196 protein-coding genes, 4 tRNA genes, 1 pseudogene and 1 riboswitch (2 of these 202 only partly in view) are annotated in these 229,429 nt (G+C 70.8%); of the genes and pseudogenes, 85 read left to right on the top strand and 116 right to left on the bottom strand.

From position 1 onward, the window contains the following. The 5 genes in view from E5671_RS17770 to E5671_RS17750 are tightly spaced (at most 48 nt apart) and all read right to left on the bottom strand, a layout consistent with a single transcriptional unit that may run on beyond the window. Nucleotides 1-602: the 5' portion of a dihydrodipicolinate synthase family protein gene (locus tag E5671_RS17770; protein ID WP_160504950.1), read on the bottom strand. It extends 334 nt beyond the left edge of the window; the window shows 602 of its 936 coding nt (coding positions 1-602); its start codon is at nt 600-602; its stop codon lies off the left edge, out of view. Then, nucleotides 599-1,666 carry an oligopeptide/dipeptide ABC transporter ATP-binding protein gene (locus E5671_RS17765; protein WP_160504949.1) on the bottom strand — a complete coding sequence of 356 codons (1,068 nt, stop codon included), beginning with the start codon at nt 1,664-1,666 and terminating at the stop codon, nt 599-601. The genes E5671_RS17770 and E5671_RS17765 overlap by 4 nt, the downstream gene beginning before the upstream one ends. Next, nucleotides 1,663-3,654, bottom strand: a complete 1,992-nt coding sequence (locus tag E5671_RS17760; RefSeq protein WP_160504948.1) for a dipeptide/oligopeptide/nickel ABC transporter permease/ATP-binding protein — start codon at nt 3,652-3,654, stop codon at nt 1,663-1,665. Before E5671_RS17760 ends, E5671_RS17765 begins: the two co-directional genes overlap by 4 nt. Then, the gene (locus tag E5671_RS17755) at nt 3,654-4,613 is read right to left on the bottom strand and encodes an ABC transporter permease subunit (protein WP_160504947.1); all 960 of its coding nucleotides are present in this window, start codon (nt 4,611-4,613) and stop codon (nt 3,654-3,656) included. Before E5671_RS17755 ends, E5671_RS17760 begins: the two co-directional genes overlap by 1 nt. 48 nt (nt 4,614-4,661) lie before the next feature. Further along, complete coding sequence (locus E5671_RS17750; RefSeq protein WP_336605776.1) at nt 4,662-6,320, bottom strand: ABC transporter substrate-binding protein; 1,659 nt, start codon at nt 6,318-6,320, stop codon at nt 4,662-4,664. 160 nt (nt 6,321-6,480) lie between these two features. Here E5671_RS17750 and E5671_RS17745 point away from each other — a divergent pair, with 160 nt between their 5' ends. The 5 genes from E5671_RS17745 (at nt 6,481) to E5671_RS17725 (ending at nt 12,020) form a co-directional block, all read left to right on the top strand. Then, a complete protein-coding gene (locus tag E5671_RS17745) occupies nt 6,481-7,209 on the top strand; it encodes a FadR/GntR family transcriptional regulator (protein ID WP_202122033.1) in 729 nt (242 codons plus the stop codon). Beyond that, nucleotides 7,206-9,101 carry a beta-galactosidase gene (locus tag E5671_RS17740; RefSeq protein WP_160504946.1) on the top strand — a complete coding sequence of 632 codons (1,896 nt, stop codon included), beginning with the start codon at nt 7,206-7,208 and terminating at the stop codon, nt 9,099-9,101. The genes E5671_RS17745 and E5671_RS17740 overlap by 4 nt, the downstream gene beginning before the upstream one ends. Before the next feature lie 238 nt (nt 9,102-9,339). Beyond that, complete coding sequence (locus E5671_RS17735) at nt 9,340-9,936, top strand: hypothetical protein (protein WP_160504945.1); 597 nt, start codon at nt 9,340-9,342, stop codon at nt 9,934-9,936. Nucleotides 9,937-10,016: 80 nt separating this feature from the next. Next, the gene (locus E5671_RS17730; protein WP_160504944.1) at nt 10,017-10,502 is read left to right on the top strand and encodes a GNAT family N-acetyltransferase; all 486 of its coding nucleotides are present in this window, start codon (nt 10,017-10,019) and stop codon (nt 10,500-10,502) included. 42 nt (nt 10,503-10,544) lie between these two features. Further along, complete coding sequence (locus tag E5671_RS17725; RefSeq protein ID WP_160504943.1) at nt 10,545-12,020, top strand: membrane-associated oxidoreductase; 1,476 nt, start codon at nt 10,545-10,547, stop codon at nt 12,018-12,020. Here the strand turns inward: E5671_RS17725 and E5671_RS17720 are convergent. Together E5671_RS17720 and E5671_RS17715 are read right to left on the bottom strand one after the other, a co-directional pair. Beyond that, nucleotides 12,007-12,291, bottom strand: a complete 285-nt coding sequence (locus E5671_RS17720) for a DUF397 domain-containing protein (protein WP_160504942.1) — start codon at nt 12,289-12,291, stop codon at nt 12,007-12,009. The genes E5671_RS17725 and E5671_RS17720 overlap by 14 nt on opposite strands. Then, nucleotides 12,273-13,106, bottom strand: a complete 834-nt coding sequence (locus E5671_RS17715; RefSeq protein WP_160504941.1) for a helix-turn-helix domain-containing protein — start codon at nt 13,104-13,106, stop codon at nt 12,273-12,275. Before E5671_RS17715 ends, E5671_RS17720 begins: the two co-directional genes overlap by 19 nt. Before the next feature lie 118 nt (nt 13,107-13,224). Between E5671_RS17715 and E5671_RS17710 the strand changes: the two genes are divergently transcribed. The 3 genes from E5671_RS17710 to E5671_RS17700 are packed head-to-tail and all read left to right on the top strand — an operon-like array spanning nt 13,225 to nt 14,338. Then, entirely contained in the window at nt 13,225-13,461 is a 237-nt protein-coding gene (locus E5671_RS17710) for a hypothetical protein (RefSeq protein ID WP_160504940.1), read from the top strand. Further along, nucleotides 13,458-13,679: a hypothetical protein gene (locus tag E5671_RS17705; protein WP_365817154.1), complete on the top strand. Its 222-nt coding sequence runs from the start codon at nt 13,458-13,460 to the stop codon at nt 13,677-13,679. The genes E5671_RS17710 and E5671_RS17705 overlap by 4 nt, the downstream gene beginning before the upstream one ends. Before the next feature lie 35 nt (nt 13,680-13,714). Next, nucleotides 13,715-14,338: a DUF1266 domain-containing protein gene (locus tag E5671_RS17700; protein ID WP_160504939.1), complete on the top strand. Its 624-nt coding sequence runs from the start codon at nt 13,715-13,717 to the stop codon at nt 14,336-14,338. A 69-nt stretch (nt 14,339-14,407) separates the two neighbouring features. On the opposite strand, the gene E5671_RS17695 is transcribed toward E5671_RS17700, so the two are convergent. Then, a complete protein-coding gene (locus E5671_RS17695) occupies nt 14,408-15,085 on the bottom strand; it encodes an AIM24 family protein (RefSeq protein WP_160504938.1) in 678 nt (225 codons plus the stop codon). Between the two features lie 109 nt (nt 15,086-15,194). Here E5671_RS17695 and recO point away from each other — a divergent pair, with 109 nt between their 5' ends. Beyond that, the gene (gene recO, locus E5671_RS17690; RefSeq protein WP_160504937.1) at nt 15,195-15,947 is read left to right on the top strand and encodes a DNA repair protein RecO; all 753 of its coding nucleotides are present in this window, start codon (nt 15,195-15,197) and stop codon (nt 15,945-15,947) included. 32 nt (nt 15,948-15,979) lie between these two features. Beyond that, nucleotides 15,980-16,801, top strand: coding sequence for an isoprenyl transferase (locus E5671_RS17685; RefSeq protein WP_160504936.1), 822 nt, complete (start codon nt 15,980-15,982; stop codon nt 16,799-16,801). 89 nt (nt 16,802-16,890) lie between these two features. Here the strand turns inward: E5671_RS17685 and E5671_RS17680 are convergent, their stop codons facing one another. From E5671_RS17680 to E5671_RS17665, 4 genes are read right to left on the bottom strand one after another with little or no spacing between them, the layout of a single operon-like run. Then, nucleotides 16,891-17,346: a Fur family transcriptional regulator gene (locus E5671_RS17680; protein WP_160504935.1), complete on the bottom strand. Its 456-nt coding sequence runs from the start codon at nt 17,344-17,346 to the stop codon at nt 16,891-16,893. Between the two features lie 37 nt (nt 17,347-17,383). Further along, nucleotides 17,384-18,277: a metal ABC transporter permease gene (locus tag E5671_RS17675; RefSeq protein WP_160510252.1), complete on the bottom strand. Its 894-nt coding sequence runs from the start codon at nt 18,275-18,277 to the stop codon at nt 17,384-17,386. 5 nt (nt 18,278-18,282) lie between these two features. Next, nucleotides 18,283-19,092, bottom strand: a complete 810-nt coding sequence (locus E5671_RS17670; RefSeq protein ID WP_160504934.1) for a metal ABC transporter ATP-binding protein — start codon at nt 19,090-19,092, stop codon at nt 18,283-18,285. A 35-nt stretch (nt 19,093-19,127) separates the two neighbouring features. Next, nucleotides 19,128-20,144, bottom strand: a complete 1,017-nt coding sequence (locus E5671_RS17665) for a metal ABC transporter substrate-binding protein (RefSeq protein WP_160504933.1) — start codon at nt 20,142-20,144, stop codon at nt 19,128-19,130. 144 nt (nt 20,145-20,288) lie between these two features. Between E5671_RS17665 and E5671_RS17660 the strand changes: the two genes are divergently transcribed. After that, nucleotides 20,289-21,668 (top strand): glycine--tRNA ligase, encoded by a 1,380-nt coding sequence (locus tag E5671_RS17660; RefSeq protein ID WP_160504932.1) that lies wholly within the window; start codon nt 20,289-20,291, stop codon nt 21,666-21,668. Nucleotides 21,669-21,769: 101 nt separating this feature from the next. Then, a complete protein-coding gene (locus E5671_RS17655; protein ID WP_160504931.1) occupies nt 21,770-21,976 on the top strand; it encodes a hypothetical protein in 207 nt (68 codons plus the stop codon). On the opposite strand, the gene E5671_RS17650 is transcribed toward E5671_RS17655, so the two are convergent. The 6 genes from E5671_RS17650 to E5671_RS17625 all read right to left on the bottom strand — a co-directional run bounded on the left by E5671_RS17650 (nt 21,973) and on the right by E5671_RS17625 (nt 27,967). Then, nucleotides 21,973-22,707 carry an alpha/beta fold hydrolase gene (locus E5671_RS17650; protein WP_160504930.1) on the bottom strand — a complete coding sequence of 245 codons (735 nt, stop codon included), beginning with the start codon at nt 22,705-22,707 and terminating at the stop codon, nt 21,973-21,975. The genes E5671_RS17655 and E5671_RS17650 overlap by 4 nt on opposite strands. Before the next feature lie 26 nt (nt 22,708-22,733). Continuing rightward, on the bottom strand, nt 22,734-23,315 hold the full coding sequence (locus E5671_RS17645) for a TetR family transcriptional regulator (protein ID WP_160504929.1): 582 nt from the start codon (nt 23,313-23,315) through the stop codon (nt 22,734-22,736). 24 nt (nt 23,316-23,339) lie between these two features. Further along, nucleotides 23,340-24,356 carry an aldo/keto reductase gene (locus E5671_RS17640; RefSeq protein ID WP_160504928.1) on the bottom strand — a complete coding sequence of 339 codons (1,017 nt, stop codon included), beginning with the start codon at nt 24,354-24,356 and terminating at the stop codon, nt 23,340-23,342. A gap of 85 nt (nt 24,357-24,441) precedes the next feature. After that, on the bottom strand, nt 24,442-24,870 hold the full coding sequence (locus tag E5671_RS17635) for a phosphatase domain-containing protein (protein ID WP_160504927.1): 429 nt from the start codon (nt 24,868-24,870) through the stop codon (nt 24,442-24,444). A 44-nt stretch (nt 24,871-24,914) separates the two neighbouring features. Continuing rightward, the gene (locus E5671_RS17630) at nt 24,915-26,378 is read right to left on the bottom strand and encodes an MFS transporter (RefSeq protein WP_160504926.1); all 1,464 of its coding nucleotides are present in this window, start codon (nt 26,376-26,378) and stop codon (nt 24,915-24,917) included. Nucleotides 26,379-26,509: 131 nt separating this feature from the next. Beyond that, complete coding sequence (locus E5671_RS17625; protein ID WP_336605775.1) at nt 26,510-27,967, bottom strand: MFS transporter; 1,458 nt, start codon at nt 27,965-27,967, stop codon at nt 26,510-26,512. Between the two features lie 112 nt (nt 27,968-28,079). Between E5671_RS17625 and E5671_RS17620 the strand changes: the two genes are divergently transcribed. Both E5671_RS17620 and dusB read left to right on the top strand, forming a co-directional pair. Continuing rightward, complete coding sequence (locus E5671_RS17620) at nt 28,080-29,039, top strand: helix-turn-helix transcriptional regulator (RefSeq protein ID WP_160504924.1); 960 nt, start codon at nt 28,080-28,082, stop codon at nt 29,037-29,039. A 47-nt stretch (nt 29,040-29,086) separates the two neighbouring features. Then, nucleotides 29,087-30,217: a tRNA dihydrouridine synthase DusB gene (gene dusB, locus E5671_RS17615; protein ID WP_160504923.1), complete on the top strand. Its 1,131-nt coding sequence runs from the start codon at nt 29,087-29,089 to the stop codon at nt 30,215-30,217. 17 nt (nt 30,218-30,234) lie between these two features. On the opposite strand, the gene E5671_RS17610 is transcribed toward dusB, so the two are convergent. Continuing rightward, on the bottom strand, nt 30,235-32,211 hold the full coding sequence (locus E5671_RS17610; RefSeq protein WP_160504922.1) for an amylo-alpha-1,6-glucosidase: 1,977 nt from the start codon (nt 32,209-32,211) through the stop codon (nt 30,235-30,237). After that, nucleotides 32,204-33,631, bottom strand: coding sequence for an MGH1-like glycoside hydrolase domain-containing protein (locus tag E5671_RS17605; RefSeq protein WP_443032645.1), 1,428 nt, complete (start codon nt 33,629-33,631; stop codon nt 32,204-32,206). The genes E5671_RS17610 and E5671_RS17605 overlap by 8 nt, the downstream gene beginning before the upstream one ends. Before the next feature lie 146 nt (nt 33,632-33,777). On the opposite strand from E5671_RS17605, the gene E5671_RS17600 reads away from it, so the two are divergent. Both E5671_RS17600 and ppdK read left to right on the top strand, forming a co-directional pair. Continuing rightward, entirely contained in the window at nt 33,778-35,058 is a 1,281-nt protein-coding gene (locus E5671_RS17600; RefSeq protein ID WP_160510251.1) for an ROK family protein, read from the top strand. Nucleotides 35,059-35,484: 426 nt separating this feature from the next. After that, a complete protein-coding gene (gene ppdK, locus E5671_RS17595; RefSeq protein WP_160504921.1) occupies nt 35,485-38,226 on the top strand; it encodes a pyruvate, phosphate dikinase in 2,742 nt (913 codons plus the stop codon). 138 nt (nt 38,227-38,364) lie between these two features. On the opposite strand, the gene E5671_RS17590 is transcribed toward ppdK, so the two are convergent. The 10 genes from E5671_RS17590 to E5671_RS17545 form a co-directional block, all read right to left on the bottom strand. Continuing rightward, nucleotides 38,365-38,919 carry a hypothetical protein gene (locus E5671_RS17590; RefSeq protein ID WP_160504920.1) on the bottom strand — a complete coding sequence of 185 codons (555 nt, stop codon included), beginning with the start codon at nt 38,917-38,919 and terminating at the stop codon, nt 38,365-38,367. 10 nt (nt 38,920-38,929) lie between these two features. Beyond that, nucleotides 38,930-43,450, bottom strand: a complete 4,521-nt coding sequence (locus E5671_RS17585; protein ID WP_160504919.1) for an RHS repeat-associated core domain-containing protein — start codon at nt 43,448-43,450, stop codon at nt 38,930-38,932. A gap of 157 nt (nt 43,451-43,607) precedes the next feature. Next, a complete protein-coding gene (locus tag E5671_RS17580; protein WP_160504918.1) occupies nt 43,608-44,192 on the bottom strand; it encodes a hypothetical protein in 585 nt (194 codons plus the stop codon). Between the two features lie 10 nt (nt 44,193-44,202). Next, nucleotides 44,203-46,056, bottom strand: coding sequence for an APC family permease (locus E5671_RS17575; protein WP_160504917.1), 1,854 nt, complete (start codon nt 46,054-46,056; stop codon nt 44,203-44,205). Nucleotides 46,057-46,201: 145 nt separating this feature from the next. Next, nucleotides 46,202-47,143 carry an oxidoreductase gene (locus E5671_RS17570; protein WP_160504916.1) on the bottom strand — a complete coding sequence of 314 codons (942 nt, stop codon included), beginning with the start codon at nt 47,141-47,143 and terminating at the stop codon, nt 46,202-46,204. Between the two features lie 72 nt (nt 47,144-47,215). Further along, a complete protein-coding gene (locus tag E5671_RS17565) occupies nt 47,216-47,995 on the bottom strand; it encodes an SDR family NAD(P)-dependent oxidoreductase (RefSeq protein WP_160504915.1) in 780 nt (259 codons plus the stop codon). 85 nt (nt 47,996-48,080) lie between these two features. Beyond that, complete coding sequence (locus E5671_RS17560; RefSeq protein WP_160504914.1) at nt 48,081-48,665, bottom strand: TetR family transcriptional regulator; 585 nt, start codon at nt 48,663-48,665, stop codon at nt 48,081-48,083. A 45-nt stretch (nt 48,666-48,710) separates the two neighbouring features. Continuing rightward, nucleotides 48,711-49,034: a nitrite reductase small subunit NirD gene (gene nirD / locus E5671_RS17555; protein WP_160504913.1), complete on the bottom strand. Its 324-nt coding sequence runs from the start codon at nt 49,032-49,034 to the stop codon at nt 48,711-48,713. Further along, a complete protein-coding gene (nirB, locus tag E5671_RS17550; RefSeq protein WP_160504912.1) occupies nt 49,034-51,643 on the bottom strand; it encodes a nitrite reductase large subunit NirB in 2,610 nt (869 codons plus the stop codon). The genes nirD and nirB overlap by 1 nt, the downstream gene beginning before the upstream one ends. A gap of 1 nt (nt 51,644) precedes the next feature. Next, nucleotides 51,645-52,898 (bottom strand): NAD(P)/FAD-dependent oxidoreductase, encoded by a 1,254-nt coding sequence (locus E5671_RS17545; protein WP_160504911.1) that lies wholly within the window; start codon nt 52,896-52,898, stop codon nt 51,645-51,647. Between the two features lie 287 nt (nt 52,899-53,185). Between E5671_RS17545 and E5671_RS17540 the strand changes: the two genes are divergently transcribed. From E5671_RS17540 to E5671_RS17530, 3 genes are all read left to right on the top strand, one after another. Continuing rightward, nucleotides 53,186-54,589: a ferredoxin reductase family protein gene (locus E5671_RS17540; RefSeq protein ID WP_336605774.1), complete on the top strand. Its 1,404-nt coding sequence runs from the start codon at nt 53,186-53,188 to the stop codon at nt 54,587-54,589. A 34-nt stretch (nt 54,590-54,623) separates the two neighbouring features. Next, entirely contained in the window at nt 54,624-54,815 is a 192-nt protein-coding gene (locus E5671_RS17535; protein WP_160504910.1) for a hypothetical protein, read from the top strand. 95 nt (nt 54,816-54,910) lie between these two features. Beyond that, nucleotides 54,911-55,693, top strand: a complete 783-nt coding sequence (locus E5671_RS17530; protein WP_160504909.1) for a sulfite exporter TauE/SafE family protein — start codon at nt 54,911-54,913, stop codon at nt 55,691-55,693. Nucleotides 55,694-55,702: 9 nt separating this feature from the next. Here E5671_RS17530 and E5671_RS17525 read toward each other — a convergent pair whose 3' ends face one another. The 3 genes from E5671_RS17525 to E5671_RS17515 form a co-directional block, all read right to left on the bottom strand. Beyond that, the gene (locus E5671_RS17525) at nt 55,703-56,320 is read right to left on the bottom strand and encodes a class F sortase (RefSeq protein ID WP_160510249.1); all 618 of its coding nucleotides are present in this window, start codon (nt 56,318-56,320) and stop codon (nt 55,703-55,705) included. Between the two features lie 192 nt (nt 56,321-56,512). Continuing rightward, the gene (locus tag E5671_RS17520) at nt 56,513-57,070 is read right to left on the bottom strand and encodes a hypothetical protein (RefSeq protein WP_160504908.1); all 558 of its coding nucleotides are present in this window, start codon (nt 57,068-57,070) and stop codon (nt 56,513-56,515) included. Nucleotides 57,071-57,402: 332 nt separating this feature from the next. After that, nucleotides 57,403-58,188, bottom strand: coding sequence for an aminotransferase class IV family protein (locus E5671_RS17515; RefSeq protein WP_160504907.1), 786 nt, complete (start codon nt 58,186-58,188; stop codon nt 57,403-57,405). Between the two features lie 121 nt (nt 58,189-58,309). Here E5671_RS17515 and E5671_RS17510 point away from each other — a divergent pair, with 121 nt between their 5' ends. Further along, on the top strand, nt 58,310-58,972 hold the full coding sequence (locus E5671_RS17510) for an NADPH-dependent FMN reductase (RefSeq protein WP_160504906.1): 663 nt from the start codon (nt 58,310-58,312) through the stop codon (nt 58,970-58,972). A gap of 17 nt (nt 58,973-58,989) precedes the next feature. On the opposite strand, the gene E5671_RS17505 is transcribed toward E5671_RS17510, so the two are convergent. Both E5671_RS17505 and E5671_RS17500 read right to left on the bottom strand, forming a co-directional pair. Continuing rightward, nucleotides 58,990-60,294 carry a sensor histidine kinase gene (locus E5671_RS17505; RefSeq protein WP_160504905.1) on the bottom strand — a complete coding sequence of 435 codons (1,305 nt, stop codon included), beginning with the start codon at nt 60,292-60,294 and terminating at the stop codon, nt 58,990-58,992. 5 nt (nt 60,295-60,299) lie between these two features. Next, nucleotides 60,300-61,052, bottom strand: coding sequence for a hypothetical protein (locus E5671_RS17500; protein WP_202121154.1), 753 nt, complete (start codon nt 61,050-61,052; stop codon nt 60,300-60,302). Between the two features lie 242 nt (nt 61,053-61,294). Here E5671_RS17500 and cutA point away from each other — a divergent pair, with 242 nt between their 5' ends. From cutA to E5671_RS17485, 3 genes are all read left to right on the top strand, one after another. Beyond that, complete coding sequence (cutA, locus tag E5671_RS17495; RefSeq protein ID WP_237330184.1) at nt 61,295-61,660, top strand: divalent-cation tolerance protein CutA; 366 nt, start codon at nt 61,295-61,297, stop codon at nt 61,658-61,660. Beyond that, nucleotides 61,657-62,094, top strand: a complete 438-nt coding sequence (locus E5671_RS17490; protein ID WP_160504904.1) for a gamma-glutamylcyclotransferase family protein — start codon at nt 61,657-61,659, stop codon at nt 62,092-62,094. Before cutA ends, E5671_RS17490 begins: the two co-directional genes overlap by 4 nt. Nucleotides 62,095-62,304: 210 nt before the next feature. Beyond that, nucleotides 62,305-62,601, top strand: a complete 297-nt coding sequence (locus E5671_RS17485) for a DUF6355 family natural product biosynthesis protein (protein ID WP_160504903.1) — start codon at nt 62,305-62,307, stop codon at nt 62,599-62,601. A gap of 77 nt (nt 62,602-62,678) precedes the next feature. Here E5671_RS17485 and E5671_RS17480 read toward each other — a convergent pair whose 3' ends face one another. After that, nucleotides 62,679-64,811, bottom strand: coding sequence for a molybdopterin oxidoreductase family protein (locus E5671_RS17480; protein WP_160504902.1), 2,133 nt, complete (start codon nt 64,809-64,811; stop codon nt 62,679-62,681). Between the two features lie 436 nt (nt 64,812-65,247). Continuing rightward, on the bottom strand, nt 65,248-65,859 hold the full coding sequence (locus E5671_RS17475; RefSeq protein WP_443032790.1) for a SanA/YdcF family protein: 612 nt from the start codon (nt 65,857-65,859) through the stop codon (nt 65,248-65,250). Between the two features lie 292 nt (nt 65,860-66,151). On the opposite strand from E5671_RS17475, the gene E5671_RS17470 reads away from it, so the two are divergent. The 5 genes from E5671_RS17470 (at nt 66,152) to E5671_RS17450 (ending at nt 73,658) form a co-directional block, all read left to right on the top strand. Further along, complete coding sequence (locus E5671_RS17470; RefSeq protein ID WP_160504901.1) at nt 66,152-67,069, top strand: sirohydrochlorin chelatase; 918 nt, start codon at nt 66,152-66,154, stop codon at nt 67,067-67,069. 68 nt (nt 67,070-67,137) lie between these two features. Then, nucleotides 67,138-68,460 carry a deoxyguanosinetriphosphate triphosphohydrolase gene (locus tag E5671_RS17465; RefSeq protein ID WP_160504900.1) on the top strand — a complete coding sequence of 441 codons (1,323 nt, stop codon included), beginning with the start codon at nt 67,138-67,140 and terminating at the stop codon, nt 68,458-68,460. Nucleotides 68,461-68,604: 144 nt separating this feature from the next. Next, on the top strand, nt 68,605-69,867 hold the full coding sequence (locus tag E5671_RS17460; protein WP_160504899.1) for an FAD-dependent oxidoreductase: 1,263 nt from the start codon (nt 68,605-68,607) through the stop codon (nt 69,865-69,867). A gap of 44 nt (nt 69,868-69,911) precedes the next feature. Beyond that, nucleotides 69,912-71,822, top strand: a complete 1,911-nt coding sequence (dnaG, locus tag E5671_RS17455) for a DNA primase (protein WP_160504898.1) — start codon at nt 69,912-69,914, stop codon at nt 71,820-71,822. Nucleotides 71,823-72,326: 504 nt separating this feature from the next. Beyond that, nucleotides 72,327-73,658, top strand: coding sequence for a sigma-70 family RNA polymerase sigma factor (locus tag E5671_RS17450; RefSeq protein ID WP_160504897.1), 1,332 nt, complete (start codon nt 72,327-72,329; stop codon nt 73,656-73,658). Between the two features lie 7 nt (nt 73,659-73,665). Here E5671_RS17450 and E5671_RS17445 read toward each other — a convergent pair whose 3' ends face one another. From E5671_RS17445 to E5671_RS17430, 4 genes are all read right to left on the bottom strand, one after another. Next, nucleotides 73,666-75,585 (bottom strand): ABC transporter ATP-binding protein, encoded by a 1,920-nt coding sequence (locus tag E5671_RS17445; protein WP_160510246.1) that lies wholly within the window; start codon nt 75,583-75,585, stop codon nt 73,666-73,668. Then, nucleotides 75,585-77,318 (bottom strand): ABC transporter transmembrane domain-containing protein, encoded by a 1,734-nt coding sequence (locus tag E5671_RS17440; protein ID WP_160504896.1) that lies wholly within the window; start codon nt 77,316-77,318, stop codon nt 75,585-75,587. The genes E5671_RS17445 and E5671_RS17440 overlap by 1 nt, the downstream gene beginning before the upstream one ends. Before the next feature lie 202 nt (nt 77,319-77,520). Further along, on the bottom strand, nt 77,521-78,957 hold the full coding sequence (locus tag E5671_RS17435) for a xylulokinase (RefSeq protein WP_160504895.1): 1,437 nt from the start codon (nt 78,955-78,957) through the stop codon (nt 77,521-77,523). Nucleotides 78,958-79,019: 62 nt separating this feature from the next. Continuing rightward, complete coding sequence (locus E5671_RS17430) at nt 79,020-79,331, bottom strand: YtxH domain-containing protein (protein ID WP_160504894.1); 312 nt, start codon at nt 79,329-79,331, stop codon at nt 79,020-79,022. Nucleotides 79,332-79,500: 169 nt separating this feature from the next. Between E5671_RS17430 and E5671_RS17425 the strand changes: the two genes are divergently transcribed. The 3 genes from E5671_RS17425 to E5671_RS17415 all read left to right on the top strand — a co-directional run bounded on the left by E5671_RS17425 (nt 79,501) and on the right by E5671_RS17415 (nt 79,901). Continuing rightward, nucleotides 79,501-79,573 (top strand) — tRNA-Asn (locus E5671_RS17425). Between the two features lie 5 nt (nt 79,574-79,578). Continuing rightward, a tRNA-Asn gene (locus E5671_RS17420) sits at nt 79,579-79,651 on the top strand. A 176-nt stretch (nt 79,652-79,827) separates the two neighbouring features. Beyond that, nucleotides 79,828-79,901: transfer RNA gene (locus E5671_RS17415), tRNA-Ile, on the top strand. 120 nt (nt 79,902-80,021) lie between these two features. Here the strand turns inward: E5671_RS17415 and E5671_RS17410 are convergent. Together E5671_RS17410 and E5671_RS17405 are read right to left on the bottom strand one after the other, a co-directional pair. Beyond that, complete coding sequence (locus E5671_RS17410; RefSeq protein WP_160504893.1) at nt 80,022-81,620, bottom strand: GAF domain-containing protein; 1,599 nt, start codon at nt 81,618-81,620, stop codon at nt 80,022-80,024. Nucleotides 81,621-81,785: 165 nt separating this feature from the next. Beyond that, nucleotides 81,786-82,823, bottom strand: a complete 1,038-nt coding sequence (locus E5671_RS17405) for a rod shape-determining protein (RefSeq protein ID WP_160504892.1) — start codon at nt 82,821-82,823, stop codon at nt 81,786-81,788. A 250-nt stretch (nt 82,824-83,073) separates the two neighbouring features. On the opposite strand from E5671_RS17405, the gene E5671_RS17400 reads away from it, so the two are divergent. Next, nucleotides 83,074-84,336, top strand: coding sequence for an MFS transporter (locus E5671_RS17400; RefSeq protein WP_336606054.1), 1,263 nt, complete (start codon nt 83,074-83,076; stop codon nt 84,334-84,336). 12 nt (nt 84,337-84,348) lie between these two features. On the opposite strand, the gene E5671_RS17395 is transcribed toward E5671_RS17400, so the two are convergent. Genes E5671_RS17395 through E5671_RS17380 form a run of 4 tightly spaced genes read right to left on the bottom strand, consistent with a single transcriptional unit; the run spans nt 84,349 to nt 91,873 of the window. After that, on the bottom strand, nt 84,349-88,494 hold the full coding sequence (locus E5671_RS17395; RefSeq protein ID WP_160504891.1) for an SAV_2336 N-terminal domain-related protein: 4,146 nt from the start codon (nt 88,492-88,494) through the stop codon (nt 84,349-84,351). Then, nucleotides 88,484-89,500, bottom strand: coding sequence for an AAA family ATPase (locus E5671_RS17390; RefSeq protein ID WP_160504890.1), 1,017 nt, complete (start codon nt 89,498-89,500; stop codon nt 88,484-88,486). Before E5671_RS17390 ends, E5671_RS17395 begins: the two co-directional genes overlap by 11 nt. A gap of 46 nt (nt 89,501-89,546) precedes the next feature. Further along, a complete protein-coding gene (locus E5671_RS17385; protein WP_160504889.1) occupies nt 89,547-91,535 on the bottom strand; it encodes a VMAP-C domain-containing protein in 1,989 nt (662 codons plus the stop codon). Continuing rightward, a complete protein-coding gene (locus E5671_RS17380; RefSeq protein WP_160504888.1) occupies nt 91,532-91,873 on the bottom strand; it encodes a CU044_2847 family protein in 342 nt (113 codons plus the stop codon). The genes E5671_RS17385 and E5671_RS17380 overlap by 4 nt, the downstream gene beginning before the upstream one ends. A 230-nt stretch (nt 91,874-92,103) precedes the next feature. Between E5671_RS17380 and E5671_RS17375 the strand changes: the two genes are divergently transcribed. The 3 genes from E5671_RS17375 to E5671_RS17365 all read left to right on the top strand — a co-directional run bounded on the left by E5671_RS17375 (nt 92,104) and on the right by E5671_RS17365 (nt 99,641). Further along, nucleotides 92,104-95,832 carry a S8 family serine peptidase gene (locus E5671_RS17375; protein WP_160504887.1) on the top strand — a complete coding sequence of 1,243 codons (3,729 nt, stop codon included), beginning with the start codon at nt 92,104-92,106 and terminating at the stop codon, nt 95,830-95,832. A gap of 216 nt (nt 95,833-96,048) precedes the next feature. Beyond that, nucleotides 96,049-98,412 (top strand): glycosyltransferase, encoded by a 2,364-nt coding sequence (locus tag E5671_RS17370; protein WP_160504886.1) that lies wholly within the window; start codon nt 96,049-96,051, stop codon nt 98,410-98,412. Next, on the top strand, nt 98,409-99,641 hold the full coding sequence (locus tag E5671_RS17365) for an acyltransferase family protein (RefSeq protein ID WP_160504885.1): 1,233 nt from the start codon (nt 98,409-98,411) through the stop codon (nt 99,639-99,641). Before E5671_RS17370 ends, E5671_RS17365 begins: the two co-directional genes overlap by 4 nt. Before the next feature lie 447 nt (nt 99,642-100,088). Here the strand turns inward: E5671_RS17365 and E5671_RS17355 are convergent, their stop codons facing one another. After that, nucleotides 100,089-101,795, bottom strand: a complete 1,707-nt coding sequence (locus E5671_RS17355; RefSeq protein WP_160504884.1) for a serine/threonine-protein kinase — start codon at nt 101,793-101,795, stop codon at nt 100,089-100,091. A gap of 219 nt (nt 101,796-102,014) precedes the next feature. On the opposite strand from E5671_RS17355, the gene E5671_RS17350 reads away from it, so the two are divergent. Beyond that, the gene (locus E5671_RS17350) at nt 102,015-102,311 is read left to right on the top strand and encodes a hypothetical protein (protein ID WP_160504883.1); all 297 of its coding nucleotides are present in this window, start codon (nt 102,015-102,017) and stop codon (nt 102,309-102,311) included. Between the two features lie 109 nt (nt 102,312-102,420). Next, nucleotides 102,421-103,032, top strand: a complete 612-nt coding sequence (locus E5671_RS17345; protein ID WP_202121151.1) for a hypothetical protein — start codon at nt 102,421-102,423, stop codon at nt 103,030-103,032. On the opposite strand, the gene E5671_RS17340 is transcribed toward E5671_RS17345, so the two are convergent. After that, nucleotides 102,933-104,888: a zinc ribbon domain-containing protein gene (locus E5671_RS17340; protein ID WP_160504882.1), complete on the bottom strand. Its 1,956-nt coding sequence runs from the start codon at nt 104,886-104,888 to the stop codon at nt 102,933-102,935. The genes E5671_RS17345 and E5671_RS17340 overlap by 100 nt on opposite strands. A 184-nt stretch (nt 104,889-105,072) precedes the next feature. Between E5671_RS17340 and E5671_RS17335 the strand changes: the two genes are divergently transcribed. Both E5671_RS17335 and E5671_RS17330 read left to right on the top strand, forming a co-directional pair. After that, on the top strand, nt 105,073-105,957 hold the full coding sequence (locus E5671_RS17335) for an ATP-grasp domain-containing protein (protein WP_443032643.1): 885 nt from the start codon (nt 105,073-105,075) through the stop codon (nt 105,955-105,957). A 227-nt stretch (nt 105,958-106,184) separates the two neighbouring features. Continuing rightward, nucleotides 106,185-107,402 carry a Cmx/CmrA family chloramphenicol efflux MFS transporter gene (locus E5671_RS17330; protein ID WP_160504880.1) on the top strand — a complete coding sequence of 406 codons (1,218 nt, stop codon included), beginning with the start codon at nt 106,185-106,187 and terminating at the stop codon, nt 107,400-107,402. Here E5671_RS17330 and E5671_RS17325 read toward each other — a convergent pair. The 10 genes from E5671_RS17325 to E5671_RS17280 form a co-directional block, all read right to left on the bottom strand. Continuing rightward, nucleotides 107,330-107,947 (bottom strand): hypothetical protein, encoded by a 618-nt coding sequence (locus E5671_RS17325; RefSeq protein ID WP_160504879.1) that lies wholly within the window; start codon nt 107,945-107,947, stop codon nt 107,330-107,332. The genes E5671_RS17330 and E5671_RS17325 overlap by 73 nt on opposite strands. Beyond that, nucleotides 107,928-108,767, bottom strand: a complete 840-nt coding sequence (locus E5671_RS17320) for an FkbM family methyltransferase (RefSeq protein ID WP_160504878.1) — start codon at nt 108,765-108,767, stop codon at nt 107,928-107,930. The genes E5671_RS17325 and E5671_RS17320 overlap by 20 nt, the downstream gene beginning before the upstream one ends. After that, the gene (locus E5671_RS17315; protein WP_160504877.1) at nt 108,764-108,991 is read right to left on the bottom strand and encodes a Trm112 family protein; all 228 of its coding nucleotides are present in this window, start codon (nt 108,989-108,991) and stop codon (nt 108,764-108,766) included. Before E5671_RS17315 ends, E5671_RS17320 begins: the two co-directional genes overlap by 4 nt. Continuing rightward, nucleotides 108,991-109,896 (bottom strand): hypothetical protein, encoded by a 906-nt coding sequence (locus E5671_RS17310; RefSeq protein WP_160510244.1) that lies wholly within the window; start codon nt 109,894-109,896, stop codon nt 108,991-108,993. Before E5671_RS17310 ends, E5671_RS17315 begins: the two co-directional genes overlap by 1 nt. Nucleotides 109,897-109,912: 16 nt before the next feature. Next, nucleotides 109,913-110,659: a methyltransferase domain-containing protein gene (locus tag E5671_RS17305; RefSeq protein ID WP_160504876.1), complete on the bottom strand. Its 747-nt coding sequence runs from the start codon at nt 110,657-110,659 to the stop codon at nt 109,913-109,915. Continuing rightward, a complete protein-coding gene (locus tag E5671_RS17300) occupies nt 110,656-112,122 on the bottom strand; it encodes a condensation protein (protein WP_160504875.1) in 1,467 nt (488 codons plus the stop codon). Before E5671_RS17300 ends, E5671_RS17305 begins: the two co-directional genes overlap by 4 nt. Continuing rightward, the gene (locus E5671_RS17295; protein WP_160510243.1) at nt 112,119-116,657 is read right to left on the bottom strand and encodes a DUF3367 domain-containing protein; all 4,539 of its coding nucleotides are present in this window, start codon (nt 116,655-116,657) and stop codon (nt 112,119-112,121) included. Before E5671_RS17295 ends, E5671_RS17300 begins: the two co-directional genes overlap by 4 nt. Then, the gene (locus E5671_RS17290) at nt 116,654-117,373 is read right to left on the bottom strand and encodes a class I SAM-dependent methyltransferase (RefSeq protein WP_336605773.1); all 720 of its coding nucleotides are present in this window, start codon (nt 117,371-117,373) and stop codon (nt 116,654-116,656) included. Before E5671_RS17290 ends, E5671_RS17295 begins: the two co-directional genes overlap by 4 nt. Next, on the bottom strand, nt 117,370-118,536 hold the full coding sequence (locus E5671_RS17285; protein WP_160504873.1) for a glycosyltransferase family 4 protein: 1,167 nt from the start codon (nt 118,534-118,536) through the stop codon (nt 117,370-117,372). The genes E5671_RS17290 and E5671_RS17285 overlap by 4 nt, the downstream gene beginning before the upstream one ends. 219 nt (nt 118,537-118,755) lie before the next feature. Next, a complete protein-coding gene (locus E5671_RS17280; protein ID WP_160504872.1) occupies nt 118,756-119,790 on the bottom strand; it encodes a DUF3068 domain-containing protein in 1,035 nt (344 codons plus the stop codon). Nucleotides 119,791-119,979: 189 nt separating this feature from the next. On the opposite strand from E5671_RS17280, the gene E5671_RS45420 reads away from it, so the two are divergent. The 4 genes from E5671_RS45420 to E5671_RS17265 all read left to right on the top strand — a co-directional run bounded on the left by E5671_RS45420 (nt 119,980) and on the right by E5671_RS17265 (nt 123,161). Continuing rightward, nucleotides 119,980-120,132 (top strand): hypothetical protein, encoded by a 153-nt coding sequence (locus E5671_RS45420; protein WP_202121149.1) that lies wholly within the window; start codon nt 119,980-119,982, stop codon nt 120,130-120,132. 6 nt (nt 120,133-120,138) lie between these two features. After that, a complete protein-coding gene (locus E5671_RS17275) occupies nt 120,139-121,446 on the top strand; it encodes a helix-turn-helix domain-containing protein (protein WP_443032640.1) in 1,308 nt (435 codons plus the stop codon). Between the two features lie 39 nt (nt 121,447-121,485). Next, nucleotides 121,486-122,334: an SMP-30/gluconolactonase/LRE family protein gene (locus E5671_RS17270; protein WP_160504870.1), complete on the top strand. Its 849-nt coding sequence runs from the start codon at nt 121,486-121,488 to the stop codon at nt 122,332-122,334. Between the two features lie 137 nt (nt 122,335-122,471). Continuing rightward, on the top strand, nt 122,472-123,161 hold the full coding sequence (locus E5671_RS17265) for an SCO2400 family protein (RefSeq protein ID WP_202121148.1): 690 nt from the start codon (nt 122,472-122,474) through the stop codon (nt 123,159-123,161). A 19-nt stretch (nt 123,162-123,180) separates the two neighbouring features. Here E5671_RS17265 and E5671_RS17260 read toward each other — a convergent pair whose 3' ends face one another. Then, nucleotides 123,181-123,630 (bottom strand): MarR family winged helix-turn-helix transcriptional regulator, encoded by a 450-nt coding sequence (locus tag E5671_RS17260; RefSeq protein WP_160504868.1) that lies wholly within the window; start codon nt 123,628-123,630, stop codon nt 123,181-123,183. A gap of 127 nt (nt 123,631-123,757) precedes the next feature. Between E5671_RS17260 and E5671_RS17255 the strand changes: the two genes are divergently transcribed. Both E5671_RS17255 and E5671_RS17250 read left to right on the top strand, forming a co-directional pair. Beyond that, nucleotides 123,758-124,804, top strand: coding sequence for an NADP-dependent oxidoreductase (locus E5671_RS17255; protein WP_160504867.1), 1,047 nt, complete (start codon nt 123,758-123,760; stop codon nt 124,802-124,804). Nucleotides 124,805-124,919: 115 nt separating this feature from the next. After that, a complete protein-coding gene (locus tag E5671_RS17250) occupies nt 124,920-125,348 on the top strand; it encodes an organic hydroperoxide resistance protein (protein ID WP_160504866.1) in 429 nt (142 codons plus the stop codon). Nucleotides 125,349-125,415: 67 nt separating this feature from the next. On the opposite strand, the gene E5671_RS17245 is transcribed toward E5671_RS17250, so the two are convergent. Both E5671_RS17245 and E5671_RS17240 read right to left on the bottom strand, forming a co-directional pair. Then, a complete protein-coding gene (locus E5671_RS17245; protein WP_160504865.1) occupies nt 125,416-126,573 on the bottom strand; it encodes a serine hydrolase domain-containing protein in 1,158 nt (385 codons plus the stop codon). Between the two features lie 234 nt (nt 126,574-126,807). After that, a complete protein-coding gene (locus E5671_RS17240; protein ID WP_160504864.1) occupies nt 126,808-129,450 on the bottom strand; it encodes a M14 family zinc carboxypeptidase in 2,643 nt (880 codons plus the stop codon). A gap of 125 nt (nt 129,451-129,575) precedes the next feature. Between E5671_RS17240 and E5671_RS17235 the strand changes: the two genes are divergently transcribed. Beyond that, nucleotides 129,576-130,367, top strand: coding sequence for an EI24 domain-containing protein (locus E5671_RS17235; RefSeq protein ID WP_160504863.1), 792 nt, complete (start codon nt 129,576-129,578; stop codon nt 130,365-130,367). On the opposite strand, the gene E5671_RS17230 is transcribed toward E5671_RS17235, so the two are convergent. The 3 genes from E5671_RS17230 to E5671_RS17220 form a co-directional block, all read right to left on the bottom strand. After that, on the bottom strand, nt 130,348-131,634 hold the full coding sequence (locus E5671_RS17230) for a pyroglutamyl-peptidase I family protein (protein ID WP_443032639.1): 1,287 nt from the start codon (nt 131,632-131,634) through the stop codon (nt 130,348-130,350). The genes E5671_RS17235 and E5671_RS17230 overlap by 20 nt on opposite strands. A 186-nt stretch (nt 131,635-131,820) precedes the next feature. Then, entirely contained in the window at nt 131,821-132,723 is a 903-nt protein-coding gene (locus E5671_RS17225) for an aminoglycoside phosphotransferase family protein (protein ID WP_160504862.1), read from the bottom strand. 64 nt (nt 132,724-132,787) lie between these two features. Beyond that, nucleotides 132,788-133,741, bottom strand: a complete 954-nt coding sequence (locus E5671_RS17220; protein WP_160510241.1) for a LysR family transcriptional regulator — start codon at nt 133,739-133,741, stop codon at nt 132,788-132,790. 82 nt (nt 133,742-133,823) lie between these two features. Between E5671_RS17220 and E5671_RS17215 the strand changes: the two genes are divergently transcribed. Then, a complete protein-coding gene (locus tag E5671_RS17215; protein ID WP_160504861.1) occupies nt 133,824-134,642 on the top strand; it encodes an NAD(P)-dependent oxidoreductase in 819 nt (272 codons plus the stop codon). A gap of 34 nt (nt 134,643-134,676) precedes the next feature. Next, on the top strand, nt 134,677-135,060 hold the full coding sequence (locus tag E5671_RS17210) for a RidA family protein (RefSeq protein WP_160504860.1): 384 nt from the start codon (nt 134,677-134,679) through the stop codon (nt 135,058-135,060). On the opposite strand, the gene E5671_RS17205 is transcribed toward E5671_RS17210, so the two are convergent. Next, nucleotides 135,061-135,633 (bottom strand): TetR/AcrR family transcriptional regulator, encoded by a 573-nt coding sequence (locus E5671_RS17205; RefSeq protein ID WP_160504859.1) that lies wholly within the window; start codon nt 135,631-135,633, stop codon nt 135,061-135,063. Nucleotides 135,634-135,813: 180 nt separating this feature from the next. Here E5671_RS17205 and E5671_RS17200 point away from each other — a divergent pair, with 180 nt between their 5' ends. Further along, the gene (locus E5671_RS17200; RefSeq protein ID WP_160504858.1) at nt 135,814-138,267 is read left to right on the top strand and encodes a beta-glucosidase family protein; all 2,454 of its coding nucleotides are present in this window, start codon (nt 135,814-135,816) and stop codon (nt 138,265-138,267) included. 3 nt (nt 138,268-138,270) lie between these two features. On the opposite strand, the gene E5671_RS17195 is transcribed toward E5671_RS17200, so the two are convergent. Next, nucleotides 138,271-139,257 (bottom strand): aldose epimerase family protein, encoded by a 987-nt coding sequence (locus tag E5671_RS17195; RefSeq protein WP_160504857.1) that lies wholly within the window; start codon nt 139,255-139,257, stop codon nt 138,271-138,273. Between the two features lie 31 nt (nt 139,258-139,288). Beyond that, nucleotides 139,289-140,209 carry an SGNH/GDSL hydrolase family protein gene (locus tag E5671_RS17190; protein ID WP_160504856.1) on the bottom strand — a complete coding sequence of 307 codons (921 nt, stop codon included), beginning with the start codon at nt 140,207-140,209 and terminating at the stop codon, nt 139,289-139,291. Nucleotides 140,210-140,528: 319 nt separating this feature from the next. On the opposite strand from E5671_RS17190, the gene E5671_RS17185 reads away from it, so the two are divergent. After that, nucleotides 140,529-141,023, top strand: coding sequence for a DUF3145 family protein (locus tag E5671_RS17185; RefSeq protein WP_160504855.1), 495 nt, complete (start codon nt 140,529-140,531; stop codon nt 141,021-141,023). A gap of 73 nt (nt 141,024-141,096) precedes the next feature. Here the strand turns inward: E5671_RS17185 and fabF are convergent, their stop codons facing one another. The 5 genes from fabF to fasR form a co-directional block, all read right to left on the bottom strand. Next, the gene (gene fabF, locus E5671_RS17180) at nt 141,097-142,359 is read right to left on the bottom strand and encodes a beta-ketoacyl-ACP synthase II (RefSeq protein WP_160504854.1); all 1,263 of its coding nucleotides are present in this window, start codon (nt 142,357-142,359) and stop codon (nt 141,097-141,099) included. Between the two features lie 70 nt (nt 142,360-142,429). Continuing rightward, the gene (locus tag E5671_RS17175) at nt 142,430-142,678 is read right to left on the bottom strand and encodes an acyl carrier protein (protein WP_160504853.1); all 249 of its coding nucleotides are present in this window, start codon (nt 142,676-142,678) and stop codon (nt 142,430-142,432) included. 98 nt (nt 142,679-142,776) lie between these two features. Beyond that, nucleotides 142,777-143,808 carry a ketoacyl-ACP synthase III gene (locus E5671_RS17170; RefSeq protein WP_160504852.1) on the bottom strand — a complete coding sequence of 344 codons (1,032 nt, stop codon included), beginning with the start codon at nt 143,806-143,808 and terminating at the stop codon, nt 142,777-142,779. 17 nt (nt 143,809-143,825) lie between these two features. Continuing rightward, on the bottom strand, nt 143,826-144,773 hold the full coding sequence (locus tag E5671_RS17165) for an acyltransferase domain-containing protein (RefSeq protein ID WP_160504851.1): 948 nt from the start codon (nt 144,771-144,773) through the stop codon (nt 143,826-143,828). 89 nt (nt 144,774-144,862) lie between these two features. Continuing rightward, entirely contained in the window at nt 144,863-146,002 is a 1,140-nt protein-coding gene (gene fasR / locus E5671_RS17160; RefSeq protein WP_160510240.1) for a fatty acid biosynthesis transcriptional regulator FasR, read from the bottom strand. 185 nt (nt 146,003-146,187) lie between these two features. On the opposite strand from fasR, the gene E5671_RS17155 reads away from it, so the two are divergent. Continuing rightward, complete coding sequence (locus tag E5671_RS17155; RefSeq protein WP_160504850.1) at nt 146,188-146,853, top strand: pirin family protein; 666 nt, start codon at nt 146,188-146,190, stop codon at nt 146,851-146,853. 479 nt (nt 146,854-147,332) lie between these two features. On the opposite strand, the gene E5671_RS17150 is transcribed toward E5671_RS17155, so the two are convergent. Continuing rightward, a complete protein-coding gene (locus E5671_RS17150) occupies nt 147,333-148,148 on the bottom strand; it encodes a serine hydrolase domain-containing protein (protein ID WP_160504849.1) in 816 nt (271 codons plus the stop codon). A 598-nt stretch (nt 148,149-148,746) separates the two neighbouring features. Here E5671_RS17150 and E5671_RS17145 point away from each other — a divergent pair. Then, nucleotides 148,747-149,976: an IS110 family transposase gene (locus tag E5671_RS17145; RefSeq protein WP_160502332.1), complete on the top strand. Its 1,230-nt coding sequence runs from the start codon at nt 148,747-148,749 to the stop codon at nt 149,974-149,976. A 29-nt stretch (nt 149,977-150,005) separates the two neighbouring features. Here the strand turns inward: E5671_RS17145 and E5671_RS17140 are convergent, their stop codons facing one another. Next, entirely contained in the window at nt 150,006-150,494 is a 489-nt protein-coding gene (locus tag E5671_RS17140) for a GNAT family N-acetyltransferase (RefSeq protein ID WP_160504848.1), read from the bottom strand. Nucleotides 150,495-150,617: 123 nt separating this feature from the next. Between E5671_RS17140 and E5671_RS17135 the strand changes: the two genes are divergently transcribed. Both E5671_RS17135 and E5671_RS17130 read left to right on the top strand, forming a co-directional pair. Next, nucleotides 150,618-151,190: a MerR family transcriptional regulator gene (locus E5671_RS17135; RefSeq protein ID WP_237330182.1), complete on the top strand. Its 573-nt coding sequence runs from the start codon at nt 150,618-150,620 to the stop codon at nt 151,188-151,190. A gap of 191 nt (nt 151,191-151,381) precedes the next feature. Further along, nucleotides 151,382-152,323, top strand: a complete 942-nt coding sequence (locus tag E5671_RS17130; RefSeq protein WP_237330610.1) for an aldo/keto reductase — start codon at nt 151,382-151,384, stop codon at nt 152,321-152,323. Nucleotides 152,324-152,472: 149 nt separating this feature from the next. Here the strand turns inward: E5671_RS17130 and E5671_RS17125 are convergent, their stop codons facing one another. From E5671_RS17125 to E5671_RS17095, 7 genes are all read right to left on the bottom strand, one after another. Beyond that, nucleotides 152,473-153,702 carry an acyltransferase family protein gene (locus tag E5671_RS17125; protein WP_160504846.1) on the bottom strand — a complete coding sequence of 410 codons (1,230 nt, stop codon included), beginning with the start codon at nt 153,700-153,702 and terminating at the stop codon, nt 152,473-152,475. Further along, a complete protein-coding gene (locus E5671_RS17120) occupies nt 153,699-154,916 on the bottom strand; it encodes an alpha/beta hydrolase (RefSeq protein WP_160504845.1) in 1,218 nt (405 codons plus the stop codon). The genes E5671_RS17125 and E5671_RS17120 overlap by 4 nt, the downstream gene beginning before the upstream one ends. A 152-nt stretch (nt 154,917-155,068) precedes the next feature. Then, complete coding sequence (locus E5671_RS17115; RefSeq protein ID WP_160504844.1) at nt 155,069-155,740, bottom strand: response regulator; 672 nt, start codon at nt 155,738-155,740, stop codon at nt 155,069-155,071. Beyond that, nucleotides 155,737-157,101, bottom strand: a complete 1,365-nt coding sequence (locus E5671_RS17110; protein WP_160504843.1) for a sensor histidine kinase — start codon at nt 157,099-157,101, stop codon at nt 155,737-155,739. Before E5671_RS17110 ends, E5671_RS17115 begins: the two co-directional genes overlap by 4 nt. A 158-nt stretch (nt 157,102-157,259) precedes the next feature. After that, on the bottom strand, nt 157,260-158,132 hold the full coding sequence (locus E5671_RS17105; RefSeq protein WP_202121147.1) for a DUF4429 domain-containing protein: 873 nt from the start codon (nt 158,130-158,132) through the stop codon (nt 157,260-157,262). 75 nt (nt 158,133-158,207) lie between these two features. Beyond that, on the bottom strand, nt 158,208-159,419 hold the full coding sequence (locus E5671_RS17100; protein WP_160504842.1) for an alpha/beta hydrolase: 1,212 nt from the start codon (nt 159,417-159,419) through the stop codon (nt 158,208-158,210). A gap of 244 nt (nt 159,420-159,663) precedes the next feature. Beyond that, the gene (locus E5671_RS17095; RefSeq protein WP_443032638.1) at nt 159,664-160,368 is read right to left on the bottom strand and encodes a TetR/AcrR family transcriptional regulator; all 705 of its coding nucleotides are present in this window, start codon (nt 160,366-160,368) and stop codon (nt 159,664-159,666) included. A 116-nt stretch (nt 160,369-160,484) separates the two neighbouring features. Here E5671_RS17095 and E5671_RS17090 point away from each other — a divergent pair, with 116 nt between their 5' ends. Then, nucleotides 160,485-162,095: an MFS transporter gene (locus E5671_RS17090; RefSeq protein WP_160504840.1), complete on the top strand. Its 1,611-nt coding sequence runs from the start codon at nt 160,485-160,487 to the stop codon at nt 162,093-162,095. Nucleotides 162,096-162,279: 184 nt separating this feature from the next. Then, nucleotides 162,280-162,708, top strand: a complete 429-nt coding sequence (locus tag E5671_RS17085) for a peptidase inhibitor family I36 protein (protein WP_202122012.1) — start codon at nt 162,280-162,282, stop codon at nt 162,706-162,708. Here E5671_RS17085 and E5671_RS17080 read toward each other — a convergent pair. Continuing rightward, a complete protein-coding gene (locus E5671_RS17080; RefSeq protein ID WP_237330181.1) occupies nt 162,689-163,645 on the bottom strand; it encodes a potassium channel family protein in 957 nt (318 codons plus the stop codon). The two genes, E5671_RS17085 and E5671_RS17080, sit on opposite strands and share 20 nt — an antisense overlap. A 146-nt stretch (nt 163,646-163,791) precedes the next feature. Continuing rightward, complete coding sequence (gene aceE / locus E5671_RS17075; protein ID WP_160504839.1) at nt 163,792-166,524, bottom strand: pyruvate dehydrogenase (acetyl-transferring), homodimeric type; 2,733 nt, start codon at nt 166,522-166,524, stop codon at nt 163,792-163,794. Between the two features lie 423 nt (nt 166,525-166,947). Here aceE and E5671_RS17070 point away from each other — a divergent pair, with 423 nt between their 5' ends. The 6 genes from E5671_RS17070 (at nt 166,948) to E5671_RS17045 (ending at nt 171,596) form a co-directional block, all read left to right on the top strand. Continuing rightward, on the top strand, nt 166,948-167,385 hold the full coding sequence (locus E5671_RS17070) for a DUF3052 family protein (protein ID WP_160504838.1): 438 nt from the start codon (nt 166,948-166,950) through the stop codon (nt 167,383-167,385). Nucleotides 167,386-167,589: 204 nt separating this feature from the next. Beyond that, a complete protein-coding gene (locus tag E5671_RS17065) occupies nt 167,590-168,057 on the top strand; it encodes a peroxiredoxin (protein WP_160504837.1) in 468 nt (155 codons plus the stop codon). A gap of 138 nt (nt 168,058-168,195) precedes the next feature. Next, nucleotides 168,196-168,771, top strand: a complete 576-nt coding sequence (locus E5671_RS17060; protein WP_160504836.1) for a TerD family protein — start codon at nt 168,196-168,198, stop codon at nt 168,769-168,771. 147 nt (nt 168,772-168,918) lie between these two features. Next, on the top strand, nt 168,919-169,494 hold the full coding sequence (locus E5671_RS17055) for a TerD family protein (RefSeq protein WP_160504835.1): 576 nt from the start codon (nt 168,919-168,921) through the stop codon (nt 169,492-169,494). Between the two features lie 64 nt (nt 169,495-169,558). Continuing rightward, entirely contained in the window at nt 169,559-170,704 is a 1,146-nt protein-coding gene (locus tag E5671_RS17050; protein WP_160504834.1) for a DUF475 domain-containing protein, read from the top strand. A 148-nt stretch (nt 170,705-170,852) separates the two neighbouring features. Continuing rightward, nucleotides 170,853-171,596: a TerD family protein gene (locus tag E5671_RS17045; protein ID WP_160504833.1), complete on the top strand. Its 744-nt coding sequence runs from the start codon at nt 170,853-170,855 to the stop codon at nt 171,594-171,596. Nucleotides 171,597-171,699: 103 nt separating this feature from the next. On the opposite strand, the gene E5671_RS17040 is transcribed toward E5671_RS17045, so the two are convergent. Beyond that, nucleotides 171,700-172,587: a TerD family protein gene (locus tag E5671_RS17040; protein ID WP_160504832.1), complete on the bottom strand. Its 888-nt coding sequence runs from the start codon at nt 172,585-172,587 to the stop codon at nt 171,700-171,702. Between the two features lie 181 nt (nt 172,588-172,768). Here E5671_RS17040 and E5671_RS17035 point away from each other — a divergent pair, with 181 nt between their 5' ends. The 4 genes from E5671_RS17035 to E5671_RS17020 all read left to right on the top strand — a co-directional run bounded on the left by E5671_RS17035 (nt 172,769) and on the right by E5671_RS17020 (nt 177,719). Further along, the gene (locus tag E5671_RS17035; RefSeq protein WP_160504831.1) at nt 172,769-173,935 is read left to right on the top strand and encodes an HpcH/HpaI aldolase/citrate lyase family protein; all 1,167 of its coding nucleotides are present in this window, start codon (nt 172,769-172,771) and stop codon (nt 173,933-173,935) included. 72 nt (nt 173,936-174,007) lie between these two features. Further along, nucleotides 174,008-176,509 carry a phosphoribosyltransferase domain-containing protein gene (locus E5671_RS17030; RefSeq protein ID WP_160504830.1) on the top strand — a complete coding sequence of 834 codons (2,502 nt, stop codon included), beginning with the start codon at nt 174,008-174,010 and terminating at the stop codon, nt 176,507-176,509. After that, nucleotides 176,506-177,324 carry an HAD family hydrolase gene (locus E5671_RS17025; RefSeq protein WP_443032637.1) on the top strand — a complete coding sequence of 273 codons (819 nt, stop codon included), beginning with the start codon at nt 176,506-176,508 and terminating at the stop codon, nt 177,322-177,324. The genes E5671_RS17030 and E5671_RS17025 overlap by 4 nt, the downstream gene beginning before the upstream one ends. A 176-nt stretch (nt 177,325-177,500) precedes the next feature. Then, a complete protein-coding gene (locus E5671_RS17020) occupies nt 177,501-177,719 on the top strand; it encodes an FmdB family zinc ribbon protein (RefSeq protein ID WP_160504829.1) in 219 nt (72 codons plus the stop codon). A 193-nt stretch (nt 177,720-177,912) separates the two neighbouring features. On the opposite strand, the gene E5671_RS17015 is transcribed toward E5671_RS17020, so the two are convergent. The 4 genes from E5671_RS17015 to E5671_RS17000 form a co-directional block, all read right to left on the bottom strand. Next, nucleotides 177,913-178,899 (bottom strand): sugar kinase, encoded by a 987-nt coding sequence (locus E5671_RS17015; protein WP_160504828.1) that lies wholly within the window; start codon nt 178,897-178,899, stop codon nt 177,913-177,915. Then, nucleotides 178,896-179,555: a bifunctional 4-hydroxy-2-oxoglutarate aldolase/2-dehydro-3-deoxy-phosphogluconate aldolase gene (locus E5671_RS17010; RefSeq protein ID WP_160504827.1), complete on the bottom strand. Its 660-nt coding sequence runs from the start codon at nt 179,553-179,555 to the stop codon at nt 178,896-178,898. Before E5671_RS17010 ends, E5671_RS17015 begins: the two co-directional genes overlap by 4 nt. Before the next feature lie 55 nt (nt 179,556-179,610). Beyond that, nucleotides 179,611-180,195 (bottom strand): DUF4383 domain-containing protein, encoded by a 585-nt coding sequence (locus E5671_RS17005; RefSeq protein WP_160504826.1) that lies wholly within the window; start codon nt 180,193-180,195, stop codon nt 179,611-179,613. Between the two features lie 85 nt (nt 180,196-180,280). Further along, complete coding sequence (locus E5671_RS17000) at nt 180,281-181,606, bottom strand: hypothetical protein (RefSeq protein ID WP_202122006.1); 1,326 nt, start codon at nt 181,604-181,606, stop codon at nt 180,281-180,283. A 439-nt stretch (nt 181,607-182,045) separates the two neighbouring features. Between E5671_RS17000 and E5671_RS16995 the strand changes: the two genes are divergently transcribed. After that, a tRNA-Val gene (locus tag E5671_RS16995) sits at nt 182,046-182,117 on the top strand. 135 nt (nt 182,118-182,252) lie between these two features. On the opposite strand, the gene E5671_RS16990 is transcribed toward E5671_RS16995, so the two are convergent. Further along, on the bottom strand, nt 182,253-182,738 hold the full coding sequence (locus E5671_RS16990) for a response regulator (protein ID WP_160504825.1): 486 nt from the start codon (nt 182,736-182,738) through the stop codon (nt 182,253-182,255). A gap of 213 nt (nt 182,739-182,951) precedes the next feature. After that, nucleotides 182,952-183,317: a cupin domain-containing protein gene (locus E5671_RS16985; protein WP_160504824.1), complete on the bottom strand. Its 366-nt coding sequence runs from the start codon at nt 183,315-183,317 to the stop codon at nt 182,952-182,954. Between the two features lie 298 nt (nt 183,318-183,615). Between E5671_RS16985 and E5671_RS16980 the strand changes: the two genes are divergently transcribed. After that, complete coding sequence (locus E5671_RS16980; RefSeq protein ID WP_160504823.1) at nt 183,616-183,909, top strand: DUF4179 domain-containing protein; 294 nt, start codon at nt 183,616-183,618, stop codon at nt 183,907-183,909. Nucleotides 183,910-184,002: 93 nt separating this feature from the next. Here E5671_RS16980 and E5671_RS16975 read toward each other — a convergent pair whose 3' ends face one another. Both E5671_RS16975 and E5671_RS16970 read right to left on the bottom strand, forming a co-directional pair. Beyond that, nucleotides 184,003-184,308, bottom strand: coding sequence for a hypothetical protein (locus E5671_RS16975; RefSeq protein ID WP_160504822.1), 306 nt, complete (start codon nt 184,306-184,308; stop codon nt 184,003-184,005). A gap of 40 nt (nt 184,309-184,348) precedes the next feature. After that, nucleotides 184,349-184,696: a hypothetical protein gene (locus E5671_RS16970; protein WP_160504821.1), complete on the bottom strand. Its 348-nt coding sequence runs from the start codon at nt 184,694-184,696 to the stop codon at nt 184,349-184,351. Nucleotides 184,697-184,839: 143 nt separating this feature from the next. Between E5671_RS16970 and E5671_RS16965 the strand changes: the two genes are divergently transcribed. Next, nucleotides 184,840-185,097: a DUF2277 domain-containing protein gene (locus tag E5671_RS16965; protein ID WP_160504820.1), complete on the top strand. Its 258-nt coding sequence runs from the start codon at nt 184,840-184,842 to the stop codon at nt 185,095-185,097. Between the two features lie 5 nt (nt 185,098-185,102). Here the strand turns inward: E5671_RS16965 and E5671_RS16960 are convergent, their stop codons facing one another. Beyond that, entirely contained in the window at nt 185,103-185,771 is a 669-nt protein-coding gene (locus E5671_RS16960) for a VTT domain-containing protein (RefSeq protein ID WP_160504819.1), read from the bottom strand. A gap of 240 nt (nt 185,772-186,011) precedes the next feature. Between E5671_RS16960 and E5671_RS16955 the strand changes: the two genes are divergently transcribed. Continuing rightward, nucleotides 186,012-186,581 (top strand): superoxide dismutase family protein, encoded by a 570-nt coding sequence (locus E5671_RS16955; protein ID WP_160504818.1) that lies wholly within the window; start codon nt 186,012-186,014, stop codon nt 186,579-186,581. A 137-nt stretch (nt 186,582-186,718) separates the two neighbouring features. Here the strand turns inward: E5671_RS16955 and E5671_RS16950 are convergent, their stop codons facing one another. The 4 genes from E5671_RS16950 to E5671_RS16935 all read right to left on the bottom strand — a co-directional run bounded on the left by E5671_RS16950 (nt 186,719) and on the right by E5671_RS16935 (nt 191,906). Next, nucleotides 186,719-187,168, bottom strand: coding sequence for a DoxX family protein (locus E5671_RS16950; RefSeq protein WP_160504817.1), 450 nt, complete (start codon nt 187,166-187,168; stop codon nt 186,719-186,721). Between the two features lie 61 nt (nt 187,169-187,229). Continuing rightward, on the bottom strand, nt 187,230-189,203 hold the full coding sequence (locus E5671_RS16945; RefSeq protein WP_160504816.1) for an FAD/NAD(P)-binding protein: 1,974 nt from the start codon (nt 189,201-189,203) through the stop codon (nt 187,230-187,232). A gap of 263 nt (nt 189,204-189,466) precedes the next feature. Next, nucleotides 189,467-191,137 (bottom strand): DUF7800 domain-containing protein, encoded by a 1,671-nt coding sequence (locus E5671_RS16940; RefSeq protein WP_160504815.1) that lies wholly within the window; start codon nt 191,135-191,137, stop codon nt 189,467-189,469. A gap of 121 nt (nt 191,138-191,258) precedes the next feature. Further along, nucleotides 191,259-191,906, bottom strand: a complete 648-nt coding sequence (locus tag E5671_RS16935; protein ID WP_160504814.1) for an HNH endonuclease family protein — start codon at nt 191,904-191,906, stop codon at nt 191,259-191,261. Between the two features lie 522 nt (nt 191,907-192,428). On the opposite strand from E5671_RS16935, the gene E5671_RS16930 reads away from it, so the two are divergent. Together E5671_RS16930 and E5671_RS16925 are read left to right on the top strand one after the other, a co-directional pair. Then, nucleotides 192,429-193,007: a TMEM165/GDT1 family protein gene (locus tag E5671_RS16930; protein WP_160504813.1), complete on the top strand. Its 579-nt coding sequence runs from the start codon at nt 192,429-192,431 to the stop codon at nt 193,005-193,007. A 235-nt stretch (nt 193,008-193,242) separates the two neighbouring features. Further along, entirely contained in the window at nt 193,243-193,908 is a 666-nt protein-coding gene (locus tag E5671_RS16925) for an HAD-IA family hydrolase (RefSeq protein WP_160504812.1), read from the top strand. A gap of 153 nt (nt 193,909-194,061) precedes the next feature. Here E5671_RS16925 and E5671_RS46285 read toward each other — a convergent pair whose 3' ends face one another. Continuing rightward, on the bottom strand, nt 194,062-194,310 hold the full coding sequence (locus tag E5671_RS46285; RefSeq protein WP_336605772.1) for a peptidoglycan-binding protein: 249 nt from the start codon (nt 194,308-194,310) through the stop codon (nt 194,062-194,064). On the opposite strand from E5671_RS46285, the gene E5671_RS46280 reads away from it, so the two are divergent. Beyond that, nucleotides 194,261-195,016, top strand: coding sequence for a hypothetical protein (locus tag E5671_RS46280; RefSeq protein WP_237330179.1), 756 nt, complete (start codon nt 194,261-194,263; stop codon nt 195,014-195,016). The genes E5671_RS46285 and E5671_RS46280 overlap by 50 nt on opposite strands. A 195-nt stretch (nt 195,017-195,211) precedes the next feature. Beyond that, nucleotides 195,212-197,311 carry an MDR family MFS transporter gene (locus E5671_RS16915; protein WP_160504810.1) on the top strand — a complete coding sequence of 700 codons (2,100 nt, stop codon included), beginning with the start codon at nt 195,212-195,214 and terminating at the stop codon, nt 197,309-197,311. A 97-nt stretch (nt 197,312-197,408) separates the two neighbouring features. Here the strand turns inward: E5671_RS16915 and E5671_RS16910 are convergent, their stop codons facing one another. The 4 genes from E5671_RS16910 to E5671_RS16895 all read right to left on the bottom strand — a co-directional run bounded on the left by E5671_RS16910 (nt 197,409) and on the right by E5671_RS16895 (nt 199,508). Beyond that, the gene (locus E5671_RS16910; protein WP_160504809.1) at nt 197,409-197,960 is read right to left on the bottom strand and encodes a GNAT family N-acetyltransferase; all 552 of its coding nucleotides are present in this window, start codon (nt 197,958-197,960) and stop codon (nt 197,409-197,411) included. 68 nt (nt 197,961-198,028) lie between these two features. Then, a complete protein-coding gene (locus E5671_RS16905; protein WP_160504808.1) occupies nt 198,029-198,667 on the bottom strand; it encodes a LysE family translocator in 639 nt (212 codons plus the stop codon). Between the two features lie 75 nt (nt 198,668-198,742). Next, the gene (locus E5671_RS16900; protein ID WP_160504807.1) at nt 198,743-199,069 is read right to left on the bottom strand and encodes an antibiotic biosynthesis monooxygenase family protein; all 327 of its coding nucleotides are present in this window, start codon (nt 199,067-199,069) and stop codon (nt 198,743-198,745) included. 31 nt (nt 199,070-199,100) lie between these two features. Next, nucleotides 199,101-199,508, bottom strand: a complete 408-nt coding sequence (locus tag E5671_RS16895; RefSeq protein WP_160504806.1) for a J-domain-containing protein — start codon at nt 199,506-199,508, stop codon at nt 199,101-199,103. A gap of 113 nt (nt 199,509-199,621) precedes the next feature. On the opposite strand from E5671_RS16895, the gene E5671_RS16890 reads away from it, so the two are divergent. After that, nucleotides 199,622-200,014: an FHA domain-containing protein gene (locus E5671_RS16890; RefSeq protein ID WP_160504805.1), complete on the top strand. Its 393-nt coding sequence runs from the start codon at nt 199,622-199,624 to the stop codon at nt 200,012-200,014. Nucleotides 200,015-200,078: 64 nt separating this feature from the next. Here the strand turns inward: E5671_RS16890 and E5671_RS16885 are convergent, their stop codons facing one another. Then, on the bottom strand, nt 200,079-200,747 hold the full coding sequence (locus tag E5671_RS16885; RefSeq protein WP_160504804.1) for an O-methyltransferase: 669 nt from the start codon (nt 200,745-200,747) through the stop codon (nt 200,079-200,081). Between the two features lie 203 nt (nt 200,748-200,950). On the opposite strand from E5671_RS16885, the gene E5671_RS16880 reads away from it, so the two are divergent. After that, on the top strand, nt 200,951-202,069 hold the full coding sequence (locus E5671_RS16880) for a serpin family protein (RefSeq protein WP_202121145.1): 1,119 nt from the start codon (nt 200,951-200,953) through the stop codon (nt 202,067-202,069). A gap of 45 nt (nt 202,070-202,114) precedes the next feature. On the opposite strand, the gene proP is transcribed toward E5671_RS16880, so the two are convergent. Then, nucleotides 202,115-203,422, bottom strand: coding sequence for a glycine betaine/L-proline transporter ProP (gene proP, locus E5671_RS16875; RefSeq protein ID WP_443032789.1), 1,308 nt, complete (start codon nt 203,420-203,422; stop codon nt 202,115-202,117). A 605-nt stretch (nt 203,423-204,027) separates the two neighbouring features. On the opposite strand from proP, the gene E5671_RS16870 reads away from it, so the two are divergent. After that, nucleotides 204,028-206,091 carry a phosphatase PAP2 family protein gene (locus E5671_RS16870; protein WP_160504803.1) on the top strand — a complete coding sequence of 688 codons (2,064 nt, stop codon included), beginning with the start codon at nt 204,028-204,030 and terminating at the stop codon, nt 206,089-206,091. On the opposite strand, the gene E5671_RS16865 is transcribed toward E5671_RS16870, so the two are convergent. Both E5671_RS16865 and E5671_RS16860 read right to left on the bottom strand, forming a co-directional pair. Further along, a complete protein-coding gene (locus E5671_RS16865) occupies nt 206,045-207,667 on the bottom strand; it encodes a hypothetical protein (protein ID WP_160504802.1) in 1,623 nt (540 codons plus the stop codon). The genes E5671_RS16870 and E5671_RS16865 overlap by 47 nt on opposite strands. Nucleotides 207,668-207,815: 148 nt before the next feature. After that, on the bottom strand, nt 207,816-209,060 hold the full coding sequence (locus E5671_RS16860) for a cytochrome P450 (RefSeq protein ID WP_160504801.1): 1,245 nt from the start codon (nt 209,058-209,060) through the stop codon (nt 207,816-207,818). Nucleotides 209,061-209,323: 263 nt separating this feature from the next. Between E5671_RS16860 and E5671_RS16855 the strand changes: the two genes are divergently transcribed. Then, nucleotides 209,324-210,493: a steroid 3-ketoacyl-CoA thiolase gene (locus E5671_RS16855; RefSeq protein ID WP_160504800.1), complete on the top strand. Its 1,170-nt coding sequence runs from the start codon at nt 209,324-209,326 to the stop codon at nt 210,491-210,493. Nucleotides 210,494-210,606: 113 nt separating this feature from the next. On the opposite strand, the gene E5671_RS16850 is transcribed toward E5671_RS16855, so the two are convergent. The 7 genes from E5671_RS16850 to E5671_RS16820 all read right to left on the bottom strand — a co-directional run bounded on the left by E5671_RS16850 (nt 210,607) and on the right by E5671_RS16820 (nt 218,355). Then, nucleotides 210,607-211,086 carry a lytic transglycosylase domain-containing protein gene (locus tag E5671_RS16850; protein ID WP_202121144.1) on the bottom strand — a complete coding sequence of 160 codons (480 nt, stop codon included), beginning with the start codon at nt 211,084-211,086 and terminating at the stop codon, nt 210,607-210,609. Between the two features lie 322 nt (nt 211,087-211,408). Continuing rightward, nucleotides 211,409-212,242, bottom strand: a complete 834-nt coding sequence (locus E5671_RS16845) for an ECF transporter S component (protein WP_160504799.1) — start codon at nt 212,240-212,242, stop codon at nt 211,409-211,411. After that, entirely contained in the window at nt 212,239-213,921 is a 1,683-nt protein-coding gene (locus E5671_RS16840; RefSeq protein WP_160504798.1) for an ABC transporter ATP-binding protein, read from the bottom strand. The genes E5671_RS16845 and E5671_RS16840 overlap by 4 nt, the downstream gene beginning before the upstream one ends. Further along, nucleotides 213,918-215,087 carry an energy-coupling factor transporter transmembrane component T gene (locus E5671_RS16835; protein WP_160504797.1) on the bottom strand — a complete coding sequence of 390 codons (1,170 nt, stop codon included), beginning with the start codon at nt 215,085-215,087 and terminating at the stop codon, nt 213,918-213,920. Before E5671_RS16835 ends, E5671_RS16840 begins: the two co-directional genes overlap by 4 nt. A gap of 7 nt (nt 215,088-215,094) precedes the next feature. After that, nucleotides 215,095-215,793 carry an SCO2322 family protein gene (locus E5671_RS16830; protein ID WP_160504796.1) on the bottom strand — a complete coding sequence of 233 codons (699 nt, stop codon included), beginning with the start codon at nt 215,791-215,793 and terminating at the stop codon, nt 215,095-215,097. Next, a complete protein-coding gene (locus E5671_RS16825; RefSeq protein ID WP_160504795.1) occupies nt 215,790-217,010 on the bottom strand; it encodes a prenyltransferase/squalene oxidase repeat-containing protein in 1,221 nt (406 codons plus the stop codon). The genes E5671_RS16830 and E5671_RS16825 overlap by 4 nt, the downstream gene beginning before the upstream one ends. Nucleotides 217,011-217,154: 144 nt before the next feature. Beyond that, a riboswitch (cobalamin riboswitch) is annotated at nt 217,155-217,224 on the bottom strand. Between the two features lie 81 nt (nt 217,225-217,305). After that, nucleotides 217,306-218,355 (bottom strand): MBL fold metallo-hydrolase, encoded by a 1,050-nt coding sequence (locus tag E5671_RS16820; RefSeq protein WP_160504794.1) that lies wholly within the window; start codon nt 218,353-218,355, stop codon nt 217,306-217,308. A gap of 233 nt (nt 218,356-218,588) precedes the next feature. Here E5671_RS16820 and E5671_RS16815 point away from each other — a divergent pair, with 233 nt between their 5' ends. The 6 genes and pseudogenes from E5671_RS16815 to E5671_RS47420 all read left to right on the top strand — a co-directional run. Continuing rightward, nucleotides 218,589-220,055 carry an aldehyde dehydrogenase gene (locus tag E5671_RS16815; protein WP_160504793.1) on the top strand — a complete coding sequence of 489 codons (1,467 nt, stop codon included), beginning with the start codon at nt 218,589-218,591 and terminating at the stop codon, nt 220,053-220,055. Beyond that, entirely contained in the window at nt 220,055-220,288 is a 234-nt protein-coding gene (locus E5671_RS16810; RefSeq protein WP_160504792.1) for a ferredoxin, read from the top strand. The genes E5671_RS16815 and E5671_RS16810 overlap by 1 nt, the downstream gene beginning before the upstream one ends. Nucleotides 220,289-220,493: 205 nt before the next feature. Further along, nucleotides 220,494-223,178, top strand: a complete 2,685-nt coding sequence (lanKC, locus tag E5671_RS16805) for a class III lanthionine synthetase LanKC (protein ID WP_160504791.1) — start codon at nt 220,494-220,496, stop codon at nt 223,176-223,178. Nucleotides 223,179-223,250: 72 nt separating this feature from the next. Continuing rightward, complete coding sequence (locus tag E5671_RS16800) at nt 223,251-223,376, top strand: SapB/AmfS family lanthipeptide (RefSeq protein ID WP_160504790.1); 126 nt, start codon at nt 223,251-223,253, stop codon at nt 223,374-223,376. Nucleotides 223,377-223,493: 117 nt separating this feature from the next. Further along, on the top strand, nt 223,494-225,254 hold the full coding sequence (locus tag E5671_RS16795) for an ABC transporter transmembrane domain-containing protein (RefSeq protein ID WP_160504789.1): 1,761 nt from the start codon (nt 223,494-223,496) through the stop codon (nt 225,252-225,254). Beyond that, a pseudogene (locus E5671_RS47420) lies at nt 225,251-226,753 on the top strand (ATP-binding cassette domain-containing protein); the annotation flags it as partial. The gene E5671_RS16795 and the pseudogene E5671_RS47420, both read left to right, overlap by 4 nt. A gap of 237 nt (nt 226,754-226,990) precedes the next feature. Here the strand turns inward: E5671_RS47420 and E5671_RS47775 are convergent. Together E5671_RS47775 and E5671_RS16785 are read right to left on the bottom strand one after the other, a co-directional pair. Beyond that, the gene (locus E5671_RS47775; protein WP_443032634.1) at nt 226,991-227,599 is read right to left on the bottom strand and encodes a LuxR C-terminal-related transcriptional regulator; all 609 of its coding nucleotides are present in this window, start codon (nt 227,597-227,599) and stop codon (nt 226,991-226,993) included. A gap of 227 nt (nt 227,600-227,826) precedes the next feature. Continuing rightward, entirely contained in the window at nt 227,827-228,462 is a 636-nt protein-coding gene (locus E5671_RS16785; RefSeq protein ID WP_160504787.1) for a TetR family transcriptional regulator, read from the bottom strand. A gap of 232 nt (nt 228,463-228,694) precedes the next feature. Between E5671_RS16785 and E5671_RS16780 the strand changes: the two genes are divergently transcribed. Continuing rightward, nucleotides 228,695-229,429 carry the 5' portion of a glycosyltransferase family 4 protein gene (locus E5671_RS16780; protein WP_336605771.1) on the top strand. The gene runs 639 nt beyond the window's last position, so 735 of the gene's 1,374 nt are visible here — the first part of the coding sequence; it begins with the start codon at nt 228,695-228,697; its stop codon lies beyond the right edge, outside the window.

Below are 229,429 nucleotides of genomic sequence, written 5' to 3'. Positions count from 1 at the left end.
ACCGTCGTCTCCGACCCCGTCAGCACACTGAACCCCGAGACGTCCGCCCGCCCCCGCGCGCCAAGGACCACCTCCCGGAAGTTCCCCTCATCCCCGCTGGAGTCCTTCAACCCAGCAAGGACCCCCTCCGCCGCCAGCTCCAGAACCAGCTCCGCGCCCAGTTTGGAGTGGACCGAGGCAGGGAGGTCGTACGCGAACACCGGCACCGCCGAGCGGGCAGCGATCACGCGGAAGTGGCGGGCCACCTCCGCCGGGTGCGTGCGCGTGTAGAAGGGTGCCGTCACCACCACACCGTCCGCCCCGGCCGCCGTCACCGCGCGGACGTGGTCGAGGACCCGTGGCGTCGCCATGTCGATCGCCCCTGCCAGGACCGGGAGTTGGCCCCCGACGTGCCCCGCCACCGTGTCGATCACGACCCGCCGCTGAGCATCCGTCAGGTACGCCGCCTCCGACGACGAGCCGAGGACGAACAAGCCGTCCACCCCGCCCGACACCAAGTGGTCGACCAGCCTGACGAGTGACGCCGTGTCCACCTCGTGGTCCGGTGTCAGAGGAGTGCAGACGGGGGGAACGACACCGGTCAGCGGGGTGGGCATGGTCATGGAGTCTCCCTGGGGCTCGCGTCCGTGGCGGCGGACTGGATCACTAGCTCGTGCGTGGACTGGCCGTCCCGCACAGGGTGGTGGCAGCGGTAGCGGTGCCCGGATCCTTCCCCGGGCCCCTCCCCGGACCCCTCCGTCGACGCGGAGAGCGCGAAGTCCGGCATGGTGGCGGCGCAGGCCTCGTCCGCCTTCCAGCACCTCGTACGGAACGGGCATCCGCTGGGCGGTCGCGTGGCCGAAGGCACCGGGCCGACGAGCGGGATCGGGTCGATGGGGTCGAGGAGGCCGGGCGTCGCGGAGAACAGCGCGCGCGTATAAGGGTGGCGTGCTCTGTCCAGGATCTCCTGCGCCGGTGACTCCTCCACGATTCTGCCCAGATACATGGTGATGACGCGGTCGCTCATCCGCCGCACCGTCTGGATGTCGTGCGACACGAAGACCAGGGCCAGGCCGAGCCGCTCCTTGAGGTCCAGGAGGAGGTTGAGGATCTGGGCGCGCACGGAGACGTCGAGCGCGCTCGTCGGCTCGTCCGCCACCACCAGCTCCGGTTCGAGGGCGAGGGCGCGTGCGATCGCCACGCGTTGGCGTTGTCCGCCCGAGAGCTGACCGGGTAGACCGTCCGCCAAGACCTTGGGGAGGCCCACCAGTGACATCAACTCCCGGACCCGTGCGTCACGGTGGGCGGACGTCCCCATCCTGTGGACGTCCAGCGGGTCCCGGAGAATCTGCCGTACCGTCAGCCTGCGATTCAGTGCCGTCGACGGGTCCTGGAAGATCATGGCGGTGTTCCGGCCGACCGCGGTCCGCCGCTCGGCGGGCTTCATCGTCCACAGGTCGCGTCCCCGGAAGGACACCGTGCCCGCCGTGGGCCGCTGCACCCCCACCAGGACCTTCGCGAGCGTCGACTTGCCGCACCCCGACTCGCCCACGACGCCCACCGTCTCGCCGGACGCGATGGTCAGATCGGCGCCGGTCAGGGCGTACACACGGTCACGCGAGAACAGCCCGCCCGAGCGGGCCCTGTGCACGACGTGCGCGTCGGACAGCGAGATGAGAGCGGTCACTTGAGGGCCTCGCTTCCCCTGGGGTGCGGCACCGGTGGCGGTTGTTGCGCCGGATGGTGGCAGGCGATGGAGTGCCGTGCCCCGCCGACGAGTTCGGGCGCCGTCGTGCGGCACACCTCGCTCGCCAGGGGGCAGCGGTCCGCGAACCGGCAGCCCGCAGGGAAGTCGGCGGGCGACGGGACGACGCCCTTGATCTGCGTCAGGCGCTGCGCCGCCGATTCGAGCGAGAGTACCGAGCCGAGCAGGCCGCGCGTGTAGTGGTGCGACGGTGCCTCGACGAGGTCCGCCGTCACGCCCGTCTCGACGATCTGGCCCCCGTACATCACCACCACCCGGTCGGTGACGTCCGCGACCAGGGCCAGGTCGTGCGATACGAGGATCAGCGCGAAGCCCAGTTCTTCGCGCAGGCGCAGGAGGAGTTGGATGACCTGGGCCTGGACGGTGACGTCCAGGGCCGTCGTCGGTTCGTCCGCGACGATCAGTTTCGGGTCGCGGGAGAGCGCCATCGCGATCAGGACGCGCTGGCGCTGGCCGCCGGACAGTTCGTGCGGGTAGCTGCGCAGGGTGCGGTCCGGGTCGAGGCCGACCAGTTCGAGGAGCTCGACCGCCGTGCGGCGCCCTCCCCTGCGTACGACCTGTTTGAGCTGGGAGCGGACCGTCATCGCGGGGTTGAGGGACGACAGCGCGTCCTGGTAGATCATCGCCATGTCGTGGCCGAGCAGTCGCCTGCGGGCGCGCATCGGCATGCCGATCAACTGCTCGCCGTTGAAGGTGACTTGGCCGCCGATGCGGGCGCCCTTCGGCTCCAGGCCCATCACGGTCAGCGCGGTGAGCGACTTGCCGCAGCCCGACTCCCCGACCAGGCCGAGGACTTCGCCCGGCCTGACGTGGAAGCTGATGCCGTCGACGATGTCGACGCCGCCGTGGCGGGCGTCGAAGCCGATCGTGAGGTCGGAGACGGTCAGGACCGGAGTCCCCTCGGGCAGCGGCCGTGCGCGTGAGCGCAGGCGCTCGGCCGCCTCCGTCAGGCCCGGCAGCTCAAGGACCTTGCCGCTGCCCGGCTCGGGCGCTTCGAGGCGGTCCTCCTTGCGGGCCGCGCCCGGCACGTCGCGGGTCGCGGGCGCCGCCCACGCGTCCGACACGCCCTCGGAGAGGATGTTCAGGGCAAGGACCGTGATCAGCATCAGGAGGCCGGGGAAGACCGTCGCCCACCAGCCGCCGAGCAGCACCATGTTCTTGCCGTCGGCGATGACGCTGCCCCAGGACGGGTCCGGGGGCCGCACTCCCGCGCCGATGAACGACAGCGAGGCCTCGAAGACGATGGCCTCGGCGACCTGCACCGTGCAGAACACCAGGATCGGCGCCGCGCAATTGATGGCCACGTGCCTGATGAGGATGTGCGGGGTGCGGGCACCGATGATGCGTTCGGCGACGACATAGTCCTCGCCGTACTGATCCATCACGTTCGCCCGTACGACCCGTGCGATCGGTGGGGTGAACAGGAACGCGATGGCGCAGATCAGGACGAGGATGCCGCCGCCGAAGACCGCCACGAGGACGGCCGCGAGCGCGATCCCCGGGAACGCCATGACGACGTCCAGGCACCGCATCAGCGTCTCGTCGACCGCCTTGCGCGAGGTCGCCGCGATCGCCCCGAGCAACGCGCCCACGATGAGGGCGAGCAGCGTCGCCCCGAGCCCGATCGCCAGGGACCAGCGCGCCCCGTACATCAGCCGGCTGAGGATGTCCCGGCCCAGGCTGTCCTGACCCATCCAGTGGTCGCCCGACGGATGTCCCGTGCCGTCGACCTGCGGCTGCTGGTCGAGCGGGTCGTGCGGGGCGATCAGCGGTGCGAAGAGCGCGACGAGGACGACGACGCCGACGACGGCCACCGCGATCCGGGAGAGGACCGGCAGCCTGCGCAGGGAGCGGATGCGGATGCCGGGCTGCGAGAGCCGCTCGGCCAGAGCCTTGCGCGACATGATCATCAGGCGGTCCCCCTCAGGCGCGGATTGACCAGCAGATGGAGGATGTCGAGGACCAGGTTCACGACCACGAATCCGACGGCCGTCGTGATGACGACCCCCTGCACGACGGCCGGGTCGCCGTTCTTCACGGCGTCGATCATCAGCTTCCCCATGCCGGGCAGCGAGAAGATCGTCTCGATGACGACCGCGCCACCGAGCAGATAGCCGACGCGCAGGCCGAGCACGGTCAGCGGGTTGATGAGGGCGTTGCGCAGGACGTTGCGGCTGACCACGACGACCGGTGGCAGGCCGCTGCCGATCGCCGTCCGTACGTAGTCCTTGTCGAGCTCCTCGACCACGGCCGTACGGATGATGCGGGTGAGCCCGGCAGCCACGGGGAGCGACAGCGCGAAGGCGGGGAGCGTCATGGTCTTGAGCCAACCGCTCAGTGAGTCACCGGGGTTGACGTATCCGCCGGTCGGGAACCAGCCCGCCTCCACCGCCAGGTACTGGATCATCAGCAGCGCGAGCCAGAAGCCGGGCGCCGCAACGCCGGTCAGCGAGATGACGCGGATCAGCTGGTCGGGCAGCCGGTCGCGGTAGATCGCCGCGGTCACGCCGAGCAGCAGCGAGATGACCACCGCGATGCCGAGACCCATGAAGGTCAGCTGCACGGTGAGCGGAAGGGCGGTGGTGACCTGGTCCACCACCGGTGAGCGGGTGAGCACGCTGATGCCCATGTCGCCCTGGACCAGATCACCGACGAACGCGACGTAGCGCACCGGCAGCGGATCGAGCAGCCCGTTCTCCTCGCGGAAGTCGTGCAGTTGCTGCTCGGTCGGATTGGCGCCCTGGAAGAACGCCGACGCCGGATCGACGTCCGAGAACCGCATCACGAGGAACACGAAAAGGACGATGCCGAGCAGCAGCGGGACGAGGAGGGCGAGGCGGCGGGCCAGGATTCTTAACATCGCGGTCACGGCGTACGACTCCCAACGGTCTTACGGGCCGACAGCGGGGGCCGGTGGCTAGCCGGCCCACTTGGCCTGGAGGAGATTGATGCCCGGATAGGGCTGGGCCTTGATGCCGGTGAGCTTCTTCGGGTCCCAGGCGGTCATCAGCTCGTTGTGGACGACCGGATAGATCACCGCCTGCTCGGCGACGATGTCGATGTAGTCCTGGACCATGGCCTTCTTCTTGGTCGCGTCGGGTTCCCGCGTCGCCTGGTCCATGTCCTTGAAGAGCTTCTTGGCGGTGGAGTTGCCCGCCCAGCGGGCGTATCCCATCCACAGGTTCTCGGGCCCGTAGTTGTAGTGCATGATCAGGTCGGGGTCGATGCCGAACTGGTTGGGGTTCGATGCGGCCGCGACGATCTGGTAGTCCTTCTTCTGGTCCATCTTGGTGAAGACGGCCGTGGTCTCCTGCGGGTCCAGGGTCGTCTTGACGCCGATCGCGTCCCACGAGGCCTTGATGGTCGGCAGGCAGTCGACGATCCAACTCACGTTCACCGCCATGAGGTTGACGGAGAGTTCCTTGACCCCCGCCTCCTTCAGGAGCTTCTTCGCCTTCTCGGGGTCGTACGCGTAGACCGTCTTCGCCGGGCGATAGGCGGGGTTGGCCTCGTTGAGGAACGAAGTCGACGCCTTGCCATGGCCCTTGAGCGCGACCTGGATCATCTTCTCGGTGTCGATGGCGTAGTGCAGGGCCTGGCGCACGCGTACGTCGTCGAAGGGCTTGTGCGCGGTGTTGAACATCAGGAACAGGTTGTTCATCCCCGCCCCGCCCTCGACGGTGAGCCCGCCCTTCTTGAGCTGCTCGATGTTGGCGTACGGGATGTTGTCCGCGATCTCCGAGTCCGCGCTGCCGCCGGAGATCTTCGCGACGCGGGGTGCCGCGTCCACGATGGTCAGCCAGTTCATCTTCTTGAAGGCTGCCTTGCGCGGGCCGTTGTAGTCGTCGAAGGCCTCAAAGGTGGTGTTGGACTTCGGGGCGTGCGACGCCTGCTTGTACGGGCCCGAGCCCACCGCCTTGCCCTTGGTCGCGTCGTCCCAGGCGCCCGGCTTGGAGAAGACGTGCTTCGGCATGATCTTGGCGAGGGAGAGGCGGGCGAGGCCGTCCGGGAACGGGAACTTCAGGACGAGCTCGACGGAGGTCGCGTCGACCTTCTTGACCTCCTTCAGCCAGCTCTCGAAGAAGCCCTTGGCCAGGGTCTGCGTCTTCGGATCCAGGATGCGGTCGAAGACGAACACCACGTCGTCGGCGGTCACGGGCTTCCCGTCGTGCCACTTGGCGCCGGGCCGCAACGTGAACTTCCAGGTCGTCGCCTTGTCGTCGGTGGGGACCTCCGTGGCGAGCGCGGCGTACGGCTCGCGGGTGATGGGGTCCGTGCCCAGGAGCCCCTCGTAGATGTGCTCGTTGCCGGCCATCGCGAAGGCGGACGCCGTCTGCGTGGGATCCCAACTGCCGTCGTTGCCATAGCCGATGACGGCGGTGAGGGTGGAATCACCGCCCTTGCCGCCGCCTCCCCCGGCGTCGTTCGTGGACTCGGGCCCCGACGAGCAGGCGGAGAGCGTGGTGGTGATGGCGGCGGCCGCGCCCAGCGCACCGGTGTACTTGAGGAAGGACCGACGGTCCGGTGCGGGTCCGGTGTCTCCGGTGGAGCCGATGCGGGTCTTGTGGTCGCTCACTGTGTCTCCCTTGAGAGATCCCACGTCCTACGTCATGGTGGCGTGGCGACCATAAGAGCGCCACGAGGGCCGGTCAAGAGATCGCGCACGGATCCGAATCCGGGCCGTGCGGAACGATGTCGGTCCGGAGGTGGGACGTGGGATGTCGTCCGTGCCTACGATGTGCCGCATGCCTCAGGAGCCAGTCCGCGAACGGCGCGTGGGCAGCCAAGTCCGGCGCGCGGTCATGCAGTTGATCCTCGACAGAGGGCTACGGCCGGGCGCGCTGCTGCCCACCGAGGCCGAGTTGATGGAAGAGCTGGGGGTCAGCAGGAACTCGGTGCGCGAGGCGCTCAAGGCGCTCCAGGCCCTGGACATCGTGGAGATAAGACACGGCTACGGGACGTATGTGGGGCAGGCGTCGCTGATGCCGCTGGCCGACGGCCTCACGTTCCGTACGTTGGTGCAGCTGGCGGACGACACCCATGCGCTGGCCGAGATCCTCCAGGTGCGGGAAGTGCTGGAGGAGGGCCTGGTGCGGCGGGTCGCGGTGCTGCTCACGGACGAGGAACTGTGCCAACTGGAGTCGTTGGTACGCAAGATGGAGGAATCAGCGGACGGCGGCGCGGCCTTCCCGGACCTTGACCGCGAGTTCCACGAGACGCTCTACCGCTCGCTGGGCAACGAGCTGGTGCCGCAGCTGCTCGGCGCGTTCTGGAACGTCTTCAACCGGGTGGCGGGGGCGCGGGGGTGGGCCCGCGATCCGGCGCCGGACGTGACGGTGCGCAGGCACCGGGACATCGTGACGGCGCTGCGGGCACGGGACGTGGAGCGGGCGCAGATGGCGATGGCGGAACACTTCCGGGGAATCGCGGCGCGGTCGGGGCAGGAGTCGAGGGGCGTGGGATGAGACTGAGTCACTTCTACGACCGGATTACGTCGCTGGGGTACGGGGGTGACTACAACCCCGAGCAGTGGGGCCCGGAAGTCCACGCCGAGGACTCCGAGTTGATGCGCGAGGCGCGGGTGAACCTCGTGACGCTCGGGATCTTCTCGTGGGCGAAGACGGAGCCCGCCCCGGGAACGTACGACTTCACCTGGCTGGACGGTCACATGGACCGCCTCGCGGAGACAGGCGTCGCGGTGAGTCTGGCCACGATGACGGCATCCCCACCTCCCTGGCTGACGCGCCTGCACCCGGAGACCCTCCCGGTCCTTGAGGACGGCACCCGCCTGCACCCCGGCTCCCGCCAGCACTGGTGCCCGTCGAGCCCGGTCCACCGCCGCTATTCGGTACGCCTCGCGGAACGCCTGGCCACGCGCTACGGCACGCACCCCGCCCTCGCCCTGTGGCACATCGGCAACGAATACGGCTGCCACATCTCACGCCACTGCCACTGCGAGGTGTCGACGGCAGCGTTCCGTACATGGCTGCGGGAGCGCTACGGCACGGTCGCGGCCCTGAACGACGCATGGTCGACGGACTTCTGGTCGCAGCGCTACGGCACCTTCGAGGAGATCCACACCCCGCGCAAAGCCCCATCGTTCCGCAACCCGGCCCAGCAGCTCGACTACTGGCGCTTCTCGTCGGACGAGCTCCTCGCGTGCTACCTGGCGGAGAAGGAGGTCCTGACCCGCATCACCCCGCACATCCCCGTGACGACGAACTTCGTCCCGGTGGCGAAGACGCTGGACCTGTTCGCGTGGGCCCCGCACCTGGACGTGGTGGCGTACGACTCGTACCCGGACCCGCACGATCCGGAGTCGCTCCACCGAACGGCCTTCTCCTACGACGTCATGCGCGGCCTGAAGGGGGGACAGCCGTGGCTGCTCCTCGAACAGGCGCCGGGAGCGGTGAACTGGCGCGAGCGCAACGGAAGAAAACCCCCGGGCCGGATGCGCCTGGACAGCTGGCAGGCGGTGGCGCACGGAGCGGACTCGGTGCTGTTCTTTCAGTGGCGGCAGTCGCGCGGGGGAGCGGAGAAGTTCCACTCGGCGATGGTGCCGCACGGGGGCCGCGAGACGCGGATCTTCCGGGAGGTGCGGGACCTGGGCGCGGAACTGGCGCACCACCCCGACCTGCTGGGCTCCCTTCCCGAGCGGGCGGACGCGGCGCTGCTCCTGGACTGGCCCAGCTGGTGGGCGCTGGAACTGGACGCGCACCCGAGCGCGGACGTAACGCTCCTGGAGGCGGCCCTGGCCCACCACAAGCCGCTGTACGACGCGTCGGTGGCGTGTGACGTGGTCCCGGCGGACGCGGACGTGACGGAGTTGGCCAAGTACCGCCTGCTCCTGATCCCCAACCTCTACTCGGTGACGAAGGAAACCGCGGAACGAATCCGCGCGTACGTCCACGGGGGCGGCACCCTCGTCATGTCCTACTTCTCCGGAATCGTGGACGAACACGACCGCGTCCACCTCGGCGGCTACCCGGCCCCCTTCCGTGAACTGCTCGGCCTCCGCGTGGAGGAGTTCGACCCCCGCCCCGACGGCACGTGGTCGGAGGAGATCCACCTGGAGGGCGCGGAGGCGGTGATCTCACACCCCGAAGGCGGCGGCCCGGCGGTGACCCGCCACGCGTACGGCGAGGGAGTCGCCTGGTACCTGGGCACGCGCCCCGCCCCCAAGGAGATGCGGGAACTCCTCGACCGGGTGCGGACGGAATGCAGCGTGAACCCGGTCCTCCCGGACCTCCCGGAGGGGGTACAGGCGCGGACGCGGGTGACGGCGGCGGGGGAGCGGGTGCACGTGGTGCTGGATGAACGGAACCTGAGCGTGGAGGTACGACGGGGGCGTCGCTGAGCGCCGCGGCGGTCCCGGGCCGGGGGCGACTGCGGAAATTTCCCGGGGCTGGCAGAGGAAATCCCTGCTCACCCCGCCTCCGCGTGGGATTTTCCTGCAACCCGCCGTCCCGCGACCCGCCGCCCCGACGGCCGCAGCGGGACGTTAGCGGGACGTTAGCCGGACGGCGCTGGATCATCAGCGGCGGCGGAGAGTCTTGTTCTGTCGAACCCGCACCACCGGACAGAACGGGAAGAACATGTCGCACGCCACCCTCCTCCACGCCCGCAAGGCCGCAGCCGCCATGGTGATCACCATCGCCGCGTTCGGCCTCACCGCCTGCCAGGGCGGCGGAAACGACACCTCGTCATCCTCCGCCCCCGCTTCCGCTTCCGCGGACAAGTCCGAAAACCCCAGCAAGACCGGTGGGGACTCCGCCGACGGCAAGACGTCGGGCACGGCGGACGAGTCCGGGGAGCGCTGTACCGACCAGATGAACTATGCGGGCGACCCGAGGTCGGACGCCGAGATCAACTCCATCGGTACGGACACCGGCACCTGCCCCACGCCGATCAAGGACGACAAGCCCTCGGGCACGCCCACCAAGCCCGGCACGAGCTGCACGGACCAGCTCGACTACGCGGGCGACTCGCGGTCGAACGCCGAGATCAACAGCATCGGTGCGGACACCGGCACCTGCCCCACGCCGGACAAGGGCAACAAGCCCTCGGGCACGCCCAGCAAGCCCGGCGTCAGCTGCACCGACCAGATCAACTACGCGGGCGACTCCAGGCCGAACGCGGAGATCAACTCCATCGGCGCGGACACCGGCTACTGCCCGCCGGTCAAGAAGTAGCGGGACCGGCTACGCGTCGCGTCGTGGAATCGGACGCTACCGCCCACCACTGACAGCGAGGGCCCCGCTAGGTTTCAGCCATGCCCGAACTCCAGCGCCTGCGCGCCGATCACGCTCCCGCCCTGCTCGCCTTCGAGCGCGAGAACCGGGCGTACTTCGCGAAGTACGTGCCAGACCGTGGCGACGCCTACTTCGCCGACTTCGATGCGCGACATGCCTCCCTGCTCGCCGAACAGGCCGCCGGGGCCTGCCACTTCCACGTACTGGTGGACGCTGAGGGCGCGGTGGTCGGGCGCGTCAATCTCGTCGACGTGGCGGACGGCGAAGCCGAACTCGGCTATCGCATCGCCGAGCGGGCGGCGGGGCGCGGGCTCGCCACCGGTGCCGTACGGCAGGTCTGCGGGGTCGCCGGCGCGGAGTACGGGCTTGCTGCCCTGCGCGCGGCTACGGATGCGGGGAACGAGGGGTCGCGGGCGGTGCTCGTCCGTGCGGGGTTCGTGGTCGTGGGCGAGGTGGAGAGTGAGGGGCGGACCGAGGTGCGTTACCGCCGTGACATAGCTGGATGAGCCCCGTTGACACATGATCCGTCGCGCGCAAGAGTCGCGCCGGTGGAGATCAGTGATCTGAGTGACGCCGAGCGGCAGGTGTGGGAGGCCTTCCCGCTGGGGCGGTCCGTCGACTTCCGGGAGCGGCACAGGGAACCCGCCGATTCCGGCGCGGACTGGGGCCCCGAGCGGACCGTGCGGGCCGAGGTGCTCCGCGCCTTGCTCATCGACGGGCCCCGCCAGGAAGGCGAGACCCCTGTCCTGCGGCTGCACGGCGCCCGCATCACCGGCAAGCTCGACCTCGAGTACGCGGAAGTCGCCGGCGCCATCCACCTCTGGTCCTGCTACTTCGACGGGGAACTGGATCTGTACGGGGCGCAGTTGCGCCAGCTGAATCTGGGCTGGTCCGTCTTCCCCGACCTGTACGGCACCGGGTTGCGGATCGACGGCTCGCTGCGGATGACCGGTGTCCGCGTCCGGAGGGCCGTCCGGCTCGGGGGCGCGCGGATCGCCGGGGCGGTTTTCCTCGACGGGGCGCAGCTGGGCGAGCAAGGGTTGGCCGCCGCCTTCGACGAGCCCGTCCTCGCGCTCAATCGCGCCACCATCGACGGTGATCTCCACGCCGACGACGGCTTCACCGCCCACGGGTTGGTCCGCCTCGCGGGTGCCGTGGTCGCCGGGACCATCACCTTCAACGATGCGGTGCTCAGCAACCCGGGCAGCACAGCCTTGCAGGCAGGGAACCTCAGCGCCGGAGACGATCTGCATGCGATGCGGCTCACGGCGTACGGACGGCTCAACCTGCCGGGCGCCCGTATCCCCGGCCAGTTCAACCTGGAGGGCGCCCGGCTCTCCAACCCGGGCGGCATGGCCCTGCGCGCCAGCATCACCGGGGGCACGTTGTGGTTGGACCAGGCCGCACCCGTCGAGGGCACCGTCACACTGCGGGGCTGCCAGTTCGATCTCCTGTACATAGCCCCGGAGACCTGGCCGGACCAGGTCCGCCTCGATGGCCTCACGTACACCAGGCTCGGCCCTCACGAGCCCGCCGAGCGCAGGCTCCAGGTCCTGGAGCGGGATACCGAGGGCTACGTCCCCTTCGCCTACGAGCAGCTCGCCGCCGCGTACCGTCGTGTCGGAGACGACGCGGCCGCCCGCACCGTCCAGCTCGCCAAGCAACGCCGCCACCGCACCACCCTGCCCTGGTACGCCAAGGCCTGGGGCTACCTCCAGGACGCCACCGTCGGCTACGGCTTCCGGCCCACGCGGGCCGCGGTCTGGCTGTTCTCGCTGCTGCTGGCCGGCTCCGTCACGTACGCCGTGCGGGAGCCGGCGGCGCTGAAGCCGAAGGAGGCCGCGGAGTTCAACCCCGTGTTCTACACGCTGGACCTGCTGCTCCCGATCATCGACTTCGGCCAGGAGCACGCGTATGCCTCGCGGGGCGCGTACCAGTGGTTCGGGTACGCCTTGGTCATCATGGGGTGGACCCTCGCCACGACGATCGCGGCGGGCGTCACGCGGTCGATCAGCCGCCAGTAGGACGCAGTCCGGTCACGAAGGCCTGCCAGGCGGGGGCGTTGATGAGGAGGGCGGGGCCCTGGGGGTTCTTGCTGTCCCGTACCGGGACGATCCCGGGGACTCCGTCGGCCACCTCGACGCAGTTGTCACTTTCGTCGCCGCTGCTGTAGCTGCTCTTGCGCCAGCGGGCGGCGCCGATGAAGTCGTACGCGATCTCGACGCAGCTGCCGCCCTCACCGTTGCTGTAGCTGCTCTTGCGCCAGCGTGCGTTGCTCAGGTCGTACTCGCGCATCGTCTGTAGTCCTCAGCCGCCGACTCGACCAGGGCGAGGGACGCCTCCGGCGACAGTGCGGCACCCCTGAGCAGATCGTATGCGCGCTGTGCTCTCACCACCACTGCCGGTTCGTCGACGAGAGTTCCCGAAAACGACGTCTCTGTATAGGCCGTTGGCGGTGCGTCCTCGAAGTCCATGAGCGTCAGCATCCCGCCCATCGTCGCGTGCGCACCCGCCTCGTACGGAAGCACCATCACCAACACCTGCCGCTCCCGCATCAGCGACGCCAAGTGGTCCAACTGCTGCGCCATGGCGTCCGGACCGCCCACCGGGATGTACAGCGCGTTCTCGTGCAGCACCACCCAATACTCCGGCCTTGTAGCGTCCTTGAGGATGCCCGCCCGCTCCAGCCGGGCGCCGACGATCTCGTCCACGTACTCGTCCGTGACGAACGGGTTGGCCGCGAGAGTCACCGCCCGCGCGTATGCGGCGGTCTGCAGAAGGCCCGGGACCAAGGTGGGCGCGAACTCGCAGATCCGCGTGGCCAGCGCCTCAAGCTCAACGACCGTCGCGAAGTAATCCGCATACCGCTTGTCGTCGATCAGCTTTCGGCACATCCGCTCGAAAATACCGTCGGATTGCAGTACCTCATCGATCCGCTGCGCAACATCCAACTGCGGCTTGCGAATAGCCTGTTCGAATTGGCCGATGTATGCGCCGGAAACAAAAACCTGAAGCCCCAGCGCCGACTGCGTGAGCCCCGCGTCTTCCCGGCGCCTCTTCAACTCGGCCCCGAAGAACTCCCAAGCCGCCTGCCGCGAACCATTGGCCATGGCCAACCACCCTCCGCTGCGCCGCAGTTGTAGAGCACAGACTCCTGACGAGTGTAGGACCGGACCGTCACCATCGAGACACGAAGCGTGAAATCCGATGGGAAAGGGGAGCCACGTCATGGCTGAAAGCAAGGCGCACTCGACGCTATGCGTCGAAGAAGCGGAGGAGACCGTGAAAGAATTGCGCGCCGCACTCGCGCGGGCCGGAATTATTTTGCCCTCATTGCGGATCGACCCCACATCCTGGGCCCGCGAAGCCCCCTGCCCGCTCATCGAATTGGGCGGATGTTCCGTCGGCACGGCAGCCCGCCTGGCGGTGGTACTGCCACGAGGCGAAGTCGGAGAGGCGAGGTGAACCTGTATCTGCCGGTCGGCGCCTACGCCGTGGACACCCGCACCGGACAAGTCGGCAGGGTCATGGGCCACGAAGGGCCCTACGTCCAGCTCCGCCCCTTCGGCGGCGGGCGGGAGTGGGACTGTGCGCCGGACGCGCTGCGGACCGCCACCACATCGGAGCGGCTACGGGCCGCGACCGCCTATGCGAACGCACGGAGCCGGGGTGAAGTCCCGTGACGTAGGTGAAGCCCCGTGGCATAGGGTGCGGCGCCATGGCCATATGGAAGTGGAGCAAGCCCAAGGTCGAGTCCAAGTACCCGACACCGCTCACCATGCACCAGCTCTGGATGGTGTCGCTGAGCGCGCCGGTCAGCCGGGACGGGGACGCCTCCCGGACGACCCTGTATCCGTTCACCCGCATCGACGACGGCAAGGCCGAGAAGTGGCTGGCCGATCAGTGGGAGATCACCGCGCCCGAGCAGCTGCTCGGGCGTCTGAGCGGGCTCGCGAGCACCGGCTATCGCGCCATGGCCCGGCAGCGCATCGGCGTCGCGCCGCTGGCCTGGGACATCGCGCTCTACGTGGACATCTCACGGCGCGGCTTCGCCTGCGGGATGCTGAACGAGGCCGACACCTGGGCCCGGCTCAAGAACGTCGTGCCGACCGTGGTGGGGACGTACTCCTCCTGGAAGGAGTACGCCGACCACTACCTCCTGGGCAGGCAGGTCTGGCGGGAGAGTCTCCAGGGCACGCAGGACGCGGACTTTCCCGCACCCCAGGCCGCCTCCGACGCCCACCTGAAGGCCCTCCTGGACCCCGCGAACCGGACAAGTCCGTGGAACCTCGCCCCCTGGGAGGCAATCAGCCGCCCCGACCAGGCGCGGCCCGCCCCGTAAGGGGCGCGGGGAACTGCGCGACCAGCCCCCACCGGCCCGCGGATCGATCACCGCCCCCCAGCGGAGCGCCTAGTGCTGCGTCGGCTTCGACGGCGTCAGCTCGCTCGGCCGCACGATGACGTACCCCTCACCGCGCAGCATCAGCTGGACCGCCTCACCGGAACCGCCCCTGATCATGGAGCCGATGGACTGCGAGCGGTGCAGCGTGGTGTCCAGGTTCGCCGTCCAGCCCACCACCGCGTCCGTGTCCACGTACACCGGCTGCTGCGGCGACACCGGGATCACCAGCGGGTTGCCGTCACAGACCAGGCCCAGCTGCCCGGACCCGGTGAAGACGCTGTTGAAGAGGCCGCCGCCCGTGACGCCCGCGCCCTTCACCGTCTTGATCTCGTACGAGAGCGTCGAGTCGAAGCACAGGACGTTGCGGCCGTTGACGGTGAGGACGTCGCCCGGCTCGATGTCGACGATGAAGCAGTTCTGCGCCTCGTGCGCGAACCACGCCTCGCCCTGGCCGCGCACCGCCATGAGCGGAAGACCCTCACCGGTCACCGCCCGCTTGAGCATGCCGCCCACGCCCTGACCCTTGCGCTCGAACTGAAGGTCGCCGCGGTAGGCGATCATCGCGCCCTGCCGTGCGTGCATCTCGCCGTTGACCGCGTACTTGATGGACTTGGCATTCTGCAGGGCCATCCCGGGGACGACGGACTGCTGCGCCATGTGCTCCGTGGAGAACAGCTCACTCTTCATGCGGGCATTTTGTCAGGTGTGAGTCAAATGGCCAGAGGTTGAGGCGAAGTGGAACGGGGTTGGAGCGACCCAGGCCACGGCTGTCGGCCCCGTACGCGAGAATGGGCCCATGAGTCTGTTCCGTGATGACGGCATCGTGCTGCGCACCCAGAAGCTGGGTGAGGCGGACCGCATCATCACGCTGCTCACCCGCAGCCACGGACGGGTCCGCGCCGTCGCCCGCGGCGTGCGGCGGACCAAGTCCAAGTTCGGCGCCCGGCTCGAACCCTTCTCCCATGTCGACGTGCAGTTCTTCGCGCGCGGCAGCGAACTCATCGGGCGCGGCCTGCCGTTGTGCACGCAGAGTGAGACCATCGCTCCTTACGGTGGCGGAATCGTCACCGACTACGCGCGCTACACCGCAGGCACGGCCATGCTGGAGACCGCGGAACGCTTCACCGACCATGAGGGTGAGCCCGCAGTGCAGCAGTACCTGCTCCTCGTGGGCGGCCTGCGGACCCTCGCCAACGGCGAGCACGAGCCACACCTCATCCTCGACGCGTTCCTGCTCCGCTCCCTCGCCGTGAACGGGTACGCACCCAGCTTCAGCTCCTGCGCCAAGTGCGGAATGCCCGGCCCGAACCGGTTCTTCTCCGTCGCCGCCGGCGGCTCCGTCTGCGTCGACTGCCGGGTGCCCGGCAGCGTCGTACCCTCGATGGAAGCCCTCGGCCTGCTCGGCGCGCTGCTCACCGGAGACTGGGAGACGGCGGACGCGTGCGAGGCACGGCATGTCAGGGAGGGCAGCGGACTTGTTTCCGCCTATCTGCACTGGCACTTGGAGCGCGGGCTCCGCTCGCTGCGGTACGTAGAGAAGACCAAGTAACAGAGATACAGCTAGGTAGGAGAGAGCCCCCCATGGCACGACGCGGAATCCTCGGACGGTCCCGCCGTGAGTACAAGGTCCCCGAGCCGCACCCCTCGGGCGCCACACCGCCGAAGATCCCCGGCGAGCTGGTGCCCAAGCACGTGGCGATCGTCATGGACGGCAACGGACGTTGGGCGAAGGATCGCGGCCTGCCGCGCACCGAGGGGCACAAGGTCGGTGCCGAGCGCGTCCTCGACGTACTGCAGGGCGGCATCGAGATGGGCGTCGGGGCGATCTCGCTCTACGCCTTCTCCACCGAGAACTGGAAGCGTTCCCCGGACGAGGTGAAGTTCCTGATGAACTTCAACCGCGACTTCATCCGCAAGACCCGCGACCAGCTCGACGAACTCGGCATCCGGGTGCGCTGGGTGGGCCGGATGCCCAAGCTGTGGAAGTCGGTCGCCAGGGAGCTGGAGATCTCCCAGGAACAGACCAAGGGCAACGACAAGCTCACCCTGTACTTCTGCATGAACTACGGCGGGCGGGCCGAGATCGCGGATGCCGCGCAGGCCCTCGCCGAAGACGTGAAGGCCGGGCGGCTCGACCCCTCCAAGGTCAGCGAGAAGACCTTCGCGAAGTACCTGTACTACCCGGACATGCCGGACGTCGACCTCTTCCTGCGCCCGAGCGGCGAGCAGCGCACCTCCAACTACCTTCTCTGGCAGAGCGCTTACGCCGAGATGGTCTTCCAGGACGTCCTGTGGCCGGACTTCGACCGCCGTGACCTGTGGCGCGCCTGCCTCGAATACGCTTCGCGCGACCGCCGCTTCGGCGGGGCGATCCCGAACGAGCAGCAGATCGCCAACAGTTAGCCGTACGCGTACGTGAGGGCCCCCACCGTCAGCTCGACGGTGGGGGCCCTCACGTACGCGTACGGCTCCCGTACGGCACCCGTACGGCTCTACTTGCTCGCGCACTCCGCGCACGTGCCGAAGATCTCGACCGTGTGCGCCACGTTCACGTACCCGTGCTCCGAGGCGATCGCCTCGGCCCACTTCTCGACCGCCGGGCCCTCGACCTCGACCGCCTTGCCGCACACCCGGCAGACCAGGTGATGGTGATGGTCGCCGGTGGAGCAGCGGCGGTAGACCGACTCGCCCTCGTCGGTGCGGAGCACGTCGACCTCGCCGGCATCGGCGAGGGACTGGAGCGTTCTGTAGACCGTCGTCAGGCCTACCGAATCGCCCTTGTGCTTCAGCATGTCGTGCAGGTCCTGCGCACTGCGGAACTCGTCCACCTCGCCCAGGGCCGCCGCCACCGCGGCGCGCTGCCGGGTGGATCGGCCTCGTACCGGGGGTCCCGCAGCCGTTGTCACAGGTGCCTCCTCAACTGATAACTCGCACGATTGCCCGCACATCTGTCATATCCCGTCGGGCCATTGTGCCAGCTCGATCTCAGGCGTTGACCTCGTCCGCCGGGCGCCGGGTCCCGGGGACGTCCGCCGTGCAGGTCGCCTCCGCGGCGGCCACCGCCCGCGCCCGCCGCCGGGCCAGGGGAGTCGCGGCCGCCGTCAGGACGACGAAGACGCCGATCGCCATCAGGACGATGGTCGCTCCGGGCGGCACGTCCTCGTAGTACGACGTGACCGTGCCGGAGAGCGTCACGGCGGTGCCGATGACCACCGACAGGACGAACGTCACCTTGAACGAGCGGGTGATCTGCTGGGCCGCCGCGACCGGCACCACCATGAGCGCGCTCACCAGGAGCAGACCCACGACGCGCATCGCGACAGTGACCGTGACGGCGGCGGTGACCGCGATCAGCAGATTCAGCGCCCGCACCGGAAGCCCCGTGACCCGCGCGAACTCCTCGTCCTGGCTCACCGCGAACAGCTGCTTGCGCAGGCCGACCGTGACGAGCACCACAAACGCCGCGAGCAGGCAGATCGCCGTGACGTCGGAGTCCGAGACCGTCGAGAGCGAGCCGAAGAGGTACGAGGAGAGATTCGCGTTCGAGCCGGTGTCCGAGAGGTTGATCAGCAGGACACCGCCCGCCATGCCTCCGTAGAAGAGCATCGCAAGGGCGATGTCACCGCGCGTCTTGCCGTACGCCCTGATCAACTCCATCGTCACCGCACCGACGACGGCGATCAGCGTCGCCATCCACACGGGGCTCGAATTGAGCAGGAAGCCGAGACCGACGCCCGTCATGGCGATGTGCCCGATGCCGTCACCCATCAGGGCCTGGCGGCGCTGGACGAGGTAGATGCCGATGGCGGGGGCCGTGATGCCGACGAGGACGGCGGCGATCAACGCCCGCTGCATGAATTCGGTCTGGAAGATTTCCATCATCATCAGGTCAGCAGTCCCGTCCGGATCGGCTCGTGCTCGTCGGCCGAGTGCGGATGTACGTGGTCGTGGCCGGGCAGGGCGTGCTGGCCGACCGCCTTCGGGGGCGGACCGTCATGGGTCACGCAGCCGTCGCGCAGCACGATCGCGCGGTCGATCAGCGGCTCAAGGGCGCCGAGCTCGTGCAGGACGAGCAGGACCGTCGTACCGGCCGCGACCTGCTCGCGCAGGGTCTGCGCGAGGATCTCCTGGCTGGCCAGGTCGACGCCCGCCATGGGCTCGTCCATGATCAGAAGTTCGGGCTCGGAGGCGAGCGCGCGGGCGATGAGCACGCGCTGGTGCTGGCCGCCGGAGAGGGCGCTCACGGAGTCCTTGGCGCGGTCGGCGAGGCCGACGAGCCCAATCGCCCGGTCGACCGCCGCACGGTCCGCCTTCGTCGCCCAGCCCAGCTTCGTGAGCTTCGTACGCGAGAGACGTCCTGCCGACACGACCTCGCGGATCGTCGCGGGCACACCGCTCGCCGCCGTCGTGCGCTGCGGTACGTAGCCGATGCGGGACCACTGCCTGAAGCGCTTCAGGGGGGTGCCGAAGAGGCTTATGTCGCCGCCGGTGAGGGGGACTTGGCCGATCACGGAGCGGACGGCGGTGGACTTGCCCGAGCCGTTCGCGCCGAGCAGGGCGACGACCTCACCGCGCCCGACGGTGAGGTCGATGCCGCGCAGCACCGGGCGCGCGCCGAGGGTGGCCGTGGCCGCCCGCACGGATATGACGGGCGGGGTCGACTCCGCTCCGGCCGTGGTTTCCGTGGCTCCCATGGCGTGCGCCTCCGATACTGCCGCTGCCTGCTGTGTCACTTCGCGCCGAGGGCCTTCTGCAGCGCGGCGAGGTTCGACTCCATGACCCCGATGTAGTCATCGCCCTTGGACTTGTCCGTAATTCCCTCAAGGGGGTCCAGGACGTCCGTCTTGAGGTTCGCGTCGGAGGCGAGCGTCTTGGCGGTCTTGTCGCTGGCGAGGGTCTCGAAGAACACCGTGGACACGTCGTCCTTCTTCGCGATGTCCTGGAGCTCCTTGATGCGGGCGGGGCTCGGGTCCGACTCGGGGTCGATGCCGGCGATGCCCTCCTGGTCCAGGCCGTAGCGCTCGGCGAGGTAGCCGAAGGCGGAGTGCGTGGTGATGAAGGTCTTGGTCTTGGTGTTCTTCAGGCCGCCCTCGAACTTCGTGTTCAGCGCGTCCAACTTCTTGACCAGGGCCTTCGTGTTCTTCTCGTACGCCGCCGCGTGGTCGGGATCGGCCTTCTCCATCGCCTTGCCGACGCCCTCGGCGACCTCGGCGTACTTCACCGGGTCGAGCCAGATGTGCGGGTCGGCACCGGCCTCGCCTTCGTGGCCGTGCTCTTCTTCCTCGGAGTGCTCGTCGGAATGCTCTTCGGAGTGCTTCTCGGAGTGCTCTTCGTCCTCGTGGCCGTGGTCGTGGCCGACGCCGGTGCCGTGCTCTTCGAGCTTGGTGAGCTTCGCGGCATCCACGGTGTTCTTCACGCCGGACTGGCCGATGGCGTCGTCGACGGCGGGCTGGATGCCCTTGAGGTACAGGATGAAGTCCGATTCGCCGAGCTCGGCGGTCTGCCGCGGGCTGAGCTCCAGGTCGTGCGGCTCGACACCCGGCTTGGTCAGGGTGTCCACGGAGACGTGCTCGCCGCCGATCTCCTGGGCGAGGTACTGCATGGGGTAGAACGACGCGGTCACGTTCAGCTTGCCGTCGCCGTCCTTGTCCGCGGCGCTGGAGGACGAGCAGGCGGACAGAGCCGTGAGCCCGAGAACCGTGGCGGAGGCGACGGCGACGGTGGGTATGAGGCGACGTACGTTCATGACACTCATTTTCAACAAATCTGGAAACGATTGTCAACTACGGGTCTCCGCGGGCGCCGACCCGGAACCGATTTGATTAGGGGGGTAAGGCCGCCGGTAACCTGAAGCATTCGCTTCGCCCACCGTCGTAATGAAGAGAGCACCGTGGCCGCCGACAAGATCGACAGCATCGTCAGCCTGAGCAAGCGCCGTGGCTTTGTTTACCCGTGCAGTGAGATCTACGGCGGCCAGCGTGCCGCCTGGGATTACGGGCCGCTCGGCGTCGAGCTCAAGGAGAACCTCAAGCGCCAATGGTGGCGTTACATGGTCACCTCGCGCGAGGACGTCGTCGGCATCGACTCGTCGGTGATCCTGGCCACGGAGGTCTGGCAGGCCTCGGGTCACGTCGCGACGTTCTCCGACCCGTTGACCGAGTGCCTCTCCTGCCACAAGCGCCACCGCGCCGACCACCTGGAAGAGGCGTACGAGGCCAAGCACGGCCGCCCGCCCGAGAGCCTCGCCGACGTCAACTGCCCGAACTGCGGCACCAAGGGCCAGTTCACCGAGCCCAAGCAGTTCTCCGGCATGCTCTCCACGCACCTCGGCCCCACGCAGGACAGCGGCTCCGTCGCCTACCTGCGCCCCGAGACCGCACAGGGCATCTTCACCAACTTCGCCCAGGTCCAGCAGACCTCGCGCAAGAAGCCGCCGTTCGGCATCGCGCAGATGGGCAAGTCCTTCCGCAACGAGATCACGCCCGGCAACTTCATCTTCCGGACCCGCGAGTTCGAGCAGATGGAGATGGAGTTCTTCGTCAAGCCGGGCGAGGACGAGAAGTGGCAGGAGTACTGGATGGAGCAGCGCTGGAACTGGTACACCGGCCTGGGCCTGCGCGAGGAGAACATGCGGTGGTTCGAGCACCCGAAGGAGAAGCTCTCCCACTACTCGAAGCGCACCGCTGACATCGAGTACCGCTTCCGCTTCGGCGGCAGCGAGTGGGGCGAGCTCGAGGGCGTCGCCAACCGCACGGACTACGACCTCTCCGCGCACTCCAAGGCCTCCGGCCAGGACCTCTCCTACTTCGACCAGGAGGCCGGCGAGCGCTGGACCCCGTACGTCATCGAGCCCGCGGCGGGCGTCGGCCGCACGATGCTGGCGTTCCTCCTCGACTCGTACATCGAGGACGAGGCCCCGAACGCGAAGGGCAAGCTGGAGAAGCGGACGGTCATGCGCTTCGACCACCGCATCGCGCCGGTGAAGGTAGCGGTGCTCCCCCTCTCGCGTAACCCGGAGCTGTCGCCGAAGGCGAAGGGCCTCGCCACGGCCCTCCGCCAGAACTGGAACATCGACTTCGACGACGCGGGCGCCATCGGCCGCCGCTACCGCCGCCAGGACGAGATCGGCACGCCGTACTGCGTGACGGTCGACTTCGACACCCTGGACGACAACGCGGTCACGGTGCGCGAGCGTGACTCGATGAAGCAGGAGCGGGTCTCCCTCGACCAGATCGAGGGCTACCTGGCTTCGCGCCTGGTGGGCTGCTGACGCTCCAGCTCCATCCCCTTCGGCCGTCGGCTGAGTGAAGCTTGAAAGAAGGCCCCGGTTCCGCACACGGAACCGGGGCCTTCTGCTGCACACTGTTCGCCATGCCTTCGATGACCACGAGCAAGGTCAGCAGATGGGACCAGCACGGGCGCGAGCATGTGGTGCACGTGCAAAAGTCGGGCGTCCAACGCCAGTTGAGCTGCGACACGTGCGGCTGGGGGAAACGGGTGCAGTTCCTGCCGTGGCTGAAGGCGGAGGAACACCTCGCGGAGGAGCACCAGGCGACGGTGGATCCTTCGGGGCCTTAGCTACGGCTGGGTGCCGACTGCCGGGCAAAGCGACGCACGGCATCGGTGAAGGCGCCTGGGTCGTCGAAGTTCGCGAGGTGCCCCGCCCGCGGGATCAACTCGACGCGGGCGTGCGGATGCGCGCGGGCGAAATCCCTCTCGCCGGACCGGAAGACGGTGTCCTTCTCGCCGTTCAGGATGAGCACGGGGGATGCCACGTGACGCATCGAGCCCGCGTCGAAACGGCCCAGAACCTCGCCCCAGGCGGCCGGAAGCGTGTGGAACGCGTATCCGGCGCGGATGGTCGCCGCCACTACCTCGGGGGGATAGAGCCGGCGAAGCAACCGGTCGTTCCACCGGGCCAGCCGGTCCGCCGGCAGGCGAGGGACGAGACCGGCGACCCACCGATACGGCGTTGCCCACCGGCCAATGGTCGAGGCGCTGGCCCCGGCGAGGACCAGACCCCGCACCTGTTCGGGGAAGCGCCGCGCGAACTCCAGCGAGGCGTAACCGCCGAGTGAGTGCCCGACGACCAGAGCAGGCCCGTGACCGAGCGAGTCCACCGCAGAAGAGATGATCTCCGTCGCCGCGGTCAGGCTCCAGGGCTGAGCGGAGCGGGCGCCGTGCCCCGGCAGATCAACAGCGGCTATCCGGAAGTCCCCCTGGAGCGCGGCGAGCTGAGGGCTCCACTGCCCCGCGCTGAACCGCGTCCCGTGCACGAAGACGATGGGTGGTGTATCCGGCGCCGTCATAAGTCCCCCCCCGAGCGGAATGCGGGCTAGCGGCGCAGGCCGCGTACGACCAGGTCGACTACCGCCGTGAAGGCGGGTTCGATGCCCGGCTTTGACCATTCGCCCGCGTACGCCGGGTCGTGGAAGCGGTTGGTGGCGTCGAAGACCGCGCGGGACGTGGAGGCGGGGTCCGTCGTCGTGAACGCGCCCTGGGCGGCGCCCTCTTGGATGATCGTGGCCAGCTGGTCCGTGAGGTCGGCGATGTGGCGGTCCACCACTCCGCTGTTCTCGCCCGTCAACACCGTGTACGTGGCGAACAGTTCGGGGTCGTCGCCGGCCTTGTGCTGCTTGGCCTCGAAGAGGCCCGTGAGCCAGTCGCGGAGCTTCGCCTCGGGGGGCTCGCTGCCGGTGACGATTCCGGACAGGGCCTCCGACGTACGGTCCAGCCACCGCTTCGTGACCGCCTCGCGCAACTCCGCCTTCGTACGGAAGTGGCGGTAGACCGTGCCATGGCTGACCCCGAGGGCGCGGGCCACATCCACGACGGTGGCCTTCGCCGCGCCATGGCGGCGCAACATGTCCTCCGTGGCTTCGAGGATGCGCTCAGGGGTCAGGGTGCCGGTTGCCATGACAGTGACCGTACCCGGGAGAGATCAGTGCTCGCTGTCGAGGTGCGCCATCTGTGCCTCCGGATAACGCGCGCCGGACGCGGCACCCGCGGGAACCGCCCGCTCGATCGCGGCGAGGTCGGCCTCGTCCAGCGTCACGTCGAGCGCGCCGAGCGCCTCGGTGAGACGGTCGCGGCGACGGGCGCCGACGAGCGGGACGATCGCGGCGTCGTGCCGCGGGCCCTGCGCGAGGACCCAGGCGATGGCTGTCTGCGCGACGCTCACGCCCTTCTGCTCGGCGACCTTGCGGAGGGCGTCGACGAGGTCGAGGTTCCGGTCGAGGTTCTCGCCCTGGAAGCGGGGGCTCATCGCCCGGAAGTCGTTCGCCGCCAGCTTGCGGTCGCGGGTGAAGTGGCCGGAGATCAGGCCGCGGGAGAGCACTCCGTACGCCGTGATGCCGATGCCGAGCTCGCTGACCGTGGGCAGGATCTGCTGCTCGATGCCGCGTGAGATGAGCGAGTACTCGATCTGTACGTCGGAGATGGGGGCGGTGGCGGCGGCGCGACGGATGGTGTCGGCGCCGACCTCCGAGAGCCCGATGTGCCGGACGTGCCCCTTCTCGACCAGCTCGGCGATCGCGCCGACGGTCTCCTCGACGGGGACGTCGGGGTCGACGCGGGCGATCCGATAGACGTCGATGTGGTCGACGCCGAGCCGCTGGAGGGAGTACGCGGCGAAGTTCTTGACGGCCGCGGGCCGCCCGTCGTACCCGGACCAGCCACCGTCCGGGTCACGGAGGGCGCCGAACTTGACGCTGGTGAGCGCCTGTTCGCGGCGGACGGCGGGGGCGGCGCGGAGGGCTTCGCCGATGAGCATCTCGTTGTGCCCCATGGCGTAGAAATCGCCGGTGTCGATGAGGGTGACGCCGGCTTCGAGGGCGGCGTGGATGGTCGCGATGGACTCGGCCCGGTCGGCGTCGCCGTATAGGGCGGACATGCCCATGGCGCCGAGGCCGATGGCGGAGGTGTGGGGGCCTGTGGTTCCGAGGTTGAGAGTACGCATGCATTCACCATGCCATGACAGATGACAGATTTCAATATCTGTCATCTGTCATTTGTCACGCGGGGGCGGCGTAAGCCCAGGGTGATCAGCCGAACCGCCTCACGAACCTCCGCTGCCACGGCGTCTCCACCGCCCGCGCCGCGTAGTGCTCCCGCACATACGCCACGGCCTCCGTGCTCGGCACCCCGTCCAATACCGCGATGCACGCCAGCGCCGTCCCCGTACGCCCCTGTCCACCACCGCACGCGACCTCGACCCGCTCCGTACCGGCCCGCTCCAACGCTTCCCGCAGAGCGGCGGCCGTCGCCGCGCGGTCGGCGGGCAGCCGGAAGTCGGGCCAGCGAAGCCAGCGGGACTCCCATTCGACGGCGGGCGGCTCCTTGCCCAAGAGGTACAGCGCGAAGTCGGGCGCAGGCCCGTCCGGCAGGGGGCGACGCAGCCCCCGGCCGCGGATCAGTCGGCCAGAGGGGAGTCGCAGGACGCCTGGTGCAGTCGATTCCCAAGTCGCAGTCACGGCGCGAGCGTAGCCCCGGCGTGTGTGTGGGCCGGGCGCTGGCTTCAGATGGGCTGGGCCGGGTCCGTAAGCCGTTCCTGCGGTGCGGCCTCCAGGCGTTCCGCCGTGCGTTGTGCCGTTTCCCTCGCCCAGTGGCCGCTGGTCAGTGCGCCCAGGAGCAGGACCGCCAGGCCGCAGGCCGCGATGATCCACCAGGCGGGGCGGCTTGCCTCGGTGAAGGTGGCCGCGTACGACGAGGACGCCACCCCCGAGGCCAGTACCGCGCCGATGACCGCGACGCCGAGCGTCTGGCCGATCTGGCGGCTCGTGGAGGCGACTGCGGCCGCGACGCCCGCCTGGGAGCGGGGCATCCCGGAGACGGCGGTGTTCGTGATGGGGGCGTTCACGAAGCCGAAGCCGAGGCCGAAGAGGACGTAGCCGAGGAAGAGCGTCGCGTTCGTGGTCTCCGCGTCGAAGGCGGCGAAGAGGACTCCGGACGTCGTCATCGCGACCCCCGCGACGAGGAGGGGCAGGCGCGCGCCCCGGCTGCCGACGAGGCGGCCCGACAGCGGGGCGCAGACCAGCGTCATCGCGGCCATCGGCAGCATCCATACGCCCGCGTGCAGGGCGTTCAGACCGCGTACGTTCTGGAGGTAGAGCGTGGAGAGGAAGAGGAAACCGCCCAGCGCGGCGAAGGCGCAGACCGCGATCACCGTCGCCCCGCTGAACGGTGCCGAGCCGAAGAAGCGCAGGTCGATGAGGGGGTCGGCGCGGCGCGGCTCGTAGGCGAGCAGCCCGAGGAGGGCCAGGAGCGACGCGGCCGCGAACGTGAGGATCAGCCGTGAGGTCCAGCCCGCCGTCGGCGCCTCGATGATCGCGTACGTCAGTGCGCCGAGCAGCACCATGACCAGGAGCTGGCCCACGGGGTCGGGGCGGCGCGGCTTGGGGGCGCGGGACTCGGGGACGTACCGGATGGTGAGGAGCAGTGCCGCGAGGCCGACCGGCAGGTTGATCCAGAAGATGGAGCGCCAGCCGACGGAGTCCACGAGCAGGCCGCCCACGAGCGGGCCCGCCGCCATGGAGATGCCGACCACCCCGCCCCATACGCCGATGGCGCGGGCCCGCTCGGCGGGTTCGGTGAAGGTGTTGGTGATGATCGACATCGCCACCGGGTTGAGCATGGAGCCGCCGACCGCCTGGGCCATGCGGAAGGCCACGAGGGATTCCAGGTTGGGCGCGAGGGAGCAGGCCACCGAGGCGAGCGTGAAGATCACCAGGCCCACTTTGAAGATCTTCCGGCGCCCCAGGCGGTCCGCCGTCGACCCCGCGAGCATGAGGAGCGCGGCGAGTACGAGGGTGTAGGCGTCGATCGTCCACTGCATGCCCGAGATGCTGGTGCCGAACTCCCGCGCCATCGTGGGCAGGGCGACGTTCAGGACGGTGTTGTCGAGGCTGACGATGAGCAGGCTCATGCAGCAGATCGCGAGCACGAGCACGCGTCGGCGGTGCGTGAGCTCTTGCTGGGGCATGAGTTCGACGGTAACCCGGTCGGCTGTGCGTCGCTTCTGTGGGCGGAGGCGTACGTCCCCCCCCGGGCCCCGTCCCCCCCCCGGGCCCCCCCCGGGCCCCCGCCCCCGCCACCATCGGGCCCCCAGGCGCCTCAGCCCAGCCGCCGCGGCAGCCGCAGGCTCAGCACCGCGAGGCCGATGAGGCCGGCCAGCTGCGCTCCGAGGACGATCGCGAACGCGTCCCGCATTCCCAGGCCCGGCACCAGGGCCAGGAAGAGCGAGCCGAGGGTGGCGACGCCGACGGCCAGGCAGGACTGCTGGACCGTCGCCGCGAGGCCGCTGCCCGCGCCCGCCTTCGCGGTTGGCACCGCGGCGAGCACGATGCGGTAGTAGAGGGCCAGCTGTACGCCCTGGCCGAGGCCGCACAGGGCGAGACCGGGGGCGAGGACGAGCGGGCTCAGCGAGGCGTACGGAGTCCACAGCACCGTCAGGGCGAGGATGGCGAGCCCCGTGCCGTGCACCAGCGCGCACAGCGTCATCGCGCGGCTGCCGAGCCGCGTCACCAGGCGCGGGGCGAGCATCGACGCCGCGAACTGCGCGACGCCCATGGGGATCAGGGTCAGCCCGGACTTCAAGGGGCTGAAGCCGAGCCACTGCTGGAGCGTCACCGCACTGACGAACATCCAGCCGGCGAAGCCGGTGAAGATGGGCAGGCCGATGGTGAGCCCCATCCGTACGCCGGGTTCGCGCAGCAGCGACGGGGGCAGCAGCGGGCTCCCGCCGGTGCGTTCGCCGCGCAGCTCGACGCGGGCGAACGCCCAGGCCAGGAACGGTGAGGCGACCAGGGAAAGCACCGACCACAGGGGCCAGCCCGCGGCCCTCCCCTCGGTCAGGGGCAGCAGCAGCGCGATCAGGGACGCGGCGAGCAGGAGCGTGCCGCCGATGTCGCTACGAGTGGGCTGCTCGGCCCGGCTGTCCGGCACCGAGCGCACGGCGCAGAGCAGGGCGGCGACGGCGACGGGCGCGTTCACCAGGAACACCGCGCGCCAGCCGGTGCCCGCGAGGTCGGCGGAGACCAGGACGCCGCCGAGTACCTGGCCGAGGACGATGGAGATGCCGCCGACCGAGCCGTAGAGGGCGACCGCCTTCGAGCGCCGCTCGCCCCGCGTCGTCGCGTGGATGGTGGCGAGGACCTGCGGCAGCATCAGCGCGGATGCCGCGCCCTGGGCGACGCGCGCCCCCACCAGCCACCAGGCGCCGGGCGCGAGCCCGCAGGCCAGCGAGGTCACGCCGAAGGCGGCGACACCCCAGAGGAAGAGCCTGCGGCGCCCGTAGGTGTCGCCGAGCCGCCCGCCGAGCACGAGCAGCACTGCGTACGCGACGGCGTAGCCCGCGACGACCATCTCCAGGGTGGCGGGGGAGGCGTGCAGGTCGTGTTCGATGCTGGGCAGGGCGACGTTGACGATGAAGAAGTCGATCATCGGGAGGGCCGCGCCGAGCAGGATGGTGACGAGGCCGAGCGGGGTCAGGGCGGGGGCGGAGTCCGCCGTGTGCCGGGCGCCCTGGGTGGTGGGCTTGAGGACGTGGGCCGTGGAATTCGTGAGGTTCACGAGTACGACGGTCGTCGCATCTCCAGCCTGGTACCAGAGTCTCTTTATCCTGGTACCTGTACTACCTGGAAACAGGGTCGCCGGGCAGGCGCCGGAAAGGCAAGCTGATCCCATGGACACCGCACCAGCCGACCCCGTGGGCACCGCACCAGCCGCCGCCGTGGGCACCGCGACGCCCACGCAGCCCGACCGTATCCGCCGCAGCGAACTCGCCGACTTCCTGCGCAGCCGCCGCGAGCGCATCACGCCCGAGCAGGCGGGCCTGCCCCGCGGCCCGCGCCGCCGTACACCGGGCCTGCGCCGCGAGGAGGTCGCGCATCTCTCCACGGTGGGTGTCACCTGGTACACGTGGCTGGAGCAGGGCCGCGCCATCCACGTCTCGGCGCAGGTCCTCGACGCGCTGTGCCGCGCCCTGATGCTGGACGCCGGGGAGCGGGCCCATCTCTTCCAGCTGGCGGGCACCGCCGACCCCTCCCCGGCCGCCGAGACCGCGTCGGTCCCGCAGGGCCTGCTGCGGATCGTCACGCAGCTGGAGCCGTTCCCGGCGTGCGTGCAGAACGCCCGCTACGACGTCCTCGCCTACAACGCGACGTACGCGAACCTCCTCACCGACCTCGACGTGCTGCCGCCCGAGGACCGCAACTGCATGTGGCTGACCTTCACGCATCCCGCCTGGCAGGCCGCCATGGAGGACCGGGAGGAGACGATGCGCCGGATGGTGGCGAGGTTCCGGGCGCGGATGGCCGGGCATCTCGCGGACCCGGCGTGGAAGACGCTGCTCAGGAGGATGCGCAAGGCCTCGCCGGAGTTCTGCGAGCTGTGGGAGCGGCACGAGGTGATGCAGGCGGTGGACCAGTCCAAACGGTTCAACAACTCGCTCGTGGGCCCGCTGCACTTCACGTACCACGGGCTGTGGCTCGGCCCGGCCGAGGGCCCGCGCCTGGGGACGTACGTCCCGGCGGACGCGCGCTCGCAGGCGGCCACGGAGGAGCTGTACCGCCTTGTGAAGGCCGGGCGCGTGGGCAGTCGCGCGGACACTCGCGTAGGCAGTCGCGCGGATGGGGGACAATAAGAGGTCTGCCCCCTCTCAGCCCGCTCGTCCCGGAGGAATCCCGCGCCATGGAGCCCCAGCTTCAGATCGGCCCGCACGCCGTGCGGCCGCCCGTCGTGCTCGCCCCCATGGCGGGCATCACGAACGCGCCGTTCCGGACGCTGTGCCGGGAGTTCAGCGGGGGCAAGGGCCTCTTCGTCAGCGAGATGATCACGACGCGGGCGCTGGTCGAGCGCAACGAGAAGACCATGCAGCTGATCCACTTCGACGAGACCGAGAAGCCCCGGTCCATCCAGCTGTACGGCGTCGACCCGGCCACGGTCGGCAAGGCGGTCCGCATGATCGCCGAGGAGAACCTCGCCGACCACATCGACCTGAACTTCGGCTGCCCCGTCCCCAAGGTCACCCGCAAGGGCGGCGGCTCCGCGCTCCCGTACAAGAGGCCCCTGCTGCGCGCGATCCTCCGCGAGGCCGTCAGCGGCGCCGGGGACCTGCCCGTCACCATGAAGATGCGCAAGGGCATCAACGACGAGCACATCACCTTCCTCGACGCGGGCCGCATCGCCGTCGAGGAGGGCGTCACGGCGATCGCCCTGCACGGCCGCACCGCCGCCCAGCACTACGGCGGCACCGCCGACTGGGACGCCATCGCCCGCCTCAAGGAGCACGTCCCCGAGATCCCCGTACTCGGCAACGGCGACATCTGGTCCGCCGCCGACGCGGTGCGGATGATGAAGGAGACCGGCTGCGACGGGGTCGTCGTGGGCCGCGGCTGCCTCGGCCGCCCCTGGCTCTTCGGCGACCTGGTCGCCGCTTTCGAGGGCACGGGCGCGCCCAAGGCTCCGGACCTGCGCGAGGTCGCCGCCGTCATGCTGCGGCACGCGACCCTCCTCGGCGAGTGGATCGGCGACGAGGCGCGCGGTGTCATCGACTTCCGCAAGCACGTGGCCTGGTACCTGAAGGGTTTCGCGGTCGGCTCGGAGATGCGCAAGCGCCTCGCGATCACCTCGTCCCTCGCCGAACTGGAGGACGGGCTCGGCGAGTTGGACCTCGACCAGGGGTGGCCGGCGGGCGCGGACGGTCCGCGTGGCCGTACGTCGGGCAACAACCGCGTGGTCCTGCCGGACGGCTGGCTGAAGGACCCCTACGACTGCGCGGGCATCAGCGAGGACGCGGAGCTGGACACGTCCGGGGGCTGAGGGGGGGGCAGGCTCAGCTACCCAGCCACCGCACTCAGCAGCGCCAGCGGAGCCGCCGCCGACCGTGACTCCCGTACGCACGCGTGCGGGTACGGAACCGGCCCCGGATACGACTCCCGCCCGTACCCCGCAAGCACCTCCGGCAGCCGGTCACCGCCCCGTGTCGCCGCCGCCACCAAACCCCGTGCCACCGCCCGCGCCTCGTCGTGCAGCCCGTACCGCGCGAGCCCCAGCGCGATGAGCGCGTTGTCGTGCGGCCATACCGAACCGCGGTGGTAGGAGAGCGGGTGGTACGCGGGCTGGTTCGCGGCCAGGGTGCGGACTCCCCAGCCTGAGAAGAAGTCCGGTTCCAGGAGGCGGCGGCCCACCGCCTCTCCGTACTCCTTGTCGAGGAGGCCGGACCACAGGAGGTGACCGGCGTCCGATGCGAGCGCGTCGACCTGGTGTCCTTCGCCGTCCAGGGCGAGCGCGGGGAAGCCCTGCTTCGGCATCCAGAAGTCCCGCTGGAAGCGGTCCCGCAGGTCGGCCGCCGCTTGTGTGAGGAGGTCCGCGTAGACCTTGTCGCCCCAGACCGTGCGCGCAAGCCACGCCGTACGGCCCAGCGCGTCGTACGCGTAGCCCTGCGCGCCCGCCGCCATCACCGGGCCCGTGGCGCGGCTGCCGTCGGCGGAGCAGATCGCGCCGGGGGAGTCCTTCCAGTTCTGGTTGGCGAGGCCGCCCTCGTCCGCGCGGTAGACGAGATAGCCGCGCGAGGTGAGGCCGCCGTGGTCGAGGATCCAGCCGACGGCGGCCCGCGCGTGCGGCTCCAGGCCGCGGGCCAGGGCCGTGTCGCCCGTCCGCTCCGTGTACGCGCCGAGCAGCACCAGGAACAGGGGAGTTGCGTCCACCGAGCCGTAGTAGCGCCCGTACGGCACCTGACCGAAGTGGGCCAGCTCCCCGTGCCGTACCTCGTGCACGATCTTCCCGGTCTGGGCGACCGCCCCCTCCGTGGCCTCCGTCGCCTGGGTCGCGGCCAGCGCGGGGAGCGTCGCCGCGGCCAGACGCGGCAGGTAGGGCAGGGCGAAGAGCGAGGTCAGGAGGGCGTCGCGGCCCAGGAGCGTCAGGAACCAGGGGACGCCCGCCGCCGGGACGCTCAGCGCCTCGCCGTCAGGGCCTGACGCGGACACCTGGAGTACGGCGAGGTCTGCGAGGCCCCGCCGGCACGCCGCCGCCAGCTCCGGCCAGCCGCCGGGGATCTCGACGCCCGACGCGAACTCGCTCTCCAGGGAAGTGAGTTGGTCTGCCGCCTGCGCCGGGCTCACCGGTGGCTGTGGCTGCGGCTGCGACTGCGGTGCTCCGTGCGGGTGCGCCGCGACACGCAGTGCCACCTCCGCCGTGCCGTGCGCGTCGAGGTCGATGGCCCAGACGAGCCGCCGCGCGCCGGTCCCCGTCTCCTCGACGGCGTCCGGGGCGGGGTCCGCGGTCACGGTCGTACGGGAGCACCACTCACGGCGGCGGTAGGCGAACTCGATGCCCTGGATCCCCTCGCCCTCACCGCCGCCGATGACCTTGCGCGACCTGACGGCGCCCGTCTTCGCGTACGTACGGTGGTCGGAGCGCAGCTCGAACTGGTCGGTGAAGTCGACGTCCACGGTCAGCGCGAGACGCACGGTCGTCGGCACCGCCCGATTGCACGTGACGCGCAGCGATTCCACGAACGCGCCGTCCGTCACCGCCTGTTCGCGGAAGAGCGTGCAGGACGCGGGCTCCTGCCTGCCGCCGCGCGGGACGAGGACGCAGCGCGCCACACCCGCGTCCGCGTCGGCGTCCGACACCGGCGCGAGAATCTCGGGGACGGCGCCGTCCACCGTCAGCTGCCAGCGGCTCAGGTGCCGGGCGTCGCGCACGAACAGACCGTCCGGGGCCGTGCCGCCCCGCACCCCGCTGATGTCGCCCCCCGCGCCGAGCGCCGCGAACGTACCGCCCCGCACCAGTGGTTGACGCCGATCAGTCATCCCTGAACCCCTCCCTCGTCACCGCGGCGGCAGGCACGTCAGCGGGCCTCCCGTGCGGCTCCTCGTCACGCCCGGCGGGATCGTCGAGCAGCAGATCCAGGGCGAGCGCGGCGCTCCAGCCGAAGCCGCGCGCACCGCAGCCCCGCCCTGTGTACGGGTCCACGTACTCCGCGAACCCGGACTCCCCGGCCACATCGAGCAGCGCGCGGCGCAGGCCGTCCGCCCGCGCGTGTTCACCGTGCAGCCGAAGTCCCCGCTCCAGCAGCCAGTTGGTGTTGAGCCACGCGGGCCCGCGCCAGTACCGCCGGGGGTCGAAGGCGCTTCCCGTGAGGTCGTAGCTCGGCACGAGCCGCGCGGTGCCGCCGAGGCCGAAGTGCGGTCCGCACGCGGTCCGTACGAGCGCGGCGGCGACGGGGTGCGGCAGCGCGGGCAGGATCAGCGGGACCAGACCGCCGACACCGCGCTCCGGCACCAGCTCACCGGCGCGCAGGTCATGGCAGAAGAACAGGCCCTCCGCCGGGTCCCACAGGCGTGCCACGAGGGTGCTCGTCAGGGCTGCAGCGCGGGCTTCCCGCTCCTCGGAGGCGCCCTGCAGGCCCAACTCGGCCTCGATACGGGCCAGTGCGTACTCGGAGGCGATCAGAAGCGCGTTGAACGAGGGGTCCTCGACGGCGAACTCGCCCTCCCCGTCGGCGTATCGGCGATCGCGGTAGTCCGCGGCGAGGCGCACATATCTGCCGTAGTCGAGGTCGGTCGGCCGGTCCTCCGCGGCGCCGTGGTCCAGGTCCGCGCGCCGGTACGCGGCCGGGTCGGCCGGGGTCACACGGCTCAACGGGGCATCCCAGCAAGGGCTGTTGTCCATGCCCTGCTCCCAGGGGTGGATCACGGATGCGAGGCCCGCGCCGCCCGCGTCCCTGCGGTGCAGCAGATAGCGGTGCCAGGCGGCGAGCCGGGGGTGGGCGCGGGCCAGGAAGGAACGGGCGCGGGAGAGGCCCGGGTCCGAGCGGTGGACCAGCCAGGCGGCGAGCGCGTGTACCGGCGGCTGCACGATGCCGGAGGTCTGCACGGCACTGGGTGCCCCGGCGGCGCGGCCTGCCGTGGTGGAGCGCCAGAAGTCGGGGCTGGGAAAGTAGGCGTCCAGGGGGACGGAAGGGTTGAACACGATGTGCGGGACGCGGCCGTCGCCCCACTGGGCGGAGAGCAGCGTCTCCAGCTCCAACTGCGCCCGTAAGGGGGAGAGATGACGCAGGCCGATCGCGATGAACGCGGAGTCCCAGGACCACTGGTGGGGATAGAGCTGCCGGGAAGGGACCGTCGACGTGCCCGTCCAGTTGGCCCACAGGACCTCGGCGGCGCGTTCACGCAGTGTCCGTGTGGGACCAGGGGTTCGGTGGGCGGTCAGCTGGTTCGTGCGGTCCACGCGGTTCTCCCCGAAGGGCTCGGTGCCCTGTCAGTTTGGTGTTGTCCACCCTAGAGTTACGTCTACTTAACACGCAAAACCCAATATGTAACGTGGAGTTGATGAGCGCAAGGGGAGAGCGGATGCCGGACAGCGAAGTGCGGGCAATGGCGGGTCGCGCGGGCGGGCAGTACGCCGGCGCCGGGGACCTGCTCCACCTGGTGCGCAGCGGACGCGCCACCACGCGCGGCGCACTGCAGGAGGCCACCGGGCTCTCCCGCGCCACGGTCGGCCAGCGCCTGGACCGGCTCTTCCGCGCGGGCTGGCTGCGGGAGGGCGTGGGTGGTCCCTCCGGCAGGGGCGACAAGGCGGGCTCGCCGCTCGGCGGGCGCCCGGCCGTCCGCCTGGAGTTCGACGACGCCCACGCGGTCGTCCTCGCCGCCGCCCTGGAGACCCGGCACGCCCGCACCGCCCTGCTCGGCCTCACCGGCGAGATCGTCGCCGAGCACGCGGGGCCCCTGGCGATCGAGGACGGCCCCGAGACGGTCCTCGGCGAGCTGGGCGTCCGCTTCGCCGAGCTGCTGCGCAAGGCCGACCGCGACCCGGCCTCGGTCTGCGGCATCGGACTCGCCGTCCCGGGGCCCGTGGACAGCGAGACGGGCCGCGTCGTCCAGCCGCCGATCATGCCGGGCTGGGACGGCTACGACATAAGAGGCCGTCTGCGCCGCGCCTTCGCCGAACAGACGAGCGGCCCCGCAGGCCTCCCCGTACCTGGCCGCGCAGGCCTCCCCGCACTCGGCCCCGCCAACATCCCGGTCCTCGTCGACAACGACGCGAACCTCATGGCGTACGGCGAACAGCGCGCCTCCTACCCCGAGTGCTCGGCCTTCGCCCTGGTCAAGGTCTCCACCGGCATCGGCGCGGGCGTCGTCGTCGACGGCGCGGTCTACCGGGGCATCGACGGGGGCGCCGGGGACATCGGCCACATCCGGGTGCCGGAGGGCGCCGGCGCCCTGTGCAAGTGCGGTTCCTACGGCTGCCTGGCCGCCGTGGCCAGCGGTCGCGCGGTGGCCCGCCGCCTGACGGAGGCGGGCGTTCCGGCGGCTTCGGGGGCGGATGTGCGGGCGCTTCTGGAGGCGGGGAACCCGGAGGCGGTCGGTTTCGCGCGCGAGGCGGGGCGGCACGTCGGCGAGGTTCTCGCCACCGTCGTCACGCTCCTGAACCCCGGAGTTCTCATGATCGCCGGAGATCTGGCCGGAACACCGTTCCTGACGGGCGTGCGGGAGCTGCTGTACCAGCGGGCTCTGCCCCGCTCCACCGCTCATCTGGAGGTCGTCACCTCGTGCCTCGGTGAGCGCGCGGCCCTCATCGGTGCGGGAACGCTGGTGGTGGAGCACCTGTACGCCCCGAGGCGGGCGGAGGAGCGGCTGGCCGCGCTCGGCGTGTGAAGCGTATGACGGTCGTGTGACCGTCTCGTCTTCCGTCTCGGTTCGCGTCCGGATGCTGACATCCGGACGCTTCAAACGGCGTGATTCTCGCCACCCCTGATAGGGCTTGCGCTCAGATGAGCGGATTGAGGGCGACTGCACTTCTCCAAGGGGTGGCACTCAGTGCCAATGCTCGATCATTCATGAGGTGAACTCACATCTGAGTATAGGCCGCTCATTCGAGCGAATCACCGGGTCTACGGGTGTTGCGCGTTCAAGAGTTGAACGAATGCGCGCGCATCGAGCTACCGCTGAGTCACTTTCGATCTACTGGCGGACGGGTGGTTACAGCCGTATGACGCACAAGTGGACGTACCCATGCGCCTTCGATCTGGGTATGTTCCTCGCCGTCAGGGCAGCCACCGAGTCCTCGAGGAGTCGAGACCCGTGTCGGAAAACAAAGATCCCCACGTAGCGACGCAGAGCGATGCGGCCGTGAAGTTCGTTTACGACTTCACCGAGGGCAACAGGGACCTCAAGGACCTTCTCGGCGGGAAGGGCGCGAACCTCGCCGAGATGACCAACCTCGGGCTGCCCGTCCCTCCGGGCTTCACGATCACCACAGAGGCCTGCAAGACCTACCTCGCCAGCGGCGAGGAGCCGGTCGAGCTGCGCGACGAGGTGAGCGCGCACCTCGACGCCCTCGAGAAGAAGATGGGCAAGAAGCTCGGTCAGGCCAATGACCCGCTGCTCGTCTCCGTCCGCTCGGGCGCCAAGTTCTCGATGCCCGGAATGATGGACACCGTCCTGAACATCGGGCTCTCCGACAAGTCGGTGACGGGCCTCGCCAAGCAGTCCGGCGACGACCGCTTCGCGTGGGACTCCTACCGCCGCCTCATCCAGATGTTCGGCAAGACCGTCATGGACGTCGACGGCGAGCTCTTCGAGGACGCCCTTGAGGCCGCCAAGGCCGCCAAGAAGGTCTCGGTCGACACCGACCTGGAGGCCGCGGACCTGAAGAAGCTGGTCACGAAGTTCAAGAAGATCGTCAAGACCGAGGCCGGGCGCGACTTCCCGCAGGACCCGCGCGAGCAGATGGACCTCGCGATCCGCTCGGTCTTCGAGTCCTGGAACACCGACCGCGCCAAGCTCTACCGCCGCCAGGAGCGCATCCCCGGCGACCTGGGCACCGCGGTCAACATCTGCTCCATGGTCTTCGGCAACCTCGGCCCGGACTCCGGCACGGGCGTCGCGTTCACCCGCGACCCGGCCAGCGGCCACCAGGGCGTGTACGGCGACTACCTGCAGAACGCGCAGGGCGAGGACGTGGTGGCGGGCATCCGCAACACCGTCCCGCTCGCCGAGCTCGAGCAGATCGACAAGAAGTCGTACGACCAGCTCATGCAGATCATGGAGACCCTTGAGACGCACTACAAGGACCTCTGCGACATCGAGTTCACCATCGAGCGCGGCCAGCTGTGGATGCTGCAGACCCGCGTCGGCAAGCGCACCGCCGGTGCCGCCTTCCGCATCGCGACGCAGCTCGTCGACCAGGGCCTGATCGACGAGGCCGAGGCGCTGCAGCGCGTCAACGGCGCGCAGCTCGCCCAGCTGATGTTCCCGCGCTTCGACGACACCGCGAAGGTCGAGCAGCTCGGCCGGGGCATCGCCGCGTCACCCGGTGCCGCGGTCGGCAAGGCGGTCTTCGACTCGTACACGGCCATCAAGTGGTCGCGTTCGGGCGAGAAGGTCATCCTCATCCGCCGTGAGACCAACCCCGACGACCTCGACGGCATGATCGCGGCCGAGGGCATCCTCACCTCCCGCGGCGGCAAGACCTCGCACGCCGCCGTCGTCGCCCGCGGCATGGGCAAGACCTGCGTCTGCGGCGCCGAGGAGATCGAGGTCGACACCAAGCGCCGGCGCCTCACCGCGCCCGGCGGTGTGGTGATCGAGGAGGGCGACGTCGTCTCCATCGACGGCTCGACCGGCAAGGTCTACGCCGGCGAGGTGCCCGTGGTCCCCTCTCCGGTCGTCGAGTACTTCGAGGGCCGGATGCACGCGGGCGCCGACGACGCCGACGAGCTGGTCGGCGCCGTGCACCGGATCATGGCGTACGCGGACCGGGTGCGCCGCCTGCGTGTCCGTGCCAACGCGGACAACGCGGAGGACGCGCTCCGTGCCCGCCGCTTCGGCGCCCAGGGCATCGGCCTGTGCCGCACCGAGCACATGTTCCTCGGTGAGCGCCGCGAGATGGTCGAGCGGCTGATCCTCGCCGACGCGGACGGCGAGCGCGAGGACGCCCTCAAGGAGCTCCTGCCGCTCCAGAAGCGCGACTTCGTGGAGCTCTTCGAGGCGATGGACGGCCTTCCGGTCACGGTCCGCCTCCTGGACCCGCCCCTGCACGAGTTCCTGCCGGACATCACCGAGCTCTCCGTCCGGGTGGCCCTCGCCGAGTCCCGCAAGGACTCGAACGAGAACGACCTGCGCCTGCTCCAGGCGGTGCACCGCCTGCACGAGCAGAACCCGATGCTGGGCCTGCGAGGCGTACGCCTCGGCCTCGTGATCCCCGGCCTGTTCACCATGCAGGTACGGGCCATCGCCGAGGCCGCGGCCGAGCGCAAGAACGCCAAGGGCGACCCGCGTGCGGAGATCATGATTCCGCTCGTCGGTACGGTCCAGGAGCTGGAGATCGTCCGCGAGGAGGCCGAGCAGGTCATCGCGGAGGTCGAGGCGACGACCGGCGTGGCGCTGAAGCTGGCGCTCGGCACCATGATCGAGCTGCCGCGTGCCGCGCTCACGGCGGACCAGATCGCGGAGGCCGCCGAGTTCTTCTCCTTCGGCACGAACGACCTCACGCAGACGGTCTGGGGCTTCTCCCGCGACGACGTGGAGGCGAGCTTCTTCACGGCGTACCTGGAGAAGGGCATCTTCGGTGTCTCCCCGTTCGAGACCATCGACAAGGACGGCGTGGGCAAGCTGGTGAAGGACGCGGTCAAGGCCGGCCGCGCCACCCGCCCCGACCTGAAGCTGGGCGTCTGCGGCGAGCACGGCGGTGACCCGGAGTCCGTGCACTTCTTCCACGAGGTGGGCCTGGACTACGTCTCCTGCTCCCCGTTCCGGATCCCCGTGGCCCGCCTGGAGGCGGGACGCGCCGCCTCGGAGTCGGCGGGCAGCGACCACCGGTAGTCCTGACGGACCACCGGTAGAACTCCGGGGCCGACGCCGTGTCCCCGACCCTCACCGATGCGGCGTCGGTCCCGGTTCACGACGAAGGGGCAGCACCCTGTGCGGGGGGTGCTGCCCCTTCGGGTTGCCGCTATCGGCTCATTCCGTTCTCAGCTCGCGGCTTGTGGCTCGGTTCTTCGCGATGTTCCGGGTCTTCTTGGTGTTGGCCGACTCGGCGACCACGGCGAGTACCGCCGGCGACCTCGACCCCTCGGCCAGGCAGCGCTGCATCCAGTCCGTGACCTCCGCCAACTCGGCCGGTGTCGGTACGTGGCCGTCCTTGACGGACAGGTAGAACAGCCAGTCGTCGATGCGGCGGCGGATGAAATCGCGGTACCCCTCCGCCGGGAGCTGGTCGATCTCCGGCAGCAGTTCCGCCGACCACTGCCGGAACTCGGCAGGACCGCTCACCTTCCTCGCGATCTCGTCCACGAGGGCGACCACCGCTGTCTTGGCCCCGCTGACGTCGGGGTCGCGCAGGATCGTGGCCACGATCGCGCGGTCCCGGTCGCGGCTCCGCGAGGAAGCGATCACCGAGACGATGCGTAGGTACGCGGACGTTCGGGCGTGGTCGTCCGCGACGGCTTCGTCGACGTCCACGTCGATGATGCCGGCCTCCGCCAGCAACTCGGCCACATCGGAATGCAATGTCATCGCTTCATCCCTACTTGCAGGGTTTCTTGGCGGCCTCGGCGGCCTCGCGCTGCTCCTTCGCGGCCCGCTCCTCCGCCTGACTCCGCCTGCCGAGCTTCCTGACGGCGGTCCTGATCTGCGGCTTGAAATGCTCCACCGCTTGGCGCTGCTTGCTCGAAAGCTCCGGTTGGTTGTGGAGGGGTTTGCCGTTCGGCCCGATTCTGACCTCGCGTCCCCCGCCACCGGTGACATGAGCGTGCGCGGGCTTGTCGACGTCGTACTCGTGCACGACGATTTTCACGCCGTTCTTGCTGACGTCGAGGAGGGAAAGGCCGAGAGGATCGATCCACATGAACGGGTTGGGAACGTAACTGTGCGGCCCGAAGCCACCGGCGAGACCGATCGGGTCCGGGGTGAGGTAGCGGGCGGTTTCGGGGTCGTAGTGCCGGAAGTAGTTGTAGTGCAGCCCCGTCTCGGGGTCGTAGTACTGGCCGGGGAAGCGCAGTGGGGTGTAGGCGGTGGCGCTGCGGTTCCAGGCTGTGGTGCCCCAGAGGGTGGTCCTGGTGCGCCAGGCGATGTCGCCCTGTTCGTCGAGGAGTTCGGTCGGGGTACCGACGAGGTCGGTGACGATGGCGTAGAAGCGGGCGTCCACTTCTTCGTCGGTGAGGTGTCTGCGCTCAGTTTGGGCCAGCGGGCACAGGCCGTCATGGTCCCAGGTGAGGGTTACTGATTCCGATGCGCCCGGGGCGTGGCTCGTCTGCTCGCAGAGGGTCATGTCGTCCCAGGTGAAGTCGACCTGTTCCGCCACCCCCTGTTCCGCCATGCGCTGTTTGGATATCCGGCGGCCCAGGGGGTCGTAGAGGTAGCGCCACCTTGTGCCGTCGGGGGTCACTACGCACGTGAGGCGGTCTTCCGCGTCCCACTCGTAGTGCCAGGTGTCGGGCTTGCGGGACAGGCGGGTCTTCTGGCGCAGGGTGGTGCGGCCTGCTGTGTCGTATTCGTAGCGGACGTTGCCTGCTGCGGTGATTCGGGTGCCGGTGTAGGTGCGGGGGCCTGTTGCCTCTTGGCCCGGCATGGGGGCCGGCCAGGAGGCGTCGGTCTGGTTGCCCGCCTCGTCGTAGGCGTAGGTTTCCGTCCAGCCTGCCGCGTGGACCGCTGTCACCCGGCCCGCCGCGTCCAGGTCGAAGCGCCGCGTGCCGCCCAGCCGGTCCTCCATGCCGGTCAGATGGTCGTCCGCACGGTACGTGTACACACGGTGCTGGATACGCGTGCTGGCCGGGCCCATCAGTTCCTGTTTCGTCAGGCGGCCCACGACGTCGTACACGTTCGTCAGTGTCAGGGCATCGCCGACCGTGCGGGTGAGTTCCCGGCCCGCCTCGTCGTGCGTGAACGCCAGCCTCCTCCCGGACGTGGTCAGTTCGGTGGCCTTGCCTGCCGCGTCGTACGTCCAGGTGCTCGTCGCGCCGGACGGTGTGGTGCGGCGGGTGCGGCGGCCCAGTGCGTCGTAGGTGTGGGTCAGGGTGCGGCCGTTGACCGTTTCCGAGAGCAGGCGGCCTGACCCGTCCCTGGCCAGGGTCAGTGTCACGTCCGGGCTCACCGCCGCGGTGAGGCTGCCTGTCGCGTCGTAGGTGAAGCGCGTGATCGCGGCACCCGCCACGTTCTGCGTGACCGTCCGGCCCAGCGCGTCCCGTTCGAAAGTGATCACGTCGCCCGTGGCCGTCGTACGGGCCGCCAACTGGCCCGCCGCGTCGTGGGCGTACGTCAGTGTGCGGTCGTCGAAGTCCGTTTCCGCCACCAGGCGGCCCGCCGGGTCGTACTCGTAACTCCAGGTCAGGCCCTGCGGGTTGGTGACCTTGCGGAGCTGGAGCTGGGTGTCGTGGTCGAACTCGTAGCGGACGCCGTCGGGGCCTGTGCGGGCCGCGATCAGGTCGAAGTGCGTGTATTCGTGCGTCGTGGTCGCGCCCATCGCGTCCGTGTGCGAGACGCAGTTGCCCTCGCCGTCGTACGTCCACGACTCCGACGAGCCGTCCGCCTCCGTACGCCGCGCCAGCCTGCCCTCGACCGTCCACTCAAGCCGCGTGGCCGCGCCCGCCGGGTCCGTGATCGTGGCCGCGCGGCCGAAAGCGTCGAGGTCGTAGCGGGTCACCGCGCCCAGCGGGTCCGTGACTTCCAGCGGCAGGCCCGCCGCGTTGCAGCGCAGCTCGGTGGTGTGGCCGAGGGGGTCGGTGATGGTGGACACGGCTCCGGTGGCTTCGTGGGTGAAGCGGTGAGTCATGCCGTCGCGGTCGGTCACGCTGGTGCGGTTGCCGTGCTCGTCCCATGCCTGGCGCTGGACGGCGTCGTCCGGGCCGGCGATCTCGACCGGCAGGTTGAGGTCGTTGTAGACCGCGGTGACGCACGTGCCGTCCGCAGGACGTACCGCGGTGAGATTGCCGTGCTCGTCCCAGGTGTTCTCGGTGCGGCGCCCCAGCGCGTCGGTGCGGACGAGCAGGTTGTTCCAGCTGTCCCACTCGGTGCGGACGGTGCCGCCCAGCGGGTCCGTCTCGGACAGGAGCTGGCTTAGGTCGTTGTAGCGGTAGACGGTGGTCTGGCTGAGGGCGTCGGTGTAGCGGGTTTCCTGCTCATCGGGGCGGTACTCGATGGTGCAGGCCAGGTGGCCGGCGGTGCTCTCGCCGCGGACGCAGCGGTCTTCGTCGTCGTAGGTGAAGCGGTACCAGGTGTGGTTGCTGTCGGTCCAGGACGTGATGCGGGCGTCGTCGTCGTAGTCCAGACGCAGCCGCACTCCGGCAGAGTTGTGGACCTCGGTCAGATTGCCGACCTCGTCGTAGCCGTACGCGGCCACCAGCGTGTCGCCGGGGGCGTCCTCGGTGCCGGTGGACGTGCCGGTGGACGTGCCGCTGGACGTGCCGCTGGCGAGCAGGCGCAGCGCGGTGATGCGGTTGTCGTCGGTGTCCACCTTCAGGTGGTAGCCGCCGGTGTGGCGTATCGCCGTGGGGGCGCCGGTGGGGTCGTGGTCGATGTCGATGCGGTTGCCGTTGCGGTCGGTGATGGCTCGCAGGGGCAGGGGCAGGGGCAGGGGCAGGGGCAGGGGCAGGGATTCGTGTCCGTCCGTCGTGCCGGGTGTGGCCGGGAGGAAGTGGCGGACGCGGCCGGAGTGCGGGTCGGTGACCGTGACCGTGCCTGCGTCGTCGATGCTCAGCGGCCAGCGGGGGCCGTGGGCGGGCAGCACTGGTTCACGGCCGGGCTCGGGGTGGGGGTAGGACAGCAGCTGGCCGTCCTCGGTGACGTAGACCAGACCGTTGTCGTCGGTCTCGACCCGCTCGTCCAGCGTCGAGGCCCATGAGTCGCCGTACCAGTGGCCCCACCGGTACGTGGACAGGTGCGTGCGCTCGAGGACGAGTGGGAGCAGACCCGGCAGCGCGATGTCGGTCTGCTCCATGAGCATTTCGCCGGAGATCATGTCGATGGGGTCGCCGTTCTTGCAGCGGCCCTTGGCCGGCTTGCCCTTGCCCGCCACCTTCTTCATGCCGCCCGAGAGGGCCTTGCGGAGTCCCCCGGCCCCGGAGCGCAGTCCGCGGGCGGCGGCCTTGAGGCCCTTGGCCGCTCCGGCGAGGCCGCGGAGGGAAGTGAGGGCCTTCATGCCGGGGATGCAGTCGAGGGCGGCGAAGGCGACGTCGAGTAGGCCTGCTTCTCCGTTGGCGTATTTGTTGAGGGTGTCGGCGAGGACGACGAGGGCGGCGATGAGGACGATCGCGCCGAGGATCGGACCGCCGACGATCAACGCGATGACACCGAGGACGGCGACGACGACTTTGCAGACGGCGACGATGGTGTCCCAGTTGTCGGTGACCCAGTCGCCGACCTCCTCCCACCACTTGCGGTTCTGAATACCGGCGTCGGAGGCCTCTTCGAGTTTCTTCTTCGCCGTCCCGGCCGCGTCCTCGCGCATCTTGCGGGCGTCTTCCGCCATCTTCTTCGCGGCGTCGAGGTTGCTCTTCGCGGCGGAGACGTCCGACTTGGCGGTCGTCTGGGCCTTTTCGGCGGCGGTGGCGTTGCGGGTGGCGGCCTTGACCTTGTCCGGGTCGGGCTTGGGGACGTCCTTGCCGGAGTCCTTGTCGTCCTTGTACTTGTCGGCTTCCTTGCCCGCCTTGTCCATCCAGGAGTCGGCCGATGTCAGCCGGGTCTGGGCGGAGCTCAAATCGCCCTGCGCTTCACGGCCCTTGACCAGCGCCTTGTCCGCTAGGGCCTGGGCTCGCTCCAGCTCCGGCCAGTACGTCGACAGCGCGTCGCCGGCCATCTCGTAGCTCTTCTTGAGCTTCTTCAGCTTGCCCGGCGCATCCTCGAACTCCGACGTGAACGACTCCGCCGTCTTGCCCGCCCAGGTCAGGAGCGCGTCCTCGCCCGCCATCCCCTTGATGTCGCGCAACACTTTCGAGACGTCATCGGCGAAGTCGTGCAAGTTCTTCGCGAGGTTGCGAACCCGGCCCGGATCTCCGGGCGTTGGATCCTTGTCCAGGTCGAGTACGTGCCAGTCGGCCGGACGGTGCGACACCGATACATTCCCCCGTTAAATCGCTCACTTACGTCCCGATACTTACGTCACGAGACGCAACAGAAGCTCATCTCACCACAAGAGAACATGTCTCAGTGCCCCTGAGAGGGCCCTGGCTGCGGCTCGACTGGGGGCGTGAGCACGGGCGTTCGTACGCTCAGTCCTCCAAGAGGGATTTCAGCGCCGCGAGGCGCTCGCGCCAGAACACCTTGTACGCCGCCACTTCCGCCGCGTCCCGCAGCTTCTCGTGGCCGACGCCCACCACCGTCTTCTCCGGCGCCTTGACCGTGAGGGTCACGGAGATGCGGGTGGTGGTGCCCTCGGCGTCCTTGAAGTCGGCGGTCACCGACTTGGCGGGGCGGTGCGTGCGGAGGGAGACCTCCGCGTCGGGGAGCCAGCGGCGGCGTACGGCGTCGTCCGCGAAGGCTTCGATGACCCGCGCGGCCGAGGCTTCGATCGTCTTGCTGCCGCTCGTCCGCCACTCGCCCGTGCTGCTCTGGCCGACCTGCCGCAGGCCGCGCTCCTGTTCGTAGCCGACCGCCACGGACTGGGCGTACCAGCCGTCGGCAGCGTGTTCCTCGCGGACGTGACGGGCGATCTCCGTGTGGGTGCGGGACGTGGCGCCCCAGGCATCGAGCACCTCGAACCACTGCGGCCAGTCCTTGCCCGTCGCCTCGCGCAGGGCGTCGTCCGACAGCTTCTCAGTGATCCTCTTGCCCGTGTGGCCCGTACGTCCGCTCATGGCGCCGACGCTAGGACCGGCCACGCCCCGCCGCAAGGCGGAACCGCAGGCGGCAGATGACCGCGTCCGTGTCGCGCCGGACGGCGTGTGCGAGGACCGAGCCGCGCTGGTTCTGGAGCAGGCGCTGCCAGACATGGGCCGGCTCCACCTCGGGGATCAGGACGGTGACGCGGGTGGTGGGGTGGTACGTGTAGATCCGCTGTACGTACGCCGACACCGGACGCCCGACGGAACGCGTCAGGGAGTTCAGCTCCACCAGGTCGACGCCGGGGTTCCACAGCTCCCAGTCGCGGCGCAGCGCCTCCGTGGCGCGCCGGTCCTCCGGGTCGGGGTGGGTGACCGTGACCGCGCGCACCTCGTCGCCGAGGGACACCGCGGCGTTCAGGGCCTCGCAGGTGAGGCGGGACAGGTTCGACACGGGCACGATGACCAGGGAGTGGTCGCGGTGCGGGGGCTCCGGGAAGCGGCCGAGGCCCAGGTCGTCGCCGATCCTGCGGTAGGCGCGGTGCACCGCCTCGAAGCAGAGCACGATCGCCGGGAGGGCGAGCACGATCAGCCAGGCGCCCTCGGTGAACTTGGTGGCCGTGACGACCACCGCCGAGATGCCGGTGAGCACCGCGCCGAAGCCGTTGAGCAGGGCCTTCGACGGTTTGCCCGCCGCGCGCCAGTGGAGCACCATCCCGGTCTGGCAGAGCGTGAACCCGACGAAGACGCCGATCGCGAAGAGCGGCACGAGCGTGTTGGTGTCGCCGCCGGAGAAGACGAGCAGCCCGGCCGATACGGCGGCAAGCGCGAGGACACCGTGCCGGTGGACCTGGCGGTCGGCCTTCAGCGCGAAGACGTGCGGGAGGTAGTTGTCCCGGGCGAGCAGGCTCATCAGGACGGGCAGACCGCCGAAGGACGTGTTGGCGGAGAGGGCGAGCAGGACCATCGTCGCGAACTGCACCACGTAGAAAGCCCAGTTGTGGCCGAGTGACGCGTCCGCGAGCTGCGCGAGGGCCGTGACGCCCTCGACGGGCTGGAGCCCGAAGCGGGAGATCAGCACGGACAGGCCGATCAGCATCACGCCGAGCAGCGCGCCGAGCGTGACCTCCGCGTGCTGGGCGCGCCTGACGCGCGGGGCGCGGAAGGACGGTACGGCGTTGGCGATGGCCTCGACTCCCGTCAGGGCGGAGCAGCCCGAGGCGAACGCCTTCAGGAGGAGCAGCGCGCCGACGGTGGTGGCGTTGTCGGCGAGGGCCGACGCGTGGCCATCGGCGGCGGCCGTGCTGACCGGCCCCTCGCGGAACAGGCCGACCGCGATCATGGTCAGGACGGCGCCGACGAATAGCGCGGTCGGGGCGATGAAGACGCGCGCCGAGTCGACGATGCCGCGCAGATTGACGGCCGTGACGACGGCGAGGACGGCCAGGCATATCCACACCCGGTGGCCGTACAGCTCCGGGAAGGCGGAGGTGAGCGCGGCGACGCCCGCGGTGACGGCGACGGCGACGTTCAGGACGTAGTCGAGGACCAGCGAGGCCGCCGCGACCAGGCCCGCGCGGCGGCCCAGGTGGGTCTTGGCGGCGGCGTAACTGCCGCCGCCGTCGGGGAAGGCCGCGATCACCTGACGGTAGGAGGCGACGAGCACGGCGAGCAGCGCGGCGATCCCCAGGGTCACGGGCAGCGTGAAGCCGAGCCCGTGGCCGCCGGCCGCCGCGAGGACCAGGACGATGGCCTCGGGTCCGTAGGCGACCGACGCCATCGCGTCCAGGGAGAGCGCGGCGAGGCCCTGGACGGCGGTCAGCCGGTGCCGCTCGCCGGGACTCGCGGTGTCCCCGGGATCAGGGGACTTGACGGCCGGGGACTCGGAGACGGTGGTCATGGGCGGGCCCCTCCAGGCTGGTTCGATCGCTTGAGCGATGACCAGCGTGGGCGGGCCGCCGAAGGCCCGCTCGCCCCCTTGGCGGCTCCTTGGCGCGTACGGGGCTGATCTTCACGCCTCGTTGACGTGGGGCGTCAGCGGTGCCTCACCCCTTCAACGCCGGGTACCGCACCCCCGTCAGCCCCTCCGAAGCCGCCCACAGCCGTTCCCCCGCGGCGTCGCTGAGAGTCCACTTCGCCCGCCAGGACTTCCCCGGCGCCCCCTGCCACCCCAGGATCCGGGGTCCGGTGAACGAGTCGGGGCGGACTCCCGGCGCCGTGGCCGCGTACAGCGAGGGCAGGGCGCCCGCCGTCGCGGGCTGGGCCAGGGCGCGGTTGCCGAGCCACATCACGCGCTCGGCGATCTTGCGGCCCTCCATCCTGGGCCCGGCGGCCTGGAGGTTCGTCTCCGCGTAGCCGGGGTGCGCCGCGGCGGCCACGACGTCGGAGCCGGCGGCCGCGAGGCGTCGCGCCAGCTCGTGGACGAAGAGGAGGTTCGCCGTCTTGGAGCGGCCGTAGGCGATCCAACGCCGGTAGTTCCGCTCGCTGTTGAGGTCACCGATGTCGATGTTCGACAGAGCGTGGAACGCGCTGGACACCGTGACGATCCTGGCCCCCGGCGTCCGAAGGAGCCGGGGCAGCAGCAGCCCGGTGAGCGCGAAGTGGCCCAGGTGGTTGACGCCGAACTGCGTCTCGAAGCCGTCCACCGTCTGCCGGTAGGGCAGTGCCATCACGCCCGCGTTGTTGACGAGGAGGTCGAGGCCGCCACCCTCCTCGCCGTCACGGTCGTACGACTCCGCGAACTCCCGCACCGAACCGAGGTCGCCGAGGTCGAGCCGCCTGAACTCCACATCGGCAGAGGGAATTTCGGACAGCAGCTGCTCCAGTGCCCGCGTCCCCCGCTCCTCGCTGCGGCAGGCGAGCACCACGCGCGCGCCACGACGGGCGAGTTCGCGTGCGGTGACATATCCGATGCCGCTGTTGGCGCCGGTGACCACGACGGTCCTGCCGCTCTGGTCGGGGATGTCGCTCGCGTTCCAGCCCGTCATGACACAGCTCCCTCTGCTTGGGCGCACGCCTGTTCCTACCCGAGGGTAGGCAGTGCGAGCCTAGGGGAGGATTCAGGCTGCGGCACCCCCGTCGATCACCAGATCCGCGCCGACCACCGACGCCGATTCGTCCGAGGCGAGGTAGAGCACGGCGGCCGCGACCTCCGCGGTCGTCGAGACGCGGCCGAGCGGCGTCGAGCTCTTCATCCGCTCCGCGCGCTCGGCCTCGCTCTCGCCCTGGAGCAGCGACATGCTGGTGTCGGACGAACCGGGGCTCACGGCGTTGATCCGTATCCCCTCCCCGATGTACTCGGCGGCGGCGCCCTTGGTCAGCGCGGAGACCGCCGCCTTGGTGGTCCCGTAGCCGATGGTGCCCGGAATGCTGATGTGGGGGCCCAGCGTGGAGGAGATGTTGACGATCGCCCCGCCGCCCGGCTGCGTACGCATCTGCCTCACCTCGGCCTGGAGCGCGAGCAGTACGCCGGTGACGTTGATGTCGAGCATCGTCCGCCAGTCCTCCTCGGGCAGCTCCGCGAGCGGCTGCCCGGCGCGCAGGACGCCCGCGTTGTTGACGGCCACGTCCAGGGTGCCGAACCGCTCGACGGTGGCCTCGACGAGCGCCGCGAGGTCGGCGGAGCGCGACACGTCGGCGGTGACGGCGAACGCGGTGCCGCCCGCGTCCTCGATGAGACCCACGGTCTCCTTGAGCGGGCCTTCGGTGCGCCCGGCGACGACGACGTTCGCGCCCTCGGCGGCGAACGCGAGCGCCATGGCACGGCCGAGGCCGGAGCCGCCGCCGGTGACGAGGGCGGTGCGGCCTGCGAAGCGGGTGCGCGGTGCTGCTGAAGTCATGACAGAGCTCTTTTCTTGAACGATCGGTCCAGTATGAGGGCATGAAAAAGAAGCCAGGGAGAGGCCATGGAAAGGAAAGAGGGGCTCAGTCGAGCAGGCTCAGCGCCTGCTCCGTCGCGTCCCGCACCCGCGCCGGGTCCTTCGACGCCTTGCCGACCACGCGCAGCCCCTGCATCAGGGTCAGCAGCATGCGCGCGATGGCGAGCGGGTCGCGGTCCTCCGGGAGCTCGCCCTGCGCCTGCGCGCGGACGAGCGCGGAGTGCAGCAGTGTCTCGATATGCTCCCAGCTGCGCTCGACGCAGCGGGCCGCCACCTCGTCGTGCGGGCCGAGCTCGGCCGCCGTGTTGGTGATGAAACAGCCGTTCAGGCGCCCCTCGTCGGAGGAGGCCTCGCCCCCGAAGCGGCGTACCACCGCGCGGACGGCGGGCAGTGCGGGGCCCGGCTGGGAGAGCTCGGCGAGCAGGCGCGGGTTCTGGAACGCGGCGTACCGCTCCAGCGCCTTCAGGTACAGCTCGTGCTTGTTGCCGAACGTCGCGTAGATGCTGGCGCGTCCGATGCCGAGCTCCTCGACGAGGTCGGCCATCGACGTCGCCTCGTAGCCGCGCCGCCAGAACAGCTCTAGGGCCGACTGGAGCGCGGCGTCCGGATCGAATTCCTTGGTCCTGGCCACGAGGAGAGAGTACGAGTTTCTGGAACGACCAGTCAAGTAATTCCGCTACGCCAGCCGGACCCGGTGCGTCTCCACCGCCACCGAATCGTCGTCGAGGCACTTGCCCGTCTCCAGGTCGAACCGCTGCTTCAGGAGCGGCGACGCGACGAACGGCCGGCCCGCCGCCGCGCCGAGCAGGCCGCGCGAGAGCACCGAGGCGCCCGTGAACGGGTCGCGGTTGTCGATCGCGTACGCGCGGCCCTCGCGGTCGATGAAGAGCGCGGCCTGGCGGCCGTCGGGGAGCAGGGCGGCGATGCCGCGGCCCGGCTGGAGGTGTGCGCGGTCGCAGACCTCGAACCAGTCGTCTTCCAGGCGGAGTTGAATGCTCATCAGGATGCGGCACCTTCCAGGTCGCGGGGGCGGGAGCCGATGGACAACAGCGGCAGGTCGGGCTTGATCTGGTCCCGTTCCGGGACAAAGCTCACGGTCGGGTCCGGGACGTCCGGCGCGTTCACGAAGGACACGAACCGCGCGAGACGCTCGGGGTCGTTGATGGTCTCGGACCACTCGTCGCGGTAGTGCGCGACATGGTCGGCCATCAGGGCCTCAAGTTCGTCGCAGAGGCCGAGCGAGTCGTGGACGACCACGTCCCGTACGTGGTCGAGGCCGCCCTCGATCCGCTCCAGCCACGTCGAAGTGCGCTCCAGGCGGTCCGCCGTGCGGATGTAGAACATCAGGAACCGGTCGATGAGACGCACCAGTTCGGCATCCGACAGGTCCTGCGCGAGCAGGTCCGCGTGGCGCGGTGTCGCGCCGCCGTTGCCGCCCACGTACAGGTTCCAGCCGCTGGAGGTGGCGATCACGCCGAAGTCCTTGGACTGGGCCTCCGCGCACTCGCGGGCGCAGCCGGAGACGGCCGACTTCAGCTTGTGCGGCGAGCGCAGGCCCCGGTAGCGCAGCTCCAGGTCGATCGCCATCCGGACCGAGTCCTGCACGCCGTAGCGGCACCAGGTCTGCCCGACGCACGACTTCACCGTCCGCAGCGACTTGCCGTACGCGTGGCCCGACTCGAAGCCCGCGTCCACCAACCGCGACCAGATCAGGGGCAGTTGCTCGACGCGCGCGCCGAACATGTCGATGCGCTGACCGCCGGTGATCTTCGTGTAGAGCCCGAAGTCCCGTGCCACCTCGCCGATCACGATCAGCTTGTCCGGGGTGATCTCGCCGCCGGGGATGCGCGGCACGACCGAATAGGAGCCGTTCTTCTGGAGGTTGGCGAGGAAGTGGTCGTTCGTGTCCTGGAGGGAGGCCTGCTCGCCTTCGAGTACGTAGCCGTCGGCGCCGATCGTCGGGGCCAGCGAGGCGATGATCGAGCCGACCGTCGGCTTGCAGGTCTCGCAGCCCTCCGTGCCACGGGCCGACTCGCGGCCGTGGGAGTCCAGGAGCCGCCGGTAGGAGGTGATGCCCAGGGTGTGGACGATCTCGTACAGCTCCTGGCGCGTCTGGGCGAAGCAGCCGCACAGGCCCTTGTCGACCTCGACGCCCGACGCCTCAAGCTCGTCGTTGACCAGCTGGCCGAGCACCTTCACACAACTGCCGCAGCCCGTACCGGCCTTGGTGCACTTCTTGACCTCGGGCACGGTGGTGCAGCTGTGCTCGGTGACGGCGCCGCGGATCGAGCCCTTGGTGACGTTGTGGCAGGAGCAGATGACCGCGGAGTCCGGCAGGGAGGACGGGCCGATCGACACCGGGCCGCCCGCGCCCGCGGGGAGCACCAGCTGCTCCGGCGAGACCGGCGGCACGCTCCCGGTCATCGGCCGCAGCACGCCGTACGACTCCGCGTCGCCGACCAGGACACCGCCGAGCAGCTCGCCGCCCGTGCCGATGACCAGCTTCTTGTACGTGCCCGAGCGCGAGTCGGAGTAGACGACGTCCAGGCAGTTGGGGGTCGCGCCGTGCGCGTCACCGAAGGAGGCGACGTCCACGCCGAGGAGCTTCAGCTTGGTCGACAGGTCGGCGCCGGTGAAGCTCGACTCCTCGGTGGCGATCGCGGCGGCGACGGTCTCGGCCATCTCGTAACCGGGTGCGACGAGTCCGTAGACCCGGCCGTCCGAGGCCAGGGCGCACTCGCCGATCGCGTACACGGCCGGGTCGCTGGTGCGGCACTGCTCGTCGACGGTGATGCCGCCGCGCTCACCCACCGGAAGGCCGCAGTCGCGGGCGAGTTGGTCACGGGGCCGGACACCTGCGGAGAACACGACGAGATCGGTGGCGAGTTCACTCCCGTCCGACAGCTTCATCCCGCTGACGGCGCCCTCCGAGCTGACGATCTCCTGGGTGCCGACGCCCGTGTGCACGGTCAGGCCCATGCCGGTGATGGTGCGCAGGAGCGCGGCGCCGCCGCCCTCGTCGACCTGTACGGGCATCAGCCGCGGCGCGAACTCGACGACATGCGTGTCGAGTCCGAGGCCGCGCAGCGCGCCCGCCGCCTCAAGGCCGAGCAGCCCGCCGCCGACGACGGCGCCGGTCTTGGCGTACGTCTTCGCGTACTCCTCGATGGCGAGCAGGTCCTCGATGGTGCGGTAGACGAAACAGCCGGTGGTGTCCTTGCCCGGCACCGGCGGCACGAAGGGGAAGGAGCCGGTCGCGAGGACGAGGGTGTCGTAGGCGAAGGTCTGCCCGGAGCGCGCCGTGACGGTCTTCGCGTCACGGTCGACGCTCTCGGCGGGATCGCCGACGTACAGCTCGATGCCGTGCTTCTCGATGAACTCCGGGTCGGTGAGGGAGAGTTCGTCGGGCGTGCGGCCCGCAAAATACGAGGTGAGCTGTACGCGGTCGTAAGCGGGCCGCGGCTCCTCGCACAGGACGACCACGCGGTGCGTGTCGGTGAGGCCGCGGGCGGCGATGGCCTCCAGGAAGCGCTGGCCGACCATGCCGTGCCCGACCAGCACGATGGTGTTCTCGCGCGCGCCGGGGCGGGGGGTGGTGTCCGTGGGCATCTCAGAGGCCTCCGTCGTGTGTGAGCAGGTGGAGCAGGGGGCTGCCGTCGTCGGGCAGCGGGTCGTCGGCCTCCCAGGCGCGGGCGAGCGCGCCGACGGCGGTCAGCTCACCGAGCAGCACGCCGCCGACGAGCCGGTCACCGCGCACGACGACCTTGCGGTACGTGCCACGGGTGGCGTCCGCGAGCTGGACGACGTCGTCGTCGGGCCGGTGCTCGGGGTCGCCGAAGGCCGCCAGGTCCAGGGGAGCGGAGCCGGGGCGTCCGTTGTGCAGGGTGAGGCGGGTGAGGGCGCGGGTGCCTGAGTAGGGGCGCGCGTTTCGCGGGGAGATCAAGGCATCCGCGAGGGCGTCGGCCTGTTCGAGCGCGGGCGCCGCGAGGCAGCGGGCCTCGCCGGAGTGCTCGGCGCAGTCGCCGATGGCGCGGATGTGCGGGTCGGAGGTGCGCAGCTGGTCGTCGACGACGATGCCGCGGCGTACGTCGAGGCCGGCGGCCTGCGCGAGGCCCGTGCGGGGGCGGACGCCGCAGGCGAGGACGGTGAGGTCGGTGCCGAGTACGTAGCCGTCGGCGAGCTCTACGGATTGGACGGCGCCGTCGGCCTGCCGCACGCCGCGCACCCGGCACTCGGTGTGTACCTCCACCCCGAGCTCGGTGAGGTGCCGGTGCACGAGTGCGCTCGCGGCGGGGTCCAGCTGCCGCTCCATGAGCCGGTCGCCCTGCTGGGTGAGGACGACCTGGGCGCCGCGGACGGCGAGCGCGCGGGCGGCCGAGACGCCGAGCAGTCCGCCGCCGATGACGACGACGCGGGTGCCGGGCCGTACGGCCTCGGACAGGGCGAGGCAGTCGTCCATGGTCCTGAAGGCGTGCACGCCGCGCGGCAGCTCGGCCGCGCCGGGCTCGAAGAGGCCGCGGAGGGGAGGAAGGACGGGGTTCGAACCGGTCGCGAGGACGAGGGTGCCGTACGGGACGACGCTGCCGTCCGCGCAGTGCACGAGCCGGTCCGCGCGGTCGACGCGGACAGCGCGGGTGCGGAGGAACTCGCCGGGGACGGGCGGAAGACCGATGACCTCGGGGTCGAGTCGTCCCGAGAGGACGTCGGCGAGGAGTACGCGGTTGTACGGGGCGTGCGGTTCCTCTCCGATGAGGACGGCGCCGGCAGCGCCGCTTCCCCCGAGGCGCTGGGCGAGCCGGACGCCGGCGAGGCCGCTGCCGATCACCACCACGGGGGGCGCGGGGCTCGGGGTCGATGAGGTCATGTACGGCAGAGTGCGGGGGCGGTGTTACCCGGCGGCATCCTGACTGTTTCCCGGGGGGAACGCTGCCCTCAGCGGGCGCCGGGGCGGTGTGTGAGGGGTGGGCCCGCGGCCGTCCCTTGCCGAACAAGCTTTCCCGCCCACCCACCCGATTGCCCGGCAGCCGACGAACGGACCCACACCGTACCCGGCTTAACCCCCGTTGAGCCGATCCTCAAGTCCGCCTTAAGGATCAGTCGTAAGCCCCTGACCAGCTACTTCCAGCCGCGCCCCGCGCCTAGTCTGCGGCGGTGACCACCGACGTAGCCGATTCCCGCGGGCCGCAGGTTCCGCCGATGCCACAGGCGCCCCCGCGGCCCCGGGCCGCCACCGCCACCCCCGTCCCCCCGATCCGCGTCACCCCCGCCGCCCTGCGCAACGGAATCCTCGCCGTGGCCCTCGCCGTCACCGTGCTCTGGGCCGTGCAGGTCGAGCCATCGGCCCGGCTCGACGTGCTGTTCGCGACCGGCGCCCACCTCACCGGACTGCTCGCCGGGTACGGCGTCCTCGTCATGCTCTTCCTGATGGCCCGCGTGCCCGCCGTCGAACACGGCGTCGGCGCCGACCGGCTCGCCCGGCTGCACTCCCTCGGCGGTCGCTACGTACTCACCCTCTGCCTGGGTCACGCCCTGCTCGCCCTGTGCGGATACGCCGCCCACGCCGACACCGACCTCCTCAGCGCCACCCTCGACCTGCTCGGTTATCCAGGGCTCGCCCTCGCCGTCGTCGGTACGTCCCTGCTCATGGCCGTCGGCGTCACATCGGCGCGCGCGATGCGGCGCCGCGTCCCGCACGAGACCTGGCGTGCCGTGCATCTGCTGACCTACCTCGGCGCGGCGCTCGGCTTCGTGCACCAGCTCGCGGGGCCCGACGTGGCGGGCGGCATCCTGACGGTGTGGGCGTGGTCGATGCTGCACGCCACGGTGGCGGTGCTGCTCGTCTGGTACCGCGTCGTCGTGCCCGTGCGGCAGGCGCTGAAGCACAGCCTGCGCGTCATCGACGTACGCGACGAAGGGCCCGGTGTCGTATCGGTCGTGATGCAGGGCATCGGGCTCGACGGACTCAGGGCCGAACCGGGACAGTTCTTCCGCTGGCGCTTCCTGCGGCGCAGGCTCTGGCGCACCGCGCTGCCGTTCTCGCTGTCCGCGCCCGTGCGCGACGACACCCTCCGGATCACCGTGAAGGCCATCGGCGACCACACGCGGCGGATGCGGCGCCTGAAGCCGGGGACGCGGGTGCTCGCCACGGGGCCCTTCGGGGCGCTGACCGCGCATCGGCGTACGAAGCGGAAGGTGCTGCTGCTCGCGGGCGGCACGGGGATCACCCCGATGCGGGCGCTGTTCGAGACGTTGCCGGGCGGGCCCGGGGACATCACGCTCCTCTACCGGGCCGGCAGCGCGGAGCAGCTCGTACTGCGGGAGGAGCTGGAGGGGATCGCCCGGAGCAGGGGAGCGGGGCTGCACTATCTGCTCGGGCGGTCCGACGCCTCCTTCGATCCGCTCGCCCCGCAGGTCTTGCGCAACCTCATCCCCGACCTCGCCGAGCACGACGTGTATCTGTGCGGGCCGCCCGGGATGGCTTCGTCCGCCACCGCCGCGCTCGTACGGGCCGGGGTGCCCGAGGAGCGCATCCACGCCGAGTGCTTCACCTTCTGACCTTTCGAACCTTCTGAGAGGGGCTGACGCTGACATGGGACGTCACCGCAAACCCGTGGGCCCGGCCCAGGGCCCCACCCTTCAGGCGCGCCGCAAGCTGGCGGCGGGCCTCGCCGGGGCGAGCGCGCTGGTCGCCACGGTCCTCGCCCTCACGGTCGAACCGGCGGCGCCACCGGCTCCTGATCGCGTCCCGGCGGGGGTTCCGGCACCTCAGGCGGCTCCCTGAGAAGGAACCCGAGCAGGGAACCGAAACCTCTGAAGACCCTCAACTCTCCCTGAATTCATGGACGGCGTGATCACTCCCTCCATAAGGTCGCGATCATGCCTGACATATCGCTGACCACCGTCGTCGTCCTCTGCGTCGCCGCTCTCGCGGCCGGCTGGATCGACGCCGTGGTCGGCGGAGGCGGTCTCCTGCTGCTTCCCGCGCTGCTGCTCGGGCTGCCGGGATCGACCCCGGCCGCTCACGCCCTCGGGACGAACAAGGCCGTCGCCATCGTCGGGACGACCGGCGCCGCGGTGACGTACGTCAGGAAGACACCCGTCGACGTGCCGACCGCCGTACGGATCGGTCTCGCCGCGCTCGCCGGGTCCATGGGCGGCGCCTTCTTCGCCGCCGGTATGAGCACCGAGGTGCTCAAGCCTGTGATCATGGTGGTGCTCGTCGGTGTCGGCGCCTTCGTCATCTTCAGGCCCGCCTTCGGCACCGCGCCGTCCGCCCACCCCGCGTCGCCCAAGCGCATCCTCGCCGCCATCGGCCTCGCGGGCCTCGGCATCGGGTTCTACGACGGGCTCATCGGGCCCGGCACCGGCACCTTCCTGGTGCTCGCGCTGACCGCCGTGCTCCACCTCGACCTGGTGGCCGCGTCCGCCACCGCCAAGATCGTCAACTGCTGCACCAACGCGGGCGCCCTCGCGATGTTCGCCTGGCAGGGCGCGGTCCTGTGGCAACTTGCCGGACTGATGGCCGTCTTCAACCTCGCGGGCGGCATGCTCGGCGCGCACACCGCGCTCAAGAAGGGCAGCGGCTTCGTGCGGATCGTGCTGCTCACCACCGTGTTCGGGCTCGTGGCGAAGATGGCGTACGAGCAGTGGCTCGCCTAGGGAGCCGCGTCAGCGCACGCTCGTCAGGTGCGCGAACACCACCACGTTGCCCTGATAGCCCGTCTTCCTCGAATAGTCGCCGCCGCACGTGATCACCCGCAGCTCCGGCCGGTCCGCCGCCCCGTACACCTTCTCGTCCGGGAAGTCCTTCGCGTCGTAGACCTCGTTCGCGTCTACCGTGAACACCGCGACACTGCCGTCCCTGCGCTCGACCTCGATGGTGCGGCCCCTGGTCAGACCTCCCAGGTCGTAGAAGACGGACGGCCCATCGGCGTTGTCGACGTGTCCCGCCACGATGGCCGTGCCCTTCTCGCCGGGCGTCGTCCCCGACTCGTACCAGCCCGCGAGGTTCGTCTTCTTCGGCGGCGGTACGTCGAGGCTGCCCTGCCGCGTGAGGCCGAGCCCCATGAGGGGCGCGTCGACCCGGATCGCGGGGATGCGGATCCGGTCGGGCGGGGACGGGGGGAGCGCCGTGGCGGCCGGAGCGCGGCCGGAGCGCGGATGTGCCGAGGCGGCCTGCGCGGCGGACGGCTGGGGCGGTGGATGGGACGCGGTGCCGTTGTGCAGCAGCCACGCGCCGGAGCACAGGGCCAGGACGGTGACCGTGCCTATGGCGGAGTTGAGGATCTTCCTGCCGGGGGGCTTCTTGCCGGGCTTCCTGCCGGGCTTCCCGCCGGGGTTCTTGCTGCGCGTCACTCGACTCGTCCCCCTCAGGGTTCGGGGAGGCCGGTCCCCGCATCCCCCTCCGGATCCACGAGGGACAGGCGGACCCGGAGAGGGAGGGGGCTGGCGGTACCGGTGGACAGCGGAGGGTGTCCGTCAGATCCTGTCGCCTCTCGCCCGGCGATGCAGGAGCCAGGTACCGCCCGCGGCGGCGACGGCAAGCGCCGCCACACCCGCCGCGGTCTGTACGGGGTCGGGGCCAAGAGCGCCGCCGACCCCCGTCTTCACATGCCCCTTCGGGGTCACCTGCTGCTCACGGGCGGCGGCGGTGGAGGTGATCGTCACGACGAGGTCGCCCGCCACCTGCTTGCCGTCGGCGCCGGAACCGGAGCACTGCGCGACGATCTCGTAGGTGCCGGGCTGGGCCGACGGCGGGACCTTGAACTGACCGGCCGCGCTCCCCTCGTACTCCTTGTCCGTGCCCGGCGCGAGCGTGAAGGTGCCCGCGCCGACCGCGCTGGCGTCGCCCGAAGCGGACCCTTCGCTGCCGCAGACGGCGGTGCTCACGGTGACCGTGGAGCCGGGCATGACCGTGGACGGGTGGATGTCCAGGCCGCCACCGGCGGCGGGGGCCGCGGCAGCGGCGGGGGGTGCCAGCAGCGCCGCCGATGCGACGGCGAGCGCGGCAGTGGTCAGCAGGCGGGCTTTGCGCATCGTGCTTGCTCCTCCGAGAGACCAGCAGAGGGCACGGCCCGCGGCACCCCCAAGTGCCGCTGCGTCGGTCGAACCCCGCTCTACCGAGGTAAGTGGCACTCGGCGGCGCACGCCTCCTGAAGGTCTGTCAGAAACTCTGTGGGGGAGCGGCTTCTGACACTTCGACGGGAACATTCCAGCAGGTCACTCGGCGTGTCGCGGAGAAGTGTCCGAAGGGGGTGCGGGGCGCCTGTGAATGGGTGACCCGAGGCCGGCCGGACGTGCCCGCGAGGTCGGCCGGACGTGCCCGCGAGGTCGGCCGGACGTGCCCGCGAGGCGGGCCCGAGTCTGCCTCAGAGGGTGTCCCAGGGAACGTCGGCGTAGAGCCCGGCCAGCGTCCCCATCAGCTTCTCGTCGACCGCGAACTCCGTGCCGTCGATCCGCCGCACCGGCGCGATGCCCCGCGCGTTGGTGACGAATGCGGCCGCGTACGAGGAGAGGTCCGCGAGCGTGACCGGGGCCCGGCGCGTGGGAAGCCCGGCGGCCGGGAGCAGCGGTTCGAGCAGCCGCATGGTGATGCCGGCCAGGCAGGGGGCGTCGGGCCAGACGATCTCCGAGCCGTCGTAGAAGGCGATGTTCGTGACGGCGCCCTCGCTGATCGTTCCGTCGGGTCCGGTGAGCAGCGCGTCGTCGAAGCCCGCCTGCCGGGCGAGCTCTCCGTGGCGGGCCTGCCCGAAGCCGCCCAGGTGCTTGATGTGCGGGAAGGGCCGCTGGTAGGGGACTGACCGCAGGGCTTGCGCGCCCTCGGGCATCCCGCCCGGCGCCCGGACGGTGACGGTCACGGACGGCTCGCCGTCGGGTGCGTGGACGTGGACGCGTACGGACGCGTCGGCGATGTCGTCCCGGAGCACGTGCCGGACGAGCTCGCGGACGTACTCGCCGTCGAGCTCCCGGCCGAAGAGCTCGCGGGTGGCCGCGTCGAGCCGCCCCAGATGCAGCCCGAGCCCACGCGTCGCGCCGCCCCTGACCTGCATCGCGGTGAAGTGCCCCACGCCACCGAGAGCCGCCCACAGCAGCCGGTCGGCGGTAACGGCCCGCCCGTCGATCTCAAGCCGCTGGAGAGGCGAGGGAGTTGTCATGGGCTTCACGGTACGACGTGGGGGAGGAGGAAGGGGGCGAGGGCGGCCTCCGCGGCCTCGCTCCGAACTCTCCACGGGAGGCGCTTGACCTCAACCTTGGTTGAGCAACGAGGCTCTGCCCATGACCCAGAACACGACCCAGAACACGACCCAGAACGTGACCCAGAACACGATTGCCGCTGATTCCACGTCCACCGCTACCCCGGCCGCGCCCCTTCGCGTCGCCGTCATCATCGGGAGCAATCGCGAGGGCCGCTTCGGGCCGGTCGTCGCCGACTGGCTGCTGGACCGGATCCGTGGGCGCGCGGAATTCGAGGTGGATGTCATCGACCTGGCCGAATCCCACCTGCCGACCGCGCTCTCGTACAACCCGTCGCCCGAGACACTCGCCGAGCTCGGCAAGGTCACCCCGAAGCTGGCCGACGCCGATGCCTTCGTCGTCCTCACCCCCGAGTACAACCACTCCTACCCCGCGTCCCTCAAGAACCTCATCGACTGGCACGGCGTCGAATGGCAGGCCAAGCCCCTTGCCTTCGTCTCCTACGGAGGGCTCTCCGGCGGCCTGCGCGCGGTCGAGCATCTGCGTCCGGTCTTCGCCGAGCTGCACACCATGACAATTCGCGAGACCGTCTCCTTCCACAACGCGGGCGCCCTCTTCGCCGACGACGGCACCCACAAGGACCCGACGGCCGCGAACGCCGCCGCCAAGTCGATGCTCGACCAGCTCCACTGGTGGGCATGGGCGCTGCGCAGCGCGAAGGAGGCCCGCCCGTACGGCAGTTGAGGCGAACCCGGCGACGGCTACGCCTCCGGCAGGTGCACCGCCGCCACCGCGCCGCCGCCCTCCGCGTTGCGCAGCTCCACCCGCGCGCCGATCGCCTGCGCCTGGCCGAACGCGATCGTCAGGCCGAGGCCCGTGCCCTGGCCGCGCTCACGGGCGCCGGTCTGGAAGCGCCGCGGGCCGTCCTTCAGAAGGTGCTCGGGGAAACCGGGCCCGTGGTCGCTGACCGTGACCACGGGCCCGGCCACCCGCACATCGACCGGACCGGCCCCGTGCCTGCGGGCGTTGGCGACGAGGTTGGCGATGATCCGCTCCAGGCGGCGCGCGTCGGTGCGTACGAGCGTGTCGACCGTGTCGCCCGTCTCATCGGAGTTGTTCGAGTTGCTCGCCTTCGCGAAACGCACCGGGCAACCCGACCGCTGCACGATCCCCTCGGTCAGCGTCCTCAGCGGATGCGTCGCCAGGTCGGGGCGCTCCATCTCCGCGTCGAGCCGCGCCACTTCGAGCAGATCCTCGGTGAGGGTGCGCAGGGCGAGGACACGGTCCCGCACGAGTTCCGTGGGGCGGCTCTGCGGCAGGAGCTCGGCCGCGGTGTGCAGACCGGTCAGCGGGGTGCGCAGCTCGTGGGCGACGTCCGCGGTGAAACGCTGCTCGGCTTCGAGCCGCTGCTGCAGGGACGCCGCCATCGTGTCGACCGCGGTGGCCAGTTCGGCCACCTCGTCCTTGCCGGGCCGGCTGCCCGGCGGCCGCGGATGGTCGATACGGGCGTCCAGATCGCCCTCGCTGATGCGGCGCGCGGTGGCCGCCGCGGTCCGCAGCTCGCGGCTGAGACGGCTCGCGAGCGCGGCGCCGCCGAGCGCCGCGAGAATGACGACGACGGCGCCCGACGCCAGCAGCTGCTGGTCGAAATCGGCCATCTCAGCGGCCTGTTCGGTCAGCGGCTCGCGGACGGACAGCACATGGTCGCCGACCGGCCGCGCCGCCCACACGACCGGGTCGTCGGCGCTCATGTCGAGGTACGTGGTCCGCCGTCCGTCCAGGGCGGCGGCCCGCAGCGACGCGGGCAGATCGGGCGCGTCGATGGCGGCGTCCGTAGCGGCGTCGCCGTCGGTGTCGACCTGCCCCGTCAGCTCGTACAGCTGGCGCACCCGCACCAACTGCGCGGTGGCACCCGACCTGGCGGTCTTGGAGACCTGTTCGAGGCGCGCCTGGTGGATGAGGACCCCGATGGCCACGGCGACGACCGCGCAGCCGAGTGCGAGCAGCGCGGCGATCTTCCAGCGCAGACCAAGGGCGTTGAGGGCGGCACGGGCGCGCTGGGCCATGCCTTTCATCTCTGCCCGTCCGAACTGCGCGAGGGTTCCTCGCTGCCCGTACGTGTAGGTGTAGGCGTAGGCGTGGCTTTCGGCGACGGTGTGGAGCCGTCGGCGCCGCCCTGCGTCTTCTTGTAGTTCTTGGTGTCGCTCACCGTGGACATCCGCACCCCGTCCCAGTGGAACCGCACCGCCTGCTCGCCGCCGTCCGCGCACGGGCTGCGCACCAGCAGGTCCGAGCCGAGCGTCTCGACGCTCACGCGCTTGCCGGCGGTGAGCAGGATCGGGTACACGCGGCCGTCGTGCTCCGTGTAGACGGCCAGGACGCTGCGTCCGCTCTCCGTGTCGGCGGCCACGAGCAGTTCGGGCCGCCCGTCGCCGGTGAGGTCCGTCAGGAGCGGCGGCCGCAGCCCGGCCCTCCCGGGGCGGTCGATCTCGCCGCGGTCGGCGAGCGGCTTCATCCGCGGATCGGCCCGCAGGACCTTGCGGAAGTCCTCCGTGCCGAGCCCGCCGCCGCCCAGCTTCGGCAGCCCTTCCAGGGGTTCCGGCGGCGGCTGGTGGGAGGCGGCGTCGGCGCCGGGCGTCTCGGACGACGTACTGGTCCAGGCGGGCCAGAGCGGCTCGGGGCGCGGCTGCACGGACACGGACGGCGCGGACTCACCGGCGCCGAGCCCGTCCACGCTGCCGCATCCGGCCATCGCGACGGCCGCCGTGACGGCGAGCAGGGCGGCGCGGCGCAGGAGGCGGCGGTGAGGGCAGGAAAGGTTCATGGCCCTACCGACGGTAGGAAGCGTCCATCACGGAAAACGGGACGTTGTGTAACAGACAGGGATAAGCGGGGTGGAAGAACGGAGATGGGGACCTTCGGCCTGGCCGGTGGCCCCTGCCGCGCCTCCCTGCCGCGTCTCCTTGCCGTGCCTCCCCGCCTCGCCTCCCTGCCTCGCCTCCCCGCCGCGTCTCCTTGCCGTGCCTCCCTGCCCGGTGCAGCGGCCGGTCCGGCGAGAATCGGCGCATGATGTCGACGTACGCAACCGGATCAGGCCCCGGACAGCCGGCGGTGCCCACCGTGCTCACCGTGCTCACCACGACCGACACCGCTCAGAAGGCGGAAGAGCTCGCGAGCGGCGCGGTGGCGGCGCGTGCCGCCGCCTGCGCGCAGATCACCGGGCCCGTCACCTCCGTCTACCGATGGGAAGGCGCCGTCGAGACCGCACAGGAGTGGCAGGTGCTGTTCAAGACAGCCGCCGCGCGGTACGAGGAGCTGGAGGCCTGGCTGACCGAGGCGCACGACTATGACACCCCCGAGATCATCGCGACGCCGGTCGTGCGGGGGAGCGCGGCGTACCTGGAATGGGTGGAGCGGGAGACGACCCGATGACGCGGGAGAAGGACCGGCTGCCGTTCTTCGTGTACGGAACGCTGCGACCGGGGGAGCCGAACCACGACGTCCACCTGCGCGGCAGCGTCGGTGCGGAGTCACCCGCCCGGCTCCCGGGGGCGGTCCTCTACGAAGGGCCCGGCTATCCATACCTGGTGGAAGAACCCGAAGGCGGCCCGGTGCGCGGCGAGTTGATCACCGCGCTCCCGTCCGCGTACGACCGGCTCCTCGCCGATCTCGACGTACTGGAGGACTACGCGCCGGGCGACCCCCGCAACCTGTACGAGCGCGTCGTGCGCGAGGTGACCCTCCTGGACGGTACGACGGCGCGCGCGTGGGTGTACGTGGCCGCGCCGCGAGTGGCGGCGAGGCTGCGCGCTTCGGGGGTGTTGATCGGGGGAGGGGACTGGGCGTCGTTCCGGGCGCCGCGGTGAGGGGTTCCGGCGCGGGCGCCGATGACCGGGCCGTGACGCGGATTTCGCAGCTCAAACGCCTGCGCACTCGATCCGGTGGACTCCGTCACCCGTGCGAGCGACGCGCACGACCGCATGATCGCGGAGGGTGCCTGTTGTGGCACTCTCCGTATGCACCAGTCGGTGCGCGTGTCGGTGCGTGAGCACCACGTCCTCAGCAGGAGTTGCCCCATGAGCCTTCGCCGTTCGCTTCCGGCCCTCGTCGGCGCCGTAGCCCTCACTCTCGGCCTCCCCGTGGCGGCAGCCGCGTCCGCTCACACCCCGACCGCAGTCATGAACCCCTGCGGGTTCTACGAGACCGGCAGCGACGCCTTCTACAACCACTGCACGAGCGACGGCTCGAAGGTCGTCATCCACGTGCGGGTGGCCCTCGCCCCCGACTACGAGCGCTGTGTCGGTCCGGGCAAGAGCTGGCTGGGTTCGGCGAGCAAGATCCAGGGCGCGCACTACGTCGGCCGTACCTGCTGACTCTCGTACGCGTGATTCTCGTACGCGCATGACTGCGGGCCGGGGGTGTCACCCCCGGCCCGCAGTCGCGTCAGCCGCTACGAAGCCCGCTCCAGCCGCACCGCGCACACCTTGAACTCCGGCATCCGCGAGACCGGGTCAAGTGCCGGATTGGTGAGGGAGTTGGCCCGGCCCTCGCCCGGCCAGTGGAAGGGCATGAAGACGGTGTCGGAGCGGATCGCGCTCGTGATGCGCGCCGGGGCGACGGCCCGCCCCCTCCGCGAGACGACGGTCACCGGCTCGCCCTCCCCGACCTCAAGGCGCGCCGCGAGCCGTGGGTGCAGCTCCACGAAGGGGCCGGGAGCGGCGGAGTTGAGCTCGTCGACGCGGCGTGTCTGGGCCCCCGACTGATACTGCGCGAGGACCCGCCCGGTGGTCAGGATCACGGGATACTCCGCGTCCGGCTCCTCTGCGGCGCTTCGATGCGCCACCGGCACGAACCGCGCCCGCCCGTCCTCGGTGGCGAACCGGTCGAGGAAGAGGCGCGGGGTGCCGGGATGCTCGGCATCCGTCTCAGCCCCCGTCCCGGCATCCGTCTCGGCCCCCGTCTCAGCCTCCCGTGCGGGGCAGGGCCAGAACACCCCCTCCCCGTTCCCTTCCTTCAGGCGCGCGTACGAGATCCCCGAGTAGTCCGCCGCCCCGCCCGCGCTCGCCCTGCGCAGCTCCTCGAAGACCTCCTCCGGGTCCGTAGGGAAGCCCTTCTCGTGGCCGAGGTGGGCGGCGAGACCGTGGAGCACGTCCAGGTCGCTCCGTACGCCGTCGGGCGCGCCCACCGCCTGGCGGCGCAGCAGCACCCGCCCCTCCAGGTTCGTCACCGTGCCCGTCTCCTCGGCCCACTGCGTCACCGGCAGGACGACATCGGCCAGTTGGGCCGTCTCGGAGAGCACGACGTCCGCCACCGCGAGGAAGTCGAGCGACCGCAGCCGCTCCTCCACGTGCGCGGCGCGCGGCGCGGAGACGACCGGGTTGGAGCCCATCAGGAGCAGCGCCTTGATGTCCCCGCCCAGCGCGTCGAGCAGCTCGTACGCGGAGCGCCCGGGGCCGGGAAGCGAGTCGGGGTCGACGCCCCACACCCCCGCCACATGCGCCCGCGCCGCGGGGTCGGTCAGCTTGCGGTAGCCGGGCAACTGGTCGGCCTTCTGGCCGTGTTCCCGTCCGCCCTGCCCGTTGCCCTGCCCGGTCAGGCAGCCGTACCCGGCGAAGGGGCGGCCCGCGTTGCCCGTCGCGAGGCAGAGGTTGATCCACGCGCCGACCGTGTCCGTCCCCTTGGACTGCTGCTCGGGCCCGCGCGCGGTGAGCACCATCCCGGCCTCGGCGCCACAGAACATCCGCACCGCGTCGCGGAGTTGGGGCACGGGAACGCCGCTGATCCGCTCCACGTACTCCGGCCAGTGCGCCATCGCCGCCGCCCGCGCCTCCGCCCACCCGCTGGTCCGCTCCTCGATGAACGCCTCGTCCGTCCGCCCCTCGGCCACCACCAGGTGCAGCAGGCCGAGCGCGAGGGCGAGGTCGGTGCCGGGGCGCGGCGCGAGATGCAGGTCGGCCTGCTCGGCGGTGCGGGTCCTGCGCGGGTCGATGACGATCAGCTTTCCGCCGTTCTCCTTCAGCTCCGTCAGATACCGCAGCGCGGGCGGCATCGTCTCGGCGAGGTTCGAGCCGACGAGGATCACACAGCCGGTGCGGGGGATGTCCTCAAGGGGGAAGGGCAGACCGCGGTCGAGCCCGAAGGCCCGCTGCCCCGCCGCTGCCGCCGACGACATGCAGAACCGGCCGTTGTAGTCGATCTGCGACGTGCCGAGCGCCACCCGCGCGAACTTCCCCAGGGCGTACGCCTTCTCGTTGGTCAGCCCCCCGCCGCCGAACACGCCACACGCGTCCGCGCCATGTTCGCCACGCGTGCGGGAAAGCCCTTCGGCGACGCGGGCGACGGCCTCCTCCCAGGTGGCCGGTTCGAGCCGGCCCGTGGCGTGGGATCGGATGAGTGGCTCGGTCAGGCGCACCCGGGAGGAGAGCACAGCGGGCGCCGTGCGGCCCTTGCCGCACAGCGCGCCCCCGTTCACGGGGAACTCGGGACGCTCCACGACCTCCACCCCGCCGGGGCCGGTGGCCAGGCCCATCCCGCATTGCAGCGCGCAGTACGGACAGTGGGTCGGTGTCGCCTTGGTGTGCATACGGCCCAGCGTCCGCCGGGCTTGTTACGCCCCCCGACGCATTCGCGTTACACACGCGGTAACCCGCCCTCAGCGAGCCCCGCCCCCCACTGTGAGCCGCCCGCGCCCCGTCAGGGGCGCGGGGAACTGCGCGAGGAGGGACCACGACCGGCACCCGGCGGATGAGCGGGAGTGGGCAGACGCCACCCCGCACCCCGCTGTGAGCCCGGTCGTGCCCCGTCGGGGGCGCGGGGAACTGCGCGAGGAGGGACCACGACCGGCACCCGGCGGATGAGCGGGAGCGGGCAGACGCCACCCCGCGCCCCGCTGTGAGCCCGGTCGTGCCCCGTCAGGGGCGCGGGGAACTGCGCGAGGACGGACCACGACCGGCACCCGGCGGATGAGCGGGAGCGGGCAGACGCCACCCCGCACCCCGCTCAAGGCCCAGGGGCCAGGCTTAGCGAGGCGCGGCCAGTGCCCGGTCCACGCCGGGCTCCCGGGGCCCGAGGAAACGCGGATCCGGTTGAAACGCCGAGTCGAACGCCGCCTTGCCCGCCGCGAACAGCTCCCTCGCGCCGCCGTAGTACCAGGTCGCGTCGTGCTTGGCGTCGACCCCGACGCCGTACGACGAGACGCCCGCCGCGCGGCAGAGCGCGACGGCCCTGCGTATATGGAAGCCCTGGCTGATCAGCACCGCACGGTCGACGCCGAACACCTTCTTGGCGCGCACGCAGGAGTCCCAGGTGTCGAAGCCCGCGTAATCGCTGACGATCCGCCGTCCCGGCACACCCCGCTCGGTCAGATACGCGCGCATGGCGTCCGGCTCGTCGTAATCCACGCGGCTGTTGTCCCCGGTGACGAGGACGACCTCTATCCGTCCCGCCTCGTACAACTCGGCCGCCGCGTCGAGGCGGTGCGCGAGATACGGCGAGGGTTCGCCCTCCCAGAGGCCGGCTCCGAAGACGACCGCGACCCGCGTGCGCGGCACGTCGGCCGTCGTGTGCAATCGCCCCTCCGCCGTCACGAAGAGCCACGTCGCGGGCAGCAGCGCCACCACGCACACGGCCATGAAGGCCTGCACGGCCCGCCGCTGTCCCCGCCGCGTACGCGGCAGCCGCAGCCATCCCGGACGCTTCCACCCTGGCCGCTTCCACCCCGCTCGCAGCCACCCCGGACGCATCCACCCCGGCCGCTCCATGCCGTTCCCCCGTGCGCCGATGCCGGATCCCCCCGATCCGATCACTGTCCACAACGGTAAGCGACCGCACTGACAACGTCGCGGCACCGTCGGTGAGCCAGGTTGAAAGGGCCCGTCACCGGCGCGCAACGCGACCGCAATACGGCGCGGCCATCCTCGGTCCATGACGCCGTCGAACCCTCTTCGCGATGAGTCCGGCAGCACCCCTCTCGAAAGTACGGCGCACATCATGGACCGAATCACCCGCCAGCTCGGCAGTCAGCTCGCCCTCGTGTCGCGCGACGGCAGGCGTCGCACGGCACCGGCGCCCGCGCCCGTGACCGCACCGCCGCCCGCCCTCGTCGTGGTCGCCCACGGCAGCCGTGACCCCCGCGCTCTCGCCACCGTCACGGCGCTCATCGAACGGGTCCGTGAGCTGAGGCCCGGGCTCACCGTGCGCCTGGGCCACATCGAGCTGAACGAGCCGCTGCTCACCGACACCCTGGCCGCGGCGACCGGCTCCGCGGTCCTCGTACCGCTGCTCCTCAGCCGCGGCTACCACGTCAAGCACGACATCCCCGAGGCCGCCGCGGGCGCGCCCCACCTCGACACGCGGGTCGCCGCCCCCCTCGGCCCGCACCCCCTGCTCGTCGACGCGCTGCACGACCGGCTCCTCGAAGCGGGCTGGCCTGCCGGACTCGGCCAAGCCGGCCGGCGCACCGCCGGAGTGATCCTCGCAGCCGCGGGCTCCCGCGACCCGGACTCCGCCACGGACACCCGCCGCACGGCGTACCTCCTCGCCCAGCGGCTCGGCGTACCGGTGGTTCCCGCCTACGCCTCGCCGACCGCGGCCTCCGCGCTCAGCGTGCCCGGTGCGGTACGTGCCCTCGCCGCCCGTGGCCGCCACCGCACCGCCGTGGCCTCGTACTTCACGGCGCCGGGCCGCTTCGCCACGCAGTGCGCCGACGCCGCCCCCTGGATCGCGGCCGCCCCGCTCGGCGCCCACCCGGCGATGGCCCGCCTCCTCCTGCACCGCTACGACCAGGCCCGCGCGGCCGCCCCCGCCACGCAGGTTCCGCCCCGTCAGCTGACCTCCGCCTGACCGTCGCCTGTCGGCCACGGAGGAGCCCTGGAGCCCCCTTTGTCACTGCTTGCGTTTACTGTCGGTGCATGGAAGGCACTGCACCGAACGCGTACGACGACGAGGCGGTCGAGGCTGCCTATGACAAGGGCGCCGTCGAGCGATGGGCCACCGAGCCGGACAAGAGGCCGGGGCGCACCGCCTTCCAGCGGGACCGCGCGCGCGTCCTGCACTCCTCGGCACTGCGCCGCCTCGCCGGAAAGACTCAGGTGGTCACCCCCGGCACGCGTAGCAACGAGGCGTGGGACGCCAGCGCCCGCACCCGCCTGACGCACTCCCTGGAGTGCGCCCAGGTCGGCCGCGAGCTCGGCGCCGCCCTCGGCTGCGACCCCGACCTGGTGGAGACCGCCTGCCTCTCCCACGACATGGGCCACCCGCCCTTCGGGCACAACGGCGAGCAGGCGCTGAACGAAGTCGCGGAGAGCTGCGGCGGTTTCGAGGGCAACGCCCAGTCACTGCGCCTGCTCACCCGCATCGAGCCGAAACGCTTCGTGAGAAGTGAGCAGACGGACGAACTGGTCAGCGTGGGGCTCAATCTGACCCGCGCCGCCCTGGACGCCGCCACCAAGTACCCCTGGCCGCGCGGCTCCCACCCCACCGACCCGGCGTCCACCAAGTTCGGGGTCTACGAAGACGACCGGCCGGTCTTCGACTGGGTCCGCAAGGAAGCCCCCGGCCGCCGCATCTGCTTCGAGGCCCAGGTCATGGACTGGGCGGACGACGTGGCGTATTCGGTGCACGACATCGAGGACGGCCTGCACGCCGGGCACCTCGACCCGAACCTGCTGCACGCCGAGCCCGAGCGCCAGGACATCTTCGCCGTCGCCATCGGCCGCTACGTACCGGCGGACACCGACCCCGAAGAGCTCTCCGAAGCCCTCGACCGCCTCCTGGAGCAGGAGTGGTGGCCGCACGGGTACGACGGCTCGGCGATCGCCCAGGGCCGCCTGAAGGACGCAACCAGCCAGCTCATCGGCCACTTCTGCCTCGCCGCCGAGAGCGCCACACGCCTGCGGTACGGCAAGGGCCCCCTCACCCGGTACGCCGCCGAACTCGTCGTCCCGCGCGAGGCACGCCACGAGTGCGCGGTCCTCAAGGCCGTCGCCGACCGCTACGTGATGCAGCGCCCCGCCCAGGAGCGGCTGCGCGCGGATCAGCGGATCGTCGTCGCCGAGCTGGCCGAGGCGCTCACGGCCCGCGCCCCCGAAGGGCTCGACCCGCAGTTCCGCGCGCTCTACGACTCCGCGCACGACGACCGCGCGGCCCTGCGCGTCGTCGTCGACCAGATCGCGTCCCTCACGGACGCCGCCGCGCGTTCCCTGCACGCGCGGCTCACGGCGAGACAGCCCTGACATGTATAGCCCTGACATATGCGGAATGACCCGATCGACCACGGGGCGTGACGAAAACTGGCCGGATCGGGTCCCAACCCCTTCCCCCATCACGCTCCGTGCGGGACGCTCCCCCCTGACGGCAAGGCTTTGAGGAGGCATCAAGTGGTCGACGCGGATCAGACGTTCGTCATTGTCGGAGGAGGTCTCGCGGGCGCGAAAGCGGCCGAGACACTCCGGTCCGAGGGCTTCACCGGCCGGGTGATCCTCATCGGCGACGAACGCGACCACCCGTACGAGCGCCCACCCCTGTCGAAGGGATATCTCCTGGGCAAGGAGGAGCGCGACAGCGTCTTCGTCCACGAACCCGCCTGGTACGCACAGTCGGACGTGGAGCTGCACCTCGGCCAGACCGTCGTCTCCATCGACCGCACGGCCAAGGCCGTCCACCTCGGTGACCGCGCCGTCATCCACTACGACAAACTCCTCCTGGCCACGGGCGCGGAGCCGCGCCGTCTCGACGTCCCCGGCACCGGCCTGGTGGGCGTGCACCACCTGCGCCGCCTCGCGCACGCCGACCGGCTGCGTCAGGTTCTCGCCAGTCTCGGCCGTGACAACGGCCACCTGGTGATCGCCGGAGCGGGCTGGATCGGCCTTGAGGTCGCCGCCGCCGCGCGGACGTACGGCGCGGAGGTCACCGTCGTCGAGCCCCAGCCCACCCCGCTGCACGCGGTCCTCGGCCCCGAGCTCGGCCAGATGTTCACCGACCTGCACGCCGAGCACGGCGTGCGCTTCCACTTCGGCGCCACGCTCACCGAGATCGCGGGGGAGGACGGCCTGGTCCTCGCCGCCCGCACGGACGACGGCGAGGAGCACCCCGCGCACGACGTGCTCGCCGCGATCGGCGCCGCGCCGCGCACCGCGCTCGCCGAGTCGGCCGGGCTCGAAATCGCCGACCGGGCGCACGGCGGCGGCGTCGTGGTCGACGCCACCCTGCGGACCTCGGACCCGGACATCTTCGCGGCGGGCGACGTGGCCGCTGTCCAGCACCCGCTCTTCGACACGAGGCTGCGCGTGGAGCACTGGGCGAACGCCCTCAACGGCGGCCCGGCCGCGGCCCGCGCGATGCTCGGCAAGGACGTGACGTACGACCGGGTGCCCTACTTCTTCTCGGACCAGTACGACGTGGGCCTGGAGTACTCGGGATGGGCGCCCCCGGGGACGTACGACCAGGTCGTGGTCCGAGGCGACGCGGGGAAGCGGGAGTTCGTCGCCTTCTGGCTGAGCGAGGGACGGATCCTCGCCGGGATGAACGTAAATGTGTGGGACGTCACGGACACCATCCAGAAGCTGATCCGCGCGGGCGCGCGGCCGCCCGCCGAGTCCCTCTCCGACCCGTCCGTCCCTCTGGAGACGCTGCTCGGGTGACGGGGCAGGGCGGGAGTGTCGGAGCAGGGCCGTAGTATTCCAACGTGGCAGGCAGGATCAATGACGAGGACGTGAAGGCGGTTCGGGACGCGGTCCCGATCGACGCCGTGGTCTCCGACTACCTCCAGCTGCGGAACGCGGGCGGAGGCAACCTCAAGGGCCTGTGCCCCTTCCACGACGAGAAGTCACCGTCCTTCCAGGTCAGCCCCAGCAAGGGTCTCTTCCACTGCTTCGGCTGCCAGGAAGGCGGCGACACGATCGCCTTCGTGATGAAGATCGACCACCTCACCTTCTCGGAGACGGTCGAGCGCCTCGCCGCCCAGGCGGGCATCACGCTGCGGTACGAGGAGGGCGGGTACAACCCCTCGAACCAGCGCGGCGAGCGCATCCGTCTCGTCGAGGCCCACAAGATCGCCGCGCAGTTCTACATCGAGCAGCTGGAGAGCCCCGAGGCCGAGATCGGCCGGAAGTTCCTGGCCGAGCGCGGCTTCGACCAGGCCGCCGCCGCGCACTTCGGCGTCGGCTACAGCCCGGCGGGCTGGGACCACCTCACCCGGTTCCTGCGCGGCAAGGGCTTCACCGACAAGGAGCTGACGCTCTCCGGCATCTCCCAGGAAGGCCGCCGCGGCCCCATCGACCGCTTCCGCGGCCGTCTGATGTGGCCGATCCGCGACATCAGCGGCGAGGTCGTCGGCTTCGGAGCGCGCAAGCTGCGGGACGACGACAACGGCCCCAAGTACCTCAACACCCCCGAGACGCCGATCTACAAGAAGGGCCAGGTGCTCTACGGGGTCGACCTCGCCAAGAAGGAGATCGCCAAGACCTCCCGCGCGGTCGTCGTCGAGGGGTACACCGACGTCATGGCCTGCCACCTCGCCGGCGTCACCACGGCCATCGCGACCTGCGGCACCGCCTTCGGCGGCGACCACATCAAGATCCTGCGCCGCCTCCTGATGGACAACGGCTCCGCGCGCGTGATCTTCACCTTCGACGGCGACGCGGCGGGCCAGAAGGCCGCCCTGCGCGCCTTCGAGGACGACCAGAAGTTCGCCGCCGAGACGTACATCGCCATCGCGCCCGAGGGCATGGACCCCTGCGAGCTGCGCCTCGCCAAGGGGGACGGAGCGGTCGCCGACCTCGTCGAACCCCGCACGCCGCTCTTCGAGTTCGCGCTGCGCCAGATCGTCGCGCGCTACGACCTGGAGACCCCCGCGGGCCGCGCCGCCGCCCTGGACGAGGCGGCGCCCGTCGTCGCCCGCATCAAGAACAGCGGCGCGCAGCACGAAGTGGCCGTCCAGCTCGCCGGGATGCTCGGCATCCTGGACACCCAGTTCGTGGTCAAGCGCGTGGCCCAGCTGGCGCGTTGGGCCCGCGACCGGGGCGGCAGGGGCCCGGCCCCGCAGCAGCAGCGCACGCACCAGGCCCAGCAGTACGGGCCCTCGGCGCCGTCGTCCGCGCCCTCCGGCCCGGCGCTCACCCTGCGCAGCCCCGCCCACCGCACCGAGCGCGAGCTGCTCAAACTGGCCCTGCAGCGCCCGGAGCTGGTCTCCCCGGCCTTCGACGCGTACGGCGCGGACGAGTTCACCGCGCCGCCGTACGCGGCGGTGCGCCAGTGCGTCGAGGAGGCGGGCGGCGCCGAGGCGGGCATCCCCGAGCCGCAGACCTACCTCGCCCGCGTCCTGGACGCGGCGCCGGACGACACGGTCCGCGCCATGGTCACGGAGCTTGCCGTCGAGGCGATCCTGCGCAAGACGGTGGACGAGATCTATGCGGGCCAGCAGCTGGTCGAGGTCCGGCTGCGCGCCGTCGACCGCCGCGTCCGCGACGTCCAGGGCAGCCTGGCCCGCCTGAGCGCACAGGGCGACTCCGCGCAACTGACGGCTGTCCAGAACGAGTTGTGGGTCCTCCAGCAGTACGGCAGGGCACTGCGCGAGCGCGGCGCCGACGCGCTCTGAGCTCCCGCTCGGGGCAGCACTGAAACTCCGCACGAGCGGGACCCGGGCTCCACGGCCCCGCCGGGAGCAGAGCGCCCACAGCGCACGCCGACGGCGAAGCAAGCCACCCACCGAGCACCCTCCCACACAAGCGCTGGCCTGCCCCTCACGCACGCCGCCCTGCCCTTCGCGCGGGTTGCCGGCCCGCCCCTTTGCGCAGGCGCCGAGCCCCCTCCCGCGCAAGCGCTGACCAGCCCCTCGCGCAAGCGCTGCCTCGCCCCTCTCCCAGGCGTTGCCCGCCCCTCGCGCAAGCGCTGCCCCGCCCCCCGGCAAGTGCTGAGTCGCCCCTCGCGTGCCGGCTGAGGTTCGCCCCGGCAGGCGGGAGCCTCCTTCGGATGGGGCGCGAGGGTTCACCCGGCTCCCGGCTGGTTACCCGTCGGGTAACCACACGGTCACGCACCGGACTCAAAAAGTCACCGCACGCCCCTCGTGGCGGCCGTGTGTCGTACCCCACACTGGGTTGCGGTGCCTGAGTCCTCGGAGCGCGGCCGGCCCGCAGACAGCGGATGCGGATCCGGTACACCCGCGATTCCACACATCGTGTTCGGGACGGACAGCGGCGAGGCCGTCGAAGCCGATCCCGCTGTACCGCTGCCGCACGCCTCAGCAGCGATCATCATGGAGGTCGCCCCCGTGCAGACCCAGACCCTCAGTCAGACCGAGACCGCCCTCGCAGCGGAAGCGGAAGCAGAGACGGCGGCGGATACGGACGTCATCGCGGCCGTGCCGTCGCAGAGCCGCGCCGCACGGCACCCGGAGGCGGGCCCCGAAGGTCCCGGGGCGGAAGCGGCCCCCGAACCCCCGGACGCCCCGGAGGCGCTCGAACCGGACAGCGGTGAGCTGCCCCTGCCGCCGCCCGCCTCCCGCGGCCGCGCCGACACCGGCGGCCCCTCCTCCGACCTGTTCCGGCAGTATCTGCGGGAGATCGGCCGTATCCCCCTGCTCACGGCGGCCGAGGAAGTGGAGCTCGCCCGGGGGGTCGAGGCCGGCCTGTTCGCCGAGGAGAAGCTGCGCCTCGCCATCGACCTGGACTCGCAACTCGCCCTCGACCTGGACAAGTTGGTCGTCATGGGCCGGATGGCCAAGCGCCGCCTGATCGAGGCGAACCTCCGCCTCGTCGTCTCCGTCGCCAAGCGGTACGTAGGCCGCGGACTGACCATGCTCGACCTCGTCCAGGAGGGAAACCTGGGCCTGATCAGGGCAGTCGAGAAGTTCGACTACGCACGCGGCTACAAATTCTCCACGTACGCGACCTGGTGGATCCGCCAGGCGATGTCGCGGGCCCTCGCCGACCAGGCCCGCACCATCCGCGTCCCCGTACACGTCGTGGAGCTCATCAACCGCGTCGTCCGCGTCCAGCGCCGCATGCTCCAGGAGCGGGGGTACGAACCGACCCCCGAAGAGGTCGCCGGCCAGCTGGACCTGGCACCCGAGCGGGTCAGCGAAGTCCTGCGCCTGGCCCAGGAACCGGTGTCGCTGCACGCGCCCGTGGGCGAGGAGGACGACGTCGCGCTCGGCGACCTCATCGAGGACGGCGACGCGACGAGCCCCGTCGAGTCGGCGGCCTTCCTGCTCCTGCGCGAGCACCTGGAGGCGGTTCTCTCCACGCTCGGCGAGCGCGAACGCAAGGTCGTCCAGCTGCGTTACGGCCTCGCGGACGGCAGGCCCCGCACCCTGGAGGAGATAGGACGGATCTTCGGCGTGACACGCGAACGCATCCGCCAGATCGAGTCCAAGACCCTCAACAAGCTGCGGGACCACGCCTTCGCGGACCAGCTCAGGGGCTACCTCGACTGAACCGGCATCAGTCGACCTCGGCCACCGCCTGCGCGAACTGCGCGGCGTACAACCGGGCATACGCCCCGTCCGCCGCCAGCAGCGCGTCATGCGTGCCCTGCTCCACGATCGCCCCGTCCTCCATCACCAGGATGGTGTCCGCGTCGCGGATCGTGGAGAGCCGGTGCGCGATGACGAACGAGGTCCGCCCGTGGGCGAGCCGCGCCATCGCCTTCTGGATGAGCACCTCCGTACGGGTGTCGACCGAGCTGGTCGCCTCGTCGAGGACGAGGATCACCGGGTCGGACAGGAACGCCCGCGCGATCGTGATCAGCTGCTTCTCGCCCGCGCTCACCCCCGTGCCCTCGTCGTCGATCACCGTGTCGTAGCCGTCGGGCAGCGTGCGGCAGAAACGGTCGGCGTGAGCGGCCCGCGCCGCTTCCTCGATCTCCTCGCGGGTGATGTCCTTGGCCGCTCCGTACGCGATGTTCTCCGCGATCGTGCCGCCGAACAGCCAGGTGTCCTGGAGCACCATGCCGATGCCGGACCGCAGTTCGTCGCGCGACATCTTCGCGATGTCGACGCCGTCGAGCGTGATGCGCCCGCCGGTGACCTCGTAGAAGCGCATGAGCAGATTGACCAGCGTGGTCTTGCCCGCGCCTGTCGGCCCGACGATCGCCACCGTGTGGCCGGGATCGACCTTCAAGGACAGGTCCTCGATGAGCGGCTTGTCCTTCTCGTAGCGGAAGGACACCTGCTCCATCTCGACCCGGCCGCGCAGCTGGTCGGGACGCGTCCCCGGCACCGGGTCGGCCTCCTGCTCCCGCGCGTCGAGCAGCTCGAAGACCCGCTCGGCCGATGCGACACCGGACTGCACCAGGTTCGCCATCGACGCGACCTGCGTGAGCGGCATCGAGAACTGCCGCGAGTACTGGATGAAGGCCTGCACGTCACCGATCGAAAGCGCGCCGGACGCGACCCTGAGGCCACCCACCACGGCCACGAGCACGTAGTTGAGGTTCGACATGAAGAACATCAGCGGCTGCATGGCCCCGCTGTTGAACTGCGCCTTGAACCCGGCCTCGTACAGCGCGTCGTTCTGCTCGGCGAACGCCTTCGCCGACTCCTCCTGGCGCCCGAAGACCTTCACCAGGTTGTGCCCGGTGTACATCTCCTCGATGTGCGCGTTGAGCTTGCCGGTGGACTTCCACTGCTGCACGAACTGCGGCTGCGACCGCTTGCCGACCTTCGTCGCCACGAAGAACGACAGCGGCACGGTGACAAGCGCCACCAGGGCGAGCAGCGGCGAGACGTAGAACATCATGATCAGTACGCCGACGATGGTGAGCAGTGAGTTCACCAGCTGGCCCATGGTCTGCTGCAGGGTCTGGCCGATGTTGTCCAGGTCGTTCGTCGCGCGGCTGAGCACCTCACCGCGCTGCCGCTTGTCGAAGTACGACAGCGGAAGCCGCGACAGCTTCTCCTGTACGTCGCCGCGCATCCGGAAGACGGTCTTGTTGATGGCGTGGTTGGACAGCCGTGTCGCCACCGCCATCAGAAGACCCGCGACCAGGAACACACCGAGCGCGAGCAGCAGCACCTCGCCGACGGCGCCGAAGTCGATGCCCTCGCCCGGCGTGAAGTCGACGCCGGTCAGCATGTCCGCCATGCCGCCGTCACCCTTGTCGCGCAGGCCCTCGATGGCCTGTTCCTTGGTGACGCCGTCCGGCATGTCACGCCCGACGATGCCCGCGAAGAGCAGGTCGGTCGCCTTGCCGAGGATCTTCGGGCCGAGCACGGTGAGTGCCACGCTGAGCACTCCGGCGGCGAGCATCCCGTACATCGTGGAGCGCTCGGGCCTGAACTGCGCGAGGAGCCGCTTGCCGGACCCCTTGAAATCCATCGACCGGGAGTCCGGCCCCATCATCTGTCCGCCCGGACCGGCCATCACGCGGCCTCTGCTTCCGTCAGCTGGGAGAGCACGATCTCCCGGTAGGTCTCATTGCCGGCCATGAGCTCGCGGTGGCTACCTGTCCCCACGACCCGGCCCTCGTCGAGGACGATGATGCGGTCGGCGTCACGAATCGTCGACACGCGCTGGGCGACGATCACGACGGTCGCCTCCGCGGTCTCGCGGCCGAGCGCGGCGCGCAGGGCGGCGTCGGTCGCGTAGTCGAGGGCCGAGAAGGAGTCGTCGAAGAGATAGATCTCGGGGCGCTGTACGAGCGTCCGCGCGATCGCGAGGCGCTGGCGCTGACCGCCGGAGACGTTCGTGCCGCCCTGCGAGACGGGCGCGTTCAGGCCCTCCTCCAGGCTTTCGACGAAGCCCTTGGCCTGGGCGACCTCCAGGGCGTGCCAGAGCTCCTCGTCGGTCGCGTCCGGGTTCCCGTAGCGGAGGTTGGTGGCGACCGTGCCGGCGAAGAGGTACGGCTTCTGCGGCACCAGACCCACGGTCCGCGCGAGCAGCGCGGGCTCGATGGTGTGCACGGGCACGTCGTCCACCAGGACCTCGCCCTCGGTGGTGTCGATGAGCCGCGGCACGAGGCTGAGCAGCGTCGACTTGCCGCTGCCGGTCGAGCCGATCACGGCGGTCGTCTCGCCGGGCCGCGCGACCAGGTCGACGGCCTTCAGGACGGGCTCCTCGGCGCCGGGGTAGCGGAAGCCCGCGTCGCGGATCTCCAGGTGGCCGTGGCGCCTCAACTCCCGTACGGGGGAGGCCGGGGGCACCACGCTGCTCTCGGTGTCAAGGACCTCCTCGATGCGCTCGGCGCAGACCTCGGCGCGCGGCACCATCATGAACATGAAGGTGGCCATCATCACGGACATCACGATCTGCATCAGATACGCGAGGAACGCGGTGAGCGCCCCGATCTGCATGCCGCCGCTGTCGATGCGGTGCGCACCGAACCACACCACGGCGATCGACGAGATGTTCACGACCGTCATGACGATCGGGAACATCAGGGCGAGCAGCTTGCCGGTGCCGAGCGACACCTCGGTCAGCTCGGCGTTGGCCTTCCGGAAGCGGTCCTTCTCGTACGCGTCGCGGACGAAGGCGCGGATGACGCGGTTGCCGGTGATCTGCTCGCGCAGCACGCGGTTCACGGTGTCCAGGCGCACCTGCATGGTGCGAAAGAGCGGACGCAGCCGCTTCACGATGAGGCTCACGCAGATCGCGAGGACGGGCACGACCGCGATCAGGACACCCGAGAGCGGTACGTCGAGGCCGAGGGCCATGATGATGCCGCCGACGCACATGATCGGCGCCGACACCATCAGCGTGAACGACATCAGGACCAGCATCTGCACCTGCTGGACGTCGTTCGTGGTCCTGGTGATCAGCGACGGCGCGCCGAACTGCCCCAACTCCCGGGCGGAGAACGACTGCACGCGGTCGAAGACGGCGGCCCGGACGTCGCGGCCGAGCGCGGCCGCGGTGCGGGCCCCGTAGTAGACGGCCCCTACGTTGCAGACCACTTGGGCGACCGTGACGGCGATCATGATGCCGCCGAACGACAGGATGTAGCCCGTGTCGCCCTTCACGACACCCTCGTCGATGATGTCGGCGTTGAGCGTGGGCAGATAGAGAGAGGCGCAGGTCTGCAGGAACTGCAACAGCACCAGCAGGGCGATGGGCTTCTTGTACGGACCCAGGTGGGCCCGCAGGAGTCGTATGAGCACGGGGTCTCTCGAGAGGCGTGGGCGGGGATTCTGGCGTGGGCGCCACCCATACTCCGATACCGCACCCCGGCGTGTGCAACCGATTAAGCCATGACCCGGTAAATTGTTTGCCCGAGTCAAGAACTAGGCATTTCTTCTGCGGGTTCGTCGTGGCTGGCCGCGCCCACGCGGCGGAGCCGCACATGTCGCAGCCCCGCGCCCCTTACGGGGCGCTGTTGAACGCTCCCGGATGCGACTGCTCCCGCACCGTCCGGTACTGCTGGCGTACCGCCTGGCCCACGGCGTGCTCCTCGCCCGGCTCGAAGACCTGCGCCGTCGCCCCCTGCCAGTACGGCAGTTGGCCGTTCAGCGCCCAGGCCGCCTGCCGCGCCGCGCCGATCGCCGCGTAGTCCGCGGGCTGCGGCACCACGACCTGCGTACCGAACAGCATCGGCGCCGCGGCCTGCACCGCCGGCAGCTCGGCCGCCGCACCGAGCAGGAAGACCCGGCGCACCTCCACACCGCGGCCCCGCAGCACGTCCAGCGCGTCCCCGAGCCCGCACAGCATGCCCTCGAAGGCCGCCCGCGCCAGATGCTCGGGCCGCATCGACTCACGCCGCAGCCCGGTGAGGGTGCCCGCCGCGTGCGGCAGATTCGGCGTTTTCTCCCCCTCCAGATACGGCAGGAGTACGAGCCCGTGCGCGCCCGGCGTCGACTTCATGGCCAGCTCCGAGAGCCCTTCGAGGTCGGCCGCCCCGAGCATCTCCGCCGCGCCCCGCAGCACCCGCACGGCGTTCAGCGTGTGCACCACCGGCAGATGCATGCCGGTGGCGTCCGCGAGCGAGGTGATGATCCCGCTCGCGTCGACCAGGGCCTCGTGGTGCACGGCCATCACGGACCCCGAAGCCCCCAACGACACGACCGCGTCGCCCTGTTGGACCCCGAGCCCGAACGCCGCCGCCATCGTCTCGCCGGTCCCCGCCGAGATCAGCAGCCCCTCGGGCGTCGTCCCCGCCGCCTCCGCGGGACCGATCACCTCGGGCAGCATCGCCTGGTGGCCGAGCGCGAGCTCCACGAGATCGGGGCGGTACGAACCCGTCGCCGCCGACCAGTAGCCGGTCCCGGAGGCCCCGCCCCGGTCGCTCGTGCGCCGCGCGGGCCGCCCGAGCAGCTGCCACACCAGCCAGTCGTGCGCCTGCATGAGGGAGGCCACGCGCTGCGCCGCCTCCGGCTCGTTCTTCGCCAGCCAGCGCAGCTTCGTCACGGGGTGCGCCGCCTGCGGGACGCATCCGACGGCCTGCGCCCAGGCCTCGCGGCTGCCGAGCCCGTCGATCAGGTCGGCGGCCGCGACCTGCGCCCGCCGGTCGTTGCCGACGAGCGCGGGCCGCACGGTGTTGCCGTGCTGATCCAGGGGGACGACCGCGTTCTGCTGCGCGGAGACGCCGATGGCCTGTACGCCTTCCAGCAGCCCGCCCCCGGCCGCCTCGCCGAGCGAGAGCAGCCACGCCTGCGGATCCACGTCCGACGGACGGCCGCCTCCGTCGGGGCCCTCCGTCGGATGCGGGGCATAGCCCTGCTTGAGTACGGCGCCCGTGTCCGCGTCACAGACCACGATGCGCGTGAAATCGGGCGAACTGTCCAACCCTGCGACTATCCCCATGTCAGGAATTCTGCCGCACCACGCGACGTGTCCCGTACCTCAGCTCCCAGGAGGAGCCCCGGCTACGTATTACTGGTGCCCCAGTCGTCCTCGGCGCCGCCCTGCCCGCGCTCGCGCAGCGACCGCACCCGGTCGGCCACCGAGTCCGGGACCCGGTCCCCGACCTTCTCGGACACGGTGTGGAAGGCCTTGCCCGCCACGTCGCGGCCCTGCTGTGTCGCGGACTCCACGGTGTTGCGCACGGCGGGGTTCTGCGCGAGCTCGCGGGCGGACTTCTTCAGCTTCTCGTAGCGCTCGCGGCCTGCCCGGGTACCGAGCACGTACCCGAGAGCCACTCCCGCGACGAATGTGAGCCGGTAGCGCATGGCTGCCACCCTTCCCTTGCGTCGGCATCGATCGTCTGTTCGCTCGTCTGCTGCCCTGTGTGGGCGGTGGGGATACCGATTGGCGGAGCACCCCCCTGCTTGCGCTAATGTATGTGTCGCAGCGACCGCCCGCCGCCTGGAGAGTTCCCAGGTAGCTGCGTTCGATGCAACGAGACGATCCCCTGTAGCTCAATTGGCAGAGCAGCCGGCTGTTAACCGGCAGGTTACTGGTTCGAGTCCAGTCGGGGGAGCTCGGTCTCCTGTAGCTCAATTGGCAGAGCAGCCGGCTGTTAACCGGCAGGTTACTGGTTCGAGTCCAGTCGGGAGAGCTGTGAGGAAGGGCCCCTGAGTTTGCCCTCAGGGGCCCTTTTTCGTGCCTGGTGGAACCATGCGGGCAGCACTGAGGTCCTCATGGTCGAGCGATGCCGACCATCCGAAGCAGGAGATCGTATGAGCGGCTATGCTGCGGCAGACGGCGCGCACAAATGTGCGCGACGCGCCGTTAGGGGCGGTAGCTCAGCCGGTTAGAGCAGCGGACTCATAATCCGTCGGCCGTGGGTTCGAGTCCCACCCGCCCCACCGAAGCGCTGGGGCGCAGGAACGATTCCACCTGCGTCAGCAGCGCAAACCTCCCCGTCCTTCTCTGTGAAGTGACATGCGGGTGAGCTTCAGGCCCGCGGTCCGGGGCAGCAGGGGCTCCTAGAGCGGTGCCTGCCAGGTCGTCGTCGTGCCCGAGCCGACGCCGTCCGTCGTGCCGTCGTCGTAGACCGTCAGACGTACGCCCGTCCGGCCGTCCGGCAGCGTCGCACGGGCGTCCACCGCCACCTCGATGCGGGTCACGTCGGGACGGCGTGACGCGGTCGCCAGGGCGCGGCGCAGAGCGGCCAGGAGATGGCCCGCCGCGGGCTCCGTGACGCGGGCGTCGACGGCGCCGGTGAAGTGCACGGAGGGCTGCACGCCGACCACGGCCGCCGCGCCCGCCGTCTCGCGCAGCACCTTGCCGCGGAACGTGGTCGGGGCGTCGGCCGGCGGCTGCTGGAGCGCGAAGATCGCCGTACGGACCTCCTGGATGGTGGACTCCAGCTCGTCCACGGCCTGGTCGAGCGTGGACTCCACCTGCGGCGAGCGGTCCCTGCGCCGGGTCGACTCCAGCATCATGCCGGTGGCGAAGAGCCGCTGGACGACGAGGTCGTGCAGATCGCGGGCGATGCGGTCGCGGTCCTCGAACACCGCGAGACGCTGCCGGCTCTGCTGGGCGTCCGCCAGGACAAGGGCAAGGGCGGCCTGCGAGGCGAACTGCGTGGCGAGGAGACGCTCCACGGAGGTGTAGGCGCGCTCGCCCCTGCGCCGCGGCAGCGCGAGCGTCCCGATGAGCCGCCCGCCCGCCTGGAGCGGCAGCATCATGCTGGGCCCGAAGTTGGTCCGTACGTGCGTGGTCATCCGGGGGTCGGTCGCGGAGTCCTCGACGAACACCGGCTCGCCCCCGAGCAGCTGCTCGAGGACCGCGCTGCCGGGCTCGATCGTGGTGCCGATGAGGTCGTTCTGGAGGTCGTGGGGGTGGGCCCGCGCCTCGCGCGGAGGTTCGGAGCCGTCGTCCTGCGTGGCCGCCGCGACGATCCGCATGCCGCCCTGGTCCGTGGGCTGCAGGATCACTCCCGCCGACGCGTTCGCGAGGATGCGGGCCTGCTCGGCGACCGTCATCAGCGCGTCGGCCGCCGGTTCGCCGGTGAGCAGGGCCGTGGTGACCGCGGCCGCGCCGTCGATCCACCGCTCGCGCTGCCTTGCCGCCTCGTACAGGCGGGCGTTGCCGATCGCGATGCCCGCCTGGCTCGCGAGGACGCGGAGCAGTTGCAGGTCCTCGTCCGTGAAGCGGCCCTCGCGCTTCTCGGTGAGGTAGAGATTGCCGAACGCCTCGTCGTGGACGTGCACCGGAACGCCCAGGAAGCTGTGCATCTCCGGATGTCCCGGCGGTACGCCGCACGAGCGCGGGTCCGCCGTCAGGTCGTCCAGGAGGAGCGGCTTCGGCTCGCGGATCAGGGTGCCGAGCAGGCCCGAGCGGCCGTCGGGCAGGGGGCCGATGCGCTCCCGCTCGGCCGCGGTCAGGCCCGCGGTGAACAGGTCGGTCAGCTTGCCGTGCCCGGGGTCGATGACGCCGAGCGCGCCGTACCGGGCGCCGGTCAGCTCCGTCGCGCTCTCCACGATGTGCTGGAGCGTGGTGTGCAGTTCGAGGTCCGTGCCGACGCCGAGCACCGCGTCCAGGAGGGGCACGAGGGGGAGGGGCAGGTCGTCGCCGTTCATCGCGCGGCGCCGATCGCGTCCCGTCCTGCCCCGCCGCCTCGCGCCTTCTCGACCAGGCTCAGCAACGAAACCACCATCCACGCCCCTCCAGAACCAGAGAACCCCACTGCCGTTCGTGGAGAGCATCGCCCGAGGTGAGGCCTGACCCGGCGAAGTTCAGCCAGATCAGCCGGACAGAGGATTGAGGACCAACGGCTGGATCTTGCCCTCCAGCATCGCCCCGAGCCCCAGCACGGCGCACACGTCGGGCCGCTCGGCGATCGCCACCGGCATCCCCGTCGCGTCCCGCAGCATCTGGTCGAGCCCCGGGAGCAGCGCGCTGCCGCCGACCATCATGATCCCGCGATCGGCCAGGTCGGCCACCAGGTCGGGCGGGCAGTCCCGCAGCACCTTGCCGATGCCGTCGAGCACGGCGGTGAGCGGGGTGTGGATCGCGTCGCGGACGGCGGCGGTGTCGACGTGCACCGACCGGGCGAGCCCCGTGGCGACGTCGCGGCCGTGGATCTCGGTCGACTCGGGACCGTGCGGGGTCAGGCCGTTGCCGCGCAGGGCGAGCTGGAGCGGACGTACCGACTGGCTGGGCAGCATCAGTTCGTGATGGTGGCGCAGGTGCTGGACGATCGCGTGGTCGATGGCCTCGCCGCCGACCGGGATCCGCTGGGCCGTGACGATCGACCCGAGGGAAAGGACCGCGACCTGCGTGGTCGCGGCCCCGCACACCAGGATCATCGTCGCTTCCGGCCGCTCGACGGGAAGACCGCAGCCGACCGCGGCCGCGATGAGCGTGTCCACGAGCTCGACCCTGCGCGCCCCGAGCCCGACCATCGTCTCGACGGCGGCGCGCTGGGCCAGCGGGTCCGCGTCGTGCGGCGTGCAGGCGGCCGCGCGCAGCCGCGGCTTGCGGCGCAGGGTGCGGCGGAGCTTCTCGCCGAGGAGGTGGCGCAGCATGCGCTGGGCCATCTCGATGTCGACGACGGTGCCGCCGGAGACGGGCCGTACGACCCGGATGTATCCCGGCGTACGTCCCGTCATCTGCTCGGCGAACTGGCCGACCGCGATGAGCGCGCCCGTCCGCGTGTTCACGGCGGCGGCGCTCGGTTCGTCGACGACGAGACCCGCGCCCTTCACGAACACCCGGGTCCTCGCGGCACCCAGGTCGACGGCGATGTGGCAGCGGCGCAACTGCTCCAGACTGACGGTCATGGCAGATCCTCCCGAGAGCGCAGACCGTACGGACCGCCGGACGACGGTCCCATCTCGCATCGTGCGGTGGCCGCGGGCGGCGCGCGCGCTGGGCTGAGCCGGGCGGGGTGCCGCCGCACGGGTGGTCTTGATCGCGTCTCGGGCGGCGCAGTTAGCATCCCGTGTGACGCATACGCCCCCGGAAGAAGACGAAGCCGACGGCCCCCACATACCCGAAGCCGACAACAACCCCCCGCTGCCCCCGCTACCAGTGGAGCCCCGGGGGCCCGTCGCGAAAAGGCGGATACTCGCCGATCTGACGCCTTTGCGTACGTCCGTCGACTACCGCCGTCTCTGGGCCGGCAACACGATCTCCTGGATCGGGCAGGCGATGACCGCGCTCGCGGTCTCCCTCCAGGTCTACGACATCACGCACTCCAGCTTCTCGGTCGGCCTCGTGGGGCTCTTCTCGCTGGTACCGCTGGTGGTCTTCGGCCTGTACGGGGGCGCGATCGCGGACACGGTGGACCGGCGGAAGCTGGGCCTCTACTCGTCGCTCGGCTCGTGCGGGCTCTCGGTCGTGCTGGCCGCGGGCGCGTTCGCGGGGTTCCACCACGTGTGGTTCCTGTACTCCGTGGTCGCGCTGCAGGCGGTCTGCGGGGCGCTGAACTCGCCGGCGCGCTCCTCGATGATCCCGCGGCTCCTCCCGCCGGAGCAGCTGCCCGCGGCCAACGCCCTGTCGTCGATCACGACGACCGGGGGCACGATGCTCGGCCCCATGCTGGGCGGACTCATCGTCGGCCTGTGGGGCTATCAGGCGGCGTACACGGTCGACGCGGTGGCGTTCAGCGCGTCGCTGTACGCGATGTGGCGGCTGCCCGCGATGCGGCCGGAGGGAGCTGAGACGGGGGTCCGCAGGAAGCGGGCCTCGGTCCTCGACGGGCTGCGGTTCCTCGCCACGCGGCCGAACCTGCGGATGACCTTCTTCACGGACATGTGCGCGATGGTGCTCGCGCATCCGAGGGCGCTGTTCCCCGCGGTGGCGGTGGTGTGGTTCGGGGGCGACGCGAAGACGGTGGGGCTGCTCGTCGCGGCGCCCGCGGTGGGGGCGCTGCTCGGCGCGGTGTTCTCCGGGTGGCTGGGGCGGGTCAGGCGGCACGGGCTCGCGATCCTGCTCGCGGTGGCCGGGTGGGGCACGGCGATCGCCGTCTTCGGTCTGACGCGGAACCTGTGGCTGGGGCTGTTCTTCCTCGCGGTGGCGGGCTGTGCGGACACCATCTCGATGGTGTTCCGGAGCACGATGCTGCAGGCGGCCGTGCCGGACGAGATGCGGGGGCGGTTGCAGGGGGTCTTCATCGTGGTGGTGGCGGGCGGGCCCCGGCTCGGCGACTTCATCGCGGGGTCGGTGGGAGACCTGGGGTCCCCGGGCCTCGCGGTGGTGGGAGGCGGCGCCGCGTGCGTCGTCGCCGTGGGGCTCCTGGCCGTCAAGTGGCGGGGGTTCGCCCGGTACGACGCGAAGGCGCCGGAGGCGTAGCGGCGCGGGAGTTCACCGGTCGTGGAGCAGGTCGACAAGGCGTGACAGATCGCTCACCGTCGTACGCACTCCGGCGGCGGCCAGTCGCTCGCGGGCCGTGCGGCCCGGTGCGTACCCGATGAACGCGATGCGCAGACTCCGGGCGGCGGCCGCCTCCTCCGGCGAGGAACCGACCATGACGCAGCGGTCCGCCGGGGTGCCCAGTTGCTCCAGCGCCCGGCGCGGGCAGTCGGGGTCGGGCATGAGGAGGGTGAGGTCCTGGGTGCGGCCGTGGATCCCGGCGCCGGGGAGGTGGAGCCCCTTGGCGCCCAGATAGGCCGTCACGGCGCGCGGCGAGGTGTCGGTGACGATGGCCAGGCGGAGGGTCTCAGCGGGCCGGGCCAGGGTGTGCAGGAGGTTCGCGACGTGGGGCGACGGCTTCGCGGTGAGGGCGGCCTGCATCTCGATCTCCTCCAGGCGCGTGTGCAGCTCCTGGGAGAGCGTGCGGCGCCGGGCGAAGGCGCGGAGCACGTCCATGGGGTGGATGCGGTCCGCCGTGCCGCCGGCCGGGCCGGGCTCGGACAGGAGAGGGATGCCGGCCAGTGCGGCCTCGGGGTCGCGCCGGTCGGCGATCAGCGCGGTGAGGGCGCGGGCCGCGTGGCGGGCCGACTTTTCCGTGTAGAGCTGGGCGAGGGTTCCGTCGAAGCCGAGGAGGACGGATTCGATGGTGGCGGGCACCGGGGCGGGGGGCGGCTCGGTGGTGACCTCGCAGTACCAGTCGTCGGACTGAGGCACCGCCTGGAACCGGTGCTGCAGGCGGCCCGAGCGGTTGAGGCGCTCGTGCAGGTCGCTGGAGACGATCACGACGGCGCGCCTGCTGTCGCGCCCGAGCAGATGCCGGAGGCCGGAGGGGAACGCGGGCGCCGAGACCGTCGGGTCCGGCTCGTGGGTGAGGGTGACCCCGAGCCCGAGTACGGGGAAGACGTCAAGGGCGGCGGGCAGTTCGGTGACCGTCGTGGTCAGTACGTGCAGGACGTGCACCTCGGGTGCCACGACCACCTCCCAGCCCCGCGGTCCTGCCCGCATCTCGAACAGGTCGGGGCCGATGCCGCCCCGGATGAGGAGGTGGGAGATCTCCCGGCCCAGGTTCTGCCGTACGTCCTCCTGGCGTCCCGCCGGGCGGGCCAGGTACTCGAAGGTGATGCTGGTCGGCGGGGCGACCGGCTGGTCGGCCTCGGTCTCCCGGTGGACACCCAGGTCGTCCAGCTGGTCGCTGGGGAGTTCCTCTTGGGGGGCCATCACCTCGTCCTCGGTGTAGGGGAACTCCTGTAGGAGCGCGGAGAGTTCGGGGTCGTCCAGCACCGCCGTGCCCTGCTGCCGGTTCAGGTCGTCCCACATACGCAGCAGTGTCTGCCGCAGTTCGGCGATGGCGACGCGGGTCGCGAGGGCCGCCGGGCCGGGGACGTCGATCAACGGGGTGCCGCGCCACAGGCCGAGGGCGGCCCGGACCAGCTCTCGGGTGCGGGTGAAGTCCCCCGCGAAATACGCGCCCTGGGCGTCCGCCGCCAGCCGCTGGCAGTGGAACAGGTCGACGCGGTCGGGCCCTGACGGCAGCGGCAGGGTGTAGCCGTCGTCGTCGGCGATCAGGGTCTCGGGGGCCAGCGTGTTCGCCAGGCGGTGCGCGCAGGCGCGGAGGTCGCCTTCGGCGCGTTCGGGGGCGGAGGGGCCCCAGATCCCCTCCGTCAGTTCGCCGTACGGCACGTTCCGGCCGCGCTGGAGCAAGAGCATGCACAGGAGTGCCTGCTCTTCGGGGGAGTCGATTTCCAAAGGGTGGCCGTACTGGGTGACTTGGAGGGGGCCCAGGAGGGAGTAGGAACGGTCCTGCCGCGGGGGCTCCGTAGTGAGGTTGATCAGTTGGCCGATGCCGAGGTGCCGGCGCTCCGGTTCCTCGGATGCGAGGTCACGCAGGGAGTGCTGCAGGCGCTGTTCGATGTGCTCGGGCAGGGCCAGGCCGTCGAGCGCCAAGGGGAGTTGTTGCGCCACCTGATGCTTGAGTCCGCCGCACATCGCGCCGACGACGCGGCTGAGGGCGCGCAGGTCGAACTTGGTACTCGAGTGCTCGGGGGAGGAGACCTCCAGGCCGGTCAGTACCGGGCCGCGCGCTGTGACGATGACGGACGAGGTGGAGATGGCGCCATGGGGCAGGCCTGCGGCATGCAGGGCACGGACTGCCCCGGCCAGCGGGGGGATCAGTGCCAGGAGCTGGTCAGGGGGGAGGCCGTACGGAGAGCGCGAGAGTCGGTTGCGCAGGCTGTGCCCGTCGACGAACTCACTGACCAGGTAAGGCACGTCGTCCTCGACGCCGAAGTCGAGAACGGCCGCCACGTTCGCGTGACGGAACCGGGAGAGCTCGCGCGCGCGGCCCTCGAAGCTCAGACGCAGCCACTGCGCAGGCTGCGGATAGCGCTGCACCAGCACTGTCTGACCGCCCTGCCGGGTGTCTTGCGCGAGCCATGCCGAGAAGCGTCCGGTCGCTCTTACTAGCCGGTACCGCCCCCCGACCAGGGACGAAGCTCCCCCCAACTGCCGCACACTCTCCGGAGTGACCGTCGCGAAAGGCTCCCCGGCAGGAGCCGCGCCCCCGCCGGGCGAAGACGCCACCGCCCGCAGCACCCCCGGCGCCACCCCCGCCCGCTCGTCGATAAGACCGCCCACCCGGGCGAGCAGTTCCCGCGTACGCCCCCGCGCGGTACGCGGCAGCGTGCGCAGCAGCAACTCCCGTACACCGTCCCGGAATTGATACGCCCCGGCGGCCCCGCCCGAAGAAAGCATCCCGCTCAAAATCACCTCCGCCAGGTGCTGCGGGCGCGGGCGCTCCTCCACCGCGGCCTGGACGAGCCGCATCACCGGCAACTGCGGCTCGCCCACCGCCAGATGGCCCGCCAGGCGGAACGCCTCGGGGGATGCCGTGGAGCGGAAGCGGAGTACGAGGTCCTCGGGGGTGAGGTCCGTGATGTCCGTGCTTCCCGGGGCTTCGGCATCGAGGTCCGGCGGCGGCGGGCCGTGGCCCAGCCACCCCACCGCCCCCGGCAGCCGCGCCCCACCCGCGTCCGCCACCAGCGCCGCCCAGTGGGAGAGCCACGCCCCGGCGGGTTCGAGCACCGGGATCGGTACCGCCCCGGCGGGCGGCGCCTCCGAGGCGGCGTACGGCGTGAAGGCGAGAGCCGCGGAAGGTGCCGCCGGGTGCGTGGCCGAGAGCGAGCCCGGGGTCGTGGGCAGGGCCGTGGTGCGCCAGAGGCGTTCGGGGAGTGGCTGGATCACGGCCACCGGCAGCTGCTCCGCCCAGCGCCGCAGCGTGCGGTACCAGCGGGTGCCCGCCGCGCCGTCCCGCCACTGCGGGCCCATGCAGTCGCTGATCACGAGAGTGACCGTGCGGCCCGAAGCGGGTGCGTGGGCAGCCTGGGGTGGCACCGTGCCGTCCGGTTCGGCCCGGTGCAGCTCCACCGTGCGGAAGATGCCGGACTGGGCGAGCGCCGTGTGGAGTTCGTGGACCAGGGGGCGCCAGATCGGCATGGTGGGGCCCGCGTCGTACACCAGACACAGGCGCAGCCAGCGCTCGTCGGCGGGACGCAGGACCGGCAGCCAGCCGCGCGGGTGGCCGCCGAGGCGGGCGATGCGGTGGGCCGTGGCCTCCTCGTCGATGACCTGGCCCACCGGGGAGGGGACGCGGCGCTTGAGGGGGCGCAGGGCGCGTTGCAGGGTGAGGGGGTGCGTCACCATCGGGGGCACGGGGACCCGGACAGGGGTGTGACCGGCCATGCCGGGCGAATCGGTGGCGCTCGACGGGCCCTCTGGAGTGGCGGGCGTCGCCGGAACGTCACCGCCCGCAGGAGCCGGAAGCCGCAGCGGCACCCGGTCGTCCGGGGCGGGCGCAGGAGCGGCCTCGGCCGGTTCCTCCGCGCCCGTCGGCGACGGGCTCACCGGCGGTGGCGTGGATTCCGTCGGCGGTACGACGGCGGTGGCTTCCTGCCGTTCCGGCGCGTCACCGTCCATCTGCCGTGCCAGCCACAGCAGTTCGGCAAGCTCGATCGACGTGGGCCGTGAGCCGTCCGCCGCCTCCGCGAGGAGATCGGCGAGCCGCGCGACGGGGCCCCGGTGCCGGGGCGCGTCAGAGTGCATCGGGGCCCGGATCCGCGGCCTGCGTCAGATACGGCATCAACTGCCGCGCGAGCTCGTCGCGCGAGCCCGCGTCGACGCCCGCCGCCCCCGTCAGGTAGATCGCGTTCAGGAGCTGGTCCGTGGCGAGTTCACCGCCCGTGCCGCGCTCCAGGAAGCGGGCGATGAGAGTGCGGGCGTAGGCGTCGGGCTCGCCCAGGTGGGCCCGGACGATCTCCTCCAGGTGCTCGTCGCGCGGCTGGCGAAGGCGCAGCGTGACACAGCGGCGCAGGAACGCGGGCGGGAACTCGCGCTCGCCGTTGCTGGTGAGGACGACGAAGGGGAAGGCCCGGCAGCGCACGCGGCCGCGCTCGACCGTCACCGGGTCGTCCGAGCCGTCGGTCAGGAGGTCCGCCTTCGGGGTCTGCTTGGCGATCCGTACCAGCTCGGGGATCTCGTACTGCCCCTCCTCCAGGATGTTCAGGAGGTCGTTGGGCAGGTCGAGGTCGCTCTTGTCGATCTCGTCGATGAGGAGCGCGCGGGGGCGGTCGTAGGGGAGGAGTGCGGTGCCGAGCGGGCCGAGGCGCAGGTGGTCCTCGACGCCCGCGCCGTCCCGCGGCGCCCTCGACCTGGGCGTGCGCCCCGCGGCGTAGAGGCGCGACAGCGGGTCGTACTGGTAGAGGCCGTCGCGCAGGGCGCTGCGGCTCGTGATGTTCCAGCGCAGGACGGGACCGAGGCCCAGCTCCCGTGCCACCGCGTACGCGAGACTCGACTTGCCGCTCCCCGGAGGGCCCGTCACCAGGAGAGGGCGCCGCAAGTACAGGGCGGCGTTGACCAGTTGGACGCAGGTCTCCGTGGCCCGGTAGGTATGCGCACGGTGCACGCGGTCCGGGGATGTCGCCGAGCCGTCGTCCGTGGGCGTGTCGAGGACGGGGCCGCCGTCGAAGGCGCGCCAGGGCGGCGGCGGGGGCAGCCGGGTGATCCCGTCGTGGGGCTCGTTCGTGCCGGTGTAGACGGGCCACAGGGACATGATCGGGGTTCTCCGTATTCGTACGTAGGGATTTCGTACGTCGGGCTCAGGCGACGGGGGAGCGGCGGTGGGCGGCGGGTGCGTCGGGGAAACAGCGCGGGTCGTCCCAGAGGAGCTGCACGTCCCTCGCCCAGTGCGTGTCCGGCTCGTCCGACGCCTCCGCACTCTCGCGCAACGTCAGGATGGTGCGGGGGAGTTCGGCGGGCGGGTGTCCTTCGATGTGGGCGGCGATGCGGTCGAGGAAGTCGGAGCCCGCGCAGCTCTTGTCGCTCCGGTGGCCGGGGTCCTCGCAGCCCGTGCGCGGCCACAGGAGGACCGGCACCGGCGCGGTGAGCGAGACGTCGAAGTGCGTCACGTCGGCTTCGGGCCCGCCGCGGCCGGCGCGTGGCGGCGCCGCGAAGCCCGCCAGGTCCGCGCCGTCGCGCCGCAGCCGGAACCTCAGCTTGTTCGGCTTCTCCTGCGTGCCGCACTCGACGCGGTGCAGAACGGCCGTGGGCCGGTCGTCCAAGTGCTCCCACTTCCGGGCGAGACGGTGGCGCAGACCGCCCTTGCGGCGGGAGCGGTCGGTCACGACCAGGGGGTACGAGCAGCCGAGCGGGGTCGGGTCGTCGGCGCCGCACTCCCAGTGGGCCACCGGCCAGTTGAGCAGCGCTCGGGGCAGCACGAAGGCCAGCAACTCGTCCGTACCAGGGGTGAGATGGGAGAAGGCGTCGTCGACGCGCTCCTGGACGTAGGCGCGGACGTGACCCGCGGCCAGGGTGTGCGAGCCGACGGGGTGGCGCAGGCCCTCGCGGTACGCGGAGACCTCGACCAGGAGCTGGTCGTCGCCCGCCCCGCTGTGGTCGATCTCGATGAGGATGGGGGACCAGGCCGGTAACTCGCCGGGCTTCGGCGGGGCGGGGGACGCGGGGGCTTCGAGCAGGCCCGCGAGGCGGTCGGCGAGGCGCTCCACCGCCTCCGGGTCGTCCACCTCCGAGAGCACGTACCAGGCCGCCGACCACAGCGAGCCGAAGCCCTCCGGCGGCACGGGCGGGCCGAGCGGGCCCACCGCGTCGCGGTAGAGACGCTCCGGGTCGCTGGCGGCGCCGGTGTCCGCCGCCCGGTCCACCAGGGCGCGCAGCCGTTCCTTCGCGGCGCGCTGGTGGCCCGGGGTGGGGATCAGGTCGCCGAGCGGGGGCCAGTAGCGGGCCATGACGGAGGTGGGCAGCATCCGTCCGTTGCGTACGCCGCTGGAAGCGCGGGCGGCGGCCGACACCATGCCCACCACCCGGTTGCTGTCCGCGAGGGTCACCGCCGCGCCGCTGAACCCCGGCGCCAGGGGCTGGCCGTGAGCGCTCCATGCCTCCAGCTGGACCCACTCGTCGGCGATGCGCTGGGCGGCGGTGGCGCGGTACTCGGCGAGGGTGCCCTCGCGGTAGCCCTTGGGGAACCCGTACACGAGGAGGCGGGGGCGGGGCTCGGTGTACGCGTCGTCGGGCGCCGCGAACTCGGCGGGCCGCAGCGGCACGGGGTGCTCAAGCTCCAGGACGGCGAGGTCGCCCAGGTCGTCACCGCGCCCGTCCCAGCCGCCGTGCGCCCCGACGGCGGCGTTCACCGCGCCGAGGTCCTCGCGGTGAGGGAAGGAGACGGTGACGGGGGCTGTGCGGGCGCCGCTGCCGGTTCCGCTGCCGCGGACGACGTGGGCGCAGGTCAGCACGTGCCGCTCGGACACGAGGAACCCGGCGCCGACCTCGCTCCCGCACACGATGCGGGCATGCCACGATGCGCTGCTCATGGGGTGGGGGTGGCCTCCGGGGCGTTGCGGGGGGCGGGCTGCGGGGGACGTGCCGGTATGTCCGTCCTCGCTGTCGTCCGGTGGCCGTGGGGCTGCTTCGGCTCCGGAGCGATGGGAGCCGTGCTCCGGGCAGACATACCGGCACGTCCCCTTGCGTCTCGGTGCCGACTGCGGCTGATCGCTGGTCGCTGCGGGGCAATCGGGTGGGTGGGTGGGTGGGAGAGATCCGCCGCGGAGCGGCGGGCCCGTTCTCAGGCTCATGCCGCGCCCCGCGGCCCCGCGGGCCCGTCAGGCGTCCACGCGAGGCGTACGACCAAGTGGCCCTCCGCCGTGCCCTTCACGATCACCGCGCCCGCCTCCGCCGACATCCGCACGCCGAACTCGATCTCCACCGAGTCCGGGCGAAGGCTGCCGTCACGGAACACCCGCAGCGCGGACTCCGCGGCCGCGCGCGCCCCGGCGAGCGACTCCTCGAAGGTGCGGACCGCGCGGGCGGGACCGTCGCCGCGGGAGATGAGGTGGGAGCCGTGCGTGTCCTCCACGTCGGCCATGACGACCCGCGTGCCGTCGTCGGTCGTGAACTCCACCAGATCGTCCATCAATGCCCCCGTCGAGCCCTCGCCGCACCTGCCAACCGCATTGTTACGGAAGGTCCTCGCGGCTGTCATCCATGTCCCGGGCAACGGACGCGCACGGGTGAGGCTGGCGGGAAGGTGCCCTGGCGGCTTCCCGCCAGCACCCGTCAACACCCCTGCAACACAAGCCCCCCGACACTCTTCGCAGCACCCGGGAACCACCCCCGCCCGGGTCCGACGAAGAGAGGGCACCCATGACCCGATCACCCGCGTGGCGAAGAGCCAGGCTGCTGCCGGCCGTCGGCCTCGCGTTCGTGCTGCTGCCGGCAGGGCACGCGGCTACCGCGGCTCCTTCCGACGCCCCGCAAGGGCGGGCCACCCCTGCCACCCCCACCGCTCACACGGTCACCCTGGTGACCGGGGACAAGGTCACCGTCACGGAACTCGGCGGCGGCAAGAAGACCGTCACCGTCGACCGGCCCGTCGGAGCCACCGGAGCCGTACGGAGCGAGATAGCGGGTGACCGCATCACCGTCGTACCGGACGAGGCGCGCCCCTACCTGAACGCGGGCACCCTCGACAAGCGGCTCTTCGACGTGACGGAGCTGATACGCCAGGGGCTCGGGGACGCGAAGGGCGGCGCGCTGCCGCTCATCGTCACGTACGAGAAGAGCGCGCGCCGCGACAGCGCGGGACCGGCGACGCCCCGTGGCGCCGACAAGGTGCGCGCGCTGCCCAGCGTGGGCGGCGTGGCGGTGAAGGCGGAGAAGGCGGACACGTTCTGGCGGGACGTCGCGCCGGGTGCCGTCAAGTCCCGGCGTGGGCAGGCTGGTTCGGGCGGTGGCCTCGCCGACGGCATCGACAAGATCTGGCTCGACGGTCGGGTCGAGGCCGACATGGCGCGGAGCAACGAGCAGATCGGCACCCCCAAGGCCTGGGAGGCCGGGCTCACCGGCAAGGGCGTGAAGGTCGCCGTCCTCGACACGGGTGTCGACGCCTCCCACCCCGGTCTCAAGGACCGGGTGGGCACGAGCAAGAGCTTCATCCCGGGCGAGGAAGTCGCCGACCGCAACGGCCACGGCACCCATGTGGCGTCGACCGTCGGCGGCAGCGGCGCGGAGTCCGAGGCCGACAAGGAGAAGGGAGTGGCGCCCGGCGCCGAACTCTCCGTCGGCAAGGTGCTCAGCGACGAGGGCTCCGGCAGCGAATCGCAGATCATCGCCGGAATGGAGTGGGCGGCCAAGGACGTCGGCGCCAAAGTCGTGTCGATGAGCCTCGGTTCGCGGGAGGCGAGCGACGGCACTGATCCGATGGCCGCCGCTGTCAACACCCTCTCCAAGGACACCGGCGCCCTCTTCGTCGTCGCCGCGGGCAACACCGGCGCCCCCTCCTCGATCGGCTCGCCCGGAGCCGCCGACTCCGCGCTGACCATCGGCGCGGTCGATTCCGCCGACAAGGCCGCGTACTTCACCAGCCAGGGCCCGCGGTACGGCGACAACGCCCTCAAGCCCGACCTGTCAGCGCCCGGCGTCGACATCCTCGCCGCTCGCTCGCAGCTCGTCTCCGGTGAGGGCTACTACACCGAGATGAGCGGTACGTCGATGGCGACCCCGCACATCGCGGGCGTCGCCGCCCTGCTCGCCGAGAAGCACCCTGACTGGAGCGGGGCGCGCCTGAAAGACGCGCTGATGTCGTCGTCCGAGCAACTGGACGTGTCGGCCTACGAGTTGGGCGCGGGCCGGGTCAGCGTGCCCGGTGCCGTCGACGCGCGGGTCACCGCGACCGGAAGCGCCGATCTCGGCTTCTACTCCTGGCCGTACGGTGACAACAAGCCCGTCACGAAGACGGTGACGTACACCAACTCGTCGGACACGGCCGTGGAGTTGAGCCTCACCGTCGAGGGCGCGGCCGATGGCGTCGCCACCCTCGCCGACAAGACGCTCACCGTCCCCGCGCACGGCACCGCGTCGACCACGGTGACCGGTGACGGCGCGAAGGCCCCCGTCGGCAACACCAGTGGCCGCATCGTCGCGAGCGCCGCCGGGAAGCCCGTCGCGCACACCGCGTTCGGCCTGGTCAAGGAGGAGGAGCGGTACACGCTCACCGTCCGCGTCAAGGACCGTGACGGCGCGCCGACCGGTGCCGGACTGGTCTTCCAGCGGCTCGCCGAGCAGGTCGACCCCGTCCAGGCGGAGGTCGGCGACTCCGGGACGCTGGAGCTGCGCCTGAAGCCCGGGACGTACGCCCTCTCCTCCTTCCTCGACGTGCGCGGCAGCAAGGGCGAGGACTCCCTGGGCCTCGGTTTCCTCGCCGCGCCCGAGGTCGTCCTCGACCGGGACCGTGAAGTCACCCTGGACGGGCGCAAGTTGCGCGAGGTGGGCGTGGACGTCGGCAAGCGGACGGAGACCCGCCAGCTTCTGATGGAGTACGACCGCAAGGCGAACGGCGCCGAGCTGATGGGCGCGGTCCAGGTGCCCGTCAAGTACGACAGCGTCTTCGCGGCACCCACCGCCAAGGTGACCGACGGCAGCTTCGAGTACCGCACCGTCTGGCGCCTAGGCAAGCCGACCCTGGACGTGAAGGGCATCGGCCAGGTGATCGCGCAGCCCGGCGGCACGGTGAGCGACGGCCGCACCAAGCTGCCGGTCGTGAACGTGGGCGGCGGCACGGCAGCCGAGTACGCGGGCAAGGACGTGAAGGGCAAGGCCGTCATCGTGCGGCGGTCCGGCGACAGTGATGTGACGCCGTCTCAGCTAGGTCAGGCGGCCCAGGACGCCGGCGTGAAGGCGCTGTTCGTGACGGACGACGCGCCGGGCAGGCTCAACGCCTGGTTCGGTACGGAGGACAACGCGGACCGGCCGCTGCAGATCGGCACGGTCGACGCGGCGGACGGTGCGCGGCTGCTCGCGGCGGCGAAGGCGGGGCGGGCCGTGGAGACGACGGCGACATCCCGCACGCCCTACGTCTACGACGTGTCGGAGGGCCACAAGGGAGCGGTGCCCCGCGGTGACCTGACGTACGAGCCATCCAGGCGTGAACTCGCCGTCCTGGAGACGAAGTTCCACGCGGTGAAGCCGGTGGCGGGCGGGGAGTTCCGCTACTCCCTCACGGACACCTTCGAGGTCGGGATCGGCTTCCAGGAGAAGATCGACCACCCCGTCGAGCGGACGGACTACGCGTCCTCGGGAGCCGGTCAGCTGTGGCACGAGTCGGTGTCGGTCGGGCCCGGGGCCCTGGAGGAGCGGAGTGGTCTGGTCAGCTACAAGGGCGGCAAGCGCGGCGAGCTGAACTGGTTCAAGCCTGTGTGGCACCCGTGGCTGGGGACCGGCCTCGGCTGGGGGCAGCAGCGGTATGGGAACACGCTGGAATTCAATGTGCCCGGGTGGGGCGATTCCGGTCCCGATCACACGGGGTTCGGTGACGTGTGGAACGACGACTCGATGACGCAGTTCACCGAGGTGTACGCGGACGGGGAGCTGGTCGACCGGCGGCAGAGCTCGGGTGTGTACGTGTGGGACGCGAATCCGGCGCTGACGACGTACAAGGTCGTGACGGATACGACCCTGGACCCCGAGCGGTGGCGGCTCGCCACGAAGGGCCACTCGGAGTGGACCTTCAAGTCGAAGGAGACGGCGAGCGACAGCAAGAGTTTCCTGCCCTTGCTGAACCTCGGGTTCGACGTGGACACGGATCTCGCGGGTGACGTCCGGGGCGGGCGGTCCGTGGAGGTCGGGATCTTCTCCGAGTACGTCAAGGGGGCGGTGGACACGGGCGTCATCGGGGGCGGCAAGCTGGAGGTCTCCTACGACGACGGGAAGAGCTGGAGGGGCGTTGAGCTGGACCGGGACGGCCACAAGGCCGCCTGGGGCGGGAAGTTGAGGGTGCCGGCTTCTGCCGGATTCATTTCGCTGCGGGCCTCTGCGAGTGATGACCGGGGTGGTTCGGTCACGCAGGAGATCATTCGGGCGGTAGGGGTGCGGTAGGGGTCACCCGCGACGCAGGCCGGGCCGGACAGCCGGCCCGGCCTGCTCACTCTCGGCACAGGGACGTAATGAGAGCGTTACGTCAGTGAAGGTGCGGTGTCACAGTGATCGTTGAGGCTGGTGTGACCGATTGGCCCTGTTTCAGGGGTAGTTGGTGGCCCAACGAAAACCGAAGCGGTCCTCCCCCCACAATCCGAACAGGATGGGACCACACAGATGTCCGTCACACCGGTGCTGATACCGCACCCTTCCGCCACACCACCGAACAACGGCCACGTCCTGGCCGTCGGCTCACCCGGGCCGAGCCGTGAACTGCTCACCCGGACGCTGAAACTCACCGGGTACGACGTCACCCACGCCGTCCCCGGCGACGTACACCGCCAGGTCAGGCAGGCGCCACCGGACGCGATCGTGGCCCTCGACGACGGCCCGGACGGGCGGCGGCAGGGCCTCGACGTCATACGCGAGGTCCGCGCCGATCCCGCGGGGCAGGCGCTACCGCTGCTCATGGTCACGGGCGCCAGGACCCACGCCCCCGATACCGTCGCCGACCTGCTGCGGCACGGCGCCGACGACTGCCTGCCGGAGGCCTGTGACCCGCGCGAGCTGTCTGCGCGGATCGCGGCCAAACTGCACCGCGTCCCGGTCCCGGTGGAGAACCTGCTGCGCGATCCGCGCACCGGCCTCTACTCGGGGACGCACTTCATGGACGAACTCGACCGCGAGCTCAGCCGCCCGTCCGCCGCCCGGCGCGGTGGCGTCCTCGCCGTGGTCGGCGTCGCCGAGATGGCGGCCCTGGAGACACGGCTCGGACCGCGCGTGCGCCGCGAGGTCGCCGAGCGCCTCGCCGGGGTCGCGGAACGACTTGGCGGTGTCTGCGACCGGCTCGGCTGGGACGAGGCGGGGCAGCTCCTCGTGCTCATGCCCGGCGTCGACGAGGAGACCGCAACGCGGAGCCTGCGGGAGTTCGCCGTGTCCGTGGCCGGGACGCGCTTCGTCGTCGCCGACGAGAACGTCAGGCTCACCCCGGCGGTCGGCTGGACCCCGCTCGCCGAGTACGCCGACCACACCCGGGCGGCCGAACACGCGCGGGACGCCGTCGCCGAGGCCGTGCGCCACCGGGATCTGCGCCCGGTCCGCTACGAGCCGTGGATGCGGACGAGCGCCCCGCACGGCCACCGCAGGGCCCGCGCCGGACTCCGGGCGCTGCTCACCTGGACCACCCGTATCCTCTCGCCCGTGCTTCCGCTGGTCCTCGGCGTGGGCGTGCCGTTCCTGCTCTACCAGCAGGCGTACGAACTGGGCTGGGACGCGGCCGGGTTCGCGTACTGGGTGGTGGTGGCGGGGCTCGTGCTCTCCGCCCTGCTCATCATGCTGGAGTGCCTGTTCTCGCTGGACGCGACGTCCCGGCCCGACCGGCCAGGCCAGCCCTATCCGTCCGCGAGCGCCGTCATCGCCGCGTACCTGCCGAACGAGGCCGCGACCATCGTCGACACCGTCGAGTCGTTCCTGCGGCTCGACTACCCCGGAGACCTGGAGATCGTCCTCGCGTACAACACCCCGCACCCGCTGCCCGTCGAGGACACCCTGCGCGACATGGCGGCCCGCGATCCGCGGCTCGTGCTGCTTCCGGTGGCCGGGAGCACGTCCAAGGCGCAGAACATCAACGCGGCGGTGACGCGGGTGCACGGCGAGTTCGTCGGCATCTTCGACGCCGACCACCACCCCGCCCCGAACGCCTTCCGGCACGCGTGGGACTGGCTGTCCAACGGCTACGACGTCGTCCAGGGCCACTGCGTGATCCGCAACGGCGACAGTTCGTGGGTCGCGAGGACGGTCGGCGTCGAGTTCGAGACGATCTACGCGGTCAGCCATCCCGGACGGACCAGGATGTACGGCTTCGGGGTCTTCGGCGGTTCGAACGGCTTCTGGCGCACGGATCTGCTCGCCAGGACCCGGATGCACGGCTCGATGCTGACCGAGGACATCGACTCCACCCTGCGCGCCCTGAACGAGGGCGCGCGGATCGCCATGGACCGGACGCTCATCTCGCGTGAGCTCGCGCCGACGCTGCTTCGCCCGCTGTGGAACCAGCGCTCGCGCTGGGCGCAGGGCTGGCTCCAGGTCTCGCTGCGGCACCTGTGGGGCGCGCTGCGTTCGCCGGTGTACTCGCGGCGCCAGAAGACGGGCCTGTTCGTGCTGCTCGGCTGGCGTGAGGTCCAGCCGTGGCTGACGCTCCAGATCCTGCCGATCCTGCTGCACGCGGCGTGGCGCGCGGGCGGCGCCGACCGCCTGGACTGGGCGGTGCCGGTCTGCCTGATGGCGGCGGCGTTCACCCTGTCGGCGGGGGTGGTGCAGGCGGCCTTCGCGTGGCGGCTCGCGGTGCCCGAACTGCGGCGCCGCAAGGCGTGGTTCTGGCGCTACCTGCTCGTCTCGACGTTCTTCTACTCCCACTTCAAGAACATGGTGGCGCGCCAGGCGCACCTGAAGGAGGCGCTCGGCGACCGGCAGTGGCGGGTCACGCCGCGCGCGGCCGCCACGGAACCAGGGGTCGTCGCGGAGCCGGCGGTGCGGACATGAGCACGAGCACCCTGACCGCCGCCCGGCCCCCCGAGGCGGCGGCCCCCGCGCCACCCGCCACCCGCGGGCGCGCGCTCGAACTCCAGGGATACCGCGGCCTCGCCGCCCTGAGCACGGTCCTCTTCCACGTGTGGCAGGAGTACTACACCTACGACGCGGCAGGATCGCACCCGCCCGTCGAAAGCCCCTGGCTCGGCGCGCTGGTCTCGCTGGAGGTGATCGACCTCTTCTTCGTGATGTCCGCGTATCTGCTCACGCTGTCGTACGCCCGCGCTGCCATCGACGGAGGCTCGGTCCGTACGGGGAAGACCTTCCTCTTCCGGCGGGCGATCCGCATTCTGCCGCTGTACTTCCTGGCGGTGCTCGTCGTCTGGGCGAGCCGCAATCCGACGCTGCCGGGCGACTGGCGCGACCTGGTCGAGCACCTCACCTTCACGCACGTCTTCGACCAGGAGCGGATCTTCTACACCCTCGGGCCCACCTGGTCCCTCTCCCTGGAGGTCGCCTTCTACCTGGCGCTCGTCGCGCTCGGGCCGCTCGCGGTGCGGGTGTGCCGGGGGCTCGCGACGCGGCGGGCGCGGGTCGCCGTGTGCCTGTCGGGGTGCGCGGCGCTCTTCGTGCTGCCGGTGGTCTGGATCTCCGTCGCGCACTACGTCGTGGGGGTGCCGCACACCGACTGGCCGGTGTACTTCGGCCCGCAGGCCCGCTTCGGGGGGTTCGCGGCGGGCATGGCGCTCGCGGTGCTGCTCGTGGCGCTCGGCGAGCGGGGCAAGCTGAGCGCGCGGGCGACGGTGCCGCTCGCGGTGGCGGCGCTCGCGGGGCTCTACGCCCTGTCGTACTTCTCCGAGGCGGAGAGCTTCGCCCACACCTTCTACCACCCGATCGCCGCCCTGCTGTGGTTCGCGCTGCTCCATGCCACGCTGCACGTCCGCCCGCGGGAACAGGTGCGCTGGCACGGCCTGTTGAGGGCGCGCTGGGTGACGGCGGTCGGGCTCATCAGCTACAGCGTCTACATCTGGCACGAGCCGGTCATGCTGCAGCTCATCAAGTCCGGCCTCGTGCCCGCCGGTCGGGCGGGCTTCCCGTTCGCGGCGCTGATCGTCCTCGCGGTCGCGCTGGCGGTCGGGGCGGCGAGCTACTGGCTCGTGGAGTATCCGGCGGGCCTGCTCGGCAAGGCGAAGGACGGCAAGGGCGCGACGCGGGACTTCTACCCGGACCGGACGCGCTGACCTTCTCCTCGGACGTGCTCCGACGCGGCGACGCCGCCTCCCGTGGGACGGGGGAGGCGGCGTCGCTGCGGGCACTTCGGGTGACGTCAGACCAGCCAGCCGAGGAAGTGGGCGAGACCGGCGACGACGTCAGTGATGAGGTTCATGGTGGTGCTTCTCCTTGTGGGACTTCTCAGGATGTTTCGGATGTTCCAACTCCCGGACCCCGTACGGGACATGGACCGGGAAAGCAGCAACTACGGTCTGCAGCCCGTTGCTTGCGTTCCGTAATCATCGTCAATCACTTGCGTCACATGCAATCCCTGACGCGACGATCACCTGTTCCAGGGAACAACTGCTCCCCTGTTCGCATTTTCGGACGGCGTACGCGTCCTGGTCGACCGGCTCTGGCCGCGCGGCGTCTCCAAGGAGCGGGCTCGCGGGCCCGGAGTCGAGCCCTCGAACCCGTCAGCCTGTCCGTGTGAAGGAGCGGTGCGCCTCGATGAAGTGGCGCTCGCCCGCCGCCGCCCGCCCGGCGGGTGCCGAGACCCACAGGTCGTACATCTTGCCGCCCTCGTCCCAGCTCAGGTCGTACGTGCGGCGCGGCCCGCCGTCGCCGGAGCCGCCGTCCCAGGTGAACTCCCAGACTGCGGCGGGGTGGCCGTTGTGCGTGGTCTCACGGACCGAGCCGTCGCGGTAGCCCGGATAGTCCGAGGGGCCGTCCTTGTGTGCCTGCCGCATCACCGCCAGGGGGCCTTCCGGGTCCAGGGGCTGGGGGTGGACGCCGATGCGGAAGGCGTTGTCCGCCGAGTTGTAGTAGACGCGGGGCGGTTCGGCGGAGCGGGCGAAGCCGTTGGGCGTCACCATCTTGAAGCCGGTGGGGTCGGAGACCGTCCGGTAGCCCGCGGGGGCCGGATCGTCGTCGGCGGGCTTGTCCGGCTTGTCGGGGGCGGCCGTACCGGCCGGGGCGGGCTTGCCGGTGCCTTCGGGGGACGGCTTGGGGGCCGGGCTCTTCTTGCCGTTCTTGCCGTCCTTGCCGGGCTTCTTCGGCTTGTCGGCGCTCTTGGACGGCGTCTTGTCCGGCTTCTCGGTCTCCGGCTTCTCGCGCACCTCGTCAGCGGCGCCGCCGCGTCCCGTCGCCTCCGCCCCTGGGCTGGAGTCGCCCCGCGTCATGATCCACGCGCCGGTGCCGCCCGCGGCGAGGGCGAGGACCAGGGCGCCGGCCAGGAGCGCCGTACGGATCCGGGGGCGCGCGGCCGGTGCCGGGGCTGAGCCGAGCACGATCGCGTCGTCGGACGGCGGCGGCGCCGCGGGCCCGGGGGCCACCGGCGCGCGAGGGACGGTGGGCATCCGCTCCTCCACCAGGAAGCCGCGCAGGGCCTGTTCGGCCTCGTCGGCGCCGAGCCGCCGCTCGGGGTCCCGCTCAAGGAGACCGCGTACGACGGGAGTCAGCGGACCGGCGGAGTCAGGGACCCTGATCTCGTCCATGACGACGGCGTGCAGGACCCCCGCCACCGAGTCGCGGTGGAACGGGGACTCGCCCTCGACGGCCGCGCAGAGCAGCACCCCGAGCGACCACAGGTCGGACTCCGGGCCCGTGCGCTTCCCCGACATGCGCTCCGGGGCGGTGTACTCGGGCGACCCGACGAACGCGCCCGTCTCCGTGAGCGTCGTCTGCCCGGCGACCTGCGCGATCCCGAAGTCGGAGAGCACCACGCGCTCCGTCCCCGCCTCCAGGAGTACGTTCGCGGGCTTGAGGTCGCGGTGCAGGACCCCGGCCGTGTGCGCGGCGCGCAGCGCGGCGAGCAGGGCGAGGCCGATGCGGGCCGCCTCGGCGGGCGGGACCGGTCCCTCCAGGGCCATCCGGTCGGCGAGCGAGCGGCCGTCGATCAGCTCCATCACGAGCCAGGGCTGCGCGTCGTGCTGGACGACGTCGTGCAGGACCAGGATGCCGGGGTGCTTCACCTGCGCGACCGAGCGTGCCTCGCGCAGCGTGCGTTCGCGCCTGCCCGCGGCGTCGGCGGCCGACTGGCCCGCGTCGACGTGCAGCTCCTTCACCGCGACGGCACGGCCCAGGAGCTCGTCCTCCGCTCGCCAGACCGTGCCCATGCCGCCGCGCCCGAGCGGCGTCGTGATGCGGTAGCGCCCCGCTATGAGATCCCCGTGACTCGCCATGGCCGCATCATACGAACTCCCGTTGCATAAGGCCCAGTTGGGCCGATTGGTGACCGTGGTGCGTGAGTGGCGTGACCGAGCGGTGAAGAGAAGTGAACGGCGCACACGCTGACGGCAGGTGCAACCGCACGCCGGATACGTGGCGTGCCTGATCGACTACGGTGGGTGACTCCAGCGGGTCGCGTCGGGAGCGGCCCGCACGGTGGAGGGGATCTCAACATGATGCGACGACGCATGGCCGTGACCCTGGGGGCGATCGCGGCGGCCGTGACTCTGACGGTGGCGGTGCCGGGTTCGGCGTACGCGGCGGAAGGTGTCCTGATCGTCAACGGCAACGCGTACGAAGACCCGAGCGGCTGCTACCCCGTCGACTGGTTCCCGTCCTCGGTGACCAACCACACCGACGCTATCGCGGAGGTGCACTCCGGCCCGGGCTGCGGCGGCCCGGTCGAGCGGCTCGTCCATCCCGGCGAGACGTACTACACGGAGACCGCCCAGAGCGTCTTCATCCTCTGACCTGCCCGAGCCGGCCAGAAAGTGCCACACCGGCGCCCCGCCTCCGCGGGGCGCCGCGTGCCGACAGATCCTCATCGCGGCATTACGCGACGGTCGACAGGGAGATCCCGTGCCAACTCCCCAGCTCCTGCCTGTCTGCGGCCCCGAGTGTCCGATCCGCGCCACCGCCCCCGCCCCTGTAGCGCGCCCCAGGGCGGTGCTCGTCGACTTTTCCGGGACGCTGTTCCAGATCCAGCCCTACGAGGACCGCATCCGCGCCGCACTGCCCGACCCGGTGGACGAGCCCGCGATGTACGCCATCCTCACCTCCCTGGAGGCGGGCCTCTCGGACCCCGCCGTGATCGAGGCCCAGCACGCACGCGACGTCTCGTCCAGGGCCCACCGCCACGCGTTCACCACGTGGTACGCATCGGCCCCGGCGCTCGCCCCCGTCGCCGACGTCCTCTACGAACAACTCCGTTCCCCCGAGTACTGGTTGCCCTACGCGGACACCCTGATGGTCGGTGACCACCCCGCCAAGGACGGCGGGGCCGCGGGTGCGGGACTGCGGTCCTATGCGCTGCCTGGCCGGGAGCACGTCGACAAGTTGTTAGCGTCTCTGATCAGCTTCGAGATCCCGTGTCAGACGTGGTGGTCTGGCTCGGGTTTCGCCCATCGTGGAGGGGTGGCGTGGGCGTGGAGGTGGAATCCAGCGCCGAGTGCCGTTCCTCGTGGCCGCTGACCGGCTGTGGTGGGTGTGCTGATCGTTGTCACGCCCTGGTTCCGGTGGGCTGCGCGGGGCAGCCGTCTCCGGCCCGTGTGGGCGTGTCCCTCCGGACGCTTGCCCGCCAGGCCCTGCGGCCTGGCGGGGGAGGGTGTCCGGCGTCGCCTGGGCGTCGGACGTGTGGTGTGCCGCCGGGTGGGTCCAGTCTTGGACCGGTCCGTCCGGCTGGTCTTGGGCGCGGGGGGTGTGATGACCGCACCCGCTTCGAGCGTGTCCACCACTGAGCGGATCACCATGGCATGGGTGGCGCGGTCGGTGGCGGTCTTGGACTGGTGTGTCAGGCCACGTGCGGCGATACGCCGCCACGCACCCGTGTCACGGTCGCCCTGCCAGCCGCAGGAGCCGCACAGCGCCCATTTCCAGCCCGGTGTGGTGGGCCTGTCGGGGGCCTTGCGGTGGCGCAACACTTCCAGGCACTGCGGGCAGTGCCTGGAAGTGTTGCGCGCCGGGACGGTGACAACGGCGATACCGCTTTCGGCGGCCAGGTGCCGCATCCGCGCCACGATCTGCCCGCGCACGGCCTGGGACATGCGGGTGTTGTGGGTGCGGCCCATGCCGCGGGCTTCCATCGAGCGGAGGTCTTCGATGTACATGACGCTCGCCCCGGCGGCGATGGCCTGGTCCACGGCCCAGCGGGCGGCGGCCCACGCCAACGCGTCGTTGAGGTTCGAGCGCCGGTCGCTGACGTGTCTGATCTCCTGGGTCAGGACCGCCTGCCTGGCCACCAGGGCGTGCTGCTCGTTGCCGCCGGTGAGCCGCTGGTACCGGGCGATCTTCGCGTGCAACTGCTCGCCGTGACGGCGCAGCCGGTGCTGTTTGGCCAGCACTCCGGCCGCACGGAACATGCCACCGCTACCCAGGGCAGTGATCCTTCCGTCCTCTTGCAGACGGACAGCTCCGGCGGACAGCAGGGTGTTCAGGCCCCAGTCCACGCCCAGCGCGACCACATGCCCGCTCCACCGTGCCTTGGGGACGGCGTGGGAGTAGGCGAGATCGACCCGCACCCGACCCTGATGGACGCGCAGGGTGGGCAGGTGCAACACCACGGCGGCAGGGACCGTCGGCGGCAGCCTGAGCGGGCAGGCCACCCACGTCCAGTCCGTATAGCACCGCGGATCAGGCCGGGTCGGCACCTGCAGGCGCAGCAGGGCCCGGCCCGGCTCGTCGGCACGTTCGATGGTGGCCTGCTGCCCGTCACAGGCAGACAGCAACAACATCCGCGCCACCCGTGGCACGGCCTCCACCTCGAACACATCGTCAGGCATCCGCCCGTGCCGGGTAACGAACGTGATGATCTGCCGGGTGCGGGACTTGATGACGCCGGAAGGAAGATGGTGGCCCCCGGCCACGGTCGCACGGACCGCGTCCCACTCCCTGGCGGTGCGCCTAGCGGGCTCATCGGGCCAGGTCGCAAGGACACCAGCGATCACATCGGCGCGCCATGTCGCCGAGCGCAGCGTGCGCCCGGCCTGTTCCTGGGCCATGCGTACGATGCGGTCGTTGGCCCGAACTCCCCCGGGTGGCGCGACGGTCCAGCCAAGACGCCGCAGAGCCATCCAGGCATTTGACGGCAGCGCGCGCCCCGCTGCGTCCTCACCGGCGGCCAGCAGGTCCACATCGGCTGCGTGCCAGTGCTCGGCCAGCAGCCCGGCCACCATGCCCGACACCAGATCAGCAGCCCAGCCCACCCGCTCCGCCAGCGTTGCAGCCGACAGCACTTCGCCGGTCTTCTCCTCCACACCCGTACGCAGCAGACCACGGGCACAGGCGATGCGAGCGGTCTCGCCCTCGGCAAGCGGCAGCTTCCGGCTCACCGATACCCCCTCGCCGCCATGATGCTGTCATCCGATCAACGACACACCCCGCGCAAAGGTCACACAATCGACCCTCGCACCCACATACGGCACCGCACGCACGGACGCCACCAAAAGACGAATCACTACCGAGGCCTAAGGAATGAGATCCTGCGGGGCGGATCATCGAACCCTGGAGGACCACGTGTCACCCGACCGCCCCACGATCGCCCTGGTCACCAGCAGGCCTCAGCTGGAGACCGGCCTCGACCGTGACCTCCCCGAGCTGGCGCGCTCGCTCGGCGCGGCGGGCGCCGACGTCGCCACCGTGTCCTGGGACGACCCGCGGGTCGACTGGGAAGGGTTCGACCTCGTCGTCATCCGGTCCGCTTGGGACTACAGCGAGCGCGTTGCCGAGTTCGTGGCCTGGGCGGGACGGGTCGCGCGGCTCACCGTCCTGGCCAACCCGGCGTCCGTGGTGCGGTGGAACACCGACAAGCGGTACCTGGAGGAGCTGGCGGCGGCAGAGGTGCCCGTCGTGCCGACCGCCTATCTGGCGCCCGGCGAGGCGATCGAGATCCCGGACGACGGCCCGTTCGTCGTCAAGCCCGCGTACGGGGCGGGCGCGCGCTTCGCGGCCCGGTACGAGAAGGGCGAGTACGAGGCCGCCGCGGCGCACATCGAGCGGATGCACGGCGAAGGTCTGACCGCGATGGTGCAGCCGTACATGCCGCGCATAGACGAGACCGGGGAGCGCGCGCTCGTCTTCGTCGGCGGGCGGTTCCTGCACGCCATACAGAAGGGCGCGGTGCTGGCGCCCGGCGCGGCGTACGACGACGAGAAGATGCCGCACCCCGACCTCCGGCCGTGGCAGCCGACCCCCGCCGAACTCGCCGTGGCCGACCGGGCGTTGGCGGCGGTGCCGGGCGACCCCGAGCTGCTGTACGCACGCGTGGACCTCGTCGACGACGCGGACGAAGGCGCGCCCCGCGTCATGGAGCTCGAACTCGTCGAGCCGAACCTCTTCCTCGCCCTGCACCCGGCCTCGCTGGCGGCCGTGACGAAGGAGATACTGACCGCCGCGAGTTAATCGGGTGGACGTGGCGCGTGGGGCCTGATTAGCCTGCCGCCATGTCCAGTCCCGAGTCCGACAGACTCTAGCCACCGGCCGGCATGCCCGGTGGCCCTCTCTCACGTCACCGGATCGATCGCCGAAGCGCGGACCGACATCCCCCTTTTCTTCCTGGCGCGGCAGCCGCACGGCTGAACCGCCGCCTTGTCGACCCATGACCCATGACGTGGGTGCGGAGTTCCCTCATGCCCTTTGCTCTCTACATGCTCGGCCTTGCCGTCTTCGCGCAAGGAACCTCCGAGTTCATGCTCTCCGGTCTCGGCCCCGACATCGCCGCCGACCTCGATGTGTCCCTCTCCACCGCCGGCACCCTGACCTCGGCCTTCGCCGTCGGGATGGTCATCGGAGCGCCGGTGATGGCCGTCATCGGCCGCCGCCGGCCACGCAGGACCGCGTTGCTGGCCTTCCTGGTCACCTTCCTGCTCGTCCATGTCGTCGGCGCGCTGACCACCAGCTTCGCCGTGCTCCTCGCGACCCGCGTCGTCGGTGCGCTCGCCAACGCCGGGTTCCTCGCGGTGGCCCTGGTCGCCGCCATCGGCATGGTCGAGCCGAACGCCAAGGGGCGCGCCACGTCGGTGCTGCTCGGGGGCGTCACCCTCGCCTGTGTCGCCGGCGTCCCGGGCGGCGCGCTGCTCGGGCAGATCTGGGGGTGGCGGTCCGCCTTCTGGGCGGTGGCCCTCGTCTCGGTGCCCGCCGTCCTCGCGATCCTGCGGTCCGTGCCCGCCGGTACGGCCGACACCGCGGGGGCGGGTGGCGCGCGCGGGGAACTGCGGTCGCTGCGCGCACCCCGCCTCGTCGTCACCCTGCTCCTCGGAGCGCTGGTGAACGGCGCGACCTTCTGTACGTTCACCTACCTCTCGCCGGTGATCACCAACGTCACTGGTTTCTCGGAGAGTTGGGTGCCCGCGCTGCTCGCGCTCTTCGGCGTGGGGTCGTTCATCGGGGTCACGGTCGCGGGACGGTTCGCGGACGCGCGGCCCGTTCCTTTTCTCCTCACGGGCACGGTCGCGCTGCTCGCCGGATGGGTGCTCTTCGCGCTGACCGCCGGGAATCCCGTGGCGGCGGTCGTCCTCGTACTCGTCCAGGGCGCGCTGTCCTTCGGGGTCGGCTCCGCGCTCATCACCCGGGCGCTGTACGCGGCGACCGGCGCCCCCACCCTCGCGGGCGGCTTCGCCACGGCCGCGCTGAACGTGGGCGCCGCCATCGGCCCCGTCGGCGGCGGCATCGCCCTCTCGGCGGGGCTCGGCCACCGCTCGCCGCTGTGGGTCAGCGCGCTGCTGGTGGCCCTTGCCCTCGCGGTCGGGGCGGTGGCGCTCCTCCGTAGCAGGCGTCAGCCGCCGTCGGGAAGCGAAAGCCGCTGGAGCAGCCCCCAGGTGAACTCCGCGACGCAGCGCCGCGGCTGACCCGAGCCGTCCGGCGCGGTGAAGGCGAGCCGCCAGCGCGTGGGTGCCGTGCCTTCCATCGGGCGGGCCGGGGCGAACGCGCGGGCGGCCTCGTCGACCGTGCACGACCAGGGAGTGAGGTCGTCCAGGGTGCGGAGTGCGGGGCCCGGGGCGCCGGGCGCGCGGATCAGCCACTCGTTCCACACCGCGCCGTTCGGTGCGCGCAGGACCTCGAAGCGCAGGTCCGGCCAGAGCGGCACCGGCCACAGCAGGGCCTCGCACTCCAGGTCGCCGATCTGCCGGGCCACGGTGGCTTCGGGGGCGCCGAGCACCGAGCGGTAGCGGGAGACGGCGCCGCGTGAACGGGGGGAGCGGCTCATCGCCTGCCAGCGGCGGTTGGCCTCGCGCATGTCCGCGATGGAGACGCCGAGCCCGTGGCGGGCCGCCTCCACCAGGTCCGGGTTGTGGTCGGCCATGCGGCGCAACAGGACCAGCTGGAAGTCGAGAGGAGTGAACGGGCCCGATGAAGTGGGGCCGGAGGCGGAGCTAGCGGACATGCGCTCCATGGTCGCGCACCGCCGCCGCTCCCGGGCGCCGCCCGCCGGGAAGGAAGAGCACCGAGTTGACGTACCGGGGCCTGCGCGGCGTGAGCACCCTGCGCAGCAGGCCCTGCGACACGACGTACGACGTGTCGTTCTGGTGCGCCTCCAGGTCGAAGCCGTCGAGCGGCACCCAGGTGTCGTGGGGCAGGACCCAGCCCTGGTAGCCGTGGTGCCGGGTGAGCAGCTCGATGATCGGCTTGATCGGCTGGATGCGGGACTCCAGCTCGATGAAGAGGGCGGGCCGGTCCCGGGTGAGCAGATCGTGGGCGCCGTGCAGGACCTGGAGTTCGTTGCCGTCCACGTCGATCTTGATGAAGTCGACGTCGCGCAGGCCGAGCCCGTCCAGGGTGAGGCAGGGCACCTCGACCGCCTTGGCGTGGATGTCCCTGCGGATGAGCGAGGAGACCCCGCGGTCCCCGCGGTCGCCCTGCGGCAGCCAGAGCCTGGCCGTGCCGGGGCGGTCGGTCGCCGCGGCCTGGATCACCCGGACGTTGCCGGGCGTGGAGGTCTCCAGGAACCGGGCCAGATGCGGGACGGGCTCCACCGTCACCACGCGGCGCGCACGCGAGGCCAGGCGGCGCGACCAGGGGCCGTACCAGCCGCCGACGTCCACCGCCGTGCCGCAGCCGCGCGGGCAGAGGTCGGCGAGGCGGGCCAGCTCCGGCTCGAAGCGGGGGTAGACGAGGCGGGCCAGGGCGCCGATGAGGCGGGCGGGGAGGTGCGGGGCGAGGCGGGCGGCCACGGTCTTGTGGGGCTTTGGGACGGACCTCTCGGGGCCCGTCACGGGGAGATCCGCTTCAGGAGCTGCTCGTGCTCGTCCTCCGATATCTGCTCGCCCGACGAGGGCAGGAGCTGCGGTATGCCGTCGATGATCGGATAGCGGCGGCGCAACCGCGGGTTGTAGAGCACCTCCTCCGGTACGAGGGGTTCCGCGGGCTCAAGGAGATGCAGCGGCCCCTTGTCCAGCGGACAGGCAAGGATCTTCAGGAGGGGGTCTTCGGGGTTCATCAGCTCGTCAACTCCTTGGTCGGGGGCGTTGCTTGGGGCGGTGGCGCGTCATGCTTGGGCATGGCGAGGAGGACGGAGACCGCGAGCGCCGTGCCCGCGATCCGCAGGGCGAGCCGCAGCGGTTCCTCCGGCAGCGGTTCGCCGAAGGCCAGCGTGCCGAGTACCGCGGTGAACAGCGCGGTAACCGTCGTGCACACGGGGACGATGAGCGAGGCCCGGCAGCGCTGCAGCGCCGCCTGGGACATGATCAGGCCGAACGCACCCGTGAAGAGCAGGAGATACGGATACGGGGAGCGCAGCAGGTCGAGCAGCGCGGAGCCGAGTTCGTCCGTGGTCAGATAGCTCGACACCCCCTTGATCGCGAGCGAGCTGACGCCGTAGAGGAGCCCGACGGCGACCCCGTACTCGACGCCCGTCGTGGGCAGCCGGTGCCGGTGCTTCGCGCGCCGCTCGGCCGATCCGTACAGCAGGACTCCCGCGGCGAGCGAGGGCAGGCAGACCGTGAGGACGAGCGGGACGGGCGCGCTGCGGCTGACGGTGTCCGACTCCTCGCTCAGCGAGAGGACGACCATGAGCAGCGCGAGAAGGATGGCCCCGACGGCGTACCGCTCGCGCCCCGACGTCTGCTCGCCGAGCAGCACGGAGGAGAGCAGCAGCAGGAGCACGAGCCCGGAGACGAAGATGCCCTGCGCGGCGGCGATCGGCAGCGTCCGGTAGACGGCGAGCTGCGCGCCGAACCCGGCGGCGAGCGCGAGCGATCCGCCGATCCACAGCGGGCTGGAGATGACCTGCTTGAGCAGCCGTGCCGGGCTGCGCACGCTGACGGAGGGCATCGCGGTCAGGGCCCGCTTCTCCAGGACGAAGCCCGTGCTGTAGAGGACGTTCGCCAGCAGGGCGGCGGCCACACCCCACCACATGTCCTTACGTCCTTCGGGCGTGCAGCAGCAGGATCGACGAGGCGCTCGGCACGGCGCAGGCGAGCCGGTCCAGGGCGCGCAGCGGACGCGGTACGCCGTGGAAGGGCGCACCGGCGAGGCGCACCACGTCGAAGCCGGACGCGGCGACGAACTCGCGCAGCGCGCGGGCGGTGTAGAGCCGAAGATGCCCGACGACTTCGCTCCCCGGCCGTCCGTGGATGCCGCGCAGGCTGACCTCGGAGAAGACGGGCTGCACCCCCGCGAGCAGGAGCCCGCGGTTGTACCAGGCGGCGAGGTTGGGTGTGGACAGCATCAGATGCCCGCCCGGCCTGAGCACTCTCCGCAGCTCGTCGAGGGCGCTGTCGGGATCGACGAGATGCTCGATGACTTCACTGAAGAGCACGGCATCGGCGGACCCGTCGCCGAACGGCAGCCCTCCATCGGTGAGTTCACCGCGTACGACGTACGGCAGATGCGCGTGGGCCCGCTTGAGGGCGTCCTGGGACCAGTCGACGCCGATGACGCGATGCCCGGCGAGGAGCGGGGCGGCGGTCGCCGCCGCGGTGCCGTCGCCGCAGCCGATGTCGAGGACGACGGCGGTGCGGGCGGTGGCGGGGCCGAGGGCGTCGGCGAGCATCCGGGCCTGGCGGAGGCTGCGGGCGTCGCCGGACGCGACGGGGACGGAGGGGTCCTCGTAGAAGTCCCGCAGGTCGCGGGGCGCGGTGCTGGTACTGGTACTGGTACTGGTCACGGCGTACTCCCCTCCTCCGTGTGCTCGGTGGCGTGGAGGTAGTGCTCGAAGAGGTCGCGCAGATGTGCCCCGTCGCCGCTGCTGAGCAGGGTCTTCGACCAGCGCAGGGCGACATGCAGGCGGCCCGCGGTGGACGCCGTGGTCACGGTCAGACCGCGGGGCAGCCGGGCGGGCGCGGAGAACCAGACGGCGTACGCGCGGCCGGCGTCACCGAAGTCGAGGGGGTACGGAACGCGCCCGATGTTGCTGAGCAGCGTGGTGGAGGTCCAGGGCGCGGCGGCTCTGCGCAGGCCGCGCGTGACGGCGGCTCTGAGGGTGACGGGCAGCACGGGGGAGGTCAAAAGGGCGGCTCCGCGGCCGAGTTGGGGCCGGGAGAGGGCCTTGAGGGCGCGGGTGCGGTCGGCGGTGCGGCGCAGGAGTGCCCCGATGTCGTCGGGCCCCCACTCCTCAGAGGTCAACTCGGCGGCATTGAACGGCACTTCCACAAGACGGGTGCCGTTCCCGATGGGCATGTCCATGTCCCGGGTCCGGTCGTCGACGGGCATGGTGATCCGGAAGGGCCTTGGCCGCGCCCCGTGCTCCCGGTTCCAGTGCGCGATCATCAGCGCGGTCGCCACCATGAGCTGATCGTTCACGGTGAACGGCGCCCCCTTGGGCCGCCGAGGCACCGGCAACTCGGCGACGAGCATGCCGTTGCCGGGGGAGGGCTCGGGGGCCCCGCGCGAGACACGGGCAGGCGGAGCCCAGCCGGAGGGCGCGTCACCGACGACGTCCGCGCTCTCGGGCGCGGGGGCCGAAGGCGTACGCAGAGGAGGCGCGGCGGGCGAGTTGTCCTGCCCGCCGTACAGCTCGGCGGCGGTGGCGAGAACACGGAGACAGGCGGGGCCGTCGAGGGCGGTGTGATTGATGGTGAGGAAGAGGACACTGGCGGCATGGCCGTCGGTGGGGCTCGTGCCTGCGGGTGACTCGGCGCTTGTCTCGTCGGTATCTGGGGTGCCGGTGGGCGTGCCCCCCGCACCGTTACCACCGCCGGAGGCGACCGCGTCGGCGTCCCCGCCGGAAGCGATCACCTCCAGGCGGATCGGTGGGGAGGCCGACAGGGGCGGGGCTTCCGACAGGGAGCGGGTGCGGGCCTTCTTCAAGGCGTCCCGCTCCGGGGGCGGGAACGTCACGACCTCCACGTCCGGCTCCGCCGTCAGCTCCCACTCGTAGCGGCGGCGGTACCAAGGCCCCCGCGCCTCCCGCATCAGGATGCGCGGGTGGCGGCGCAGGGCCTCGGTGAACGCGGCCTTCAGGCGGTCCGGGTCCGGCGTGCCGGGCAGGTGGACCTCGATGTGTACCGTCTCCGGCTCCTCCTCCTGGAGGCAGTGCCTTGCGACCTCGTCGACGACGGGGAACGGCACGCGCTCCGGGGGCCGTTCGGGTCCGTCCGCGTGACGTGCCGGGTGATCGAGTGCGGTCATCGGTCCGTGTCCTCCCCGGGGGTGGACGGCGCCGCGGCTCCCACGGGCCCGTCCGTCGCCCTTGGCCTGCGCCGCCTGAAGCGCGTGGTCCGCGCGGTCCGGGTACCCGGCGCTGCCGGTTCCGGCTGGGCCGACGCGGGGCCCCTGGCGGAGATGGTCGAGCTGGTCGCCGCCTGCGGGGCGCCACCACCGGAGTCCGCATCGGAGCCCGGCCCGCTCTCCCCGCTCTCCCCGCGCTTCCGGCGCGGCAGCGGAGTCGTACCCAGGTCCCGGTCAGGACCCGGCGACGGCGTCATCGGAGGAGCCGCCGGAGGAGCCGCGGGCGGCGGCTGGTGCGCAGGCGGCGGCCCCCACGGAGCGGCCTCTCCACCGGTGTCACCGGACCCGGAAGCTGCCGGCGCAGCCGGAGCCGCACCCCGCACACTCACCAGCGCCGCGAACAGCGCGATCAGCGCAAGGAGTTGGGCGGCAGGGCTGAACGCGCCCTCGTCCGCCGTGGCAGGCTCACCCGCCCCCACCGCCGCCGCGATCCCCGCCCCGGCCATCGCCACGAAGGCGAGCGGGACGAGCAGCGAGTGACGGCGCCAGGCGAGGAGGGCGAGAGCTGGCACGAGCAGCGCGAACCAGCCCGCGATCACCGCGGCCACCAGCGTCAGCGCCACCGTGCCCAGGATCAGACCCGGCGCGGGCGGCGCCACGTCAGGGCCGTCCGGGTTCGGCTCGCGGCGCCGGATCAGGACCAGGGCGATCAGGGCAAGCACCCCGACCCCGCCGCCGATCAGGCCGATCTCGTAGATCCGCGAGGGCTCGTAACTCAGCTTGACCGTGCCGCCCTCGCCCTTCGGGACCAGGAAGCCCTGCTGCCAGCCGTCGAGGCGTACGGACGACAGCTCCTTGCCGTTCAGCGTGGCCTTCCAGCCGTCGTTGATGTTCTCGTAGGTCGAGAGGTACGAGGCCGAGCCCGCGCCCACCGACACCTCGCGCCGGTCGCCGAGCCAGTCCTTGATGTTCAGCGAACGGGACTCGCGGTCGATCGCGCCCGGCGTCCCCTGCGTCAGCGAGACGTCCATGAGGGCGAGCGGACCCGCGTCCCCGGCCTCGACGGTGTGCTTGCCCGCGCCGAGCGACAGGGCCGTGTTCTCCGAGCCGCGCGAGCAGAGCGTCACCTCGATGGCCCGCCGCTCGACCAGATCCCGTACCGAACCCTTCGCGCTCGTCGCGTGGAGCTTGCCGTCGACGGCGAGCTCCGGGCCTTCACCGCAGGCGAGTTCGAAGGTCGACGAGGCCGATGGCTGCTTCGTCCGGTACTTGTCCAGGGCCGGGACGTAGACCTCGGTGAGGCCCACCGGCAGCTGCAACTCGTCGTCCGCCACCGGGTTGTGGACCTTCAGCGGCGCGGTCTTGGTGACCGTGATGGTCAGCTCGTCCGTGGTGATCGGCGGGAACCGGACGTTGCCGTTCTCGTCGACGCCGGCGATCGCCGCGCCGTCCGGCGAGCTGATCTCGACCTTCTCGGGGCGCGTGGAGAGCCCGCCCGCCGCGGGAAGGACGATCTCGTCGATCGCCTCCTTGCCCTTCCACTTCAGATGGACCACGGGACTGTCACCGGCGATCCAGGCCGTAGTCAGGTCGCCGTCCGTGAGATTGCGCGGCGACAGGCCGCCGCCGAGCTTCGACGTGGAGTCGGCGCTCGCGACGATCTGGTCCTTCTGCTCGGGCGCCACCTTGTAGAGCAGCTTGTCCAGTTCGGACCCCGGCACGGCGACCGCGCTCGCCTTCACCTCGTACTCGGCCTCGGCCGGAGTGGTGAAGCGGCGGTGCAGCCCCGCCTCGGTGTTCACCGGCGACAGGGCGCTCGGGTCGGAGGAACGGTGCATCGAGTACGTCGTCGCGTCGGCGCCCTCGGCGGGCGTCCTGGCGGCGGACCCGGTGTCCGTGGGCAGCTGCAGCAGCTTCGTCACGCGCACGCCCGGGACGGTGATCTCCGAGAACCCGGCGCCCGTCAGACCCGCCTTGCCGATCTGCGCGTCCAGGATGGTGACCTTCAGCCAACTGGAGTCGCCCGCAGGTGCCTTGACGCTCTGGCGCATGCCGTTGGGCTGCAGCGAACTCGTACGGCTGCCCTGCTCCGTCTCCACCCGCACCCGGGTGGGCGCGGCCCGCACGCCCTCCTGCGGCAGTGGCGTGAGCCGGATCGAGGACGGGACGGACTCCTTGGACCTGAACTCGGCCTTGATCCAGGCACCGTCGGGCTTTCCGGGGCTGCCCTCGGCCCATGCCGTGGCCGGATTGCCGTCGAAGGCGTTCACGGGGTCGTACTGCGGCAGGTGGAAGAGCCAGTTGCCGTAGCTCGACGCCGTCACGGACTTCGCGCCGCGCAGCTGAGCCGTCGTCTGGTGCTCGATCCCCGAGGTGGGCAGGATCTGGTGCGGCTTCTTTCCCGCGTCCTGAAGGGCTCCGCTCGCGTTGCGTTCGCCCGGTGTGTACGTATAAGAGGTGTTGGAGTTGACCAGGCCGAAGCGCGTGTCGGCACGGCGCAGTCCGTCACCGACCGCCTGCAATCCGGGAGTTCCGACGCCCGGGTGGTTGTCGCCCGTCAGGACGGAGGGGCGGTCCCGCATCGAGGGGTCGGCGGACAGCTGGAGCAGCGACTCGGGGCCACCGCTCACCACGGCCGTGTTCGAGACCGGCTTGATCCCGGCCTGCCCTGGCCGCTCGGCGCCCGACCCCGGTGCGTAGATCTCGACCGCGCGCTGGCGCGGGTAGAGGCCCTCGACCTGGAGAGGAGTGTCGTTGGGGATCTTCCCGCCGGTCTCCTTCGGACCGAAGCCGGTGACCCGCTCGAAGCCGGACTCCTCCAGGGTCCGCTTGACGGTCGCGGTCGGTACGTTGCCGACCTGGTCGGGGTCGAGGTCATTGCGTACGACGACGTAGTACATGCCCGCGCGCGTCACGTAGTCGCGAAGACCGGGGACTTCGCCGCCGGTCGCGAGCGCCTGTTCCACCGCGTCCATCGCGCGCCGGTTGCCTGCCGTGCCGAACGGGACGTAGTCCCGCTGCGCCCAGCGCGACTCCGCGAGCACGTCGAGGGGCTGGTCGATGGGCGAGCCCCAGGTGTAGATGCCGTGCGCGGTGGCTGGCACCACGAGCGCGCGGGAGTCGGGGGAGTACTTCTCCAGCCAGTCGGCCGTCGCTTCCCAGTAGGTGGGCAGCTTCTGGAAGGAGCCGGGCTGGAGGATCGAGCCGTTCAGGTAGGGGAAGGCGAGACCCGGCAGCACGAGCAGGGCCGCGATCAGCGGGGCGAACTTGCGCCCCCGCACCGGCCGCGCCCCGCGCGCCTGCGAGGCCACGCCCACGAGGTGCATCAGGCCGAGGACCAGCGCGAGCGCGAGGCCCGTCTGGAACTTGTAGATGTTCCGGAAGGGGACGAGCCCGCCGTTCAGCCACGACTGCACGGTCTCGTGGAAGGGGGCCCCGAACGCGCCGCCGTAACCGGCGAGCGTGATCAGCACGACCGAGAGCACGGTCAGGACGAGCCAGCGCCGCTCGGGCAGATCACGCCGCGCGAGCCCGGCGAGGCCGAGGGCGGCGGCGAGCGCCGAGCAGACCACGACGATCACGGACGTCGCGACGGTCCAGCCGGCGGGCAGCCATGCCTCGCCGAAGTTCAGATAGGCGACCCAGTTGCCGGCGCCGCGCAGCGTCTCCGTGGCGGACATCGTGCCGGTCGTGGTGGCCGAATTCTCCACGTACGGAAGGAAGTTCTCGCCGTAGATACCGAGCATCAACAACGGCACCACCCACCAGGCGGTGGCGAGGATGACGCCGGGCACCCACCAGGTGATCAGCTTCCGCTTGCGCGGGCCGTTCGGCCTCGACAGGAGATACAGGCCCACAGGAAGGAGGGACGCCAGCGTCGCCGCCGCGTTCACGCCGCCCATGAAGGGGATGAAGAGCGCGGACCGCAGAGCCGCCGACCGCGCGCTGATGCGGTCGTTCGTCAGCGGGAGCAGCACCCAGGGCAGGAGGGCGCCGGGCAGCGCCGCCGCCGACGTCGACCCGACGACGACGGTGAACGTCGGCCACAGGGCGTAAGCCACCGCGCCGAGCAGCCGGCTGGTGCCGCTGCCGATCTGCAACCTCTCGGCGAGCCGCAGCGCACCCCAGAAGGCGGTCGCCACGATCAGCGAGAGCCAGAGGCGCTCCGCGAGCCAGATGGGGAGCTGGACGAGGTCCGCGAGGCCGTAGAACGGCAGCATCGGCCACGTATAGCCGACGTACTGGTCCTGGATGCCGCCGAATCCGCCGCGGTCGTGCCACAGCTGGCCGAGGTCGGAGAGGAACTGCCAGGGGTCGACGGCGACCCCCAGCTTCGTGTCGAACGTCATCCGCCCTGGCTTCACGGCCAGGAAGAGGACGAAGACCACGGCCCAGAACCCGAGCAGCCAGCGCTTGGAGCGCGGGCCTCTGCCGGGTTCGGGGGCGTCAGCCGTTGGCCGGACTGCCGCCGGGGGTGGGGCCTGGACCGTGGTCATGGACACCGCCTGAGGATGAGAAGGAGATTCCAGGTGGCGAACTCGCGTACACCCGGCACTTTGGTGATGCCACTGGCCAGGAACGGCCAGTAGCGGGACCGCGCGGACACGACGGACACGTCGCCCCTCGCCCGCACTTGGCGCAGGGTCGGGCCGACGTGGTGAGCGAAGAGGTTCTCGCCGAGCGTGTGTTTGGCTGCCTTGCCTGTACGTCGTTCATAGCGGGCGCGCCCACGGGCGCCGCCCAGGTAGTGCCAGGGCGCCCACTCGTGGCCGCCCCACGGCGAGTACCAGTTGGTGAAGGAGACATAGATCAGCCCGCCGGGCCTGGTCACCCGCACCATCTCGCTGAGGAACGTCTGCGGATCGTCCACGTGCTCGAGGACGTTGGAGGAGAACGTGACATCGGCGACGCCGTCCGCCAGCGGGAGGAGATACCCGTCGGCGACGACGGAGCCCTCCGGCGGCTTGGCGCCCAGTTCGGCCGGGTCCGGCTCGAAGAGGAAACTCTGCGCGCCGCGCCGCCGGAACTCCTCGGTGAAATAGCCACCGCCGCCGCCGACATCGACGACGACACGGCCCTTGACCGGTCCATAGGCCTCGACCTGGTCGGCGGCGTCACGGGCGAGCAGGGTGTAACACCGCTCGGGCTCTTGCTGCTCGCGCAGGAAGGCCCGGAAGAGGGTGACGGAACGGCGCAGGGACGGATCCTTCACGCGGACCCCTGGGCTGTCTGGTGCGAGACGATCGCCTCGGAGGCCACCGCCTGGAACTCGCGTACGGAATTGGCCCACCGGTAGCTGGTGGCCCGCTCACCGGCGGCCTTGCCGAGGCCCCTGCGGCGCTCGGCGCTCAGCGCCAAGGTGCACCAGGCGGCGGCGAAGGAACTCTCGCCGCGGGCCAGCAGCCCCGTCACGCCGTCCTCGATGGAGTCACGTACGCCCGGTACGTCGAAGCCGATCGCCGGGGTCGAGCGGGTCGCCGCCTCGGTGATGACCAGGCCCCAGCCCTCGACTGCGGAGGGGTGAAGGAGCATCCACGCCTCGCAGAGCAGCCGGTGCTTCTCGGCCTCGGAGACATGGCCCTTGAACTCGACGCCGGGCCCGGCGATCTGTTGCAGCCGCTCGCGCTCGGGTCCGTCGCCCACGATCACCAGGCGTCCGCCGGTGACGGGCCTGACCCGCTCCCAGAGGCGAAGGAGCAGGTCGATGCGCTTGTACTCGACGAGCCGTCCCATCGCCAGGAACATCGGCTCGTCGGAGCGGGGGTGGAGCGGGCCGGGCTCCTCGACCCCGTTGTGGACTATGCGTATTCGCTCACGCTCGACGCCTATCGCGCGCAGGGCGGAGGCCGTCGACGGCGATACGGCCACCAGGAGGTTGCCGCGCTGGGCACCGGAGAGCGACCAGTGTTCGAGTCTTCGGCCGAGCCGGGCCGCGGGGGCGAGCGCACCCTGGAAGCGCATCCCCCACAGATCGGTGTGGACGTGGTTGACCAGGCACAGCGTGGGACCGCGGTGCCACAGCGGCGCCAGGTACGGCATGCCGTTGCAGACCTCGACAAGGAGGTCGCAGTCGCCGACCTGCCGGGTGAAGGCGGACCGCGAGCGCAGATAGTGCCCGAGGTCACCGCCCGCCGAGACGACGCGGTAGTCGCGGAAGGCGGCAGGGCCCCCGCACAGGAGGGTGACCTGATGGCCGAGCTTGCTCAGGCCGTCGGCAAGACGGTCGACGAGCAGTTCGGATCCACCCGCGGCCGGGTTCGCGAGGTCGCGGCGGGCGAGGAATACGATCCGGCGCGGCTGCGGGGGAGGTGCCGGTAGCCGTTGCGCGACCCGCGGGGTTGCGGCGCGCAGCGGAGAAGGCACGTGCTGGGGCATGCGTGCTCCAACTCGTCAGGGTGCGGAACCGTGAGGTCGCTATAGGGGGGTTGCACCGTTCGGGGTCGCTTACGGAGGTGCTGTGCTCTGACTGTGCGGGGGTGGTGCGGGGGCGGTGCGGGGACTGTGCTCGGGTGGGGTCGTTAGTTTTCGCCGCCGTGTTCGACCCCGCTACTCACCGAAGTGACAACTTTCGGGGTTTCAACAGCTGACGTCTCATCACATCGTGGTGGGTTGCAGCGCGGTTGGCGACGTACCGCTATGCGGACCGCTCGGCTCCGCCGCGGAACCCGGCCCTCCGGGCCCTTGCGCCCCCTTGTCGGACCGTCGTCCGCGTACGACGAGTACGCCTCCCGCGATGGCGAGCAGCGCACCCAGCACACCCGTCCCCACCGGCAGCGTCTCGCCCACCAGCTTCAGCCGGCTGCTGTCGTCGTCGGCGAGCTCGACCTGCGCCTTCTGCGTCTTGGTCGTGAACGCGATGCGCTCGCTGTCGAGCAGCACCGTCGCGTCCTTGTCCGAGCCGGGCGCGCGCAGCGTCTTGCGGGGGCCGATCGCCGCGTAGATGATCCGGCCCGTGCGCTTGTCGGCGACCAGCTCGACGCCGTGGTTGGCGTACCACTCCTCGGCGAGGACGTTGCTGCGCTTGGGCTGCCCCACCAGGCGGCCGGGCACCAGACGGGTCCCGGTCTTGGCGGGCTTCACCTTGGCGGTGAAGCGGTAGCCCTCGTAGCCCTGGATCTTCTTCGTGCCGCGGAAGGTCAGCGGGACGGTGGCGCCGAGGGTGTTGTCCCACCAGGTGTAGGAGCGCTTCTCGACGTCGAAGGGGAACTTGAGGTAGGCCTCACCCTCGAAGTACGGCTTCTCGTCGCAGCAGTGCACCGGCTTGTTCGTCTCGCGGTCGGTGACCCAGCGCTCCGTCGTGAACTGGAGCGAATCGTGCGGGTCCGAAGCCGGCAGGGACTTGTCCGGGTCGACGGACGTGACCACGTCCCAGACCGCGTGGTCGCTGTTGCTGTCGTCCACGTCGCCGCGCACCTGGCGCGTGACCGTGAGGTTCTTGTCGTGCACCGTCTTGATCTTCTCGGTGTCGAAATAGCTGCCTTTGCCCTTGAAAACGGTGATGGTGTCGATGTCGACGGGCGTGCGTTTCGCGCGCGGCTCGACGTACCACGCGAGCATCGGGGCCAGGACGAGCAGAAAAACGCCGAGTCCGAGGAGGATCAGCGAGAGGGGCGAGGCTGTGCGGCGCATCCGGCACTCCTGGGGCGGGTGAGAAGTGTTACCGAGCCGTAGGGGCCGGAACGCTAGGCGGACCCTTGACTAAGTGTCAATGCGTTGATGAAACTGTGCACCTACCGGACGGGGCCGGTAAAGGACTGTGCGAGCGCCATCCGCGCGACCTGGGTGGGGACGACCTCCAGCAGAGAGGCTGACCCTGACATGCACCGATTGCTTGCCGCTGGTCTGACCGTCGTAGCCGCCGCGGCACTCGCCGTGGCCGCCGCGTTCGGCATCGTCGCGCTCCTGAACGCGACCCCGGAGCAACCCAACACTCCCCTCGTGCACTACGAGACTGCCCCTCGGGGACAGTGAGTGACCGTGCCCGTGACCGAGAGCCAGGGTTCGCTGTCCGTCCGCTCGGCCTGGCGCGACGTGCCTCCCATACAGGTGCGGCAGTTCGCCGCGCTCGCCCTGGACGAAGTGCCCGCCCTCGCCCAGGACATCCTGCGGGAGATCCGCGCCGAGTACCCCGGCCTGCCCGTCGTCCTCGACGACTCGGGCGAACCCATGGCACTCATCGGTATACGCCGCGCTCTGGAGGGGTTCGTCCAGCAGATCGCGGCCGCCGAGGGTGGGCGCCCCTGCTACCCCCTGGAGGTCTTCCAGGAGTTCGGCAGGGGCGAGGGCCTGCACGGCCGCAGCCTCGACTCGCTCCAGGCGATCTACCGCCTCGGCGTACGGCTCGCCTGGCGCCGCCTGGCCGAGATAGGCCAGCAGATCGAGATCCCGCCACCGGCCATGTACGAACTCGCCGAGTCGGGCTTCGAGTATCTGGACGGCCTTGTCGACCAGTCCGTCCGCGGATACGCCGAGGCCGCGGCCCGGCAGGCCGGTGAGCGCCTGCGTCTGCAACGGAAGCTGATGGAGCTGCTGCTCTCCGAGCGGCGCGGGGACCCCGGGGCGGACGCGCCGACCGATTTCGGCCACAGCTCCGGCTCGCGCTCCGCGCCAGGCCGGCCCGCCGCCCGCAGCGCACTCGACGAACGGGCCGCCCGCGTCGGCTGGCAGCTGCCCGAGCGGGTAGCCGTCGGCGTCCTGCTTCGCCCCGCGCGGGAAGCCGTGGCGCCCGCCGTCGGGCAGGGCGTCCTGCTCGACATGGAGACCGAACAGCCCCGCATGGTCGTCCCCGACCCGGACGCCGCGGGCCGTCCCGAACTGCTGCGGCGCGCCATGGCCGGCTGGTCCGGCGCGATCGGCCCGCCCGTGCCGCTCGCCGACGCCGCGAAGTCGCTGCGCTGGGCGGAGGCCGCGGTCCGCCTGATGGAACGCGGACTGCTGCCCTCGGGCGAGGTCCTGCACTGCACCGAGCACACCGAAGCCCTGGTCCTGCTCCAGCCCGAGGAGCTCATCGAGGACTTGGCCCGCCGCTGCCTCGCTCCGCTCGCGCACTGCGGGCCCGCGCACGGCCGCCGCCTCGCCGAGACGCTGCTCGCCTGGCTGGAGACGCGGGGCGGCGCGCCGGAGGTCGCGGCACGGCTCGGGGTGCATCCGCAGACGGTGCGCTACCGCCTGCGTCAGATCAGGGAACTGTGGGGCGACGAGGTCGACGACCCGGACCGCCGCTTCGAGCTGGAACTGGTGCTCAGGGCGCGGCGGTTGAGAGGAGAGCTGGGACGGGTGGGCTGACCGGGGGCGTTCGGACAGCCGTACGGGTAGCCTGCCGCAATGGACATAGCGGTACGCGCGCAGGCAGCACTCGGCGAGGGCCCCACCTGGGACCACGCCGCCCAGCGGCTGATCTGGGTCGACATCCTGAGCTCACGCGTCCACACGTACGACCCGTCGACCGGGCACCGCTCGGTCCTGGTCACCGAGCAGCACGTCGGCGCCGCGAAACCGCGCGCGGGCGGCGGCCTGGTGGTCAACCTCCGGGACGGCGTGGGCCTCTACGACTCCATGGCCGACGGAGGCGCCTTCCGCTGGCTGCACCGGGAGGTCGTGCCGGGCCGCCGGGGCAACGACGCCGCGGTCGCCCCCGACGGAGCGCTCTGGGCGGGCACGATGCGCTACGACGAGGGGGAGGGCGGCGGCAACCTCATCCGCCTGACCGGCGACGGCACCGTCACCGAGGTCCTCGACGACGTGTCCGTCAGCAACGGCGTCGGGTGGAGCCCGGACGGCCGCTCCATGTACTACATCGACACCCTGACGCGGCGCATCGACGTACTGGACATGGATGAGGGCCAACTCCCGGCAGCCAGGCGGCCGTTCGCCACCTTCGAGCCCGACGCCGGATACCCCGACGGCCTCACCGTCGACGCCGATGGCTGCGTCTGGGTCGCCCTGTGGGACGGCGCAGCCATCCGCCGCTACACCCCGTCCGGCGCCCTGGACCGGGTGATCGAACTGCCGGTGGTCCGCCCGACCGCGTGCGCGTTCGGCGGCGCGGGACTGCGCGACCTCTACATCACTTCCGCCTGTACGGGACTTGAGGCGCCGCACCCTTTGTCCGGCTCCGTGCTCGTGCTGCCGGACGCCGGACAGGGCGTGGAACAGGCGGCGTTCGCCGGGTAGGCGGGCCCGCGTCCTGAGCGGAACAGGTGGTTTGCCCCATAGGGGAAGCCGACACGGCTGGAACATTCGATTCCGCACACAACCTTCACGACAGCGGCTTCCTCTGTTCCCCGCGGCTCACTTAGCCTCCATGCCTCATGGACTACTGCCACCCGTGCCACAGGCACCTCAACGGTGCCCTGGCCTGCCCGGGGTGCGGAACCCCGGCCGAAGCCTGCCGTGAGTACGCGGAGGCGGTCGGCGCGCCGGACGAGCCGGGCGGTTCCGAGCCCACGTACGACGACGAGGTGCCCCGCGCCAGGGGCCGCCGCCGGGAGCGCGGCCGCCGGGCGCACCGGCGCAGACGCCGCAAGATCCTGCTGATCACCGCCGGGCTCGCGCTCGCGGCCGGTGGCCTGAGCCTGGCCGAACTCGGCATCGAGGGCCCCTCGGACGAACCGACGGCCGCGGCCTCGCCGGACGGGGCAGCGGGCGAGCCCGCGTCACGGAAGTCGCCGGACCCGGACAGCGGCGCGGCGACGGGCGCCGAGTCCACGTCGGCCACGTCGGCCGATCCCTCGGCCTCGGCGTCCGCGAAGGCCAAGGCGTCCAAGGAGGCGAAGAAGGACGAGGACAAGAAGAAGGGCGGCGAGAAGACGGACGAGGCCGCCAAGGACCCCGACTCCGCCGCCCCGGCCACGACCTCCGCGCCGGATGCCCCGGACAGCCCTCCGGACACCCCCGGGACCACGCGCCCCACGCCCCCGCCGACCACGCGGCAGCCGGATCCGACGCCCGAGCCGGAGCCCTCGGAGACGTGCGACCGGTTCCTGTGGTGGTGCACGTAGCCCTGAGGTGAGCGAGCGGTCAGCCCGCGTCCTCGCCGACCATCCTCCGCAGCAGCCCCCGCAGCGAGAGCCGCTCCTCGCGGGAGAGCTCGGCCAGCGGCTCCCGCGCGAAGTCGAGGGACTCGCGCAGGCTGCGGGCGACCGTCAGGCCCTCCTCCGTCGGAGCCGCGAGCTTCACGCGGCGGTCGGCCGGGTCGGGCCGCCGCTCGACGAGACCGCGCGCCTCGAGCCGGTCGATGATCCCCGTGATGTTCGACGGCTCGCACTTCATCTTCTGGGCTATCCGGCGCATGGGCAGCGGCTCGAGGGACAACAGACCCAGTACGCGTGCCTGCGCTCCGGTGAGGGCGTGCTTGCCCGCCGCGGCGTCGTACTCCTCGTGGTAGCGCGCGACGACCGTCCCGATGAGCTCGACGACTTCGAGCGTCAGGGGGTCCGTGCGCGGGGTGCGGGAGCTGGTGGTGGCCATGCGCTCCAGGCTACCCCGATACTTGACATCATGAAATATGTAGGAGCATGGTTGTTTCACAACGTGAAGCATTTCCGAGACAGCAGCCTGCTGGAAACGGCAGCCTGAGTACGAGGAGGACGCCCGCATGTCCGTCACCCCCGAGGCCCCCGGGTCCCAGAAGCTCCCCGCCGTCAGCCGCGAGTGGCACCTCGTGCGCCGCCCGCACGGCTGGCCGGTCCCGGAGGACTTCGCGCTGCGCGAGACCCCGGTGTCCGCCCCGGCCGACGGCCAGGTCCTGGTCCGCAACCTGCACTTCTCCGTGGACCCGTACATGCGGGGCCGGATGAACGACGTGAAGTCGTACACCCCGCCGTTCCAGCTGGACCAGCCCATGCAGGGCGGCGCGGTCGGCGAGGTCATCGCGTCGAACGCCGAGGGCCTCGTGGTGGGCGACCACGTCCTGCACTTTGCCGGCTGGCGCGAGTACGCGACCGTCCCCGCCAAGCACGCCGTCAAGGTGGACGCGCAGGCCGCGCCGCTGTCGGCGTACCTCGGCGTGCTCGGCATGACCGGCCTGACGGCCTACGCGGGCCTCTTCGAGGTCGCCTCCTTCAAGGAGGGCGACGCGGTGTTCGTCTCCGGCGCCGCGGGCGCGGTCGGCTCCCAGGTCGGCCAGATGGCCAGGCTCAAGGGTGCCTCGCGTGTCATCGGCTCGGCGGGCTCGGACGAGAAGGTGAAGAAGCTCGTGGAGGAGTACGGCTTCGACGCCGCGTTCAACTACAAGGACCCGCGCCCGGTCGTGGAGCAGCTGAAGGAGGCGGCCCCCGACGGCATCGACGTCTACTTCGACAACGTCGGCGGAGAGCACCTCGAAGCGGCCATCAGCCGCATGAACGTGCACGGCCGCGCCACCATCTGCGGCATGATCGCGGGCTACAACGACACCGAGCCGACGCCGGGCCCGCGCAACATGGCCATGATCATCGGCAAGCGCCTGCGTCTGCAGGGCGTGCTCGTCGGGGACCACGAGGACCTGCAGCCGCAGTTCGTGTCCGAGGTCGGCGCGTGGATCCGCTCCGGTGAGCTCAAGTACGACGAGACCTTCGTCGAGGGCGTGGAGAACGGCGTGGAGGCCTTCCTCGGCATGCTGCGCGGCGAGAACACCGGCAAGATGATCGTTTCCCTGGCCTGAGGTGCGGGCACCCGAGGTGCAGCGGCCGGTGATTTTCCGGCATCCGATAAAGTGATTCCACATTCTCGCGACTGTGGGCGCGCATCGCGGAACATCTCAGGAGGAACCGGCACTTATGTCCATCCAGCAGATCGACGTCAAGTACACCGCCGTCGCCACCGCCGAGAACGGCCGTGACGGCCGCGTCGCCACCGATGACGGCAAGCTCGACGTCGTCGTCAACCCGCCGAAGGAGATGGGCGGCAGCGGCGCGGGCACCAACCCCGAGCAGCTCTTCGCGGCCGGCTACAGCGCCTGCTTCCAGGGCGCCCTCGGCGTGGTCGCCCGCAAGGAGAACGCCGACGTCTCCGGTTCGACCGTGACCGCCAAGGTCGGCATAGGCCAGACCGAGGCCGGCGGCTTCGGCCTTGAGGTCGCGATCACCGCCTCCATCCCGAACGTGGACGCGGCCACCGCGCAGGCCCTCATCGAGAAGGCCCACCAGGTGTGCCCGTACTCGAGCGCCACGCGCGGCAACATCAAGGTGGAGCTCGCGGTCGCCTGACCGTTTCCTCTCCTACGTGACGAAGGGCCGCACCCCGCAGCAGGGGTGCGGCCCTCCGTCATGCCGGTCAGCGGCCGACCGCCGCCGTGTGGATGGCCCGCACGAGACGCTCGTCCTCCGGGGCCGGTCCGCCGGGGAAGGGGAAGCGGCGCCGCGTGTACCCGTAGGCGAGCCCGCTGCGAGGGTCGGCGAACGCCTGGGAGCCGCCCACGCCCTTGTGCCCGATGGACCCCGCGCCGAGAAACGGGTACCAAGCCTCGGCGACGTTCTGAAACCCCACCCCGAACGATTTGTGAGCCCGTAGCACCAGGTCGTACCCGTTGGAATGGATCTGCCCGAACTCGGCCACGGTGTTCGCCTTCAGGAGCGGCTCCCGCCCGTCGAGCCCGCCGACGGCCGCCGCGTACATCGTGGCGAGCCCGCGCGCGGAGGCGACCCCACCGACGGACGCGGGCCCCTGGGCGCGCACAGGAAGGGAGTTGGGGATCGACTCCAGGTCGGTGGGCTGCGCGCCGTTGCGGTTGAAGGCGATGGAGTTCAGGGTTCCCGGCTGAGGTGGCTGCGCGTCGAGGAACGCACGCTCCTCGGGGGACGCCATCATCGGCAGCACGGAACGGAAGCGGGGCTCCAGTGCTTCCGGGAGCCCGAGGTAGAAGTCGAGCCCGTAGGGGACACGGACGCGCTCCTCGTACAACTCTTGCAGCGTCCGCCCGGTGGCCCGCAGGACGACCTCGCCGGCCAGCGCGCCGATGGACAGGGCGTGGTAGCCGAAGGCAGTACCGGGGCGCCAGTACGGCCGCTGGGGCGCGAGGCGGGCGGCGATGGCGCGGTCGTCGGCGATCTCCTCGGGGCTGAAGCCGGTGTCGGCGCCGACGACGCCGACGCGGTGCGAGAGGAGCTCCCGAAGGGTGGCGTCCCCCTTCCCCCCGGCGGCGAACTCCGGCCAGTAGTGGGCCACTTCGCGATCCAGCTCCAGGGCGCCGTCCTGGACGAGCAGCGCCATGACGAGGTGGGCGGCGCCCTTCGTGGACGAGTACACGCCGAAGAGCGTGTCGCCATCGGTGTCCGGGCCCACCCACAGGTCGACTACTTGCTTTCCTTTTACGTACGCGACGAGTTGCGCGGCATGGTCGGGCTTCTCTTGGGCGAGCATGGTGGTGAACTCGTCCCGCACGGCTTCGTATCCGGCTGCGGTGGTGCCTTGGACTTTGATTTCGCGGGTCATGTGGATTCGTTGCCTCCCTGGGTGCTTCAACTACCGCCAAGACCAAGACAATTCCCCAACCCCGCCCCTTCCCGGCTGTATCTATTGGCGGCTCCGCCGCGCAGGGGGCTCCGCCCCCAGACCCCCGAACTCGGCGAAGCCGGTGATGACGGCCACCAAGGCCTCGAAAGGCCCCCGCGCCGAGCGGGTTTTCGGGAAGGGGCGGGGTTGGGGAAAAATCCCCCGCCCCCAACCTCAGCTCACACTCAGCAAAGCCCGCCCCACCTGCGGAAACGCCCCCTTGGGGTGGTCCCGGAAGAGCGGCTCGGTGCCGAACAGGACCACACGGGACCCCGCAGCGGACCCACTCACCACGGAAGCCTGACCCGCAGCGTCAGAGGGCCCACCCGCTCCGCCCTCCGCAGGACGCCAGTGCCCGGACACCAGCGGATTCCCACCCCCATAGGACTGCTCGACCCGCACCCCACTCCCCAGCCCCGTGAACCACATGGGCGCGTACACGAACGAATGCGAAGGCGCACCCCCAGTAACAGGACCGCCAGAATTCACGACCCGCACCACACCATTCGCATCCCCGTTCCCAGAGACCGCCTTCACGGCAAGCAGCTTCGCGTCGGAGTTCAGCGCGACCCCTTCCGCGCCCCGCCCGACCAGTCCACCGCCCCCGGCGAGAAACGCGTCGAGCCCGGCCCGCGCCCCCGCGTTCAGCTCCCCGTAAGAAAGCCCCGCCGACACGAACAAAGCGTCCGCACCCGACTTCTTCCAGTCGAAGCCCGCGTTGAGCACAGAAGTCGAAACCGGCACCACGTCAAAGTTCATCTCACGCAGCGCGAAGAGCTCCCCGGGGGTGACAGCCGCCGCCACCCGCGTGGCCCGCACGACAGCGCCACCCTTCGCCTTGGTCGCGTCGAAGGCGACGTCGTACTTCCTCGCGGCGACGACCGCCGCACCCCGCGCCGACGACGGCAGAATCACACTCCCGTCACTGTCGCCGTCACCGTCACCGGCCCGCACGGAAGTGCCCCGCGCCAGCAGCCAGTTGAGCGCAGCCACCTCCCGCGCGTCATCGAGCCGCAGCCGGAGATTCCCCCGCCCCGCGACATGACCGACCCGTGCAGCCGCGTCCACGACGCGCGTCCGCACACCGGACAGCGAGCCGCCCTTCACCGAGTCCACCGTCGCGCCCCACAACCGCCCGAGGCTCCACCCCGAGATGTCGTACATGGTCGACACCTTGTCGCTGATGTCCCGCCCGTCGGCGAGCATCACATTGGCGAGCCCGCGCTTGGGCTGGTGCATGTCGATGACGTACGAACCCTCTGCGTACGAAGTGCCGCCGAGTCTGAAGTCCCGCGTCGCGCGCCGCACTTCGACGTCGTTGTCGAGCAGGTGATCCACCAGGCGCGAGGAGGCGGCCTCCGAGCGCTGGCCGCGCCCGCCCTTCCCGTTCCCCTTCGCCTCGCCCCGCGGAATCACGTACGCACGCGGGAACTCGGTCGTGTAGACGTCCTCAGGACCGATGCCCGGCACACCCGGCACGGTCTCCGGCGAGACCGGCACCTGCGCCGCACCCGCCGCGCCCCGCCGGAACGTCTCGATCTGGTCGGCGATCACCGAAGTGCGGTGCTCCTGCGTGTACTTGAGCGTCGCCGACATCGCGGCGCCCGCGATGTCCACGTTGATCGCGGACCGCCGCCGCAGCTCCGGCACCGGCAGCTCGTCGTACTCGTCGTTGTTGACGGCCATCGGGAACTCGATGGTGTGCGCGGCGACCGTGCCGTGGAACGGCATGTACTGCGGGGTGAAGATCGGCGGCCAGTCGTCCCAGCCCTCCTCCTGGTCACGGAAGGGGATGACGGCGGGCTGCACGCCGTCCTTCTCCTCCGTGTACCCGAGGCCGTTGACCGCGGCCTCCATGCCGAGGGCGTTGGCGTAGGTGTTCTTGAGGAAGAGGTCGTACTCGTAGTTCTCGCCGTGCGGGGGAGTCGTCGGCTCGATCAGCGTGCCGTTGACGTACCCGTGCAGATCGATCATGACCGCGGGCTGCTTGTCGATCGCGATCTGCCGCATCGCGCGGGCCTCGGGCTGCGACGCGGTGATGAAGTCACGGTTGAGGTCGAAGCCGTTGGCGTTGGCGCGGGTTCCCGCGATGCGGCCGTCGGGGTTGGCCGTGACGTTGAAGTACAGCCGGTTGCGCGCGAGCAGGTCCTTGGTCTCGCCGTCCTTGGCCTTCGCGAGCTTCTCGATGAGCTTCAGGGCGGCGTCCGTGCCCTCCCACTCGTTGCCGTGGATGTTGTTGTTGATGAAGACCGGCGTCTTGTACGAGGACTTGACCGCCGGATCCTTCGCGGCGGCGCCCGGAGCGTTCTCGATGAGCTCGCGCATCCGCTCCTGCCTGGCGGTCTCCTTGGCCGACTCGGGGGCGGTGACGGTCACCAGGTAGAGCTGGTGCCCGCCCGCAGAACGGCCCGCGATCTCCACGCTGACGCGGTCGCCGATGCCCTGGATGTCGTTCAGCTTCGGGGCGATGGAGTGGTAGGGGGCAAGACCCAGCTTTATCGACTTGTCGTCAGGATTGGCGGGAGGGGGAGTGAGCTTCTGCTCGCGGGGGTAGCCGCGGTCCTTGCCGCGGTCCTTGCCGCGACCGGAGTCGAGACCAGGGCTTTCCGCAGCCCCCAGCGCCCGGTCGGCGGCGCTCTGAGGGGTCCTTGCGGCCCGTTCCGTACTGCTGAGGGGCGAGCCCTCGCGGAGGATGTCCCGGCCGCCCGGACGGGGGTCGGCGGTCGCGGCGCCGGGGGCGAGGGTGGTGAGGACAAGAGCCCCCGCCGAGGCGAGGGTGGTGAGCAGAACGGGTCTCGATGGCCGGGATATCCCCATACGTACCTCCTGGAGAGATGTCAGTACGCGTGGTCTACCCTGCCAACCCCCGCGCAACAAGAGGGCCTTCAGCATCACGCGTCCCGTGGACCGCAGGGCCGCGACCGGCGGATAGGCTGTGCCGCATGCGTGATCTGGGACGAGGCTTCGGCTATTTGATGAAGGGCCAGCGCTGGGTCGCCCAGCACGGCAAGCAGTACGGAGTCGGCCTGCTGCCCGGCCTGATCACCCTGGTGCTCTACGCGGCGGCCCTCGTCGCGCTCGCCCTCTGGGGCACGGACTTCGTCGGCTGGGCGACGCCCTTCGCGGACGACTGGTCGTCGCCGTGGCTCGGCCTGTTCCGCGGCTTCCTCACGGCGCTCCTCTTCGCGCTCGCGCTCCTCCTCTCGGTGATCACCTTCACCGCGGTGACGCTCCTGGTGGGTCAGCCCTTCTACGAGTCGCTGTCGGAGAAGGTCGACATCTCCGTCTCCGGGTTCGCGCCCGAGTCGGGCCTGCCGCTCTGGCGCGAACTGTGGATCTCCGCACGCGACAGCCTCCGCATCGTCCTGCGGGCCGCGGTCTGGGGCGTGCTGCTCTTCGCCCTCGGCTTCATCCCGGTCGTCGGCCAGACCGTCGTCCCGGTGGTCGGCTTCTGCGTGACGGGCTTCTTCCTCGTCGAGGAGCTGACGGCGGTCGCGCTGCAGCGCCGGGGCGTCGAAGCCCGCGAACGCCTCGCGCTGCTGCGCGGCCGCAGGCAACTGGCGTGGGGCTTCGGCACCCCGCTCGCCGTGGCCTTCCTGGTCCCGTTCGTCGCGGTGTTCCTGATGCCGGGAGCGGTCGCGGGCGCGACGCTCATGGCGCGGGAGCTGGTGGGCGAGGAGATCGGGGAAGGGGCGGACGACCCGGCGTCGGCCGCTACCGGCGGGCGTCCATAGCCGCCGTCAGGATCTGCCGTACCTGCGCGATGATGTCGAGGCGGTTGCGCACGAACTCGGGATCGGTGATCTTGCCCGTCGCGGGGTCCGTGTTGCCCGCCCCGAACTGAAGGATCGGCGTGTGCACATGGCCGCCGGGCAGGCGGTCGTGAAGGCCCAGGCGGTCGCGAAGGAGCGTCGCCCGGTAGGCGATCTCGTTCGACAGGTAGTTGCCGCCGCCGCCCTCGCGGGCCGTCGATCCGGCGGTGGGCCCGTCCGGGCGGACCACGGGGGCGCTCTGGCCCGCCGGGATCTCGGTCACCGATGTGTTGTCGTACACGGGGAAGCGGCCGGTCCCGGCGCTCACGATCTCCTTGTACGGGAGGGTCGTGGACGTCCACTGGGGCTGCGTGGCCGGGTCGCCGACCGGGACGGTCTCCGTACGCGAGAGGTTCTCGTTGTCGGGGAAGCCGCCCCGCCAGGCCCCGTTGGTCCGCTCGATGTCGAAGCGTCCCGCGCGGCCCTGGCTGATGGTGGTGAAGAGGTCGACGCGGGGGAGGTGCGGGCGCAGGGTGCGCTCGACCGTTCCCTCCGCGAAGTCGTCCCAGCGGACGGGGAAGACGACGGCCTCCACGCGGGCGGGTCCGTCGGCAGTCTGGATGACGGTGCCGTCGAGCGCGAGGGCGGTGGCGCCCGAAGGGTTGCTGATGCGGACGTCCCGGTCGAGCGTGAAGGGGTCGAAGCCGGTGACGAGGACGCGCTTGAGGCGGTGGCCCGCACTGTCCTGCTTCGGGTGACTCTTCGGATAGCGGATGGAGTCGTGCCCGCGCGAGGAGTCCTCCAACTCCCCTATGAGCCGCGCGCGCTGGGACTCGCTCACCCCGAAGCGGCCTGGCTCCCACTGCCCGAGCTCCCGGGTCATCCCGAGCCGGGCCCAGTACAGCGGCCGGTCGTCGTCCCGGCTCAGGTCCCCGCTATCCCCCGCCCCGGTCCCCCGCCCCTGCGCCCGCTCGACGGCACGCCGCCACAGTGCGTCTCCCTGGCGTACGACGATGCGCTTGGCTTCGCCGTACGAGTGGGCGCGGTCGAGGGCCCGCGCGAACTCCGGGGCCACGGCGTCGAATCCGCTGCGGCGCAGGATCTCCTGCGGGGCCGCCCGGTCGAGGCGCTGCTCCTCGGCGGTGCCGGCCGGTGCGGTGGCCGCCGACGCGGGTACGGCGGCGAGGGACAGCAGGAGGGTGACGCCGATTGCGGCGAGCCGCGTGGAGGCGTTGGGCGCGAGTGACACAGGAGTCCTTCCGTGGCCGGTGGGGTGGCCGCAGTATCCCGGCAGGAAGGCGGCGCCCGCCAGAGCGTGTCCGCAAAGTCCAGCCTGCTCCGCGACGCCCGGCCCGCGCCCGTAAGGGGCGCGGGGAACTGCGCGACCAGCCCCCACCGGCCCGCGGATTTCATCACCGCATTTCCAGCGGAGCGCTCAGCGGCCCCCGGCGGCGTGATCCGCGAGGACCTCGCCGATCACGTGGCGGGCGATCCGCGCGATGGTGGGGTTCCTCGTCCGGTAGTACGGCAGCTCGATGAGCGCGATCGAAAGGGCCCAGCCACGGCCACGCGCCCACGTCGCGTCGTCGACGTCCAGGGCGGCGCGGAAACTCTCCCGCGCGTCGGCGGACAGCAGGCTCCACGCGGTGATCAGGTCTACGGCGGGTTCGCCGTGCCCCATGCACCCGAAGTCGATGACGGCGCTGAGACGGCCGTCGGCGGTGAGCAGATTCCCCGGTTGCAGGTCGGCGTGGACCCAGACGGGCGGCCCGTCCCACCGGGGCGCGCGCAGGGCGGCGTCCCAGGCGGCGGTGGCGGCGTCGGTGTCGATGACGCCGCGCAGCTGAGAGATGGCATCGCGGGTGTCGGCGTCACGGGGCGCGAGGGGGCCGCTGCGGTAGGCGGCAGGAGCGTCGGCGGGATCGACGCCCCGCAGGGCCGTGACGAACGCGGCCAAGTCGGCGGCGAACAGGCCGGGTTCGACAAGACCGCCGACCACCGGATTCTCCCCGCCGAGCCAGCGGTACACGTACCAGGGCCAGGGATATCCCTCACCGGGCTCACCCTTGCCCATCGGCGCGGGAATGGCGACGGGCAGCGAGGGCGCGAGCCGCGGCAGGAGAAGCACCTCGCGCTCCACGTCACCGACGCCTCCCTCGATACGGGGGAGCCGCACGGCCATGTCGTCGCCGAGACGGTAGATGGCGTTGACGGTGCCGTTCGAATCGACGGGCTCGACGGCGAGGTGCGCCCAGTCGGGAAACTGCGCGGCGAGCAGGCGACGTACGAGACGCGCGTCGATGTCGGCTTCGTGGGCGTGCATCTTGGCGGGAGACATGGGGGCCTTCCGGGCGGCGGGGAGGGGGGCCGAACGCTGATCGAAGCTGGCCGGGGCCGGCGGGTCAACTGAGTTGAGCGCGCAGCGCCTCCAGGAACGGCTCCGCCGCCGGTGGAGCCGCCCGGCCCCGAGCGGTCGCCGCGTACACGGTGCGTGGTGGCGCGTCCTCGTCGTGCACCGGGATCAGGGTGATGTCAGGGCGGACGGACTCGGCGGCGAGGGCGGGCACGAGGGTGACGCCGAGGCCTGCGGCCACGTAGCCCTGCTTGGCGGTCCACTCGGCGACGACATGGGCGACCCGTGGTCGGAAGCCGTGCCGGTGCGCCTCCTCCAGGAGTGTTCCCTCGGCGTGTGCGCTGCCGGATATCCAGTCCTCCCCGGCGAGTTGGGGCAGGCGTACGGAGTCGCGGCCCGCCAGGGGGTGGGCCGGGGGGACGGCGACGTACAGCCCCTCGTCCAGGATGTGGTGCAGCTCGTACGCGTCCATGTCGCCGCTCAGCGCGCCGCCCGTCGAGGAGACGATCGCGAGGTCGAGGCCGCCGTCCCCGAGGCGGGCGAGAAGACCGGGCGTCAGACCCTCCTCACGGGTGAGCGTCACGCCGGGGTGCCGGGCGCGGAACGCCGCGATGGCCCGTGGCACGAGCGCCGCGTCGGCCGTCGCGAACGCCCCGAAACGCAGGGTTCCGCCGGTCAGGTCGCGCAGGGAGGCCAACTCCCGCTGCATGGCGCGCAGTCGGGCCACCGTTTCCTCGGCGTGCGGCAGTAGCGTACGGCCGTGCGCGGTCAGGCGTACGCCCCGCGGCAGCCGGTCGAAGAGCGGGTCGCCGCCGAGGGCCGCCTCCAGTGAGGAGATCTGCCGCGAGACGGCGGACTGCGTCCAGCCGAGGTCGCGGGCGGCCACGGTGAAGGACCCGTGCCGCGCGACGTCCAGGAAGACGCGGAGCCAGACGGTGGAGAGGTCGGGCGGCGTCGGGGCCTGGGTCTGGACCTGGACCTGGGTCTGTGCGATCTGGTCCATCCGTGCGGTATGCGGAGTCGGCATGGCCGGCATGCTAGACATTCGCTTGTCGCATCGCATACCCGGCCCTAGCGTCGGAGGCATGAAGAAGATCGCGTTTCTTGGCCTCGGACACATGGGCACGCCGATGGCACGCCAACTCCTCGCGGCCGGGCATCCGTTGACGGTCTGGAACCGGACGGCCGAGAAGGCGCAGCCGCTGGTGTCTGAGGGGGCCCGGATCGCCGCTGACCCCGCGGAAGCCGTGCGTGACGCCGATGTCGTCATCACCATGCTGGCGGGCCCCGACGCGGTGCGTGCCGTCACCGACGCCATCGTGCCGGAGCTGCGGGCGGGCGCCCACTGGGTGGAGATGTCCACCGTGGGGCCCGATGTCGTACGGGAGTTGGGGGCGAGGGTGCCGGACGGCGTGACCCTCGTGGACGCCCCTGTGATGGGCAGCACGGACAAGGCTGCCTCGGGGAAGCTCGGCATTCTGGCGGGCGGCGATGCGGACGGGGTGGAGGGGGTCCTCGCCTGCTTCGGCCCGGTGACCCGGACGGGACCGCTCGGTTCGGGCGCGGCGCTGAAGCTCGTCGTCAACACCGCCGTCATCGGAGGCGTGGCCCTCGTGGCGGAGGCGATGAAACTGGCGGACGCGCTGGGCCTTGACGAGGGGACGGCCAAGGGGGCGCTGGCCGGAGGGCCGCTCGGGGGCGCGGTGGGCCGCGCCTTCGCCACTGATGTGCATTTCGGCAGCGACCTCGCGGTGAAGGACGTCGCGCTCGCGACCGAAGTGACCCAACTGCCCGCCATGGAAGCCGTGTTGGCCCACTACAAGGCTGCCGCCGCCGACCCGGATGTCGTCCACGAGGACATCGCGCGGGCGGTCGCCCACATCCGTTCCCGGAACACCCAGTAGCAGACCCGCCTCGAACAGGAGCAGCAGCCTCACCATGAACATAACCATCGACAACCCCGCGTCAGCGCCCCGGCCCCTGGGCCCCTACTCCCAGGTCGCCCGCGTCGAACTGGACGGCGGAGGCGCCCTGTTGTACCTCTCGGGGCAGATCGCGGAGGGCGACGGCGTCGCCGCCCAGAGCCGCGGCATCTTCGAGACCCTGTCCGCCCTGCTCAAGGCGCACGGCGCGACGCTCCACGACGTCATCAACATCCGTACGTTCATGACGGACCTCGGCGACCTCCCCGAATACGCCGCCGTACGCGCCCGGTTCCTGACCGCGACGCCGCCCACCAGCACGACGGTCGAGGTGCCCCGGCTCTTCAGGCCGGAGGCGCTCATCGAGATCGACGTCGTGGCGGCCGTGACGGCGGCCTGATCACTCGCCGCTTCCGTTCCCGCCACCGAGCAGACCCAGGAAATCCCTGAACGCCCCCGCCATGTCCACCGATTCTGGGTCCAGGAGCCACTGGTACTGAAGCCCGTCCATCACCGCGACGAGGAGCGGCGCCGCCGCCTCCGGGGTGAGACCTCCGGGAAGCCGCTCGCCGTACTCCGCGCGCAGGACCGCCGCGAACTTCTCCCGCACCGATCCGTACCGCTCGGTGAAGTACTCCCGTGTCGGATGCCCGTCCGTGACGCTCTCGCCGAGCAGTGCGGAGAAGGTCTGGATGATGCCGGGGCGCATCGCGTTGTACTCGACGAGCGAGCCGAGCAGGTCTAGGCGGATCTCGTTCGTCGGCACCGCGTCCCACTGGTCGCGGGCCTCCAGGACGGCCACGAGCAGGGCGTCCTTCGTGGGGAAGTAGTGCAGCAGACCCTGCTGGGTCAGGCCGACCCGCTCGGCGACGGCGCTCAGGCTCGCGCCGCGGTAGCCGCGCTCGGCGATCACCTCCAGGGCGGCCCGGAGGATCTCCGCACGCCGCTCCTCACTTCTGGCCCTGGTCGCCATCGTGTCTTTCCCTTCACGTTCTAGGTCCAGCTCGCGGGACGACCGTACGGCATGTTCCCCTAAATATAACGCTCGGGTTACGAAAACTACCGACCTACAGGTATGCGAGGCAGGATGGAGGGAACGCACGGAACGGACTTCACACGGATCTCACACGGACTTCAACGAGGAGGCACCGCCATGGCGGGAACCCAGGGCCCCGGAGCCACGCAGGCCGACCAGGCGCGCGAGGCGGTCGTGGAGGCCGCGCTCGCCGCGCTGGATCTGGACGCCAAGGCCCGGCTGCTCGGCGGGCGTGACATGTGGTCGCTGCACCCGCTGCCCGAGATCGGCCTGGCCTCCCTCGTGATGTCCGACGGCCCGATCGGCGTGCGCGGCACCCGCTGGACCGCCGACGACCCGTCCATCGCCCTGCCGTCCCCGACCGCGCTCGCCGCCACCTGGGACCAGGACCTCGCCCGCCGCGCGGGCACCCTCCTCGCCCAGGAGGCCCGCCGCAAGGGCGTCCACGTCCTCCTCGCGCCCACCGTCAACCTGCACCGCTCGCCGCTGGGCGGCCGGCACTTCGAGGCGTACAGCGAAGACCCGTATCTGACCGGCGTCATCGGCACCGGCTATGTCCAGGGCGTGCAGTCCGGCGGCGTCGGCACGACCGTCAAGCACTTCGTCGCGAACGATGCCGAGACCGACCGCTTCACCGTCGACAACAAGGTGGGAGCGCGCGCCCTGCGCGAGCTGTATCTCGCGCCCTTCGAGGCCATCGTCACCAACGCCCACCCCTGGGGCATCATGACCGCGTACAACCAGGTCAACGGCTCGACGATGACCGAGCACCGCTATCTGGTCAACGAAGTCCTGCGCGGCGAGTGGGGCTTCGACGGCTACAACGTCTCCGACTGGATGGCCGCCCGCTCGACCACCGGCGCCATCGAGGGCGGCCTCGACGTCGCCATGCCGGGACCGCGGACCGTGTACGGCGCCGCCCTCGCCGAAGCCGTGCGCGGCGGCCGGGTCAAGGAGTCGACGGTCGACGAAGCCGTCCGCAACGTCCTGCGTCTCGCCGCACGCGTCGGCATCCTCGAAGGCGCCGAACCCGTGGTCACCGACGTGCCCGCCGAGATCGACGGCGAAGCGCTCGCCCGCGACATCGCCCGCCGCGCCCTCGTCCTCGTGCGCAACGAGAACAACACCCTGCCGCTCAGGCCGACCGCCTCTGTCGCCCTCATCGGTGCGGCGGCGCGCAACGCCCGTGTCCTGGGCGGCGGCTCCGCCACCGTCTTCCCCCCGCGCGTGATCTCCCCGCTCGACGGCCTGACGGCGGCGCTGGGCGAGGAATCCCTGACGTACGCCGTCGGCGCCGACCCGAGCGACGAACTCGCCCCCGCCGACAAGGGCTTCGAGCTGCGCGCCATCTGCCGCGACGTGGACGGCAACATCCTGGGCGAGGGCAGCCTCCCCTCCGGCCAGGTCCAGTGGATCGGCGACGACCTGCCCGACGGCGTCACCCACGAGACGATGGCCTCCATCGAGGTCGTCGGCACGTTCACGCCGCGCGAGAGCGGCGAGCACTCCTTCGGCACGCGCGGTCTCGGCGCCTTCACGCTCACGATCGACGGCGAGGTCGTCTTCGACGGCACCGAGGTGATGGGCGCCGCGTCCGACCCCTTCGAGGCGTTCTTCGGCACACCGGTCGAGCGCGCCAAGGTGAGCCTGACGGCGGGCGAGAGCGTCGAGGTCTCCCTGCTCCACCCGCTCGACAAGGAGCACAAGGCTCCGCTGCCCGGCGTGGTGTTCTCCTTCGTGCACCTCGGCCCGCGGCGCGACCCCGACGAGCTGATCGCGGAGGCCGTGGAGGCGGCGCGGGCAGCCGACACGGCGGTCGTGGTCGTCGCCACCACCGAGCGCGTCGAGTCCGAGGGCTTCGACCGGCAGGACCTGCGCCTCCCGGGCCGCCAGGACGACCTGGTGCGCGCCGTGGCCGCGGCCAACCCCCGCACGGTCGTGGTCGTCAACTCCGGTTCCCCGGTGGAGCTTCCGTGGCGCGATGACGTCGCGGCGGTGCTGCTGGGCTGGTTCCCCGGCCAGGAGGGCGGCGCCGCGCTCGCCGACGTGCTGCTCGGCGCCCAGGAGCCGGGCGGGCGGCTGCCCACCACGTGGGGCGCCCTCGCGGACGCCCCGGTCACCCAGGTCACCCCGGCCGACGGCGAACTCGCCTACAGCGAGGGCGTTTTCATCGGCTACCGAGCCTGGGAGAAGACCGGCGCCACCCCTGCGTACGCCTTCGGCCACGGCCTCGGCTACACCGACTGGACGTACGAGTCCCTCACCGTGGAGGGCACGACGGCCACGGTCCGCGTCCGCAACTCCGGTCCGCGCGCGGGCCGCGAGGTCGTCCAGGTCTACCTCGCCCCGACCGCGGAGGACGACAACCGCCCTGCCCGCTGGCTCGCGGGCTTCGCGGGCGCCGAGGCCGCGCCCGGCGAGAGCGTGGAGGTGCGGATCGAACTCCCGCGCCGCGCCTTCGAGATCTGGGACGAGGACGCCAACTCCTGGGCACACCAGGGCGGTTCGTACGAGATTCAGGCGGGCCGTTCCATCACGGACCGCAGGCTGAGCGAGACGATCGTCGTCTGACCCTCAGCGAACCGAGAAGCCGTACACCGTCTCCGACTCGTACACCCCACCCGGCCGCAGCTCCGTGCTCGGAAACTCCGGCCGGTTGGGGGAGTCGGGGAAGTGCTGCGTCTCCAGAGCCACCCCGTCCCCTGGAGCGAACGGCAGCGACTCCTCGAAGTGATCGGCCGTGTACAGCTGAAGGCCCGGCTCCGTCGTCGACACGGTCAGCACGCGCCCGGATGCCGGATCGCTCAGCTCCGCCACCTCGACCGGCCGCGCGGTGAGCCCCTTGTCGAGCACGTAGTTGTGGTCGATCCCGGCCCCGACCTTCCGCGCGTCCCGGAAGTCGAAGCGCGTCCCGTCGACGTCCTCGTACGCCCCCGTGGGAATCTGCGCCCCGTCCGTCGGCGTGAGGCGCGCCGCCGCGATCCGCAGCTCGTGCCCGCCCGCGCCGCCGCTCCCGGCCCCCGCGAGATTCCAGTACGTGTGGTTGGTGAGGTTCACGACCGTCGGGGCGTCGGTCGTCGCCTCGTACGCGATCCGCAGCGCGCCCAACTCGTCCAGCGAGTACGTCGCCGACACCGCGAGCCGCCCGGGATAGCCCTCCTCGCCGTCCGGGCTGACCCGCGAGAGCCGCACCCCGTGCTCGACCTCCGCCGCCTCCCACACCCGCTTGTCGAAACCGGCCGTGCCGCCGTGCAGCGCGTTGGGCTCGTTGTTCCGCGCCAAGCGGTACGTCCGGCCGTCGAGCGCGAACTCGCCGCCCGCGATGCGGTTCGCGTACCGGCCCACCAGCGCCCCGAAGTACGGCCCAGGGTGATCGAGGTAGCCCTGGAGACCGTCGAAGCCGAGAGCCACCGGTGCGCAACGCCCCGACCGGTCCGGAACTTCCGCCGACTGGATGATCCCGCCGTACGTCAGGACGCGTACCCGCACCCCGCCCCTTTCCAGGGTCCAGCGATGGACGGGCGTGCCGTCGGGGAGCGCCCCGAAGAGTTCACTGCGCATGATCGCGACCCTACGCCGGGCCATGTGGCTCTCAGGCCCCGGGATCCACGGCATTCTTGGACTTCACCTGGCGGTAGGCAAGCTCGGCGAGCCGCGACTGGCCGTCTTTGCTGGGGTGGAACCAGTCCCAGTGGCTCAACTGGTCGCCGTCGAAGCGGTACTCGAAGACCGCCCCGCCGTCGTACCGGCAGCGCAGATCCTTCGCGCACACCTCCTTGAGCACGTCGTTGTACGCCACCACGCGGTTCTGCACGGTGTCCCGCCGCTCCGTCGCCGCCGCGTCCCGCGCGTCCGGGTCGGCCAGCATCGAGGCGCAGATGCCCAGCTTCCAGATCTGCTTGCCGAGCGCGTTGGTGCGCCCCTGGGACCAGAGCCGCTTCAGATCCGGTACGGACGTCACGTACACCTGGGTCTTGGGGAGCTCGCGCCGCAGCGTGCGCATCGCCTCCTCGAAGTCCGCGCGGAACTCGGCGACCGGCGTCATGGAATCCACCGAGGGACGGCACGCGTCGTTCGCGCCCGCCATCACCGTGACCAGCTCGGGGCGCTTGAGCGTGGCCTGCTCCATCTGCCCGGGCAGATCCGCCATGCGGGCGCCGGTCTTCGCGTAGTTCCAGCTGTGCTCGGCGGCCCGCTCCTTGCCGAAGAGGCGTGTGGCGAGGCTGCGCACCTCGGAGTCCGTGCCGGTCGCCCAGGACGCCTCGGGGCAGTCGGCGAGCACCGAGCAGGCGTCGAAGCCGCGGGTGATGGAGTCGCCGATGGCCGCCAGGGAGTCCGGATTCGTGTCCCAGGTCGGGGTGGGCTTGGGGGACGGCTTGTCGCGCGCGGACGGCCCGTTGGGTGCGGGGGAGTTGCCGCCTGAGGCGTCGCACGCCGTGAGCGCGGTGGCGCCGAGAAGAACCGCCGTCGCGGCGGCGACGGCGGCACGTGAGCGGTGCCTTCGGTTCCGCATCCCCAGGTCCCCTCTGTTGCCGTACGCCGGTCTGTCGCCGTGGGCCGTTGTGCTGCCGTAGGCCGACCGCGCCGTTTCGGCGCCCCTGCGAGTGAATGGTGGGCGATTCCTGGCCTCGGGACCGACGGTACGTCACACTCCTTGTTCCGCCGCACGGTAGCCTCGCCACCCAGTGGCACCCTGCTCTTCCGGTTCCGCTAAATTACATCACGTCACATCTGTCCCGTTTTCGGGAGTTTCCCGAATTCAGGGCGACAACGCTCGGCACGGGCGCGAGGCCGCTGGGGAAGGCGAACCTCGACCCACACTGGAGGTCCCGGTGACGACACGTGGAGTTCTGTACGTGCACTCCGCACCGCGCGCGCTGTGTCCGCACGTCGAATGGGCAGTCGCGGGCGTACTCGGCGCGCGCGTCAACCTCGACTGGATCAGGCAGCCCGCGGCGCCCGGCAGCTGGAGATCGGAGTTCTCCTGGCGTGGCTCGGTGGGCACCGCGTCCAAACTCGCCTCCGCCCTGCGCGGCTGGCAGCTGCTGCGCTTCGAGGTCACGTCCGAACCGTGCCCCACTGCCGAGGGCGAGCGGTACAGCGCCACACCCGAACTAGGGATCTTCCACGCGGTCACCGGCATCCACGGAGACATCCTGATCCCGGAGGACCGCCTGCGCGCCGCCCTGGCCCGCTCCCAGGCCGGCGAGAGCAACCTGGAAGCCGAGCTCGCCAAGCTGCTCGGCAAGCCCTGGGACGACGAGCTCGAGCCTTTCCGGTACGCGGGTGAGGGCGCTCCGGTGCGGTGGCTGCACCAGGTCGTCTGACGTACTTCCGGCTGTATACGGCGAAGGGCCCCCACCATGCGGTGGGAGCCCTTCGCCACGTACAGGTGACTGCTCAGAGGGTCCTGAACGCGAGCACCACGTTGTGGCCGCCGAAGCCGAACGAGTCGTTCAGCGCCGCGATCCTGCCCTCGGGCAGCGCGCGGGCCTCGTCGCGGATGACATCCGCGTCGACCTCGGGGTCGAGGTTCTCGATGTTGATCGTCGGCGGGGCCATGCGGTTCTTCAGCGCCAGGACCGTGGCCACGGTCTCCACGCCGCCCGCGCCACCGAGCAGGTGACCCGTCATCGACTTCGTGCTGGCGATCGCCATGTGGTCGACGTCGTCACCGAACGCCTTGCGCAGCGCCTTGATCTCGGCGACGTCACCCTGCGGCGTCGAGGTCGCGTGCGCGTTCACGTGCACGATCTCGGCGGGCTTGAGGTCCGTGCCGTCGATGAGGTTCTGCAGCGCGGCCGCGATGCCGTTGCCGGACGGCTCGGGCTGCGTGATGTGGTGGGCGTCGGCCGAGATGCCCTGACCGACGGCCTCCGCGTAGATCTTCGCGCCGCGGGCCCTGGCGTGCTCCTCGGACTCGAGGACGATCACGCCGGCGCCCTCGCCGAGCACGAAGCCGTTGCGGTCGACGTCGTAGGGGCGCGAGGCGCCCGCCGGGTCGTCGTTGTTCTTGGACATCGCCATCATGTTGCCGAACGCGACGATCGGCAGCGGGTGGATCGCCGCCTCCGTGCCACCCGCGACGACGACGTCGGCGCGGCCGGTGCGGATCATCTCGATCGCGTAGCCGATGGCCTCGGCGCCCGACGCGCACGCCGAAACGGGGGTGTGCACACCCGCGTGGGCGCCCAGCTCGATGCCGACGTTGGCCGCCGGGGAGTTGGGCATCAGCATCGGCACGGTGTGCGGGGAGACACGGCGTACGCCCTTCTCCTTGAGCACGTCGTACTGGTCGAGCAGGGTGGTCACGCCGCCGATGCCGGAGGCGATGACCGCGCCCAGGCGGTGCGGGTCCACGGAGGTGTCCTCGCCCGCCTTCGCGGTGTAGCCCGCGTCGGCCCAGGCCTCCTTGGCGGCGATCAGCGCGAACTGCGCCGAACGGTCCAGCTTGCGGGCCTGCGGGCGCGGAAGGACCTCGCCGGGCTCGACGGCGATCTGGCCCGCGATGCGGACCGGAAGCTCGGCCGCCCAGTCCTGCTCGAGAAGACTGACACCGGAACGGCCCGCGAGCAGACCCTCCCAGGTCGAGGCTGCGTCGCCACCCAGCGGTGTGGTTGCGCCGATACCGGTGACGACCACGGTGCGATTGGTCGAGTTCACAGGAAATTTCTCCACGGTGTTGAGGGGATCAGCGGCGCCACCGCCGGGTGGCGACAGCAGAGCAGCCTTATCAGGCCTGGTGCTTGAGGATGTAGCTGGTCGCGTCGCCGACCGTCTTGAGGTTCTTGACGTCGTCGTCCGGGATCTTGACGTCGAAGCGCTCTTCGGCGGCGACGACGACCTCGACCATGGACAGCGAGTCGACGTCCAGGTCGTCGGTGAAGGACTTGTCCAGCTGGACGTCCTCGACCGGGATGCCGGCGATCTCGTTCACGATCTCGGCGAGACCGGCGACGATCTCTTCCTGAGTGGCGGCCATGTTGGCGCTCCTTCTATGTATCCAGAGGGTGTGGCGCCCGCCGCGGCAGCGGCAGGTTGGTTTACAGCCGTACGGACCGGATGATCCGGACGTGATGCCTAGGGGAGGGTAACGACCGTGGCGGCGTACACGAGACCCGCCCCGAAGCCGATGACGAGCGCGGTGTCGCCGCTCTTCGCCTCGCCGGTCGCCAGAAGCCGCTCCATCGCGAGCGGAATCGAGGCAGCCGACGTGTTGCCGGTGGTGCGCACATCACGGGCGACCGTGACGTGTTCCGGCAGCTTCAGAGTCTTCACCATCGAGTCGATGATCCGCTCGTTGGCTTGGTGCGGGATGAAGACATCCAGTTCGTCCGCGGTGATTCCGGCCGCGTCCAGCGCCTGCTGGGCGACCTTCGCCATCTCGAACACGGCCCAGCGGAAGACCGCCTGGCCCTCCTGCGTGATCGCAGGGAACTTGATCTTGCCCGCACTGTCGAGCGGCAGCTTCGAGACATCGCCGATGTGGAAATCGTTCCACGCCACGGTCTGCTTGATGGTCTCGGACTTGTCGCCCTCGCTGCCCCAGATGGTGGGGCCGATCTGCGGTTCCTTGGCCGGACCGACGATCACGGCGCCCGCGCCGTCACCGAACAGGAAGGCCGTCGCGCGGTCCTCCAGGTCGGTCAGGTCGCTCAGCCGCTCGACGCCGATGACCAGGACGTACTCCGCGGAACCGTCGGTGATCATGCCCTTGGCGAGCGTCAGGCCGTAGCCGAAGCCCGCGCAGCCGGCGGAGATGTCGAAGGCGGCGGGCTTGCCCGCACCGATCTTGTCCGCGATCTCGGTCGCGATGGCCGGGGTCTGCTTGAAGTGCGAGACGGTCGAGACGACGACCGCGCCGATCTGCTCCGGGGTGATGCCCGCGTCGGCGATCGCCTTGCCGGAGGCCTCGACGGACATCGCGGCCACGGTCTCCTCGTCGGAGGCCCAGTGGCGGGTCGCGATGCCGGAGCGGGAGCGGATCCACTCGTCGGAGGAGTCGATCGTCTCGAGGATCACCTCGTTGGGCACGACACGGGTCGGGCGGTAGCCGCCGACACCCATGATGCGCGCGTACGGGGCGCCCTTACTGGGCTTGATCTTCGACATGCTCTCCTGGCTCCTTCTCAGGCACCCGCCGCGTCGGCGGCGGATGCGGTGTCGGCGATGAGCTCAGATGCGGCGTCGAGGTCGTCAGGTGTCTTCAGGGCCACCGTCCGCACGCCGGGCAGGGCGCGCTTGGCGAGACCGGTCAGCGTGCCGCCGGGGCACAGCTCGATCATCGCCGTGGCACCCAGGCCCTTGAACGTCTCCATGCACAGGTCCCAGCGCACGGGGTTGGCCACCTGGCCGACCAGCCGGGACAGGACGTCCGCGCCGGTCGCCACGGCCTGGCCGTCGCGGTTCGAGACGTACGTCAGCTTCGGGTCGGCCGGGTCGAGGGCCTTGGCGGCCTCCTCGAGCGTGGCGACCGCGGGTGCCATGTGGTGCGTGTGGAACGCGCCCGCCACCTTCAACGGTACGACGCGGCGGACGCCTTCGGGCTTGTCCTCGGCGAGCGCCGCGATCTGCTCGGCGGTGCCGGCGGCGACGATCTGGCCCGCGCCGTTCACGTTCGCCGGCGTCAGGCCGAGCTTCTCCAGGTGCGGGATGGTGACCTCGGGGTCGCCGCCGAGCAGCGCCGCCATGCCGGTCTCCGTGACCGCGGCGGCGTCGGCCATGGCCAGGCCCCGCTTGCGTACGAGACCGAGCGCGGCCTCGTCGCTGAGCACACCCGCGTACGCGGCGGCGGTGATCTCACCGACGCTGTGTCCCGCGACCGCGCCGGGCTTGTTCGCGGCGAGGGCGTCACTGAGTGCCTCGGCGGAGAGCAGACCGGCGGCCACAAGGAGGGGCTGGGCCACGGCGGTGTCGCGGATCGCGTCCGCGTCGGCCTGCGTGCCGTAGTGGGCAAGGTCGAGCCCGATGGCGTCCGACCACGCGCCGATGCGGTCGGCCGCACCGGGGAGGTCGAGCCAGGGGGTCAGGAAGCCGGGCGTCTGAGCGCCTTGGCCGGGAGCGACGAGTACGAGCACTCTCACACTCTCTCTTGTGGACGGTACAAGCCGCCCGTGGGGACAGGGACGAAGAACCGGTGGGGGAATTGTAGGGGCCCGACAAAATCCTACGGTTGGAGATCTCCGTCGGCCAGACGCCCCAGGATCAGTGCGATCCGCAGCGTGAATGCGGAGCGTACGTCCGATGGCGACCAGCCGGTGACGTCTGTCACACGTCGCAGCCGGTAGCGCACGGTGTTGGGGTGAACGAAGAGCATCCGGGCCGCACCTTCGAGACTGCTGGCCTGCTCCAGATAGACGCTGAGCGTCTCCAGGAGCGCGGAGCCCGCTTCCTCCAGTGGTCTGTAGATCTCCTCCACCAACTGCTCGCGCGCGGCGGGATCGCTCGCGATCGCGCGCTCCGGCAGGAGATCGTCCGCCAGGACGGGACGCGGAGCGTCCTGCCAGGCGGCGCAGGCCTTGAGCCCGGCGGCCGCGGCCTGCGCGGACCGGGTGGCGGCCAGCAGGTCGGGGACGATGGGTCCGGCGACGACGGGCCCTGCCGCGTACGGACCGATCAGGCCCTTGGCGACATGCAGCGGATTGTCGCTGCCGCCCGCGATGACGACAAGACGGTCGCCGAGCACACCGGTCAGGACCTGCAGCTTGGCGTGGCGTGCGGCGCGGCGGATGGCTTCGACGGTGAGCTCGCTGTCGCCGTCGGGTGCGGTGCCGAGGACGACACAGACGTGCTCGGGGGAGTTCCAGCCGAGCGCGGCGGCTCTGCTGACCGCCCCCTCGTCGGCCTCCCCGGAGAGCACGGCGTTCACGACCAGCGACTCGAGCCGGGCATCCCAGGCACCGCGTGCCTCGGCGGCCTGCGCGTAGACCTGCGCCGTGGCGAAGGCGATCTCGCGGGCGTACACGAGGAGCGCCTCGCGGAGGACGGACTCGTCGCCCGGGGCCGCGATCTCGTCGACCGCGGACTCCATCACCTCGATCGTCGTACGCACCATCTCCACGGTCTGGCGCAGGGTGATCGCCCTGGTCAGCTCGCGCGGGGCGGTGCCGAAGACGTCGGTCGAGATGGCCTGGGGAGCGTCGGGACGCCGGAACCACTCGGTGAACGCGGCGATACCGGCCTGCGCGACCAGACCGATCCACGACCGGTTCTCGGGGGGCATCGCCCGGTACCAGGACAGCGTCTCGTCCATGCGCGCGATGGCCTGCGCCGCGAGACTGCCGGCTGACTGCTCCAGGCGCTTCAGCGTGGCTGAGTGCGCGTGAGCCTTCCGGTGCGCGTCCTGACGGGCGGCTTCCTCGTGGCGCGCGGCTTCCTCGTGGGCTGCCTGATGGGCGTCCTGGCGGGCTTCGTTCGCAGAGGGTTCGGGCACGGGGACAAGACTGCCTTATCGGGACGGCGGTGTGCGGTGCCGGGTCTAACGTGGGGTGTGTGATTGATGTACGGCGCTCCGGCGATCGGTACCGCGGCGGGGAGCCCGCCGCCGGTATCGAGACCTTCCACGCCTTCTCCTTCGGGCCGCACTACGACCCGGACAACCTCCGCTTCGGCGCGATCCTGGCCTGCAACGAAGAGCGTCTCGCGCCCGGTGCGGGCTTCGACGAACACCCGCACAGCCACACCGAGATCGTGACCTGGGTGGTCGAGGGCGAACTGACGCACCGCGACACGACGGGCCACGAGTCGGTGGTGCGCCCCGGGGACGTCCAGCACCTGAGCGCCGCAGGCGGTGTCCGCCACGTGGAACGCAACGAGGGCGCAGCCCCCTTGGTCTTCGTCCAGATGTGGCTGTCCCCGCTCAGCCCCGGCGGCGACCCGTCCTACGAGGTGGTCCACGGCATCGCGGACTCCACTCCGTACGCGGTCCCCGCGGCGGGCGCACTCCTCCACGTCCGGCGCCTGGCCGCAGGCGAACGCACGGCAATCCCGGACGCGCCTTGTGCGTACGTTCATGTGGTGCGGGGCGAGGTCCGCATGGGCAGCGAAGACCTGACCCCGGGCGACGCGGCCCGGATCACGGCCGCGGAGGGGTTGGAGGCGGTGGCGGGGGGCGCAGGGGCGGCGGAGCTGCTGGTGTGGGAGATGGCGGGAGGCTGAGTCACGCCGCCGCCGCTGCTGGGATCGCCTACGCCGAGGGGCGGCTGCCCGCCCCCCCCCCGCTGTGGTGGGGGCAATCGTGCCGCTGGGGCGGGTCCCGCTTGGTCCGCGCTGTCGCTACTGGGTCGCCTACGCCGAGGGGCGGCTGTCCGCGCCCCTCGCTGTGGGCAATCGTGCCGCTGGGGCGGGTCCCGCTTGGTCCGCGCTGCCGCTGCTGGGTCGCCTACGCCGAGGAGCGGCTGTCCGCCCCCCCCGCTGTGGGCAATCGTGCCGCTGGGGCGGCACGGGTGGGCACAGCGGCGGCACCCCGCCCCCGCCGGGCTGCGGAAACGCTCCTTGCGGCAACCGTGCTGCGGGGGACGGCTCAAGGCTGTGGGGCACGGCGCGGCAACTGCGGGGCACGGCGCGCAACCGCGGGGCACGGCGCACAAGTGCGGGGCACAGCTGAAGACAGGCCCCCGCAAAGCGCGAGCGAACCCTTACAGCTCGGAGAGCACCGCATCGGTGAACGAAGGCCACGCCTCAACGGCCCACGGCCCGAACGCCCGATCCGCCAGAGCGACACACGCCGCCCCCGCATCGGGATCGACCCAGAGGAACGTCCCGGCCTGCCCGAAGTGCCCAAACGTCCGCGGCGAAGACGAACTCCCGGTCCAGTGCGGCGACTTGGAGTCCCGAATCTCGAACCCGAGCCCCCAGTCGTTGGGACTCTGATGCCCGTACCCGGGAAGCACACCCTTCAGCCCCGGATACGCCACAGACATCGCCTCGGCCACCGTCCGCGGATCAAGCAACCGCGGCGCCTGCACCTCCGCGGCGAACTTCACCAGGTCATCGACAGTGGACACCCCGTCCTTGGCGGGCGAAGCCCCTCCGTCGAGCGAGGTGGCCCCCATGCCCAACGGCTCGAGCACGGCCTGCCGCAGATACTCCCCGAAGGGAATGTCCGTCGTCTTGGCGATGTGATCCCCGAGCACCTCGAACCCCGAGTTCGAATACAGCCGCCGCGTCCCGGCAGGCGCAGTCACCCGGTGCTCGTCGAACGCAAGACCGCTGGTGTGCGCCAGCAGATGCCGCACGGTCGACCCCTCGGGCCCGGCGGGCTCATCGAGCTCGATCGCCCCCTCTTCGTACGCCACAAGCACCGCGTACGCCGCCAGCGGCTTGGTGACCGAAGCGAGCGCGAAACGGTGCCCGGTGGGCCCGTGCGCCCCGACGACCGTGCCGTCCGCGCGCACGACGGCGGCGGCAGCGGTAGGGACCGGCCAGTTCTCGATCAACGCCAGGCTCTGCATGCGTACGAGCCTAATTCCTTCGTAAGGACCCCAGGGACATCGGGTAGATCTCCCCGGGTGTTCGACTACTGCGAGCCGTGACGCCTTGTACGAGCCGGGCTCGTGAAGCCTCCGCTTAGAGCGGCGCGTGGTCCCCAGTGCTCAGTGGTGGTGGTCGTGTGGGCGCCGGGCCGAGACGCCTCCGGTCGGCCTGGCCGTTGATGCCTCCGGACAGATTGGCGGCGCCCGGCGCCTTCACGACAGCCACCACGGTCGGCGGTGATGTTCTATGGGCGCCGAGCGGACGTCTCCGCTGGACCTGGCCTCGATGCCTCTAGCCAGAGCGACGACGCTCGGCACCTATAGAGCGTCAATACCTACTCGCTTGATCACTCGTTGGTGTTGGTGGGGCGAGCCCACTGCACGGTGACCTCTCGATACGCCTGAGCTGTCTGAGCTCCCGCAATAGACCGAGGCCCGTGAGGTGCGCTGGTGCCACGAACACGGCTAGTGAGGCGTCGGACCGACCCCAGCGGTTGAGTCCTGGAATTAGGTCGCCGCGTGGCTCCGTATGCGCTCGTGACCAGCGCAGAACCTGCACTATGGGGAGGGGATTACCTTGATCTACTGCGGAATTGACTGGGCGGAAAGGACGCACGATTTCGCCCTGGTCAACGACACAGGCGAGTTACTGGCCAAGCGGCACATCACCGATGACGCCGCTGGCTACAAGACCTTGCTGGATCTGTTGGCCGAGTACGGCGACACTGAAGATGATCCGATCCCGGTGGCGATCGAGACCTCCCGCGGCCTGCTGGTCGCGGTCCTGCGGCAAGGCAAGCGGAAGGTCTTCGCGATCAATCCTATGGCCGCGGCCCGATACCGTGACCGGCACAGCGTCTCGCGCAAGAAGTCCGACCCCGGCGACGCCCTCGTCCTCGCTAATGTGCTGCGGACCGACATGCATGCCCACCGGCCCCTGCCCAACGACAGCGACCTGGCCCGCGCTATCGCGGTCCTCGCCCGCGCCCAGCAGGATGCGACCTGGAACCGCCAGCAGATGGCCAACCAACTCCGTTCTCTGCTCCGTGAGTACTACCCCGCCGTCTTGGACGCCTTCGCCACCTGGACGAACGGCCTCTGCCGCCCCGAGGCCCGCGAGCTCCTCAAACTCGCCCCCACCCCCGCCAGTGCTGCACGACTGAGCCGCACGCAGATCAGCGCGGCCCTCAAACGGGCCGGCCGCAAACGAGGCATCGAGACCGAGGCCGAGCGGCTCCGCGAAGCTTTCCGTGCCGACTCGGCCCACCAGCCCCCGCTCGTCGAAGATGCCCTCGGCCAGCAGATGCTCGCCCTCCTCGGCCAGCTGGAAGCTGCCTGCACCGCCGCGGATGACCTCGCGAAGGCGGTGGAAGAGGCTTTCCCTCAGCACCCGGACGCTGAAGTGATCCTGAGCTTCCCCGGTCTTGGAGCTCAGCTCGGCGCCCGGGTGCTGGCCGAGATCGGAGACGACCACGCCCGGTTCGCCGATGCCCGTGGGCTGAAGGCCTACGCGGGCGCCTCGCCCATCACCCGAGCCTCTGGCAAGAAGTCCAGCATCACCCGACGACGGATCAAGAACGACCGCCTCAACCACGCTGGCTATCTCTGGGCCTTCTCTGCCCCGAACGGCTCTCCGGGTGCCAAGGCGCACTACCGCCGACGCCGCGACGAGCACGGAGACTGGCACGCATCCGCCCTCCGTAACCTCTTCAACCGCCTCCTCGGCCAGCTCTATCACTGCCTGAAGAACCACGAGTTGTTCGATGAAGTGACGGCGTTCCCTCGCTCGCATGCCGCTGCGGCTTGACTTTTAGCTTCGTGAGGCGTCTAAGCGCCCTACAGGCTCAGCCGCATCGAGGGGTCGGGCTTGCGCACGAAACCGAGCGAGGCGTACAGCGGCTCCGCCTCCGCCGACGCGTTGAGATCGACACTCCCCGCACCACGCTCCCGGAACCAGTCGAGCAGCACCTCCATACAGGCCCGCGCATACCCACGCCGCCGCTGATCCGGATCGGTGGCGACGCTGAACACATAACCGATGACGCCCCGCGGATTGCCCGCCCGCCCGATGCGGTAGTCCAGGGTCCCCACCACCAGCGCCGCAAGCTTCCCTGGCCGGTCCGGCCGGTCGACGACGAAGGCGGCGAAGTCGCCGTCCGGATCGGCCAGTTTGTCCCGGACGACAGGAAGGGACTCGGCATGCCAGCCGGTGTCGGACCCGGAGGCGGACGCTGACCCGGTAGCGAACACCGAGTCGATCATCACCTGCCGCAGCCTGATCAGTTCCTCGGCATCCTCTGGCGTGGCGCGCCGCACAAGACTCATGATCGGCACCGTAGTCACCGGATGAAGCGGCGTCCTCCGTTTTTCCGAGGGTTTGTTTACGTCACATATTCCCTCCCGGTTCTGCTTGCTTAGAGCGCACTCCAAGGTTCTAGCGTGGTGGTCATGACGGTGATGGAGACCGAGACCCGCACAAAGGGCCCCACGCAGAGCGTGACCGAAGCGACGCCAGGTGCGGCAGGTACGGCAGGCGCTGCCGGTACCGCCGGGAGCTCCGACGGCTCCGACAGCTCCGACGGCGTTGGCACCAAGCCTGACGCCTGCGCCTCGGCACCCCCCGCGCACCCCCGCCCGACCGGACAGGACCACTACACGATCAGTGAGGTCGTCGCCTTCATCGGCCTGACCGCGCACACCCTGCGCTGGTACGAGCGAATCGGCCTGATGCCCCACATCGACCGCTCCCACACGGGCCAGCGCCGCTACCGCAACCGCGATCTGGACTGGCTCACCTTCGTCGGCAAGCTGCGCCTCACCGGCATGCCGGTGGCGGACATGGTCCGCTACGCCGAGCTGGTGCGCGAGGGCGAACACACCTTCACCGAGCGCCACGAACTCCTCGAACAGACCCGCCGCGACGTCCGCACCCGCATAGCGGAGCTCCAGGACACGCTGGCCGTACTCGACTACAAGATCAACTTTTACGCTGACGCCCGCCCGGCGCCGGAGAGGCTCTGACACTGATGACCGCAGAGACACCCAAGACCCCCGAGACGCCTACGACCCCCGAGACGCCTACGACCCCCGAGACGGCTGCGACCCCGGAGACGGCTGCGGCGACGGGGACCCCCGGGAAGACCCCCGCCCGGATCGCGAAGGTGCAGCTCGGCACAGGCGGCCCCGAAGTCGGCGTCCAGGGACTCGGCTGCATGGGCATGAGCTTCGCCTACGGCCCCACCGACGCCGACGAGGCCCGGGCGACCCTGGAGCGCGCCCTCGAACTGGGCGTCACCCTCTACGACACCGCCGACGCCTACGCCGCCGGTGAGAACGAGAAGTTCCTCTCCCCCTTCCTCAAGGCACACCGCGACGAGGTCGTCCTCGCCACCAAGTTCGCCCTGGCCATCGACCCGGACGACCCGACCAAGCGGATCATCAACAACGATCCCGCCTACATTCGCGCCTGCATCGACGCCAGCCTCCAACGCCTCGGCGTGGACGTCATCGATCTCTACTACATGCACCGCCGCAACCCCCAGGTGCCGATCGAGGAAACGATCGGCGTGATGGCCGAGTTGGTCGCCGCCGGCAAGGTCAAGCACCTCGGCCTCAGCGAGGTCACAGGACCCGAACTCCGCGCCGCCCACGCCGTCCACCCCATCGCCGCCGTCCAGTCGGAGTGGTCGCTCTTCAGCCGTGACATCGAGCAGGGCGTCGTCCCCGTCGCCGCCGAACTAGGCGTCGCCCTCGTCCCGTACTCCCCGCTCGGCCGCGGCTTCCTCACCGGCTCGTTCGTCAGCGCCGACAAGGAACTCGGCGAGGACGACTTCCGCCGCCAGCAGCCCCGCTTCACGGGCGACAACGCCGCCACCAACGCGGCCCTCCTCGAGCCCGTCCGCACCGTCGCCGAAGCCCACTGCGCGAGCCTCGGCCAGGTCGCCCTCGCCTGGGTCCAACAGCAGGCCCAGGCCCACGGCCTGGCCGTCGTCCCCATCCCCGGCACCCGCAAGCGCACCCGCGTCGAGGAGAACACCGCGGCTACCCACCTGAATCTCACCCCCTCCGAACTCGCCCTGCTGAACCCCATCGCCGCCCAGGTAGCAGGCGACCGCTACGCCGACATGACGTTCACATCGGCGGGCCGCGAATAACACGCAACCAGCTGCTCCGCAGGCGCGGCGGACCACACCCCAACAGCCCACCCTGCGCCGCACCTTGCGCCGCATGCCCCGCCCCGAGGGGACACCTGCCGATCCACCCGGGAGCTCCTTTCCCCGCAGGGACCCCGCCGCCCATTCCTTCACGCCAGCCCCAGTGCGAAGACCGCGAACCCGGCCGCCAAGAGCCCGGCGAGTGCCCTTCGTGCATGCGTGGCTCGCTTCCATGGGGCCTCGAAGCCTCGGGTGTAGCGGCCTATCAGCAGCAGGAGCGCTCCGAAGACCGGAAGCCAGGCGATCCGGGCGGCTATCCAGGCCCAGGTGTCCGGACCCGCCGTCAGCCCTGGCACCGTGGCGCCGAGGAACGAGCCGGGTACGGCCGCCGCGAGCATCGCCGTCTGGTGCCAGCACAGGATCGTCATCGCCGACAGGTTGATCACGACCACCGGTGCCCACAGGGCGGGCCTGCGCAGCAACTTGCCGATGCGTTCCCGCAGCAGGATCGCCGCCCCGCTCTGCGCGGCGGCCAGCGCCAGGACCAGCAGCGACGGGGGATGGGAGTTCGTCCGGGCCTCACCCGGGACGCCGACCATCGACGTCGGATAGTGGAGGACGAACAGCAGTGCCGCGAAGAGGGCTGTCCCTCCGACGAGCAGCAGCCACCCTCCGCGCCTGCCCAGCTTCTTCTCGCCCCAGCTGACGCCCAGTTGATAGGCGAACATCCAGCCGGGCAGCAGATTCAGCAGGCTCAGCCAGGACGGCATGGCCTCCCCGGACGGGCCGTAGCGCAGGAAGTCGACGACGGCGACCGATCCGAGCAGAGGCGCCGCGGCCCAGGCGCCGAGCCGCTCGGCCGCCTTTATGCACCATGGGGTGAGCGCGGTGATCACCGCATAGATCCCGACGAACCACAGTGGCTGTATCACCAGCGTGGACCCCGTGCGCAGAGTCGTGCCCGGCACCCCCATCGCGTACAGCACCGGGATCAGTGCGGCCCAGACAGCCGTCACCCCGAGGACCGGACGTCCGAGCCGTGCCACTCGCCCGCGAAGCCAGCGCCTCGTCGACTCGCCACGCGCCGCCGCCCGGCGATACGACAGGACGGAGGCATAGCCGCCCACCAGGAAGAAGATGCCCAGCATCTGCAGCACCCAGCTGAGCGGCGCGAAGAATCCGAACGACGCCAGGGGGCTGGCATTGTGCAGTGCCCCGCCCGCGTCGAGCGTGAATCCGCCGAGCAGCCAGTGCCCGGTCGGCACGGCGAGCAGGGCGAGCGCACGCAGCCCGTCTATGGCCCGGTCGCGATGTGCGGGTGTCTTGGCGTCGATCGCCGACGCGGACCTGCGCAGGGTGGTCAGTGGCGTGAGGCTCATGGCCGCTCTCCGATGGGGCGGGCGTCGGCGGCGGGCGCGCTTCCGGCGGTGCCGTCGTCCGGGATGCTGGGGGCAGTGGTCTCCGCGATGGCGGCGAAGGCCTGGAGGGAATCCGTCCCCGGGGCGAAGTAGCCGGTGTGGCCCTCGGCTCGCTCTGCGGGAACGCGTCGGGCGCCGAATCCCGGATCGGCCGGGTCCTCGCCATGGCCGAGGCCGAACAGCTCGACGTTCGGCACGTCACCGATCCAGTCGCTGTCGTCCTTGGCCGCCCACACGCGGGCGGAGGTGTGCAGATCGGTCACGCTGTCCGCACGCATGCCGGGTGAACCGAGCACCACCAGGTCGGACGCCGGCAGTTGTGGGGCCGCCAGACCGCACACCACCGAGCCGTAGCTGTGGCAGAACACGGCGGGGCGTGGGGCGCCGGACGCCGTCAGGCCCTGTACGAACTGGGCCAGCCGTGGCGCGCCGGCCTCCGCGAGCCGTCCCGTGGCGGCGTCGGGGCCGAGGCCGACCGGGGTGGTGTACCCGGCCCAGGCCACCACGGCCGTGTCGTCGCCCGCCGTGGCGTGCAGGGAGCGTGCCATCCCGGCCGGTGTGCCGTACTGGTCCTTCGAGCGGTCGAAGGTGCTCAGGTCCATGTCGGAGCCCGGGACGACAACGGATACGTGTCGGGCGCTCGCCAAGTCTCCATAGACCTCGGCTACTTGGCCTCTGCCGCGTGGGTCGAACGCGAGTATCTGCCGACCGGGGCTCAGGAGCTCTTCGTAACGCGTGATGAGGGATCGGGCTCGCTCGTGGTCCTGGAGGGTGAGACCGGGGTCGCTCTCGCGCTTCTGCTCGCGGGCACGCTCGGCTTTCAGGGAGAGGGAGTTGGCCTTGAAGCGCAGGGCGGTCGGGGCGCCGTCCAGATTGCCGACGACCGAGGGGTGCCGTGCGGCCAGCCTGTGCTGCTGGGCCTCGCTCAACGAGTCGAAGAACGCGGCGACTCGGGCGGGGGCGGTGGCTGCCGGATCAGGCAGCGGAACCCCCCACGTATGGTCCGCGCGCCAGGCCTGTGTGCCCGGCGGTGGGCCCGTGAGCGGCTGCTGCTCATTTCCGACCGCCCAGCCGGTCGTGCCGGTCACGATCGTCGTCGTGAGCGCCGCGGCGATCAGCGTCCGCTTGCTGCGGGCCTTCCAGCTCCCGCGGGCTTTCCAAGAACGAAGGCGCATGGCCCGTCTCCCTCCCCATCTCGTGGCACGCTCTGGCGTGACGAGGGGAAAAGTAGGGAGACGGTGCCCCGCGGCACCTCACACTGGGGAGCCAACTCGCAGGTCGTATCGGGGTATGTGGAGCTCATACCGCGGTATGGGGGGAGAGAGTTCTACTGCTCCCCGGGCGTGATCAGCCCCGACTCATAGGCGAAGATCACAGCCTGCGCCCGGTCCCGCAGGTCCAGCTTGGACAGCACCTTGCCGATATGGGTCTTCACGGTCTGCTCGGCGAGGACCAAACGCTCGGCGATCTCCTGATTGGACAGGCCGCGCGCGATCAGCACCAGTACCTCGGTCTCACGCGGCGTCAGGCCGTTCAGCCGCAGGGACTGGTCATTGCGGGGCCGCTGCTTGGCGAAGTCCGTGATCAGACGTCGCGTCACCGAGGGAGCGAGCAGCGCCTCGCCCGCCGCCACCACGCGTACCGCGGAGATCAGATCGGCGGGCGGGGCGTCCTTGAGGAGAAAGCCCGAGGCTCCGGCACGCAGCGCCTCGTACACATAGTCGTCCACGTCGAAGGTGGTGAGCATCAGCACCTTCGGCACGTGCACCACCCCGGGCGGCGGGTCCAACAGGGCGCGGGCCGCGGCGAGTCCGTCCATCTCGGGCATCCGGACATCCATCAGGACGACATCGGGATGGGTGTTGCGGCTGACGTCGACGCCCTCCTTGCCGTTCCGTGCCTCGCCCACGACGTCGATGTCGCTCTGGGCCGCAAGGAGTGCGGCGAAGCCGGCCCGCACCATGTTCTGGTCATCGACGATGATCACGCGGATGGTCATGCGGTGCCGGAGTCCTTTTTGAGGAGGGGGAGTTGGGCCGCCACACGGAAGCCGCCGTCGGGCAGCGGCCCGGTATCGACCGTGCCGCCGACCAACCGTACGCGTTCGCGCATGCCGACGAGACCGTGACCTGTGCCGCTGTGCTCCAACGAGTCGGGTGTTTCCGTGGGCGGGCCGTTGACCACGAGGATCAGCAGATGCTCCTCGTCCAGGGTGACGGTGATGGTGGTGCGCGCTCCCGGAGCGTGCCGCATCACGTTCGACAGGGCTTCCTGGACGATGCGGTACGCGGACAGGTCGACGGCCGGTGTGACGTCGGCCAGCTGTGTGAGCACCGACAGTTCAGGACGTGACAGATCGATCGGTACGCCCGCGCGCACCGTCGCCTCCACCAGATGCGGCAGTCTGCTGAGCCCCGGCTGCGGAGCCCTCTCGCCCGGTGCGTCCTCGCTGCGCAGCACCGCGAGCAGCCGCCGCATCTCGGTGAGGGATTCACGGGCGCTGGCCGCGATGCTCCCGAACTCCTCGCGCGCCGCGTCCGGAAGGCCGTCGAGGCGGTAGGGCGCGGAGTCGGCCTGCACCGTGATCACCGACATGTGGTGAGCGACGACATCGTGCAACTCCCGCGCTATGCGGGCCCGTTCCTCGAGGAGGGTTCGCTGGGCGCGCTCGGCCTCGCTGATGGTCTCCTGCTCGATGAGTCTGCGCTGCGCGTCGCCACGCTCGCGCAGCAGCGCGCCCATCAGCAGCGCGACGCCGCTCAGCACGATCAGCAGCACGCTGGTGTCCTGGCTGCCGGCGTCGCGGAACGCACCGAGGACGAGGCTCACGACGACGGTGACCAGCCAGATCCCCAGGAGGGTGCGACGGCTCTCACGCAGGGACAGCAGGAGGCACACGACCACGTAACCCACGATGATCATGGCTGTCCAGGGGGCGGGGCGGTCGTTGCCCATGGACAGCGTCACGATCGCCCCGATGACATCCGCGACGATGACGATGCACCAGGCGGCCAGCGGGCGGCTGATGGCCAGCAGCAGCGGCGCGGCCTGCGCGACGCCCAGTGCGCCCGCCAGACCGCCGTTCACCCCATAGTCGTTCGCCAGCACCTGGGTGGTGACCGGGATGAGTACCGCGACGAACCCCAGCGCGATGATCAAGGGAATCAGCCGCATCCAGCGCTTGGGCGCCCGGGCGAGGAGCGGCTCGGCCCGCCCCGCGGGTGTGGAGAGGAAGGCCCCTGCTCTGCCGAGCCCGTCGCGGACGCCCGCCGTCGCACGCTGAAGGGTGACCCCGCGCCCGTCCGGCTCGGAGGCCGGGGGGCGGGGATCCTGGTCCGGTGGTGTCGATGCGCTGCTCATGGCCTGATCAGCGTAGGCATGAAGCACGCCCTGCGGCGTCGTACCGCGGAGCTGACCCGCCCCTCATACCTGGGTACGAACCGGGCTTCCCTCGATACTCAGGTATGACCCGGAGCCGGGGACTCGGGGCCAGTGACGCAGGCCCCCGCCGGGTCGGGTCACAGCTCCGCCAGCAGCTCGGCCTTCTTCGTCGTGAATTCCTCGTCCGTGAGCAGACCGGCCTGGTGCAGCTCGCCGAGGTGCCGGATGCGCTCCGCGATGTCGGCCGGGTCGCGACGGGCCACCGGGGCGTCGCCGGGGACCGTGCCGGGCGTCAGGGCCGGGCCCGACGCCCGCACGGCGGCGAGCACCGACGCCGCGAACGGCAGCGACTCGTGCACTGGCCCGTACCCGAGACCGAAGACGACAGCCGCCGGATCCTGGTCCGCCTGCGCGGGCTGGGCGAGCGGAGTCTCACGGCGCAGGAGCCGCAGATGGCCCTCGAAGACCTCCGGCGAGCGCCACTCGACGCCGCTCAGGTCCGTGACCAGGAAGCTCTGGTCGCCGGCTTTCCACTTCGCGGACGAAGCGCCCGTCCAGAACCACCGGAAGGCCACTGATTTGCCGTCGAAGGACGCCTTGCCGTCATACGCCTTGAACTGCAACGGAGTCTCCGGCGGGGCCACCAGATAGCGGTCCGGAGGTCCGCAGTCGCCCTCTGTGAGCTGGGCCCGCAGCTCGTCCGCGTAGTACTCGGCGAGCGTCTCCCGCTCGGCGGGCAGCACGAGTCGATACGGGTCACAGCCGTCCTTGAGCTGTCCCGCGGCCGCCTCCATCAGCGGATCGGCGCCCGGTCTCGGCACGGCGTGCAGGACGACCGTCCCGCGCTTGCCGGGAGTAAGTGTCACCGCCGCGATCGCCTCGTGGGGGATGCGGCGTTCGCCGAGCGCCTGAAGGAGCTTCGGCGTGCGGATCCCCCGTTCGAAGCGGATGAGCACGGAGTCGGACTCGAACTCCCAGGCGGCATGAAATCCGGCCAGTACGTCACCCATGCGGCTCATCGTAGGCGGCACGCGCGCCTCCGTCCCTCCTGCGGCGTGCCGCTGTTTTGTCGATTTCTACGCGCGTCAGGCCACTGCCGTGCCGGAAAATTCCTTCCGGCACGCGTCATCCCCGCTCGCGCACCGCACCGAGCGGTACGAACCAATGCCGATGTCGGCGAAGTTCCTGAGGCTCTCCGTGCCCGGCTCGAAGTAGCCGGTGTGGCCGATCGCGCCCCGTGCGGACAGCACGCGCGCGCCGAAGTCCCGGGAGACGGGATCGGCACCGTGGCCGAGCCCGCCGACCTCCATGTTTGGCACATCCTGGATCCAGTCGTCGCCGTCCCTTGTGGCCCAGATCCGGGCACCTGTGCCCAGCTGTGCCACCGTGTCCGCGCGCATGCCGGGGCTGCCCGCGACCGCGATGTCGGAGACGCGGGAGGGCAGCTGCCGCGCGGCGACCCCACACACCACCGAGCCGTAGCTGTGGCAGTACAGCGCGACCGGCGAGTGACCCGGCAGACTGCGGACCAGAGAGTTGAGCCGGACCGCGCCCTCATCCGCGCGCATGGACGTGGCCGCGTCCACACCGAGGCCGACAGGCGCGGTGTAGTCGGCCCAGGCGATCACGGCGGTACGCGCGCGTGGGCTCGCCGAGTGCTCCGCGCCGTACAGCGCCTTGGCCATGCCGACGGGTGCCGAGTACTTGCGGTTCGTCCGCTCGAACGTCAGCAGGTTCGTGTCCACCCCGGGCACCACGACCGACACCCTGGAAGCCCGGTCGAGGTCTCCGAAGACCTCGGCTATACGCCCCGACCCCATGGGGTCGAAGGACAGGACCTGCCGACCCGGGTGCATCATCACGCCGAAGCGCTTCATTCTGCGCTCCGCCTCCTGTTGCCCGAGAGGGGAGAGGCGGTTGTCGTGCATGCGCCGTCGCTCGGTCTTGCGCGCTTGCTCCAGGGCGATGCGGTTCGCGCGATATCGCAGCTCTACGGGGGCACCGTTCATGTTGCCGACCGCTAGGGGGTAGCGGGTGGCGAGTCGGGTGCGCTGTTGCGCGTTGAGCGACGTGAAGAAGTGAGCGAGCTTGCCGGCCGGGGCGCTGGCGTCGGGCAGGACCCGTCCGCCGATGTGCCCGCGATCCCAGGCGGAGAGCGAGGCCGCGAGCGGCGAGGCGGCGTCCTTGTGGTGGCGCACCGCGGTCCAGCCCGTGGTCGCCAGCATGACGAACACGACGGCGAGCGCGAGCAGTGTGCGCCAGGCGCTGAGTTGAGGGGAGGAGTCGAAGGAAGTCACTACGGAACACCCTAGGAGAATCGTGATGCCTACCGTGCACCGGGTGAGGCAGATCACGTTTCCTGTGGGGTAATTGAGGCAAAGCGGGCGCACGCTGAGTGTTTCCGTCACACTCCGTAGGCGGCGTGTGCGCGCAGCGCACCCGGGCGCGCCATTACTGACGGTGCATCAACAGATCACTCAACGTGTTGATTTGTTCGATGGGTCGACCCATCGCGTGACCCGACTCGGAGTGAGCGCACCGTCACTCCGCACGCCAGTCCTCCGCCAACGCGGGCCCCAGATGGTCGAGATATGACTCGGTGATCGCGCGGATCGACTCCACGCTCGAGTCCTCGCCCGCGCCCCACAGCCGCCCGGTCACACGCATCACTCCACTGAAGGCGGCCACCACCACGCGCGGTCGGGGGTCCGTGTCCAGGTCGAGCCCCTCACGCTCGGCGATCACGCGCGCGATCTCTTCCTCCATCTCGATGGACCGGCGCAGGTGAGCGGCGAGCAGGGAAGGGGTGGACTCGATCATCTGGTAGGTCCGCATGTGGAGTTCGACCGGGACGACCTCCTCGATGGACCGGCCCATCGCGTCCCAGGCCCCGATGACGGCCCCGCGCAGAGCCGCGAACGGAGCTTCGTCGGCAGGGCGTTCGCGCAGCGTCTCCACGAACCGCTGCTCCACCATCTCCTGCACCGCGAAGGCGGTCTCCTGCTTGTTGGTGAAGTACCGGAAGAACGTGCGCTGCGAGACGTCGACGGCTTCGGCGATCTCGTCGACCGTCGTCTCCTCGAATCCCTTGGTCGTGAAGAGCTCGAGCGCCGCGCGCAGGAGCGCGTCACGGGTGCGCTGCTTCTTGCGCTCGCGCAGTCCGGGCCGGGAGGGCTCACCAGAGATGTCTCCGGAGGTCTCGGCGTGCGGTTTCGCGGGGTCCGCCGCTCGCTGCTCGGTCCTCACGCCATGGCCCTCTTTCCACCGTTCTGACCAGCTCACCATACCTGTGAGCTACGTGACAGTTACCGGCTTGTGAAATGGTTTGTCAACTGTCAGCGACTGACACTAGCCTCGAACGCATGACTAGTCAGATCACCGTCGACAAGGCGGACAAGGCGCCGGAGCCGTCGTCCGCTCCGGCCCCGGCCAAGGGGCTCCGCGGCCACCCTTGGCTGACGCTCTTCTCCGTCGCGATCGGCGTGATGATGGTTGCCCTGGACGGCACCATCGTCGCGATCGCCAACCCGGCCATCGCGAAAGACCTCGGCACCACCATGGCCGGTGTCCAGTGGATCACCAACGGTTACCTTCTCGCGCTCGCCGTCGCGCTGATCACCGCCGGCAAGCTCGGTGACCGGTTCGGTCACCGGCAGACCTTCCTGATAGGCGTGGCGGGCTTCGCCGTCGCATCGGGCGCCATCGGGTTCTCCAGCAGCGTCGGCCTGGTCGTCGCCTTCCGCGTGCTCCAGGGCCTCTTCGGAGCCCTCCTGATGCCGGCCGCGCTCGGCCTGCTGCGCGCCACCTTCCCCGCCGAGAAGCTGAACATGGCCATCGGCATCTGGGGCATGGTCATCGGCGCCTCGACCGCGGGCGGCCCCATCGTCGGCGGTCTGCTCGTCGAACACGTCAGCTGGCAGTCGGTGTTCTTCATCAACGTGCCGGTGGGCGTCATCGCCCTCGCCCTCGGCCTTGTGATCCTCAAGGACCACCGCGCGGAGAACGCGCCGAAGTCCTTCGACATCCCCGGCATCGTCCTGCTGTCGGGCGGCATGTTCGCGCTGATCCTGGCCCTCATCAAGGGCTCGGAGTGGGGCTGGGGCGGCTCCAGGACGCTGCTCTTCCTCGCGGGTGCGGTGGTTCTCTTCGCGCTCTTCGCCTTCTGGGAGACGAAGGTCAAGGAACCGCTCATCCCGCTGGGCATGTTCAGGTCCATCCCGCTGTCCGCGGGCACGGTCCTGATGGTGCTGATGGCCTTCGCCTTCATGGGCGGCCTGTTCTTCGTCACGTTCTATCTGCAGAACGTGCATGGCATGAGCCCGGTCGACAGCGGACTGCACCTCCTGCCACTGACGGCCATGATGATCGTGGCCTCGCCGATCGCCGGCGCGCTCATCACCAAGTTCGGCCCGCGCGTCCCGCTCGTCGGCGGCATGGTGGCCACGGCCATCGCGATGTTCGGCATGTCCACGATGACGACGGACACCGCGACGCTGCCGATGTCGCTCTGGCTCGGCCTGCTCGGCCTTGGCCTCGCGCCCGTGATGGTGGGAGCCACCGAGGTCATCGTCGGCAACGCCCCGCTGGAGCTGTCCGGCGTGGCGGGCGGTCTGCAGCAGGCCGGCATGCAGGTCGGCGGCGCGCTCGGCACGGCGGTACTCGGCGCGGTGATGGCCGCCCGGGTAGACGAAGACCTCCCCGCGAACTGGGCGGACGCCAAGCTTCCGCCCATGACGCCGGACCAGCTCGACCAGGCGTCCGCCGTCGTCGAGATGGGCGGAGCCCCGGTCCCGCCGAAGGCGCCCGAGCCGGTCGCCGAAGCGATCACCTCGGTCGCGCATGACACGTTCGTGTCCGGCATGGGCCTGGCCTTCACCGTCGCCGGTGTCGTCGCGGTCATCGCGGCCCTGGTCGCCACGTTGACCAAGCGAGGCGCCAACGCCGACGCGGGCGCCGGAGTCGGACACATCTAGCCGCGCTCGCGCACATCTAGCCGCGCTCACGCCGGTCGCGCTCACGCATCAGGGAAAGCCCCTCAGGGTTCAACTGGGGGGCTTTCGCCTATCTGGGTGACGCACATCCGTACCCCTTCCGATGGGGCTGGCGAGTGGGTCACAGTTCTGGCAAGTGATCGACACGACACGGGAGTTGAAGCAGATGCGTACGACCATGCCCACGTCCTTCGCCGCGGCCGCACTCGCCACGGTGATCCTCACCCCCGCACAGGCCGGTGCCACGGCACCGTCCACACAGGCCGATCTCGCGACACCCGCGAAGCACGCCGGGGCAACAGCGCCGCCCACGCTCGCCGGTTGCGGGCCGGGGGAGCTCTGTCTATGGGGAAAGGCGGAGTTCAAAGGCGCCCGACAGACGTACGAGCTGTCCGAGATCGACATCGAGAGCTGTGTAGCGCTGCCGGAGGGGGGCAGCGCTCAAGCACTCGCCAACCGCACGGGCCGGCCGGTCACCACGTATCAATCCGCGGAGTGTGCCGAGACCGGCGAGTTCGACACATACCCAGGGGGTGGCAGCTGGGTCCCCGAATCGCCTTACCGCGTCAGGGCGTTCAAGGTCTGGGAGAACTGACCGGAGGGACGTCAGGACCATCCGCGGCCGGCGCCGGCCGCGGAACCTCCGCCGCACCGGGCACCGCCCCGGCCGCACCCATCCCTGCTCCCTCCGCCGCACCGGGCACCGCCCCAGCCGCACCCATCCCTGCTCCCTCCGCCGCACCGGGCACCGCCCCGGCCGCACCCATCCCTGCTCCCGCCGCCACACCGGGCACCGCCCCGCCCGACAGCGCGGTCACCTGTGCTCGTAGCGCTCGCACCTCCGTCGTCAGCGCCTCGATCGCCGCCGTCTGGCGCCGTTCCTCGACGTCGTCCCGGTCGAAGCGCGAGATGAACCAGGCCGCGATGTTGGCGGTGACCACACCCAGGAGCGCGATGCCCGACAGCATCAGGCCGACCGCAAGCACGCGGCCGAGTCCGGTCGTCGGCGCGTGATCGCCGTAGCCGACGGTGGTCATCGTGGTGAAGGACCACCACACCGCGTCGCCAAGGGTCTTGATATTGCCGTTCGGTGACTCCCGCTCCACCGAAAGGACTGCCAGCGAACCGAACATGAGGAGGCCCACGACAGCCCCGGCGACATACGTCGTCAGCTGAATCTGAGACGCCATCCGGGCCCGGCGCCCGACCAGCAACAGAGTCGAGACCAGCCGCAGCAACCGCAGCGGCTGCAACATCGGGAGGAGGACAGCACCGAGGTCGAGCCAGTGCGAGCGGACGAACTGCTTGCGGTGGTCGGTGAGGTAGAGACGTACGAGATAGTCCGTGGCGAAGGAACCCCAGACGATCCACTCCACCACGGTGCACGTGGTTCCGACGCTCTTGCTCGCGTCGGGCACCACGATGGGCACGGCGTAGGCGACGGCGAAGGCCACCGCGAGCGCGAGGAGCGGACGCTGGGTACGTCGCTCCCAACGGAGCTGTGCCGGTTGGTGCTTTATGGGCGCTTCCATGCGCGCATCGTAGGAAACGCCGGAGGGTGGCGGGAGCCTCCGCCCCACCACCCTCCGAACGACCTACGTGCTACAGGGCACCCCTGCGCCATGAGTGCTCGCCGGTAGCTGCACCGCTGGCGCTGCACCCGTCGGCGCTGCACCGCCTAGGCGTCGCCCCCAGCGGCGCCCGGGTCAGCCGCCGTGACGTCGAGCAGCTGGTAGCGGTCGATGGCCTGCTTCAGTACGGAGCGGTCGAGCTTGCCCTCGCGGGCCAGCTCGGTGAGCACACCGACCACGATCGACTGCGCGTCGATGTGGAAGAAGCGGCGGGCCGCACCGCGGGTGTCCGCGAAGCCGAAGCCGTCGGCGCCCAAGGACTGGTACGTGCCGGGGACCCAGCGGGAGATCTGGTCGGGGACGCTCCGCATCCAGTCGGAGACGGCCACGAACGGGCCCTCGGCGCCGGACAGCTTCTGCGTCACGTACGGGGTGCGCTGCTCCTCCTCGGGGTGCAGGAGGTTGTGGCGCTCCACGTCGACCGCCTCGCGGCGCAGTTCGTTCCAGGAGGTCGCCGACCAGACGTCCGCCTTGACGTTCCACTCCGAAGCGAGGATCTGCTGTGCCTCGACCGCCCATGGCACCGCGACACCGGAGGCGAGGATCTGCGCCGGGATGGCGCCCTGCTCGCCCGCCTTGAAGCGGTAGATGCCCTTGAGGATGCCGTCGACGTCCACATCGGCGGGCTCGGCCGGGTGCTGGATCGGCTCGTTGTAGACGGTGAGGTAGTAGAAGACGTCCTCGCTGTCGGGGCCGTACATCCGGCGCAGGCCGTCCTTGACGATGTGCGCGATCTCGTAGCCGAAGGCCGGGTCGTAGGCGACGCAGCCCGGGTTGGTCGAGGCGAGCAGCTGCGAGTGGCCGTCCGCGTGCTGGAGGCCCTCGCCGGTCAGTGTCGTGCGGCCGGCGGTGGCACCGAGGACGAAGCCGCGGGCCAGCTGGTCGGCCATCTGCCAGAACTGGTCGCCGGTGCGCTGGAAACCGAACATCGAGTAGAAGACGTACACCGGGATCAGCGGTTCGCCGTGGGTGGCGTAGGCCGAGCCCGCGGCGATCAGCGAGGCCGTGCAGCCGGCCTCGGAGATGCCGTCGTGCAGCATCTGACCGGTCGGGGACTCCTTGTAGGCGAGGAGCAGCTCACGGTCGACAGCCTCGTACTGCTGGCCGAGCGGGTTGTAGATCTTCGCGCTCGGGAAGAAGGCGTCCATGCCGAAGGTGCGGTACTCGTCGGGGGCGATCAGCACGAAGCGCTTGCCGATCTCCTTGTCCCGCATGAGGTCCTTCAGGATGCGGACGAACGCCATGGTGGTGGCGATCGACTGCTGGCCCGAGCCCTTCTTCGCGGCCGCGTACGCCTTCTCCTCGGGGAGCGGGAGCGGCTTCGAGCGGACCACGCGGGTCGGGACGTAACCGCCGAGGCCCTGGCGGCGGTCGTGCATGTACTGGATCTCTTCCGAGTCACGGCCCGGGTGGTAGTACGGCGGGGCGCCGCCCTCCAGTTCCTTGTCCGTGATCGGGATGTGCAGGCGGTCGCGGAAGCCCTTGAGGTCGTCGGCCGTCAGCTTCTTCATCTGGTGCGTGGCGTTGCGGCCCTCGAAGTTCGGGCCGAGCGTCCAGCCCTTGACCGTCTGCGCCAGGATGACGGTCGGCTGGCCCTTGTGGGCCTTGGCGGCCGCGTACGCCGCGTAGACCTTCTTGTGGTCGTGGCCGCCGCGGCCCAGGTGCAGGATCTGCTCGTCGGTCATGTTCTCGACCATGGAGCGCAGGCGGTGGTCGTCGCCGAAGAAGTGCTCACGGATGTACGAGCCGGTCTCGGTCGCGTACGTCTGGAACTGGCCGTCGGGCGTCGTGTTGAGCCGGTTGACCAGCACACCGTCGCGGTCCTGTGCGAGCAGCGGGTCCCAACTGCGGTCCCAGACCAGCTTGATGACGTTCCAGCCGGCGCCGCGGAACTGCGACTCGAGCTCCTGGATGATCTTCCCGTTGCCGCGCACCGGGCCGTCGAGGCGCTGGAGGTTGCAGTTGACGACGAAGGTCAGGTTGTCCAGGCCCTCGCGGGCGGCGATGGAGAGCTGGCCGAGCGACTCGGGTTCGTCCATCTCGCCGTCGCCGAGGTAGGCCCAGACGTGCGACTTGGAGGTGTCGGCGATGCCGCGCGCCTCCATGTAGCGGTTCATCCGCGCCTGGAAGATCGCGCCGAGCGGGCCGAGGCCCATCGAGACGGTCGGGAACTCCCAGAAGTCCGGCATCAGACGCGGGTGCGGGTAGGACGAAAGGCCGTTCGGAGCCTTCGACTTCTCCTGGCGGAACGCGTCGAGCTGCTGCTCGGAGAGCCGGTCGAGGAGGAACGCGCGGGCGTAGATGCCGGGGGACGCGTGCCCCTGGAAGAAGATCTGGTCGCCGCCGTCGCCCTCGTCCTTGCCGCGGAAGAAGTGGTTGAAGCCCACGTCGTAGAGCGAGGCCGATGAGGCGAAGGTGGCGATGTGACCGCCGACCCCGATGCCGGGACGCTGGGCGCGCGACACCATCACGGCGGCGTTCCAGCGGGTCGCGTTCAGGACCTTGCGCTCGATCTCCTCGTTGCCGGGGAAGAACGGCTCGTCCTTGGTGGCGATCGTGTTGACGTAGTCCGTGCTGCGCATCTCGGGGACGGCGACACGCTTCTCGCGCGCACGTTCGATAAGCCGGAGCATCAGGTAGCGGGCCCGCTCGCGGCCGCGTTCGTCGACCGCGGCATCGAGGGAGTCGAGCCACTCCTGGGTCTCTTCGGGATCGAAGTCCGGGACCTGACTCGGCAGGCCGCCAATGATGATCGGGTTGCGATCGGATCCGGAAGCCACGCTGTTCCTTCGCTGTTGGGGCTTTCGCCTGGGTTCTGCCTGGCTGTGAGACGTTCCCCATCGTGTACCGCGTAGGCGGAATCGTCATCTCTACTGAGAGGTAACCGAGGGGTCCGCCCGGCGGCCCTGGGGTAGGCTCGACCAAATCGCAACGATACGCCCATCCCGCCTAGCCGGTTCGTAAGGCCGTTCGGACCTCAGTTCCGTTCGGTGTCGTACGAGCGAAGTCGAGCGAAGTGCGAGCGGAGAAGGATCTGGCAGGTGGGCCTTGAGTTGCGGCGACACGGCCGGGAACGTCACCGTTTCAGCGGTCTTGACGGCCGGGTACTTGCGCGATCCGGTCCGCCCGTGTGGACTACCGCCAATGTCCCGCGCACGCGCGTGGGTGAAGGCATTCCCGAAAACATGATCAGGAGGCAAGCCGTGAGCGCGACCGCGGACCACGCGGAGGAGCGGACCAACCCTGCCGCGAGGCTGGGTTTCCAGCCCGAGCAGGTGGTCCAGGAGATCGGCTACGACGACGATGTCGATCAGGAGCTCCGCGAGGCCATTGAAGGGGTGATCGGCAGCGAGCTCGTCGACGAGGAATACGACGACACTGCTGACGCCGTGGTGCTGTGGTTCCGCGAGGACGACGGCGACCTGACGGATGCGCTGGTAGACGCCACCCAGCTGATCGAAGAGGGCGGCGACCTCTGGCTGATGACGCCGAAGACAGGCCGCGACGGCTATGTCGAGCCGAGCGACATCAACGAAGCAGCGCAGACGGCCGGCCTCGCTCAGACCAAGAGCATCAACGCGGGCAAGGACTGGACGGGCAGCCGTCTGGTCACGCCGAAGGCGGCAGCCAAGAAGCGGTGAAGCTGCCGCTCAGGCAGCAGGAAGTCGACTGAGCCAATCGCTGTGAGCTGAGCCCCCACCGACGCATGCCGGTGGGGGCTCACGCGTGCGTGGGGGCCCGAGAGACGGCGCGGAGAAGTGCCCGCCCTGGGGGGTGATCGGACGAAACGCCCGTTGCGTAGGGTGGTCGTCACCCGAACAGCCCCATCGAAGGGATGCGAACTCATGGCGCTCGCTGGAATCGCGACCGGCACCAAGGCCCCGGACTTCGAGTTGAAGGACAACCACGGCCGGACCGTGCGGCTGTCGGACTTCCGCGGCGAGAAGAACGTGGTGCTGCTCTTCTATCCGTTCGCGTTCACCGGTGTGTGCACGGGCGAGCTCTGCGCACTCCGCGACGAACTGCCGAAGTTCGTCAACGACGACACCCAGCTGCTCGCGGTCTCGAACGACTCCATCCACACCCTGCGCGTATTCGCCGAACAGGAGGGCCTGGAGTACCCCCTGCTCTCCGATTTCTGGCCGCACGGCGAGGCGTCGCGCGCGTACGAGGTCTTCGATGAGGACAAGGGCTGCGCGGTGCGCGGCACCTTCATCATCGACAAGGAGGGCGTGGTGCGCTGGACTGTCGTCAACGGCCTGCCGGACGCCCGCGATCTCAACGAGTACGTCAAGGCGCTCGGCACCCTGTGATTCCTCAGGGGTGACACCCTGTGTTTCTTCAGGTGCAGAGCCTGTGGCAGCCGGGAACCGGTCACTAGGATCCACTCGTTGATCCGATGGCAAGCACGACTGGGGCTCCCCGCCCCTGGACATCAATTGGGAGGATTTGTGGGAGTCAGCCTCAGCAAGGGCGGCAACGTATCGCTGAGCAAGGAGGCGCCCGGCCTGACCGCGGTTCTGGTCGGCCTGGGCTGGGATGTCCGCACCACCACCGGTACGGACTTCGACCTCGACGCCAGCGCCATTCTGACCAACGCCGAGGGCAAGGTCAGCAGCGACGGCAACTTCGTGTTCTTCAACAACCTGAAGAGCCCGGACGGATCCGTCGAGCACACCGGTGACAACACCACCGGTGAGGGCGAGGGCGACGACGAGGCGATCAAGGTCAACCTGGCGGCCGTTCCGGCCGACGTGGACAAGATCGTGTTCCCGGTCTCGATCTACGACGCCGAGACCCGCCAGCAGTCGTTCGGCCAGGTCCGCAACGCGTTCATCCGCGTCGTGAACCAGGCGGGCGGCGCGGAGATCGCGCGGTACGACCTCTCCGAGGACGCCTCGACGGAGACGGCGATGGTCTTCGGCGAGCTGTACCGCAACGGGGCGGAGTGGAAGTTCCGCGCCGTCGGCCAGGGCTACGCCTCGGGCCTGCGCGGCATCGCGCAGGACTTCGGCGTCAACGTCTGAGCCGAGTAACGCCCTCCGCCTTGTCGTCCGGCGCCGCACACCACGAGTGCGGCGCCGGACGCGCTCAAAACTCCTGCTCCCGGGCACTGCTCCCGAACCATGGGGGACCGGGGAATCTTGCTCTCGAACCACGGGGAGGACCACATCATGGGCGTCACGCTCGCCAAGGGAGGCAACGTCTCCCTCTCCAAGGCCGCACCGAACCTCACACAGGTCCTGGTCGGACTCGGCTGGGACGCGCGCTCCACCACCGGAGCCCCCTTCGACCTCGACGCCAGCGCGCTGATGTGCAACTCGGGCCGGATTCTCGGCGACGAGTGGTTCGTCTTCTACAACAACCTCAAGAGCCCGGACGGCTCTGTCGAACACACCGGCGACAACCTCACGGGTGAGGGTGACGGGGACGACGAGTCGCTCCTGATCGACCTCTCCAAGGTTCCCGCCACCTGCGACAAGATCGTCTTCCCTGTCTCGATCCATGACGCGGACAATCGCGGCCAGGCGTTCGGCCAGGTCAGTAACGCTTTCATCCGCGTGGTCAATCAAGCCGACCACCAGGAGCTCGCGCGGTACGACCTCTCCGAGGACGCCTCCACGGAGACCGCGATGATCTTCGGCGAGGTCTATCGCTACGGCGGCGAATGGAAGTTCCGCGCCGTTGGGCAGGGGTACGCGTCAGGTCTGCGGGGCATCGCTCTAGACTTCGGGGTCAATGTTTCGTAAAGCAGGGGACCGGCGCGGGGGAGACCGCTAAACGGGAGCCCGTACACACACGATTGGGTAGCCAGTGCTTCTGAAAACCTTCGGCTGGTCGTTCGCGGTTACCGCGCTCGGCCTGGTCGCGGCGGTGTTCTACGGGGGGTGGACAGGTTTCGGGGTCGTGGCGATCCTGTCCATCCTCGAGATCTCGCTGTCCTTCGACAACGCGGTGGTCAACGCCGGGATCCTGAAGAAGATGAGTGCCTTCTGGCAGAAGATCTTCCTCACCATCGGTGTGCTGATCGCCGTCTTCGGCATGCGGCTCGTGTTCCCCGTCGCGATCGTGGCCATCAGCGCCAAGATCGGCCCGATCGAGGCTGTGCGTCTCGCGCTCAACGACAAGGACCGGTACCAGCAGCTGGTGACCGACGCTCACCCGTCGATCGCCGCGTTCGGTGGCATGTTCCTGTTGATGATTTTCCTCGACTTCGTTTTCGAGGACCGTGACATCAAGTGGCTCGGCTGGCTGGAGCGCCCCCTCGCCAAGCTCGGCAAGATCGACATGCTGTCGGCCTGCGTCGCGCTCATCGTGCTCATGATCTCCGCGATGACCGTCGCCACCCACGCCCACCAGCACGGCGGGACACACGTGGACAAGGCGGAGACGGTGCTGCTGTCCGGCGTCGCCGGACTCATCACGTATCTCATCGTGGGCGGCCTATCCGGCTTCTTCGAGAGCAAGATCGAGGAAGAGGAGGAGCGCGAGCACGAGCAGGAGGAAGAGGCCAGGAGGAGCGGCAAGAAGGTTCCTGCCGTCGTCATGGTCGGCAAGGCCGCGTTCTTCATGTTCCTGTACCTCGAGGTCCTGGACGCGTCGTTCTCCTTCGACGGTGTCATCGGTGCCTTCGCCGTCACCAACGACATCGTCCTGATGGCGCTCGGTCTCGGCATCGGCGCGATGTACGTCCGGTCCCTCACCGTCTACCTGGTCCGCCAGGGCACCCTGGACGACTACGTCTACCTGGAGCACGGCGCGCACTACGCGATCGGCGCCCTCGCCGTGATCCTCCTCGTCACCATCCAGTACGAGATCCACGAGGTCATCACGGGCTCGGTCGGTGTCATCCTGATTCTCTGGTCCTTCATCTCGTCCGTCCGCCGCAACAAGCGACTCGCGGCAGCGGAGGGCAAGGGCTCGGGCTCGGAGAAGTCCGAGGTGCCTTCCGGCGTCTGACCGAGAGTCCGACCCGTTCCCGGAGTGTGACGCGGGGCCGAGTGAGGAACGCTTCTGAGCGGGGCGGCCATCGAGGACGAGTCCTCCTGGCCGCCCCGTGGCATTCGTAAGGGGCCCATGGGGCTCCGGCACTTTTTTGGGGGCGGCGATGTCCTTCTGGGACGGTTTGTGGCGTGGGCGCTCGATGGACTACGAGTCGGGCAGCGCGGCGACCAACTCCATCGAACTCACCAAGCGGAACCCGACGGTCTCGCTCAACAAACAGGGCGCGGCCACCGGCAATCTCCGGGTCAACCTCTCCTGGCAGATGCGTACGTCCGACATCATCGGCAAGCCCAAGGGCGGCGGCCTGCTGCGCCACCCCTTCAGGATGTTCCAGCCCGACGTGGTGCAGGCGCACACCCAGGGCGTGGTCAACGTCGACCTCGACCTCGGCTGTCTGTACGAGACGGTGGAAGGCACCAAGGGCGTCGTACAGCCGCTGGGCAGCTTCTTCGGCAGCCTGAACGCCCCGCCGTACGTGAAGCTCAGCGGCGACGACCGGTTCGGTTCGCCGTCCGGCGAGACGATCTACGTGAACCTCGACCACCGCGAGTCGATCAAGCGGCTGCTGTTCTTCGCCTACATATACGACCAGACGCCGGCCTTCGACCGCACGCACGCCAAGGTGACGCTCTACCCCAGCAACGGCCCGCGGATCGAGATCGACCTGGACGAGCGCCAGCCGCAGGCCCGCTCCTGTGCCGTCTTCACGCTGGAGAACGTCAAGGGCGAGCTGGTCGTGCGCCGCGAGGTGAAGTTCGTGTACGGCTTCCAGGCCGAGCTCGACCGGCTGTACGGCTGGGGGCTGCAGTGGGGCCGGGGCTACAAGACGAACGCGGGCCGCGCCTGAACGCCGCCGGGTGCCCAGCGTGCTGAACGGCCCTGTGCGCTCGGCGTGCCCGGCGTGTCCCGCCTGCCGCGGCTGCCGCGCCTGTCCCGCCTGTCCCGCGTCCTCAGCGTGCGAGGAACTGCGGGCCCTGGGGCGGCAGCTGGAAGTTCGGGTCGGGCATCGGGGCCACGGGCTGCGGATAGCCGTACGAAGGCTGCGGGAGCGGCGCCGCATGAGCGGGCGCGGGCTGCGGGTAGCCGTAGGACGGCTGCGGGGCGGGCTGGTGGCGCGGGGGCTCGGGAGGGTAGCCGTACGCGGGCTGCGGGGCAGGGGAGGGGAAGGGCTGCGGAGCAGGAGCCTGCGGAACCGGAGCCTGCGTGGCCGGTTCGGGCAGCGGCTGCCGCTGGGGATACGGCTGCGGGAGCGAGGCCTCGGTCGTCGGCTCGGGCACCGCCTCGGACTCGTCCACGGAGATGCCGAAGTCCCCGGCGAGACCCTCCAGGCCGTTCAGGTAGCCCTCACCCAGGGCGCGGAACTTCCAGACGTCACCGCGGCGGTAGAGCTCGCCGCAGATCAGGGCCGTCTCGGCGCCCGTCTGCGGGGTGATGTCGAAGTAGGCGAGCGGTTCGGCCTCGCCCGCGCCGGCGTCGTACAGCAGGATGCGCAGCGCGCGTACGTTCTCGAAGGCGACGTTCTCGGCGGAGGCGACGAGCAGGACCCGGCTCACGGCGGGATCCAGGCTCGCCATGTCCGTCTGGATCGTGTCGGTCAGGCCTTCGGAGAGGCCCTGGGAGACGCGCTTCTTGCCGAGCCGCCAGACCTTGCCCGACGGATGGCGCGGCTGGTTGTAGAAGACGAAGTCCTCGTCGGACCGCACGCGGCCGTCGGCGCCGAGGAGCAGAGCCGACGCGTCGACGTCCGGGACGCCCTGACCAGGGGTCCAGCGCAGCACGGCGCGGACTGCCGTGGCTTCGAGCGGGACGTTCGACCCCTTCAACATCGCGTGCGTCATGCGGTCATCCTGCCTTCCCGGGTTTGGACGGGACAACGCGGGGGTGACGGTGTGTGGCCTGTGTGTCTGACATGGCCGGGTTACCTGAATTTCATGCCCATGGGGAACCCTTGACACCCGTCCCTACGTACTATTACCGGCCACATCACGTCGGATCGCGCCGACGAGTACAGGGGAAATCATGCGTCATTTCGGGCATATCGCCCCAGAGGTGCGACAGCGTCTCTTCCATCGGGAGCCGTGCGCCTTCACCGCGGACTCCTCCCCGCGTCTGCTCGCCGCCGCCCTGGGAGCCACGCTCTACAGCCCTGCCACGCGCCCCCGCCTCGCCGACGACATCCTCAAGCAGGCCGGGCGTGGCGTGATCTCGATGGTGCTCTGCCTGGAGGACTCGATCGATGACGCGGAGGTCATCGGCGCCGAGGAGAACCTGGTCAGACAGTTCGCCGACCTCGCCGAGCGGGACGGCGCGGAGCCCCCGCTCCTCTTCGTACGCGTCCGGGCCCCCGAACAGATAGCCGACCTGGCGGCCCGCCTCGGCCCCAGCATCCGCCTGCTGTCCGGATTCGTACTGCCCAAGTTCACCGAGGAGCGAGGCGTCGCCTTCCTGGAGTCGCTCGCCGTGGCGGAAGCCACGAGCGGCCGCCGGCTCTTCGCGATGCCGGTCCTCGAATCGCCCGAACTGCTGCACCTGGAGAGCCGCGCCGAGGCCCTCGCCGGGATCGCCCGCACCGTCGACAAGTACCGCGAGCGGGTGCTCGCGCTGCGGCTCGGCGTCACCGACTTCTGCTCGGCGTACGGACTGCGCAGGCCGCCGCACATGACCGCGTACGACGTCCACATCGTGGCCTCGGTCATCGCCGACGTGGTCAATCACCTCGGCAGGGCCGACGGCACGGGCTTCACCGTGACCGGCCCCGTGTGGGAGTACTTCCGCGTCCAGGAGAGGATGTTCAAGCCGCAGCTGCGCCGGAGTCCCTTCCTGGAAGGCCGGGCGGAGGAGCTGCGGCAGGCACTCATCGAGCACGACATCGACGGGCTGCTGCGCGAGATCGAGCTCGACCGGGCCAACGGCCTGCTCGGCAAGACCTGCATCCACCCCTCGCACGTGCTGCCCGTGCACGCGCTCTCGGTCGTCAGCCACGAGGAGTTCAGCGACGCCGAGGACATCCTGCGCCCGGAACGGGACGGCGGAGGGGTCATGCGCTCGGCGTACACGAACAAGATGAACGAAGTGAAGCCGCACCGCGCCTGGGCCGAAAGGACCCTCCAGCGCGCCGAGGTCTTCGGCGTCGCGCGCGAGGACATCGGCTTCGTGGAGCTGCTCACCGCCGGGCTCTCCGACTGACCACCGGGTCTCTCTTTTTCTCCGGCTGAACGTAAGGACTGTGCGAGTGAACGTAAGGACTGTGCGAGGACTGTGAACGACGACGTGGTGTGGTCAGGGACGTGGGTCGCCGAGCGGCTCGGTGTGGAGTTGGCCGGAGACGCGGGGCTGAGCGACCTGCTCGGCCTCGCCCTGCGCCGCAACCCGAAGCGGGCGCACCTCCTGGTGTCGAACGTCCTCGGCAAGCATGTGCCGCAGCTCCCGTCCGTCGTGTACGCGGCGGGGCGCGACCTCGGTGTCCGGGTGCGCGCGCTCCTGGGCGACGCGGAGGCCCGGCGCGCGGTCGTGCTCGGTTACGCGGAGACGGCGACCGGCCTCGGCCACTGCGTCGCGGACGGCATCGGCCTCGCGCCCTACCTCCACTCCACGCGCCGTCCGGTCGACTCGGTGCGCAGGGCCGGCGGCTTCGAGGAGTCCCACTCGCACGCGACCTCGCACCTGCTGCTCCCCGAGGACCCCCGGCTGCTCACCAGGGACGGCCCGCTCGTCCTCGTCGACGACGAGTTCTCCACCGGCAACACCGTCCTCAACACCATCCGCGCCCTGCACGAGCTGTACCCGCGCGAGCGGTACGTCATCGTGGCGCTCGTCGACATGCGCTCCCCGCAGGACCAGGGCCGCCTGGCCGCCTTCGCCCGGGAGATCGGCGCGCGGGTCGACCTGATCACGACGGCGTCCGGCACGGTGAGCCTGCCGGACGGGGTCCTGGAGAAGGGCCAGGCACTGGTCGAGGAGTACGAGGCTTCGGCGCTCCCCGCCCCGCGCCGCGAGGCCGGCTCGGTCACCCGGGTCGACCTCGGCTGGCCCGCCGGAGTGCCGGACGGCGGGCGCCACGGCTTCACCCCCGAGCACCGGGCGGCGCTGGAGGCGGCGCTGCCGGGGATGGCGGACCGGATCGCGGAAGCGCTGGCTCCGGCTCTCGCGAGCGCCGGGGTTCCCGGCGTCTCGCCGCGCCGCGTCCTCGTCCTCGGCTTCGAGGAGCTGATGTACGCGCCGCTGGCCCTCGGCATGGCGCTGGAGGAGCGGCTGCCCACCGGCACCGCGGACGTGCGGTACTCCACCACCACCCGCTCGCCCGTCCTCGCCGTCGACGACCCCGGCTACGCCATCCGCAGCCGCCTCGTCTTCCCCGCCCACGACGACCCCGCCGACGGACCCGGCGAGAGGTACGCGTACAACGTCGCGGGCGGTGACTTCAACGCGATCGTCATCGTGGTCGACTCCATGGCCGACCGCCCCGAACTCCACGCCCCCGACGGCCTGTTGGTGCAGCTCGCCGCGCACGCCCCACAGGTGCTGCTTGCCGTCGTGCCCTCGTACGTCCCCGAGCAAGCCCCTGTGCGTCTCCCCGAGCACGCCCCCGAAAGGCCCTCCATGCTGCCCGAGCCCCTCCGCGGCCCCGACTTCTCCTCGTACGCGGCCGAAGACGTCGGCTGGCTGCTCCAGGACCTCTCGGACGTGCGACTCGAGGCGCCCACCGAGGAGCGCGAGGAGGCGATACAGAGCGGTGGCGCGCACTACGCCGAGTCGCTGCCGGTCGAGTACCAGCCGAGCCCGCAGTACCAAGAGCTGTTCCGCGCGGCGCTCGGCACCTCCGCCGCCCGCATCGCGCAGGCCGTCGGCACCGTCACCGAGACCGTGCTCGCCGAGCGCTCACCTCGCCCCGTCCTCGTCTCGCTCGCCCGCGCGGGCACGCCGGTCGGCGTACTGATGCGGCGCTGGGCGCGGCACCGGCACGGCCTCGACCTGCCGCACTACGCCGTGTCGATCGTGCGCGGCCGGGGCATCGACGCCAACGCGCTGCGGTGGCTCGCCGCCCACCACGACGCGGCCGACGTCGTCTTCGTCGACGGCTGGACGGGCAAGGGGGCGATCACGCGTGAACTCGCCGACGCGGTAAGGGAGTTCGAGGAGGCGGGAGGTCCGGCTGGCTTCAACCCGGAGATCGCCGTGCTCGCCGACCCCGGCTCCTGCGTCCGCACCTACGGCACCCGCGAGGACTTCCTCATCCCCTCGGCCTGCCTCAACTCGACGGTGTCCGGGCTGATATCGCGCACGGTCCTGCGTGCGGACCTCGTCGGCCCTGACGACTTCCACGGCGCGAAGTTCTACCGCGAGCTCGCCGACGGCGACCTCTCCCTCGACTTCCTGGACGCCATCACGGCCCGCTTCGACGAGGTGGCCGACGCCGTGGACGCCCAGGCCAAGGAGCTGCTCTCGGCGGACAGGGCCCCGACCTGGGAGGGCTGGGCCGCCGTCGAGCGGATCAGTGAGGAGTACGGGATCCACGACGTGAACCTGGTCAAGCCGGGCGTCGGTGAGACGACGCGCGTGCTGCTGCGCCGCGTTCCCTGGAAGATCCTGGCGCGCGCGGGTGCGGGCGCCGACCTCGACCACGTACGGCTCCTCGCGGAGCAGCGCGGCGTGCCGGTCGAGGAGGTAGCCGAACTCCCTTACACCTGCGTCGGACTGATCCACCCTCAGTTCACACGCGGAGCCACCGGCACGGACGGCAAGGCGGTGGCCTCCAAGTGAGCACTCCCCGCACCGTGCTGGTCGCCAGCGACCTCGACCGCACCCTCATCTACTCCGCCGCAGCCCTCGGCCTGACCATGCCCGACGCCGAGGCGCCGCGCCTGCTGTGCGTCGAGGTGTACGAGAGCAAGCCCCTGTCGTACGTCACCGAGACCGCCGCCGGGCTCCTTGACGAGGTGGGCCGTGGCTCGGTCTTCGTGCCGACGACCACGCGGACGCGCGAGCAGTACGGCCGCATCCATCTGCCCGGCCCCGCACCGGAGTTCGCGATCTGCGCGAACGGCGGGCACCTGCTGGTCGACGGGGTCTCCGACCCCGGCTGGCGGGCGGGCGTCGACCGCCGCCTCGCCGCGGAGTGCGCCACGCTCGACGAGGTCCGCGCGTACATGGTGCGCACCGCCGACCCGGCCTGGCTCCTGAAGGAGCGGGTGGCCGAGGACCTCTTCGCCTATCTGGTCGTCGAACGCTCCTTGCTGCCGAAGGAGTGGGTCAAGGAGCTCGCCGTGTGGGCGGAGGAGCGCGGCTGGACCGTCTCGCTCCAGGGCCGCAAGATCTACGCCGTACCGAAGCCGCTGACCAAGAGCGCGGCGGTGCGCGAGGTGGCCCGCCGTATCGACGCGGACGAGATCCTCGCCGCCGGTGACTCGCTCCTCGACGCTGATCTGCTGCTCGCCGCCGACCGCTCCTGGCGGCCGGGCCACGGCGAACTGGCGGACACGGGCTGGACGGCACCGGGGCTCACGGTGCTGCAGGAGCGGGGGGTCGCGGCGGGGGAGGAGATCCTGCGGGGGTTCCTTGCGGCGGCAGGGCGTTGAGCAGCTGAGCCTTGGTCTTGCGGCGTGGGGGCCCTTCTGCCGAAGCCGCGCGCCCCGGCTGATCCGCTGCCGCTGAGAGGCCTCGGGGTACGAGGGCCTCCGGCCGGCACACCGGAGCACGCACTGAACGACGCGGAAACGCACTCCACTTCCCCCAGACCGCTTAGCCTTGGCCCATGCCCCGATACGAGTACCGCTGCCGTTCCTGCGGCGACACCTTTGAGCTGAGCCGCCCGATGGCCGAGTCCGCCGCCCCCGCGGCCTGCCCCGCCGGACACGAGGACACGGTGAAGCTGCTGTCGACGGTGGCGGTAGGGGGCTCGACCTCGTCGCCCACCCCCGCCCCGCGTGGCGGAGGCGGAGGCGGCTGCTGTGGCGGGGGCTGCTGCGGCTAGGGGGACGGCTGGCGGGGCGGGCCTGCTTCAGGGGGCCCGCTACGAGAGCGAGGGCGAGAACGGGCCGAGGCCGCTAGCAGGACTGCGGTTCCGGGGCCTGCTCCCGCGTGGCGTTGGTGGGACTGTGCTCCGGGGTTCTGTTGCCGTGTGGCGTTGGTGGGATCACGGTCCCGGGCCCTGCTGTCGCGAGGCGCTAGCGGACCACCGTTCCCGGGCCCGCTCCCAGCAGACCCAGTTCCGCCCGCGTCGGCGCGCCTTCCCAGTCTCCGTGCGATGCCACGGCGAAGGCGCCCGTGGTCACGGCCCTGTCCAGGCGTCCCGTCACGTCCTCCCCGTCGAGCAGCGCCGACAGATACCCGGCGACGAACGCGTCCCCCGCGCCCACCGCGTCCACGGCCCGCACCGGGCGCGCCGGCGCGTACAGCTCGCCGTCGGCGGTGTACGCGGTCGCACCGTCGGCGCCGAGCTTGACCACGACCTCGCGCACGCCCCGCGCGAGGAGCGCCTTGGCCAGGGCTTGGGCTTCACCGGAGGCTGTCGTTTCCGGTACGCACAGCGGCAGTTCGTCGTCCGACGCGATGAGGACGTCGACGTACGGAATCCAGGAACGCATGACCGCCGAGGACTCCTCGTCGCTCCACAGCCGCGAGCGGAAGTTGACGTCGAGGCAGACCGTCGTGTCGTGCTCCCCGGCCAGTTCGAGGGCGCGGCGGCAGGCGGCCAGGGCGGAAGGGCCGAGTGCCGGGGTGATGCCGGTGAGGTGCAGTACGCGGGGCACGCCAGGCGAGGTGAAGGCGCCCTCGACCGCGGCCGCCGTGAGGCGTGAACCGGCGGAGCCCGCACGGTAGTAGTGCACGCGGGTCACTTCGGGAAGCCGCGGTTCGAAGAGGATGAGTCCCGTGGGCGCGTCCAGATCACGGGTCGCGCCGGAGACGTCGACTCCCTCGGCCCGCAGCGTGCGCAGCACCAGCTCGCCCGCCTCGTCATCGCCGACCGCGCCCGCCCACCGCGTCGCGTGGCCGAGGCGCGCGAGACCGATCGCCACGTTCGACTCGGCGCCCGCGATGGACACGTCCATCGAACCGCCCAGCTTGAGCGGGCCGCTGCCGCGCAGGGCGACCATCGTCTCGCCCAGGGTGAGGACGTCGGTCGTCACGACCGGGGTCGTGGTGCCGCTCATCGGCCTGCTCCCGCCGCTGCCCCCGCGACCGCCACGAACTGCGCCGCGCGCTTGCGCAGCGCGTCCAGGTCGCCGCCGTCCGCCGCGTCCCCCACGAGCGGGGAGCCGACGCCGACCGCGACCGCGCCGAGCGCCAGGTACTCCTCGGCGGCGGCCGCGTCCACGCCGCCCACCGGTACGAAGGGCAGGTCGGGGAAGGGGGCTCGCAGCGCCTTGAGATACGCGGGGCCGCCCATCGCCGAAGCGGGGAAGATCTTCAGCGCGGTGGCGTCTGCCGCGCTCGCGGCGATCACGTCGGTGGGGGTCAACACCCCGGCGGCTACGGGCAGTTCACGACGCAGCGCCTCGTCCACCCCGGCTCCGAGCCCCGGCGTCACGATCAGATTGGCCCCCGCGTCCGCGGCTCGTCGCGCGTCGTCCGAGGTGAGGACCGTGCCCGCGCCCAGCCAGGCCGCGCCGCCCAGCTCGGCGCGCGCCCGCCGCAGGACACCGAGGGCGTCGGCGCCGCTGAGGGAGACCTCGACGAGCGGCACACCGGACTCGACGAGCGCCATGACGGTGCGGAAGGAGGCCTCCGCGTCGGTGCCGCGCACGATGGCGAGCAGGCGCTGGTTCCGCAGGGCTGAACTGAAGGCAGTGGTGAGGTCCGACAACATGGACCAAGGCTCGCACAGGGGTTCAGCGTGCGTGCTCAGGGCTCAGGACACAGGCCTAGGTCTCAGTGCCCGGGACTTTGGACCTGGGCTCAGGGCGGCTGCCTCCACGCCCGCGCCCGGCGTGCCGCACCTGCTCGGGGTGGCGTGCCCGCCAGTACGGGTTGTCGTGCGGCAGGGCCGAGCCGACCCGCCCGTACATCCCGAAGACCATCAGGAGGACGCCGACCACGAAGCTGAACAGCACGTTCTGGATGCGGAAGGCGAGGAAGTTGAAGCTGGTGTCCAGCAGGGCGAGGTTCACGAAGCCGCTGAGGATGAAGGCGCAGCCCAGGACCATGTTGAGCGTCGACGCGAAGTTGCCGCCGATCACCATGCCGGCGAACAGGAGCAGCCCGACGCAGATCGACAGGACGCTGAGCGCGCCGTTCGTGTTCAGGCCCGCGACGGTGTCGCCCCCGGTGTCGAAGAAGCCGACCTTGTCGATCAGGCCGAGGATGCCGAACGCGAGCAGGACGAGCCCCATCAGACCCGCGCCTACGCGATAGACCGTGCTGAGGCGGTGGTCGACAGGCAGGTGTTCGTTCAGCGTGACGCGCCGCCTGGGCCGCTTCGCCCCTGGGTGAAGTACGTGCGTGGCCATGTCCGCCTCCCGACGTCGGCGTACGTACCTCCAGGATCCGCCCGCGCGGCGCGGACCGCCAGCAGAGGTGCTGACCCGGGCGCTCCTAGGCCCCCTGCCCCCGCTCCTCCCGGATCTGGGTGACCACGCGGGCCACCGCCTGCCGCACGGCTTCGGTCTCGGTCAGGAAGTGCCAGTAGTCCGGGTGGCGCCCCTCCAGGGAGGCCACCGCGCGGTCCAGGCGGGCCACCGACTCGTCGAGCGGGCGGGCGTGCCGCTGCTCCGGGGTCTGGCGCCCCGCCATGGCAAGGCGCTGGGCGTCGCGGATCGCGAAGCGGGTGCGCTCGATCTCGTGCTGGGGGTCCTTCGCCACGGCGTTCAGCCGCTGCAGCCGGTCGCCGGCGGCCGAGACCGCCTCGTCCGTGGCGTTCAGCAGCGCGCGGACCGTCGAGAGCAGCGATGTGGCGTCCGGCCAGCGCTGCTCCTCGCGCGCCTGCCGGGCCTCCTTCAGCTTGACCTCGGCCTGCCGTACGTTCTCCGCGGCATGGTCCGGCACGCGCTGCAGGTCCTGCCAGCAGGCGGCCGTGAAGCGTCGCCGCAGCTCGCTGAGAACCGGGTCGACCTGGCCGCTGCGGGTGGTGAGCGCCTGCGCGCGCGTACGCAGCGAGACGAGGCGGCGGTCTATCTCGGCGGCCCGCTCCGGCAGCCGCTCTGCCTCGGCACGGACGGCCTCGGCGTCCCGCAGGACGCGGTCGGCGCGCTGCAGCGTTTCCGGCACGCCGTGCTGGCCGGCGCCTTGATTGAGCTTGGTCAGCTCAGGCCCGAGGGCGGCGAGGCGGGCAGCCAGGTCATCCGCCTTGAGCCCGGCTCCTCGTACGGCATCGAGGGCGTTGCTCGCGGCGAGGAGGGTCTGGCGGGCCCGCTCCACGGCCGGCGCGAGCCGGGCGAGCTGCGTCTCCGCCTTGTCGAGCAGCGGGCCGAGCCCCTGCTGGAAGCGGTCAAGATCCTGCTTGGCCTTGTCCAGCTCGCCCTTGGCCTGGGTGAGCTCGGTGCGCGCACGGGCGGCGACGGAGGCGTCCAGATCGTCACGGTCGAGGTCGTGCGCGTCCACCGCGCTGATGTACAGGTGGCTGACCTCGTCGATCCGCCGCCCGATGGCCTCGAAGTCGGAGACGGCACGCTGCGCGGCGGGCGTGGAGTCGACGGCGACGATGGTCTCGATGGAGATCCGCAGATCCCGCTGGGCGGTGTCCAGCTCGTAGAAGGCGGCGGCCGCCGCGTCCTTCGCGGCCTGGGCATCGGCCCGCACACTCTCCCCGCGCCCGCCGAACCACCGCCGGGTGCCGCCGCCGGCGAAGGCGGCGGGGAGGGTGAGGGCGAGGAGGGGGAGGGGCAGGAGGGCGAGCGCCAGGGCGTCGCGGAGCGGGCTCAGGCGGTCCCGGGGGTCGTCCGGGCGGGGAAGCGGGCGGTCCGGGTGGGCACGTGGCCGGTCCGGGCGGGAACGCGGGCGGTCCGGGCGGGTACGCGGCCGCACGCTCCCGCAGCTACGTACATCCTCGTCCGGCACTGCTGAGGCACTCGATCTGCCCGACGCGTCCGGCGTGTACGGCTGCGAAGGTGTCGCCGTCACTATCCCTCTCCCGTGCTGTCATCCACCTTGCCCGGTGTCACATTCTCCCACCGGTTAATGACGAACACACGGGCCGGTTAGTTCGCGCTGCGCACCGCGACTTCGCCGTCTTCGCTGCGGGCGGACACCAGGTGCGGACTTACCACTGTCGCGGGGAACGGAAACATCCACCGCCCCGCTGGCCGCCCCCTATGGGTTTGCGGCCCGGGGCCACAGGCAAGGTAGGCTGTCGAAACATCCCGGGCGCGTAGCTCAGCGGTAGAGCGCTGCCCTTACAAGGCAGATGTCGGCGGTTCGAAACCGTCCGCGCCCACCGAGGACAGGTAGCAGGCCAGAGCCTGTTGTTGGCCCCTCAACCGTGATCGGTTGGGGGGTCTCTTCGTTCTCGAAGTCCACGTAAGAGGCCACATCTAAGAGGCCACACCCCCACGCGATCATGGGATGTACGTCACCTTTGGTGTTGCTCTGCCGGGTCGACCGTGGCAGAGGTTATGGAGCCGTCCTTCACCTGGGTCCGCAGGTCGTCGATCTCCTGTTGCATGGACTTCAGTTGCTCGTAGGTGTCGAAGAGATAGCGGACCTTGGTGCGCAGGGTCAGTGGATCGATGGGCTTGAGGGCTACGTCAGCCACGCCGAGCAGGAAGGCCGCGGCGGCGATCTCGCGGCTGACGTCGAAACCGGTCAGCAGGACGATCGGTATGCCACGTGTCTGGTCGAGACGGCGCACGTAGCGAACGACGTCGAGGCCGCTCACGCCCGGCATGCGCACGTCGAGCAGGATGAGCCCGACGTCCCCGCGCAGGACCACCCTGAGGGCGTCGTCGCCGTTGGTCGCGCTCACCAGCGGGTAGCCGAGAGGGGCCAGCGCGCTCTCCAGCGCGAACAGGGTGTCCTTGTGGTCATCGACGACGAGGATCGCGGATTTGGTCGGCATGGACCTGAGCCCCCTCTCTCAGTAACCACCGTATGCCGAAGTCGAGTTGGAGAATCCGTTCGTCACCTCAGATGGTTGATTCCTGGGTTCACGACGGCTGTCCCCTTCGCCTCCGCTGACTCAGATGCATCGGCAGTAACAGAGAAGAAGCCCCGCACCTGCTCGGTGCGGGGCCCGGGGCGGGTGGTGCTCAGCGCCACGGTTTGACGGGCGCTACTCCTGCGCCGCCTTCGCGTAATCCTGCGCCATGCCTCCAGCGAAGTCGTACACCACGACCTGTTCCTCGCCGACGACCCAGGCGTCGTGTCCGGGCGGGCACACGAAGACGTCGCCCGGTCCGACTTCGGCCTCGCCCCCGTCGTCCATGCGGATGTGCATCCGTCCCGCGACGACATAGGCGTTGTGGTGGATCTCGCAGCTCTCGGTGCCCGCGAGCGGGGCCACGGACTCGGACCAGCGCCAGCCGGGCTCGAAGGTGCCCACGGCGAAGTCCAGCCCTGTCAGATGGACGGCTTCGAGGTGACCGTGGGGGAAATCGCGGCGCTCGTCCGGCTTTTCGACCGTCTTGACCTCGATCATGACAACTTCCTCCGTTCGGGCCATGCCCGCAATCTCGGAGTCAGTTGTCGCCGCCGCGGGGTCCACGGCCGACGCCGTCACCAGCCGACCCCTTCATTCCATCGTCTGCCCGTCAACCCGGGGGCGCCACCTGGGGGCTTCGAGCTTCCGGAATCGATCGGGTGGTCGTTCAGAACCTTGGGGATCTTGGGTGAGTTGGAGAGTCAGGCAAGGGCTGTGTGAGTGTCCGGTCCGTCCGGACGCTTCGGGTGGGCGACCGTCGTGCCGCCGTTGGGCCCTGCCGGAAGGGATACACCTCGTGAAGATTGCCAAGGCCGCCGCTGGTGTCGTCGGTGTCGGGCTCGCTCTGGGGGCCGCTTCTCCCGCGTTCGCCGCGACGCAGCCGTCCGCCGGCGGCGAGATGCAGATGCTCGACCCCGCCGCCAACGCCACGCAGGGCCTGGGGGACCTCCTCGGCGGGGCCGCCGTGGACCCGGCCACCGGGGAGCTGAGAGCGGACAACCCGGCGGCTGTCACCGCCAAGGTCGACAAGGTGGCGCAGGGGGCGGTCTCGATGCTCGGGGGGCTTCCCGCCGGCCAGCCGGTCGGCTGACTCGCCGGGGTGATGTACCGGGGGGGCCGGGAGGTCTCAGGCGTGGTGCTCAGGGGGCGGCACTCCCGCTCAGCGGGACGGCGGCCGCCCCGCTCAGCGGCCCGAACCCGGGTGTGTCCGGCGGTACCTGCGGTCCCAGCGCTCCTGGCGTTCCTTGCGGATGCGGTAGTCGCGGTAGGTCTTGGGGTAGCCGCCTCCGCCGCCGCCCCCGCCGCCCCCGCCGCCGCCTCCGCCACCCGGGGCCGCGCCCGCGCCGCTTCCGCTGCTCTTGCCCGAGCCCCCGCGGTCGTACTGCTGGACCATGAAGAAGACCAGCGCCGCAGCGGCCAGCCACAGAAGTGGCTGGCTGAAACCCAGGCCCACCAGTGCAAGGAGCAGGACGACCAACAGAACATTCATGGCAGCACCTCCTTGGCGTAGGGGGAGTCAACGCCCGCTGTCACCCGGTGTCAATGACTTTCTCGTGGATGTGTTTGAGCCGTGCGCGAGCCGCCACCGCGTCGGGTCCCGACACCTCGTCCCAGAAGCGGTGACAAGTGACGAACACCGCCAACTCCCGTTCCCGCGCGCGGAGTTTCTCGACCTCCGCCTGTTCGTCCGGTGTCCAGCCCGGCGAGGCGGGGCGCTCCACCTTCCGCCAGCCGTGGTCGTCGCTGAAGCCGTCGAGGGGTGTGACCGACCAGGGGAGCCGCTTCAGCAGGGCCAGGAGTTCGGCCCGGACCTGGTGCAGTTCCTCCTGGCCCGCGAGGAGGTCGCTCGGGAAGTTGTATGCAGGGGTTGCAGGCACCCCGTAATGCTACTCCTGTTCGAATTTCGAGTGCGAGAGTCGCCACGCCTGAAGTGCGAGAGTCGCCACGCCGGTCGCCATGCCTGATGCGGGGGTGAACGTACGACTTCACGCCCGCCCCCCACGCGCGGCAAGCTGTAAGCATGTGCCGCAGCATCAAGACGCTCCGTCCGCCCGCCATCCCCGAAGACGCCACCGAGGAGGAGATCCGGGCCGCCGCGCTCCAGTACGTGCGCAAGGTCTCCGGCTTCCGTGCCCCGGCCGCGCACAATCGCGAAGTCTTCGACCGCGCCGTGGACGCGGTCGCCGAAGCCACCGCCGAGCTGCTCGCCGGGATCGAGGTGCGCGGGGCCAAGCCGCGGGCAGCCGACCAGGCGCCCGCGGAAGCCCCGGCGGCCTGATCGGCCTAGTTCGTAGCCGCCGCAGTCGTAGCCGCAGCCGCAGCCGCAGTCGTAGCCGCCGCCGCAGCCGTACGCGGCCGTCGTACCAAGAACGCCGCCCCCGCGCCCGCCGCGAACAGCGCGAGCAGCGAGACGCCCGTGGCCAGCCACGTCGCGCCGAGCCACTGCCCGCCGAAGTAGCCGAGCGCGACGCTGTACCCGGCCCAGGCCACGCCCGCCAAGGCCGACCACGGCAGGAACTCGCGCACCTTGCGATGTGCCGCGCCCGCGGCGAGCGAGACGATCGAGCGGCCCGCCGGGGCGAAGCGCGCGATGACGACCAGGGCGCCGCCGCCCCGGGAGAGCGCCGTGCCGAGTCGTTCCTGCGCGGTGGTGAGGCGGCGCGAGCGGGCGATGGCGCGGTCCAGGCGCTCGCCGCCGCGCCAGGCGAGGCGGTAGACGGCCAGGTCGCCGAGTACGGAGGCGGTGGCCGCGCAGAGCAGCAGGATCAGGATGTCGGGGACCGCGTGCGGAACGCTCTGCGCGCCCGTGCCCGCCGCGGCCGCCGCGGTGGCCGCCGTGATGACGAGGACCCCGCTCGGCAGCACGGGCACGACGATGTCGAAGAGCACGGAGAGTGCGACCACCGCGTAGATCCATGGGCTGCTGGTCAGTGAGCCCAGACTCTCAAGCACCGAAATTCCCCGTAACTCCCCGGTCGACGGCTTGCTGCCGCGACGTCGCGGGGGAGCGGCAGGGGCGGCTTGGTGACAGCTCTACAGCGTACGCCGCGGTCTCCGCCGGAGATCCACGGGGGGCTCATATGTTCGCTACGTCACGTTCACCCGGCTGCCGCCTTCGATGGGGCATACGGCGCCGAAGTCCCGTAGCAACAGAGTCATCAACGGAGAGATCGGTTCGGAAGGAGTGGGGCGATGGTGGCAGGGATGCTCGCCGGGGCCGTGGCGACGGCGGTGCTCGCGGCGGGCGGTGGCGCGGTCAACGAGGGAGCGGTCGGCGGGGGCGCGCCCTTTTACGAGATGCGGGTCGTGGGGCGGTTCGCGCTGCCCACGGCTTCCATGTACTCGTGGGCGATCACGTACGACACGAAACTCGTCCCCGTCGGTTCACAGATCGAGATCGACCAGCGCGGCAAACCGGGCGACATGGAGGTCACCCTTAGGGTGAAGGGGATGAAGTCCGGTCACGCGTACGGCGCGCATGTGCACCAGAAGCCGTGCGCCGCCGACCCGGCCGCGGCCGGCGGGCACTACCAGAACCGCCAGGACCCGGTCCAGCCTTCCGAGGACCCGGCCTACGTGAACCCGGAGAACGAGGTCTGGCTGGACTTCACCCCGGGCGGTGACGGCTCCGGCACGTCCACGGCCCGCCATGACTGGGAGTTCCGGCCGGGCGAGGCCAGATCCGTCGTGCTGCACCGCGAACAGGGCGGCGCGGGGGACCGGGTGGCGTGCTTCACCGTGCCGTTCCTCCCCACTCACTGAAGCCGTCGCTCACTTGATTCTTCGGAGCGCGAGGGGCTGGTGCGCGGCGGGGTCTGACACGTGACGGCGCCCTCTTCCTCGTACGCGTACGAGGAAGAGGGCGCCGTCACACAGCGGGCGTTGAGCGCGCGTCCGCGTCAGGCGGCCACCGGCGTCCGCTCCGACGCCGCCTTGTCCTCGCTCTCACCGCGCGAGGCGAAGAGCCGGTCGAGGCCGAGAGCGCCCGAGCCGGTGAAGACGAGCAGGAGCATGGCCCAGCAGAAGATCGCGGCGGCCTCTCCGCCGTTCTGCATCGGCCACAGGGCCTCCGGCTGGTGCACCTTGAAGTAGGCGTACGCCATCGATCCCGACGAGATGAACGCCGCGGCGCGGGTGCCGAGGCCGAGGGCGACCAGGCCGCCGCCGACCAGCTGGATGACGGCCGCGTACCAGCCCGGCCAGGTGCCCGCGTCGATCGTGCCGCCGCCGACCGCGCCACCGAGCACTCCGAAGAGCGAGGCGGCGCCGTGGCAGGCGAAGAGCAGGCCGATGACGATGCGGAACAGCCCGAGGGCGTAGGGCTGGGCGCTGTTGAGACGTCCAGTCATGTGGGGGACTCCTTCGGTTTTTGGGGACGGTAACCGAGCGGAGGCCCAAGGTTAGGGGAACCTAATCAATGCTTGCAAGTTCAACATCTGGCCATTCGGGGGATTCCGCTTGCCGCGCGGACGGGACCGCTCCGGTCGCGGAGGGGCCCTCCGGCGCTCCGGCCGCCGTTCGCAGCGCGGCCCGCGCCACCGCGTCCGCGTCCGACAAGGTCACCGAGTCGACGCCAGGCCTGGCCCCGGCGGCGGTCACCCAGTGCACGCCTTCGGTGGGTACTCCGAACGCGAACCTCCTTGCGTGGGCCCGGCCTTGACGGTCGATCAGGTGGTAGGGGCGGGGCGTGACGTCGAGGCCTCCGGTTTCGTGGCCGTCGACGACGTGGGCGCGGCACTGCCCCGTCCTCAGGAGCCGCCCGAGCAGCTCGTCCGCGGTGCGCCGGACGTCCGGTTCGGGGAGCCGGGCCTCGATCAGTGTGGTGACCGACACATCCGACCCCGGTACGTCGGGGGAGTGCGCGAGATACGCCCCGCCGGCGGCGGGCCGCACGTCGAGACGCGGGCCGAGCACCTCGACGACGCCTGCCTCGATCAGTGCCGTCATCTCCTCGATGCGGCGCCGGGGCGGGCCGATCGAGAGGAAGGCGTTGAGCGGCGTGTACCAGCGGTCCAGGTGCTCGCGGCGTGACGTCCCCGACAGGCCGCCGTGGTCGAGGATCAGGCGGAGTTCGTTGCGCAGATCGCGCAGTACGTCCAGGGCGGACTTCAGCGGGCTCGCGACGTTGCCGAGCGCGGCCTGCGCGGTGTCCTCACGCAGATACGCGAGCAGCCAGGCGCGGAAGTCGTCCGGGGAGCGGAAGGTGCGGCCGGAGTGCGGCTGCGCGAGGCGGTCCCAGGACCAGCGCACGGCCTCGGAGATCCCGAACTCGTCCAGGATCAGGGCTTCTTGAGGCGTGCGATGCGGCGCCGCGAGGAAAGCGTCCCGGAAGTCCTCTGCTCGCCCGGCTGCCCGCCCGGCGGGTTGGACGAGGGCCGCGTAGTAGACCGTCTCCACCTCCTTCGCGACCAGCGGCCATATCTCGTCCAGGAAGTCCGGGGCGTCGCCGCTGTCCGCGCGCTTGCGGAAGCGGGCTATGACGTCGGAGGTGAGGACGAGCGGCTCGTGCCGTCCGTACGGGCCCTTCGCGTTGTCGCCGCGCGCTTGGTAGGGGATGCCGCGCCGCGACCCCGCGTACAGCTTCGGCTCGTGCCCCGAGGGCTGATAGCGCAGGCCCCCTTCCGGCGCCGGGGTGAAGCGTCCGCCGCGGCCCTGCGTCAGGAGCGCCATGTGGTCGAAGAAGTTCAGGCCGAGGCCGCGCAGCAGGACGCGCTCGCCGGGGACCACGGACGACAGGTCCACGTCGGCGGGGTTGGCCGGCGGTATGTGGCGCAGCCCGTGGCGCACGGCGTGGGCGGCGAGGCGCTCCTGTGCTTCGTCGCTGATCGTGGGGAGGTGGCCCTGCGCGAGGACGACGGCGTCGAGCCCGGAGAGCTCACGGCCGCTGTCGAGCACGAGGCACTGGGCGCCGTCGCCCGGCCCTTCGAGCCGCACGGCGCGCGCCGCGTGCACCTGGACCCGGACGGTTCCGGGGGCGCCGCGCAGGGTCTCGGCGAAGACCCACTCCAGATAGCGGCCGTAGCAGGCGCGCGTCGGATAGTCGTCCGGGCCGAGCCCCGGCTCGTGCCCGGCGGCGGCCCACGCGTACAGGCTCGGCCCCGGGCGGATCGGCCCCGCGCAGTCGACGCTCTCGTCGGTGAAGAGGGTCACCTGCGAGGCGACCGTGTTCATGAGCAGCTCGGCCGGCTGGGCGGTCCGCCAGACGCGTCCCGGCCCCGGCGGCGAGGGATCCACGACGTGGACCGTCAGCCGCGCCCCCGGCGGCAGGAGTTCGGCTGCCGATGCGCAGAGGCGCTCCAGGACACTCGTGCCGCGGGGCCCCGCGCCGACGACGGCGACTGCAACGTCATGTTCCGGTGCGGCCGCTGCGGATGGTGCGGACAAAGGCGTGACTCCCGGGCATAGGAGGGGGCTGTGGGGGGGCGTGGGGGGGGTGATGGAAGCGGACGGTCCGCCTCATCATGCCGCCGGAACCCCCGAAGTCGAACCCCGTGACGGAGGATCGTCAGCCGGGTGTGGGCTGTGTCACGTGTTGCCCAGGGGGTGCTGGTCGCCTTTGCGGGGCTATGAGAAATAAGGGGGTCGTGGGGGGCGTAGGGGGTGGGCTGGCGGTCAGCGGGCTCCTGGCGCCCCATGGGTGCGCAAGCTCACGACAGCTTCGACTCCTGGGTTGTTTCCAGGCGTACGCCCACGCCCTTCACCACCCGCGCCTGATCCAGCTGCACATCCGCCGAACGGCCCCGCAGCGTCAGTGTCATGAGTTGGTTGCCGAACCAAGGCCCGCCCGTTTTGCGCCAGTTGATGGCTGCCCGCGCCGTCCTGCCGTGCCGCACGAAGCGGCGGCCCAGGGCCCTGCCCACCCTGCTCCAGCCGAAGTGGAAGCCCAGCTTTATCGACGCGGGGATGGAGTTGTGGACGGGGGAGCACGTCAGTTGCAGGACGCGGGAGTCGGGGCCGCCGCCGCCCGGCCAGGTCGGTTCCGCGATGTAGGCGTGGTGGACGTCGCCGGAGAGCACGCACACCGTCGCCGGGGCGCCCGCCCCCGTACCCGCCTCGGCGATCAGGGAGGTCAGCGCGTCGAAGGACGAGGGGAACGCCGCCCAGTGCTCCAGATCCGAGCGCCTGCGCAGGTTCTCGCCGAAGCGGGCCCAGCGCGCCCCCCGCTCGCCACGGCACAGCGCGGCGTTCCAGCCCTCGGCGTCATGGATGAGGTGCGGAAGCAGCCAGGGCAGCGATGTCCCGATCAAGAGGTGGTCGTAGCCATCCGTTCCGCCCCCGCCCCCGCCCCCGCCGTCCAGAGCCTGCTCGCGCAGCCAGCGCGCCTCGTCCGGGTCGATCATCGCGCGGTTCTGCTCGTCCAGGACGCGCGCCGCCCGCGTATCGATCATGAGCAGGCGTACGCGGCCGAAGTCCCGCCGGTAGCTCCACCGGGTCGCCCTGGGATCGGCGTCCGAGGCCGCGGCGAAGGCGCGCAGCGCGTCCGTGCCGTCCGGCGTCGCGCGCAGCAGGGCGTACAGCTCGTCGCGCTCCAGCTCGGCGGGCGGCAGATTGCCGAGGTGCTGATAGACCCAGTACGACATCAGGCCGCTCAGGACCCGCTCGCGCCACCACGGCGTCGCCCGCATCTCGGCGAGCCAGGCCGCGCTGGTGTTCCAGTCGTCTATGACGTCGTGGTCGTCGAACATCATGCAGCTGGGCACGGTGGAGAGCAGCCACCGCACCTCGGGGTCGAGCCACGATTCGTAGTAGAGGTGGGTGTACTCCTCGTAGTCCGCGACCTGGTCGCCCGGCGGGTCGTTCAGATTCCGGCGTGCCGCGAGCCAGCGCCGCGTCGCCTCGGAGGTGTTGTCCGCGTACACCTGGTCGCCCAGGAGGAGCAGGACGTCAGGGCGGTCGGCCGCCGTGCCGGTGGCGATGCGGGCGGCGAGGGTGTCCAGGGCGTCGGGCCCGACGGAGTCGTGCTCGTCGCTCGGCGGAGCCGCCCAGCGGCAGGACCCGAAGGTGACGCGGAGCGCCTCGTCGTCGCCCCCGCCCGGCGTGCGGATGGTGCTCGGCGGGAAGGGCGAGCCCGGCAGCGGCCACACAGGGCCACCGCTGTCGCCGAGCCGCACCTCGTACGCGGTCTCGGTGCCCGGACGCAGCCCGGTGACCGGGATGAGCGCGTAGTGATGGCCCGCGATCTGGAACGTGTTCGCCGTGCCCTTGGCGCCGTCGGCGCACCGCACTTCGGCGGTGCACGGGCGGTCGGCCTCGACCCAGACCGTCGCCGTCGAACCGTCGACATACCTCAGCAGTGGACCCAGGCGCAGCCGTGCCACGATGATCACTCTCCTCCGTCGCCCCGTACGGTACGGAACGACGGAGGGCAGTGGGGAGGTTCCGGGGATTCCCGCTGGTTACAGGCCGGTGACCTCAGGAGCCGTCTGCGAGGGGCGAGGCTCAGCAGCCGCCCAGGACCGAGGACAGCTTGGTCTTCTCCTCCGCGTTCACCGTGAGGTTGTAGTGGTGCTTCACGTCCACCCACATTCGCGCGTAGTAGCAGTGGTACGACGTGGTCGGCGGCATCCACTCCGCCGGGTCCTGGTCGCCCTTGCTCTGGTTGACGTTGTCGGTGACGGCGATCAGCTGGGGGCGGCTGAGGTCGTTGGCGAAACCTTCCCGCTGGGCGGTGGTCCAACTGCTCGCGCCGGACTTCCAGGCCTCGGAGAGCGGGATGACGTGGTCGATGTCGACGTCGGACGCCGCGGTCCAGGTGCCGCCGTCGTACGGGGATTTCCACGTGCCCGAGGTGGCCGCGCAGCTGGAGTCCTGCTGGACGTTCGTGCCGTCGCGCTTGAGGACGACCTCGCGGGTGTTGCAGGCGCCGGACTGGGTCTTCCAGTGCGGGAACTTCTCGCGGCTGTAGCCGTCGGAGGAGCCCTCGGCCTTCTCGGTGAGCTGGCCCAGGTAGGTGCGGGCGGTGGCGGCGGAGACCGGCGCCGGGGGAGCGGCCTGGGCCGGGGCGCCGGTGAGGAGGGCCGCCGCGGAGGCGAGCGCGGTCAGGGCGGTGAGAGTGGCGAAGCGTCGACGCGCGTAGACAGCGGACATACGAACTCCCTTGTTGTGGGGGGATGTTGGCCGTTGGGGCGGCCATGCTGACGCGGTGGGGTTTCCGGTGGATGTGCGTTAGGTGACAGGGTCGCGTCAATCAGGTGCTCAGTTCAAGAGTCCTGGTGCTGTGTCATGTCCGGTCATCTGTGCGGGAGTTGGCGCAGAGGTGTCGAAATGGCTGCCAGGTGTGGTCCGGATCACTTTTCCGGTGGGTCGAAAGGCCCTGGTCCGGGGTGCGCGGACGTCCCGTACGATGGATGGCGCAGAAGGGGAGTAGCTCTTCGCCGGACCGTCGACATACTGCTCAGCTCGCCTGAGCCGGCGCCCGGAGGCAGGCCCGTCATCCTCGCGATGGACCGCAATGGACCGCGATGGACGAGGCCGGCCAGCGAGACCTTCGGCAAGCAGTGCCCGACGTACATGACCGTGTACGTCTGTGTGCGCTGCCGTGCCGAGGTGTCGTACGTACGTGACGTACAGAATGCTCTCGGTGGGGCAGCCCCGACCGATTGAGGAACCTTGATCAGCATCAGCGTGATGGCGCTCGTCTTCGGCGTCGTCTTCCTTGCCGAACTCCCGGACAAGACAGCGCTGGCCGGGCTCGTCCTCGGGACGCGCTACCGCGCCTCGTACGTCTTCGTCGGGGTCGCGGCCGCCTTCGTCGTCCATGTCGTGCTCGCCGTGGCGGCGGGCAGCGTACTGACGCTCCTGCCGCAGCAACTGCTGCACGCGCTCACCGGCGTCCTCTTCCTCGGCGGGGCGGCGATGCTGCTCATGAAGGGCGGCGAGGACGAGGAGGAGGTCCGCGAGCCCAAGGACCAGAGCTTCTGGAAGGTCTCCGGCGCGGGATTCATGCTGATCCTGGTCGCGGAGTTCGGTGATCTGACGCAGATCATGACCGCGAACCTGGCCGCGCGGTACGACGACCCGCTCTCCGTGGGTCTCGGCGCGGTGCTCGCGCTGTGGGCGGTCGCCGGGCTCGGCATCGTCGGCGGAAAGGCGCTGATGAAGCGTGTTCCGCTCTCGCTGATCACCAAGATCGCGGCGCTGCTGATGCTGGGGCTCGGTGTGTGGAGCCTGTACGAGGCGATTGCCTGAGATGTCCGGCCGGGGGCCTGGCTCTGCGCCTCGCTGGGAGCCCCGTGGGGGGTGTGACCTGCGGTGCTGGCGTCTGGTGGCCCCTTTTTGTATCGTGGAGGAACAAAGTGGCTCCGCCCGTGTTCCCTGACCGGCGGGCGGAGCCGCCTTGATTCTTCCGCTGCTCTTTCTCCGCTCTTCCTCCGCTCTTCCACCGCGGAGTCCCTGAAGCCCCTCTGTGCTCTGGAGTACGTCGATGACGGCTGAGACTGCCTCTGTACTGACCGCCCGGGCCCTCCTCCTGGACATGGACGGGACCCTCGTCAACTCCGACGCGGTGGTCGAGCGCTGCTGGCGGCGCTGGTCCGAGCGGCACGGGCTCGACTTCGACGAGGTCATCAAGGTCGTCCACGGGCGCCAGGGGTACGCGTCGATGGCGGTGCTGCTGCCGGAGCGGGCTATGGAGGAGAACTACGCGGAGAACCGCGAGATGCTGGCCGCTGAGACCGCGGACATGGAGGGTGTCGTTCCCGTGCCGGGAGCCGCTGCCTTCCTAGCCTCGCTCGAAGGGCTGCCGCATGCGCTCGTGACGTCCGCGGATGTGCCCCTGTCCACCGGTCGGATGGCCGCGGCCGGGCTGCCGCTGCCCGCTGTGCGGGTCACCGCGGAGAGCGTGGGGGCGAGCAAGCCCGACCCTGAGGGATTCCTCAAGGGGGCCGCCGAGCTGGGCTTCGACCCCGCTGACTGCGTCGTCTTCGAGGACTCCGGGGCGGGGATAGCGGCGGGGCTCGCCGCGGGTATGCGGGTCGTGGGGATCGGCCCTCGGGCGGGGGAGTTCGGGCCCACTGTGCATGTCGATGACTTGACGCAGGTCCGGGTGGAGGCCGTGGCCGGTGGGGCGCTTCGGCTGACGTTCGGCTGATCCGAGCCCCGTCAGGGGCGCGGGGAACTGCGCGACTGGCCCCCACGCACCCGCAGCCGAGAGGCAGCCTCGTCGGTAGCAGCCGAGAGGCAGCCGGGGGTTGCAGATGAGAGGCCGCGGTTGCTGTAGCCGGTGTGGGCCGGGCGCCGGGCCTTACGGCTCCCTCGTCTCCCGCTCCAACGCCGCCCGCGTCCTCTTCCCGTAGACCCCCTCGCCGTCACCCTGCGTCCCCCGGGCGTACTGGAAGCGGGTCACCGCGTCCGCGACCTGGGTGTCGTACCTGCCGTGGGTCCGGCCCATGTACAGGTACAGCTGCTGCAGGCGCTGCTGGAGTTCCTCGACCTCCGGGCCCTTGTCCCCACGCCTCAGGACTCCGTCGGCCCTCGGCGTCGCCGACTCCACCGAACCCGTCGCCCGCGCCGTCGAGCGGCTCGGAGGCGGGGTGGACCGCGGCTTGGACGAGGCCGAGCGTGACGGGGACGCGGAGGGGCTCGCCTCGGGCGACGCGGGCGCGGACGAGGACGTGGACGGGGGCGCGGAGGGCGATGGGGAAGCCGTCGACGGCGGCGGCTCCGTGGCGGAGTCGGACGGGGCGGCGGTCGCCGCACGTGTCGGCACGTCCGGCATCGCCTGCTCCCGTTGCGGCTTGTCCGGAGAGAGCAGCACCGCCGCGAGCACCGCGACGGCCACCACGGCCACCGCCGCGCTCACCCCCGCGTACAGGCCGGTACGGCCGCGCCGCGGCTCCGGTTCGTCGTCGTACGGCGGAGGGGGCGGGGAGGGGGCCGAATCCGGTGCGCCCGCCGCGAAAAGACCCACATCCGCCGACCGCGGCGGAGCCACGGCCTCCGGCGGGAGAACGGGCGCGGGAGCCGGCCCCGGCCCCGGCTCAGTCCCCGGCCTCGGCTCAGGCGCCGCCGCCTCCGCCTCCGCAGGGCCAGGCTCCGGCAGCGTCACGTACGGGCGTATCCGCAGCGGATCGAAGTCCTCCGCGGCGGCGGCGTCCGCTGACCTCGCGTCCCGCGCCGCGTCGGCGGCCCGCTCCGTACAGCCGCAGGCAGGCGCGCTGCCCGGCTCCCGCGACGTACCGCATTCGGGACATCGCTGACCGTCCCTGCGGCCTTCGGCGCCGTCCGGACGTCTTTCCTTGCTGCCCACTCGTCGTACCCCACCCCTAGAGAACTCCAGCGATTATGCAGACCCACGGTTCAACAGGCCATAACGGGTCACACGGACCAGGATGGAGAGGGAGAGCCCCCGCAGCACACACAGCTGGACACGCAGGAGCCCTCAGGAGGTGTCCATGACGCAGGACGTCAGCGCCCGCCCCGTGGGGCCGGAGCCAGATCCCGTCCCCGGGCCACCGGACGAGCACGCGCACGGCGGCGTACTGGTCTCCATCGGTGCGTTGCTGCTCGGCATGCTGCTCGCGGCCCTCGACCAGACCATCGTCTCGACCGCGCTGCCCACCATCGTCAGCGAGCTCGGCGGCATGGAGCACCTTTCGTGGGTCGTCACCGCGTATCTGCTCGCCGCCACGGCCGCGACGCCGCTCTGGGGCAAGCTCGGCGACCAGTACGGCCGCAAGAAGCTGTTCCAGCTGGCCATCGTGATCTTCCTGATCAGCTCGGCCCTCTGCGGCATGGCGCAGAACATGCCGCAGCTCATCGGATTCCGCGCGCTCCAGGGAATCGGAGGCGGCGGTCTGATGGTCCTGTCGATGGCGATCGTCGGTGACATCGTCTCGCCGCGCGAACGAGGCAAGTACCAGGGCCTGTTCGGTGCGGTCTTCGGCGCGACGAGCGTCCTCGGGCCGCTGCTCGGCGGCCTCTTCACCGAGCACCTCAGCTGGCGCTGGGTCTTCTACGTCAACCTGCCCATCGGCGTCGTGGCCCTCGTCGTCATCGCCGCGGCTCTGCACATCCCGGTGCGCTCGACGAAGCACGTCATCGACTACCTCGGCACCTTCCTCATCGCGGCCGTCGCCACCTGCCTCGTGCTCGTCGCCTCGCTCGGCGGCACCACCTGGGAGTGGGGCTCGCCGCAGATCATCGTCCTCGCGGTGCTCGGCGTCGTGCTCGCCGTGGCCTTCGTGGCCATCGAACGCAAGGCGACCGAACCGGTCATCCCGATGAAGCTGTTCCGGGTCAGGACGTTCACGCTCTCCGCGATCATCAGCTTCGTGGTCGGCTTCGCGATGTTCGGCGCGATGACCTATCTGCCGACGTTCCTCCAGGTCGTCCAAGGCGTCTCGCCGACGATGTCGGGTGTGCACATGCTGCCGATGGTGATCGGCATGCTGATCTCGTCGACCGCGTCCGGCCAGATCGTCAGCCGTACGGGCCGCTGGAAGGTGTTCCCGGTCGCGGGCACCGGCATCACGGCGATCGGCCTGCTCCTCCTCCACCAGCTGAACGAGAACAGCAGCACGGGCGAGATGAGCGCCTACTTCTTCGTCTTCGGCTTCGGGCTCGGCCTGGTCATGCAGGTCCTGGTGCTGATCGTGCAGAACGCCGTCCCGTACGGGGACCTGGGCGTCGCCACGTCCGGCGCGACGTTCTTCCGCTCCATCGGAGCCTCGTTCGGTGTCGCGATCTTCGGCACGATCTTCGCCAACCGGCTCGTCACCAAGCTCTCCGACGCCGTCGCGGGCCAGCAACTGCCGCCCGGCGTCAGCGCCGACTCCCTCACGTCCGACCCGCGGGGCATCGCCGAACTCCCGGCGGCGCTGCGCCCCGGCGTCGTTCACGCCTACGCCTCGTCCATCACGGACGTCTTCCTGTACGCGGCGCCGGTGGCCCTGGTCGCCTTCGTCCTGGCCTGGTTCCTGCGCGAGGACAAGCTGCGCGGCTCGGTCACGGCGCCCGATCCGACGCAGACGCTCGCCAGCAATCCCGTCGAGCGTTCGTCGTACGACGAGGTGGCGCGGGCACTGTCGGTCCTCGGCACGCGGGAGGGCCGCCGCGAGATCTACGTACGCATCACCGAGCGCGCGGGCTACGACCTGTTGCCCGGTGCGAGCTGGCTCCTCCTGCGCATCAGCCGTCACGGCCACGTGGAACCGGCGGTGCTTGCCGAGCGCAGCCCCGTGCCGCTGTCCGTGATCACGGCCGCCTCCCGCCAGGTCGAGGAGCGCCGTCTCGCCCGGCGCGAGGGCATGGGCCTGCGCCTGACCGACGAGGGCCGGGTGGCCGTCGCCAAGCTGGCCAAGGCCCGCGAGGAGTCCCTGGCCGAGCTGCTCGGCGACTGGTGGGGCCCCGACCGGCCCACCGACCTGGTCAAGCTCGTCGAGGAGCTCGGCGCCGAGATGTGCGGCTCGGACGCCGAACAGCCGCACAACGGTCCGCACGGCGGCAGGCCTGGCCGGTCTGGCAGGCCACCACAGCGCGGCGTTGCGGCCTGAGCGGCGCCGCAACGCCGCTCAGCCGGGGGCGGGTGATGGGCAGCAGTGGGCCCCACCGGAATCAACTGACCGCCCGGGGTCAACTGACCGCCCGGGGTCAACTGGCCGCCGGAGCCAGCTTCTTGGCGTACCAGCACTCGGCGTACATCCGCTCGGTGAGCGGCTCGCTCTCCTCGTAGCCGTGCCGTGCGTAGAGCGCTCTGGCCTCGACCAGATCGAGGCGCGTGTCGAGGATGATCCGCTCGGCACCGAGGGAGCGGGCGGCGTCCTCGGCGGCGGCGAGGAGGAGGGCGGCGCCGCCCTTGCCGCGCATGTCCTCGCGGAGGAAGACGCGCTTGAGCTCAGCGGTACGGAAACCCTTCAGGTCGCCCATGAGCCGCACTCCGGCGGTCCCCGCGGCCTCGTCCCCGTACCGGGCGACAAGGAGTGTGCCGGTGGGCGGGCGCAGGTCGTCGCCCGTCTCCGCCGCGATCTCGCGCTCCAGCTCTTCGGGTGCGGTCCTGCGCCCCTCGTGGAGGAGGTAGTACCGGTCGCTCACCTCTGTGTAGTACGCGCGCCAGAGCGCCGCGGCGACAGGGGAGCCGACGGCTTCGGGGGCGACGGTCCAGGAGGCGGGTCTCGCGGTGCCGTTCTCGATGTGGGTGGTCATGAGGCCATTCTCGGGACCCGACTGCCGTGCCCCGCAAGCAAATTACGGGGCCGCGGTGCTTCCTGAGGTCAGTCCTTGCGGCCGGTCGCGGCGACGCTGACGCCGAGCCCGATCATGGTGAGCCCGCCGGCCCCGCCGACCATCGAGAGCCGCCGCGGCGAGTGCGCGAACCAGCCGCGCGCGGTGGCCGCGACCAGGCCCCACACACTGTCGGATGCCAGGGCGATGGCGTTGAAGACGAGGCCGAGCACCAGCATCTGCAGCATGACGTGCCCCTGCTCGCGGTCGACGAACTGCGGTAGCACGGCGGCGAAGAAGACGATGGTCTTGGGGTTGGCCACGCCGACCGCGAACCCTTCCCACAACGTACGCAGCCCACTGTGGGCGGGAGCTTCACCGGTGAACGCGGCGTACAGCGACCCGCGTTGGCGCACCGCCTTGACCCCCAGATACACCAGGTAGGCGGCGCCCAGCAGCTTCAGCGCCGTGAAGACGACGACCGAGCGCTCGACGACGGACCCGACCCCGAGCGCGACGGCCACCACGAGCACGTACGCGCCGACCGTGTTCCCCACCACCGAGGTCAGCGCGGCGCGACGCCCCTGAGCCAGCGCCCGCCCGATCACGAACAGGACGCTGGGCCCGGGAATCACGATCAACAGGAACGACATGGCCGCGAAGGCGAGTATCCGGTCGGTGGACATCATGGGGCCCATGGCACCACGGGGGCGGGGGGTGCCGGTACTGCTTTTCCGCACCCAGGGGGCGGCTCGTTCTGGCTTCTAGCTCTTGGGCGCGGCTTGCTGCACGACCTCGAAGGACCACACCGCGGCACTGCTGGAAGCGGGCTTGGGCCGCTCCCCGCCGCCTGCGCCCCCGCCCTGGTGCGCGGCCTTCATCGGACCCTCCATCCAGGCCTTGAAGGACTCCTCGTCACGCCAGCGCGTGTAGACCAGGTAGTCGTCGGTGCCCTCGATGGGGCGCAGCAGTTCGAACCACTCGAAGCCGTCGGAGTTCTCCACGGCGCCGGCGCGGGACGCGAAGCGCTTCTCCAGGACCTCTCGCTGCTCGGCGGGCACGGTCAGGACGTTGATCTTTACGATGCTCATGCGCCCATCCTCGCGCATGCCCCCCGTGCGTTCAGGCCGGGTGGCGTTCGCGCCAGGTGCGGGCCACTTCTTCCACGTCGAAGGGCTTCAGGCCCAGGGGCGGGCCCGGGGGTGGCATGCGCAGGGCCTCGCGGATCTTGGTGTTGAGGTCTGTGACGAGCTTGCGGGCCGCCTGTTCGGAGGGGGCGTCCGGCGCCGCGGCCAGGACGTCCTCGGCCTCCTTGCGCAGGGCGAGGGTCGGCGGGAGGTGGGAGAGGCCTTCGCGGGCCATCTTCTGCTTGATCCACCACTGCTCGTCGTACGAGGAGGTGTCCAGGCCCTTCGGGAGCGGCTTGCCGTAGCCCGGCAGGGTGGCGAAGTCGCCGCGCTCCTCGGCCTCGCGGATCTGTTTGTCGATCCAGGACTCGAAGCTGACCTCAGGTGGTTTCCGTTCAGTCATGGGTTCATTGTTCCAGGCCCGGTGCGGTCGCGTGAGGTGCGCCATAGGATGCGGCGGCGGGGGGCGTGTGCGGCCGCCGCGCGTTCTGACCGCTGAGAGCTGGGGGAGCGTACGTGCTGGAGCTGACCATGGCCTGCTTGTCCGGGGCGGACGAAGGGGCGACGGCGGGCATGCTCATGGCTGACGCGCCGAGCGCACCGGGTTCCGTGTTGCGGATGGGGCGCGATCGCAGCGTGTGCCGTCTTGTGCCGCCCGACGACTGGCTGTTCGTGTCGCGTACGCATCTGGAGTTCCGCTGTGGGCCCGACGGGACCTGGAGGGTCACCTGGCTGCGCGGGTCACATCCCGAGCCCGCGTCGCAGGTGCGGCTCACCGTGGGCGGGGTGCCGTCGCCTCTTGAGTACGGGGGGACGGCACCGCTGTCCCGGGGCGGTTCCGGTGACGTCGTCATCCAGGACCGGGCCGGGCCTCGCAGCGTGAACGTCGGTTTCTACGTGGAGGGTTGATGGGGTTGAGGCCGGTCGGTGTCTGCCCGTCTGGTCCGGCCGGCCCGGACGCTCAGTCCCGGACTCAGTCCAGTACTCGGGCGAGCGCGAGGCCGTCGTAGCCCTTCGTGCCCACCGTCTGCAGCGCCGTGCCGCTCAACTTCGGGTGACTGGCGAGGAGTTCCAGTGCCTTGCGCGTGCCCTGCACGCTGGGGTCGGTGGAGTTGGCGTTGGCCACCTCTCCGCTCCGTACGACGTTGTCGACGATGATGAGGCTGCCGGGGCGGGTGAGCTTGAGCGACCACTCCACGTAGTGCGGGTTGTTGGCCTTGTCCGCGTCGATGAAGACCAGGTCGAAGGGGGCCGCGTCCTCGGCCACGAGCGCGGCGAGCGAGTCGATGGCCGGACCCACCCGGACCTCGGTGAGCTTGTCGAGGCCGGCGCGGGCGAGGTTGCCGCGGGCCACGTCGGCGTGGACCGGGGAGTACTCCAGGGTGATCAGGCGGCCGTCCGCGGGCAGGGCGCGGGCCAGCCAGATGGTGCTGTAGCCGCCGAGCGTGCCGATCTCGAGGATGCGGTGCGCGCCCTGGATCTGGGCGAGGAGCTGGAGCAGCTTGCCCTGGTTCGGCGCGACGCTGATCTGCGGCAGACCGGCGGCGTCGCTGTCGTGCAGGGCCGCGGTCAGGGCCTCGTCGGCGGGGGTCAGGAGATCGGTGAAGTACGTGTCGACCGCGGTCCATTGCTGCTGGGTCATGGGGGCCTTTCCTGGCGTTCATTAGGTTTGCTAACGATGTTAGTGGGGTGGGGGTCGATTGTCAGTGGTGACTCGCATACTGGGGTTGTCGGTCTGTGATGGCGGTACGAGAGCTGTGGGCTGCGGGGGTCGAGATGACGTACGGGACGAGGGCTGGGACCGGGACTGGGAGCGGGGCTGGGACGGGGACTTGGGCTGGGCAGATGCTGCCCGCGCCGGCGATCCGGGGGCTTGCCGAGCGGTGGCTGCCGCTGATGGCTTCGCCTGGCTCGGGGGGCGGGCCGGGGCAGGGCCGCAGTGACGGGGCGGGAGCGGGGGACTTCGTGTGCTCGCCCGCCGGGCTGTGGCTCGCGCTGGCCGCCGTCGCGGTGGGCGCGCGGGAGGAGACCGCCGGGGAGCTGCGGGAGTTGCTCGGCGTGGCGGGTGAAGAGGCCGCCGGTGTGGTCACGGCAGCCGCGCGGGCGTTCGCCGGCACGGACGCGGTGGCCGTCGCCACCCGGGTGTGGAGCCGGGTTCCGGTGTACCGCGCCTATCGGGAGGCGCTGCCCGACGTGGGATTCGGGCCGATGGACCCGGACGGCATCGACGCGTGGGTGCGGGAGGCGACGGACGGTCTCATCGAGCGGCTGCCGGTGGTGATCACTCCGGATGCGCTGCTGGTTCTGGTCAACGCGCTTGCGCTCAAGGCGCGTTGGGAGCTCCCCTTCGAGGGGGCGGGCACGCGCGATCAGGACTTCACGGACGCGCTCGGCGTGCGGCACCGGGTGCCCACGATGCACCGGCCCGTTCCGCTGAACTGCGCCTGGACGGTGGGCGGCGCGAGTGTCATCGAGCTGAAGTGCCGGTCAGAGGACGGGCGGGCACCTGCCCGGGTGCGGTTCGTGCTCGGTGAGCCGGGAGCCGGGGCCGCCGAGGTGCTGCCGCTCGCGTGGGCACCGGAAGGCCGGTGGACGGGGATCGACGCCGAGCAGATCAACATGGCGCTGCCGCGGATGTCCTTGCGGACGCGGGTCGACGCGACGGAGCAGTTGGCGGTGCTGGGTGTGCGGTGGGCGATGAGCGAGGGGGCCGACTTCTCCGGGATGTCGCCGGAGAGGCTTGCGATATCGCAGGTGGTGCAGGAGGCCGTGGTGAAGGTTGCGGAGGAGGGGGTCGAGGCGGCGGCGGTTACGGCTGTGCCGATGGCTCCCGGTGGGGCTCCGTATGTCCCTCGACGGATCGAGTGGATCGCCTTCAACCGGCCGTTCGGGGTCGTGGTGCTTGACGGGGCGGGGGAGGTGCCTCTGTTCACCGCTTGGCAGGCGGGGGCGCCGGTGGGGTAGAGCGCATCACCGGCTTCGCCGAGTTCGTCCTCAAACGCCGGACGGCTATTTTTCGACCGCCGGGCGCGAACCCGGCAGTGGCCGCCCCGCGCTTTCGCTCATGAACCACACCGCGATTCCGCCCACCACGGCCGCCGCCATCATGTAGTACGCGGGCATCATCATGTTCCCCGTCGCTCCGATCAGTGCCGTCACCACCAGTGGTGTCGTGCCTCCGAAGATCGATACGGAGATGTTGAAGCCGATGGAGAGCGAGCCGTAGCGGACCTTGGTCGGGAAGAGGGCGGGGAGCGTCGACGGCATCGAGGCCGTGAAGCAGACCAGGAGCAGGCCGAGCGCCGCCATGCCGAGGCCGATCGCCCAGAGCGAGCCCTGGCGGATCAGGAGCAGGGCGGGGACGGAGAGGAGCAGGAAGCCCACACAGCCCGCCGCGATCACCGGGCGGCGGCCCACCCGGTCGGTCAGCGCGCCCGCGAACGGCTGGACGCACATCATCAGCGCCATCACCGCCAGGATGACCATGAGGCCGTGCGTCTCGTCGTACTTGAGCTCGCTCGTCAGGTAGCTCGGCATGTACGACAGCAGCATGTAGTCCGTGACGTTGAAGACCAGGACCAGGCCCATGCACAGGAGCAGCGCCTTCCACTGGCCCTGGACCATGTCGCGCAGGCGCACCTTCGGGCGGGACTGCTCGTCCTTGTGCGCCTTCGTGAGCTCCGCGGCGAACGCCGGGGTCTCCTCCAGCTTCATCCGCAGGTACAGGCCGATCAGGCCCATCGGGCCCGCGATGAGGAACGGGATGCGCCAGCCCCAGGAGAGGAGGTCCTCCGTGGAGAGGAGGGCCGTCATGAGGGTCACCAGGCCGGCGCCGCCTATGTAGCCGGCGAGTGTGCCGAACTCCAGCCAGCTGCCGAGGAAGCCGCGCTTCTTGTCGGGTGCGTACTCGGCGATGAAGGTCGACGCGCCCGCGTACTCACCGCCCGTCGAGAAGCCCTGCACCAGGCGGGCCAGAAGAAGGAGGATCGGGGCTCCTACGCCGATGGACGCGTAGGAAGGGATCAGGCCGATCGCGAAGGTTCCCGCCGCCATCATGATCATGGTGAGGGCGAGGATCTTCTGGCGGCCGACGCGGTCGCCGAGCGGGCCGAAGACCATCCCGCCGAGCGGGCGGATCAGGAACGCCGCCGCGAAGGCGCCGAAGGCGGAGAGCAGTTGGGCCGTGGGGTCGCCCGAGGGGAAGAAGACCTTGCCGAGCGTCACGGCGATGTAGCTGTAGACGCCGAAGTCGAACCACTCCATCGCGTTGCCGAGAGCAGCCGCCTTCACCGCCCGCTTGACCAGCGCCGGGTCCACGACGGTGACGTCCGCCGAGGCGTGCGCGGACGGAGGGGCCTGGGTCTGCGGAGCTACGGGTGCGACGGGTGCGGCTGCCGGCAAGGGTTCGCTCGCCTGCCTCTCGGTTGACTGCAAGGGCAGAGCCGCCCAGCGAGGGGCGGCCCGCAAGCGACCATAGGTGTAGGTGGCATCATTACGGTCGGTGTCCGGCCAACCGCACACTGCCCGGAAAGTGCCGCTATCCAGGGCAAATGGTTCCGCTTCCGGTGGTGGCCGGAAGGCGTCTTTGTGATCTATGTCGCGGCTCGTGGGAGGAACCGCCGTGCGGGGCACGGGCCGTCGTTTCATGGACAGGAAGTGGACGGCCTGTGGAGATCCAGTCGTCAACCGGACAAAAGGCCTGGTTGGGAAGTCTGCGCAAAAGCCGGTAGAAAGCGGTGTGGCTGCCAGGTGAAATGGAGGTTGCGCGCGTCTCATCTGAGGGCGCGAGCCTTTCGGGTCCGATGAGGGCGCGAGCCCTTCGGGCCCGACCGCACACCTCGGAGCCGAGGGAGAACTCTCGGAGCCGACCGGACGTTGGGACCGAGCAGAGATGACGAGCGGGGCGGGAGGGCCGACGGCGCGTGGCGAATGTTGAGCACGGGGGACCGGGAAATGCCTTTGGGGCGGGTACGCCCGGCACACCGAGGACGCGGATCGGGGCGCTCCGCGTCACCCTCTGGCTGATCGCTGCCGTACTCGCGGTACGACAGGTGGCCGTCGTCCTGCGTACGCCGAAAGGGGAGCGGCTCACCGACCTGGAGACCTGGATCGGCCCGGACGGCGTCCTGCATGTGAACGGTTCCTTCTACGACGCCGACAAGTTCACCGGCACCCCCTTCGCCGGACTCGTGCTCAAACCGTTCTCCCGCGCGGCCGAGCAAGCACTCGGCTGGGGCTGGACGTTCGGCACGCTGACCCTGGTCGTGATCCTCGGCATGGTCGCGGCTCGGGCGCTGCCGCAGCCCGTGTCCCGGCGCACCTCACTGCTCGCCGCGCCCGTCGCGATCTGCCTCCTGATGCTGTCGCTCCCGGTGCGCAACACCCTGCACCTGGGCCAGACCAGCATCATTCCCGTGCTCCTCGTCCTGCTCGGCTGCTTCGCCGTCCGGGGGGAGCGCGCCAGCGGCATCCTCATCGGCATCGGGGCCGCGCTCCAGCCCACGCTGCTGCTCTTCGCCGCCCTGTTCTGGTTCACCGGCCGCAGGCGCGCCACGGCGTCCACCGGCGCCACGTTCCTCGCCGTCACCGCGCTCGCGTGGGCCGCGATGCCGCACGACTCGTGGACGTACTGGATACACCACCTGGCGGGCGCGGGCCTGGGCGCGAGTCCGGACGGCCTCGCCAACCAGTCGCTGCACGGCGCCCTGCTCCGGTTCGGCCTCGAAGGGCCGCTGGAGATCGGCGTGTTCGTGGTCCTGGGCGCGGCCGTCATCTGGTTCGGCGTACGCCGCGCGGTCCGTTACGCCAAGGACGGGCAGCTGCTGCTCGCCGTCGCGATCACCGGCTGCGTCGCCGTCGCCGTGTCCCCGACGACCTGGCAGCACCAGCTCCTGTGGGTGCTGCTCGCGGTGGTGGGCCGGGTCGGCAAGAAGCAGTCCGACCGGTACATGTGGCCGATCGCCGTCATCCTCGTGTCGACGCTGCCGGCGAAGATGATGCTGCCGAACATGCCGGTCGTGGAGCCCATCCGCGACAACGTCGTGCTGATCGCCGCGCTCGCCGCCGCCACGGTGGTGCCGTTCCTCTCCCGCGCGCACCCCCAGTACCAGGAGCCCGTCCCGACCGACTACGCCAAGCCCGTGCCCACGCGCTGGAGTTGGGTGCCGCTGCTCCCGTTCTGGCGGCGGGTCACGACCCGGCCGAACCTCCTCCTCGAACTGCTCCTGATCCGCGTCGGCTACTCCGCCTACCAGCAGGCGCGGCTCGCCGCGACGGGCGGCACCAACTCGGGCGGCCGTGCCACCGCCGAACAGCACGGCGAGCAGATCTACTCCATCGAGCAGTTCCTGCACATCGACATCGAGCACTGGGTCAACCACGCGGTGGTGAAGGTCGACTGGCTGGAGGAGTTCTTCAACTTCTACTACACGTCGTTCCACTTCGTGGTGCCGCTGACCGTCCTCGGTGTGCTCTACGTCCGGCGCCCCGCCGACTACCGCTGGGCACGCTCGGCGCTCGGCTTCGCGACGGTCCTCGCGCTCGTCGGGTTCTGGCTCTACCCGCTGGCCCCGCCGCGCCTGATGCCCGGGCTCGGCTTCATCGACACGGTCCACGGCGTGCAGGACTTCACCCAGCCGGACTACGGCACGCTGACCGCGCTCACCAACCAGTACGCGGCGATGCCCTCGCTGCACTTCGGCTGGTCGCTGTGGTGCGGGGTGGTGATCGTGATCCTCGCGCCGAAGTGGTGGATGAAGGCGCTGGGCCTGCTGCACCCGCTGTTCACGGTCTCCGCGATCGTCGCCACCGGGAACCACTGGGTCCTGGACGCGGTGGGCGGCGCGACCGTCGTCGGCGCGGGCTTCGGCCTCGGCCACCTCCTTGCCGGGCCCCGGGTGGGCCGGACGGTGAAGGTGGCGACGGGGGCGGAGCCGCCGGTCATCGACATGACGAAGGACTCGGCGAAGGACCGTACCCCGAGCTGATCCTGTACGTGCCCGGCGTGGACACCGTGAGCCGGGTGAACTCGCCGTCCCGCTTCAGGCAGGCCCCCTCCGCCCGGAGCCACGGCGAGTACACCAGGCGCAGCGTCACCGGCTCGCGGGTGGGGACGCGCACCACCATGGCGGAGCCGGTGGACCGCACGACGGTCGCGGGCCTGGACACCATCGGCACCGCGTCCTTCACCCGGAACACCCGCCAGTTCGCGTCCCGCCACACCGGCTGAAGCCACTTGGGGCCGCTGGCGACAAGGGCCGCCTCGTCCTCGGCGAACCCGTCCGGCTTGCCCGACGGCAGCACCACATAGCCGACCGCCCACTTGTCCAGCCACGCCCGGTAGGTGGCCGCCGAGAAGGACCCGTCGTAGAAGAGGCGGCCGCGCTCGATGTCGAGCTGCCGGTTCCAGCCGCGCGCCATGTTCACGTACGGCGCCAGGGCCGTGGCCTCGCGGTGGTTGCGGGCCGGGACCACCTCCACGCGCCCCCGGTCGGCGCCGAGCCGCTCAAGCTCCCGCACCACGCCCTGGGTGTCGGCGGCCCACTTCGGCACGCCCGTCGACACCGTCAGATCGTCCGCCGTCTTCTGGGTCACCCAGGCCGTGGACAGCACGAGCGCGACGATGAGCACGACGCGGCGTACGCGGGACAGCGCGGGCATCAGCAGGGCGCCGAGCAGCGCGGCGGGCGCGAGGAGCTCGGCAAGCCGCTCCACGTTCGTGCCGATCGGGGACGGGATGAGATACGTCAGGACCGTCCCCGCCGCGTACACCCCGGCCCCCCACCGCAGCACGCGCCACTCGCGCGGAGCCGCCACGATGAGCGCCAGGCTGAACACCACGGGCGGGAAGATCCGGTCGAACGGCATCAGATGCTCGCCGGTGAACGGGAACAGCGCGGTGGTCACCCCCACGACCACCACCGGCGGCACGATCAGCGCCGCGGCCCGCCCCCAGTCCCGTACGAGGAAATAGGCGGCGCCCGCCACCACGAGGAAGAGCCCGGCCACCGGGCTGGACATGGTGGCGAGCGCCGCGCACACCACGGCGGCCCCCACGCGCCGCTCCCGCACAAGGGCCAGGCAGGCGGCGAACGCGAAGGCGATGCCGAGCGCGAACGTCGTACGCCCGGACGCGACGTTGCACCACACCGCGAACGAGGCGAGCACCGCGGGCCACAGCGGGCGACGCATCCCGGTGCGTTCGACGAGCGCGGCCACCAGCCAGGCACCGGCGACGCCCGATACCACCGTCACCGTCTTCACGCCCACGGCGGCCATCAAGTAGGGCGAGATCAGGCTGTAGTTGGCGGTGTGCATGCCGCCGTACCAGAACAGGCCGTACGCGGCGGCCCCGTGCTCCGACGCGAAGCGCGCCCAGGCGTACTGCGCCGCCAGGTCGCCGCCGCCGGTGGCGAGGAACGCCGCCCACACCGCGTACAGCGGAAGCGTGGGCAGGGTGGCGATGAGCGGGATCCGGTGGCGTCGGCAGAAGGCGCGGAGGGAGGTCTTCCGCTCATGGGGTGTGCTGCCCGATGGCGCGAGGGAGAGACCTTCGGAGACCACGGCGACCGTTTCCGTTCGAAGTCTTGGAAAGGCAAGGTTCACTTCTCAAGACGCGTCACGCAACGGAAACGTTGGCTCCGCGGGAAAAGACCCGGGGGAGGCAGGGGCAGGGCGTAGGGGGACTCGCCCCTGCCTCCCTGGCAGCGGGTCAGCCCGTGCTGACCTGCAGTTCCTTGACCCCGTTCAGCCAGGCCGAGCGGAGCCTGCGGGGGTCGGAGACCAGACGCAGACCGGGCAGCGCGTCCGCGATCGCGTTGAAGATGAGGTTGATCTCCAGGACGGCCAGCGACTTGCCGAGGCAGAAGTGCGGGCCTCCGCCGCCGAATCCGAGGTGCGGGTTCGGGTCGCGGGAGATGTCGAACTTCTCCGGCTCGTCGAAGACGTCGGGGTCGTTGTTGGCCGATGAGTAGAAGATCCCGACGCGGTCGCCCTTCTTGATCTTCGCCTCGCCGATCTCGGTGTCCTGGGTCGCGGTGCGCTGGAAGGAGACCACGGGGGTCGCCCAGCGCACGATCTCCTCCGCGGTGGTCTCGGGGCGCTCGCGCTTGAAGAGCTCCCACTGCTCCGGATGGGTGAGGAAGGCGTGCATGCCGTGGGTGATGGCGTTCCGGGTGGTCTCGTTGCCGGCCACCGCGAGCAGGATGACGAAGAAGCCGAACTCGTCGGAGGAGAGGTTGCCTTCGTCCTCGGCGGCCACCAGCTGGCTGACGATGTCCTTGGCCGGGCACTCCTTGCGGGCGGCGGCGAGGTTCATCGCGTACGAGACGATCTCCATGGCCGCCTCGGCGCCGACCTCCTCGGTGATCGCGTACTCCGGGTCGTCGTAGGCGGCCATCTTGTTGGACCAGTCGAAGATCTTCGTCCGGTCGTCCTGGGGCACGCCGATGAGCTCGGCGATGGCCTGGAGGGGAAGTTCCACGGCGACGTTGGTGACGAAGTCGAAGGAGCCGTCGGCCGCGGCGTTCGCCAGGGCCGTCTCGACGATGGAGCCTGCGCGGTCGCGCAGCGCGTCCTCCAGCGAGCGGATGGCGCGGGGCGTGAAGCCGCGCTGCACGATCTGGCGGACCCGGGTGTGCTCGGGCGGGTCCATGTTCAACATGATCATCTTCTGGACCTCGATCTGGTCCCGGCTGATCGTCTCGTTGAAGCGGATGACCGCGGTGTTGAGGTTCGAGGAGAACAACTCTGGATGCGTGGAGACGTACTTGACGTCCGCGTGCCGCGTGACGGCCCAGTATCCCGCGTCGTCGAAGCCGGAGATGCGCGGCGGCTGGGCGATCCAGCGCACCGGTTCCGTCTGCCTCAGCTGGGCGAACTCCGGTAGGGGTACGCGCTCTTGGAGCAGGTCGGGGTCGGTGAAGTCGAACCCGTCGGGCAGCGCTGGACAGGGCATCGGCAACTCCAGGAGTTCAGTTCTGGCAGCTCTGTAGCTGTCCTGACGGACCATCAGGAGATGCCCCGCAAGGTAGTAACGGGTTCTATAAGTGGCAAGGCCCGCGACCGGCCCGCTTTCGTGCAGGTACTGCGCAAGGTGCGTGCAAGCCCCTTGCGGTGCCGGGGTCGCCCTCAGCAGACTGCATGCAGAACTAGAACGCGTACTAGTTCTCCGCGTGGGTGCCGGGACACTCCCGCGGGATGTGGATGGAGAGGACGCCCATGGCCGCGGAACCTGTCATCGTCGAAGCCGTACGCACCCCCATAGGTAAGCGCGGCGGCGCGCTCGCCAATCTCCACCCCGCCTATCTGCTCGGCGAGACCTATCGCGAGCTCCTCGGCCGTACGGGCATCCACGCCGACTGCGTCGAGCAGATCGTGGGCGGCACGGTGACCCACGCCGGGGAGCAGTCCATGAACCCGGCGCGCACGGCCTGGCTCACGATGGGCCTTCCGTACGAGACCGCGGCGACGACGGTGGACTGTCAGTGCGGCTCGTCGCAGCAGGCCAGCCACATGGTCGCCAACATGGTCGCGGCAGGCGTCATCGACGTGGGGATCAGCTGTGGCGTCGAGGCGATGTCACGGGTGCCGCTGGGGTCGGGCTCCAAGCACGGTCCCGGCAAGCCGTTCCCCGAGGAGTGGAACGTCGACCTGCCCAACCAGTTCGAGGCGGCCGAGCGCATCGCCCGCAACCGCGGCCTCACGCGGGAGAACGTCGACTCGCTCGGCCTCATCTCGCAGGAGCGCGCCGCCACCGCCTGGGCCGAGGAGCGCTTCAAACGCGAGACGTTCGCCGTCCAGGTGCCGACGACGGAGGAGGAACAGGCCGCGGGGCAGGGCATGTGGCGGCTCGTCGACCGGGACGAGGGGCTGCGGGACACCACGATGGAGGGCCTTGAGCGGCTCAAGCCGGTGATGCCGACCGCCGTGCACACCGCGGGGAACTCCTCGCAGATCTCGGACGGCGCGGCGGCGATCATGTGGGCGTCGAAGCGGATGGCGCGGGCCCTGAAGCTGAAGCCGCGCGCGCGGATCGTGGCGCAGGCGCTGGTGGGTGCCGATCCGCACTTCCACCTGGACGGGCCGATCGACGCGACGCGGGCGGTCCTCGGCAAGGCGGGGATGTCCCTGAAGGACATCGACCTCGTGGAGATCAACGAGGCGTTCGCGTCGGTGGTCCTGAGCTGGGCGCAGATCTTCGAGCAGGACCTGGAGAAGGTGAACGTGAACGGGGGCGCGATTGCGCTCGGGCATCCCGTGGGGGCGACCGGGGCTCGGCTCATCACGACTGCCCTGCATGAACTGGAGCGCCGGGACAAGGAGTTCGCGCTGATCACCATGTGCGCGGGGGGCGCTGTTGCTACGGGGACGATCATCCAGAGGCTGTGAGCCGAAACGCCGGACAGGCTGGGAATCCAGCCTGTCCGGCGTTTGAGGACGAACTCGGCGAAGCCGGTGATTCACGGTGCGCCGGACTTCCGTTCAGGTGGCCGCCCTAAGGCTCAGTACCACCCGTTGGCCTGCCAGTGGGCCCAGGCGCCCGTCGGGCTGCCGTAGCGGTCGTTCATGTAGTCGAGGCCCCACTCGATCTGGGTCTCGGGGTTGGTCTTCCAGTCCGAGCCCGCCGAAGCCATCTTCGAGCCGGGCAGGGCCTGGACCAGGCCGTAGGCGCCGGAGGAGGAGTTCGTGGCGCTGGGGTTCCAGCCGCTCTCGTGCTCCACGATCTTGCTGAACGCCTCGTACTGCGCCGGGTCCGGAATCTTCTTCTTCGCGATCGCCTGCGCCGAGGAAGGAGCCGCTGCGGGGGCGGCGGCCGGAGCGGCGGCCTTCGCCTCGGAGGGGGCCGCGGCCTGGGCCGGGCCCGCCATGAACAGCATGCCCGACGTGGCGGCGGCCACGGCGGCACCGGTGAGGGCCTTCTTCGGGGTGGCGATACGGCGGAGGAGCGTGGCGGACAAAGCGTGGCCTTCCGTGGGGGACATGGTGTCGCGGGCACGCCGTTGGCCACGGGGGTGTGGCGGGGGGAATGCGTCGGCGCCCTGGGCCTTGAGGCCGGCGGCGCCGTGCGACTCGATCCAGAGAAGCAGGGCTGTTACGTCTCCGCAATGACCCCTTTTACTAGTTGCTGTCGCATGTGGGCGAAAGGTCCTTGGTGTGACGTGGCTCTCAATCCCCAGGTCAGGAGGGGTATTGACGCGTCCGCGTCAGAAGGGATGATCTACGGCCCCGCTTCGTAGAGGACCTAAGTCCTGTGGTCCGCCTCACCGCGAAGGGCCGTCCATGTAACGGAGAGCCAGGGGCCGCCTACGCCTTCGGACCCTCGAATGTGACCTGGGCCTCGAAGGCGGCCCGGCGCGTGGCCCGGCGCAGCGCCTTCAGGACGGCCGGCCCGAGGGCGAGGCTCAGCAGGACGGTGACGACGGCGCGGGGCAGGTCCCAGCCGAGGGAGGTCGCAAGGCAGTACGCGATGAAGCGGCCGAGGTTGTCACCGACGGGATCGCCGGGCACGAAGGAGACGCCGGTCGCGAGGCCGCCGAGGTAGGGCCAGCCCTGCAGATTCATGACCGTGCCGTACAGGACGGACGAGACGGCCCCGTAGGCGGCGAGCAGCCACAGCTCCCGGCGCCCGCGGATGCTGTCGGGTCCCGGCAGCATCCCCGCGCCCATGCAGACCCACCCCATGGACAGCATCTGGAACGGCATCCACGGACCGACGCCACCGGTGAGCAGCGCGGAGGCGAACATCGACACGGCACCGAGCACGAACCCGAACCCGGGCCCGAGCACACGCCCGCTGAGCACCATGAGGAAGAACATCGGCTCGATCCCGGCCGTCCCCGCCCCCAGCGGTCGCAGCGCGGCGCCGGCGGCGGCGAGCACCCCGAGCATCGCGATGGCCTTGGCGTCGAGCCCGACGTCCGCGATGGTCGCCACGACGACGGCGAGCAGGAGCGGAAGCAGGGCCGCGAACAGCCAGGGCGCGTCCTGGGCGTGCGCGCTGAGCCCCGACGTACCGCCCGCGATGAGCGGCCACCCGAAGGCCACGACGCCGACCGCGCTGACGAGCGCGAGGGCGCCGACGGAGCGCGGGCCGAGGCGGATGGGCCTGGCCTGACGGACGACGGGGGCGCGGCTCACGCGGGCCCACCCCCGCAGTCCAGCGCGTCCCGTACCTCCGACACCGTCAGCCACTTCTGCGGCGCGAGGATCTTGGTGGTCTGCGGGGCGAAGGACGGCGACGAGACCACGATGTCCGGGGTCGGGCCGTCGGCGACGATCTCCCCGTCGGCGAGGATCGCCACCCGGTGGGCCAGTTCCGCCGCCAGCTCCACGTCGTGCGTGGCGAGGACGATCGCGTGGCCCTCGGCGGCCAGGCCGCGCAGGAGCGTCACCAGGCGGGCCTTGGCCGCGTAGTCGAGGCCACGGGTCGGCTCGTCGAGGAGGAGCAGCGGCGGGCGGGCCGTCAGGACGATCGCCAGGGCCAGGGTGAGGCGCTGGCCCTCGGAGAGGTCGCGGGGGTGCGTATCGTCCGCGATGCCCGGCAGCAGCTCGGTGACCAGCGCGCGGCAGGTGCCCGGAGCGGCCGACGCGTCATGGTCGGCCGCCGCGCACTCGGCGGCCACCGTGTCCGCGTAGAGGAGGTCCCGAGGCTCCTGGGGGACCAGGCCCACGTGCCGGATCAGCTCGCGCGGGCCTGTGCGGTGCGGGACCGCGCCGCCGACGCGGACCGAGCCCGACGCCGGTTCGAGCACGCCCACCAGGGTCGAGAGGAGCGTGGACTTCCCGGCGCCGTTGCGACCCATCAGAGCCACCGTCTCTCCCGCGCGGACGGTGAGGTCCACGCGCCGCAGGGCCTCCACCCGGCCCCGGCGGACGGCCAGACCGGAAACGTCGGCGGCCGGTGCCTCCGGGGCATCCGTCTTCTTCGTACGCCGGAAGAGGCTCGGCCGACCCGACGCCGGACGTACGGCCACTCCCTCGCCCTCCTCCCGGGGCTCGGCCCCGGCCAGACGCTCCCGCAGCGCACCCGCCCTGCGCCGCGCGTCCCGCACCGTCAGCGGCAGCGGGGACCAGCCCGCGATGCGGCCGAGGCCCACCACCGGCGGGTAGACCGGCGAGCGGGCCATCAGCTCGGCGGGATCCCCGAGGACGGGCGGCTCGCCCGGCGCCGTGAGCAGCAGCACCTGGTCCGCGTACTGCACTACACGCTCCAGGCGGTGCTCGGCCATCAGGACCGTCGTGCCCAGGTCGTGCACGAGTCGCTGCAGTACGGCGAGTACCTCCTCGGCGGCGGCCGGGTCGAGCGCCGACGTCGGTTCGTCGAGGACGAGGACCTCGGGGTGCGGCGTGAGCACCGACCCGATGGCGACGCGCTGCTGCTGGCCGCCGGAGAGCGTGGCGATGGGGCGGTCGCGCAGATCGGCGAGGCCAAGGAGGTCCAGGGTCTCCTCGACCCGGCGGCGCATCACGTCGGGCGCGATCCCGAGCGACTCCATCCCGTACGCCAGCTCGTCCTCGACCGTGTCCGTCACGAAGTGCGAGAGCGGATCCTGGCCCACCGTGCCGACGACGTCGGCGAGTTCACGCGGCTTGTGCGTACGGGTGTCGCGCCCCGCCACCGTCACACGGCCCCGCAGCGTGCCCCCGGTGAAGTGCGGCACGAGCCCGCTCACCGTGCCGAGCAGCGTCGACTTGCCGACCCCGGAAGGCCCGACGAGAAGCACCAACTCGCCCTCGGGCACGGCGAGATCGACCCCGCGCACGGTGGGCTCGGCGACCCCTTCGTACGTCACGGAGACATCCTCGAAGCGGATCATGAGGGCTCCTTGGTACGTACGCGGGCGGAAGCGGGGGCGGCGGAATCGGCCGGCACCGGCGCCACGAAAGCGGGCAGAAGGCCGACGAGCACGGCGGCCGCGGGCCACAGCGGCAGCGTCGGTGCCGTCAGGGGGACGACTCCGGGGTGCAGGGCGGAGGCGTCGTACGAGGCGGCCCAGATCATCAGGGCCGCCACCGCGATGCCGGACCCCGCGACGAGCCAGGCGCGCACGCCCCACGGGTCGGGGCGGTAGCGGGTGCGGACGGAGCGCCGGCCGCCGAGGCGCAGTCCCGCGAGGGCGGCGACGAGACCGGCGGCCAGGACCGGCAGACCGTAGCCCGTGCCGTCCGCGGAGAGCAGGCCGTACGTACCCGCGCAGACGCCCATCAGGCCGCCGAGCGTCAGGAACGCCGTCGCCCTGCGCACCCCGGCGGGTACCGGCGCGCTGCGGCCGAACCCGCGCGCGTCCATCGCGGCGGCCAGGGCGACCGACCGCTCCAACGCGCCCTCAAGGACAGGGAGCCCGACCTGGAGCAGCCCCCGGATGCCCTTGTCGGCGCGCCCACGAAGGCGCCGCGCGGCACGAAGGCGCTGCACATCCATGATCAGGTTCGGCGCGAACGTCATCGCCACGACGATGGCGACCCCCACCTCGTACAGCGCGCCCGGCAGCGACTTGAGCAGCCGCGCCGGGCTGGCGAGGGCGTTGGCGGCGCCGACGCAGATGAGGAGCCCCGCGAGGCGCACCCCGTCGTAGAGCGCGAAGAGCAGCCCCTCGGCCGTCACCCGGCCCCCGATCCGCACGCCCTTCGCCCAGTCGGGCAGCGGCACTTCGGGGAGCGTCACGATGACATGCGAACCGGGGATCGGGGAGCCGAGGACGACGGCGAAGACGAGCCGGATCGCGATCACGAAGAGACCCAGCTTCACGAAGGCGCCGTACGACCGTGCCCATGGCGCCGACGTCCGGCGGGCAGCGACGACATAGCCCGCGACCCCGATCAGGAGACCGAGCAGCAGGGGGTTGGTGGTGCGGGACGCCGCGACGCCGAGCCCGAGCGCCCACACCCACCAGGCGCCCGGGTGCAGCGCGTTGCTCCGGTGCGCTTGGGGGGCCAGACGCCGCCGCAGCGCACCGGGAGCGGTGCTCGGGAGATCGGTCATCGTGCGGTCAGCCGCGTCGGCGGCGTGCCTGCCAGACGGCGGCGGCGCCGAGCAGGGCGATGGCGGCCACGCCCGCGATCAGGCCGACGGAGGGACCACCGGAGTCGTCCTTCTTCTCGGCGGACTCGGCGGACTCGCCGGACTCGCTCGCCGTCGGCTTCTTCCCCGAGTCCTCGGAGCGCCCGTTGCCCGAGACCTGCTCCCCGCAGCCCGACTTCGGGTAGTCCGCGATGGCGCACAGGAGCGCGTTGCTGTCGTAGCGCAGGGGCTTGGCGACCGCGGCGAGCGCGTCCGCGCTCGTCGCGTCGTCCGCGACCTGCGCGCAGGCGGTACGCGGCTTCGGCGGGGTCTCGCCGCCGGGGGCGTCACCCGGCGTGCCGAAGTCGATGACCAGGGCGATCCGCTTGCGGTCGTCCTTGGCGGGGGTCTTGGCGCAGATCGTGTCGAAGTCCGCGGCGCCGCGCGGCTTCGCGGAGTCCTGCGAGTCGTCGGACACGGAGAACCGGAAGCCCTGGACGGCCCCGTCGTCGGGGCGGGCGGTGCTCGGCCCCTGGCTCGCGTACGCCCACGTGGAGCCGTCCCGGTCCCAGAAGGACCAGTAGCGGTAGCCGACGGCCTGGGCGGGGGCGGCGGCGAGGACACCGAACAGGGCGGCGAGGAGCGCCCCGGTCACCAGGCGTCCGCACCGCGCGCGACCCCGCGTCACAGCTGCTGCTTCTTCTTGTTGCCGCTGTAGAGGAAGCCGATGCCGATACCGGCGACCATGCCGACGCCGATGATCCACCAGATGCTCACGCCGCCGCCGTCATCGCTGTCCTTCTTCTCGTCGGCGGCCTGTTCGGTCGCCTGCGGAGCCGGACCCTGCGCGCCCAGCTGCTTGACCAGGTCCGCGCCGCCGAAGTCGCGCGGGTCCATGCCCGCGGCGTGGGCGGCGAAGATCAGCTGGGCGTAGGCTGCGGGACCGGACTTCTTGGCCCAGTCGTCCGAGTTCTTCGACAGCCACTGAGCCGACTTCTTGGCCTGCTCCGGCTGGCCGGCCGCGGCGAGCGCGAGCACGGAGTCGGCGGTGTTGCCCAGGTCGGGCATGTTCTTGGCGCCCGGCATCGACGACATCAGGTGGTCGTCGCCCTTGGCGAGGGTCTTCAGGAGGTAGCCGGTGCCGTTCGCCGCGGCCTGCTCGGCGGTGTCCGCCTTCGCGCACTTGGGGGCGGCGGACTTCTTCTCGGCGGCGTCGACGACCAGGCCCTTGCCGTGGGCGCCGAGTACACCGGCAGCCGTGGCGTCCGCGTTCGGCGAGAGCTTGCCGGACTTGACGTCCGCGAGGCCGAAGGCGCCGCCGTCCTCGGCACAGCTCATCGAGAGCGCGGGCAGCGCGTCGAGCGGCGACTTGCCGTCCTGCGACTTCACCGACTGCGGCTTCTCGCCCGCCGCGGTGAGCGCGCCGATCACGATGCCGGTGGAGTTGGCGTCGGAGTCCATGCCGGGGCTGTAGCCCCAGCCGCCGTCCTTGTTCTGCACCGACTTCAGCCAGCCGACGCTCTTGTCGACCGCCTTCTTCTGACCGCCGAGCGCGGCGAGCGCCTGCACGGCGGACGCCGTCGCGTTGCTGTCGAACATCGTCTTGGAGTCGCACGGCTCGCCCGCGTCGGCGCGGTACGCGGCGAAGCCGCCGCTCGCGCACTGCTGTCCTGTGAGCCAGTCGACGGACTTCGCGGCGGGCTTCACGCCGGCCGAATCCTGGGCGAGCAGGGCGTACGACTGCCGGAACACCCCGTCGAACTTGGGGTCGGCGTCGCCGTACAGGGCGGAGGGAAGAGCTGCGGAGGGCGACGGCTTCGCGGTGTCCGCGAAGGCGGCCGGGGCGGCGGCCGAACCGAACACGGCGACGGCGGCCAGGACCGCTGCGCTGCGGCGAACGTTCATGATGCGGCGGGTGCCTCTCCCTGCGGGGAGCGGGGCAGCACGGGCACGTAGCGGGCACGGGCTCCGGGCGGCTCCGGCTCCGTATACCTCGACGGTGCCGTTCATCGGGGGCCCCGATGAAGCGAGCCGGTCATGCTCCGTACCGGGCATTCCGGCTTACCGGCGGATGCGGTTCACGGCTGCGGGTCAGCGCCGGATTCGCACCGGCTTCCCCCCGTACGGGCATGATGACGACGGGGGCCACTCTACCGGCCCGTAGGGGAAGCGGCCCGGGGCGCCCACCCCCGGCCGTAGGTCACACCGCGCGGTACCGCACCGGATCGCTGCCCACCGCCTCCGCGCGCCCCAGCTTCACCAGGCGCCGCACATGGGCCTCCGCCTCGGAGACCGCGATGTTCCGCGAGCCGTAGCGGATCTCGGCCCAGGGGCGGTTCCACTCCATCTGCTCGGCGAGCTGCCAGGGCGTGAGGGGCTCGGCGAGGAGGGCGAGCAGGTCGGTGAGGCGCTCCTCGTGGTGGGCCAGGATCTCCCGCACGCGGGCCGGGGCGTCGGTGAACGCGTACTGGTGGGCCGGAAGGACCTCGGCGGGGCCGAGGCGGCCGACGCGCTCCAGGGAGTCGAGGTAGTCGCCGAGGGGATCGGTGATGGTCTCGTCGTCGGGGTCCTCGTACAGGCCGATGTGCGGGGTGATCCCGGGGAGCAGATGGTCGCCGGAGAACAGACGGCCGTGGCCGGGCAGTTGTGCCGGGTGCTCCTCCTCCAGGTGCAGGCAGACGTGGCCCGGGGTGTGGCCGGGGGTCCAGATCGCGCGGAGCCTGCGCCCCGGCAGTTCGAGCAGCTCGCCCGGCGTGATGTCGCGGTCGGGGAGCGCGGCGGCGAGTCCTGGCAGCCGGGGTGCGCGGCCCGCGTCGCGGGCCGCGACGAGCGGGGCGATGTGCTCGGCGGGGGCGCCCGCGGCCGTCAGCTTCTCCACCATGTAGTCGAACCAGCGCACTGGCGGCCCGGTCCGTGTGCGGCGTACGACCGACGCGTCCGCCTCGTGCATCGCGATCCACGCGCCCGATGCCTCGCGGACCTTGGCGGAGAGGCCGTGGTGGTCGGGGTGGTGGTGGGTGATGACGACGCCGTGCACCGCCTCGACGGAGGTGCCGCAGGCGGCGAGGCCCGAGGCGAGGGCGTCCCAGGACGTGGGGTCGTCCCACCCCGTGTCGATGAGGACCGGACCGCTGTCGGTGTCCAGGAGGTGCACGAGGGTGAAGCCCAGAGGATTGTCGGGGATCGGGACCTTGATGCTCCACACGCCCCCGCCGTGCTCGGTCACCTGCGGATCGGTCACCTGCGTCATGGGGCGCCCTCATCTCTCCGTAACTAGAACTAGTTCCAATGATCGCCCAAGTCGACCGATTCGTCAGGGCACTTGGACGGGCCGGTCGTAAGTGAGGCGCCGGTCACATTCTCCGCCGGACTCCGCCGTGGACTCCTGGAACTAGAACTGGTATCAGTTCTGCATCAGTGAGTTCTGAAACTGTGTCAGAAAGCGTGCCGCACACGGCGGAATCCCGCAGGAGGCAGTCAGCCATGACCGAGCTCGTGGAACACGGACAGCTTTTCATCGGCGGGGAGTTGGTGGATCCCCTCGGCAAGGACGTGATCGAGGTGACCTCGCCGCACACCGGCCAGGTCTTCGCGCGGGTGCCGCACGCCGCGCCCGCCGATGTCGACCGGGCCGTCGCCACCGCGCGCAAGGCGTTCGACGAGGGCCCCTGGCCCCGGATGACGCTCGACGAGCGGATCGAGGTCATCACCAGGATCAAGGACGCGTTCGCCGTACGGCACGAGGAGATCGCCCGCGTCATCAGCACCCAGAACGGCACCCCGTACACAGCGAGCGTGATGGTCCAGGCCCTCGCCGCGATGATGGTCTGGGACTCGGCGCTCACCGTCGCGAAGAACTTCACGTACGAAGAGGCGCGCGACGGAGTCCTCGGCAAGATCCTCGTGCGCCGCGAGCCGGTCGGTGTCGTGGCGGCCGTGGTCCCGTGGAACGTCCCGCAGTTCACCGCCGCGGCCAAGCTCGCGCCCGCGCTGCTCGCCGGGTGCCCGGTGATCCTCAAGACCTCGCCCGAGACGCCGCTCGACGCGTACATACTCGCCGAGATCGCCACCGAGGCGGGGCTTCCGCAGGGCGTGCTCTCGATCATCTCGGCGGACCGCGAGGTGAGCGAGTACCTCGTCGGGCACCCCGGCGTCGACAAGGTGTCCTTCACCGGTTCCGTCGGCGCGGGCAAGCGCGTCATGGAGGTCGCCGCCCGCAATCTCACGCGCGTGACCCTGGAGTTGGGCGGCAAGTCGGCCGCGGTGATCCTGCCGGACGCGGACGCCTCGGCGGCGGTCGCAGGCATCGTCCCCTTCGCCTGGATGATCAACGGCCAGGCGTGCGTGGCCCAGACCCGCATCCTCGTGCCGCGCTCGCGCTACGAGGAGTTCGCCGAGGCCTTCGCCGCCGCGGCCTCCGCGCTCAAGGTCGGCGACCCGCTCGACCCGGCGACGGAATTGGGCCCGCTGGTCGCCAAGCGCCAGCAGCAGCGCTCGCTCGACTACATCCGCATCGGCCAGGAGGAAGGCGCCAAGATCCTTACGGGCGGCGGGCGTCCGGCCGGACTCGACGAGGGCTGGTACGTCGAGCCGACGCTCTTCGGCGGCGTGGACAACTCGATGCGCATCGCCCGCGAGGAGATCTTCGGCCCGGTCATCTGCCTTCTTCCGTACGGCGACGAGAGCGAGGCCGTGAAGATCGCCAACGACTCGGACTACGGGCTCAGCGGCAGCGTATGGACGGCGGACACGGAGCGCGGCATCGACATCGCGCGGCGGGTGCGCACCGGGACGTACTCGGTGAACACCTTCAGCCTCGACATGCTCGGTCCGTTCGGCGGCTACAAGAACTCCGGTCTCGGGCGGGAGTTCGGGCCCGAGGGGTACGGCGAGTACTTCGAGCACAAGATGATCCACCTCCCGGCCGGCTATGGCGAGGCGGGTGCCTGATGGGTGACCGCTGGCACGTCGAGGTGGACCGGTCGGTCTGCATCGGCTCCGGGATGTGCGTGATCACGGCGCCGGGCGGCTTCGCACTCGACTCCGCCCGCCAGTCGCACCCCGAGGACCCCGAGACCGACGCCAACGAGAAGGTGCTCGAAGCGGCCGAGGGGTGCCCGGTCGAGGCGATCACCATCACGTTGTCCGGCAGCGGGGAAATCGTCTTCCCGCCGGAGGACTGAACATGCGTCGTCCGGCCGACGGATTTACTTTCGTTACGCCGCCCAAGCAGATTCCGTGCGTCTTGTGCCCTTTATGTGCGCTCGAACGGGTGGGAACAGGACTTTACCCATGCGTTCCGCATGGCTGATCGATGACATCCGTGACTGTCCGTCCCCTTTGCGGCCTGGAACTGTTCAGACCCAGACCACTTGGGGAGGGGACAGCGTGGACAAGCGGTACGAGGTCTACTGTCTGACGGACAGTCACTTCTACGAGACTCCGGACCGCTTGTCCGCCGCGGGAGGGCCCGGCGCCGCCGCACAGTTCGAGACGGCGGGGCGCTCCGTCCCGCACGGCTGGCGCTCGGGACGGCACGCCGACTGGCTCTCTCTGATACCTCTGGACGAGGACGGGACACCCCGGCCCGCGCCCGAACAGGGCTGGAAGATCCACGCCTCCGCGACCCTGGACAACGCGGACCGCGTCGCGGCCACCGTCTGGGACTACTGCGTCGAGCGCATGATCCCCTTCAAGTTCGTACCCGCTCCACGTTTGCTGCACCTGCGCAACAGCAAGTACGCGGGCCGCGACAGCAGCGGGAAGTTCGCCACCATCTACCCGGACGGCGCAGGACAGTTGCGCAGCACCCTGGAGGATCTGGGGGAGCTGCTGCGCGGCCTGGACGGGCCGTACGTTCTCACCGATCTGCGCTGGCAGGACGGCCCGCTCTATGTGCGCTACGGCGCCTTCACCCGCCGCTTCGTCGCCGATGAGCGGGGCACACTGGTCCCCGCCATCAAGGACGGCACGGGCAAGCTGGTGCCCGACCCCAGAGACCCGGCCTTCAAGGTCCCCTCCTGGGTGACCCTGCCCGCCTTCCTGGAACCGCAGCTCGCGGCGCGCAACACGACGACCGTCGCCGACCTGCCCTACCGCTTCGAGAAGGCGTTGCACTTCTCCAACGGCGGCGGTGTCTACCAGGGCCGCGACACCCGTGACGAGCGCAAGGTCGTCCTCAAGGAGGGCCGCCCACACGCCGGCCTGGCCTCCGACGGAGCCGATGCCGTCGCCCGCCTGGAGCGCGAGAAAGCCGCCCTTGAACGGCTCTCGGGCCTCGGGCTCGCACCCGAGGTACGGGACTGGTTCACCCTCGGCGACCACCGGTTCCTCGTCATGGACTTCCTCGAGGGGCGCACCCTCAACTCGTTCTTCGCCGAGCGCCATCCGCTGGTCACCCAGGAGCCCACGCCGGACGCGGTGGCTTCGTACACGGCTTGGGCGCTACGCATGCACCGTGCCGTCGAGGACGCGGTGGCGGCGGTGCACGAGCGCGGGATCGTCTTCAACGACCTGCACATGTTCAACATCATGGTGGCACCGGACGAACAGTCGGTGGCTCTCCTCGACTTCGAGGCGGCCGCGCCCGTCGAGGAGCGCGGACGGCAGGTCGTCGCCCACCCGGGCTTCATGGCCCCGCCGGGCCGCACCGGGACCGACGTCGACCGCTACGCGCTGGCCTGTCTGAGGCTCGCGCTGTTCCTTCCGGTCACCACACTGTTCGTCGTGGACCGCGGCAAGGCGGCCCATCTCGCCGAGATCATCGCGACCGAATTCCCCGCGGTGCCGAGGGAGTTCCTGGACGAAGCCGTCGCCGAGATCACGCGCGGCGGGCACGAGGTGTCGGCCGCCGCGGCAATACCGGATGCGGGGGCGGCGGCCGACGCGGAAGCACCCGACGCCACCCGGGCCTCCGGCCGGGGAGGGCCCGCCCCCGCGGCCACCGTCACACCGCTCGTGGACCCCGGCGACTGGCCGTACAGCCGTGACTCGATGGTCAAGGCGATCCTCGCCTCAGCCACCCCGGAGCGCGACGACCGGCTCTTCCCCGGAGACATCGCCCAGTTCACCGACGGCGGCGGACTCGGCCTCGGCCATGGTGCCGCGGGGGTCCTGTACGCCCTCGCCGAGACCGGTGCCGAACGCTATGAGCAGGGCGAGCGCTGGCTGCTCGACCGCACGGACCCGGTGTCCCACGGCACCCCGCTCGGTCTCTACGACGGGCTCGCGGGCGTCGCGTACGTCCTGGACCGCCTCGGACACACACAGCGCGCCCTCGATCTCCTCGACGGCGTACTGGGCGAAAAGTGGCGGCAGCTGTCCTCGCAGCTGTACGACGGCATCCCCGGACTCGGCCTGGTGCTCGACCAACTCGCGCGCACCACCGGGGAGACCGGCCTGGCGGAACGGGCCGGGGAGGCCGCCCAGATCGTCTGCGACCGGATCGCGGCAGCCTCCGGTTCCGGCCACGCGGACCAGGCACGACGGCATGCCGGACTGCGACGCGGCATGACCGGCTCCGCGCTCTTCCTGCTGCGCCTCTACGAGCGCACGGGCGAACCCCACCTGCTCGAACGGGCAGCGGACGCACTCCGCCTCGACCTGGAACGCTGTGTGATCCAGAAGGACGGCAGCCTCCAGGTCGACGAGGGCTGGCGCACCATGCCGTATCTCGCGGACGGCACCGTGGGCATCGGCATGGTCATCGACGACTGGCTCGAGCACGGAAAGGACGAGGCCTTCGAGGACGCGCGGGCCCGCATCCTGCTCGCCTCGACCAGCCGCTTCTACGTCCAGCCGGGGCTCTTCGCGGGCCGCGCCGGAATGATCATGCATCTGGCCCGCACCACGGCACCGGGCGTGACCCAGGCCCAACTGACCTCGCAGATCGGGGCAATGGGCTGGTACGCGATGTCCTACCAGGGACAACTCGCCTTCCCCGGCAACCAGATGATGCGCCTCTCCATGGACCTCACCACCGGAACGGCAGGGTGCCTGCTCGCCCTCGGCGCGGCACTGGGTGACGACACCCGCGCGCACCTGCCGTTCCTGCCGCCGCTGAGGCGGCCCTGAATCGGCTCCGACCACGTGTCGGAGTTCGCGGTAACACCCCGTCTCCACAAGGTATCTACGAAAGGAAACACCATGGCACTCTTGGATCTGCAGAGCCTGGAAGCCGATGAGATGACCGGCGGCGGCGGCGGTGGTGGCGTGAGCTACGCGAGTCTGCTGCTCTGTGGCGACAGCGGTCTCAGCGTCATCACCTGCTAGGACTGACGGCGACACAAGGCACGGGCGGTCTCTTCCCCTGGGAAGAGACCGCCCGGATGCCTTCCCGCCGCGGATCACCGCCGAAATCTTCGTCACGGACACGAGGCCCGGACCTGCATGGCGACTTCTCCCGATTCGTTCACCAAGCGCTCCGGTGACCGGCTGCTGCGCGCCGCGACCCGGCGCAGTGCCGGGCGCTGTGTGACCCTGTGTCTGCTCACCGTCGCATCGGCGGGAGCCAGTCTGCTGCTGCCGTACACGCTCGGCCGCACGCTGGACGCGATCTTCACCGCGCACTCCGCCGGAGTCACCGACTCGCTCGGAGGTGAGGTCGGCCGCTGGCTCCTGATCACCGCGGCCCTGCTCGGCGGCCTCACCCTCCTGGGCTCCTGCGTGGAAGTCCTCACCGGCACCACCAACGCCCGCACCACGGCCTGGCTGCGCCTTCGGCTCATCCGGCACGTCCTCGACGTCGGCCCCCGGACCACCGCCCGCTTCGTCCCCGGCGAACTGCTCGCCCGGCTCGTCGGCAACACCGCGGCGGCCGGGCCCGCCCCCGCGACGCTCGCCGCGCTCCTCGCCGCGCTGGTCGTGCCGCTGGGTGCCGTCGTGGCGCTGGCCCTGCTGCACCCGTGGCTGGCGGTCGTGTTCCTGGCCGGCGCTCCTGCTCTCGCCCTTCTCCTGCGCTCCTTCGCGCGCGCCTCGTCCGACTGCGTGGGGCAGTACCAGCGGATCCAGGGCGACATCGCGGGCCGCCTGACGGAGGCGATCGGCGGTGCCCGTACCGTCGCGGCCGCCCACACCGAGGAGAAGGAAGGCGCTCGCATCCTGCAGCCGCTGCCCGAGCTGTCCGTGCAGGGGCACCGCATGTGGCGGGTCCAGGGCCGGGCGAGCGGCGGCGCGGTGGCCATCGCGCCGCTGCTCCAGATCGCGGTCCTGGCGACGGCGGGCCATCTGGTCCTGCAACACCGCCTGACCGTGGGCGAGTTACTGGCCACCTCCCGCTATGCCGCGCTGGCGACCGGCGTCGGCGTCCTGGTCGGCCACCTGGCGGGCCTTGTCCGCGCCAGGGTCGCCGGGCAGCGCCTCGGTGAGGTCATGGACGAGCCCGCACCGAAGCACGGAGAGGCCGAACTCCCCAGCTCGGGCGGACGGTTGGAGCTGCTCGGTGTCACGGCTCACCGCGACGGACGACCTGTCCTCGACGGACTCGACCTCACCGTTCCCGCCGGGACGACGCTCGCCGTGGTCGGCGTGTCCGGGGCGGGCAAGTCCCTCCTCGCGGCCATCGCGGGCCGCCTCGCCGAGCCCGACGCGGGGACGGTCCTCCTCGACGGCGTACCGCTGCCCGAACTGACCCACGCCGCCCTGCGCCGGGAGATCGGCTACGCCTTCGAGAGGCCGGCACTGCTCGGCTCCACGCTGGGCGGGACCATCGCCCTCGGCGCCGAGACGTACGTACGGGACGACGTCGTACGCGCCGCCCGCGCGGCCCGCGCCGACGGTTTCGTACGACGGCTCCCCCAGGGGTACGAAACCGCCTGCGGGGACGCCCCGCTCTCCGGCGGCGAGGTCCAACGGCTAGGTCTGGCCAGGGCGTTCGCCCACGGTGGGCGACTACTGATCCTGGACGACGCCATGTCCAGCCTCGACACGATCACTGAACGCGAGATCTCCGACGCCCTGCTCCGCCACACCCCGGCCACCACCCGCCTGGTCGTCGCCCACCGCGCCACCACGGCGGCCCGTGCCGACACGGTGGCCTGGCTCGACGGCGGCCGGATCCGCGCGCTGGGGCCGCATGCGGTGCTGTGGCGAACCCCCTCGTACCGTGCCGTGTTCGCCGGTGAAGCCGCCGACGACAGGGAGGACGCATGAACGTGGCGACCCCGGCGGGCGTGTCCGGTGATGCGGAGGGCCCGGGCCCGGGAACGTACCGCCGAGGTCTCCGCTTCCTGCGGCGCCGCCCCCGGGTGCTCCTGCGTCTGACGATCTGGTCCGTACTGGAGACCGGGCAGACCTTCCTCATGGGCTACGCCCTCGCGCGCGCCCTCGACGACGGCTTTCTCGCGGGGCGGCAGAGCACCGGTCTCGGGTGGCTGGCACTCGCCGCGCTCGCCGTCCTCGTCGGGGCGTACGGCACGAACCGGGTGTACGTGGCCGTCGCCGAACTCGTTGAACCCGTCCGGGACGTGCTGGTGAAGCGCGTGGTCGAACGGGGGGTGCGCGACGCGGACGGAGGCGCGGTTTCGCGGCTCACGCAGCAGGTGGAGATAGCCCGCGACACCTTCGCGGGGCTGGTCATGGTGTCGCGTTCCTTCCTGTTCACCGCGGCCGGTGCGCTGATCGGGCTGTTCACGCTGGCTCCGGCGCTGCTGCTCGTCGTCGCCCCGCCGCTCGTCCTGGGCGTGGGGCTGTTCGTCGCCACGCTGCGTCCGCTGGCCCAGCGGCAGGAGGCGTTCCTGGTCGCCGATGAGGCTGTGTCCGGCAACCTCGCCGTGGTGGCGCCGGGGCTGCGGGACGTCACGGCCGCAGGCGTCGAGCGGGCCGTCGGCGACGCGGCGGGCGAGCTGGTCGCCGCGGAGTACCGGGCGGCCCGCAACCTGGCCCGCTGGGGGGTGCTTCGGGTTGTTGCCCTGGGGGTCGGGGGCCAACTCCCGTTGCTGCTCATCCTCGTGACCGCCCCCTGGCTGCTGACCCGGGGCGTGACGCCCGGCGCGCTGGTCGGGGCGCTCGCTTATGTCAGCCAATCCCTGCTGCCCGCCCTGCAGAACCTGGTGTACGGCCTGGGCGCGAGCGGCTCACGGCTGGTCGTCGTCCTGCGCCGGCTGATGGTCGAGGCGCCGGCCCCGCGATTCCCGGCCTCGGGCGACCCGGCGCCCGTGCCGTCCTCCGACGCCCCGGCCCTGGAGGTCTCCTCCCTCACCTTCGCCTACGGCCCCGGTGCGGAGCCGGTGCTGAAAGGGCTCGATCTGGTCGTTCCGCGGGGCGGGCACCTCGCGGTGGTGGGGCCGAGCGGGATCGGCAAGTCCACGCTGGCCGCGCTGGTCGCGGGGCTCCTGGAGCCGGGCGAGGGCGAGGCGCGGGTGCACGGGGTGCCGTCCCGCTCCCAAGAAGCGATACAGCAACGGGTGCTGATCCCGCAGGAGGCGTACGTCTTCAGCGGCACGGTGCGGCAGAACCTGGAGTATCTGCGGGCCGACACCGTCAGCGACGCGGAGTTGCTGGCCGCCGCGCGGGCAGTCGGGCTCAGCGGGGTGATCGAGCGGCTCGGGGGGCTCACCGCCCCGGTCGACCCCGCCGCGCTCTCCGCGGGCGAGCGACAGCTCATCGCGCTGACCCGCGCCTACCTCTCGTACGCGCCCCTCGCCCTGCTCGACGAGGCCACCTGCCACCTCGACCCGGTGGCGGAGGCCCGCGCCGAGCGGGCGTTCGCGGCGCGGCCCGGCGGCACCCTCGTGGTGATCGCCCACCGCATCAGCTCGGCCCGCCGCGCCGACCGGATCCTGGTGATGGACGGCACGCACACCCTGTGCGGCCGCCACGATGAGCTGCTCGAACGCTCCTCGCTCTACCGCGAGTTGAGCGGCAACTGGGGCCCCGCGAACGTCACTTCACACCCAGCCCTCCCCGCGCGAGATCCGTATGGCGTCGATCCTGTTGCGGGCCCCGGTCTTTCGGGTGATCGCGGCCATGTAGTTGCGCACCGTCCCGTTGGTCAGGTGCAGGCGGTGCGCGATCTCGGCGACGGGCGCGCCACCGGCGGCCAGTGAGAGCACCAGTAACTCCCGTTGCGTCAGCGGCATCTGAGCCGCCTTCAGGAAACCGTACCCCAGCGATTCGTCCACGAACCGCTGCCCGGCCGCCACCTGCCTGATCCCGGCGAGGAGCCGGTCCGGCGGGCTCGCCTTGTCCACGTAGCCGAGGGCGCCTGCCTCCATGCAGCGCCGCAGCAGCCCCGGCCGGCTGCCGGACACCAGGACGAGGAGCGGGCAGCCGAGGCCGCCGTTCACCGGATGGGACTGCTCCCCGAACTCGGCGGAGGCGTACGCCGTGTCGCCGTCGGGGTCGACCACGCAGACGTCGGGACGCACCGCACCCACACGGTCGCGGGCGTCGTGCCACGGTGCATGGAACACCTCCAGATCCGGCTCACGGGCGAGGCGTTCCGCCAGAGCCGATCTCAGCAGACAGGCATCGTGCACGAGAAGTGCCCGGATCACGTTTCGCTCCTCGAGTTTCCCGCTGTCGGTTCCCGGTTGCTTCATTCAGCACGTAGACCATTCATAGCGGCGCCGACCGCTCGTACGGCCGCGAGATCTGGCCAAGCGGGACCAGGAGAGGCTCAGGGGCGCAATTGCCAGGCAGACGTGCGCCCCCCGTGCACCGATTCAGGGGTTGCGGAGGGCGCCGCCCCGGGGAATGTGTGCTCTCGGGGGGCGTGTGAGGGCTACGCGGTCTCGGGGGTCGTCAGGTCGATCAGACGGCACACCATCTCGATGTCGATCTTGACCTGCGCGATCGACGCCCGCCCCGAGAGCCAGGTGATCAGCGCCGAGTGCCAGGTGTGCTCGATGACCCGGACCGCCGAGAGCTGCTCGGGGGTCGGCGCGTCCTCCAGGCCCATCGCGTCCAGGATGATCGCCGTGGTCAGCCGCGAGACCGTGTCCACCTCGGGGCTCACGGAGCGGTCGGCGAAGGTCAGTGCCCTGACCATGGCGTCCGCGAGATGCGGCTCGCGCTGCAGGGCGCGGAAGGCCCGCATCAGCGTCTCGGCGCACCGCTCGGCGGGCGTGTCACCCGCGGGCGGGCGCTTGCGGATCGTGGTGTGCATGTGCTGCAACTGGTCCTGCATGGTGGCGACCAGGAGATGCACCTTGGAGGGGAAGTAGCGGTACAGCGTGCCGAGGGCGACGCTCGACGACTCGGCGACCTCCCGCATCTGCACCGCGTCGAACCCGCCCCTGCTCGCGAGTTGAGCGCTGGCGTGCAGGATGCGGCGGCGGCGCGCCTCCTGCCGTTCGGTCAGGGGTGGCGACGCCGGATCAGCTGCTGCGACTTCCGCTGCCTTGGCTTCCGCTGTCATATGTCCCGTTGTTCCGTCGTCCCGGTCCGGTGATGTGGTGGGCCAGCATGGCAGGGCACCTGCCGTGGCGCGAATCACCTGATCCGGGCCTTACAGCGCGGCTACCTGCCGGTAGATTCAAAGCTCGTTCCGCGATCAATCAGCGATCATTCAACGATCAAGTCTGAAACTTGTTCTAGATTACCGTCCCGGCGTAACCTCGCGGACAACCGCAGGGAGAAGGGGGCCGAGAGTGACCGCTGAGGCCATGGAGGCGGGCCCCCGGACGGGGCCGTACGCCGATGGTGACGCCGATGGTGACCGTCCGTTGCGCATCGCTCTCCTCACGTACAAAGGGAACCCGTTCTGCGGGGGACAAGGCGTCTACGTACGTCACCTCTCACGCGAGCTGGCCCGCCTCGGCCACAGCGTCGAAGTGATCGGCGCGCAGCCCTACCCCGTCCTGGACGAGGGCCTCGAAGGCCTCAGGCTCACCGAGCTGCCGAGCCTCGACCTCTACCGCTCGCCCGACCCCTTCCGCACGCCCAAGCGCGACGAGTACCGCGACTGGGTCGACGCGCTCGAAGTGGCGACGATGTGGACCGGCGGCTTCCCCGAACCCGCGACGTTCAGTCTGCGCGCCCGCCGCCATCTGCGCGCCAGGCGGGGCGAGTTCGACGTCGTGCACGACAACCAGACGCTCGGCTACGGCCTGCTGGGCGACCTCGGCGCCCCGCTCGTCTCGACGATCCATCACCCCATCACCGTGGACCGCCGGCTGGACCTCGACGCGGCGCCCGACTGGCGGCGCCGCATGTCCGTACGCCGCTGGTACGCGTTCACGCGCATGCAGAAGCGCGTGGCCCGCCGGCTGCCCTCCGTGCTCACCGTCTCCGGCACCTCGCGCCAGGAGATCGTCGACCACCTCGGCGTACGCGAGGACCGCATCGACGTCGTGCACATCGGCGCCGACACCGACCTCTTCTCG

Origin of the sequence: Streptomyces sp. BA2 (assembly GCF_009769735.1) — a bacterium.
GTDB lineage: Bacteria > Actinomycetota > Actinomycetes > Streptomycetales > Streptomycetaceae > Streptomyces.
This window is presented reverse-complemented; position numbering and strand designations above follow the sequence as displayed.

What these genes read in the sequence shown, in the direction of transcription:
- E5671_RS17280 (WP_160504872.1), bottom strand. Translation starts at nt 119,790, where the DNA reads ATGCGCCGCACAGCCTCGCCCCTCTCGCTGATCCTCCTCGGACTCGGC.
- E5671_RS17685 (WP_160504936.1), top strand. Translation starts at nt 15,980, where the DNA reads ATGGCACGACGCGGAATCCTCGGACGGTCCCGCCGTGAGTACAAGGTC.
- E5671_RS17040 (WP_160504832.1), bottom strand. Translation starts at nt 172,587, where the DNA reads ATGACGCACGCGATGTTGAAGGGGTCGAACGTCCCGCTCGAAGCCACG.
- E5671_RS17640 (WP_160504928.1), bottom strand. Translation starts at nt 24,356, where the DNA reads ATGCGTACTCTCAACCTCGGAACCACAGGCCCCCACACCTCCGCCATC.
- E5671_RS16910 (WP_160504809.1), bottom strand. Translation starts at nt 197,960, where the DNA reads ATGACCACCCACATCGAGAACGGCACCGCGAGACCCGCCTCCTGGACC.
- E5671_RS17575 (WP_160504917.1), bottom strand. Translation starts at nt 46,056, where the DNA reads ATGACCACCGTCTCCGAGTCCCCGGCCGTCAAGTCCCCTGATCCCGGG.
- E5671_RS17120 (WP_160504845.1), bottom strand. Translation starts at nt 154,916, where the DNA reads ATGCGCCTTCGTTCTTGGAAAGCCCGCGGGAGCTGGAAGGCCCGCAGC.
- E5671_RS16855 (WP_160504800.1), top strand. Translation starts at nt 209,324, where the DNA reads ATGGCCGCGGAACCTGTCATCGTCGAAGCCGTACGCACCCCCATAGGT.
- E5671_RS17085 (WP_202122012.1), top strand. Translation starts at nt 162,280, where the DNA reads ATGCGTACGACCATGCCCACGTCCTTCGCCGCGGCCGCACTCGCCACG.
- E5671_RS17215 (WP_160504861.1), top strand. Translation starts at nt 133,824, where the DNA reads ATGAAGAAGATCGCGTTTCTTGGCCTCGGACACATGGGCACGCCGATG.
- E5671_RS17435 (WP_160504895.1), bottom strand. Translation starts at nt 78,957, where the DNA reads ATGGGGATAGTCGCAGGGTTGGACAGTTCGCCCGATTTCACGCGCATC.
- E5671_RS17485 (WP_160504903.1), top strand. Translation starts at nt 62,305, where the DNA reads ATGAGCCTTCGCCGTTCGCTTCCGGCCCTCGTCGGCGCCGTAGCCCTC.
- nirB (WP_160504912.1), bottom strand. Translation starts at nt 51,643, where the DNA reads ATGCCCACGGACACCACCCCCCGCCCCGGCGCGCGCGAGAACACCATC.
- E5671_RS17240 (WP_160504864.1), bottom strand. Translation starts at nt 129,450, where the DNA reads ATGGGGATATCCCGGCCATCGAGACCCGTTCTGCTCACCACCCTCGCC.
- E5671_RS17225 (WP_160504862.1), bottom strand. Translation starts at nt 132,723, where the DNA reads ATGTCTCCCGCCAAGATGCACGCCCACGAAGCCGACATCGACGCGCGT.
- E5671_RS17010 (WP_160504827.1), bottom strand. Translation starts at nt 179,555, where the DNA reads ATGTTGTCGGACCTCACCACTGCCTTCAGTTCAGCCCTGCGGAACCAG.
- E5671_RS17675 (WP_160510252.1), bottom strand. Translation starts at nt 18,277, where the DNA reads ATGGAAATCTTCCAGACCGAATTCATGCAGCGGGCGTTGATCGCCGCC.
- E5671_RS17475 (WP_443032790.1), bottom strand. Translation starts at nt 65,859, where the DNA reads ATGGCCGTGTGCGTGGTGGCGCTGCTGCCCGCGACGTGGCTCTTCGTG.
- E5671_RS17170 (WP_160504852.1), bottom strand. Translation starts at nt 143,808, where the DNA reads ATGTCGAAGATCAAGCCCAGTAAGGGCGCCCCGTACGCGCGCATCATG.
- E5671_RS17135 (WP_237330182.1), top strand. Translation starts at nt 150,618, where the DNA reads ATGACGGTGATGGAGACCGAGACCCGCACAAAGGGCCCCACGCAGAGC.
- E5671_RS17375 (WP_160504887.1), top strand. Translation starts at nt 92,104, where the DNA reads ATGACCCGATCACCCGCGTGGCGAAGAGCCAGGCTGCTGCCGGCCGTC.
- E5671_RS16860 (WP_160504801.1), bottom strand. Translation starts at nt 209,060, where the DNA reads ATGCCCTGTCCAGCGCTGCCCGACGGGTTCGACTTCACCGACCCCGAC.
- E5671_RS17385 (WP_160504889.1), bottom strand. Translation starts at nt 91,535, where the DNA reads ATGAGCCTGAGAACGGGCCCGCCGCTCCGCGGCGGATCTCTCCCACCC.
- E5671_RS17195 (WP_160504857.1), bottom strand. Translation starts at nt 139,257, where the DNA reads ATGCGCAGTGAACTCTTCGGGGCGCTCCCCGACGGCACGCCCGTCCAT.
- E5671_RS17130 (WP_237330610.1), top strand. Translation starts at nt 151,382, where the DNA reads ATGGGCATGAGCTTCGCCTACGGCCCCACCGACGCCGACGAGGCCCGG.
- E5671_RS17140 (WP_160504848.1), bottom strand. Translation starts at nt 150,494, where the DNA reads ATGAGTCTTGTGCGGCGCGCCACGCCAGAGGATGCCGAGGAACTGATC.
- E5671_RS16965 (WP_160504820.1), top strand. Translation starts at nt 184,840, where the DNA reads ATGTGCCGCAGCATCAAGACGCTCCGTCCGCCCGCCATCCCCGAAGAC.
- E5671_RS17655 (WP_160504931.1), top strand. Translation starts at nt 21,770, where the DNA reads ATGCCTTCGATGACCACGAGCAAGGTCAGCAGATGGGACCAGCACGGG.
- E5671_RS17405 (WP_160504892.1), bottom strand. Translation starts at nt 82,823, where the DNA reads ATGACCGTCAGTCTGGAGCAGTTGCGCCGCTGCCACATCGCCGTCGAC.
- E5671_RS17740 (WP_160504946.1), top strand. Translation starts at nt 7,206, where the DNA reads ATGAGACTGAGTCACTTCTACGACCGGATTACGTCGCTGGGGTACGGG.
- E5671_RS17645 (WP_160504929.1), bottom strand. Translation starts at nt 23,315, where the DNA reads ATGGCAACCGGCACCCTGACCCCTGAGCGCATCCTCGAAGCCACGGAG.
- E5671_RS17205 (WP_160504859.1), bottom strand. Translation starts at nt 135,633, where the DNA reads ATGGCGACCAGGGCCAGAAGTGAGGAGCGGCGTGCGGAGATCCTCCGG.
- E5671_RS17115 (WP_160504844.1), bottom strand. Translation starts at nt 155,740, where the DNA reads ATGACCATCCGCGTGATCATCGTCGATGACCAGAACATGGTGCGGGCC.
- E5671_RS17465 (WP_160504900.1), top strand. Translation starts at nt 67,138, where the DNA reads ATGGAAGGCACTGCACCGAACGCGTACGACGACGAGGCGGTCGAGGCT.
- E5671_RS16975 (WP_160504822.1), bottom strand. Translation starts at nt 184,308, where the DNA reads ATGAATGTTCTGTTGGTCGTCCTGCTCCTTGCACTGGTGGGCCTGGGT.
- E5671_RS17470 (WP_160504901.1), top strand. Translation starts at nt 66,152, where the DNA reads ATGACGCCGTCGAACCCTCTTCGCGATGAGTCCGGCAGCACCCCTCTC.
- E5671_RS17315 (WP_160504877.1), bottom strand. Translation starts at nt 108,991, where the DNA reads ATGAACCCCGAAGACCCCCTCCTGAAGATCCTTGCCTGTCCGCTGGAC.
- E5671_RS17650 (WP_160504930.1), bottom strand. Translation starts at nt 22,707, where the DNA reads ATGACGGCGCCGGATACACCACCCATCGTCTTCGTGCACGGGACGCGG.
- E5671_RS17055 (WP_160504835.1), top strand. Translation starts at nt 168,919, where the DNA reads ATGGGCGTCACGCTCGCCAAGGGAGGCAACGTCTCCCTCTCCAAGGCC.
- E5671_RS17350 (WP_160504883.1), top strand. Translation starts at nt 102,015, where the DNA reads ATGATGCGACGACGCATGGCCGTGACCCTGGGGGCGATCGCGGCGGCC.
- E5671_RS16825 (WP_160504795.1), bottom strand. Translation starts at nt 217,010, where the DNA reads ATGAACGTTCGCCGCAGCGCAGCGGTCCTGGCCGCCGTCGCCGTGTTC.
- E5671_RS17715 (WP_160504941.1), bottom strand. Translation starts at nt 13,106, where the DNA reads ATGGCCAATGGTTCGCGGCAGGCGGCTTGGGAGTTCTTCGGGGCCGAG.
- E5671_RS17220 (WP_160510241.1), bottom strand. Translation starts at nt 133,741, where the DNA reads ATGGACCAGATCGCACAGACCCAGGTCCAGGTCCAGACCCAGGCCCCG.
- E5671_RS17005 (WP_160504826.1), bottom strand. Translation starts at nt 180,195, where the DNA reads ATGGCCACGCACGTACTTCACCCAGGGGCGAAGCGGCCCAGGCGGCGC.
- E5671_RS16785 (WP_160504787.1), bottom strand. Translation starts at nt 228,462, where the DNA reads ATGACAGCGGAAGCCAAGGCAGCGGAAGTCGCAGCAGCTGATCCGGCG.
- E5671_RS17505 (WP_160504905.1), bottom strand. Translation starts at nt 60,294, where the DNA reads ATGGCCCAGCGCGCCCGTGCCGCCCTCAACGCCCTTGGTCTGCGCTGG.
- E5671_RS17190 (WP_160504856.1), bottom strand. Translation starts at nt 140,209, where the DNA reads ATGCGGAACCGAAGGCACCGCTCACGTGCCGCCGTCGCCGCCGCGACG.
- E5671_RS17520 (WP_160504908.1), bottom strand. Translation starts at nt 57,070, where the DNA reads ATGCGCAAAGCCCGCCTGCTGACCACTGCCGCGCTCGCCGTCGCATCG.
- E5671_RS17390 (WP_160504890.1), bottom strand. Translation starts at nt 89,500, where the DNA reads ATGTCCCTGTGGCCCGTCTACACCGGCACGAACGAGCCCCACGACGGG.
- E5671_RS17255 (WP_160504867.1), top strand. Translation starts at nt 123,758, where the DNA reads ATGTCCGTCACCCCCGAGGCCCCCGGGTCCCAGAAGCTCCCCGCCGTC.
- E5671_RS17695 (WP_160504938.1), bottom strand. Translation starts at nt 15,085, where the DNA reads ATGAAGAGTGAGCTGTTCTCCACGGAGCACATGGCGCAGCAGTCCGTC.
- E5671_RS17570 (WP_160504916.1), bottom strand. Translation starts at nt 47,143, where the DNA reads ATGACGGGCTGGAACGCGAGCGACATCCCCGACCAGAGCGGCAGGACC.
- E5671_RS17700 (WP_160504939.1), top strand. Translation starts at nt 13,715, where the DNA reads ATGGCCATATGGAAGTGGAGCAAGCCCAAGGTCGAGTCCAAGTACCCG.
- E5671_RS16835 (WP_160504797.1), bottom strand. Translation starts at nt 215,087, where the DNA reads ATGACCGATCTCCCGAGCACCGCTCCCGGTGCGCTGCGGCGGCGTCTG.
- E5671_RS17250 (WP_160504866.1), top strand. Translation starts at nt 124,920, where the DNA reads ATGTCCATCCAGCAGATCGACGTCAAGTACACCGCCGTCGCCACCGCC.
- E5671_RS17710 (WP_160504940.1), top strand. Translation starts at nt 13,225, where the DNA reads ATGGCTGAAAGCAAGGCGCACTCGACGCTATGCGTCGAAGAAGCGGAG.
- cutA (WP_237330184.1), top strand. Translation starts at nt 61,295, where the DNA reads ATGATGTCGACGTACGCAACCGGATCAGGCCCCGGACAGCCGGCGGTG.
- E5671_RS17760 (WP_160504948.1), bottom strand. Translation starts at nt 3,654, where the DNA reads ATGATCATGTCGCGCAAGGCTCTGGCCGAGCGGCTCTCGCAGCCCGGC.
- E5671_RS17380 (WP_160504888.1), bottom strand. Translation starts at nt 91,873, where the DNA reads ATGGACGATCTGGTGGAGTTCACGACCGACGACGGCACGCGGGTCGTC.
- E5671_RS17080 (WP_237330181.1), bottom strand. Translation starts at nt 163,645, where the DNA reads ATGGAAGCGCCCATAAAGCACCAACCGGCACAGCTCCGTTGGGAGCGA.
- E5671_RS17370 (WP_160504886.1), top strand. Translation starts at nt 96,049, where the DNA reads ATGTCCGTCACACCGGTGCTGATACCGCACCCTTCCGCCACACCACCG.
- E5671_RS17410 (WP_160504893.1), bottom strand. Translation starts at nt 81,620, where the DNA reads ATGAACGGCGACGACCTGCCCCTCCCCCTCGTGCCCCTCCTGGACGCG.
- E5671_RS16905 (WP_160504808.1), bottom strand. Translation starts at nt 198,667, where the DNA reads ATGATGTCCACCGACCGGATACTCGCCTTCGCGGCCATGTCGTTCCTG.
- E5671_RS17015 (WP_160504828.1), bottom strand. Translation starts at nt 178,899, where the DNA reads ATGAGCGGCACCACGACCCCGGTCGTGACGACCGACGTCCTCACCCTG.
- E5671_RS17150 (WP_160504849.1), bottom strand. Translation starts at nt 148,148, where the DNA reads ATGCAGAGCCTGGCGTTGATCGAGAACTGGCCGGTCCCTACCGCTGCC.
- E5671_RS17325 (WP_160504879.1), bottom strand. Translation starts at nt 107,947, where the DNA reads ATGGAGCGCATGTCCGCTAGCTCCGCCTCCGGCCCCACTTCATCGGGC.
- E5671_RS17330 (WP_160504880.1), top strand. Translation starts at nt 106,185, where the DNA reads ATGCCCTTTGCTCTCTACATGCTCGGCCTTGCCGTCTTCGCGCAAGGA.
- E5671_RS16815 (WP_160504793.1), top strand. Translation starts at nt 218,589, where the DNA reads ATGACCGAGCTCGTGGAACACGGACAGCTTTTCATCGGCGGGGAGTTG.
- E5671_RS17065 (WP_160504837.1), top strand. Translation starts at nt 167,590, where the DNA reads ATGGCGCTCGCTGGAATCGCGACCGGCACCAAGGCCCCGGACTTCGAG.
- nirD (WP_160504913.1), bottom strand. Translation starts at nt 49,034, where the DNA reads ATGAGCATTCAACTCCGCCTGGAAGACGACTGGTTCGAGGTCTGCGAC.
- E5671_RS16915 (WP_160504810.1), top strand. Translation starts at nt 195,212, where the DNA reads ATGACGCAGGACGTCAGCGCCCGCCCCGTGGGGCCGGAGCCAGATCCC.
- E5671_RS16990 (WP_160504825.1), bottom strand. Translation starts at nt 182,738, where the DNA reads ATGCCGACCAAATCCGCGATCCTCGTCGTCGATGACCACAAGGACACC.
- E5671_RS17245 (WP_160504865.1), bottom strand. Translation starts at nt 126,573, where the DNA reads ATGACCCGCGAAATCAAAGTCCAAGGCACCACCGCAGCCGGATACGAA.
- E5671_RS17490 (WP_160504904.1), top strand. Translation starts at nt 61,657, where the DNA reads ATGACGCGGGAGAAGGACCGGCTGCCGTTCTTCGTGTACGGAACGCTG.
- E5671_RS17300 (WP_160504875.1), bottom strand. Translation starts at nt 112,122, where the DNA reads ATGACCGCACTCGATCACCCGGCACGTCACGCGGACGGACCCGAACGG.
- E5671_RS17295 (WP_160510243.1), bottom strand. Translation starts at nt 116,657, where the DNA reads ATGACCACGGTCCAGGCCCCACCCCCGGCGGCAGTCCGGCCAACGGCT.
- E5671_RS45420 (WP_202121149.1), top strand. Translation starts at nt 119,980, where the DNA reads ATGCACCGATTGCTTGCCGCTGGTCTGACCGTCGTAGCCGCCGCGGCA.
- E5671_RS17110 (WP_160504843.1), bottom strand. Translation starts at nt 157,101, where the DNA reads ATGAGCAGCGCATCGACACCACCGGACCAGGATCCCCGCCCCCCGGCC.
- E5671_RS16935 (WP_160504814.1), bottom strand. Translation starts at nt 191,906, where the DNA reads ATGTCCGCTGTCTACGCGCGTCGACGCTTCGCCACTCTCACCGCCCTG.
- E5671_RS16985 (WP_160504824.1), bottom strand. Translation starts at nt 183,317, where the DNA reads ATGATCGAGGTCAAGACGGTCGAAAAGCCGGACGAGCGCCGCGATTTC.
- E5671_RS16885 (WP_160504804.1), bottom strand. Translation starts at nt 200,747, where the DNA reads ATGACCCAGCAGCAATGGACCGCGGTCGACACGTACTTCACCGATCTC.
- E5671_RS17610 (WP_160504922.1), bottom strand. Translation starts at nt 32,211, where the DNA reads ATGACTGATCGGCGTCAACCACTGGTGCGGGGCGGTACGTTCGCGGCG.
- E5671_RS16900 (WP_160504807.1), bottom strand. Translation starts at nt 199,069, where the DNA reads ATGAGCATCGTAAAGATCAACGTCCTGACCGTGCCCGCCGAGCAGCGA.
- E5671_RS17265 (WP_202121148.1), top strand. Translation starts at nt 122,472, where the DNA reads ATGGACTACTGCCACCCGTGCCACAGGCACCTCAACGGTGCCCTGGCC.
- E5671_RS17600 (WP_160510251.1), top strand. Translation starts at nt 33,778, where the DNA reads ATGGCGGGTCGCGCGGGCGGGCAGTACGCCGGCGCCGGGGACCTGCTC.
- E5671_RS17620 (WP_160504924.1), top strand. Translation starts at nt 28,080, where the DNA reads ATGGACACCGCACCAGCCGACCCCGTGGGCACCGCACCAGCCGCCGCC.
- E5671_RS16880 (WP_202121145.1), top strand. Translation starts at nt 200,951, where the DNA reads ATGCTGCCCGCGCCGGCGATCCGGGGGCTTGCCGAGCGGTGGCTGCCG.
- E5671_RS17210 (WP_160504860.1), top strand. Translation starts at nt 134,677, where the DNA reads ATGAACATAACCATCGACAACCCCGCGTCAGCGCCCCGGCCCCTGGGC.
- E5671_RS16795 (WP_160504789.1), top strand. Translation starts at nt 223,494, where the DNA reads ATGGCGACTTCTCCCGATTCGTTCACCAAGCGCTCCGGTGACCGGCTG.
- E5671_RS17235 (WP_160504863.1), top strand. Translation starts at nt 129,576, where the DNA reads ATGCGTGATCTGGGACGAGGCTTCGGCTATTTGATGAAGGGCCAGCGC.
- E5671_RS16950 (WP_160504817.1), bottom strand. Translation starts at nt 187,168, where the DNA reads ATGACTGGACGTCTCAACAGCGCCCAGCCCTACGCCCTCGGGCTGTTC.
- E5671_RS17565 (WP_160504915.1), bottom strand. Translation starts at nt 47,995, where the DNA reads ATGACTTCAGCAGCACCGCGCACCCGCTTCGCAGGCCGCACCGCCCTC.
- E5671_RS17580 (WP_160504918.1), bottom strand. Translation starts at nt 44,192, where the DNA reads ATGAGCGGACGTACGGGCCACACGGGCAAGAGGATCACTGAGAAGCTG.
- E5671_RS17745 (WP_202122033.1), top strand. Translation starts at nt 6,481, where the DNA reads ATGTGCCGCATGCCTCAGGAGCCAGTCCGCGAACGGCGCGTGGGCAGC.
- E5671_RS17680 (WP_160504935.1), bottom strand. Translation starts at nt 17,346, where the DNA reads ATGTGCGGGCAATCGTGCGAGTTATCAGTTGAGGAGGCACCTGTGACA.
- recO (WP_160504937.1), top strand. Translation starts at nt 15,195, where the DNA reads ATGAGTCTGTTCCGTGATGACGGCATCGTGCTGCGCACCCAGAAGCTG.
- E5671_RS17590 (WP_160504920.1), bottom strand. Translation starts at nt 38,919, where the DNA reads ATGACATTGCATTCCGATGTGGCCGAGTTGCTGGCGGAGGCCGGCATC.
- E5671_RS17515 (WP_160504907.1), bottom strand. Translation starts at nt 58,188, where the DNA reads ATGACAACTCCCTCGCCTCTCCAGCGGCTTGAGATCGACGGGCGGGCC.
- E5671_RS17500 (WP_202121154.1), bottom strand. Translation starts at nt 61,052, where the DNA reads ATGAACCTTTCCTGCCCTCACCGCCGCCTCCTGCGCCGCGCCGCCCTG.
- E5671_RS16840 (WP_160504798.1), bottom strand. Translation starts at nt 213,921, where the DNA reads ATGATCCGCTTCGAGGATGTCTCCGTGACGTACGAAGGGGTCGCCGAG.
- E5671_RS17365 (WP_160504885.1), top strand. Translation starts at nt 98,409, where the DNA reads ATGAGCACGAGCACCCTGACCGCCGCCCGGCCCCCCGAGGCGGCGGCC.
- E5671_RS16850 (WP_202121144.1), bottom strand. Translation starts at nt 211,086, where the DNA reads ATGTCCCCCACGGAAGGCCACGCTTTGTCCGCCACGCTCCTCCGCCGT.
- E5671_RS17630 (WP_160504926.1), bottom strand. Translation starts at nt 26,378, where the DNA reads ATGCCCCAGCAAGAGCTCACGCACCGCCGACGCGTGCTCGTGCTCGCG.
- E5671_RS17735 (WP_160504945.1), top strand. Translation starts at nt 9,340, where the DNA reads ATGTCGCACGCCACCCTCCTCCACGCCCGCAAGGCCGCAGCCGCCATG.
- E5671_RS16800 (WP_160504790.1), top strand. Translation starts at nt 223,251, where the DNA reads ATGGCACTCTTGGATCTGCAGAGCCTGGAAGCCGATGAGATGACCGGC.
- E5671_RS17720 (WP_160504942.1), bottom strand. Translation starts at nt 12,291, where the DNA reads ATGCGCGAGTACGACCTGAGCAACGCACGCTGGCGCAAGAGCAGCTAC.
- E5671_RS17730 (WP_160504944.1), top strand. Translation starts at nt 10,017, where the DNA reads ATGCCCGAACTCCAGCGCCTGCGCGCCGATCACGCTCCCGCCCTGCTC.
- E5671_RS16810 (WP_160504792.1), top strand. Translation starts at nt 220,055, where the DNA reads ATGGGTGACCGCTGGCACGTCGAGGTGGACCGGTCGGTCTGCATCGGC.
- E5671_RS17355 (WP_160504884.1), bottom strand. Translation starts at nt 101,795, where the DNA reads ATGGCGAGTCACGGGGATCTCATAGCGGGGCGCTACCGCATCACGACG.
- E5671_RS16820 (WP_160504794.1), bottom strand. Translation starts at nt 218,355, where the DNA reads ATGACGCAGGTGACCGATCCGCAGGTGACCGAGCACGGCGGGGGCGTG.
- E5671_RS17445 (WP_160510246.1), bottom strand. Translation starts at nt 75,585, where the DNA reads ATGGCCGGTCCGGGCGGACAGATGATGGGGCCGGACTCCCGGTCGATG.
- E5671_RS16895 (WP_160504806.1), bottom strand. Translation starts at nt 199,508, where the DNA reads ATGACTGAACGGAAACCACCTGAGGTCAGCTTCGAGTCCTGGATCGAC.
- E5671_RS16955 (WP_160504818.1), top strand. Translation starts at nt 186,012, where the DNA reads ATGGTGGCAGGGATGCTCGCCGGGGCCGTGGCGACGGCGGTGCTCGCG.
- E5671_RS17545 (WP_160504911.1), bottom strand. Translation starts at nt 52,898, where the DNA reads ATGACCTCATCGACCCCGAGCCCCGCGCCCCCCGTGGTGGTGATCGGC.
- E5671_RS17260 (WP_160504868.1), bottom strand. Translation starts at nt 123,630, where the DNA reads ATGGCCACCACCAGCTCCCGCACCCCGCGCACGGACCCCCTGACGCTC.
- dusB (WP_160504923.1), top strand. Translation starts at nt 29,087, where the DNA reads ATGGAGCCCCAGCTTCAGATCGGCCCGCACGCCGTGCGGCCGCCCGTC.
- E5671_RS17530 (WP_160504909.1), top strand. Translation starts at nt 54,911, where the DNA reads ATGCCTGACATATCGCTGACCACCGTCGTCGTCCTCTGCGTCGCCGCT.
- E5671_RS17665 (WP_160504933.1), bottom strand. Translation starts at nt 20,144, where the DNA reads ATGAACGTACGTCGCCTCATACCCACCGTCGCCGTCGCCTCCGCCACG.
- E5671_RS17020 (WP_160504829.1), top strand. Translation starts at nt 177,501, where the DNA reads ATGCCCCGATACGAGTACCGCTGCCGTTCCTGCGGCGACACCTTTGAG.
- E5671_RS17200 (WP_160504858.1), top strand. Translation starts at nt 135,814, where the DNA reads ATGGCGGGAACCCAGGGCCCCGGAGCCACGCAGGCCGACCAGGCGCGC.
- E5671_RS17670 (WP_160504934.1), bottom strand. Translation starts at nt 19,092, where the DNA reads ATGGGAGCCACGGAAACCACGGCCGGAGCGGAGTCGACCCCGCCCGTC.
- E5671_RS17175 (WP_160504853.1), bottom strand. Translation starts at nt 142,678, where the DNA reads ATGGCCGCCACTCAGGAAGAGATCGTCGCCGGTCTCGCCGAGATCGTG.
- E5671_RS17270 (WP_160504870.1), top strand. Translation starts at nt 121,486, where the DNA reads ATGGACATAGCGGTACGCGCGCAGGCAGCACTCGGCGAGGGCCCCACC.
- E5671_RS17045 (WP_160504833.1), top strand. Translation starts at nt 170,853, where the DNA reads ATGTCCTTCTGGGACGGTTTGTGGCGTGGGCGCTCGATGGACTACGAG.
- E5671_RS17105 (WP_202121147.1), bottom strand. Translation starts at nt 158,132, where the DNA reads ATGGGTGACGTACTGGCCGGATTTCATGCCGCCTGGGAGTTCGAGTCC.
- E5671_RS17535 (WP_160504910.1), top strand. Translation starts at nt 54,624, where the DNA reads ATGGGACGTCACCGCAAACCCGTGGGCCCGGCCCAGGGCCCCACCCTT.
- E5671_RS17395 (WP_160504891.1), bottom strand. Translation starts at nt 88,494, where the DNA reads ATGCACTCTGACGCGCCCCGGCACCGGGGCCCCGTCGCGCGGCTCGCC.
- E5671_RS17510 (WP_160504906.1), top strand. Translation starts at nt 58,310, where the DNA reads ATGACCCAGAACACGACCCAGAACACGACCCAGAACGTGACCCAGAAC.
- E5671_RS17480 (WP_160504902.1), bottom strand. Translation starts at nt 64,811, where the DNA reads ATGCACACCAAGGCGACACCGACCCACTGTCCGTACTGCGCGCTGCAA.
- E5671_RS16925 (WP_160504812.1), top strand. Translation starts at nt 193,243, where the DNA reads ATGACGGCTGAGACTGCCTCTGTACTGACCGCCCGGGCCCTCCTCCTG.
- E5671_RS17090 (WP_160504840.1), top strand. Translation starts at nt 160,485, where the DNA reads ATGACTAGTCAGATCACCGTCGACAAGGCGGACAAGGCGCCGGAGCCG.
- E5671_RS17125 (WP_160504846.1), bottom strand. Translation starts at nt 153,702, where the DNA reads ATGAGCCTCACGCCACTGACCACCCTGCGCAGGTCCGCGTCGGCGATC.
- E5671_RS17285 (WP_160504873.1), bottom strand. Translation starts at nt 118,536, where the DNA reads ATGCCCCAGCACGTGCCTTCTCCGCTGCGCGCCGCAACCCCGCGGGTC.
- E5671_RS17035 (WP_160504831.1), top strand. Translation starts at nt 172,769, where the DNA reads ATGCGTCATTTCGGGCATATCGCCCCAGAGGTGCGACAGCGTCTCTTC.